Below are 230,686 nucleotides of genomic sequence, written 5' to 3' on the forward strand. Positions count from 1 at the left end.
GCGAGCACGTCGCCCAGGTGCGCCGGCAGGTCCCGGGGGCGGACGTCGTCGTGCAGCTCGACGAGCCGCTCCTCGCCCAGGTCGGGGCGGGCGTGCTCCCGTCGTTCTCCGGCTACTCGCGCCTGCGCGCGGTGCCCGGCCCGGACCTCGTGGACGGGCTCCGGCCCGTGCTCGACGCCGTCCGCGCGGCGGGCGGGTCGAGCGTGGTCCACGTGGGTGCGGGCTGGGTGGGTGTGGCGCCCGTCGTGCTGGCGGGCGCAGACGCCGTCGGGCTCACGCTCGGGGCGTGGGACGAGCGGTTGTGGGAGACCGTCGCGCGGGCGCTCGAGCGCGGCGTGGGACTGTGGGCGGCGCTGCCGCCCGCGAAGGTGTCGCAGTGCGCCGGGCCTGCCCTGGGCGAGCTCGCCGACCTCGTGAGCGTTCCCTGGCGGCGGATCGGGCTCCCGCTCGCGGCGCTCGACGACGTCACGCTCCTGGGTGCCGCGCGCGGCGCCGGGGGAGGGCCGGGCGGCGGCGTCGCGGGCACCCCCGACGAGCACCGCGCGCTGCTCGCGAACCTCGGCCGCGTCGCCGACGTGCTGGCCGAGCGCGCGCACGCCTGAACGTCGCCCGGACACGCGCTCGACGCTTCCCGCGCGCGGCCCCGCATGCGTAGGCTTGACCCCGCGCGGCGGTCACGACGGCGACGTGCGGACGGCCGCGCCGCGGCTGCCCGGACGACGCGGGCACGACCCGGCGCCGTCCCCGTCCCCCCACCGCGAAGGACCCACATGCCCGCTCTGCGAGCCGTGCTGTTCGACCTCGACGGCGTCCTGACGCCGACGGCCGAGATCCACATGCGCGCCTGGGAACGGCTGTTCGCGCCCTGGTGCGCCGCGCACGGTCTCGCCCCGTACACCGCCGCGGACTACTTCGCGTCGATCGACGGCAAGCCGCGCTACGACGGTGTCGCGACGTTCCTCGCGTCGCGTGGCGTCGAGCTGCCGCGGGGCGAGGCGACCGACGCCCCGGGGGAGACGACCGTGGCGGCGCTCGGCAACCGCAAGGACGAGATCGTCAACCGGATGTTCGCCGAGGAGGGCATCGCGCCCTACCCCGGGTCGGTGCGCTTCCTCGACGCCGTGACCGCCGCGGGTGCCGGGGTCGCCGTCGTGTCGTCGTCGCGCAACACTCCCGCGGTGCTCGCGGCGGCGGGGCTCGCGGACCGGTTCGAGGTCGTCGTCGACGGGAACGTCGCGGCCCGCGACCACATCGCGGGCAAGCCCGCGCCCGACACCTACCTGCGGGCCGCTGAGCTCCTCGGCGTCCCCGCCGCGGAGGCGGTCGTGGTGGAGGACGCGCTCTCGGGCGTGCAGGCGGGTGCCGCGGGGGACTTCGGGCTCGTCCTGGGCGTCGACCGCGGCGTGGGTGCCGACGCGCTGCGCGCGCACGGGGCCGACGTCGTCGTGGCCGACCTGGGCGAGCTCGACGCGACGGTCCTGGACCGCCCGCGTGCCGCCGCGACCCCTGCCCAGCCCGTACGACCCGCCGAGGAGAGCGCGTGATCCGCAAGACCGCCGACGAGCGCAGCACCGTGGACCGGCTGCGCTTCCCGGCCGAGCCCTGGCGGCTCGTCGAGTCCCAGTTCTCCGCGGAGGACCTCGGGGTGACCGAGACCCTCTTCGCCGTCGCCAACGGCTACCTCGGGATGCGCGGCAACGTCGAGGAGGGGCGCGAGTCCCACACGCACGGCACGTTCGTCAACGGGTTCCACGAGACCTGGCCGATCCGGCACGCCGAGGAGGCGTACGGGTTCGCGAAGGTCGGGCAGACGATCGTCAACGTCCCCGACGCCAAGGTGATCCGGCTCTACGTCGACGACGAGCCGCTGCTCCTGCCCGTCGCCGACCTCATCGACTACGAGCGCTCGCTCGACCTGCGCGACGGCGTCCTGCGGCGCGAGCTGCTGTGGCGCACCCCGTCGGGCAAGCGCGTGCAGATCCGCTCGCAGCGCATGGTGTCGTTCGTCGAGCGGCACCTCGCGATCATGACGTTCGAGGTCACGCTGCTCGACGCCGCCGCGCCCGTCGCGATCTCGTCGCAGGTCCTCAACCGCCAGGACGGCCAGGACGAGTACCACGTGCGGGCGGCGTCGCTCGGCGAGGGGTTCGACCCGCGCAAGACGAACCAGTTCTCCGGCCGGGTGCTGCAGCCCCAGACCCAGTGGGGCGACGACGAGCGGGTCGTGCTCTCCTACCGATGCACCAACTCCGGCATGACGCTCGCGGTCGCGGCCGACGACCTGCTCGAGACCGAGAACGAGTGGGACGTGCGCACGCAGGTCGACGAGGACCTCGCCAAGCACGTGTTCCGCGTGCACGCGGAACCGGGCCGGCCGATCCGGCTCACGAAGGTCGTCGCGTACCACACGTCGCGCGGGGTTCCGTCGCGCGAGCTCGTCGACCGCTGCCGCCGCACGCTCGACCGCGTGCACGACGGCGGCATCGACGCGCAGCTCGCGCTGCAGCGTGGGTGGCTCGACGACTTCTGGGCGCGCTCCGACGTCGAGATCCCGGGCCAGCCCGGGGTGCAGCAGGCCGTGCGCTGGAACCTGTTCCAGCTCGCGCAGGCCACGGCGCGGGCCGAGGGCAACGGGGTCCCCGCGAAGGGCCTCACCGGGTCCGGGTACAGCGGGCACTACTTCTGGGACACCGAGATCTACGTCCTGCCGTTCCTCACGTACACGAGCCCCCGGTACGCGCGCAACGCGCTGCGCTTCCGCTACCAGATGCTCGACGCCGCCCGGCGGCGTGCGGCGGAGCTGTCGCAGAAGGGTGCGCTCTTCCCCTGGCGCACGATCAACGGCGAGGAGGCCTCGGCCTACTACGCGGCGGGCACCGCGCAGTACCACATCGACGCCGACGTGAGCTACGCGCTCGTGCAGTACGTGCGCGCGACGAACGACGTGGACTTCCTGCGCCGCGAGGGCGTCGACGTCCTCGTCGAGACCGCGCGCATGTGGGAGGACCTCGGGTTCTGGCGCGCCAACGGCGACGACAACTTCCACATCCACGGCGTCACGGGGCCCGACGAGTACACGACCGTCGTCAACGACAACCTCTTCACCAACGTCATGGCGCGGTTCAACCTGCGCGCCGCGGCGTACGTCGTGGACCGGATGAAGGCCGACCACCCCGAGGACTACGCGCTCCTCGTCGACCGGCTCGGGCTCGGTGCGTACGAGGCGGCGGAGTGGGTCCGTGCCGCCGACCACATGTCGATCCCCTACGCGGAGAGCATCGGGATCCACCCGCAGGACTCGCACTTCCTCGAGCGCGAGATCTGGGACCTCGCGCACACCCCCGCGGACAAGCGGCCCCTCCTGCTGCACTATCACCCGCTCGTCATCTACCGCTACCAGGTGCTCAAGCAGGCCGACGTCGTGCTCGCCCTGTTCCTCCAGGGCCAGCACTTCACGGCGGAGGAGAAGCTCGCCGACTTCGAGTACTACGACCCGCTGACCACGGGCGACTCGACGCTGTCCGGCGTCGTGCAGTCGATCGTCGCGGCCGAGGTCGGCTACCACGAGCTCGCGCTCGAGTACTTCGTCTCGTCGCTCTTCGTCGACCTCGCGAACCTCCACGCCAACGCGTCCGACGGCGTCCACGTCGCCTCCGCGGGCGGGACGTGGTCCGCGCTGGCCTGCGGGTTCGGCGGCATGCGCGACTCGGACGGCGAGCTGTCGTTCGACCCGCGCCTGCCGCAGGAGTGGGAGTCGCTGACGTTCCGCGTCCAGTGGCACGGGTCGCGGCTGCGCGTCACCGTGCTGCCCGACGCGATCGAGCTCGACGCCGAGACCGGCGAGGGCGCGCAGGTCACCGTGCGGGGTGAGCAGGTCAAGGTCGTCCCGGGCGAGGTCGCGCGCATCGCGCTCGACGGCCAGGGCCCGGTGAAGCCCGGCCGCCCGAGCCTGCGCGCGCTCTCCGGCAACCGCCGCGACGACGGCACCCTCATCACCGCGACGGTCCCGCACTCCTGAGCCCGAGCTCTACCTCGGCGGGCCCCCGACCCCGCCGAGGTAGCACCGCAGTCCGCCGAAGTAGAACCCTGGTTGACCGAGATAGAACCGTGGGTGGCCGAGGTAGAACGCTGGTTCTTGTGCCCGACGGCGTGTGGTTGCTTGGGTGGTCGGGGTGGGTGGTGGTGCCGCGTCTACCATCCGCCGCTCGTTCCTCGCGGCTCCCGCCAGGCCCGACCACGACGCGGCACCACCACCCACCCCGACCGGCGTCGTCTCACCCTGGTCCTCGCTCGCGTCGGGCGACCGCCGCGGTGTCGGATTCGCCAGCGCCGCATCGCGCCGAGCAGGTGGTTCTGGCTGGTCCTGGGTGGTGGACGAGCCATGGTCACCTGTTCGGTCTGCCGGGATCGCCTGGTCGGCCAGGCGTGCCGACGTGCGAGAACCAGGCGCGCTGGCGACCCGCTCTCGGCGGTGTCTTGCTGCCTTCGGGCACGGTGACCAACGTTCTACCTCGGCCGACCAGGGTTCTACCTCGGCGCGCCCGGGAGCACCCGCAGGGGGAGACGGCCGCCCAGGAGCGATGACCCGCCACGGGTCGAGGTCGAACACAGAACACGGTGCGACGACGGACCACCGTGCGACGACGGACCACGGTGCGACGACGGACGAGCGGTGGGGGTGGGCTCGGATGCGAAGGGGCGTCAGAGCCGCGCTCCGAGAACCCACGCCCGAAAGACCGATGGTGACGGCGCGGCAGCCCCGAGCACCGAAACCACCCCCACCGCGGACCCGACCCAGCGAGCCTGAGAGCCCGACCACGGTTCTACCTCGCGGAACCAGGGTGTGCCCGGACGAGAAGATCCTGGTCCACGACGACGAGGTGGTGCTGGTCCCCGCCGTCGCGGACGACGACTCCTGAGCGGCGTCAGCCGAGGCGCTCCGCGAGGAAGCGGTAGTGGACCGCGGCCATGTGCGCGGCCTGGGCGTTGTTCGCGGCGCCGCCGTGGCCGCCCTCGATGTTCTCGTAGTACGTGACGTCCTTGCCCTCGCCGAGCATCTTCGCGGCGAGCTTGCGCGCGTGGCCGGGGTGGACGCGGTCGTCCTTGGTCGACGTCGTGAACAGCACGGGCGGGTACTCGCGCTCGGCGTCGAACAGGTGGTATGGCGAGAACGTGCGGATGAACTCCCACTGCTCGGGGTCGTCCGGGTCGCCGTACTCCGCGGCCCACGACGCCCCGGCGAGGAGCTTCGTGTACCGGCGCATGTCGAGCAGGGGCACGCCGACGATCACCGCGCCGAAGAGCTCGGGGTACTGCGTGAGCATGTTGCCGGCGAGCAGGCCCCCGTTGGAGCGGCCCTCCATGCCGAGGTGCTCGTGCGTCGTGATGCCGCGAGCCACGAGGTCGCGCGCGACGGCGGCGAAGTCCTCGTACGCGCGGTGCCGGTTCGCCTTGAGCGCGGCCTGGTGCCAGGCCGGGCCGTACTCGCCGCCGCCGCGGATGTTCGCGACGACGTAGACGCCGCCGCGCGAGAGCCACGCCCGCCCCAGCGCGCCGGAGTAGGCGGGGGTCAGCGAGATCTCGAAGCCGCCGTACCCGTAGAGCAGCGTCGGCGCGGTGCCCGTCCCGGCACCGTCGGCCGCACCGGCGACGAGGTCTGCCCGGCCCACCACGAAGTACGGGACGCGCGTGCCGTCGTCGGACGTCGCGAAGTGCTGGGCGACGGTCATGCCCTCGGCGTCGAAGAACGCCGGGTTGGACTTGACGACCTCGGGCGTCCCGGCGTCGCCGGGACGCCCGCCGAGCGACAGGAGCGAGAGGGTCGTCGGGGTGAGGTAGTCGGTGGTGACGAGCCAGAGCTCGTCGGTGTCGACGGGGTCGACCGCGCCCACGGCGACGGTGCCGAGCTCCGGCAGGCCCGGGATCTCGGAGCGCACCCACGGCGCATCCGCGGTCTCCTGCCCGACGGCGGTCCCGGGAGCCGCGGTGTCGGGCGGCGTCAGCACGTGCAGGCGGTTCTTGACGTCGTCGAGGACGTTGACCACGAGGTGGTGGCGCGTCCACGTGGCGCCCGCGAGCGACGTCGTCGCGGTGGGCTCGAACAGCACGGTGAAGCCGCGGTCGCCCGCGAGGAAGTCGTCGAACCGGGCGACGAGCAGCGACCCCGCGCGGTACGTCGCGCCGGCGACCGACCAGTCGTCGCGCAGCTCGACGAGCATCCACTCGCGCCGCACCCCGACCTCGGCCGAGTCGGGCACGTCGATCTTCGTGAGGCGCTGCTCGGGCGTGCCGGTGCGCTCGGCGAGGTAGAGCTCGTCGGAGTAGAAGGCCTTGGAGCGGTGCACGAAATCGCGCTCGAAGCCGGGCGTGTGCGAGCGCCAGGCGGAGATGTACATGTCCTCGTCGGTGCCCTCGTAGACGGTCACCGCGGCGTCGAGCGGCGTGCCGCGCGTCCAGCGCTTGACGACGCGCGGGTACCCGGACGGCGTGAGCGTGCCCTCGCCGAAGTCGGTGAAGACGTAGACGGTGTCGGCGTCGATCCAGCCGAGCGAGCCCTTGGCCTCGGCGCGGTGGAACCCGCCGTCCTCGGGGGCGACGAACCGCTTCTCGACGAGGTCGAACTCGCGGGTCACGTCGGCGTCCGAGCCGCCGGGGGAGAGCTCGACGAGCGCGTGGCGCCACGGCTCGCCCGCGGCGAGCTGCTCGGGCGTCGGGCGCAGGACGCTCGCGCCGTGCCACACCCACGACTCGTCCTCGGACGCGGCGAGAGCGTCGAGGTCGAGCACGGTCTCCCACTCGGGGTCGTCCGTGCGGTAGGACTCGAGCGTTGTGCGGCGCCACAGGCCGCGCTCGTGCTGCGCGTCGCGCCAGAAGTTGTAGTAGCGGTCCCCGATCTTGGAGACCTCGGGAATCTTGGCGTCGGAGTCGAGCACCTCGCGGATCGCGCGCTCCGTCGCGGCGAACTCGTCGGCGACCTCGAGCGTGTCGGCGACCTCGGCGTTGCGGGCGCGGACCCACGTGAGCGCCTCGTCACCCTCGACGTCCTCGAGCCAGAGGTACGGGTCGTGGGGGGCGGCGTCCGTCGGGGTGGTCGTGCTGGTGGCGCTCGCGGGCGCGAGGGGGGTGCTCGTCTGCTCGGCGGTCATGGTCACCCACCCTACGGTGGCGTGGTCGGTGGTGCGGAGGTCATGAGTGCACCGGGACCTAGGGCCCGCGTCCGGCGTCCGCCCTTGTGGCCGGGCGAGGCTTGTGAAAACATTCACAATTAGAGAGACCGCTGAAGGAGCCGGGGCAATCCGGCCCCGGCAGCACCCGCGGCCCGACGCCCGGCCCCGACCGGGCACCGGAGGGGACGCATGAGCGCGAAGAGCGCCGGCACGAAGGTCGAGAACCGCACCGAGGACACCCGCACCACGCAGGAGATCGACGTCCTCGTCGAGCGAGCGCGCAAGGCGCTCGACCAGTACATGAGCCTCACGCAGGAAGACGTCGACCGGATCGTCCTCAAGGCGTCCGTCGCGGGCCTGCACCAGCACGGCCACCTCGCCCAGATGGCCGTCGCCGAGACCGGGCGCGGCGTCTTCGAGGACAAGGCGACCAAGAACATCTTCGCGTGCGAGCACGTGCCCAACTCGATGGCGAACCTCAAGACGGTGGGCGTCATCGGCCGCGACGAGCTCACGGGCGTCGTGGAGATCGCCGAGCCGGTCGGCGTGGTGTGCGCCGTCACGCCGGTGACCAACCCGACGTCGACCACGATCTTCAAGTCGCTCATCGCGCTCAAGACGCGCAACCCCGTCGTGTTCGCCTTCCACCCGAGCGCCCAGCGCTCGTCGGTCGAGGCGGCCCGCATCGTGCGCGACGCCGCGGTGGCGGCCGGCGCGCCCGACGACTGCATCCAGTGGGTCGAGCACCCGTCGATCGAGGCGACCAGCTCGCTCATGCACCACCCGGGCGTCGCGCTCATCCTCGCCACGGGCGGCAACGGCATGGTCCGCGCGGCCTACTCGGCCGGGAAGCCCGCGCTCGGCGTCGGGGCGGGCAACGTCCCCGCCTACGTCGAGAAGAGCGCCGACCTCGGCCGCGCGATCAACGACGTGGTCATGTCGAAGTCGTTCGACAACGGCATGGTCTGCGCGTCGGAGCAGGCGCTCATCCTCGACGACGTGATCTACGACGACGCGATGCGCGAGCTGGACCGCCTGCACGCCTACCGCGCGACGCCTGCCGAGAAGGCGATGCTCGAGCGGCTCATCTTCGGCGTCGAGGCGACCGGGGCGAACTGCGCCGGCGCGAAGCTCAACCCGAAGGTCGTCGGCAAGTCGCCCGTGTGGATCGCGCGCGAGGCCGGGTTCGAGGTCCCCGACGACACGTCGATCATCCTCGCGGAGATCGACGACGTCGGTCCGCAGGAGCCGCTGAGCCGCGAGAAGCTCACCCCGGTCCTCGCGGTGCTGCGCGCGCGCGACACCGAGCACGGTGTCCGCCTCGCGGAGCGCATGGTCGAGCTCGACGGCCTCGGCCACTCTGCGGCCATCCACACGGCGGACGCGGACCTCGTCGAACGCTACGGCTCGCGGGTCAAGGCCGTGCGCGTGCTGTGGAACAGCCCGACGTCGCTCGGCGGCATCGGCGACATCTACAACGCGCTGCTCCCGTCGCTCACGCTCGGGTGCGGCAGCTACGGCGCGAACTCGGTGTCGAACAACGTGTCCGCGGTCAACCTCATCAACGTCAAGCGGATCGGGCGGCGCAACAACAACATGCAGTGGTTCAAGGTGCCCGCCAAGACGTACTTCGAGCCGAACTCGATCCAGTACCTCGCGCAGATGCGCGACGTGCACCGGGTCACGATCGTCACCGACAAGGTCATGAGCCGCATCGGCGTCGTGGACCGCCTGCTCGACGTCCTCGCCCGCCGCGAGGAGAAGGTCGCGATCCAGATCATCGACTCGGTCGAGCCCGAGCCGAGCGTCGGCACGGTCAACCGCGGCGCCGAGTCGATGCGCGACTTCGAGCCCGACACGATCATCGCGATCGGCGGCGGCTCGCCCATGGACGCGGCGAAGGTCATGTGGCTGCGCTACGAGCACCCGGAGATCGAGTTCTCCGACATGCGCGAGAAGTTCTTCGACGTGCGCAAGCGCGCGTACAAGTTCCCCGAGCTGGGCGGCAGGGCCAAGCTCGTGTGCATCCCGACGTCGTCGGGCACCGGCGCGGAGGTGACGCCGTTCGCGGTCATCACCGACCCGGAGACGGGCTTCAAGTACCCGCTCGCGGACTACGCGCTCACCCCGACCGTCGCGATCGTCGACCCCGTGCTCACGGACACCATGCCGGCGAAGCTCGCGGCCGACTCGGGCTTCGACGCCCTCACGCACGCGACCGAGGCGTTCGTCTCCGTCTACGCGAACGACTTCACCGACGGGCTGTGCCTGCAGGCGATCAAGATGGTCTTCGAGCACATCGAGGACTCGGTCACGCAGGGCGCGGCGGCCCCGAAGGCGCGCGAGAAGATGCACAACGCGGCGACGATCGCGGGCATGGCGTTCGGCTCGGCGATGCTCGGCATCGTGCACGCCATGGCGCACACCGTGGGCTCGACGTTCCACCTCGTGCACGGGCGCACCAACGCGGTGCTCCTGCCGCACGTGATCCGCTACAACGGCCAGGTGCCCACCAAGCTCACGAGCTGGCCCAAGTACGAGCGCTACGTGGCTCCCGAGCGTTTCCAGGAGATCGCGAAGCACCTCGGCCTCCCGGCCTCCACCCCGGAGGAGGGCGTCGAGTCGTACGCGAAGGCGGTCGAGGAGCTGCGCGCCAAGGTGGGCATCGAGGCGACGTTCGCGGCGCAGGGCGTCGACGAGCGGGCGTTCATGGGCCGTCTCGAGGACCTCGCCCTGAGGTCGTTCGAGGACCAGTGCGCCCCGGCGAACCCGCGGATGCCGGTCCTGGAGGACATGCGCGACATCCTCGTCGCGGCCTACCGCGGCAGCAGCCGCGAGGTCGTGCGGGCGGAGCGCCTCGCGGCCCACGAGACCGCGAGCGCCGAGGACGGGCAGGCGGCGACCCCGCCTGCCGAGACCGTGGCGGCCGGCTGACCCCTCCCGGCCCCCACGAAACCCGGAGCCCGACGGCGCGAGTCCCCTTCCGCCGTCGGGCTCCGTCGTGCGCGAGCCTGTGGAAAACCCTCGGAGGGTGCCCCGGCCCCGGTACGTTCTCCGATCGCGGGCCGACGGCCTCGCGGCTCGCGGCGACGCGGGTCATGACGACGGCAGGGGGCCCTCATGGTGCACGGATCAGGACGACGCGCGGCGAGGTTGCTCGCCGCGCTTCAGGCGGGGGCGCTCGTGGTGGCGCTCGCGGCGTGCACACCCGGCGCGGAGCCCGAGCGACCCGAACCCGCCGCGATCGTCGAGATCGACGTCCCGTCCGAGCTCGCTCCGCAGGAGGCCGTCGTCGACCGCGTCGGTATCGTGCCTGCAACGGTCGGCTTGCCGTGGATCGTGAGCGGCGTGCGGACGGAGCCGGGAGGCGTGCCCGAGGGCGTGGTCTGGACCCTCGGCGAGGACGGCGCGGTCACGGGAGACCCAGTGGCCCTCGACCTCCCGGGGGCGGTGCGTGGCCTGGCGGCCGCCGGTGGCGCGGCCCGCACCTTCCTCGCGGGGAGCACGTGGGACGAGGGGCGGACTAGCGGATTCCTGCTGGCCTCGGCGGACCGTGCGACGTGGGCACCTGTGCGGCTCCCTCCGGAGCTCGCGGGTGTCCCGCTGACGCACGTCAGCGAGACCGGAGGGACGGCCGTCGCTCTCGGCGTCGACGCGGACGCAAGGGCCGTGCGGGGCGTGTTCGTCCCGACGACGGGCGAACCCGTGCCGTTGGTGCTCCCGGAAGGGGAGGGCCGGCCGACGGTCCAGGGAGTGGCGGGACGTGAGGCGACGGTGGTCGTCGCGGTGTCTTGGGACGACGAGGTGGGGGACGACGTCGTACTGACCTACCGGTCCGCGGACTCGGGCGCCTCCTGGACCACGTCCGAGGTGCCCGGCGACGCGCCGCACGTCGCCGGCGCCGCCGCGACCGGGACGGGGTTCGTCCTCGCGGGCTCCGTTCGAGAGCCCGGGCTAGGCGGTCCGGTCTCGGACGCAGCCGCGTGGTTCTGGGAACCGGGCGACGGTGAGACATGGGAGTACGCCGACTTCCGTCGGGACGACGCCGGGACGGACGACCAGTCGACGGGGCTCTCGGCTCCGGCCGTCGGCGGCGAAGGGCTCGCGGCCGTCTACTGGGGGAACGAGATCAGCGTGAGCAGCCTCGTGGTCGAGGACGCGTCGGGGCGCGTCCGGACCCAGGGCATGTCCGACGACAACGGCGGGATCGGCTTCCGCGGTCCGTCGGCCTGGGTCCCGGACGAGCACGCGGTGCGTGCCGTCCTCGCCGGGGACGGCGGCGCGTACGTGAGCGAGCTGCGCGACGGGCGTTGGCGCCGGCTCGCGACCCTGGCGATGCCGCAGCGCTGGTTCCTGCCGACCGAGGTCGACGCGGGTGACGGTGGGTTCGTCGCGAGACGGACGGAGGTCTCGACCGCGGGGGACGGGTGGCGGAGGTGGATGTCCTCCGCTGCGTACACCGCGGACGGGGGCACCCTGGTTGAGGGCTCGGCGGACGAGCCGTGGACGGGTGAGGATCTCGCGCTGGTCCGGTCGGCGGCTGCGGACGGGAGCGAGGTGATGATCACCGTCGGCTGGGTGGACGGCGAGGACGCCGTGAGGGCGCGGTCGTGGTTCCGTCCCGCGGACGGCGAGTGGGCTGAGGGCTCCGGCTGGCCGTCGTCCGGGCTCACGGAGGTCCACGACGTCCGCGCTGTCGACGGTGGATGGGTCGCCGTCGGGGTGCGGGCCGAGAGCCCTGAGGGTGCGAGCGTGCGGAGGGCGGCGGCCTGGCGGTCCGAGGACGGCCGCACCTGGACCCTCGACGAGGGGTTCGAGGGTGGTGAGGGGCGATCCACAGCCCGCCACGTGTGCCTCCTCGGCGACGGCCGGCCGTGGGTGCTCGGCACGGTCGTCGAGGGCGGCCGGGAGGTCGACACGACCTGGGTCGGTGCGGGCGCGGGTTGGGAGCGCACGGTGGTCGATGCGGAGGAGTCGTTCGAGGTCGACGGGTGCGTCGAGGGCGACGACGCCGCTCGGCCCGTGCTCCAGGTGCAGGTCGACGGCCGCACCGAGCTGCGCGGGACCACGGACGGCACGACCTTCGACCTCGTCGGTGGTACCGGACAGGGCGAGACCTTCGGCCGCGTCGTCCGTGTGGACGGAACGTACCTCGCCGTCGGCACGGTCGTCGCGACAGGCGTGGAACGGCGGGTCCTGTGGTGGTCCGCAGATGCGCAGGAGTGGCATCAGCTCCCGCTGCCGACCCCGGAACCGGGCTCCTGGGGGACGGTGCACCCGGACGGGTCCGACGCCGTCGTGACGATCACCGGGGTCGGGGGTGTGCGCGCATGGCGCGTGCGCGACGTCGCTCAGCTCGTCCCGGCCGGGTGATCGTCGCGTTCCGGACGCACGACGCCCGCCTCGTAGGCGAGGATCACGAGCTGCACGCGGTTGGTCAGCCCGACCTTGGTCAGCAGCGAGCGCACGTGGCTCTTCACGGTCGCCTCGGTGAGGTGCAGCTCCGCGCCGATCTCGCGGTTCGACAGCCCGCGTGCGACCGCGAGCAGCACCTCGCGCTCGCGGGGAGTGGCCGCGTCCAGCCTCGCGGGCGGGCCGGGCTCGGAGGTCCCCGCCCCGGGCGCCCCGAGCGGCGCGTGCCGCGCGAGCTCGACGTAGGTCGAGATGATGCGACCGGTGACGGCCGGGTCGAGGAGCGAGTCGCCCGCGCGCACGCGGCGCACCGCGTCCACGAGGGTCTGCGGGTCGGCGTCCTTGAGCAGGAAGCCGGCCGCGCCCGCGCGCAGCGCGCCGTACACGTACTCGTCGTCGTCGAACGTCGTGAGGACGAGCGTGCGCACGGCGGCGAGGTCCGGGTCGGAGACGATGCGCGCCGTCGCCTCGATGCCGTCGAGGCGCGGCATGCGCACGTCCATGAGCACGACGTCAGGGCGCAGCGCGCGGGCCATCGCCACCGCGGTCTCCCCGTCCCCGGCCTCGCCGACGACGGTCAGGTCCGGCTCGTTGTCGAGGATCATGCGCAGGCCGAGCCGGATGGTCGACTGGTCGTCGACGACGACGACGCGCACCGGCGCGAGGGCGTGCTCCTCCTCGGCCGTGACGGGACGCGTCGTGCTCACACCGCCTCCCGGGGGATGCGGGCCTCGACGGTCCAGCCGCCGTGCCCGTCCGGCCCGGCGGACAGGGCACCGCCGGCGGCGAGCGCGCGCTCGCGCATGGAGGTCAGCCCGTGCCCCTGCCGCCCCTCGGCGGTCGGCAGGGGTGGGCCCGGGTCGTGGACGCGCAGGTGCAGTCCTGCGGCGTCGTCGGACACGGTCACGGCGACGCCGCGGGCGAGGGAGTGGAGCAGCACGTTGGTCAGGGCCTCCTGGGCGATACGGACGACGGCGAGCCCGGACTCGGCGCTCGTCGTCGGCCACGGGCGGGGGAGCACGAGCTCGACGGCGCGTCCCGCGTCGCGCAGGCGTCGCGCGGCCGCGCGGAGCTCGTCGGGGGTGCGGGTGCCGTCCGGCGTGGGGGCGAGGGCCGCCGTCCCGCCGTCGGCGTCGGTGCCGCGGCGCAGCACCTGGACGACCGAGCGCATCGCGGCCAGCGCCTGCTTGCCCTCGTCGCCGATCCAGCGCACGGCCTCGGCGGGGGCCTCGGGCTGGTTCGCCGCGACGCGGTCGGCGGCCTGCGCCCGTACCACGATCGCGGACATGTGGTGCGCGACGACGTCGTGCAGCTCGCGCGCGATGCGCGTGCGCTCGGCGAGCACGGCGCGCTCGGCCAGCTCGGCCTGGAGCGCCTGGAGCTCGGCGTTGCGCTCGCGCAGCCGTTCGGACGTCACGGCCAGACGGCGGAAGAAGTATCCCGCCGCCACCGCGCCCAGCACGAGCGCGAGCGCGAGGAGCACGTCCGACGGCGACCGTCCGATCCCGAGCCAGAGCGGGGAGAACGGGCGCGGGGGGAGCGTCAGGTGCGGGCGCTCCCAGAGCTGCATCGCGAAGGCGGACAGACCGCCGGCGAGGCCGGCGAGCGCCCACGGCACGGCGCCCGAGCGGGTCGCCGCGAAGCCCGCGACGACGAGGGGGATGAGCTCGAACGGCGTCTGCACGGCCAACGGCTGGGCGAGCGGGTAGAGCATGGTCGTCACCCAGAAGAGCGGACCGGGCGCGACGCGCCGCAGCGCGAGCGTCAGCACGATCCACAGCCCGGCGACGCGGTAGGAGTCCGGGTGGCGCGGGTACCAGTAGTCACCGCCCTCCATCACCGTGATGACGGTGAACCACACGAGCCCCGCGCCGAGCGCGGTCGTGAGGTCCTGCGCCCACACGGGCAGGCGGGAGATCCGGTGCACGCGCCCACGGTAGCCGGGGGCGCTCGCCCGCGGCACCGACCTCAGGGCGGGGCCGGAGCCGGACCCTGTCCGCCCCAGGGCGGACGCGGGTCGTCGGGGTGCACCGCGCGGCGGGGGGAGGAGCAGCCGTCGGGTCGATGCGGCGCACCACGGCTCGCGGAGAGCCTCGGTGCATGACGACGACACCCTTCCCCCCGGTACCCCGCCCCGACGCGGGTCCCGCCCGGCACGCACCGCGCCGCGGCAGGCCGCGCGGCGTGCGCCGCCTCGTGACCTTCGCCCTCGTCGTCGGTGCGGCGGCGACCCTGGCGGCGGCGGCCCACGTGCTGGCCCGACCGGACGGCGTGCCCGCGGCCGTCGCGGACCCACACCCGACGCTGCGGCCGGCCACGGGGCTCGACCCGGAGCTCGAGCGCCGGTTCGACGCGGCCCGCGCCGCCGCGGACGCCGACGGCGTCGAGCTCACGCTCACGTCCGGGTGGCGCACCGCGGCGGAGCAGCAGGAGCTCGTCGACGCAGCCCTGGAGCGCTACGGGTCGGCCGAGGAAGCGCACCGGTGGGTGCTGCCGCCCGAGACGTCCGAGCACGTCGCCGGCCTGGCGATCGACGTCGGGCCGACGGACGGCGCGCTGTGGCTCGAGCAGCACGGCGCGGCGTTCGGGCTGTGCCGCACGTACGCGAACGAGCTGTGGCACTTCGAGGCCGCGGTCGAGCCCGGAGGGACGTGCCCGCCGATGCACGAGGACGCGTCGCACGGCTGGGGGTGACCGCGGTCGCGCCGAGACGGCCCGGGGCCCCCGGTCATCGCCCGGCCGCGACGTCCGTCCGACGGAGCCAGTCGAGGATCAGCCGGGTGGTCTCCTCCGGCAGCTCCTGCTGGATCCAGTGGCCGCAGTCCAGCTCCGCGACCTCGACGCGCGGGACGAACGCCTCGAGGTGCGGCGCCCTCATGACGGTGTCGCGGGCCCCGTAGATCATCAGCGCGCGCTGGCGGACGATCGGGTCGACCTCCTTCATCAGCTCCCAGTTGCGGTCCACGTTGCGGTACCAGTTCACGCTCGGGGTGAAGCCCGACGCCTCGAACGCGTCGACGAACACCGCCAGCTCGGTCTCGCTCATCACGGGCTCGCCGCGCGGGGCCGCGGCCTGGGCGAGGTTCAGGAGCCACATGCCCGGCTCCGGCTCGGCCGCGGGCTCGTTCGTGCGGTACAGGTTGCGCAGGAACCGGCGGGCGTTCGCGTCGAACACGGCGTCCGCCACGCCGGGCCGGCGGTTGAAGTGGACGAAGTGCGAGTCGCTGCCGACCACCGCCTCGATGAACGCGAGGGGCGGCACCTCACCGCGTTCCATGTAGGGCACGCTGAGCGCGACCACCTCGTGCACGCGGGTCGGGTGCAGCACCGCAGCGCTCCACACCACGTTCGCGCCCCAGTCGTGGCCCACGAACGTGGCGTCCTCGTACCCGTAGTGGTCCAGGAGGCCGACGAGGTCGCCGGTCAGGTGCACGACGTCGTAGTCGGACACCTCGGCGGGGCGGGACGACCTGCCGAAGCCGCGCTGGTTGGGGGCGATGACGTGGTAGCCCGCGTCGGCGAGCGCGGCCATCTGATGACGCCACGAGAAGGCCAGCTCCGGCCAGCCGTGGCACAGGACGACGGGTCTGCCGGCGTTCGCCTGCCCCGCCTCGAAGACCTCGAGCTCGATGCCGTCGACGGCGACCATGCTCGGCTCGGGAAAGTCGGTGGTGTGTGACACGGTGTGGTCCCTTCAGCGACGTGCCGATCCGCCGGTGCGGCGATCGATCGGTGCGACCGTAGAGACCTTCGCGGACAGATGTTGTCCTCGATGCCCGGGAGGCTGAGAACATGTCGACCGACCCCACCGGCCGTGCGCTCACGCTGCTCTCGCTGCTCCAGACCCACCGGTACCGGCCCTGCGCCGAGCTCGCCGGACGCCTCGACGTGACCGAGCGGACGGTGCGCCGCGACGTGGACCGTCTCCGGGGGCTCGGCTATCAGGTCGCCGCCACCTCGGGCAGGTACGGGGGCTATCGCCTCGAGTCAGGGGCCTACATGCCGCCGCTCGTGGTCGACGACGAGGAGGCCGTCGCGATCGCCGTCGGGCTCGGCGGTGCGGCGGTCGCCGCCGTCGGCGGCATGGAGGAGACGGCACTGCGCGCCCTCGCCAAGGTCGAGAGCCTGCTGCCGCACCGACTGCGCAGGCGAGTGGCGGCCCTGCGCTCCAGCGTCGTGCCCGTGCCGTCGCCGACCGAGCAGGACATGGTCGACCCGGAGTCGCTCAGCGTGCTCGCGGCCGCGTGCCGCGACCACGAGACCGTCCGCTTCCCGTACCGCGCCGGCGACGGCACCCACACCCGACGCCTGGTCGAGCCGCACCGGCTCGTCACGGCCGAGCGCCGCTGGTACCTCGTCGCGTGGGACCGGGACCGCGAGGACTGGCGCAGCTTCCGACTCGACCGGCTCGCGCGCCCGACGGCGACCGGGGGCCGATTCGCACCCCGCGAGATCCCCCGTGGGGGTGCGGCCGCGTTCGTCGCCCACGCTCTCGGCGCGATCCCCCGAGAGCGGGTCGCCACCCTCGTCCTGGACGCCGAGCCCGACGACCTCACCGAGGTGCTCCGGTGGGTGGACCACGACGTGGTCGACGCGGCGCCGGGGGCCGTGGTGGTCCGGATCCGTGGCGAGGACGTCGGGCGGCTCGCCATGACGGTCGCACGTCTCGCTCTCGGCGCCCCCGTGCGCGTGGTCGAGCCCGACGACCTCGCGGACGCCGTCGGACGTCTCGCCTCGCACCTCGCGCACCGGCGTCGGCCCTGAGCGCGACGACTCACGACGACCTCGCGGTGGCCGCGCCCGGCGCGGAGGGCGGCGGATGTCGGCGGTCCGCGCGATGATGTGCGGGTGAGCGAGAGCACCCCCGCGACGTCCGCCCCGACCACCCCGACCGTGACGGACGAGGAGGTCCCCACGGCCGCGTCCGCCGCCGAGCTCGACGAGGCCGCCGCGCAGAAGCGGTGGGCCGAGCTCGTCGCGCAGGTCGAGGCCGACCAGCGCGCGTACTACGAGGAGGACCAGCCCGTCTCCTCGGACGCCGAGTACGACGCCCGGATGCACGAGCTCCAGGCGCTCGAGGCCGCGCACCCCGCCCTCCAGTCGCCCGAGTCGCCGACGCAGCGCGTCGGGGGCCGGGCCGCGGCGGGCTTCGCGACGGTGCAGCACCTCGAGCCGATGCTGTCGCTCGACAACGCGTTCAGCGAGGAGGACCTCGCGGCGTGGGCGGCGCGCGCGCACCGCGACCTCGGCGTGGCCGCCGACGCGGAGGTGGGCTACCTGTGCGAGGTGAAGATCGACGGCCTCGCCATCGCCCTGCTCTACGAGAAGGGCCGGCTCGTGCGGGCGGCCACGCGCGGCGACGGGCGCACGGGTGAGGACGTCACGGCCAACGTCCGCACCATCACGAGCATCCCGCAGCAGCTCGCGGGCGACCCGGCCACGCACCCGGACGTCATCGAGATCCGCGGCGAGGTCTTCATGGGTGTCGCGGACTTCGCCGCGCTCAACGAGAAGCTCGTCGCCGCGGGGCAGGACCCGTACGCCAACCCGCGCAACACCGCGGCGGGGTCGTTGCGGCAGAAGGACCCGGCCGTCACCGCGAGCCGCAACCTGCGCATGTACGCGCACGGCGTCGGCGCGCTCCAGTGGGAGGCCGGCACCCATGCCGAGCTCGAACGCCAGTCCGCCGCGTACGCGCTGTTCGAGCAGTGGGGCGTGCCGGTCTCGCCGCACAACCGGGTGGTGCGGGGCCTCGACGAGGTCATGGAACGCATCGCCTACTTCGGCGAGCACCGCCACGACATCGAGCACGAGCTCGACGGGATCGTCGTCAAGGTCGACGAGCTCGCGCTCCAGCGCCGGCTCGGCGCCACGAGCCGTGCTCCGCGCTGGGCCATCGCGTACAAGTACCCGCCCGAGGAGGTCAACACGCGTCTCCTCGCGATCCAGGTCGGTGTGGGGCGCACGGGCCGCGCGACCCCGTACGCCGTCATGGAGCCGGTCAAGGTCGCCGGCAGCACCGTGCGCCAGGCGACGCTGCACAACCAGGACGTCGTCCGGGCCAAGGGCGTGCGCATCGGCGACATGGTCGTGCTGCGCAAGGCCGGCGACGTGATCCCCGAGATCCTCGGTCCCGTCGCGGCGCTCGCGGACGACGGCTACCCGCGCGAGGACTTCGTCATGCCCGCCGAGTGCCCGGAGTGCGGCACGCCGCTGCGCCCCATGAAGGAGGGCGACGTCGACCTGCGCTGCCCCAACGCCGAGTCGTGCCCCGCCCAGGTGCGTGGCCGTGTCGAGCACATCGGCTCGCGCGGGGGCCTCGACGTGGAGGCGCTCGGCGAGGTCACCGCCGCCGCGCTCACCCAGCCCTACGAGCCGGCCGAGCCCCCGCTGCGCACCGAGAAGAACCTCTTCGGGCTCACGGTCGAGCAGCTCGCCCCGATCAAGGTCGTGGTCCGCGACCCGGAGACGGGCCTGCCGCGGCCGTACGAGGGCGTGGGGGAGTCGGGCGAGGTCGAGATGTCCGACGGCTCCGTGCTCCTGGCCAAGGTCGTCCGGCCGTTCCAGAAGGTCGCCGCACGCACCTACCCGCCCGGGTTCGAGGACGCGACCCCGGCCGAGCGCCGTGCCGCGGGAGTGCGCAAGGACTACCCCGTGTACGGTCCGTCGAGCACGGCGCAGACCCTCGTCGACGAGCTCCGGCTCGCCAGGACGAAGGACCTGTGGCGCGTCCTGGTCAGCCTCAACATCCGGCACGTAGGCCCGGTCGCGGCCCGCGCGCTCGCGGACTGGTTCGGTTCGCTGGACGCCATCAGGGCGGCGATCCGCGACGAGGGCCGCGACGCGCTCGCGGCCGTCGAGGGCGTCGGGCCGGTCATCGCGGACGAGGTGATCGCGTGGCTCGAGGTCGACTGGCACCAGGAGATCGTCGAGCAGTGGGAGCGGGACGGGGTGCGGTTCTCCATCCCCGGGCACCCGGGCCCGGGTGCGCGGCAGGCGCCCACCGGCCCGCTCGCGGGGCTCACCGTCGTCGTCACGGGGTCGCTCGACGGCTTCAGCCGCGACGGCGCCAAGGAGGCCGTGATCGCGGCGGGCGGCAAGTCGTCGGGTTCGGTCTCGAAGAAGACGGACTACGTGGTCGTCGGCGCGAACGCGGGCTCGAAGGAGACGAAGGCCCGCGAGCTCGGCCTGCCGATCCTCGACGAGGAGGGTTTCGTCGCGCTGCTCGCCGGAGGCCCGGACGCGGTGGCCGATCGCGTGCGCACCGGCGACGCTCCCGACGAGGAGCCGGCGGGCGCGGACGGCTGATCCGCACGACCGACTGCTGACCCGCACGACCGACGGCTGAGCAGCACGACCAGGCGGGGCGCTCCATCGGCCGGGCGCGACGCGCGCAGCGAGCCTCCCTACCCGACGAGCGGCCACCAGTGTCGATCGACGAGGGCGCCCGGTGCGGCCAGGGGTACCCAGTCACCCGGGACCCGCACGCCGGCGGTGCCGGTGCCGAAGACGACGAAGTGCGCGTGCGGGGTCGGCCAGGGATAGCCGGGACCGGCGCGCACCGTGTTGCGGACGTAGCCGACGACCGTGAGGTCGCGGTGCGTGCCGAGCACGTCGTCGGCCAACCGCCGCGCCGCACCCCACCCCGTCTCGCCGGGCGCGACCTGCGTCGTCGGGAGGTCCGGTCTCCCGGTGCCGTCGCGGGGGACGCAGAACACGGCGTCGTCGCGCTCGACGAGGAGCCGGACGAGGCTCGCCGGATCGGGACAGCTCCCGCCCTCGGCCCGCACGACGTCGGCGCGCCCGCCGGGCGGGAGCCACGGCGCGTCCGCGACGGTCCGGACGACCTGCTCGCGCGCGGTCATCCCGCGTTCGAGCGTCCCGGGCGCCGCGACATGACCTCACGGAGCCGCGCGACGCCGTCGGGCGGGACGGGCAGCGACGGGCCGCGCGGGGGAGCGGTCGGCACGCCGATCAGGTTCGCGAGCGCGTGGAACCCGCTCACCGGGCGCAGCGACGCCAGCGCGGCCGTGAGGTCGCGCAGCCAGGTGGCGACCTGCGTGCCGGGATCCGTGCCGGCGGACCGCGCGCGCCGGAGCGCGACGTACTCCTCGGGGACGAGCGCGGCGAGGCCGGTGTGCCAGGCGTCGGCCGCCTCCGCTCCGCCGACGATCGCCGCGTCGCCGCTCAGCCCGACGCTCACGCCGAGGCCCTCGGTCGCCGCCCGGAGCGTCGCGACCCGGCCGGTCGGCCGGGCGGGCGTGGACGCGGGGTCCTTGACCGCGGAGACGGTCGCGGTGCGCGCGAGTCGGGCGAGCGCGTCGGGCGTGACGTCGTAGGCGGTCTGCACGCTCCGGTTGTAGTAGCAGACCGGCAGGTCGACGGCGGACGCCACGGCCTCGAAGACCGCGACCACCTCCTCCTCGTCGAGCGGGAGGTACGAGAATGGCGCGAGGACCAGGCCGTCGGCGCCGCCGTCCCGCGCGGCGCGGGCGTGGGCGACGACGTCGCGCGTCGACGTGCCGCTCACCGCGACGTGCACGGGGACGCGCGGCGATCCCGCCGTGGCGCCCACCGCGGAGGCCGAACCGACGGCCGCGCGCACGACGGTGTCGCGCTCGTCGGGCGTGAACGTCACCCCGGCGCCCGAGGACGCGAGGACGACGACGCCGTCGACGCCTGCTCGCACGGCGCGGCCCACGACGCCGGCGAGCGCGTCCAGGTCGGGTGCGTCGTCGGGGGTGAGGGGCGTGATCGGGTAGGCGAGGAGGCCGTGGAAGGACGTCACGCGCCGAGTGTAGGGAACGGGCCGTGGGGCGCGCCCGAGCGTCAGCGGCTTGCCCAGAGGATGCCGCGCTCCACGATCGTGCGGACGGGCGGGACCTCGAGGTCGGCGAGCTGGTGGCCCGCCGCGCACACGAAGATGCGGCCCGCACCCCAGCGGCGCGTCCACACGGCGGGGGAGACCACGGGCTCGTGCCACGGGTCGCCGTCGCGCGGGACGATGGTCGTGGTCGCGAGGACCTCGTTGTACGAGTCCGCGAGAACCCAGTACTGCTCGGAGCGCAGGGTGATCGAGTCGATGCCCGCGACGATCGGGTGGTCCGCGTGCTCGGGGACGATCTCGATCGTGTGGTCGATGAGGTCGTGCGCGTGCGCGGCGAACTGCCCGCCCACCATCTGCAGGTAGTCGGTCGCGAGGCGGAACGAGTCCACGATCCCGCCGTGCCAGCCTGCGAAGCCCGTGCCGTTCGCGATCGCGGTGCGCAGCCCGCGCATCTCGTCGGGGAGGATCTCGCCCATCGTCCAGCACTGCACGACGAGGTCCAGGCTCGCCATGAACTCTTCGTCGGCGTACGACTCCAACGATCCCTCGAGCGTCACGTCGTACCCGGACGCCTCCAGGAACGGGACGAACAGCTCCGCCGCCTCCTCGGGTGCGTGCCCGGGCCAACCGCCCCGGACCACGAGCGCTCGACGGTCCCGCTCGGTCATGACTCCTCCTCGTGCCTCGTCACACTCGTCACGCCCGCGTGTCGCGGGCAGCGGCCCCCGGCGACCGCGCTCAGGCGATGAGCGCGTCGATCGCTGCGGGCGAGAGTACGTGATCCACGGCCATGGCGCTCGCACCGAGCACGCCGGCCTGGCCCCGTGCCTGCGAGGTGACGATGCGCAGGTGCTGCGTCGCGAGGGGGAGCGACCGCTGGTAGACGATCTCGCGGATGCCCGCGATGAGGTGCTCGCCCGCCTCGGCGACGATGCCGCCGATGACGATGAGCGAGGGGTTGAGGAGGCTCACGCATGCCGCGAGCACGGAGCCGATGTCGCGTCCGGCCTGGCGCACGGCCTGGCTCGCGGCGAGGTCGCCGCCACGGACGAGCGTGACGACGTCGGCGCTGTTCGCCGCGTCGAGGCCTGCGGCGGCGAGCGCGGCGGCGACGGCCTGACCGCTCGCGACGGCCTCGAGGCACCCGACGTTGCCGCAGCGGCACGGGACGTCGGCCGCGCTCGGGACGGCGACGTGCCCGATGTCCCCGGCGGCACCCTGCGCTCCGCGCCGCAGCTCGCCGTCGGCGATGATGCCGGAGCCGATCCCGGTGGCGACCTTGACGAAGAGCATGTCGGTGACGGCCGGCCACGCGGTGCGGTGCTCGCCGAGCGCCATGATGTTCACGTCGTTGTCCACCAGGACGGACGCGTTGAACCGCTTCTGCAGGATCCCGGGGACGTCGACGTCGTCCCACGCGGGCATGATCGGCGGGTTGATGGGGCGGCCGGACGAGTGCTCGACGGGTCCGGGCAGGCCGACGCCGACGCTCACGAGGTCGTCGAGGCTGCGCCCCGTCGTCGCGACGAGCTTCTCGCCCGTGTCCGCGACCCACGACAGCACGACCTCCGGGCCGTCCGCGATCGCGAGCGCCGCGTCGGTCTCCGCGATCACGTTGGACGCGAGGTCGGTCACCGCGAGGCGTGCGTGCGTCGCGCCGAGGTCGACGGCGAGCACGATGCGCGCCTCAGGGCTGAAGGCGAAGGTCACGGGCGGTCGACCGCCCGTCGAGCTCGCCTCTCCCGCGGGGGCGATGAGGCCCGCCGACATGAGGAGGTCGATCCGGGCGGCGATGGTGGATCGCGCCTGCCCCGTGATCGCTGCAAGGTCCGCGCGCGTGCGCGGCTGACCGTCCCGGAGCAGCTGGAACATGTCGCCGGCGCCGGTCGGGCGCGGCGCGAACTTCAGCAGTTCCTCCATGGGCACAGTGAATCACGGGGCCTCTCGTCGGTCGTCCGTACATGCCGGACGAGTCATCGGCTTTTGCTTGACGATCGCCAAAAGGTACCCTACTGTCCCCTCCCAAGGCGACATGGACGTCGTCGGAAGGTGTGGAGGTCCGAGGAAGGGCCTCTCGTCCGGGCGGACACCGCCCCTCGATCCCTCGTGCAGACCCGACCGCAGGCCGAATCCTCGCCCGTCGTGGCTCGTCACCGCCCCGTCGCGGCGCAACCCCGGTACGTACTCCTCCCGGCCCGCCGACCCTGGGGGAGCGTTCCCACCGGGCATCCGAGGGTTGCCCACTTTTGCTGGTAACGAAGTTGTAACAGCAGCAAAAGACCGAGACCTTATGATTGACCGTCGTCAAAAGGTCCGCTAGGTTCACCGCATGGTCACCGCAGACCCTCCCCAGCCGCTCCTGCAGATGCAGGGCATCGTCAAGGTCTTCCCCGGGGCTCGCGCGCTCGACGGCGTCGATCTCGAGATCCTCCCGGGCGAGGTCCACTGCCTGCTCGGGCAGAACGGCGCCGGCAAGTCCACCCTCATCAAGGTGCTCGCCGGCGCCCACCAGCCGACGGAAGGGCAGATCCTGCTCGACGGCGAGCCCATCACCATCTCTGACCCCGTCGCCGCGCTGCGGCACGGCGTCGCGACGATGTACCAGGAGCTCGACGTCGTCGACGGCCTGACCGTCGCGGAGAACGTCTACCTCGGCCACGAGCTCTCGACGCTCGGCTTCTCCCAGCGCCGCGAGGCCGTGCGCAAGACGCGCGACCTGCTCAAGCGGCTCGGGCACTCGGAGATCTCGCCGACCAAGGAGGTCGAGCACCTGTCGGCCGCGGGCAAGCAGATCGTCTCCATGGCGCGGGCGTTGTCCCACGACGCGCGTGTCATCATCATGGACGAGCCGTCCGCCGTGCTCGACTCCGAGGAGGTGGGCAACCTCTTCCGCGTGGTCAAGGAGCTGACGAAGGCGGGCGTCGCCGTCGTCTACATCTCGCACCGGCTCGAGGAGATCCGCGAGATCGGCGACCGCATCACCGTCCTCAAGGACGGCCGGACCGTCGCGCAGAACCTCGCCGTCTCCGAGACGCCGACGCAGAAGCTCATCACCCTCATGACCGGGCGCTCGGTCGAGTACGTCTTCCCCGACTCACAGGACCTCGCGGACGACGCGCCCGTCGTGCTCGACGTCGCGGGTCTGGCCCTGCGGGGCGTGTTCGAGGACGTCTCGCTCCAGGTGCGAGCGGGGGAGATCGTCGGTCTCGCCGGCCTCGTCGGCGCGGGTCGCTCCGAGATCATCGAGACGATCTACGGCGCACGGCGCGCGACCGCGGGCACCGTGACGGTCGACTCCAAGAAGCTGCGCGCCGGGTCGGTCGCGTCCGCCGTGGACGCCGGGATCGGGCTCGCGCCCGAGGAGCGCAAGAGCCAGGGCCTGCTCCTCGACGAGCCCGTCTACCGCAACGTCACCCTCTCGACCTTCGCCCGCTTCGCGCGCGGCGGCTTCCTCGACGAGGCCGCCGAGCGCAAGGCCGCCAAGGAGCAGGCCGACTCCCTCGAGCTGCGGCCCGCCGGCGTCGACCGCGCGATCCGCACCCTCTCGGGCGGCAACCAGCAGAAGGCGATGCTCGCCCGCTGGCTCGTCCACGGCTGCCGCGTCCTGCTCCTCGACGAGCCAACGCGCGGTGTCGACGTCGGGGCGCGCGCCGAGATCTACGCCCTCATCCGCAGGCTCGCCGACGAGGGCGCCGCCGTCGTCGTCGTGTCCAGCGAGATCCCCGAAGTCCTCGGCCTCGCCGACCGCGTCCTCGTCGTCTCCGAGGGTCGCGTCGTGCACGAGGGGCCCTCGAGCTCCATCGACGAGCACCAGGTGCTCGACATGGTCATGGAAGGAAGTGTCGCGTGAGCGAGCAGCAGGTGTCGGCGTCGATGCCGACGGGTAAGCCGGACGCCGACGAGTCGGCCCGGGTCGAGAAGGCCGCGAGCGAGCGCCGGACGGGCGGGTTCCTGTCCGGGGCGGCAGGTCGGAACGTCGGCCTCGTCGTCGCGCTCCTGCTCCTGTGCGTCGTGGGCTTCGCCACGGGGGGCGAGCGGTTTGCGAGCCTCAGCAACCTCATGACCATCCTCAGCCTCGGATCGATCCTCGGCGTCCTGGCAATCGGGATGACGTTCGTCATCACGACGGGCGGCATCGACCTGTCGGTCGGCTCCGTGGTCGGGCTCGCCTCCGTGTGGGCCACCACGCTCGCGACCCAGTCGTACGGCTGGGTCGTCATGGTGATCTGCGCGCTCGCGGTCGGCGTCGGCGCCGGGCTCATCAACGGCCTGATCATCGCCTACGGGAGGGTCGTCGCGTTCATCGCGACCCTCGCGATGCTCGTCGCCGCCCGCGGCCTGGCCGAGCTCATCGCGCAGAAGCGCACGCAGATCGTCGACGTCGCGGCGTTCAACGACATCTTCCGGGGCAACCTCCTCGGGGTGCCGAAGATCGTGTGGATCTTCGCGGTCGTCGCCGTGCTCGGCTGGTTCCTGTTCAACCGCACGACGTTCGGCCGCCGGACGGTCGCCGTCGGCGGCAACCCCGAGGCCGCTCGCCTCGCGGGCATCAAGGTCAAGCGCCACCTCATGTACGTGTACGCGCTGTCCGGGCTCACCGCGGGCATCGCTGCCGTCATGTTCCTCGCCCGGACGAGCGCTGGGTCCTCGACCAACGGCCTGCTGATCGAGCTCGACGCCATCGCCGCGGTGGTCGTCGGCGGCACGCTCCTCGTGGGTGGCCGGGGCACGATCGTCGGCACCGTCCTGGGCGTCCTGATCTTCACGACGCTCACCAACGTCTTCATCATCAACAACGTCGACAGCTCGGTCCAGCAGATCGCCAAGGGCGCGATCATCGTCGGCGCCGTGCTGCTCCAGCAGCGTCTCTCCCGGCGCACCACCTAGCGACCCGAGCCCCGCGGCTGTCGTCGACCCGGCGGACGGCCCGGTCCAGCCCTCGCACCACCCCACCCCGCCAGTTCCCCTGAGGTTCCACCCGCAGGACAGCATCGAAGGAGATCCCATGTCCGCACGTACCACCCTCCGCCGCCGCATCACGCTCGCGACGGTCTCGGCCGCCTCGATCGCCCTGATCGCGACGGCGTGCACCTCCAACACGCCGCAGGACGAGGGCACGGCCGAGGGCGACGGCGGGGGCAGCGCCAACCAGGCCGTCTCCGACAACGACGCCCCCGGCGACCCGATCGTCATCGGCTTCTCGGCCCCCGCGGCCGACCACGGCTGGATGGGCGCCATCACGAGCGCCGCCGAGGCCGAGGCCGCGGAGTACGAGGACGTCGAGCTGCGCGTCGCCGACGGCACGAACGACGTCAACGTCCAGATCAGCCAGATCGAGGGCTTCATCAACGACGGCGTCGACGCGATCGTGCTGCTGCCGTTCGACGGTGCCGCGCTCACCGAGGTCGCGACCAAGGCGATGGAGGCCGGCATCCCGGTCATCAACGTCGACCGCGAGTTCTCCAGCCCGTTCGCGGCACGCTCGACGGTGCTCGGCGACAACTACGGCATGGGCGTGAGCGCCGGCCAGTACATCTGCGAGCAGCTCGGGGACAACCCCGACGCCGTCGTCGCCGAGATCGCGGGCATCGACTCGCTGCCCCTCACGCAGGACCGCAGCCAGGGCTTCGAGGACGCGCTGTCCGACTGCGGCCTCGACGTCGACAACCGCGTCGCGGCCGACTTCACCGTCCAGGGCGGCGAGGCCGCGACGGCCAACCTGCTCCAGGCCGCGCCGCAGATCGACGCCATCTGGAACCACGACGACGACCAGGGCGTCGGCGTCCTCTCCGCGATCGAGAACGCGGGCCGCGACGAGTTCTTCATGGTCGGCGGCGCCGGCTCGCAGCAGGTCATGGAGCACATCCAGGCCGGCGACTCGGTCCTCCAGGCCACGGTCGTCTACCCCTCGACGCAGGCCGCGGACGGCATCAAGCTCGCCCGCCTCGTCGCCCACGAGAAGAACATGAGCGACCTCGCGTCGTCCGGCGTGCCGCGCACCGTCCAGCTCTTCGCTCCGGTCGTGACGGAGGAGAACGTCGAGCAGTACCTGCCGACGGCGTTCCAGTCCTGACGGACCGGTCCCGCAGGTAGCACAGGCACGCGGACCACGCCCACGGTCCGCCCGGGCTCACCCCGGCCGGACCGTGGGCGTGCTTCGTGAGGAGCACGGAAGGAACGTCATGGCAGGAAACGACGGCGCGCAGCTCGGCGTCGGCATGGTCGGGTACTCGTTCATGGGGGCAGCGCACTCGCAGGCATGGCGGACCGCCCCCCGGTTCTTCGACCTCCCTCTCGACCCGCGCATGCGGGTCCTCGGCGGCCGCAACCCGGAGGCGCTCGCCGCCGCCGCCCAGCGGCTCGGCTGGGAGTCCACCGAGACGAGCTGGCAGGCGCTCGTCGCGCGCGACGACGTCGACCTCGTCGACGTGTGCACGCCCGGCGACACGCACGCCGAGATCGCGATCGCGGCGCTCGAGGCGGGCAAGCACGTGCTGTGCGAGAAGCCGCTCGCGAACACGGTCGCCGAGGCCGAGAAGATGGTCGCGGTGGCCGAGGCCGCGGCCGCCCGCGGGCAGGTCGCGATGGTGGGCTTCACCTACCGCCGCGTGCCGGCCATCCAGCTCGCGCGCCAGCTCGTCGACGACGGACGCATCGGGACCGTGCGCCACGTCCGCGCGCAGTACCTCCAGGACTGGATCGCGGACGAGAACGCGCCGCTGTCGTGGCGGCTCGACAAGTCGAAGGCCGGCAGCGGGGCCCTCGGCGACATCGGCGCCCACGTCATCGACCTCGCGCAGTTCATCACGGGCGAGCGCATCACGGACGTCTCGGGACTCCTCGAGACCTTCGTGAAGGAGCGCCCGGTCGCGACGGAGTTCGCCGGGTTGTCCGGCCAGGGCGGCACCGAGCGCGGCCCCGTCACGGTGGACGACGCGGCGGTCTTCCTCGCGCGGCTCTCCGGCGGGGGCATCGGGACGTTCGAGGCGACGCGCTTCGCCTACGGCCGCAAGAACGCGATCCGCCTCGAGATCAACGGCTCCAAGGGCTCGGTCGCGTTCGACTTCGAGGACATGAACGTCCTGCACTTCTTCGACGCCGCGGACGACGCGGCCGTCGCCGGCTTCCGCCGCATCGTCGTGACGGAGCCGGAGCACGCGTACGTCGCGCACTGGTGGCCCGCGGGCCACGGGCTCGGGTACGAGCACGCGTTCACGCACCAGGCGGTCGACCTCGTCGAGGGGATCGCCGCGGGCACGCACCCGGCGCCGACCTTCGCGGACGGCCTGGTGGTGCAGCGCGTGCTCGACGCGGTCGAGCGGAGCGCGGCGTCGGGCGGCTGGGTCGCGCCCTAGGCGAAGACCGGCCCTCCGGACAGCAGTGTCCGGTCGTCGGTCGCGCGCAGACGCGCGGCCGACGACCGGGACCACGAGAGGAGGTAGGACCGCCGCACGCGCGGCAGGTGCCCGGCGGAGCACCGACGAACTTCCGCCGACGAGCCCGGGACGGACGGCAGGCCGATGGCGCCGACCCGGCGGAGCGCAGCACAGTTCCCCATCTCGACGAGGAGACCTTGTGAGAAACGTGCTAGGAGGATCGCTCGCCGTCAGGCGCACGGTCGCGGCAGCCGCCGCGGCAGCGGTCGCTCTCCCCCTGACCATCGCGACGGCGGTGGCGGCCACGGCCGCACCGGCCCCCGCGAGCGTCCAGGCGGGCCAGGCCACGGCCCCGCTCGCGGCCGCCGCGGACACCGTCCCGTTCGACGTGCTCGTCTTCAGCAAGACCGGTGGCTTCCGCCACGGGTCGATCCCCGCGGGCATCGCGGCGATCCAGCAGCTCGGTACCGAGAACGACTTCGAGGTCACCGCGACCGAGGACGCGGGAGCGTTCACGGACGAGAACCTCGCGCAGTACGACGCCGTCGTGTGGCTGTCCACGACCGGTGACGTCCTCAACGACGACCAGCAGGCCGCGTTCGAGCGCTACATCCAGAACGGGGGCGGGTACGCGGGCATCCACGCGGCGTCCGACACCGAGTACGACTGGCCCTGGTACGGCGGGCTGGTCGGCGCGTACTTCAGCGCCCACCCCCAGAACCAGGACGCGACCATCAAGGTCGAGGACCACGCGCACGAGTCGACGGCGCACCTGCCCTCGCGCTGGGAGCGCTACGACGAGTGGTACAACTTCCGCACCAACCCGCGTGACACCGTGCACGTGCTCGCGAGCCTCGACGAGACGTCGTACTCGGCCGGCTCGGGCGCGATGGGCGCCGACCACCCGACGGCCTGGTGCCAGGTCTACGACGGCGGGCGGTCCTGGTACACGGGTGGCGGCCACACCGACGAGTCCTTCCAGGAGCCGGAGTTCCTCCAGCACCTGCTCGGCGGCATCCAGACCGCCGCGGGCGTCGTGCCGTCCGACTGCAACGCGACGCAGTCCGACAGCTACGAGATGGTGCCGCTCGACGAGAACACCGCGAACCCGATGATGCTCGACGTCGCCCCGGACGGGACGGTCTTCTACGTCGAGCGCGACGGGCGCGTGCGCGTCATCGACCCGGCGACGAACCAGACCACCACCGCGGCGACGCTCTCGGTCACGCAGGCCAACGAGGACGGCCTCACGGGCATCGTGCTCGACCCGGACTTCGCCACCAACAGCTGGGTGTACCTCTTCTGGTCGCCGCAGGACGTCGGGACGGACGGCCCGCACAACCGGGTCTCGCGGTTCGACTACGACGCGACGACGAAGACCGTCTCGCTCGCCTCGGAGAAGGCGGTCCTCAAGATCCCGACGCAGCGCGAGACGTGCTGCCACGCGGGTGGCGACATGGTCTTCGACGCGGACGGCAACCTCTTCGTCGTGACGGGTGACAACACCAACCCGTTCGAGTCGGGCGGCTTCACGCCGATCGACGAGCGCGCGGGCCGCCAGAACTTCGACGCCCAGGGCACGTCGGCGAACTCGAACGACCTGCGCGGCAAGGTCCTGCGGATCCACCCGGAGGACGACGGCACGTACACGATCCCCGAGGGGAACCTGTTCGCGCCGGGCACCGCGCAGACGAAGCCCGAGGTCTACGCGATGGGCTTCCGCAACCCGTTCCGCATCGGGGTCGACCCGACGACCGGCAACGCGCTCGTCGCCGACTACGGTCCCGACTCGGGTGCGGCCGACCCGGCCCGCGGCCCGCGCGGCGCCGTGGAGTGGAACGTCGTGAGCGACCCGGGCTTCTACGGCTGGCCGTACTGCACGGGGTCGAACAACGCCTACGTCGACTACAACTTCGCGACCGGCCAGTCCGGTGCGGCGTTCGACTGCGCCGCGGGCGTCGTCAACAGCTCGCCGAACAACACGGGCGTGCAGCAGCTGCCCCCGGCGATCGAGGCCGAGGTCTGGTACACGGGTGGCGGCAACCCCGACTTCCCGGAGATCGGTGGCGGTGGCGCTCCCATGGGCGGCCCGGTCTACCAGTACGACCCGGAGCTCGACTCGGACGTCAAGTGGCCCGAGTACTGGGACGGCAAGGCCCTGTTCGGTGAGTGGAACCAGGGCCGGATGTACTCGTTCCAGCTCGACGGCGAGAAGCGTGACGACCTCGTCGACATCAACCGTGTCCTGCCGAAGATCTTCGACCCGTCGGCCGGTTTCGACCGTCCGATGGACTTCGACTTCGGTCCGGACGGCTCGCTGTACGTCGTCGACTGGGGCGCCGGCTTCGGCGGCAACAACGACTCGAGCGGCATCTACAAGGTCAACTACGTCCAGGGCGACCCCGCCCCGATCGCCCGCGCGAGCGCGGACGTGACGAGCGGTGCCGCACCGCTGACGGTGCAGTTCTCCTCCGAGGGCACGCGCCACCCGGCGGGCGACCCGATCACGCTGCAGTGGACCTTCGGCGACGGCTCTGCGCCGTCGACCGAGGCCAACCCGGTGCACACGTACACCGAGAACGGCAGCTACACCGCCCAGCTCGTCGCGACCGACGAGAGCGGCGCCGTGGGCGTGGCGAACGTGTCGGTCGTCGTGGGCAACCAGGCCCCGACGGTCTCGATCACGTTCCCCGAGAACGGCGGCTTCTTCGAGTGGGGCGACCAGGTGAAGTACGAGATCGCCGTGGACGACCCCGACGGGGAGGTCACGTGCGAGAACGTCACGCTCTTCACGTCGCTCGGCCACGACTCGCACGCCCACCCCATGGAGGAGCTCACGGGCTGCGAGGGCACGCTCCAGACGGCGCGCGACGAGGGTCACGGCATCGAGTCGAACATCTTCTGGGTGGTCGAGGCGATGTACACCGACGACGGCGGTGAGGTGGGCGTGCCGCTCACGGCGAACGACCTGCAGATCCTGCAGCCGAAGCTGCTCCAGTCGGAGTTCTTCACCTCGACGGGGCGCCTCGCCGGCTCCACGAGCGCAGGCGACCCGGGCGTCCAGACCGAGACGACCGGCGACTCCGCCGGCGGCGGCCTGAACATCGGCTACATCGAGCCGGACGACTGGTGGGCGCACGAGCCGGTCTCGCTGGCCAACGTCGACTCCATCACGCTGCGTGCGGCGTCGCCGAGCGGCGGCGGTCCGATCTCGCTGCGGTGGGACGACCCCGAGGGTCCGGAGATCGGGAGCGTCACCGTCCCGGCGACGGGCGACTGGCAGGTCTACACCGACGTCACGGCCGAGCTGCACGACGTCCCGTCGGGCAGCGGCACGCTGTACTTCGTCCAGACCGCCGGCCAGTCGAACGTCAACTGGATGGTCGTCAACGGGCGCGGCGTGACGGACAACGTCCGGCCGACGATCGACACGTTCGACGTCACCCCGACGACGGGCACCGCCCCGCTGACGGTGACGGCGACGGCGACGGCCTCCGACCCCGAGGACGACGCGATCACGTTCGCGTGGGACGCGGGGCTCGGTGACGGGTTCGTCGACGGGACCGACTCGTTCGAGGTCACGTACGACCAGCCGGGCACGTACCGGCTGCAGGTGCGGGCCACGGACGCGCGCGGGGCGTACTCGGTGGAGTACACGACCGTGACGGTGAAGGAGACGCAGACGGGACCGGGGATGTGCTTCTCGGGCCGCTCGGACGACTTCCTCGGCACGGACCTCGACGAGGACCGCTGGACGGTGACGAACCGCGACCAGAACCTCGCCGTGCGCGACGGCCACCTCGTCATCCCGACGACGGCGACCGACTTCTACGGCACGGACAACACCACGGTGCCGAACCTGGTGCTCCAGGACCTGCCGGACGGGCCGTTCACGGCCACGGCCAAGCTCACGCTGCCGGCTCGCCAGCAGTACCAGCAGGCGGGCCTGCTCATCTGGGAGGACCAGGACAACTACGCGAAGATGGTGCTGCAGGGACGCTCCAACCCCGCAGACCCGGCGACGCGGATCTTCCAGTTCATCCGTGAGGAGAACGCCCAGCCCAACGAGGTCGGTGCCTCCAACACGGCGGCCCTCGGCGCTGCCTACCCGGACACGGTCTACGTCCGGTTCGTCAGCAACGGCGAGAACCTCCAGGCGGCGTACTCGGCCGACGGCGTCGACTTCACGACGATGTCGGAGACCAAGTCGATCGCGGACCTGGAGAACGCGAAGATCGGCCTCGTGTCGCTCAAGGGGAACAACACCGCCGCGCCGGTGATCGACGCGGAGTTCGACTGGTTCTCCATCACGCCCGACGACACGGCGTCCGCCCCCGGGCCGGACGACGAGTTCGACGGCACCGCCCTCGACGCGTGCCGCTGGTCGATCGTCCGCGAGGACCCGACCGGCTACCGCGTGGCGGACGGCTCCCTGCAGATCGACACGACGCCGACTGACATCTACGGGACGGACAACCGCCCCGTGCCGAACATCGTGCTGCAGGACCAGCCGGGCGACGAGTGGACCGTCGAGACCGTCGTGGACGGGTCGGCGTTCGACCGTCAGTACCAGCAGGGCGGTCTGATCGTGTACGGCGACGACGACAACTACGTCAAGCTCGACTATGTGGTCGACAACCAGGCGGGCCAGGCCAAGAACGCCCGGATTGAGCTGCGCAGCGAGGTCGGCGGGGTCGTGCAGAACCCGCAGCCCCAGTCGTCGAGCCTCACGGGCGACGTGTGGCACCTGCGTCTGACCCGCTCCGGTGACACGTTCACCGGCGCGTACAGCGCCGACGGCGAGACCTGGACCACGTTCGACCAGAGCGTGACGAACGCTCCCGCGTCGGGCGCCCAGGTCGGGCTCTTCGCCCTCGGGGCTTCGGCCGACACCGGTGCGCCGGCGTCGTTCGGCCACTTCCGGGTGGTCGGCGACGAGGTCGAGCCGATCGCGGTGACCATCACCGCGGAGACGCGCTGCATGGCCGGCAAGGTGTTCGTCGCGGTCCGCGCGGCGAACGACGACGCGGTCCCGCTCGCGATCACTCTCGAGACCCCGTACGGGTCGAAGGAGTTCGCGGACGTGGCGCCGGGTGCGAACGCCTACCAGTCGTTCGCCTCGCGCGCCGCGGGGATCGACGCCGGCACCGTGACGGTGACCGCGACCGACGCCGAGGGGAGGACGTTCTCCGGGACGGCGGACTACGCCGCCCGGGCCTGCTCCTGACAGGTTCCGGCGGGCCGGTGCCCTGAGCACCGGCCCGCCGGGCACCGCGCTCGGCGTGCGGGCGTCCGGCGGACGGGCGGCCCATCGGCCGGGCCGACCGTACGCTGCCCGCACGACGAGCACGACGGGGACCTCCGGGTCTCCGGCCCCGGCGCCCGGGAACGGGCGCTCCGGCCCGGCGCCGGGGCACCCCGGGGACCGACGACGACCGTCGGCCCCGGTGCCACCCACGGACCACGACGAGGTGATGACCCGATGTCCCGTACGTCCCTGCTGCACCGGAGCCCCCGTGCCCCGGGCGCGGCCCAGCCCCGCCCGCGCACCAGGTCGACGGACGGCGGCCGGCTCGGCCCGCGCGCCCTGCTCACCGCGGTGCTCGGGATGCTGCTCGGCGCCGTCGTGGCGCTGGTGGGTGTCGCGGCCCCCGCGGCCGCGCACGGCGGCGACGTCGTCATCTCCCTCGGCACCGACGGGGAGGGCGGCGTCTCCGCCAACCTGACCTGGAAGATCGACGGCCACCCGGTCGAGGAGGCCGCCGACGTCTCCGTGACCGCACAGTCCGCCGACGGCGAGACCGTCGGTCCGCTCACCCTCTCCTCGGCGTCGGAGGGCGTCGGCTGGTACACGTCCGAGCCGGGCGTCCTCGCCGAGGGCAACTGGACGATCACCGCCACGATCACGGAGCCGTCCGAGGCGACCGCGACCGCGCAGGTCGACGTGGTGCCCCTGCCGGAGCCCGCCCCCCGGGCGGACGACGAAGCCGGTGCCGAGGACGGGTCGGACGGCGCGGCGGACGCGACCGCCGAGGACGAGACCGCCGCGGCGGACGGGTCCGGCACCGCGGACGAGCAGTCGACAGGGGGTGGCGCGGGCGTCTGGGTCGCGATCGCCGTCGTCGCCGCGCTCCTGCTCGCGGCGGGCTACGTCGTCCTCCGCCGCCGCTCGCGCGCTGCCGCCGCCGACGAGTCGTCGGACGGCAAGCCCCGCTCCCTGACCAGCACCTCCGCCCGGTGACCCCGGGCGCGATACCGAGAACGACCGAAGGAGACACGACCATGGCACGACCGATCACCCTCTTCACCGGGCAGTGGGCCGACCTGCCGTTCGAGGAGGTGGCGCGGCTCGCGTCCGGCTGGGGCTACGACGGCCTGGAGATCGCCTGCTGGGGGGACCACCTCGACCCGTGGCGCTGGGACGACGACGAGTACGTCCAGGGCAAGCTCGACCTCCTCGCCAAGTACGACCTCAAGGTCTACGCGATCTCGAACCACCTCAAGGGCCAGGCCGTCTGCGACGACCCGATCGACCAGCGTCACCGCGACATCCTGCCGGACGTCGTGTGGGGCGACGGCGACCCCGAGGGCGTGCGCCAGCGCGCCGCGGAGGAGATGAAGCACACGGCGCGCCTCGCCGCGAAGCTGGGCGTGAAGACGGTCGTGGGCTTCACGGGCTCGGCGATCTGGAAGTACGTCGCGATGTTCCCGCCGGTCTCGCAGGAGGCGATCGACGCCGGGTACCAGGACTTCGCCGACCGGTGGAACCCGATCCTCGACGTCTTCGACGAGGTCGGCGTGCGGTTCGCGCACGAGGTGCACCCGAGCGAGATCGCGTACGACTACTGGACGACGGTCCGCACGCTCGAGGCGATCGGGCACCGTGAGGCGTTCGGCCTCAACTGGGACCCGAGCCACATGGTGTGGCAGGACCTCGACCCGGTGAGCTTCCTCTGGGACTTCAAGGACCGCATCTACCACGTGGACTGCAAGGACACGAAGAAGCGGATGCACAACGGCCGCAACGGCCGCATGGGGTCGCACCTGGCGTGGGCCGACCCGCGCCGCGGCTGGGACTTCATCTCCACGGGCCACGGCGACGTGCCGTGGGAGGACGCGTTCCGCATGCTCAACACCATCGGCTACGAGGGCCCCATCTCGGTGGAGTGGGAGGACGCCGGCATGGACCGCCTGGTCGGCGCGCCGGAGGCCCTCGAGTTCGTCAAGAAGTACGCCTTCGACGCCCCGGACGCGGCGTTCGACGCCGCGTTCTCGACCAAGTAGCACGCGCAGTCTCCCCGTCGGCCGGCTCCACCGGCCGACGGGTGGGGGAGGACAGTCCGACACGCCACCGCCCCCGGCCGCTCGACGGCCGGGGGCGGTGGCGTGCCCTCTCCCGTGCGTGCCGAGCCGCAGCCCGTGCGCACAGGCACGTCCGCGCTGGCCATGGACATGTGAGCCTTCACATTTTGTTTTGCGGTTTGGGTTATATAACCGTGACGATCAATGTTCGCCTTTTGCTTGACGCTCGACAGAAGTGCCCCTACGTTGTGATCCATGCGAGCCGACGACGTCGCGCAGGACCTGCGTACCCCGGTGCTGGAGCCGGGTGTCCGCGTCCCCGGAGCGACCACCACAGGGGCCACCACCGCCCGGACGACCTTCCCCGCCAGCGCCCCCGACCAGGGCGGGCTGCCTGCCGCCGGCTACCGCGCCGGCATCCTCGGCGCCGGCTTCATGGGCGGCGTGCACGCGCGTGCCGTGCGGACCGGGGGAGGGCGCGTCGTGAGCGTCGCGGCCGCGGACCTCGAGATCGCCCGCGCGGCCGCGCCGGGTCTCGGCGCCGAGCGCGCGGTCGCCTCGGCCGAGGAGCTGCTCGCGGACCCCGAGGTCGACGTCGTGCACGTGTGCACGCCCAACCACCTACACGTCCCCCTCGCCCGGGCCGCGCTCGCGGCGGGCAAGCACGTGGTGTGCGAGAAGCCGCTCGCGACCGACGTCGAGGGCGCGGTCGAGCTCGCGCGGCTGGCCGCCGAGGCACGGGCCGCGGACGGCCGGGTCGCCGTCGTGCCGTTCACCTACCGGTTCCACGCGATGGTGCGCGAGGCGCGCGAGCGCGTGCGCCGCGGAGAGGTGGGCACCGTCTCGCTCGTGCACGGCTCGTACCTCCAGGACTGGCTCCTGCGCGACTCCGACGACAACTGGCGCGTCGACCCGGCGCTCGGCGGCGCCAGCCGCGCGTTCGGCGACATCGGCTCCCACTTCTGCGACCTGCTCGAGTTCACGACCGGCCACCGCATCGTGCGGCTCGTGGCCCAGTCGGCGACGGTCAACCCGCACCGCCGGGGCGCGGACGGCGTCGTGCACGAGGTCGCGACCGAGGACGCCGTGACGCTCCAGTACGCGACGGACGGCGGCGCGCTCGGCACGGCCGTCATCTCGCAGGTGTCGGCCGGGCGCAAGAACCGCCTGTACCTGGAGATCTCCGGCACGGAGTCGACGCTGTCGTTCGACCAGGAGCAGCCCGAGACGCTGTGGGAGGGGCGGCGCGACGCGTCGCGGCTCCTCGTGCGCGACCCGGAGGCGCTCTCCGCCGCCGCCGCGCGCTACTCGCGCCTGCCCGCCGGGCACGCGCAGGGCTACCAGGACTGCTTCGACGCGCTCGTCGCCGACACGGCCACGGCGATCCGCGGGAGCGTCCCGGACGGCCTGCCCACGTTCGAGGACGGCCTGCGCGCCGCCCGGCTCGCCGCGGCCGTCGGCGAGTCGGTGCGTTCGGGCGTCTGGGTGGAGGTGACGGCATGACGGCGACGACGACGCGCGAGCCCCGACCGCCGGCCGCGGGCGAGGGCGGCGACGAGCCGATCCTGCGCCTGCGGGGCATCGGCAAGGAGTTCTTCGGCAACTCCGTGCTGCGCGACATCGACCTCGACGTGCGCCCCGGTGAGGTGCACGCGCTCGTCGGCGAGAACGGCGCGGGCAAGTCGACGCTCATGAAGATCATCGCGGGCGTCCACCGGCCCGACGCCGGCACGCTCGAGCTCGACGGCGAGACGACGATGTTCGCGTCGCCGCTGGCCGCGCAGCACGCAGGCGTCTCGACGGTCTTCCAGGAGTTCAACCTCCTGCCCGAGCGGTCCGTCGCGGAGAACGTCTACCTCGGCCGCGAGCCGCGCCGCGCGGGTCTCGTCGACCGGCGGCGCATGCACGCGGACACGACGGCGCTCCTCGCCGACCTGGGCCTGACGGGCCTCACGTCCTGGACGCGCGTCGGCTCGCTCTCCGTGGCGCAGCAGCAGATCGTCGAGATCGTCAAGGCGGTCTCCTACGACGCGCGCATCATCTCGATGGACGAGCCGACCGCGGCGCTCGCCGACCAGGAGGTCGAGCTCCTGTACGAGCTCGTGCACCGGCTCAAGGAGCGCGGCGTCGCGATCCTGTACGTGTCGCACCGGCTCAAGGAGATCTTCGACCTCTGCGACACCATCACGGTGCTCAAGGACGGCAACCACGTCCTGACGACCCCGACCGCCGACATCGACCCCGACCGCCTCGTGCGGACGATGGTGGGTCGCGACTTCGCCGGGTACTTCCCGGACAAGGACCCGGCGATCGTCCCCGGCGAGGTGCGGCTCGCTCTCGAGGGTGCGGGCAACACGCAGGTCGACGACGTCTCCTTCGAGGTGCGCGCGGGCGAGATCGTCGCGCTCGCCGGTCTCCAGGGCTCCGGCCGCACCGAGATCGCGCACGGCATCTTCGGCATCGCGGGCTTCACGCGCGGTCGCGTCCTCGTGGGCGGCAAGGAGGCCGACGTCCGCTCGCCGCGCCAGGCCGTGCGTGCCGGGCTCGCGCTCGTGACCGAGGACCGCAAGGCCGAGGGCCTCGCGCTCGGGCAGTCGATCCTCGCGAACGCGCGGCTCGTCCTCGACGCCGTCGTGCCCGGCCAGGCGGACCGGCGCGCGAAGCGCATCCCCGGCATCCTCTCCTCGCTCGAGCTCGTCGCGAGCTCGCAGGAGGCGGAGGTCCAGTACCTGTCCGGCGGCAACCAGCAGAAGGTCGTCCTCGCGAAGTGGCTGGTCACCGACCCCCAGGTGATCGTGCTCGACGAGCCGACGCGCGGCATCGACGTGGGCGCCAAGCGCGCGGTCTACGACCTCATGCGCGAGCTCACGGCGAGCGGCGTCGCCGTCCTGTTCATCTCGTCCGAGCTGCCCGAGGTGGTCGCGATGGCCGACCGCGTGCTGGTCATGCGCGACGGGCGCCTCGCGGGCGAGCTGCCCGCCGGCAGCGACGAGGAGACCGTGATGGCGCTCGCGACCGGTGCCGGGGACGACACCTCCGGCGAGCACGTCCAGGTCGACCTCACCGCGCTCGCCGAGACCGACGACCTTCCGGGGGCCGATCCGGGCTCTGCCGGCACCCCGCACGACCACGACGGCCCGAAGGAGGACCGATGAGCACCACGGTCGCGACCGCCGCCCCCACCGCGCGGCGCGCGCCCTCGCGCCACCGGCGCCTGGGGTCGACGGAGATCGTCTACCTGGCCCTCGTCGGGATCCTCGTGATCGCCGGCGTCCTCGTCGCCGTCGGCGGCGGCAACCTGTTCAGCACCGCGAACACCGCGTACATGCTCACGCAGACGAGCCTCCTCGGCTTCGTCGCGATCGGGCAGACCTTCGCGATCCTGTGCAAGTCGCTCGACCTGTCCGTCGGCTACGTCGTCGCGCTCAGCTCGATCGTCGGCGCGACGACCATGGCGGGAGACCCGTCGCGCGTCTGGCTCGGCGTCCTCGCGGCGGTGGGCGTCGCGGCGGTCGTCGGCCTGGTGAACGGCCTCGTCATCGCGAAGCTGCGCGTCAACGCGTTCATCGCGACGCTCGGCGTCGGGCTCATCATCAAGGGCTACCTCGACACGCAGTTCAAGGGCCCGGCGGGGGAGGTGCCCGCCTCGTTCCAGATGTTCGGGTACACGCGCGTCGGCCCGGTGCCGGTCTCCACGATCGTCATGCTGCTCGTGGCCGCGGTCGGTGTCGTGCTCCTCACGCGCACCCGGCCCGGGTACCACATGTTCGCCGTCGGCGGGAACACCGACGTCGCCCGGCTCTCCGGGATCCGCACCGACCGGACGCTGATCCTCGCGCACGTGCTGTGCTCGGTCTGCGCGGGCGTGGCGGGGCTGCTCATCGCCGCGCGCTTCGGCACCGGCAACGCGCTCGTGTACTCCTACGGGCTCGACCTCGACTCGATCGCCGCCGTCGTGCTGGGCGGCACGCTCCTCATGGGCGGGCGCGGCTCGATCGTCGGGACCGTGGGCGGCGTCCTCATCCTCGCGGTGCTCGACACGGTGTTCAACGTCCTCGACGTCGACCCGTTCTTCAAGGACGTCCTGCGCGGCGTCATCATCATCGCCGCCGTCGCCCTGTACGCCCGGCGCCAGATCGACCCGGCGAGCAGCCGGGCCCGGTTCCGCCCGACCCGCACCGGAGGTGCGTCCGCATGACCACCGACACCACGCGCCGGACGATCCCGGCGCGCGCCCCGCGGGCCGGCTGGCTCGAGCGCCTCACGGCGGGCGGCAGCTGGACCGTGTTCGCCCTCCTCGTGCTCGTCTTCGCCGTCATCCTCGTGATGAACCCGTCGTTCGGCGAGCCCATGTCGCTCATGGCCTTCGTCAAGAAGGCGGCGCCGCTCGTCATCCTCGCGATCGGCCAGTACTTCGTCATCGTCTCGGGCGAGTTCGACCTCTCGGTCGGCTCCCTGGTCGGCGCCCAGGTCGTCATCGCGGCGAAGCTCATGGACGGCGAGGACTCGATGACCTGGCCCGTCATGGCGCTCATGATCCTCTTCGGCCTCGCCGTCGGTCTCGTCAACGGCCTCGTCACGACCCTGCTCAAGGTGCCGTCGTTCATCACGACGCTCGGCATGATGCTCGTGCTCTACGGTGCGATCCGGCTCTGGACCGGCGGCGCCCCGACCGGAGCGCTCACGGACGGCTTCCGCCAGTGGGGGCGCGGGGGTATCCCCGACACGCCCGGCCAGTTCCAGGTGCCGTTCGCCCTCATGATCGTGGTCGTGCTCGGCGTGCTCGCCGCGCTGCTCATGCGCCGCCCGTTCGGCCGCACCCTCGTCGCCACCGGTGACAACGACGTCGCGGCGGGCTACGCCGGCGGGTCCGTGTGGTGGGTGCGCACGCGTGCCTTCCTCCTCTCGGGCTTCATGGCGACCGTCGCCGCGATCCTCATCGGCGGGTACGCGGGCGTCACCGCCCAGGTGGGCCAGGGACTGGAGTTCATGGCGATCACCGCCGTCGTGCTCGGTGGCGTGGTGCTCGGCGGCGGCCGGGGGACCGTGATCGCCGCGATGGCCGGTGCGCTCACCCTCGAGGCGCTGTTCACGCTCTTCAACCAGCTCAGCCTCCCGTCGACCATCCGGCCGGCCGTGCAGGGTGTGATCATCATCGCGGCGGTCGCCTACGCAGCCCTGCCGCGACGGTCCCGCCGCCGCGCCGCGACCCCCGACGCCCCGCCTGCCGCGGGCCCGACCACCGCACCGAAGGAGCCCGCACCCGCCAACGCCTGAGCACCGGCGCCCCGGCGGACCTCCGCCCGCGCGACCTCGACCACGCCCGAAAGACCCCTTCCGAGCTGTACCCCCTTCCCCCGCACGCTGCGGGACGACGACGTCTCACCCCAAGGAGAGAAGGACATGCGACGTACACGAGCACTCCTGGCCGGCGCGGCGGTGGCCACGCTGTTCCTCACGGCCGCCTGCACGACCGACACCCCCACCGACTCCGGCGAGGGCGGCGAGACCTCGGCCGAGGAGAGCCCCGCGAGCGAGGAGTCCGGCGGTGCCGACTCCGAGTGGTTCGTGCAGGCGGACTACGACCGTCAGCTCGCCCAGCGCGAGATCGTGCCCGAGGGCCCGGCCGACCAGCCGTGGCTGCAGGCCATCGAGCCGGAGTACGTGGACACGGCCGAGTTCGCGAGCGCGGAGGGTGGCAACACGCTGTGCTTCTCGAACGCGTCGGTGTCCAACCCGTGGCGCGTGACCGGCTGGATCACGATGCAGCAGCAGGTCGACGTGCTCACGGCGGAGGGCGTGATCGGCGAGTTCCGTGTCTCGGACGCGGCGGACGACGACAACAAGCAGATCTCCGACATCCAGGCGTTCGTCGAGGCGGGCGACTGCGACGCGATCATCATCTCGCCGTCGACGACGGCGACCCTGACGCCGGCGGTCGAGGCCGCGTGCGAGTCGGGCAAGCCGGTCATCGTGTTCGACCGCGGCGTGAACACCGACTGCATGGTCACGTTCATCCACCCGATCGGCGGCTACGCCTACGGCGCCGACGGCGCCGAGTTCCTCGTCGAGAACCTCGACCCGGGCTCGAAGGTCCTCGCGCTGCGCATCCTGCCCGGCGTGGACGTGCTGGAGAACCGCTGGGCCGCGGCCGACAAGATCTTCTCGGAGTCCGAGCTCGAGGTCGTGGGCGCGGAGTTCACCGGTGGTGACGGCGCGAAGATCAAGGACATCGTCACGCAGTACCTGCAGCGCGGCGACGTGGACGGTATCTGGATGGACGCGGGCGACGGGGCCGTCGCGGCGGTCGAGGCGTTCGAGGACGCCGGCAAGCCCTACCCGGTCTTCATGGGTGAGGACGAGATGAGCTTCCTGCGCAAGTGGCAGGACACGGACATGACCGCCATCGGCGCCGTGTACTCGAACTTCCAGTGGCGCACCCCGATCCTCGCGGCGCAGATGATCTGGGCCGGCGAGCAGGTGCCGTCGGAGTGGGTCCTGCCGCAGGCGCCGATCGAGGCCGAGGAGCTGGACGCGTACCTCGAGGCGAACAAGGACATGCCGTCCCTGCACTACGCGAAGTTCGGCGGCGAGGACCTGCCCGGGTTCCCCGAGGCATGGACCGACCGCTGACCGACCGGTGACCGACCGGTGACGGCCGGCACCACCCGGACCTGACGGTCCGACGAACCACCCGGACCGGCCCAGAGGCCGGACCACCCAGGGGCCGCCCGGTCGCCGTCCGACCGGCCGGGCGCCCCGCCCGCCCGCCCGACGACGCGGCGCACCTCCCGTGCGGAGGTGCCCCGCGGCGTCGGGCACGCGGGCGGGAGGCCAGGCGCTCGGACCTGACGAGAGAGAGCGACGTGGCTCTTCCTTCCCCGACCCCGCCGCTGCGCCACCGCGCGCTCGGCGTCAACACCTGGGTCTGGACCTCCCCCCTCACCGACGACGCGCTGCGCGGCATCGCCCCGCGCGTCGCCGGGTGGGGGTTCGACGTGCTCGAGCTGCCCGTGGAGAACCCGGGCGACTGGGACCCCGCGACGGCCGCGACCGTCCTCGCCGACCACGGGCTCCGCGCGAGCGTGTCGCTCGTCATGGGGGAGGGCCGCGAGCTCGTCGCGACCGACACCGCGACGGTCCGCGCGACGCAGGACTACCTGCGGCACGTCGTCGACGTGGCCCGCACCGTGGGCGCGCCCGTCATCGGCGGCCCGGCGTACGCGTCGGTCGGGCGCACGTGGCGCCTCGCCCCGGCAGAGCGCGAGGCGGCGTACGCGGAGCTCGCCGAGAACCTCGCACCGGTCGTCGAGCACGCGATCGCCGCGGGCGTCGTCGTCGGGCTCGAGCCGCTGAACCGCTACGAGACGAGCCTCGTCAACACGGTCGACCAGGGCCTGGAGGTCGTGCGGCGCCTGCCCGCGGCAGGCATCGGGCTCATGCTCGACGTCTACCACATGAACATCGAGGAGACGGACCTGCCCGCGGCGATCGCCCGGGCGGGCGAGCGCATCGCGCACGTCCAGGTGTGCGGCAACGACCGTGGCGCACCCGGCACGGACCACCTCGACTGGCCCGCCCTCCTCGCGGCGCTCGACGCGACCGGCTACGACGGACCGCTCGTCATCGAGTCCTTCACGGCCGAGAACGCGACGATCGCCACGGCGGCCTCGATCTGGCGGCCGCTGGCACCGACCCAGGACGCCATCGCCCTCGATGGCCTCGCCTACCTGAAGGGACTGATGCCCACGCCGGAGCACCCGTAGCCGTAGTCGATCCACGACCGCAGCGCCGGCACGCCGCGGGATGACGATCATCCTTCCCGGACGAGGACGTCCGGGTCCGCACGTCATGCCCCTGGAGGCACCACGATGACCGCACGACGCCCACGCAGGGCGAGGTCCGTCGCGGCTCTGACCATCGGAGCGCTCGCGTTCACGCTCGCGCCCGTCACGATGGCCAGCGCCGCCGACGATCCCGTCCCCGCGGACGAAGAGCACAAGGTGCTCATCTTCACCAAGACCACGCAGTTCCGGCACACCGAGGCGATCACGCAGGGCACCCCGGTGCTCGAGGCGGCGTTCGCCGAGGTCGGCATCGCGTCCGACCACACGGAGGACTCGACGGTCTTCACCGACGAGAACCTCGCCCAGTACGACGCCCTGGTCATGTTCCAGACCTCGGGCGACCCCTGGAACGCGGAGCAGAAGAGCGCGCTGGAGCGCTACCAGCAGGCGGGCGGCGGCATCGTCGCCATCCACAACGCCACCGACATGCGCGGCAGCTACACGTGGTGGGACGACATGATCGGGGCGCTCATGCCCGGTCACGCCGCCACGGGCAACAGCCCCGGCCTGCCCGGCACGGTCCGTGTGGAGGACCGCACGCACCCGTCGACCGAGCACCTGGACCAGCGCTGGACGCGCGCGGACGAGTGGTACAACTTCTCGGCCAACGTCCGCGGCAGCGCGCACGTGCTCGCGACGATGGACGAGTCCACGTACGACGCGGGCGGCAACAAGATGGGCTACGACCACCCGATCTCGTGGTGCAAGCCCTACGACGGCGGACGCGCCTGGATGACGGGGATGGGCCACTTCGGGGCGCACTACACCCAGGAGCCCGACTTCGTGCAGCACATCGTGGGCGGTGTGCAGTGGGCCGCCGGCCTGGTCGAGGGCGACTGCGGCGGCACCGACTGGGGCTCGTTCGAGAAGATCGCGCTCGACTCCAACACGAGCGCTCCCTTCGGCATGGACGTCGCGCCCGACGGCCGCGTCTTCTACACCGAGCTCGTGCGCGGGCAGATCCGCGTGTACGACCCGCGGACCCAGAACACGACGACCGCCATCACCATCCCGGTGTACTCGGGCGGTGAGGACGGCCTCCTCGGCATCGCGCTCGACAAGGACTTCGCGACGAACGGGTACCTGTACCAGTACTACGCGCCCGCGAGCTCGAACGACTCCGACCCGGCGAACTTCTTCAGCCGCGTCTCGCGCTTCACGGTCACCTCGGAGGGCCCGGGCGCGACGGTCATCGACCCCGCGTCGGAGAAGGTCCTCATCGAGATCCCCGCGCGCCGCCTGCCGGACGAGCCGGGGCACACGGGCGGCGGCCTCATCGTCGACCACACGACCGGTGACCTCTACATCGGTGTGGGCGACGACGTGAACCCGCACTCGGAGCCGTCGGGCGGCTACGCCCCGCTCTCCGAGCGGGACGGGACGTTCCACGACGCGCGCGAGACCTCGGCCAACACCAACGACCTGCGCGGGAAGGTGCTGCGCGTCCACCCCGAGGCGGACGGCACGTACTCGATCCCCGAGGGCAACCTCTTCGACGAGGCCGCGGACGCGGGCGACAAGACGCTCCCCGAGATCTACGCGATGGGCTTCCGCAACCCGTTCCGGTTCACGATCGACCCGGCCACGGGCAACCTCGGCGTGGCCGACTACTCGCCGGACAACGGGTCGGACAACCCGAACAACCGCGGCCCCGCGGGCATCGCCGAGTGGAACCTCATCAAGGAGCCGGGCTTCTTCGGCTGGCCCCTGTGCATGGGGAACAACGAGCCGTTCCGCGACGTCGACTACCGCACGAACCCGGTGACGGTCGGAGACTTCTTCGACTGCGACGCACCGGTCAACGACTCCGTGCGCAACACGGGCCTCACGGAGCTGCCGGCCGCCCAGCCGGCCGACCTCTGGTACGGCTACCAGCGCTCGTCCGTGCCCGGCGTCATCAACGCCGGCGGCGGTCTCGCGCCGATGGGCGGACCGTTCTACCAGTTCGACCCGGAGCTCGACTCCGACACGAAGTTCCCCGAGTACTACGACGGCAAGCCCTTCTTCTACGAGTGGGCGCGCAACAAGATGTACTCGATCGACCTCAAGGACCCGGGCGCCGCGGCCGGCGTGACGGACGTCGAGAAGGTCAACCCGTTCCTCCCGCAGGAGCAGTTCCTCGCGCCGATCGACTCCAAGTTCGGCCCCGACGGCTCGATGTACGTCCTCGACTGGGGCGGCGGCTTCGGCCGCGACAACCCGAACTCGGGCCTGCACCGCATCGACTACCTGTCGGGCTCGCGCTCGCCGGTGTCGAAGCCGGTCGCGACGCCGGACTCCGGCATCGCGCCGCTCGAGGTGACGTTCGACGGGACCGCGAGCACCGACCCCGAGGGCGAGGAGCTCACGTACGCGTGGGACTTCGACGGTGACGGCACGACGGACTCGACGTCCGCCGCGCCCAGCCACACCTACACCGAGAACGGCGTCTTCGACGCGCGCCTCACGGTGACCGACCCCGCCGGCAAGGTGGGGACGGCCACGGTCCCGATCACGGTGGGCAACACGCGGCCCGAGGTCGACTTCGGCCTGCCGCCCACCGGCTCGTTCTTCAACTTCGGTGACGACATCACGTGGGACGTGTCCGTGACGGACGCGGAGGACTCCCCGGACGGCGACACGATCGACGACGAGCAGGTCATCATCCAGCCGGCGCTGGGCCACGACGCGCACGCGCACCCGTCCGAGCCGCTGCACGGCCGCACGGGCACCGTCGCGACGAGCCTCGGCGGCGGCCACGGCGAGGACATGAACGTCTTCTACGTGATCGACGCGCGCTACACGGACCGCGGCGGCGAGGGCGACGTGCCCGCGCTGACCGGCTCGGACACCACGCTCATCTTCCCGAAGAAGCGCGAGGCCGAGTTCCACGCTGCGTCCGACGGCACCACGACGGTCCCCAGCCGGGACGTCGAGGGCGGCGGGTCCGTCATCACGGGGTCCAACGGGTCCTGGGCGTCCTACGACCCGGTGAGCCTCTACGGCGTCGACGCCCTGACCCTGCGGGTCGCGGCGGCGGCGGAGGGCACGATCGAGCTGCGTCGCGACGCCGCCGACGGCGAGCTCCTCGGGACCGCGGAGATCCCGCAGACCGGTCTCGGCACGTTCACGGACGTGACCCTCGACGTCACGGACCCCATGGAGCCGTTCACGCTCTACGTGGTCTTCCCCGGTGAGGGCGAGCGTCGCCTCAACTTCATCGAGGCCGACGGCAAGGGTGTCTCCGGCACGACCCGTCCGAAGGTGCGCGTCACGTCCCCGGAGGCGGGCGTCCGCCTCGAGCAGGGCGAGATGACGGTCACCGCGGAGGCGGACGACACGGAGAACACCGTGACCCAGGTCGAGTTCTTCGTCGACGGCGAGTCGATCGGCGTCGACGAGTCGGCCCCGTACGAGGCCACGTGGAACCCGACGGCGGACAACTACTACGAGATCACCGCCGTAGCGACGAACGACAAGGGCCTGTACACGCGCTCGCGCGTCGTCCTGGCCCAGGTCGGTGACCTCTTCGCGGGGATGAAGACCTTCACCAACGCGAACGGGACGTTCGAGCAGCTCGCCGAGGGCAAGTACCTCATCACGTCGGGCGGCGCGAACATGTGGCAGGGCACCAACGAGTACTCGACCATCTACCGCGAGCAGGGCGCCGACGAGAACTGGTCGGCGACCGTCAAGGTCAACAGCCAGGGCAACTCGAACGGGGGCGCCAAGGCGGGCATCTTCGTCCGCAACGACGTCACGCAGACGGCGAACTCCCAGGGCTACGCGGCCCTCGGCATCCGCCCGGCCAACGGGTTCGAGTGGCTCCGGGGCAACGCGAGCGGCCAGCTCGCGACGTCGACGGCCGCCAGCTCGACGAGCTACCCCGCGTGGGTGCGTCTCGTCCGGGACGGCGACCTCTACACGGCGTACTGGAGCAAGGACGGCGAGAACTTCACGCAGATCGGGGAGCCGCAGGCCCTCCCGGGTGCGGCGTCCGTGCAGGACGTGGGCCTCTTCGTCACCGCGCACAGCTCCTCGGCCACGAGCGCCGTCGAGTTCCAGGACTTCGTCTTCGACGACGACCCCCAGACCGAGGAGCCCGGCGAGGAGACCCCGCCGCAGTGCCTCGCGAAGGCGTCGGACGAGTTCGACGGCGACGCGCTCGACCCGCGGTGGACGGTCGTCCGCCAGGCCGAGGGCCAGCCGATCACCGTCGCCGACGGCCACGCCGTCCTGCCGGTCGTGCAGGGCGACATCAACGAGGCCGTGACCGGGCCGATCAGCTACCTCGGTCAGCCCGCCCCCGCCGGGGCGTGGACGCTCGAGACCAAGCTCGACGTCCCGCTCGCCCGGCACTGGCAGCACGCCGGCCTCCTGGTCCACGTGAACGACGACGAGTACACCAAGCTCGCGTTCACCAAGAACCAGAGCGGCGCCCGCTTCCTCGAGTTCCAGACCGAGACCGCCGGGTCCCGGACGTGGCACGGCCAGACGGACGTCGCGGCGGACTTCCCGTCGACGATCCACCTGCGCCTCGTCTCGGACGGGTCCGCGATCACGGCGGCGTACTCGGCCGACGGCCAGGCGTGGACGGCGCTCGCCGGCTCCGCGCCCGTCAAGCCCGACGCGACGTTCGGCGTCATGGCGGGCGGCGACACGGCGACCGCGAACACGGTCGCGAAGGTCGACTACGTCCACGTCACGGGTGCCGAGCCCGACGACGGCGTGCGCGAGCCGAGCGACGAGTTCGAGGGCGACGCCCTCGACGGCTGCCGCTGGGACGCGGTCGTGCGCTACGACGGGTCGAAGGTCGCCGTCGCCGACGGCGAGCTGCGCATCACGACCCAGCCGGGCGACATCAACGCCGGCAACAACGGCGACCCGCGCAACTTCGTCCTCCAGAACGTCCCGGAGGGTGACTGGGTCGTCGAGACGCGGTTCAAGGCGCCGCTCGTGCACCGGTGGCAGCTCGCGGGCCTCATCGCGTACGGCGACGACGACAACTACGTCAAGGCCGACGTGCTCGCGAAGAACGCACCGGGCGCGGCGCTGAACCTCGGCGCCGAGCTCGTCTCGGAGAAGGGCGGCCAGTTCGGCAACGGCGGCAACCGCCAGCTCGAGCTCGCCGACTCGACCGAGTCGGGCTACTGGTACGTGCGCCTCGAGAAGGTGGGGACCACGTACCAGGGCTGGGTCAGCGACGGCGGGGTGAACTGGACGCCGCTCGGCGCCCCGGTCACCAACGACGCAGCGCTGACCACGGTCGGCCTCATGGCCATCGGCCCGGAGCAGGAGACGCCGGTCACCGTGGCGTTCGACTGGTTCCGTCTCACGACGGAGTCCGAGCCGGAGCCCACGGTCGACGTCGAGGCCACCGCCTCCGCCCGCTGCCTCGCGGGCAAGGCGTACCTCGCGGTGCGCGCGACGAACGCCGACGAGGCGCCCGTCGCGATCACCCTGACCACGCCGTTCGGCGCCAAGGAGTTCGGCGCGGTCGAGGTGGGCGGCAACGCCTACCAGTCGTTCGCGTCGCGCGCGACGTCGTTCGACGCGGGAACGGCCACGGTCACGGCGACGCTCGGCGACGTCACGACCGAGATCGAGGTGCCGTACGACGCCCTGAGCTGCGGCTGACGGCGGGCCGGTGACGGGCGACCCGCTCTCGTCACCGGCCACCCCCGCCGGCCCGGCCTCGCGGCCGGGCCGGCACACCGAGCGGGACGACCAGGGACAGGAGCGACAGGTGGCACAGCGCACCTCGGCAGGGACGCCGACGACACGGACACCGGCGGGAGGAGCCCGGAAGGGCTCGGGCCGTACGGGCGGTACGACGACGTCCCCGCGCTCCGGTCCCGCAGACCGGGGCGGTGCCGGCCGTCCCGAACCCCGGCCACCGGCGCGCGTCCGCGCGCGCCGGTGGTTCGTGGGCCTCGACCCCTGGCGCCGGGTGCTCCTGGTCCTCGCCGCGCTCGCCGTCGTGGCGGTGGTGGTCGCGCTCGTCGTGGTGCTGACCCGCGAGACGCCGGCCGCGACCGACGACGGGTTCGCCGTCGACCCCGCGCGCATCGCCGAGCTCGAGGCCGCGGAGGAGGCGCGCGACGCGGAGAACCTCGTCGCGTCGATCGATCACGCGCGGCACGTCCAGGCCGAGCTCGTCCCGGTCCTGCACGGACTCCACGCGGTGCTCCCCGTCGACGGGTCGAGCGCCGTCCCCGCCGACCCGGCGGACGTCGCGGAGTGGCGAGCGACGGTCGACGGCCTCGTCGCCGAGACGGAGGCGCTCCAGAGCGGCTCCTCCGAGCACAACATCGTCCGCAACGGGATGCTCACCTCGCTCCAGCTCGTCGGCGACACGCTCGACGCCGTCGACCTCGCGGCCGCCGCGGACACGAGCGACCCGACCGCCGCCCCCGACCTCTACGCCCTCGCCGGCGAGCTGCGCACCCGTGCCGTCGACACGTGGGGCCTCGCCGCGATCCAGCTCGACCTGCGGTCGACCACCGGGGGACAGGGGCACGTCCACGTCTTCCTGCCCGTGCACCCCGACGACTCGCTCGACGGCGGCATGGACCTCGGGCACGAAGGCGGTCCAGCGGACGACGAGGACGCGCACGCGGACCACGACCACTGACCGAACGGCGGCTCCGTGCCGGGGCCGCCCCACCGACCTCCCGGTCGGGCGCCCTCCGGGGTGCAGGCCGAGCCCGACCGGGACCTGACCGGAGCGCCCCGCGCGACGCCGCGCGGGCGCTTCGTGTCAGCTCCTCGCGAGCGCCATGACGACGTCGGAGTGCGTCTCGCCGCCGACCACGTACGTCCGCCCGCCGACGACGGCGAACCGGTGCTTGCGGTAGAACGCCTGCGCCCGCGCGTTGAGCCCGTTCGTGCCGAGCCACACGGGGAGGCCGGGCCCGAGCCGCGCCGCCGCCTCGGCCGCCGCCGTCATGAGCACGCCCGCCACGCCCGTGCCCTGGGCCGCGGGGTGCACGTAGATCTTCGAGAGCTCGACCGCCTCGCCCGGACCGACCGCTGCCGCGACGTCGGGGTCGTCCGGCTCGCCGCGGACGAGGAGCGCGTACCCGAGGGGTCCCGCGGCGCCGAGCGCCCCGCCGTCGCCGCTGCCGTCGACGTCGCCGACCGCGTCCGCGACGCCCTCCCGCACCGGCTCGACGAGCAGGAGCGCGTGCGCGGCGCTCGCGGCCCACGCCCGGAACCGCTCGGGCGAGAGCTGCGACGCGACGTGCTCGGCGATCGCCTCGGGCGACGTGCCCGGCGGGCACGCGAGCGGGAACGTGAGGGCCGCCAGCCCGGCGAGGGCGGGGGCGTCGTCGGCCGTCGCGCTGCGCACGCGCACGGTCGCGGGGACGGGGGAGCGGTCGTCGGGCATGCCGCGAATCTACGCCCCGACACCGAGGGCACGGTCGGTCTCCGCCCGGGCGCCGACGTGTTCCGGGCATGATGGTCGGGTGACGCGCATCGACCTGAACGCCGACCTCGGCGAGGGCTTCGGCCGCTGGACCCTCGCCGACGACGAGGCGCTGCTCGGCCTCGTGACCAGCGCGAACGTCGCGTGCGGGTTCCACGCGGGCGACCCGACGACGATGCGGACCGTCACGCGGGACGCCGTCGCCCGGGGCGTGCGCGTCGGCGCGCACGTGAGCTACCGCGACCTCGCGGGCTTCGGGCGCCGGTTCATGGAGGTCGACCCCGTCGAGCTTGCCGACGACGTCCTCTACCAGCTCGCCGCGCTCGACGGCCTCGCCCGGCTCGCGGGCGACCGGGTGCGCTACGTCAAGCCGCACGGGGCCCTCTACAACGCGATCGTCCACCACGAGACGCAGGCTCGCGCGGTCGTCGACGCGGTCCGCGCCTACGACCCCGCCCTCCCCGTCGTCGGCCTGCCGGGTTCCGCGGTCCTGCGCCTCGCCGAGGCCGTCGGGCTCCCGACGGTGCGCGAGGCGTTCGCCGACCGCGGCTACCTCCCGACGGGCGCGCTGGTCCCGCGCGGGCGACCGGGCGCCGTCGTCCACGACCGCGAGCAGGTCGCCCGGCGCGTCGTGGAGCTCGTCACCGTGGGCACGGTGGTGGCCGCGGACGGCTCGACGCTCCGCGTCGAGGCCGACTCGGTGTGCGTCCACTCCGACACTCCGGGCGCCGTCGAGCTCCTGGGTGCCGTGCGCGCCGCCCTCGAGGGCGCCGGGGTCGAGGTGCGTCCGTTCGTCGACGCCGGACCAGCCGGGCGCCCGCCCGAGGGCGCGGTGCCGTGACGGGTCCGGCCGGCGCCGTGCACGGGTACGGCGGGACGGCGCTCCTCGTCGACCTGCCCGACCTGGCGGCCGTGCGTTCGCTGCACCGCGTGCTCGCGGCCGACGTCCCGACCGGGGTCGTGGACGTGGTCCCGGCCGCGCGCACCGTCCTGGTGCGGTGCGCGGCGCCGGGCGACGTCGCCGCAGCGCGGGCCTGGGTCCAGGAGGCCCTGCTGCGTTCGGCGTCCGACGTCGCGCCTCCGCCGGTCGGTGCCGTGGTCGAGATTCCCGTGCGCTACGACGGTCCCGACCTGGACGACGTCGCCCGCTGGGCGGGGGTGAGCACCGAGGACGTCGTCGCCCGGCACTCCGGGCGCGAGTACGAGGCCGCGTTCGGCGGCTTCGCGCCGGGCTTCACGTACCTCGCGGGCGTCGACCCCGTCATCGCGGCCCCACGCCTCGCGACGCCGCGCACGCGCGTCCCGGCGGGGTCCGTCGCCCTCGCCGGGGAGCTCACGGCCGTCTATCCCGGCGAGTCGCCAGGTGGGTGGCGCCTGCTCGGACGCACGGACGCGCGGATGTTCGACGTCGACCGCGACCCGCCCGCTCTCGTCGCGCCCGGGGCGCGCGTCCGGTTCGTGCCGGTGCGGGCAGGCGCCTCGGCGGGGCGTCCGACGCCGGGCGGCGAACCGACGTCCGCGGTGTCGGACGCCATGCCGGGGGAGGGCCCCACGGTCCTGCGGCAGGGAGAGGCAACCGGGGCGAGGCCCGCGGTCGAGGTGCTCGCGACGGGTCCCCTCGTCCTGGTCGAGGACGACGGCCGCCCCGGACTCGCAGCGATCGGCGTCGGGCCGTCAGGGGCGGCCGACCGCTCGTCCCACGCGCTCGCGAACCGTCTCGTCGGGAACCCGGAAGATGCCGCGACCCTCGAGGTCACCCTCGGCGGGCTCGCGCTCCGGTTCCGGGGGACCGCCGTCGTCGCGCTCGCCGGCGCGGCGGTCCCGGCGGCGGTCGACGGAGCTCCCGTGGGCATGAACGCACCCGTACGGGTGCCCGACGGGGCGGTGCTGCGGCTGGGCCAGGCGGTGCACGGGCTGCGAACCTACGTCGCGGTCCGCGGCGGGGTCGTCCCGGACGCGGTGGCCGGCTCGCGGTCCCGCGACGTCCTCGCCGGGCTCGGACCCGACCCGCTCGTCCCGGGGGTGGTGCTGCCGGTCGGTGCGCCACCCTCGGGCTCGTGGCCTCCCGTCGCCGTCGCGCCGGTGCGGCACGTCCCGGGAGTCCTGCGTCCCGGTGAACGGGCGGGCGCCGTGCTGGAGGTGATCCCGGGCCCCCGGGGCGACTGGTTCCTCCCGGGGGCGTGGCACGCGCTGCGGGCGTTGCGCACCGTGAGCGCGGACAGCGATCGCGTCGCGCTCCGGCTGGACGGGCAGGCGGTCCCGCGTCGCGCGGGCGAGCTCGCGTCCGAAGGGCTGGTCCGAGGGGCGGTGCAGATCCCGCCCGACGGCCGGCCGGTCGTGTTCCTGGCGGACCGACCCGTCACGGGCGGCTACCCCGTCATCGGGGTGCTGCGCGAGGACGACGTCGATCGCGCGGCGCAGCTCCGACCGGGCGACCGGGTGGTGCTCCGGGCGGCGTGGTCGTCGTGACGCGGAGACGCCTCGCGGGGCGCTCCCCGGCCTCGACGGCCGAGCGTCGCGGCCCGGCACAGGACCGGCGACGGTGGACTGCTGACCTGGAGCGAGACCGGGACAGGGCCGGTCGCGGCGTGTGTGCCGGCTCACCCGGACCCGGCTTGACCCTGGAGCAACGGGCCACGTAGTGTTCTGGATGTCGGCCCGACAGGGAGGAACAGACACCGCCTCGAACGATCGAGGGTGGCTGGTCCCGGGGTCGAAACCCTTCCACTGCATGGAGTAGGATGCTCTCCTGCCCGCAACGAGGAAGACCACGGTGACAGGATCCCGGCGAACAGCCGGGGTTGAGTAGCCGAGGAAGACCTGGTAAGGTTGAAGGGTTGCCCCAAGCGAGGTTCTGCCCGGTCGGGTGGTGCTGAGTTGGTGTGTGTCGGTTGTTTGAGAACTCAACAGTGTGCTTGTTAGTCAATGCCAATTTTTGTCCCTGTGGCATGTCTGGTCGTCTTGCCCGTCCGGGTGGGGTGGTTGGTCGTGTCTGGGATTCCTTTGGTTGATTTCGGAAGATGATGTCATCTTTCGTGTTGATGCCAGTTTTTGTGAACCCTGTTGGGGTTCGCTTCGTATGGATTGTTCATCATCGGGTTTGTCCTGGTGGTGGGCGTTGTTCATTTACGGAGAGTTTGATCCTGGCTCAGGACGAACGCTGGCGGCGTGCTTAACACATGCAAGTCGAACGATGATGCCCAGCTTGCTGGGTTGATTAGTGGCGAACGGGTGAGTAACACGTGAGTAACCTGCCCTTGACTTCGGGATAACTCCGGGAAACCGGGGCTAATACCGGATATGAGCTACCCTCGCATGGGGGTGGTTGGAAAGTTTTTCGGTCAGGGATGGGCTCGCGGCCTATCAGCTTGTTGGTGGGGTGATGGCCTACCAAGGCGACGACGGGTAGCCGGCCTGAGAGGGCGACCGGCCACACTGGGACTGAGACACGGCCCAGACTCCTACGGGAGGCAGCAGTGGGGAATATTGCACAATGGGCGCAAGCCTGATGCAGCGACGCCGCGTGAGGGATGAAGGCCTTCGGGTTGTAAACCTCTTTCAGCAGGGAAGAAGCGCAAGTGACGGTACCTGCAGAAGAAGCGCCGGCTAACTACGTGCCAGCAGCCGCGGTAATACGTAGGGCGCAAGCGTTGTCCGGAATTATTGGGCGTAAAGAGCTCGTAGGCGGTTTGTCGCGTCTGGTGTGAAAACCCATGGCTCAACCATGGGCTTGCATCGGGTACGGGCAGACTAGAGTGCGGTAGGGGAGACTGGAATTCCTGGTGTAGCGGTGGAATGCGCAGATATCAGGAGGAACACCGATGGCGAAGGCAGGTCTCTGGGCCGCAACTGACGCTGAGGAGCGAAAGCATGGGGAGCGAACAGGATTAGATACCCTGGTAGTCCATGCCGTAAACGTTGGGCACTAGGTGTGGGGCTCATTCCACGAGTTCCGTGCCGCAGCAAACGCATTAAGTGCCCCGCCTGGGGAGTACGGCCGCAAGGCTAAAACTCAAAGGAATTGACGGGGGCCCGCACAAGCGGCGGAGCATGCGGATTAATTCGATGCAACGCGAAGAACCTTACCAAGGCTTGACATGCACGGGAAGCCACCAGAGATGGTGGTCTCTTTGGACACTCGTGCACAGGTGGTGCATGGTTGTCGTCAGCTCGTGTCGTGAGATGTTGGGTTAAGTCCCGCAACGAGCGCAACCCTCGTCCCATGTTGCCAGCGGGTTATGCCGGGGACTCATGGGAGACTGCCGGGGTCAACTCGGAGGAAGGTGGGGATGACGTCAAATCATCATGCCCCTTATGTCTTGGGCTTCACGCATGCTACAATGGCCGGTACAAAGGGCTGCGATACCGTAAGGTGGAGCGAATCCCAAAAAGCCGGTCTCAGTTCGGATTGGGGTCTGCAACTCGACCCCATGAAGTCGGAGTCGCTAGTAATCGCAGATCAGCAACGCTGCGGTGAATACGTTCCCGGGCCTTGTACACACCGCCCGTCAAGTCACGAAAGTCGGTAACACCCGAAGCCCATGGCCCAACCGTTCGCGGGGGGAGTGGTCGAAGGTGGGACTGGCGATTGGGACTAAGTCGTAACAAGGTAGCCGTACCGGAAGGTGCGGCTGGATCACCTCCTTTCTAAGGAGCTACCAACACTTCCCTGGCCGGCTTTGCTGGTGGGGGGTGTTCAGGTGCCACGCCATCGCCGTACGTGTGGTGGGTGGTTGCTCATGGGTGGAACATTGACGAAAGAGCGTCCTGGTCTTCGCTGGTGTCAGTACCTGCCGGCCTCCTGTCCTTCGGGGTGGGTGGTGGGTGGTGGAACATCGCTGGTGAGGGGTGGGGGGCTTGTCGAGCACACTGTTGGGTCCTCAGGTCACCGGCCACCGGTTGGTGGGGTGCCTGGTACGGGCCGGTCCTCGGATCACGAACCGCTTCGTCTGCTTCCCTTGGGGAGCTGGTGGGGTAGGCGGGTCCTGGTGGGGGTCGGGGTCGTTGGTTGTTTGAGAACTGCACAGTGGACGCGAGCATCTTTGTAAAGATCAAGACACACCTCTTGGGGTGTGGTTCTTGGTTCTCTGCAGTTTTGTTGTTTTTGTTGAAGTTTTTAAGGGCACAGGGTGGATGCCTTGGCACTAGGAGCCGAAGAAGGACGTTGTAGCCTGCGATAAGCCTCGGGGAGCTGGCAAACGAGCTGTGATCCGAGGGTTTCCGAATGGGGGAACCCCGCACGAGTCATGTCGTGTGACCCGCACCTGAATATATAGGGTGTGTGGAGGGAACGTCGGGAAGTGAAACATCTCAGTACCGACAGGAAGAGATATTCCGTGAGTAGTGGCGAGCGAAAGCGGATGAGGCCAAACCGGGCGCGTGTTAAAGCTGTCAGGCGTTGCGTGTTCGGGGTTGTGGGACCCTTCTGGTGGATCTGACAGTCCGCCGGGGAGTCAGAAAGTCGTGTCATAGTCGAACCGCATTGAAAGGCGGACCACAGACGGTGCGAGTCCGGTAGACGAAATGGTGCGGCCTCCCGAAGGGGATCCCAAGTAGCACGGGGCCCGAGAAATCTCGTGTGAATCTGGCAAGACCACTTGCTAAGCCTAAATACTACCTAGTGACCGATAGCGGACCAGTACCGTGAGGGAAAGGTGAAAAGTACCCCGGGAGGGGAGTGAAATAGTACCTGAAACCGTGTGCCTACAATCCGTTGGAGCCTCCTTGGCTGGGGTGACAGCGTGCCTTTTGAAGAATGAGCCTGCGAGTTAGTGCTCAGTGGCGAGGTTAACCCGTGTGGGGAAGCCGTAGCGAAAGCGAGTCCGAACAGGGCGCCCATAGTCGCTGGGTCTAGACCCGAAGCGAAGTGATCTAGCCATGGGCAGGTTGAAGCGCGGGTAAGACCGCGTGGAGGACCGAACCCACCAGGGTTGAAAACCTGGGGGATGACCTGTGGTTAGGGGTGAAAGGCCAATCAAACTTCGTGATAGCTGGTTCTCCCCGAAATGCATTTAGGTGCAGCGTCACGTGTTTCTTGCCGGAGGTAGAGCTACTGGATGGCCGATGGGCCCTACAAGGTTACTGACGTCAGCCAAACTCCGAATGCCGGTAAGTGGAAGCGTGGCAGTGAGACTGCGGGGGATAAGCTCCGTAGTCGAGAGGGAAACAGCCCAGACCACCGGCTAAGGCCCCTAAGCGTGTGCTAAGTGGGAAAGGATGTGGAGTTGCACAGACAACCAGGAGGTTGGCTTAGAAGCAGCCACCCTTGAAAGAGTGCGTAATAGCTCACTGGTCAAGTGATTCCGCGCCGACAATGTAGCGGGGCTCAAGTACACCGCCGAAGCCGTGGCATCTGCGCTCAACTCAGGCCTTCGTGGTCCAGAGGCGCAGGTGGGTAGGGGAGCGTCGTGTGGGCAGTGAAGCCGCGGGGGAACCCAGTGGTGGAGCCCACACGAGTGAGAATGCAGGCATGAGTAGCGAAAGACGGGTGAGAAACCCGTCCGCCGAATGACCAAGGGTTCCAGGGCCAGGTTAATCCGCCCTGGGTAAGTCGGGACCTAAGGCGAGGCCGACAGGCGTAGTCGATGGACAAGGAGTTGATATTCTCCTACCGGCGAAGAACCGCCCATACCGAGCCCGGTGATGCTAACCGTCCAAACCTGTCCGCCGGCCCTTCGGGGCCATGGGCAGGGGCGCGCGGGACCCGAACCGGTAGTAGGTAAGCGTATTAACAGGGGTGACGCAGGAAGGTAGCCCGGCGTGGCGATGGTAGACCACGTCCAAGGCTGTAGGCCGTCTGGTAGGCAAATCCGCCAGGCATACAGGCTGAGAGCTGACGGTGAGCGCACAAGCGCGAACTGGGTGATCCTATGCTGCCAAGAAAAGCCTCGACGCGAGGTTCTAGCCGCCCGTACCCCAAACCGACTCAGGTGGTCAGGTAGAGAATACTAAGGCGATCGAGAGAATCGTGGTTAAGGAACTCGGCAAAATGCCCCCGTAACTTCGGGAGAAGGGGGGCCCGAAGCGTGAACACCCTCGCGGTGGGAGCGTGGACGGCCGCAGAGACCAGGGAGAAGCGACTGTTTACTAAAAACACAGGTCCGTGCGAAGTCGCAAGACGATGTATACGGACTGACGCCTGCCCGGTGCTGGAAGGTTAAGAGGACGGGTCAACCCCTCGGGGTGAAGCTCAGAATTTAAGCCCCAGTAAACGGCGGTGGTAACTATAACCATCCTAAGGTAGCGAAATTCCTTGTCGGGTAAGTTCCGACCTGCACGAATGGCGTAACGACTTCTCCGCTGTCTCAACCGCGAACTCGGCGAAATTGCACTACGAGTAAAGATGCTCGTTACGCGCAGCAGGACGGAAAGACCCCGGGACCTTTACTATAGCTTGGTATTGGTGTTCGGTGCGGCTTGTGTAGGATAGGTGGGAGACTGTGAAGCCCGTACGCCAGTGCGGGTGGAGTCAACGTTGAAATACCACTCTGGCCGCTTCGGATGTCTAACCTCGGTCCGTGATCCGGACCAGGGACAGTGCCTGGTGGGTAGTTTAACTGGGGCGGTTGCCTCCTAAAATGTAACGGAGGCGCTCAAAGGTTCCCTCAGCCTGGTTGGCAATCAGGTGTCGAGTGCAAGTGCACAAGGGAGCTTGACTGTGAGACTGACAGGTCGAGCAGGGACGAAAGTCGGAACTAGTGATCCGGCGGTGGCTTGTGGAAGCGCCGTCGCTCAACGGATAAAAGGTACCCCGGGGATAACAGGCTGATCTTGCCCAAGAGTCCATATCGACGGCATGGTTTGGCACCTCGATGTCGGCTCGTCGCATCCTGGGGCTGGAGTAGGTCCCAAGGGTTGGGCTGTTCGCCCATTAAAGCGGTACGCGAGCTGGGTTTAGAACGTCGTGAGACAGTTCGGTCCCTATCCGCTGCGCGCGCAGGAAACTTGAGAAGGGCTGTCCCTAGTACGAGAGGACCGGGACGGACGAACCTCTGGTGTGCCAGTTGTTCCGCCAGGAGCACCGCTGGTTGGCTACGTTCGGAAGGGATAACCGCTGAAAGCATCTAAGCGGGAAGCCTGCTTCAAGATGAGGTTTCCATACCCTACGGGGTGAGAGGCACCCAGCAGAACACTGGGTCGATAGGCCGGACGTGGAAGCGGGGACGAAAGACCCGTGCAGCTGACCGGTACTAATCAGCCGACAACTTCAACACCAACACACTCTTGTGCTACGCGTCCACTGTGCGGTTCCCGAACCACCAACACCACACCCCCACGGGGTGCCCGAGTGTTGACAGGTTCACAGAGTTACGGCGGTCACAGCGAAGGGGAAACGCCCGGTCCCATACCGAACCCGGAAGCTAAGCCCTTCAGCGCCGATGGTACTGCCCTGGAGACGGGGTGGGAGAGTAGGACGCCGCCGGACAACCCTTCACCGAAGGCCCACCCCACACGGGGTGGGCCTTCGGCATATCCAGACCCCTTTTCACAGCCCCCCGGCCGGCCGAGACCGACCCGCAGTTCGCGAGACAGAACCGCGGCCACGCGAGACAGAACCGTGGTCGCGCGAGGTAGAACCGTGGTCGCGTGGGTGGGCGGGGTAGGTGGTGGTGCCGCGTCTACCATCCGCCGCTCGTTCCTCGCGGCTCCCGCCAGACCCAACCACGACGCGGCACCGCCACCCACCCCGCCCCACCTCGTCTCACCCTGGTCGCTGGTTGCCCGGGCGACTGCCCGCGGTGTCGGTCTCGCTGGTACATTTCCGCGGCCGTATCGCGCCGCTGCAGCTGGGGCGCGGGTCGCGTCACTGTCGCTCACCCCGGGTGTCCGCCCGCGTTGTCGGCTTCGCGAGCGGACCTCCCGCCGCTGCATCCGGTCGCCGTGAATCGGTGCCCACCGCCTTCCGCACTGCTGCGCCGCGGTACGTGAGTCGCTGAGCGGGTCGCCGTCGCGACTCGCGCTCGTGGGGGCGGCATCGTGTCGACCAGGTGGTTTCGGCTGCTCTGGATGCGTGCCGAGGCTTGTCGCCCGTTCGTCCTGCCAGGCCCGGCAGGTCGGCCCGTCCCCAGACCATGGTCGGCCGACGGCAGAGCGTCGCGGGTGGGCTCGGATGCGAAGGGGCGTCAGAGCGGCGCTCCAAGAACCCACGGCCGAAGAACCCGGGTGACGGCGCCGCAGCCCCGAGCACCGAGGCCACCCGCACCGCGGACCCGACCCCGCGGGCTTGAAGCCGGACCGCGCCCACCTTGCCGAACCACGGTTCTATCTCGTGCGACCACGGTTCTACCTCGTGCGACCACGGTTCCACCTCGCGTGACCGCGGTTCTACCGCGCGCGGCTGGGTTCACTCTTCGGCAGCACGGTCTCAGTCACATCCGCGTGCTCGGAGGTCGGCGCCGCGGTGGGTACGGCGTCGGTCGCCACTAGAATGGCCAGCATGTCCACCATCTCCCGTGACGAGGTCGCGCGCGTCGCCGCGCTGGCCCGCATCGATCTGCGACCTGAGGAGCTGGACCGGCTCTCCGGCGAGCTCGACGTGATCGTCGACGCCATCGCCAAGGTCAGCGAGGTCGCGACGCCCGACGTCCCTGCGACGAGCCACCCGCTCCCGATGACCAACGTCTTCCGGGACGACATCCCCGAGCCGCCGCTGCCGGTCGAGGACGTCCTCGCCGCGGCGCCGTCGGCCGAGGACGGGCGCTTCGCCGTCCCGCAGATCCTCGGGGAGGAGTGAGATGAGCGAGGACCTGACCCGACTGTCCGCCGCCGAGCTGGCGGAGGGGCTGACCGCACGCGACTTCTCGAGCGTCGACGCGACCCAGGCGCACCTGGACCGGATCGCCGCCGTCGACGGTGCCGTGAACGCGTTCCTGCACGTGAACGCCGAGGAGGCGCTCGCCACGGCGCGCGCGGTCGACGAGCGCCGCGTGGCCGGCGAGGAGCTGCACCCGCTGGCCGGCGTGCCGATCGCCGTCAAGGACGTCGTCGTGACCCAGGGCATGCCGACTACTGCCGGTTCCAAGATCCTCGAGGGGTGGGTCCCGCCGTACGACGCGACCCTCGTCGAGAAGATCCGTGCCGCGGGGCTGCCGATCCTCGGCAAGACGAACATGGACGAGTTCGCCATGGGGTCGTCGACCGAGCACTCGGCGTTCGGCAACACGCGCAACCCGTGGGACCTCGACCGGATCCCCGGCGGCTCTGGCGGCGGTTCCGCCGCGGCGGTGGCCGCGTTCGAGGCGCCGCTGGCGATCGGCACGGACACCGGCGGCTCGATCCGTCAGCCGGGTGCCGTGACGGGCACCGTCGGTGTGAAGCCGACGTACGGCGGAGTCTCGCGCTACGGCCTCATCGCCATGGCTTCGTCGCTCGACCAGGCGGGCCCCGTGACCCGTACGGTGCTCGACTCCGCGTTGCTGCACGAGCTGATCGGCGGCTACGACGCGCGCGACTCGACGTCGATCCCCGGCCGGGCGCCTGCGCTCGTCGACGCCGCCGTGCAGGGCGCCACGGGCGACCTCACGGGCCTGCGCGTCGGCGTCGTCAAAGAGCTGAACGGCGAGGGCTACCAGGAGGGTGTCAGCGCGCGGTTCGCGCAGTCGCTCGACCTGCTGCGGGGGCTGGGCGCGGAGATCGTCGAGGTCTCGTGTCCGCACTTCGAGTACGCCCTCGGCGCGTACTACCTCATCATGCCGTCGGAGGCGTCGAGCAACCTCGCGAAGTTCGACGGCATGCGCTTCGGCCTGCGCGTGGAGCCCGAGGAGGGCCCCGTGACCGCGGAGCGCGTCATGGCCGCCACGCGCGGGGCGGGCTTCGGCGACGAGGTGAAGCGTCGCATCATCCTCGGCACGTACGCGCTGTCGGCGGGCTACTACGACGCCTACTACGGGAGCGCGCAGAAGGTCCGCACGCTCATCCAGCGTGACTTCGCCGCTGCGTTCGAGCAGGCGGACGTGCTCGTCTCCCCGACGGCGCCGACCACGGCGTTCCGGTTCGGCGAGAAGCTCGACGACCCGCTGGCGATGTATCTCAACGACGTCGCGACGATCCCCGCGAACCTCGCGGGCGTCCCGGGGATGTCGGTCCCGGCGGGGCTGTCGGACGACGGGCTGCCCGTCGGGTTCCAGATCCTCGCGCCGGCCAAGGCCGACGACCGCATGTACCGGGTGGGCGCCGCGCTCGAGTCCGCGCTCCTCAGTGCGTGGGGCGGGCCGCTGCTCGACCGCGCGCCGGCGCTGCCCACGGCCACCATCGAGAAGGAAGGCCAGGTCGGATGACCGCCACGACCGTCGACCTCGTCGACTACGCCGACGCCACGCGCCGCTACGACCCCGTCATCGGGATCGAGGTGCACGTCGAGCTCGGCACGCTGACCAAGATGTTCTGCCCGGCGGAGGTGAGTTTCGGCGCCGAGCCGAACACCCAGGTCACCCCGGTCTCGCTCGGGCTGCCGGGGGCGCTGCCGGTCGTCAACGGCAAGGCCGTCGAGTACGCGATCCGCATCGGGCTCGCGCTCAACTGCCAGATCGCCGAGACCTGCCGGTTCGCGCGGAAGAACTACTTCTACCCGGACGTCCCGAAGAACTTCCAGACGTCGCAGTACGACGAGCCCATCGCGTACGACGGGTGGATCGACGTCGAGCTCGAGGACGGGACCGTGTTCCGTGTCGAGATCGAGCGCGCGCACATGGAGGAGGACGCCGGCAAGAACACGCACGTCGGCGGTGCCACGGGCCGCATCCACGGTGCCGAGTACTCGCTCGTCGACTACAACCGTGCCGGCATCCCGCTCGTCGAGATCGTCACGCGTCCCATCACGGGCGCGGGCGACCGCGCTCCCGAGGTGGCGCGCGCCTACGTCCAGACGCTGCGCGACATCTTCCGGGCTCTCGACGTGTCGGAGGCACGCATGGAGCGCGGCAACGTGCGCGCGGACGTGAACCTCTCGCTGCGCCCGACGCCCGAGTCGCCGCTGGGAACGCGGACGGAGACGAAGAACGTCAACTCCTTCCGTTCCGTGGAGCGGGCGGTCCGGTACGAGGTCTCGCGTCAGGCGGCCGTGCTCGACGCCGGTGGAACCGTGATCCAGGAGACGCGGCACTGGCACGAGGACACCGGCATCACGACGTCGGGGCGCGTGAAGTCCGACGCGGAGGACTACCGCTACTTCCCGGAGCCTGACCTGGTCCCGGTCGCGCCGCCGCGCGAGTGGGTCGAGGAGATCCGCGCCGGGCTGCCGGAGCTCCCGGTCGCGCGTCGTCGCCGTCTCCAGGGGGAGTGGGGCTACGCCGACGCGGAGATGCGCGACGTCGTCAACGCGGGGGCGATCGACCTCATCGAGGCGACCGTCGCTGCGGGGACCAGCGCCGCCGGGGCCCGCAAGTGGTGGATGGGCGAGCTCGCCCGGCGCGCCAAGCAGGACGAGGTCGCGCTCGAGGCGCTCCCTGTCACGCCGGCGCAGGTCGCCGCGCTCCAGGGGCTCGTCGACGCCGGTCGCATCAACGACAAGCTCGCCCGCCAGGTCCTCGACGGCGTCCTCGCCGGCGAGGGTGACCCGGAGGCGGTCGTCACGGCGCGCGGCCTCGAGGTCGTGTCCGACGACGGCGCGCTCGTCGCCGCGATCGACGAGGCGCTCGCCGCGCAGCCGGACGTCGTCGAGAAGGTCCGGGGTGGCAACCTCGGCCCGGTCGGTGCGATCATCGGCGCCGTCATGAAGGCGACGCGCGGTCAGGCGGACGCCGGCCGCGTGCGCGAGCTCATCCTCGAGCGGATCGGCTGACGGCGTGACGCGCGGACCGGTCCTGCTCGGGGAGATGGTGCGCCTGCGCCCGATCGAGGCGCGGGACGCCGACCGCATGTGGGAGTCGCTGCAGGACCCGGAGTCGAACAGGCTCACGGGGACGACGGCGGCCTTCACGCGCGACCAGATCGACGAGTGGTCGGCGACGATCAGCGACCGCGACGGCCGGTACGACTGGGCGATCACCGCGGGCGCGGTGCGTGACGGTCAGCTCGTGAGCGACGAGATGATCGGCGAGATCGTGCTGAACGACCTCGACGAGGACGCCCGCTCGGCGAACCTGCGCCTCGCGCTGCTCCCGAACTACCGGGGTCGCGGCTACGGCCGTGAGGCGATCTTCGAGGTGCTGCGGTTCGCGTTCGAGGGCGCGACCGACGTCGAGGGGGTCCGCCACGAGGGTCCGCGGCTGCACCGGGTGAGCCTCGACGTGCTGAGCATCAACCCGCGCGCCCGGATGCTCTACGAGTCGCTGGGCTTCCGCGAGGAGGGCCGGCTGCGCGACGTGTACCGCGACGGTGACGGCTGGGCGGACGCGACGGTCATGAGCATCCTCGAGGACGAGTTCCGGGCGGGACTGGGCGCGTCCTGAGCGCGGGAGGTCTCGCGTCGACCGACACGGGAGGGCCCGGCAGCTGCTGCTGCCGGGCCCTTCGTCGTTCCCGCAGCCCGAGGGGACGCTCGACGTCGGACCGCACGCTCCGCCGGGCGCGGCCCCAGGCGTCGGCGCGGCGCGGGGCCCGCGTCGCCGTCCTGGCGGTCGGCGCGACGTGCGGTGATGTCGTCGACGCGGGACCGTGGTTGACATCACCGCGGGGCACGACGTACATTCATAAGACGGAAACAAACTTCCGAGATGTGGAATCACAACGTAGGCCAGGTCGCGTCGGACACGTGCCGACCGGCCGGACGTCGAGAGGGACACGCAGCGATGACGCTGGACGAGTTCAACCGGTTGTCGCCGTCGGAGGCGCGCGACGCGCTCCTCGCGTGCGCGCACGTGACGCGCTGGGCCGACGCGGTCGCTGCCGGGCGCCCGTACGCGAGCGTCGACGCGGCTGCCGACGCCGCCCTCGCCGCGGCCGACCCCTGGACGGACGAGGAGGTCGACTCGGCGCTGTCCCGCCACCCCCGGATCGGCGAGCGCGCGCAGGGGGACGCGGCGGACGCGAGCATGTCGCGGTCCGAGCAGTCCGGCGTCGTCACCTCCGACGACGACGTCCAGCGCCGGCTCGCCGCGGGCAACCGGGCGTATGAGGAGCGGTTCGGGCACGTGTTCCTCATCCGGGCCGCCGGGCGCAGCGCCGAGGAGATCCTCGAGCAGCTCACCGAGCGTCTCGGCAACGACGCCGGCACCGAGCGGGCGAACGCCGCCCGCAACCTGCGCGAGATCGCCGCGCTGCGACTGAAGGGAATGCTGGTCGCATGAGCACCCACGCCAGCCACATCACCACGCACGTACTCGACGCGGCCAGCGGTAGGCCCGCCGAGGGGATCACCGTCCGCCTGGAGGCGGCTCCGGAGATCGCGGACAGGACGACGGGGCAGGGCTGGTCCCTGGTGGCGTCCTCCCGCACGAACGACGACGGTCGCGTGCCCGAGCTCGGGCCCGAGACCCTCGTCCCCGGTACGTACCGGCTCGTGTTCGACACGGCCGAGTACTTCGACCGGCGAGACACCGTGTCCTTCTACCCGGAGGTCGTCATCGTCTTCCGGGTGGCGAGCGCTGAGCAGCACTACCACGTCCCCGTCCTACTCAGCCCGTTCGCCTACTCGACCTATCGAGGGAGCTGACATGAGCACCACCACCACGAGCGCCGAGCAGACGGCGGCCACGCGGAGCAGCGGGGCCATCGTCCTGGGTGACAACCAGTGGGGCAAGGCGGAGGTGCGCCTCGTGCGCGTCGACCGCGCCGCGCCTCGCCACGAGATCACCGACGTGAACGTCTCCTCGCAGCTGCGGGGCGGGCAGGAGGCCACGCACCTGGAGGGCGACAACTCCAGGTGCGTCGCCACCGACACCCAGAAGAACACGATCTACGCGTTCGCCCGCGACGGCGTCGGCGCGATCGAGGACTTCGCGATCCGCCTCGGCCGGCACTTCGTCGAGGACTTCGAGTGGATCGAGGGCGGGCGCTGGGAGATCGAGCAGTACTCCTGGAACCGCATCGCGACCGCGGACGGCGAGCACGACCACGCGTTCGTGCGGAACAACCAGGAGACGCGCACGACGGTCGTCCAGCGCGACGGCGACGAGGTCTTCGTGGTCTCGGGCCTCACGGACCTCGTCGTGCTCAAGTCGACGGGCTCGGAGTTCCACGGGTTCCCGCGCGACCGGTACACGACGCTCGTCGAGACGAACGACCGCATCCTCGCGACGTCGGTCACCTCGCGCTGGCGCTACACGACGACGGACGTCGACTTCGACGCCGTCTACGCGAAGGTCCGCGCGATCCAGCTCGAGGCGTTCGCGACGACGCACTCGCTCGCGCTGCAGCAGACGCTGTTCGCGATGGGCAAGGCCGTCCTCGAGGCCGTCCCGGAGATCGCCGAGATCAAGTTCTCGATGCCGAACAAGCACCACTTCCTCGTGGACCTCGCGCCGTTCGGCCTCGACAACCCGAACGAGGTCTTCTACGCGGCCGACCGCCCGTACGGGCTCATCGAGGCGACGGTCCAGCGCGAGGGCGCCCCGGCCGAGCCGCGCGCCTGGGCGACCGTCACCGGGTTCTGCTGAGCCGACCGTGACGGACGGACGCGCCCTGCCCGACCGCGGAGGCTCCGCGGTCCGGCAGGGCGCGCCCGCCCTCGCGACGTCGGCGCCGGTCCGGCCGGCCCCCGGCGGGACGTCAGGGCGCCGCGGTGATGAGCTCGCGCGTGAGCTCGCTCGCGACGCGGTGGAGCACCGGCACGGCCCGGTCCCCGAACTCGTACGTCACACGGGCCGCGGGGCCCGAGACGGACAGGGCGGTGGGGGTCGGGGCGTCGGGTACCGCGACCGCGAAGCACCGGACGCCGAGCTCCTGCTCGCCGTCGTCGATCGCGTACCCGCGCTCACGCGTCGCGGCGAGCTCCGTGAGGAGCGCGTCGACGTCGGTGATCGACTGGTCGGTCGCGGGCGGCATGCCGACGCGTCCCATGATCTCGCGCACCGTCTGGTCGGGGAGCTGGGCGAGCACCGCCTTGCCGACGCCCGTGCAGTGCGTGTAGACGCGCCGGCCGACCTCGGTGAACATCCGCATCGAGTGGCTCGACGACGCCTGGGCGACGTAGACGGCCATGTCGCGGTCGATCATCGCGAGGTTCGCCGACTCGCCGAGGTCGTGCGCGAGCCGCTCGAGGTAGGGGCGGGCGCCGGCGCCGAGCTGACGCCCGGCGGACTCGCCGAGGCGGATGAGCCGGGGGCCGAGGGTGTACCGGCGCGACGGCGTCTGACGCACGTAGCCCTGCGCGAGCAGCGTGCGCAGCAGGCGGTGGATCGTCGGCAGGGGGAGCCCGGCGTGCTGCGCGAGCTCGCTGAGGCCCGACTCTCCGCCGAAGTCAGCGAGCAGCTCGAGCAGCTCGATCGCCCGGTCCACCGACTGCACACCCCCGGCGGGCTTCGCCGGCCGCGTGCCCGGCTGGGTCTCGGTCGGCTCCGCCGGCTCCGTCGCCGTCGAGATCTCGGCCATCTCACGATCTCCTGTCCACCTGGTGCCGCCCGACGACGGGTGCACCTCGCCTGAGCAGCGCGGGACCGTCCCGCACTCCCTTCCGCATCACGGAAGATACGCATCAGCATACGAGAAGAAGGAACGAACATGACGTCCGAGACGAAGGCTCCGGAGATGCAGGCCCCGACGGCGAAGGCCACCGCGACCAGCCCGAGCTACTCCATCACGCTGCGCGTCGAGGCCCCGAGCGGGCACCGCACCGCGAGCGACCTCGTCGCCGCGGTGAGCGCGACGGGCGCCGCGATCACGGGCGTCGACGTCTCGGAGTCGGGCGCGGACCGCCTGGTCGTGGACGTCACGGCGGACACCGTCGACGCCGCGCACGTGGAGCAGATCCGCGACGCGCTGAGCGCGCTCGACGGCATCACCGTGCGCCACGTGAGCGACGCGACGTTCCTCATGCACCTCGGCGGCAAGCTCGAGGTCAACCCGAAGGTGCCGCTGCGCCACCGCGCCGACCTCGCCCGCGCCTACACGCCCGGCGTCGCGCGCGTGTGCCTCGCCATCGCCGAGCGGCCCGAGGACGCGCGCCGCCTGACGGTCAAGCGCAACACCGTCGCGGTCGTGACGGACGGCACCGCCGTCCTCGGCCTCGGAGACATCGGCCCGGCCGCCGCGCTGCCGGTGATGGAGGGCAAGGCCGCGCTGTTCAAGCAGTTCGCGGGCGTCGACGCCTGGCCGGTGTGCCTCGACACGACCGACACCGAGGAGATCATCCGTACGGTCAAGGCGATCGCCCCCGTGTACGGCGGCATCAACCTCGAAGACATCTCGGCGCCGCGCTGCTTCGAGATCGAGCGTCGGCTGCGCGAGGAGCTCGACATCCCCGTGTTCCACGACGACCAGCACGGCACGGCGATCGTCGTCCTCGCCGCACTGACGAACGCGCTGCGCGTCGTCGGCAAGACGATCGAGGACGTGCGCATCGTCGTCTCCGGCGTCGGAGCCGCGGGCAACGCGATCATCTCCCTGCTCCAGGGCCAGGGCGCGCGACGCATCGTCGCGTTCGACCGCCACGGCGCGATCCACGCGGGGGCCAACCTCACCGACGACCACCGCCGTCGCCTCGCCGAGACGACCAACGCCGAGGGCTTCACCGGCACGCTGCGCGAGGGCCTCGCGGGAGCGGACGTGTTCATCGGCGTCTCCGGCCCGAACATCCTCACGGGCGACGACATCGCGACGATGGCCGACGACGCGATCGTCTTCGCGCTCGCGAACCCGACGCCCGAGGTCGACCCCATCGCCGCGGCGCAGCACGCGACCGTCGTCGCGACGGGGCGCAGCGACTACCCGAACCAGATCAACAACGTGCTCGCGTTCCCCGGTCTCTTCCGCGGCCTGCTCGACGTCGGCGCGAGCGAGATCTCGGACGAGATGCTGCGCGCCGCGGCCGTCGCGATCGCGGACGCCGTCGCGCCCGAGGAGCTCTCCGCGAGCTACATCGTGCCGAGCGTCTTCGAGCCCGCGGTCTCCAAGGCCGTCGCGCGCGCCGTCGCCGAGGTCGCGGAGCGCGCCCGTGCGGAGCAGGCTCAGGAGAGCACCACGTCGGGTCACCACGCCGGGTCGGCGCCCCGGGCCTGACGCACCGTCGTCAGCCCTGCCCGCCCGCAGAAAGGACACCACCATGACCACCACCACGGCCGTCACCGTCCACGGACCCGCCGTCGAGCAGTCGGACGAGATCCTCACGCCCGAGGCCCTCGACTTCGTCGCGGAGCTCCAGCGCAGGTTCGGCGCCCGCCGCGACGAGCTGCTCGCCGCGCGAGCGGCGCGTCGCGACGAGGTCTCCCGCACCGGGCGCCTCGACTTCCTCGCCGAGACCGCCGACGTGCGCGCAGGCGACTGGACGGTCGCGGGTGCGCCCGCCGACCTGGTCGACCGCCGCGTCGAGATCACCGGCCCGCCGACGCCGAAGATGGCGATCAACGCCCTCAACTCGGGCGCGAAGGTCTGGCTCGCCGACCTCGAGGACGCGTCGACGCCGCACTGGAGCAACGTCGTCGGGGGTCAGGTCGCGCTGCACGACGCCACGCGGCGCACGCTCGCGTTCACCTCGCCGGAGGGCAAGCAGTACGCGCTGCGCCCCGAGGCCGACGGCGACCCGCTCGCCGTCATGGTCGTGCGCCCGCGCGGCTGGCACTTCGACGAGGTGCACCTCACGGTGGACGGCACGCCCGCCGTCGGCGCGCTCGTGGACTTCGGGCTGCACTTCTTCCACAACGCCGCCGAGCTCCTCGCGCGCGGGTCGGGCCCGTACTACTACCTGCCGAAGATGGAGTCGCACCTCGAGGCGCGGCTGTGGGACGACGTCTTCACGCACGCCGAGGAGTCGCTGGGCATCCCGCACGGGACGATCCGCGCGACCGTCCTCATCGAGACCATCCCGGCCGCGTTCGAGATGGACGAGATCCTCTACGAGCTGCGCGACCACGCGTCGGGGCTCAACGCCGGGCGCTGGGACTACCTGTTCTCGGTCATCAAGTACTTCCGCGACTCAGGCCCGTCGTTCACGCTGCCCGACCGCGGTGCCATCACCATGACCGCACCCTTCATGCGCGCGTACACCGAGCTGCTCGTCCAGACGTGCCACAAGCGCGGGGCCTTCGCGATGGGCGGCATGGCCGCGGTCATCCCGAACCGCCGCGAGCCCGAGGTCACGGCCCAGGCGTTCGACAAGGTGCGCGCCGACAAGCAGCGCGAGGCGGGTGACGGGTTCGACGGGTCGTGGGTCGCGCACCCCGACCTCGTGCCCGTGTGCCGCGAGGTCTTCGACGGCGTGCTGGGCGAGCGGCCCAACCAGCTCGACAGGCAGCGTCCCGAGGTCCACGTCACGGCCGAGCAGCTCCTCGACGTCTCGACCGCCGGGGGCGACATCACCGAGGCTGGGCTGCGCAACAACCTCTACGTGTCCGTCGCCTACGTCGCGGCGTGGCTCGCGGGCAACGGCGCGGTCGCGATCCACAACCTCATGGAGGATGCCGCGACCGCGGAGATCTCGCGCTCGCAGGTCTGGCAGTGGGTGCGCTCCGGCGCGTCGTTCACCGCGGGCGAGAGCGCCGGCACGACGGTCACCGCCGACCTGGTCCGCGCGCTCCTGCGCGAGGAGACCGCGCGGCTGCGCGACGACGTCGGGCACGAGGCGTACGACGTCGGCCCCTACGACCGGGCCGCGGCGCTCGTGGAGGACATCGCGCTCAACGAGCACTACGTCGACTTCCTCACGCTCCCGGCGTACGAGGACGTCGTGGCTCACGAGCAGGACGCCTCCTGATGCCGGCGGGGTTCCCGGAGGGATCGGGCTCGGCGTCGGGGACGGGCTTCAGCGAGCAGGGTGTCGCCGCGATGCACGCGACGCTCGACGGCCTGCTCGCGCCGTGGGACGCCGAGCTCGAGGCGCGCTACCCGGGCGACGACGGCTCGCGCCAGCCTGTGCACACCGTCTACGTGCCGGGTGACCGGTACACCGCGGGCCTCGTGCCCGAGTGGGCGGCGCGGGCACGCGAGGCCGTCGACGCGTCGGGAGGCGTGGGCCGGCTCGTCGACCTGCTCGGGATCGGCGCGGGTTCCGGGGACGGCCTCGCCGACGCCGTCGCCGAGCGCGTGCGCGCCAAGCTCGCGGTCGAGGCGATCGAGGACCTGCGCATCGACTTCGAGGACGGGTTCGGCGACCGCGGCGACGCGGCCGAGGACGCCGCGGTCGCGGCGGCCGCGCGCGAGCTCGCCCGGGCCGAGGCGCAGGGCACCGCGACGCCGTTCAGCGGGATCCGCATCAAGTGCCTCGAGGCCGCGACGCGGCGGCGGGGCGTGCGCACGCTCGCGCTGTTCGTCGCGGAGCTCGTCGCCGCGCGCGCCGCCCGGGGGCACCCGGGGCTGCCCGACGGCTTCGTCGTCACGCTCGCCAAGGTCACCGCGCCGGAGCAGGTCGAGGCGATGGCGCTCGCGTGCGAGCGCGTCGAGGAGGCGAACGGTCTCGAGCCGGGCAACCTGCGGTTCGAGGTGCAGGTCGAGACGCCGCAGGCGCTGCTCGCAGCCGACGGCACGGCGACCGTCGCGCGGCTCGTCCACGCGGCGCCCGGCCGCGTCACCGCGCTGCACTACGGCACGTACGACTACTCGGCGTCGCTCGGCATCGCCGCGGCGTACCAGTCGATGGAGCACCCCGCGGCGGACCACGCGAAGTCGGTCATGCAGCTCGCGGTCGCGGGCACGGGCGTGCGCCTCTCGGACGGGTCGACCAACGTGCTCCCCGTCGGCGACCGGCAGGCCGTCGACGCGGCCTGGCGCCTGCACGGGCGGCTCGTGCGCCGATCGCTCGAGCGCGGCTACTACCAGGGCTGGGACCTGCACCCCGCGCAGCTCCCGAGCCGGTTCGCGGCGACGTACGCGTTCTACCGCGAGGACGCGGTCTCGGCGCTCGCGCGCCTCGCGGCGTACGTCGGTTTCGTGCCCGACGCCGGCGGCGTGCTCGACGAGCCCGCCACGGCCAAGGCGATGGCCTGGTTCCTCGGGCGCGGCGTCGACTGCGGCGCGCTCACCGAGGCCGAGGTCCGCGCCGCGACCGGCCTCGACCGCGCCGGGCTCGACGCCGTCCGCGTCTCGGGGCACGCCCCCCAGCCCGTCGCGGGCTGACCCCCGCCCGCGCACCCTCCCGTCCACCCGCCACCCCCGTCCAGCCCGCCGCGACCGACCGCCGTCGGCCCGGGCGATCATCCCGAGGAGTGAACCCATGACCCAGACCACCCCCTACTACACCCCGCAGGGTGGCCTGCCCGGCCAGACCGAGCTGCTCACCGACCGCGCGATCGTCACCGAGGCGTACACGGTGATCCCGCGCGGCGTGCTGCGCGACATCGTCACGAGCAACCTGCCCGGCTGGGACAAGACCCGGCTGTGGGTGCTCGCCCGGCCGATCGAGGGGTTCGCGACGACGTTCGCGCAGTACGTCATGGAGGTCTCGCCCGGCGGCGGGTCCGACCAGGGCGAGGACGAGGAGACGGTGCAGTCCGTCGTCTTCGTCACCGAGGGGACGCTCGTGCTGACCCTCGCGGGGGTCGAGCACGTGCTGGAGCCCGGCGGGTACGCGTACCTGGCGGCGGGGGAGCGGTGGGCGCTGCACAACCGGTCGGACGCCAAGGCCGCGTTCCAGTGGATCCGCAAGGTGTACGAGCCGATCCCGGGACACACCGCGACGTCGTTCGTCACGCGGGAGCAGGACGTCGAGCCGCGCGCGATGCCGGACACCGACGGCGTCTGGGTGACCACGCGGTTCGTCGACCCCGACGACCTCGCGCACGACATGCACGTCAACATCGTGACGTTCCAGCCCGGCGGGTCCATCCCGTTCGCGGAGACGCACATCATGGAGCACGGCCTCTACGTGCTCGAGGGCAAGGCGGTCTACCGCCTCAACGGCGACTGGGTCGAGGTCCAGGAGGGCGACTTCATGTGGCTCCGGGCGTTCTGCCCGCAGGCCTGCTACGCGGGTGGACCCAAGCCGTTCCGCTACCTGCTCTACAAGGACGTGAACCGGCAGGTCAAGCTCGACCGCCGCCGCTGACGCAGCACCCGGTTGTGGGCAGGAAAGGGCCCGGTTCCGCACGCGGAACCGGGCCCTTTCCCTGCCCACAACCGGACGGAGTGCCGCGCCGGCTGTTGACGCTCCGCCGTGGGCGTGCCTACACTTCCATACAGCAGAAGAAAAGTTCCGCAGCATGGAATCGCAAGGTAGCGAGACGCGGACGGACCCAGGGAGACGACGATGAGCCCCGCACCGACGTACACCGTCAACTGCTCGATCCTGCTCACGGACCTGCCGCTGCTCGAGCGGCCGGCCGCCGCGGCTGCCGCGGGCTTCCGCGGTGTCGAGTTCTGGTGGCCGTTCGCGTCGCCCATGCCGGCGCAGGACGAGGTCGACGCGTTCGTCGGCGCGATCGAGGCGGCGGGCGTCCAGCTCACGGGCCTCAACTTCGACGCCGGCAACATGCCCGGCGGCGACCGCGGCCTCGTGTCGTGGCCCGCGCGCTCGGCCGACCTGCGCGCGAACCTGGACGTCGTCACCACGATCGGCGAGCGCACCGGCTGCCGCGCGTTCAACGCCCTCTACGGCAACCGCCAGGAGGGCGAGACGCCCGAGGCGCAGGACGCGCTGGGGGCCGAGAACCTCGCGCTCGCCGCCCGGGCCGTCGGGCGCATCGGGGGCACGGTGCTCGTCGAGCCCGTGAGCGGCGCCCCGGCCTACCCGCTCAAGACCGCCGCCGACGCCGTGCGCGTCATCGACCGCGTCGCGACCGACCACGGCGAGACGAACCTGGGTCTCCTGTTCGACGTCTACCACCTGTCCGTCAACGGCGACGACGTCGACGCGGCGCTCTCGACCTACCGCGGGCGCATCGCCCACGTGCAGGTCGCCGACGCCCCCGGCCGCGGCGAGCCCGGCACGGGCGACCTGCCGATCGACCGCTGGACCAAGGACCTGCGCGCGGGCGGCTTCGACGGCTGGATCGGCCTCGAGTACAAGACGGACGCCGCCGACCCGTTCGCGTGGCTCCCGGCCACCGAGCGCTGACCCCCCGCGGCCGCGCGCCGGTCGCCACCCGGACCACACGACCTGACTCACCAGAGGAGCACACCATGGCCTCCATCGCCTTCATCGGACTCGGCATCATGGGCAGCCCCATGGCCGTCCACCTGCAGAACGCCGGCCACGACGTCGCGGGCTACAACCGCAGCCCCGAGAAGACCGCGCCGCTCGTCGAGGCGGGCGGGCGCGCGGCGTCCTCGGTCGCGGACGCGGTCTCGGGCGCCGACGTCGTCGCGATCATGGTCCCCGACTCGCCCGACGTCGAGGCCGTCCTCACCGGCGACGACGGCGTCCTCGCGAACGCGAAGCCCGGCGCGCTCGTCGTCGACTTCTCCTCGATCCGCCCTGACGTCTCCGTCGCCCTCGCGCAGCAGGCCAAGGACGCCGGGCTGCGCATCGTCGACGCCCCCGTCTCGGGCGGCGAGCCGGGCGCGATCAACGCCGCGCTGTCGATCATGGTCGGCGGGACACCCGAGGACTTCGAGGCGGCCAAGCCGTTCCTCGACGTCGTCGGCAAGACGGTCGTGCACGTGGGCCCGAACGGCTCCGGCCAGACCGTCAAGGCAGCCAACCAGCTGATCGTCGCCGCGAACATCCAGGCGCTCGCCGAGGCGGTCGTGTTCCTCGAGGCGTACGGCGTCGACACCGACGCCGCGATCGAGGTGCTCGGCGGCGGGCTCGCGGGCTCGGCCGTGCTGAACCAGAAGGCGCGCAAGATGCTCGACCGCGACTTCGGCCCCGGCTTCCGCATCGAGCTGCACCACAAGGACCTCGGCATCGTCACCGCCGCGGCCCGCGAGGCGGGCGTCGTCGCGCCGCTCGGCGGCCTCGTCGCCCAGCTCATGGCCTCCGCCCGCGCCAACGGCGACGGCGGCCTCGACCACTCCGGCCTCTTCCGCGGCGTCGAGCGCCTGTCCGGCCGCGACGGCTCCTGACCTTCCCCTGACGACGACGTCACCTCCAGCAAGGAGAGAAACCATGCCTCGTATGCGTGCGGTGGACGCCGCAGTGGCGATCCTCGAGATCGAGGGCGCGACCCAGGCGTTCGGCCTGCCCGGCGCCGCCATCAACCCCTTCTACTCCGCGATGCGCGCCCACGGCGGCATCAGCCACGTGCTCGCCCGCCACGTCGAGGGCGCGTCGCACATGGCCGACGGCTACTCGCGTGCGAAGCCGGGGAACATCGGCATCTGCATCGGCACGTCGGGCCCCGCGGGCACCGACATGATCACCGGCCTCTACGCCGCGTGGGCCGACTCGATCCCGATGCTCTGCATCACGGGCCAGGCGCCGGTCGCCAAGCTCGACAAGGAGGACTTCCAGGCCGTCGACATCGCGAGCATCGCCGCTCCGGTGACCAAGCTGGCCAAGACCGTCCTCGAGGCCGGGCAGGTGCCGCAGGTCTTCCAGCAGGCGTTCCACCTCATGCGCTCGGGCCGCCCGGGCCCGGTGCTCATCGACCTGCCGATCGACGTGCAGCTCGCGGAGATCGAGTTCGACCCGGCGACGTACCAGCCGTTGCCCGTGCACCGCCCGACGGCGACGCGCGCGCAGGCGGAGAAGGCGATCGACCTGCTGCTCGCGGCCGAGCGCCCCCTGCTGATCGCGGGCGGCGGCATCGTCAACGCGGGCGGCGAGGACCTGCTCGTCGAGCTCGCCGAGACGCTGGGCGTGCCGGTGATCCCGACGCTCATGGGCTGGGGCGTCATCCCCGACGACCACGCGCTCATGGCGGGCATGGCCGGGCTCCAGACGTCGCACCGTTACGGTAACGCGAACCTGCTCGCCTCGGACTTCGTGCTCGGGATCGGCAACCGATGGGCCAACCGTCACACGGGCGGCCTCGACACGTACCGCGCGGGCCGCACGTTCGTCCACGTCGACATCGAGCCGACGCAGATCGGGCGCGTGTTCGCGCCCGACTACGGCATCGTCTCCGACGCGAGGGCCGCCCTCGAGCTGTTCGTCGAGGTCGCACGCGAGCGCCGCGACGCGGGACAGACGCGCGACTACTCCGGCTGGGCCGCCGAGTGCGCCGAGCGCAAGCGCACGCTCCAGCGCAAGACGCACTTCACCGAGATCCCGATCAAGCCGCAGCGCGTGTACGAGGAGATGAACAAGGCGTTCGGGCCCGAGACGCGATACGTCACGACGATCGGGCTCTCGCAGATCGCCGGCGCGCAGTTCCTCCACGTGTACAAGCCGCGGCACTGGATCAACGCGGGCCAGGCCGGGCCGCTCGGCTGGACCGGACCGGCGGCGCTCGGCGTCGCGAAGGCCGTGCCGGACGAGCCGGTCGTCGCGCTCTCGGGCGACTACGACTTCCAGTTCATGATCGAGGAGCTCGCCGTCGGCGCGCAGTTCAACCTGCCGTACGTGCACGTCGTCGTGAACAACTCCTACCTCGGCCTCATCCGCCAGTCGCAGCGGGCGTTCGACATGGACTACCACGTCCAGCTGTCGTTCGAGAACATCAACTCGCCTGAGGTGGGCGGCTACGGCGTCGACCACGTCAAGGTCGCCGAGGGCCTCGGCTGCAAGGCGATCCGCGTGACCGACCCCGACGAGCTCGGCGACGCGTTCGCCAAGGCGCAGGGCATGGCCGCCGAGTTCCGCGTGCCGGTCGTGGTCGAGGTGATCCTGGAGCGCGTGACGAACATCGCGATGGGCGTCGAGCTCACGGGCGTCAACGAGTTCGAGGACCTCGCGATCTCTTCCGACGACGCGCCGACCGCCGTCGCGCTGCTCGACTGAAGCGTCCCCCTGGTACCGCGAGGTAGAACCCTGGTACCGCGAAGTAGAACCCTGGTCACGACCCGGAGCGAAGGAGGGTGGGATGAGCACGACGGTCCCGCAGGAGCACGAGTACGACCTCGTCGTGCGCGGCGAGCGCGTGCTCGTCGCGTCCGGCGAGCAGCCCCGCGAGGTGGGGGTCAGCGGGGGAGTGGTCCGCGCGATCGAGCCCCTGGGCGCGGGGCTCGACGGCGCACGCGTCGTCGAGCTCGCGCCGCACCAGGTGCTGATCCCGGGTCTGGTCGACACGCACGTGCACGTCAACGAGCCGGGCCGCACCGAGTGGGAGGGGTTCGCGTCCGCGACACGGGCCGCGGCTGCGGGGGGTGTGACGACGATCGTCGACATGCCGCTCAACTCGATCCCGCCGACGGTCGACGTCGAGGCGCTCGAGACCAAGCAGAAGGTCGCCCGCGACCAGGCGTTCGTCGACGTCGGGTTCTGGGGCGGCGCCGTGCCCGGCAACGGCGACGAGCTGCGGCCCCTGTGGGACGCGGGCGTGTTCGGGTTCAAGTGCTTCCTGCTGCACTCGGGCGTCGAGGAGTTCGGGTACCTCGAGCCCGACGAGCTCGAGGCCGACCTGCGCGTCCTCGCCGACTTCGACGGGCTCATGCTCGTGCACGCGGAGGACTCGCGCGCCATCGAGCACGCGCCCACGCCGCACGGCGACCACTACGACACCTTCCTCGCGTCACGTCCGCGCGGCGCGGAGAACGTCGCGATCGCCGCGGTGATCGAGGCGGCCCGCTGGACGGGCGCGCGTGCCCACGTGCTGCACCTGTCGAGCTCCGACGCGCTGGCCATGATCCGCAGCGCGAAGCGCGAGGGCGTGCGCCTCACGGTCGAGACCTGCCCGCACTACCTGGCGCTCGCGGCCGAGGAGATCCCCGACGGCGCGACGCAGTTCAAGTGCTGCCCGCCCATCCGGGAGATCGACAACCGCGAGCTGCTCTGGGAGGGGCTCCTCGACGGGACGATCGACTGCATCGTCTCCGACCACTCGCCGAGCACGCCCGACCTCAAGGACCTCGACACGGGCGACTTCGGGACGGCGTGGGGCGGCGTCTCCTCGCTCCAGCTCGGGCTCGCGATCGTGTGGACCGAGGCCCGGACGCGGGGCGTGCCGTTCGCGCGCGTCGTCGAGTGGATGTCGGCACGGCCCGCGGCGATCGCGGGCCTGGAGCGCAAGGGATCCATCGCGCTCGGCCACGACGCGGACCTCGCGGTCGTCGAGCCGGACACGGCGTTCGTCGTCGACCCGAAGGCCCTGCACCACAAGAACCCCATCACTCCCTACGCCGACCGTGCCCTCTCTGGCGCCGTCGTCGCGACGTACCTGCGGGGCGAGGAGATCACGTACGACCGCCCGACGGGTCGCCTCCTCTCCCGAGGCGAGGCGTGAGGAGGCTGAAGACTCCCGTGCCCGGCCGCGGGGGCCGGGCACGGGGAACCACGGGACCCGGCTCACAGGGACCCGGGGCGGCGCCGCTGGTGGGCGCCGCCCCCGATCTCGCGAGGTAGAACCCTGGTCCCGCGAGATAGAACCCTGGTCCCGCGAGGTAGAACCCTGGTCGTGACCACGGTTCTACCTCGGCGTACCAGGGTTCTACCTCGACCCACCAGGGTTCTACCTCGGCGGCGTGCGGGTCAGGACTCCGCGAGGAGCTCGTCGAGCTGCTCGTAGCCCTCGCGGACGCCGACCTCCATGCCGCTCGCGACGAAGCCGTCGCGACCCTCGAACGAGTCGACGAGCGACGTCGCGGTGAGCCGGCTGCGGCCGTCGGGCAGGTCCTCGAACACGAGGCGGTCCAGCGAGACGCCGTCGGGGAAGCCCTCGTAGGTGAACGTCTGGACGATGAGCTCGTCCGGACGCACCTCGTGCACGCTGCCGAAGAACGCGTACTCGTTGCCGTCGGGGTCGACCTGGACGTAGCGGTACGCGCCGCCCGTGCGCACGTCCCAGTGCTCGTTGCGCTGGGTGAGGTAGCGCGGGCCGTTCCAGCGCGCGAACAGCTCCGGGTCGAGGTGGGCGCGGAAGACCTTCGCCGCGGGCGCGTCGAACTCGCGCACGATGCGGACGATCGGGAGGTCCTTCGGGACGGCGATCTCGGTCTCGTGGGTGCCGGTGGTGGTCATGATCGTGCTCCTGTCGTCGGGTCGTTCGGGGGCGCGGCCTCCGGGTCGGGCAGGTCGCGCAGGACGTCGTCGAGGCGGCGGTAGCGGTCCTCCGCCTCGCGCCGGTAGCGCTCGATCCACTTCGTCATGAGGTCGAAGACCTCCGCCTCGAGGTGCACGGGGGCGCGTCGGGCGTCCGTCGTGCGGGTCACCAGGCCGGAGTCCTCCAGCACGCGCAGGTGCTTGGACACCGCCTGGACGGACATGTCGTACGGCCGGGCGAGCTCGCCCACGCTGGCGTCGCCCGACGCGAGCCGGGCCACCATGTCGCGACGCGTGGGGTCGGCGAGCGCCGAGAACACGCGCGAGAGCGGGTCGGCCGTCACGGAACCTCCTCGTCGGGCACCGCGAGCGGCGCCTGTCGTCAACTGTTCGGTTGATAATGACGCTACGCCGCGTCGCGAGGATCGTCAACCCTCTGGTTGAAAAACGCGTCAGGCGCGTCGCGCCCGCTCGAAGTCGTCGAGCGCGACCTTCCGCTCGACGGCGTGGTCGACGATCCGCTCGGGGTACCCGGCGGGCTGCTCGTGCAGCCTCCACGGCTCGTGGACCGCCCGGCCCTCGACGCCCCGCAGCTCCGGCACCCAGCGGCGCACGTAGGTCCCGTCGGGGTCGAACTTCTTGCCCTGCGTGACGGGGTTGAAGATGCGGAAGTACGGCGCGGCGTCGCGCCCCGTCCCGGCGACCCACTGCCAGTTGAGCTGGTTCTGCGACACGTCGCCGTCCGCGAGGTGCGCCAGGAAGTGTGCCGCGCCGCGCTGCCAGCGCACGTGCAGGTCCTTGACGAGGAACGACGCGACGACCATCCGCACGCGGTTGTGCATCCACCCCTCGCCGAGGAGCTGGCGCATGCCGGCGTCGACGAGGGGGTACCCGGTGCGCCCGGCCACCCAGGCCGCGAGGTACCGGTCCTCGTCCGCGCCGGTCGCCCACGCGTCGTCGGGCACGACAGCCCGGAGGGACCGCCGCGCCGCGCCCGGGTGGTGGAACAGGACGTCCGCGTGGAACTCGCGCCACGCGAGCTCGGACCGGTAGGCGAGCGCGTCGTCGGAGGGCGCGCCGTCCTGAAGGGCTGCGCGCACGTCCGCGAGCAGCGTGCGGGGGTGCAGCTCGCCCCACTTGAGCGGGATCGACATGCCCGACGTCGCGGCCCGGTCCGGACGGTCGCGCTCGGTCGCGTAGCCCGCGAGGTGGTCGGTGAGGAACGTGCGCCACCGGCGTCGCGCGGCCGCCTCGCCCGCGGCGGGGAGACGGGCGTCCGTCCCCGGGTCGTCCGGGACGCCGTCCGATCGCACGGCCGCCCACGGCACGTCACGCGGCCGGGGTGCCGGGTCGCGCCACCCGTGCGCGACCCACGCCTCACGGAACGGCGTGAAGACCTGGAAGGGGGTCCCGGTGCGCGTGAGCACGCGCCCGGGCGCGACGGCGTAGGGCGAGCCGGTCCGCACGAGGCGCGCCCCGCCGTCGGGCAGCGACCGTTCCACCGCCTCGTCCCGCGCGACGCCGTACGGCTCGGACGACGCCGCGACGTGCACCTCCTCGGCGCCCACCTCGCGCACGAGCGTGGGCACGACGTCGCGCGGGTCGCCGTGCCGCACGACGAGCCGCCCGCCCGTCGCCTCGTCGAGCGCGGCGAGGCTCCGGGCGAGGTAGGACCGGCGGGGATCTCCGGCGGCGCCCCAGAGGCGCGGGTCGAGCACGTAGAGCGCGACGACGTCGTCGCCGGCCTCCCGGGCCGCCTCCACGGCCGCCACGAGGGCCGGGTTGTCGGCGAGGCGCAGGTCGCGGCGGCACCACCAGAGCGTCGGCATCCGGCCACGCTAACGGTCGCCCGTCGCGCACGCCGGTGGGAGCATCGAACGCATGACGACGCAGGGTGGCGGCGGCGAACGCGAGTTCGAGGTCGAGCCGGACCCGGGCGCACCGCCCGGCCCGGGCGCCGTGGCGCGCCCGGCAGGCTCGGCGGGCTCGGCGACCGGTCCTGCGCCTGACTCCGTGCCTGCCTCCGTGCCCGCCGCAGGCGCGATCGAGGGGGACCACGCGTTCTTCGGCCACCCGCGCGGGCTGCTGACGCTCTTCACCACGGAGCTGTGGGAGCGGTTCAGCTACTACGGGATGCGCGCGATCCTGCTGTTCTACCTCACGGACTCCGTGGCGAACGGCGGGCTGGGCATCGGCGAGACGACCGGGCTCGCGCTCGTCTCGATCTACGGCACGAGCGTCTACCTGCTCTCGGTCGTGGGCGGGTGGCTCGCGGACCGGGTGATCGGCTCGCGGCGCTCCGTCCTGTACGGCGGGATCATCATCGCGGCCGGGCACGTCAGCCTGACGATCCCCGGCACGGGCTTCTCGATGGCGGGCATCGCGATGGTCGCGCTCGGGACCGGCCTGCTCAAGCCCAACGTGTCCTCGATGGTCGGCGAGCTCTACGCGCGCGACGACCCGCGGCGTGACTCGGGGTTCTCGATCTTCTACATGGGCATCAACCTCGGCTCGTTCGTCGCGCCGTTCCTCGTCGGGGCGGCGCGTGCCTGGGGCGGGTACCACGCGGGGTTCGCGGTGGCGGCGGTCGGCATGGCCGTCGCGCTCGTGTTCTTCGTCGCGGGAAGGCGCTACCTCGGCGAGGCGGGTGCGCACGTGCCGAACCCCGTCCGCCCGGAGGAGCGGGGCAAGATCGTCCGCATCTTCCTGCTCATCGCGGCGGGAGTCGTGGTGGTCGGGCTGGTCGCCGTGCTCGTCGCGGGCGGGTTCGGCATCTCGACGTTCATCGACACGATGTCCTACCTGGCGTTCCTCGCGCCGATCGCGTACTTCGTCGTCATGTACCGCTCGCCGCGCGTGACCGACGCCGAGCGACCGCGCGTCATCGCGTACATCCCGCTGTTCGTCGCCGCGATGCTCTTCTGGATGATCTTCGAGCAGGCGGCCACGACGCTCTCCGCGTTCGCGAAGGACCGGACCGAGCTCTCGTTCTTCGGCGTGAGCATCAGCCCCGAGTTCTTCCAGTCGGTCAACCCGCTGTCGATCATCCTCCTGGCGCCGGTGTTCGCGTGGATCTGGCTGAAGACCGGCGACAGGCCGACGACGGCCAACAAGTTCGCGATCGGTCTCGCGCTCGCGTCGGTGTCGTTCCTCTTCCTCGCCGTCGCCTCGGCCGTCGTCGGTGACGGCAAGGCCCCGTCGTGGGTGCTCGTGCTCGTGTACGTCATCCAGACGCTCGGTGAGCTGTGCCTGTCGCCCGTCGGCCTCGCCGCGACGACGCTGCTCGCGCCGAAGGCGTTCCGTTCCCAGGCCATGGCGCTCTGGTTCCTCGCGCCCGCGGCGGGCCAGGCGATCACGGCGCAGGTCGTCCAGGTGACCGAGGGCGCGTCGGACACCGCGTACTTCGGCGGGATCGGCGCCGTGACCCTCGTGTTCGCGCTCGCGCTGTTCGCGCTCGCGCCGTGGGTCACGCGGCACATCCGCCACGCCGACGAGCTCGAGGGTGCGCACACGGCAGGGGCCTGACCGCGTCCCGACGGACCGGACCGCGCGGGAAGAACGCATGCCCGCGCGGTCCGGTGGTTCGAACGGCGTCAGCGCAGCCAGGCGGCCCGACGGACGAAGGGGAGCGCCGCCCAGCGCCGGCCGAGGCCCCACGTGTCGCCCGCGAGCGTCGTCGCGAGGACGGCGAGCAGCAGGATGACGACAAGGTGCGAGTCCACCACCGGGTTGGTCGACCCGGCCGCAAGAGGCCACTGCGACAGCCACAGGAGCGCGAAGAGCACGCCTCCGCTCACGGCCGCGACGCGCAGCCCGATCCCGAGCAGCAGCGCGAGCCCGACGCCGAGCAGTCCCAGCATGAAGAGCCAGTCCGTGACCGGGCCGGCGATCGAGGTGAACGTGCTCGCGAGCGGTCCCTGGACACCGTTCTGCAGGTAGCCCTGGGTCGGGGCGCCACCCGCGAGCCACGCGCGCTCGGCGGGCGTCGCGTACCCGAGGCCGAGGAGCTTGTCGGTGAACGGCCACAGGAAGACGACGGCCCCACCGAGGCGTGCGAGCGCCAGCGCCCGCCGTGCGGACGCACGGGTGACGACGGTCTCCTGGGTGACGGGCGCGGCGACGGCCGTGGTCGGCGCCGGCGTGGTCGGCTGCGCCGGGCTGTCGGGCGGTGAGGACGTGCTGGTGGACGCGGACATGGGTGAGCCCCCTCGGGAGGTGAATGTCGGAGAGATGACAGATGTCGCTATGGTGAGGCTTGCCTAACCTACGGCGCGGTCGGCGGGCCCTGTCAAGGCGCCGAGCGGTGCGCGTCCGGCATGGAGCGCTCCGCCACCGTGGCAGGACGGGTCGGGGCGGTTCAACCCTTACGCCCGGATCGCGTGGACATCACGTAGGCGTGCGGGAGCTACGTAGGTAGCGCGCGGACCACGCTGCGGACGCCGCCGCGGCAGCACGCCGGAGAGGCGTAATGTGACCCGGCGGCCGGAGGATCGGTCGCAGCCCCCCGTCGAAGGAGCTGACCCGGAATGAGCCGCCCCCTGCGCTCTCGGACTTCCACCCACGGCCGCAACATGGCCGGCGCCCGCGCCCTCTGGCGCGCGACCGGCATGGGTGCGGAGGACTTCGGCAAGCCGATCATCGCGATCGCCAACTCGTACACGCAGTTCGTACCCGGCCACGTCCACCTCAAGGACATGGGCGACCTCGTCGCGTCCGCGATCCGCGAGGCCGGTGGCGTCTCCAAGGAGTTCAACACGATCGCCGTCGACGACGGCATCGCGATGGGCCACGGTGGCATGCTCTACTCGCTGCCGAGCCGCGACCTCATCGCCGACTCGGTCGAGTACATGGTCAACGCGCACTGCGCCGACGCGCTCGTGTGCATCTCGAACTGCGACAAGATCACGCCCGGCATGCTCAACGCGGCGCTGCGGCTCGACATCCCGGTGATCTTCGTGTCCGGTGGTCCCATGGAGGCCGGCAAGGCGGTGATCGCCGACGGCGTCGCGAAGACCCCGCTCAACCTCGTCAACGCGATCAACTACTCGGCGGACGACGACGTGTCGGACGCCGCGCTCGCGCAGGTCGAGGAGAACGCGTGCCCCACGTGCGGCTCGTGCTCCGGCATGTTCACGGCGAACTCGATGAACTGCCTCACCGAGGCGCTCGGCCTGTCGCTCCCGGGCAACGGCTCGACGCTCGCGACGCACGCCGCGCGCAAGGAGCTGTTCCTCGAGGCCGGCCGCACGATCGTCGACCTCGCCAAGCGCTACTACGAGGACGAGGACGACTCCGTCGCGCCGCGCTCGATCGCGACCAAGGCCGCGTTCTCCAACGCCATGGCGCTCGACGTCGCGATGGGCGGCTCGACCAACACCGTGCTGCACATCCTCGCCGCCGCGCAGGAGGGTGAGGTCGACTTCGACCTCACCGACATCGAGCGCATCAGCCGCCAGGTGCCGTGCCTGTCCAAGGTCGCGCCGAACCACCCGAACTTCCACATGGAGGACGTGCACCGCGCCGGCGGCATCCCCGCCCTGCTGGGCGAGCTCGACCGTGCGGGCCTGCTCGACCACGACGTGACCAGCGTCCACACGCCGACTCTGCGCGCGTGGCTCGACGACTGGGACGTCCGCGGCGGCAAGGCGACCGACCGCGCGGTCGAGCTGTTCCACGCGGCGCCCGGGGGAGTGCGCACCACGCAGGCGTTCTCCACGTCCAACCGCTGGGAGTCGCTCGACACCGACGCCGCGGACGGCTGCATCCGCGACCTCGAGCACGCCTACACCGTCGAGGGCGGCCTCGCCGTGCTCCGCGGCAACCTCGCCGAGGACGGCGCGGTCTTCAAGACCGCCGGCGTCGACCCCGACGTCTTCCACTTCGTCGGCAAGGCCCTCGTCTGCGAGTCGCAGGACGAGGCGGTCGAGAAGATCCTCACCAAGCAGGTCGAGCCGGGGCACGTCGTCGTCGTGCGCTACGAGGGCCCCGCGGGCGGGCCGGGCATGCAGGAGATGCTGTACCCGACGTCGTTCATCAAGGGCCGCGGCCTCGGCAAGGTGACCGCGCTCATCACCGACGGGCGCTTCTCCGGCGGGTCGTCGGGCATCTCCGTCGGGCACGTGTCGCCCGAGGCCGCGGCGGGCGGCGTCATCGGCCTCGTCGAGGACGGCGACGAGATCGAGATCGACGTCGACACGCGCCTCATCCGCCTCAACGTGCCCGATGAGGTGATCGCGGAGCGTCGCGCCAAGATGGAGGCGCGCGAGGACCCGTGGCAGCCGGTCGACCGCGACCGCTACGTCTCGCCCGCGCTCCAGGCCTACGCCGCGATGGCAACGTCCGCCGACCGCGGCGCCGTCCGCGACGTGTCGCTCATCAAGCGCAGCCGCTGACCCGACGACGACGGGCCCGCACCTCGCGAGGTGCGGGCCCGTCGTCGTCGGGGTCAGCGGGCGGCTCGGCGGCACAGGCTCGGGTTTTGTGCCCGCGTGGTCGGGTCCGCGGCGGGGGTGGCCTCGGTGCTCGGGGCTGCGGCGCCGTCACCTCGGGTCCTTCGGCCGTGGGTTCTAGGAGCGCCGCTCTGACGCCCCTTCGCATCCGAGCCCACCCCCACCGCTCGGCCGTCGTCACACCTGGGTCCTGGGCGGTCGTCGTACCTGATCGGTCGTCCCGCCGTGCGGGGCGGCTGCCCCGGGTCTCCGGCCTCGCCGGGGTGGGCCCGGCAGCCCGAGGTAGAACTCTGGTCCCGCGAGGTAGAACCGTGCCTGGCCGAAGTAGAACCCTGGTCCGCCGAGGTAGAACCGTGGTCGTGCGCGACGGCGTCCGCTCACCTGTCGTGGTCGGGTCGTCAGGGGCGGTCGGGTCACCCAGGAGGCACGACGCCCAGCCCCGCGACAGCGACGCGCGACGGTGCGGAACACCAGGGTCCGCAAAGGGTGGGCCGCGAGACCAACCCAGCCCCGCGGGCTCGTATGCCGAGGCGAGCACAGACCAGGGTGAGACGACGCCGGGCGGGGTGGGTGGTGGTGCCGCGTCGTGGCGGGCCTGGCGGGAGCGACGCGAGGAACGAGCGGCGCGGATGGTAGACGCGGCACCACCACCCACCCCGCCCACCCAACGCAACCACACGCCGTCGGGCAGGAAGCAACCACGGTTCTACCTCGACCGACCAGAGTTCTACCTCGGCGGACCAGCGTTCTACCTCGGGTGACCAGGGTTCTACTTCGGCGGACTGCGGTTCTACCTCGCCGGGGCGCGGGTGGGTTCCTAGAGTGGGGGCATGACTGGGCAGACCTCGCGCACGGACCCCGGACCCGACCTCAAGCCTCGTTCCCGCCAGGTCACGGACGGTCTGGAGGCGACGGCGTCGCGCGGGATGCTGCGCGCCGTCGGCATGGGCGACGAGGACTTCGCCAAGCCGCAGATCGGCATCGCGAGCTCGTGGAACGAGATCACGCCGTGCAACCTGTCGCTCGACCGGCTCGCGCAGGGCGCCAAGGAGGGCGTGCACGCGGGCGGCGGGTACCCGCTGCAGTTCGGGACGATCTCCGTCTCCGACGGCATCTCGATGGGCCACGAGGGGATGCACTTCTCGCTCGTGAGCCGCGACATCATCGCGGACTCGGTCGAGACGGTCGTCCAGGCGGAGCGCCTCGACGGGACCGTGCTGCTCGCCGGGTGCGACAAGTCCCTCCCCGGGATGCTCATGGCGGCCGCGCGGCTGGACCTGGCGAGCGTGTTCCTCTACGCGGGCTCGATCATGCCGGGCTGGGTCAAGCTCTCCGACGGCACGGAGAAGGACGTCACGCTCATCGACGCGTTCGAGGCGGTCGGCGCGTGCGCGCGCGGGCTCATGAGCCGCGAGGACGTGGACCGCATCGAGCGCGCCATCTGCCCCGGCGAGGGCGCGTGCGGCGGCATGTACACGGCGAACACGATGGCGTCGGTCGCGGAGGCGATGGGCATGTCGCTGCCGGGGTCGGCGGCGCCGCCGTCGGCGGACCGGCGTCGGGACGCGTTCGCGCACCGCTCGGGCGAGGCGGTGGTCAACCTGTTGCGGCTCGGGATCACCGCGCGCGACATCATGACCAAGGAGGCGTTCGAGAACGCTATCGCCGTCGTCATGGCGTTCGGCGGGTCGACCAACGCGGTGCTGCACCTGCTGGCCATCGCGCACGAGGCCGAGGTCGACCTCACGCTCGCCGACTTCGACCGCGTCGCGAGCCGCGTGCCGCACCTCGGCGACCTCAAGCCGTTCGGCCGCTACGTGATGAACGACGTGGACCGCATCGGCGGCGTGCCCGTCGTCATGAAGGCCCTGCTCGACGCCGGGCTGCTGCACGGCGACGCGCTCACCGTCACGGGCCGCACGGTCGCGGAGAACCTCGCCGACATCGACCCGCCCGACCCGGACGGCAAGATCCTGCGCGCGCTGGACAACCCCATCCACCACACGGGCGGCATCACGATCCTGCACGGGTCGCTCGCGCCCGAGGGTGCCGTCGTGAAGTCCGCCGGGTTCGACGAGGACGTGTTCGAGGGGACGGCCCGGGTCTTCGAGCGCGAGCGCGCGGCGCTCGACGCCCTGGAGGACGGGACGATCACGGACGGCGACGTCGTCGTCATCCGGTACGAGGGGCCCAAGGGCGGGCCCGGCATGCGCGAGATGCTCGCCATCACCGGTGCGATCAAGGGCGCGGGCCTCGGCAAGACCGTCCTGCTGCTCACCGACGGGCGCTTCTCGGGTGGGACGACCGGGCTGTGCGTGGGTCACGTCGCGCCCGAGGCGGTCGACGGCGGCCCCATCGCGTTCGTGCGCGACGGCGACCCGATCCGGCTCGACGTCGCGAACAAGACCCTCGACCTCCTCGTCGACGCCGACACGCTCGAGGCACGGCGTGACGGGTGGGCTCCGCTGCCCCCGACGTTCACGCGCGGCGTGCTCGCGAAGTACGCGAAGCTCGTCCAGTCCGCGTCGCGCGGCGCGATCCTCGAGTGACCCCGGGGCGCGCGGGCGGGGGAGGCGCGCACTAGCGTGGTGTCACACCTCGCCGCAGCGACGCCGACCCGGAGGACCGCCATGACCGAGACCGCCGACGACCGCATCACCGCTCGGCAGTTCCACGACAGCGACGGCGTCGAGGACTGGCGGGTCATCCTCGGCACGGTGCAGACGCTGTTCCGCACGGGGTCGTTCACCGCCGGGGTGGAGCTGGTCGACGCGATCGGCGAGCTCGCCGAGGCCGCGAACCACCACCCGGACGTGGACCTGCGCTACGCCACCGTGACGGTGCGGCTGTCGTCGCACGACGTCGGTGGCGTGAGCGCGCGCGACGTCGCGCTCGCGCGGCAGATCTCCGCCGCGGCGCGCGAGCTCGACCTCGTCGCGGACCCGACGGCGGTGCAGGACCTTGAGATCGCGATCGACACGCTCGTCGGCTCGGCGGTCCAGCCGTTCTGGCGCGCCGTCCTCGGGTTCGACGAGGGCTCCCCGGAGGTGCCCGCGCCCGATCTCCACGACCCGACGACCCACGCCCCGGCGTTCTGGTTCCAGCAGATGGACGCGCCGCGGGAGCAGCGCAACCGCATCCACGTGGACGTGACGGTCCCGCACGACGTCGCCGAGGCGCGCGTCACCGCGGCCATCGCCGCGGGCGGGCACCTCGTCTCCGACCGTCGCGCGCCGGCCTTCTGGGTCCTGGCCGACGCCGAGGGCAACGAGGCGTGCGTGTGCACCTGGCAGTCGCGCGACTGACGCGCGCGCGAGGAGGCTCCCGCTCGGACGGTGGTGACCTCCTCGGGCGGCCCGCTCAGGCCCGAGCGACGACGAGCTCGTCGTAGCCAGGCACCAGCACGCGGCGCTTCGCTCGGCGCGACACGACACGCAGGGGCGCGCCGTCGTCGAACAGGGTGTGCAGCAGCGCGGCGATCTCGGCGCGTGCGAGAGCCGCCCCGAGGCACAGGTGGCGGCCGGCGCCGAACCAGAGCTGGCGGGTCTCGCGCACGTAGGGGCGGTCGGCCCGGAACGGCCCCGCAGCGACGTTCGCGGCCCACGTGAGGATCATGACCCGCTCGCCGGCGCGCAGCATGCGGCCCGCGACCTCGACGTCCGCGGAGACCCCGCGCCCGATGACCGACGCCGGGCTGGTCACGCGCAGGCCCTCGCGCACGGCGTTCTCCACGGCGTCGGGCTCGCCCGCGGCTCGCTCGACGGGGTGCGCGCGCTCGTCGGCCATGAGCCGCAGCAGGCGGTGCTGCTCACCCGTGTCGACGAGGAGCGCGGTCGTGCGGGCCATCGCGGACGCCGACGTCTCCGTGCCCGCGACCATGAGCAGGCTCGCGAGCCCCGTGGTCTCCTCCAGCCCCAGGCCGAGCTCGCGGCACCGGCCGAGCAGGCGGTCGGCGGGGGCGTGGCGCCACCCGTCGGGTACACCCCGGGTCAGCTCGGCGACGATCGCCTGCGCCGCGCTGACCTGCTCCGCCGACAGGTACGTCGAGCCCGCGCTGCCGAGCGCGATCGACGCGAGGCGCTCGCCGGTCGCGAACGCCGCGAGCGCGTCGTCGTCGCCGGGGACGACGGCGGACCCGCCGTCGGGGGCGGCCGCGCCGCCGAGCGTCGGGATGCCGAGCAGGGAGATCATCATCCGCCCCACGAGCACGCGCGCGAGCCGGCCGACGTCGACCGTGCCGCCCGCCGCGAGGGTCCGCCTCGCGTCGTCGAGCGCCACGGACCATGCGCCGTCGACGAGCGCCGCGGCGCTCGCCTCCGTGAAGAGCTCGCGCGAGCGCGTGCGCAGGTCGTGGTGGCCCGGTCCGTCGAACAGGTCGAGGACCCAGTCGCCGAGGATCTGCGCCCACAGGTGCCCGACCCCGCCCTCGCCGACGATCGTGAAGTGCCGGTGGTCGGTGAGGACGCGGCGCCCGACCGTCGGGTCGGCGGTGACCCAGCCGAGCCCAGGCACCTTGCGCAGTCCGCCGCCCTCGCGCGGTCCGGCGAGCACCCCGCCCGCGAGCAGGACGCCGGCCATCGCGGGCCTTGCGGCGGCGAGCACCTGCAGCTCGCGCCCGGTCGTGGGCAGGGCGCGGCGCCGGCGCGCGGTCTCCGGCGGCGAGGTCGTGGTGGCGGTCACCGGGTCAGTGTGGCGCACGCCGAGCCTGCCCGGGGCCGCGCGCCGCGATCTGGGGATGGGCACTTCGCCCCATCGGATCCTGTGGACGACCGCCGTCGGAGCGGGTCTGCTTGGCTACTGTGTCGCGCGTGCCAGAGAACCCCGCCGGGACGGCGTCCCGTCCGCCCCTCGCGCCCCCGACCGCGGTGCTCGCCGCGGTCGGGGTGCACCTGCCCGAGCGCACGGTCGACGTCCGCGAGGCGGAGCGTGCCCTCGCGGCGCGCAACCCGGGCGCGGCGCCGCGCGTGCCGATGGTCTCGCGCCTCACGGGCGTGCGGCAGGTCCACGTGCTCCCGGACGACTGGGACGCGTCCGACCTCGCCGTCGCGGCCGCCGAGAAGCTGCTCGCGGCCGAGGGGCTGGCGACCGACGACGTCGACCTGCTGCTCTTCGCCTCGGCGAGCCAGGACATGGTCGAGCCCGCGACGTGCCACATCGTCGCCGCCAAGCTCGGTGTCCGGGCGCCGGTGATGGACGTGAAGAACGCGTGCAACTCGGTGCTCAACGCGATCGAGGTCGCGGAGGCGCTCATCGGCACCGGACGCTACGCGACCGTCCTGATCGCGTCGGGCGAGGCGCCGTCGCGCGCGGTGCGCTGGGACGTGCCGGACCGCGCGACCTACCTGCTCTCCGCGCCCGGCTACACGATGTCCGACGCCGGAGCGGCCGTCCTCGTGCGTCGCGCCACCGCCGTGGAGGCCGAGGCGCGCGACGCGGACGGCGCGCCGGCTCCGCGCGGCATCCTGGCCAGCGCGTTCGGCGCCGAGTCGACGCACTGGGACGTCGGCATGCTCCCGGGCGGCGGCACCGCGCACCCGCGCGACCTCGAGCGCACCTACTTCGAGATCGACGGGTCGCGGCTGCGCGACGCGTTCCTCGCGCTCGGGCCGGGCGTCGTCCTCGACGCGCTGGACCGTGCCGCGCTCACGTGGGACGACGTCGCGCTCGTCGCGGTCCACCAGGTCGCCGTCGCGTACCTGGACGACGTGCACGCGGCGCTCGGCCTGCCGACCGGCCGCACGCTCGTGACCGTCGCCGACCACGGCAACGTCGCGTCCGCGACGCTCCCGTTGCAGCTCGCCACCGCGCTCGAGACGGGACGCGTCGGGCCGGGGGACGTCGTCGTGCTCGTGGGGCTCGCGGGCGGCATCAGCATCGGCGCGACGGTGGTGCGACTGTGACGGCACGCCGGTTCACGAGGCACGTCGCGAGCCCGCAGCGGCTCGCGGTCGTCGTGCCCGCCCGCGACGAGGCGCACGGGATCGTCACGACCCTGGAGGCGCTGCGCGACCAGCACGACACGGACTTCGACCTCGTCGTCGTCGACAACGGGTCGTCGGACGGCACGGGCGACCTCGTCCGCGCGACCGCGGCCGCGTGGGGCATGGCGCGGTGGCGCGTGGTCGACGAGCCGCAGAAGGGCACGGGCGCGGCGGCCGACACGGGGATGCGGGCGGCGATCGAGCAGGGGGCGACGCACCTCGCCCGCACGGACGCAGACTGCGTGCCGCTGCATGACTGGACCCGGCGCGTGCGCGCGGCGTTCGCGAGCGGGCACGACCTCGTCGCGGGCAGGCTCGTGGCACGCACCGACGACCGACCGGTCTCGCGCGTCCAGCAGGGCGTGCTGTCCGCGGCGGTGAGCGTGGCGAGCACGTTCGGGCGCTTCCGGCCCGGCAACCAGGACCCGTCCTACCTCGGCCCCTACGTCATGGCGCCGGGCTGCAACATGGCGATCACGGCCGAGCTCTACGAGGCTGCGGGCGGGTTCCCGCGCACGGCGATCGAGGACGTCCACGAGGACCGGGCGCTCGTCAACGCGGTGCGCCGCCTCACGCGCCGCTACGGCGCGCACCGTGAGGTCGTCGTGCTCGCGTCGGCGCGCCGCGCGCACGCGTGGGGACTGGTGCGCACGCTCGGCTGGTACGCGGACCACCGCTACCGGCCCGAGGTCGTGGACATCCGATGAGCCAGACGACGGCGGTCCGCGCCCCGGCCGCGGCGCTCGCGGCGGCGATGCGCTGGGAGGATCGGGTCCAGCGCGGCGCGCACCCGCTCGTCTACCCGGCGATCCGGGCGCTGCGCCACCGCGGCCCGGTCGTGCGCGTCCCCGGCATCGGGGTGGTCGTGTCCGACGCCGCGACCGCGCGGGCCGTGCTGCTCGACACCGAGCGTTTCACCAAGGTGGGCCCGGGGTCGCCGTCGGACCTGTGGACGCCCGTGCTCGGCCCGTCCGTGCTGCTCAACATGGAGGGCGCCGACCACGCGCGCCTGCGCCGGGCGCTGTCCGGGCTGTTCACGCCGCGCGCGGTGCGCGAGCTCGTCGCGGTGAGCGTCCCCGACGTCCTCGCGGGCCTCGCCCCGCGCCTGCTCGCGGGCGAGCGCGTCGACCTCGTCGCGGAGACGGCCACGATGGCGGGCACCGTCATCTGTGCCATGACCGGGCTGCCGCCCACCGACGCGGCCGTCCGCGAGGCCATGACGGCCGCGCAGTCGGTGGTCGGGCTCGTGCGGCTGCACCGGCGCAGCCTCACGCCCGCCCAGGTGCGGCACGCGCGCGCCGTCCTCGCCCGGCTCTCGGCCCCGGCCCGCGACGCCTACCGCGCAGGCGACCCCGCGACCGTGCCCGGTCGCATGCGCGAGCTCGGGCTCTCGGAGGACGAGGCGATGGGTGCGGTCGGCGCGTTCGTCCTCACCGGGACCGAGACCATCCAGTCCTTCGTGCCACGCCTCGTCGCGCTCACGGCGGACACGGGCTGGCTCGGCCGGCTCCTCGTGGCCGACCCCGCTGCCGGACCGGAGGTCGCCGCGCTGCGCGGCCGCGTCGTCGAGGAGGCGCTGCGGGTCACGGCGCCCACCCCCGCGATGCTGCGCTCGGTGCGCACCGACGCGACCGTGGGCGACGTCCGCGTCGGCGCGGGGGACCGGGTCGTGATCGCGACGATCTCCTGCTGCAAGGACGCGGGCCCCTTCGACCCGGACGCCCCCGTCGACCCGGCCGTGCGGCACCTGTGGTTCGGTGCCGGCCCGCACTTCTGCCTCGGCATGCCGCTCGCCATGGCCCAGGTCGACGCGGTGCTGGACGCCCTGCGCCCCGTCGCCGCCGCGGGGCGGAACGTCGAGGTCGTCGACCGCGCCGTCGCGCGCGGGGTGCTCATCCCCGCCTACCGCTCGCTCGTCGTGCGGGCGGCCGCCGGCGGGATGCGAGCGTCGGGCACGCGTCCGGTCGCGGGATCAGCCGCGTCGTCGGCAGGGGAGGCGGCGTGACCGCGCCCGACGACGCGGCTCGCCACCTGCTGGGCCCGATCCTCGAGCGGGGCGCCCCCGGGCACGCGTCCGCAGACGCCGTCGCGCTCCGGCGCTGGACGCGCCCCGGTCGTCGGGGTGCGCGCGTGCGCGAGGAGGTCACGTACGCCGACCTCGCGCGCCGCGTCGAGGCGACCGCGACGGCGCTCGCGGCCGACGGGCTCGCGCCCGGGGACCGGGCGCTGTTCTCGGTGCGTCCTCGGCCGGAGGGCGTCGTGCTCGCGTTCGGGGTCGTCCGCGCGGGCGGCACGATCGTGTTCGTCGACCCGGGCTCGACCCCCGAGCTGTTCACGGCGCGCGTGGGCGCGGCCGGGCCGTCGCTCGCGACCACCGAGTCGCTGCTGTACGCGGTGTCGCGCGGGCCGCTGCGTCGTCTGGCCCGCTCGCGCGGGCTGCTCCTGCCGGACTACGCGAGCCTGCCGCTGCGGCACGTGCACGCGGGGCCGTGGCTCCCCGGGGTGCCGCGCGGCTCGCGCGCCGCGCGCCGTCTCGCCGCGCGCCCGGTCGACCGCGCGGCGCTGCCGCCGCTCGACCCGGACCGTGAAGCGCTGACCGTCTTCACGTCGGGCACGACGGCGCAGCCGAAGGCCGTCGTGCACACGGCGGGGTCGTTGCTCGCCGGGTGCGACCTGCTGCGCGACGTGTTCGCGCTCGCGCCGGGCGACGTCGTGCACACCGACCAGATGCTGCTCGGCGTCCCCGCGCTGCTCGCGGGCGCCACGTGGTCCGTGCCCGCCGACCCGCCGGGCCGCGACATCGCGACGTTCGCGCGCCAGCTCGACGGCGCGGCGGGCACCTACCTCGTGCCGGCCGACGTCACCGCGCTGCTCGACGCGGTCGAGGCCGGGACGGTGCCCGCGCGCGGGCCGCGCGTCGCGCTCGTGGGCGGGGCTCCCGTGACCCGCGCGTTGCTGGAGCGCGCGACGCGCGCGCTGCCCGGCACACGCTGGGTCGCGGTGTACGGGACGACGGAGATCCTGCCCGTCGCGGTGGTCGAGGCGCACGAGAAGCTCGCGTACGTGGGCGACGGCGACCTCGTGGGCGTGCCGCTGCCCGGCACGGTCGCGCGGCTCGACCCGGTCGAGGGCGAGGAGCCCCAGGACGGTCGGGACGCCGTCGGCGAACCAGGGAGCGACGACGTCGTCGGAGAGCTCGTGCTGTCCGGGCCGTCGCTCATGGCGGGCTACCTGCACGACCTCGACGCCCCCGCGCGCGGCGCGGGCGCACGGGCCGCGGAGCACCGCACCGGCGACCTCGCACGTCTCGACGGCGCGGGCCGGCTCCTGCTCGTCGGTCGCACGCGGGACATGATCATCCGCGGCACGACGAACATCTACCCGGGCCTGTTCGAGCCGCGCGTCGCCGCGCTCGACGGCGTCGGCGAGGCGCTGCTCGTCGGCGTGCCCCAGGTGGACGGCGACGAGCGGGTCGCGCTGGTCGTCACCTCGGCGACGGGCGATCCGGCGACGGGCCACCAGCGGCTGGAAGGGTCCGCAGGGCGCGGTCCACGGTCCGACGGCGGGTCGGCGGGCCGTCTCGACCCGCTCCACCCGCTCGTCGACCGGGTGCGTGCCGCGCTGCCGGGCGTGCTCGACCACGACGCGCTGCCCGACGTCGTGCTGCACGCCGACTGCGTCCCGCTCGCCGGTCGCTCGCGCAAGCCCGACCGCGCGGCGCTCTCCCGCGCCGCCGCCCCGTTCGTGCCCGCCGAGCCGCGCGCGACGGTGGAGCCGGCCGTGCCCGCCGAGCCGCTCGAGACCGAGACGACCGGGCCCGCCGCGGCGACCGCCGTCCACGGCGCCCGCACGTGAGGGTCGTCGTCACCGGGGCGTCGGGGTTCGTCGGAGGAGCGGTCGCGCGCGGCCTGGTCGCCGACGGGCACGAGGTCTGGACGTCCTCCCGGCGCGACCCGGCGGTCGACGGCGCCCGGCACCTCGCGTGGGACCTCACCGCCGGTCCGCTCGCCGACCCGCCCGCGGTGGATGCCGTCGTGCACGCGGGTGCCGCCGTCTCCGACTGGTGCGCGCTCGACGTCGCGCGCGCGACCAACGTCGGCGGGACGCTCGCGGTCCGCGAGACGTTCCCCGGTGCGCGGTTCGTGCACGTCTCGTCCGGCAGCGTGTACGACCCGTTCCGCCCGAGCGTGCGTGCCCGCGAGCACGAGGCTCCTGTCGACCGGTACCTCGACGCCTACGGGACGACCAAGGCGGAGGCCGAGCGCGCGCTCGCGCGCGACGTCGCGCGCTACCCAGACCGAGGCGCCGTCGTGGTGCTGCGCCCGCACGCCGTCTACGGCCCGGGGGACACGACGCTGCTCCCGCGCGTCGAGGCCGCCGTGCGGCACAGACGCCTCGTGCTGCCCGGAGGGGGCCGGGCGCTCCAGTCGCTGACGCACGTCGACACGCTGCTCGCCGCGGTGCGTGCTGCCGTCGCGCTGCCCGACGAGACGGTCCGGGCGCCCGGCGGCGGGGAAGGACCGACCCCCGGGCTCCTCGTCGCGAACGTCACAGACGCCGAGCCGCTTGTCCTGCGCGACGCGCTCACCGACGCGCTCCGCCGACGCGGCACCGACGTCCGGGTCGTCGCCGTCCCGGTCCGCCCCGCGTGGGCGCTCGCGGGCGCGGTCGAGACGGTCGCGCGGCGGCTGCGACGCCCTGAGCCGCCGCGCCTCACGCGGTATGCGCTGAGCCACCTCGCGATGGAGCGCACCTACGACCTCACGGTCCTGCGCGACGTGCTCGGGGTCGAGCCCGCTCCCACGAGCTTCGTCGGGGCCGAGCGGTGGTAGCGGCGAAAGCCCTGGGTGTGGTGACGACGACCGGCTAGGTTGCCCGGGTGGAGACCGGGACCGACCTCGCGCGGCGCTACTACGACGAGGTCGTGGGGCCGATCGTGCTCCGCCGCTGGCCCGGGCTGCCGCACGCGGCGGGACGTCTCGGGAGCGGGTCCGACGTCCTCGGGCTCGACGACGCGACGTCGCGCGACCACGACTGGGGCCTGCGTCTGACGTTGCTGGTCGACGACCCGATGGTCGACCAGGTCGACGCGCTGCTCGACGCCGAGCTGCCGGACATGTTCCGCGGGCACCCGACCCGCTTCCCGACCACGTGGAACCCGCACGGTCCGCACCAGGTCGAGGTCGCGTCGCCGTCGGGCTTCGTCAGATCCCGCCTCGGCGTCGACGCGACGCGCCCGCTCGCCGTGGACGACTGGCTCGCGCTCACCGGTCAGGCGGTGCTCGAGGTCACCGCAGGTCCCGTCTTCGTGGACACCGAGGGGACGCTGACCGCGGCGCGCGACCGCCTCGCCTGGTACCCGGACGACCTGTGGCGCTACGCGGTCGCCGTCGACTGGGCGCGGATCGGCCAGGAGCTGCCGTTCGTCGGCCGGACGGCGGACCGCGGCGACGACCTCGGGTCACGCGTCGTCGCTGCCCGGCTCGTGCGCGTCGCGATGCACCTCGGGTTCCTGCTCGAGCGGCGCTGGCCTCCGTACGCGAAGTGGTTCGGGACGGCGTTCGCCGCGCTCCCGCGCGCCGCCGTCGCCGGGCCCGACCTCGCGGCGGCGCTCGCCGCCGCCGACGGGCGGGCGCGCGAGGAAGCGCTCTGCCGGGCGCTGGAGACCCTGCACGACCTCCAGGGCGAGGTGCGGCTCCCGACCGTGGCCGACGTCGTCGTCCCGTTCTTCGACCGGCCGTACCGGGGGCTCGGGCCGGTGGCCGACGCGGTGACGGCCGCGATCCAGGACCCGGTGGTGCAGGCGCTGCCACCGGGCGTCGGGACGGTCGAGCAGTGGGTCGACGACGTCGACGTCCTCACCGACCCCGGCCGTCGCGTCGCCGCGGCGCGCGGCGTCGGGCAGGCTGGGACGACGACCCCGTGACCCGAGAGGAAGCCGTGCGATGACCTCGTCCGCCCCTACCCCGGACGCCCTGCCCCGCGGCGGGTGGCCCGGCGCCGAGACGCCCGGTGACGCGCCCTGGTGGACGCGCTCGGTCGTGTACCAGGTGTACCCGCGTTCCTTCCAGGACACCGACGGCGACGGCGTCGGCGACCTCCCCGGGGTCACCCGGCGCCTCGACCACCTGGAGCGGCTGGGGGTGGACGTCGTGTGGCTGTCCCCGGTGTACCGCTCGCCGCAGGCGGACAACGGGTACGACATCAGCGACTACGAGGACGTCGACCCGCTGTTCGGGTCGCTCGCGGACCTCGACGCGCTGATCGAGGGTCTGCACGCGCGGGGGATGAAGCTCGTCATGGACCTCGTTGTCAACCACACGAGCGACGAGCACCCGTGGTTCGTCCAGTCGCGGTCGTCCGCCGAGAGCCCGCGACGCGACTGGTACTGGTGGCGCCCCGCGCGCGCCGGCATGGAGCCCGGGGCGCCGGGCGCCGAGCCGACCAACTGGCGGTCCTTCTTCGGTGGGAGCGCGTGGCGGTTCGACGAGGCGTCGGGGGAGTACTACCTGCACCTGTTCGACACCAAGCAGCCGGACCTCAACTGGGAGAACCCGGAGGTCCGCCAGGCGGTCTACGCCATGATGCGGCGGTGGCTGGACCGTGGTGTCGACGGGTTCCGCATGGACGTCATCAACCTGATCTCCAAGGACGTCGGCCCCGACGGCTCGCTGCCCGACGGCGAGGTGCACTGGGGGACGTACGGCGACGGGAGCCCGCACTACACGGACGGGCCGCGCGTCCACGAGTTCCTCGCCGAGATGCACCGCGAGGTGTTCGCGCCCTTCCTCGCGCAGGGCCGCGAGATCCTCACGGTGGGGGAGACGCCGGGCGTGACCGTCGAGCACGGCGTCCGGTACACCGACCCCGACCGCCGCGAGGTCGACATGGTGTTCCAGTTCGAGCACATGGGCATCGACCACGGGGCGACGCGCTACGACCCGGTCCGGTGGGACCTCGCCGACCTCAAGGCGACCCTCGGCCGGTGGCAGGCGGGCCTCGCCGACCGCGGCTGGAACGCCCTGTACTGGGACAACCACGACCAGCCGCGCGTCGTCTCGCGCTTCGGCGACGACTCCCCCGCGCACCGCGTGGCCTCGGCCAAGGCGCTCGCGCTCCTGCTGCACCTGCACCGCGGCACGCCGTACGTCTACCAGGGCGAGGAGCTCGGCATGACGAACGCGCCGTTCACCCGCGTCGAGCAGTACCAGGACGTCGAGTCGCTCGGGTACTTCCGCGAGCTCACCGGCCGCACGGGTGGCCCGCGACTGCGCACCGACGGCGAGATGCTCGCCGTGCTCGCGCACGCGAGCCGTGACCACGCCCGCACGCCCGTGCAGTGGGACGCGACCGTGAACGCCGGGTTCACGGCCGGGACGCCGTGGCTCGAGGTCAACCCCAACCACACCACGATCAACGCGGAGGCCGCGTGGGCCGACGAGGACTCGGTGCTGCACTTCTACCGCCGGCTCGTCTCCCTGCGCCGCGACGAGCCGGTCGTCGCGCTCGGCGACTTCCGCATGCTCCTCCCCGACCACGAGGCTCTCTACGCGTTCACGCGCGGTCTCGACACGACGGGCTCCGGCGGTGGGTCCGTCCACGACGAGCTGCTCGTCGTGGTCAACGTGAGCGGCACCCCGCAGGAGGTCCCCGCCGGGGTGATCGCGGGGTGGGAGGAGGCCGTGGTGCTCGTCTCCACGCACCCGTCAAGGGACGACGACGAGGGCCGACCGGGCGCCGTCGGGCACCTCCTGCCTTGGGAGGGGTGGGTGCTCCGCCGCGCGCGTGAGCACGCCCCGCGTCCCAGTGCGTGAGACGGGCGCCTCGACACGTGACATCCCCGAAACATGGGCGTACAGTCCCATGCCGTGCAGACGATTCTCCTTGTAGTACTTCCTGAGCGCGCCGGCTGAGGCCACGCCACCAGGCTTCGTCAGCGCGCTCACCCCTCGTTCAGCCCGGCATCCCGGGTTCGAGGGGTTTTTTGTTGCCACCACAACGCCAGACAGAAGCGCGGACGGCCCCACCACGGCCCCGCGAGCGCCGCACCCGCGAGACCCGCGACGACCGGCCCCGCACACCGCGACCAGCACGACCGCACCACCACGGTCGGCTCCGGCACCCGGCGGAGCGCCCCCAGGGGCGCCCGCCGGGCCGAGGCCACGACACGCAGGAGACACCATGGCCCAGGGTCCCACCCCGGCACCTCCGCGACCGGGGGCCCCGACGCCCGCGGCGCCGGCGCCGAAGCCCGCCCCGACACCCGCGTCGGTCGCCCCGCGCGGCGACGTCCGGCGCGCAGCCACGGCCCGCCCGGCCGGCGCAGGCGCCTCGCCCGGCGAGGAGATGACCGGCGCGCAGTCGATCGTCCGCTCGCTCGAGGAGGCCGGCGCCGAGGTCGTCTTCGGCATCCCGGGCGGCGCGATCCTCCCGACGTACGACCCGCTCATGGACTCCCAGCGGCTGCGGCACATCCTCGTGCGGCACGAGCAGGGCGGCGGCCACGCGGCGCAGGGCTACGCCCACGCGACCGGCCGGGTCGGCGTCACGATGGCCACCTCGGGCCCGGGCGCGACGAACCTCGTCACCCCCATCGCCGACGCGAACATGGACTCGATCCCGCTCGTCGCGATCACGGGCCAGGTCGGTGCGGCGTCGATCGGCACGGACGCCTTCCAGGAGGCGGACATCGTCGGCATCACGCTGCCGATCACCAAGCACAACTTCCTCGTCACCGACCCCGACGACATCCCGCGCACCATCGCGGAGGCGTTCCACATCGCGTCGACAGGGCGCCCCGGTCCCGTGCTCGTGGACATCGCGAAGTCGGCGATGCAGTCCCGCACGACGTTCTCTTGGCCGCAGGACGTGCAGCTCCCGGGCTACCACCCGGTGACGAAGCCGCACAGCAAGCAGATCAAGGAGGCCGCGCGCCTGCTCGCGTCGGCCCGCCGGCCCGTGCTGTACGTGGGCGGCGGCGTGGTCCGCGCGAACGCGTCGGCCGAGCTGCGCCGCCTCGTCGACCTGTCCGGCGCACCGGTCGTGACGACGCTCATGGCACGCGGCGCCGTGCCCGACACGCACCCGCAGAACCTCGGCATGCCGGGCATGCACGGCACCGTCCCGGCGGTGGCCGCGCTGCAGAAGGCCGACCTCGTCGTGTCCCTCGGCGCGCGCTTCGACGACCGCGTCACGGGCGCGCTGTCCAGCTTCGCGCCGCACGCGCAGGTCGTGCACGCGGACATCGACCCCGCGGAGATCGGCAAGAACCGCGACGTCGACGTGCCGATCGTCGGCGACCTCAAGGAGGTCATCGCCGACCTGCTGCCCGAGCTCGAGCGTGAGCACGAGGCCAAGGGCAAGCCGGACGTCGAGGCGTGGTGGCGCCAGATCGACGACTGGCGCGAGACCTACCCGCTCGGCTACTCCGAGCCGGACGACGGCCACCTCGCCCCGCAGCACGTCATCTCCCGCCTCGGCGAGATCTCCGGTCCCGAGTCGATCTACGTCGCGGGCGTCGGCCAGCACCAGATGTGGGCGGCGCAGTTCATCCGCTACGAGCACCCGCGCACCTGGATCAACTCCGGCGGGCTCGGCACCATGGGCTTCTCGATCCCCGCGGCCATGGGTGCGAAGGTCGGGCGCCCCGACACCACGGTGTGGGCGATCGACGGCGACGGCTGCTTCCAGATGACCAACCAGGAGCTCGCGACCTGCACGATCAACGAGATCCCCATCAAGGTGGCGCTGATCAACAACAGCTCGCTCGGCATGGTGCGCCAGTGGCAGACCCTGTTCTACGACAAGCGCTACTCGAACACCGACCTGCACACGGGCCACGGCACGGCGCGCGTCCCCGACTTCGTCAAGCTCGCCGACGCCTACGGCTGCGAGGGCATCCGCGTCGAGTCGATGGGCGAGGTGGACGCGGCGATCAAGCGCGCGATGGAGATCGACGACCGCCCCGTGGTCATCGACTTCAACGTCTCCCGCGACGCGATGGTGTGGCCGATGGTCCCCGCCGGCGTGAGCAACGACGACATCCAGTACGCGCGTGGCATCTCGCCCGCGTGGGACCGTGAAGACTGAGGAGCGCGCAGCCATGTCCCGCCACACCCTCTCCGTGCTCGTCGAGAACAAGCCCGGCGTGCTCACGCGCGTCGCGGGCCTGTTCGCCCGTCGCGCGTTCAACATCCACTCGCTCGCGGTCGGCCCGACGGAGCACGAGGAGATCTCGCGCATCACCGTCGTCGTCGACGTCGAGGAGCGCCCGCTCGAGCAGGTGACGAAGCAGCTCAACAAGCTCGTCAACGTCATCAAGATCGTCGAGCTCGACGCCGCCGCGTCCGTGCAGCGCGAGCTCCTGCTCGTCAAGGTCCGCGCCGACGGCGCGAACCGCACCGGCGTGCTCGAGGTCGTCAACCTGTTCCGCGCGAAGGTCGTCGACGTCGTGCCCGACGCCGTGACGATCGAGGCTACGGGCACCGGCGAGAAGCTGAACGCCCTGCTCGGGGCGCTCGAGCCCTACGGCGTGCGCGAGATCGTGAAGTCCGGTGCGGTCGCCGTCGGGCGCGGCTCCCGCTCGATCACCGACCGCGCGCTGGAACGCGTGGTCCGCTCCGCCTGACCATCGCCTACCCTCGCACCGAGACCCGCACGGGCGTCGGTGCGCACCCGAGAGCTCGTTCATCACCCAAGACACCGCACCGCAAACGAAGAACCGAGGAGATCCATCGTGGCTGAGCTGTTCTACGACGACGACGCCGACCTGTCCATCATCCAGGCCAAGAAGGTCGCGATCGTCGGCTACGGGAGCCAGGGCCACGCGCACGCCCAGAACCTGCGCGACTCCGGGGTCGAGGTCGTCGTCGCCCTCCGCGAGGGCTCGAAGTCGACCGCCAAGGCGCAGGACGAGGGCTTCGAGGTGAAGTCCGTCGCGGACGCCGCGGCGTGGGCCGACCTGATCATGATCCTCGCGCCGGACCAGCACCAGCGCTCGATCTACAACGACGAGATCAAGCCGAACCTCGCCACGGGCAAGACGCTCGCGTTCGCGCACGGCTTCAACATCCGCTTCGGCTACATCGAGGCGCCCGAGGGCGTCGACGTCATCCTCATCGCGCCGAAGGCCCCGGGTCACACGGTGCGCCGCGAGTTCGTCGCGGGCCGCGGCATCCCCGACATCATCGCCGTCGAGAAGGACGCGTCGGGCCAGGCGTGGGACGTCGCGCTGTCGTACGCGAAGGCGATCGGCGGCACGCGGGCGGGCGTCATCAAGACGACGTTCACGGAGGAGACCGAGACCGACCTGTTCGGCGAGCAGGCCGTCCTGTGCGGTGGCGTGTCGCAGCTCGTCCAGTACGGCTTCGAGACCCTCACCGAGGCCGGCTACCAGCCGGAGATCGCCTACTTCGAGGTGCTGCACGAGCTGAAGCTCATCGTCGACCTCATGTGGGAGGGCGGGATCGCCAAGCAGCGCTGGTCCGTCTCCGACACCGCCGAGTACGGCGACTACGTGTCCGGCCCGCGCGTCATCGACGCGAAGGTCAAGGAGAACATGCAGGGCGTCCTCGCGGACATCCAGTCGGGTGCGTTCGCCAAGCGCTTCATCGACGACCAGGACGCCGGCGCGCCGGAGTTCAAGGAGCTCCGCGAGAAGGCCGCGCAGCACCCGATCGAGAAGGTGGGCAAGGAGCTGCGCTCGCTGTTCGCATGGAAGCAGCAGGACGCCGACTACACCGAGGGCAGCGCCGCACGCTGACGCAGGCAGGGCGACGAAGGAGCCCTTGCCGGAGTCGGCGGGAGGCGTCTGCCCGACCGACTACACCGAGGGCTCTGCGGCTCGCTGACCTGACGCGCGTCGCTCACCTCGAGGAGGGGGCGGCGTCGTGCGCGATCTACCATCCGGCCTCGTGCCTCGGCCTCCCGCCAGGCCCGCCACGATCGCGCAGGACGCCGCCCCCTCCTCGTCCTGTCGGGTCGCCTCGGTCGTGGGTCGGTTCCAGACACGGCCGGCCCGGTGCGTCGACGACCCGGGGAGGTCAGGGGTGGTCGGGCGCGACACGGGCGGGACGAAACGCGGGAGACCGGGCAGATCGCCCGTTGGTGCGCCACGATAAGGGCATGAACCGACAGGCGAACGAGGGGGACTCGGTGACGGACGACGTGGCGCTGGACGAGCGGGCGGCGGAGATCCTCGCCTTCTGGGAGCTGGCCCGGCCGAGCGCAGGGATGGCGCGCGTGGGTGTGGTCACGGGGACCACGGTGGCCGAGACGGTGCCGCCGCCGGCGTGGTCGTTCGGCGACAACCCCGCGCTCGCCGACGGCCTGCTCGAGGCGGTCCTCAGCGGGGAGAAGACCGCGACGTCGTCCGCCCTGTGGGAGTACGAGGAGTCGGGGGAGCCGGTCCCGCAGGTCGGCGAGCTGTCGATCCTGCTCGACGGGGAGGGGCACCCGCGGGCGCTCATCCGCACGACGTCGGTGGACGTCGTCGCGTTCGACGCCGTCGACGCCGACTTCGCGCGGGCCGAGGGCGAGGACGACCGCTCGCTCGCGTCGTGGCGCGCTGAGCACGAGAAGTACTTCAGGCGGGTCCTGGCGCGCGAGTTCGCGCCGGACATGCCGCTCGTGTGCGAGCGGTTCGAGCTGCGCTACCCGCGCTGAGCGGGGTCGAGCGGTGGCCGGCCGTGCCACGTTCGGCCGGCCACCGCTCACGGGGTAGGTGAAGAGGGGCTACCCCGGGACCGGTGGTGCGACGACCGGGTGGTCCGGCCGGCCCGCAGCGGCGAGCAGGAGGTTGCGGACGTCCTGCGCGACGACGGAACGGGCTCCACGCAGGACGGCGAGCTCGGGCACGGCGCTCGCGACGACCGCACCGGTGGGCTGGACCGTGCCGCGCAGGACGGCGGCCGTGGAGTCGGCGAGCTCCGCCCCGAGCGCGACGCCCGTGGGGCCCCCGAGCACGACCGCGTCGGGCTCGAGGATCGCGACGACGGGCTGGAGGACGATCGCGACGCGGCGGGCGAGGTCCTGGACGAGGTCGTGCACCGCGCTCGTGCCGTGGTGCGCGGCGACGGCGGCGACCGCGTCGGCGTACGGTGTCGACTCGGTCACCCCCGGGACGCCCGCACGGGCGGCGATCTCGACGAGGCGGAGGCCCCCGACGAGGTCCTGCACGTTGACGGAGTCGTCGATGTCGGCGGCGGGGACGGTGAGGTAGCCGATCTCGCCGGCGCCGCCTGCCGTGCCGTGGTGGACCCTGCCCTCGAGCCACGCGCCCATGCCGATGCCCTCGCCGAGCCAGAGGAGGGCGAAGCTCTGCTCGTCGCGGCCCGCGTCACGCTCGGCGATCGCGGCGAGGTTCACGTCGTTCTCGACGCGCACGTCGATGCCCAACGCGTCCTCGAGGTGCCCGCGCAGCCCGCGACGGGGCCAGCCCGGCAGCTCGCCGACGAGGGCGATGTCGCCCGTGCGCGGCGCGACGGCGGCCTGGACACCCACGACGGCGGTGGCGACGCGGGCGACGGGGATGCCGGCGGCGGTGCACGCCTCGTCCCGTGCGGTGCGCACGTCGGTGGCGGCGGTGCGGTCGGGGCCGGCCGCGACCGTCGTCTCGCCGAGGATCCGGCCGAGGGCGTCGACGACGCTGGCGCGCACGCCGTCGGGCACGACGTCGAGCGCGAGACCGACGAGGACGTCCGTGCGCGCCGCGTACTGCGTCGCCTGCGGACCGCGGGCGCCCTGGACCGATCCCGTGGGCTCGATGAGCCCGGACTCCTCGAGCCGTGCGACGATCTGCGAGGCGGTCGGCCGCGACACGCCCGTGCTGTCGCCGATCTGGGACCGCGTGAGCGGGCCCGCGTCGAGCAGGAGCTCCAGCGCGGCGCGATCGTTGATCGTGCGCAGGAGCCCGGGGGTGCCGGGGATCCTCGACGAGGTGGGCGCGGTCATGGCGGTCCTTCGGAGCGATTTTAGGAAAGTTTCCTAATAGTGCACGGATGTCGGCCCTGACGCAAGTCATGTCCGTGCGCTACCCGGGATCGGTGCGCCTCGCGCGGCGCCCGTCGCCACGGCCCTCGCGGGCTGTCGCGCGACGCGTCCGAGACGTGAGACCGCCGTCCCGAGGGGTGGCCGGGCGGCGTAGGCTCGCCGCATGACGCGCACCATTGATCTGGCAGTCGTGGCCGGGGACGGCATCGGGACCGAGGTCGTCGAGCAGGGGCTCGCCGTGCTCGAGGCCGCCGTGGCCGGCTCGGACGTGAAGGTCTCCACGACGCCGTTCGACCTGGGTGCGCGGCGCTGGCACGCCACGGGGGAGACGCTCACCGACGCGGACCTCGACGCGATCCGTGGTCACGACGCGATCCTCCTGGGCGCGATCGGCGACCCGAGCGTCCCGTCGGGCGTGCTGGAGCGCGGCCTGCTGCTCAAGCTGCGCTTCGCGCTGGACCACTACGTGAACCTCCGCCCCGGCAAGCTCTACCCGGGCGTCACGTCGCCCCTGGCCGACCCGGGCGAGATCGACTTCGTCGTGGTCCGCGAGGGCACCGAGGGTCCGTACGTCGGCAACGGCGGCTCGCTGCGCACCGGCACGCCGCACGAGATCGCGACCGAGGTCTCCCTCAACACGGCGTTCGGCGTCGAGCGCGTCGTGCGCGACGCGTTCGCCCGCGCCCAGGCGCGCCCGCGCAAGCACCTGACGCTGGTGCACAAGCACAACGTGCTGGTCCACGCGGGCCACCTGTGGCGCCGCACGGTCGAGGCCGTCAACGCCGAGTTCCCCGACGTCACGACCGACTACCTGCACGTCGACGCGGCGACCATCTTCCTCACGACGAAGCCGTCGCGGTTCGACGTCATCGTCACGGACAACCTGTTCGGGGACATCCTCACGGACCAGGCCGCCGCGATCACGGGCGGGATCGGCCTCGCCGCGTCCGCGAACATCAACCCCGACCGTACGGCGCCGTCGATGTTCGAGCCGGTGCACGGCTCGGCGCCGGACATCGCCGGGCAGGGCAAGGCCGACCCGACGGCGACCGTCCTGTCGGTCGCACTCCTCCTCGACCACCTGGGCCTCGGCGACGAGGCGAAGCGCGTCGAGGCGACCGTCGCGGCCGACCTCGCCGAGCGGGGGAGCCGAGTACGCTCGACGGCCGAGGTGGGCCGCGAGCTCGCCGCTCGCGTCGCCGGCTGACACCTTGACCCGGGTCCCGCACGGACCCGGCACCGGTTCGCCCGCAGTCCCCGCACCTCGGTCGTCATCGCCCCAGGACCGGATCCCTCCCGTTCTGACCCGGTGACGCCCCTGCCGTCGTCGCACCCTCGCGCGGATCGCCGCACGAGTCGTACGGTCGTGGAAAACTAGGCGGAGACCACCCGGGTCGCCAGGTGAAAGGCCTCATGATGAGCACCCTCGCAGCGCAGCACCAGCCGTCCTCCTCGGAGGAGGACCTCATCGCCCTGTTCGACGTCCGCCCGACGGACGCACCGACGCCGCCCGCCGAGCGCGAGGCCGCGATCGCGGCCCCGAAGTTCGGCACGGTCTTCACCGACCACATGGCGCGGATCAGCTGGAACTCGACCGACGGGTGGGTCGACCGCCGCATCGAGAAGTACGGCCCCCTCCTGCTGGACCCGGCGACCGCCGTCCTGCACTACGCGCAGGAGATCTTCGAGGGCATGAAGGCGTACCGCCACGCCGACGGGTCGGTGTGGACGTTCCGCCCGGAGGCGAACGCCGCCCGTTTCGCCCGCTCGGCGCACCGCCTCGCGCTGCCGGCGCTGTCGGTCGACGACTTCGTCGGCTCGATCACCGCGCTCGTGCGCACCGACGTGGACTGGGTCCCGTCGGGCGAGGAGGCCAGCCTGTACCTGCGTCCGTTCATGTACGCCTCGGAGGCGTTCCTCGGCGTGCGCCCGTCGCTCGAGGCCGAGTACCTGGTCATCGCCTCGCCGGTCGGGCCCTACTTCTCGGGCGGCGTGAAGCCCGTGTCGATCTGGGTCGACCGCGAGTACAGCCGCGCCGGCGCCGGGGGCACCGGGGACGCGAAGTGTGGCGGCAACTACGCCTCGAGCCTCCTGCCGCAGGTGGTCGCGCAGCAGCACGGGTGCGAGCAGGTGTGCTTCCTCGACTCCGGGACGCGCACGTTCCTCGAGGAGCTCGGCGGCATGAACGTGTTCGTCGTCAAGGCGGACGGCTCGGTCGAGACGCCGGAGCTCAGCGGCTCGATCCTCGAGGGCGTCACGCGCTCGTCGATCATCCGCCTCCTCACCGACCGCGGGCACGACGTGGTCGAGCGCCGCATCCCGCTCACCGAGCTGCTCGCCGGGATCCGGGACGGCTCGGTCACCGAGGTGTTCGCGTGCGGCACGGCGGCCGTGATCACACCGATCGGGCGCCTCGCCGGGTCGGACTTCGACCACACGATCGGCACCGGGGAGGCGGGCTCGCTCACCATGACGATCCGTACCGAGCTCACCGACATCCAGACCGGTCGTGCCGCGGACCGGCACGGCTGGCTGCGCCGTCTCGCCTGAGCCGGACTCCGCACCTGGTACGACGACGGGGCGCACTCCTGGAGGAGGGCGCCCCGTCGTCGTGGGTCGGCCGTGATGGCGTCGCCGAGGGTCAGACGGTCGCCGGCCGGACGACGATCGTGCGCCCGGCGACGCCGGCGAGCAGCGACCAGACGGCGATCCCGATGAGCAGGTTGATGAGCCCGGACAGGGCCGCCGCCGTGACGTCGCTCGACCAGGCGAACGGGAGCACCGTGATCACGACCGTGACGAGCGCCATGATCCAGCCGAAGAACGCGCGCGGCCGGGGCGTGCTGAGGATCAGCAGGTGCAGGACGCCCGCGGCGAGGACGGCGAGGATCGCGCCGTCGATCGCCCACGCGGCCTGACGCGACTCCGTGCCGAACAGGTCGGGCGGGGGCACGAGCGTGATCGCGAAGATCCGCTCGAAGATGATCACGCCGAGCAGCCCGATGAGCGCGGCGACGAGCGCGGTCGCGGCCGCGCCCGCCCAGAAGCGGCCGGCCTCGACGGCGAGGCGCGGGTCGGAGGGGTTGACGGGCGGTCGCGGCTCGGGGAACCCGCCCTGCGGGTCGGTGGGTGGGATCGCGGGCGGTGGGGACTGCTGCGGCACGGGCGGCTGCCCGTAGCGGCGCGTCGGGGGGTTCTGCGGGTCGTACCCGCCCGGGGTCGGGTCGCTCATCGTCACTCCTCGGTCGGTCGCCGACGCGCCCGAGGGCGGCGGCTCAGTGGATGGACGCTCGTGTCCATCCTCGCGGAACCTGTGGCACCATGTGCCCTGTGACACACCTCGTCTCCCAGCTCATTATCGAGTAGCGCGCCCGGTAGCACTCACCGGACGCGCAGACCTCCCGCACCCTCGGGGGGTTTTTTTGTTGCTGGGCACCACCCCCGCCCGGCGGCACGGATGCCGGGCCTCCCGCCTCACGAGGGCCCCGCCCGGCGTCCTGGGAGACGGACCAGAGGGACGGACGCTGCGGCGTCCGCGACACGACGAACGGCAGGAAGAGGCACCATGACCTCGGCGACGACCCCCATGACCGGCACCCACCAGCCACGGGTCTTCCACGTCTACGACACGACCCTGCGCGACGGCGCGCAGCAGGAGGGCATGAACCTCTCCGTCGCCGACAAGCTCGCGATCGCGCCGCTCCTCGACGAGCTCGGTGTCGGGTTCATCGAGGGGGGATGGCCGGGCGCCGTGCCGAAGGACACCGAGTTCTTCCGTCGCGCCGCCAAGGAGCTCGACCTCCGGCACGCCGTCCTGGCCGCGTTCGGTTCGACGCGCAAGGCGGGCCTGCGGGCCTGGGACGACCTGCAGGTGCGGGCGCTCGTGGACTCGGAGGCGCCGGTCGTGACGCTCGTCGCCAAGTCGGACGTCCGGCACGTCGAGCGTGCGCTGCGCACGACGCCGGACGAGGGCCTGGCCATGATCGCCGACACGGTGTCGTTCCTGGTCGGCGAGGGCCGCCGGGTCGTGGTCGACGCGGAGCACTTCTTCGACGGCTACCGGTACGACCCCGCGTTCACCCGCTCCGCGGTGCAGGCCGCGTTCGAGGCGGGGGCCGAGGTCGTGGCCCTGTGCGACACCAACGGCGGGATGCTGCCCACCTGGGTCGTCGAGATCGTCGAGGAGCTGCGCGACGCCGTCGGGCTCCCGCACGGACGCGACGCGCTGCCGGGCGACGCGCTGCTCGGCATGCACGCGCACAACGACTCGGGGTGCGCCGTCGCGAACACGCTCGCCGCCGTCGAGGCGGGCGCGGCCCACGTGCAGGGGACGGTCAACGGGTACGGGGAGCGGACGGGGAACGTCGACCTGCTCACGGTCGTGGCCAACCTCCAGCTCAAGCACGGGCTGCGCACCCTGACGGGGGAGGGGCTGGAGGAGGTCACCCGCATCTCCCACGCGATCAGCGAGATCACCAACATCTCCCCGTACGCGCGCCAGCCGTACGTCGGCGCGAGCGCGTTCGCGCACAAGGCCGGCCTGCACGCGAGCGCGATCAAGGTCGACCCGGACCTCTACCAGCACATCGACCCCACGGCGGTCGGCAACGACATCCGGATGCTCGTCTCCGACATGGCCGGCCGCGCGTCGATCGAGCTCAAGGGCCGCGAGCTCGGGTTCGACCTGTCGGGCCAGGGCGAGCTCCTCACGCGCGTGACGAACCGCGTCAAGGACGACGAGGCCAACGGGTACACGTACGAGGCCGCGGACGCGTCGTTCGAGCTCCTGCTGCGCGAGGAGATGACGGGCGAGCGCCCGCCGTACTTCCGGGTCGAGAGCTGGCGCACGATCGTCGAGCGGGCGGGGTCGCGCGGCACCGAGGCGACGGCGGAGGCGACCGTCAAGCTCCACGCCGGGGGCGAGCGCATCGTCACGACCGGCGAGGGCAACGGGCCCGTCAACGCGCTCGACCACGCGCTCCGGCTCGCGCTCGGCCGCGTCTACCCCGAGATCGACGTGTTCGAGCTCATCGACTTCAAGGTCCGCATCCTCGACACCGAGCAGGGGACGGACGCGATCACGCGCGTGCTCATCGAGACGACCGACGGCTCGACGTCGTGGTCGACGGTCGGCGTCGGGCCGAACCTCATCGAGGCCGCGTGGGAGGCGCTGACCGACTCCGCGATCTACGGACTGATCCACGCGGGCGTCGACCCCCGCTGATCGGGACCCTCGCGCGGCGAGGGAGCCCCGCGGAGCGTCAGCGGGCTTAGGGTGGACGGGTGCGTGGTGAGTACAAGGTTCCCGGTGGCAAGCTCGTGGCGGTCGACGTCGAGGTGGAGGCCGGGCGGCTCGCCCGCGTCGCGGTGAGCGGCGACTTCTTCCTCGAACCGGACGACGCGCTCGAGGACATCGACGGCGCGCTGACCGGCATGCCCGAGACGGCGACCGTGACGCAGCTCGCGAGCGCCGTCCAGGGTGCGCTCGGCGACGACGTCACGATGGTCGGCTTCTCGCCCGAGGCCGTCGCGATCGCGGTGCGTCGCGCGCTCGGGCACGCGACGGGGTGGGACGACCACACGTTCGAGCTGGTCCACGAGGGGCCGGAGAGCCCTGCGATGCACCTGGCGCTCGACCAGGTGCTGACCGAGGAGCTCGACGCGGGTCGCCGCGGGCCGACGCTACGCATCTGGGAGTGGGCGTCGCCGGCCGTGATCATCGGGTCGTTCCAGTCGCTGCGCAACGAGGTCGACGCCGAGGGCGCCGAGCGTCACGGGGTGACGGTCGTGCGTCGTATCTCGGGCGGCGGGGCGATGTTCGTCGAGCCGGGCAACACGATCACGTACTCGCTGTACGTCCCCGCATCGCTCGTCGAGGGGCTGAGCTTCGAGCGGTCGTACGCGTTCCTCGACGACTGGGTGCTCGGCGCGCTCGCCTCCGTCGGCATCGAGGCGACGTACAAGCCCCTCAACGACATCGCGTCGCCCGCGGGCAAGATCGCGGGTGCCGCGCAGAAGCGGCTGCGCGGCGGAGCGGTGCTGCACCACGTGACGATGGCGTACGACATCGACGCCGACAAGATGACCGAGGTGCTGCGCATCGGCCGGGAGAAGCTCTCGGACAAGGGGACGAAGAGCGCGAACAAGCGCGTCGACCCGCTGCGCTCGCAGACGGGCATGTCGCGCGAGGCCGTCATCGGGGCGTTCGAGGACCACTTCCGGTCGCGGTACCGGACGGTCGAGGGCAAGGTCACGCCCGAGGAGCGGGCGAAGGCCGAGGAACTGGCCCGGACGAAGTTCTCCACGCCGGAGTGGACCGCGCGCGTGCCGTGAGCGTGACAGGTCGCGCTCACGCCTGACGACACATCGGGCTCACGCGTGACCGCCAGGGCTCGCCCCCGTTCTCGCGCGCACGACGACTCCTCGGACCAGGGTTCTACCTCGCGCGACGGGGCCACCTCGGCGGCTGCGGCGATTGTTAAGAACGTGCAACATCTGTCGACCCGGCTTCCGTTCGCGCAGCGGTGGCAGTAATCTTCACGCATACGTCCACTGATGGAAGTTAGTTTCAGGCCGCGCCGGACGCCCGTCCGCGCGGGGCCGTCAGGGACACACGACCCGGCCGTTCCCCCGACGGTCGACCAGAAAGGAAGTGTCACGGCATGCAGCGACGCAGCACGGTGGCCGTCACGGGCACCCTCGTCCTCGCGCTCGGCCTGGCCGCGTGCAGCTCCGGTGGTGGGTCAGGCTCCGAGGCGACCGGCGGCGACGACGCCACCGACTTCTCGGGCGAGACCCTCACCGTCTGGATCATGGAGGGCACCAACCCCGACGCCGACGCGTTCTTCGACGAGGTGACGACCGCGTTCAAGGACGAGACGGGCGCCGACCTCCAGATCGAGTTCCAGCCGTGGGCCAGCGCCCACGACAAGTTCACGACCTCCATCGCCGGTGGCACGACGCCGGACGTCGCGGAGGTCGGCACGACCTGGACGGGCGAGTTCGCGGACGTCGGCGCGCTCGCCGACCTCTCCGACCGCATCGCCGAGGCCGGGCTCGAGGACGACCTCGTCCCGGGGCTCGTCGAGTCGGCGACCCTCGACGGCGGGGTCTACGGCATGCCGTGGTACGCGGGCGTGCGCTCGGTCGTCTACCGCGCCGACCTGTTCGAGGCCGCGGGCATCGAGGCGCCGACGTCGTGGGACGAGCTCGTCGCCGCGGCCGAAGCGCTCAAGGCCGCGAACCCCGAGATCATCCCGTTCCCGGTAGCCGGTGACAGCCAGTACGGGGCGATGCCCTTCATCTGGGGCGCCGGCGGCGACCTCGCGGTGCAGGACGGCGACACCTGGACGTCGGAGGTCAGCTCGCCGGAGTCGGTCGAGGGCCTCGAGTTCTACACCGGTCTCGCGACCGAGCACGGCTTCTCGACCGCCGCCGCGACGACGTGGAAGGAGACCGACCTCCTCGCCGCGTTCGAGCAGGGCCAGGTCGGCATGATGATCTCCGGGAGCTGGACGCCGGGCAAGATCCTCGCCGACGTCCCGGACATGGAGGGCAAGGTCGGCGCCTTCCCGATCCCCGGGCAGACCGAGGGCCTGTCCGACTCGTTCCTCGGCGGCTCGCACCTCGGCGTCTTCGAGGCGAGCGAGAAGCAGGACCTCGCCTGGAAGTTCGTCGAGATGATGACGACCGGTGAGTTCGCGGAGGAGTGGGGCCAGCAGTCCGGCTACTTCCCGGGCCAGACCTCGCTCCTGGAGAAGGTCATCGAGGAGGACGACCCGATGGTCGCGCCCTTCGCCCAGCAGATGGTCGAGGCGGGCCGGTCCGTCCCGGTGACGCCGCTCTACGGCCAGATCCAGGGCAAGAAGACGCTCGAGACGATGCTCCAGTCGATCCTCTCGGGCAGCGCCACCGTCCAGGAGGCCGCCGACACCGCGGCCGCCGACATGGACGAGACGTTCGGCTCCTGAGCCGTCCCGCGCCCGGTCGCGGGACGACCCCGCGGCCGGGCGCGGCCCCCGTACGCCCGCCCGAGCACCACGTGACAGGACCTTCCATGGCAGACCTTCGAGCCGCGCCCGACGCGTCGGCGGCCTCGGCCACCCTGGCCGACCGGCCGCCGTCGGGCACCGAGCCGACCGGCACCCGCCGACGCCGCCCCGGCGGTCTCGGCCACCGCTCCCCGCTGCGCCCCTGGCTGCTGCTCGCGCCGGGCCTCGTCGTCCTCGGGGTGCTCCTGCTCTGGCCCCTCGTGCGCGTGGTCCTGCTCTCGCTGCAGGACTACGGGCTGCGGCAGATCGCGAGCGGTGAGTCGAACTGGGTCGGGCTGCAGAACTACGTCGACATCCTCGGCGACAGCTACCTGTGGACCACGGTCCTGCCCAACACGGTCCTGTTCGCGCTCGCGTGCGTCGTGCTCACGGTCGTCCTCGGGACGGCGGTCGCGCTCTTCCTCAACACCCTGGGCGGCTTCTGGCGGGGCGTCGGGGCGACGGCGATCATGGTCGCCTGGGCCGTGCCCGCGATCACGGGCACGTACGTGTGGGTGTGGATCTTCGACCCGCTCAACGGCCTCGTCGCCTCGGTGCTCGAGGGCGTCGGCGCGATCGAGCCCGGCACCGTGAACTGGTTCACCGAACGCCTGTCGTTCTACGCGATCGCGACGCTCAACGTGGTGCACCACGGGTTCCCGTTCGTCGCGATCACGGTCCTCGCGGGGCTCATGACGATCCCGCACGAGCTGCACGAGGCGGCCAAGGTCGACGGCGCGTCGGCATGGCGGCGCTTCTGGGCGATCACCGCCCCGATCCTGCGCCCGGTGTTCGCCGTCGTGACGATCCTGTCGACCATCTGGGACTTCAAGGTCTTCACGCAGATCTACCTCATGCCCGGCGGCAACGGCGGCAACAAGGACGTGTTCAACCTCGGCGTGTGGTCGTACATCGAGTCGTTCGCGCAGGGCAAGTACGGCATGGGCTCGGCCATCGCGGTCCTGCTCACGCTCATCCTGCTCGGCATCACCCTCGTGTACATGCGCACCCTGTTCAAGGAGGAGGAGCTGTGAGCGCCGCCGTCGTCGACACCCGCACCGGCCCGCGGCCCGACGGGTCGTCCGGGCGTCCGTCCGACCAGGTCCTGCGGACCCGGGCCCGGCGCCCCGGCGTCGCGGCCGCGAAGACCGTCGGGATCGTCGCCCTCCTCGCCTTCTCGCTGTTCCCCGCCTACTGGATGTTCTCCTCGGCGATCGACCCGGAGGCGGCGACGCGCGGCGCCCGGCTCCTGCCTGCCGGCGTCACGTGGGACAACTTCGTGACGGTCATCGACGACGGCGGGTTCGGGCACTACCTGCGCAACTCGGTGCTCGTGGCGCTGGGCACCGTCCTCGCGTCGTCGGTCGTGGCGCTCCTCGCGGCGGTCGCGGTGAGCCGCTTCCGCTTCCGGTTCCGCAAGTCGATGCTCGTGCTCATCCTCATGGTGCAGATGGTGCCGCTCGAGGCGCTCGTCATCCCGCTGTTCCTCCAGATGCGCAACCTCAACATGCTCAACTCGCTCCTGGGCCTGACGATCGTCTACCTCGCGTTCGCCCTGCCCTTCGCGATCTGGACGCTGCGCGGCTTCGTCGCCGCGGTGCCCGTCGAGCTCGAGGAGGCCGCGTACCTCGACGGCGCCTCGTGGGGCCGCATGTTCTGGAGGATCCTCGTCCCGCTCGTGGCGCCCGGCGTCGTCGCGACGAGCGTCTTCTCCTTCATCACGGCGTGGAACGAGTTCATCTTCGCCCTGACGTTCCTGCAGCAGTCGAGCAAGTACACCGTGCCCATCGGCCTGCAGAAGTTCTTCGGCGAGAACACGACCGACTGGGGCGCCGTCATGGCGGCGTCGACCATCATCACGTTGCCCGTGCTCGTGTTCTTCGTCCTGGTGCAGCGCAACCTGTCCTCGGGACTGACCGCAGGGTCGGTGAAGGGATGAGCGACGTGACCCTCGCACCGGTGGACGACGACGTCGTCCGCGCCGTCAACGGCGTGCTCCTGCCCGGGTTCACGGGCACCGACGCCCTGCCCGCCTGGCTCGCGGCGGCCGCACGCGACGGGCTCGCCGGCGTCGTCCTCTTCGGGCACAACACGCCCGACGTCGCGACGACCGCCCGGCTCACCAGCCTCCTGCGCGGGGCGTCGCCCGACGTCCTCGTCGCGATCGACGAGGAGGGCGGGGACGTGTCCCGCATCGAGGCGGCGACCGGGTCGAGCCTTCCCGGCAGCGCGGCGCTGGGCGTGGTCGACGACGTCGTGGTCACCGAGGAGGTCGGCGCCGCCCTGGGCCGCCTGCTCACGGCGACCGGCGTGGACCTCGACCTCGCCCCGGACCTCGACGTGAACTCCGACCCGGACAACCCCGTCATCGGCGTGCGGTCCTTCGGTGCCGACCCGGCGCTCGTCGCCCGGCACGGCGCGGCGTTCGTGCGCGGGCTGCACGCCGGGGGCGCGGGCGCGTGCGGCAAGCACTTCCCCGGCCACGGCGCGACGAACGTCGACTCCCACCTCGCGCTGCCCGTCGTGGACGCGAGCCTCGACGAGCTGCACGCCCGCGACCTGCCGCCGTTCGTCGCGACGATGGCGCCCGGAGGCCTCTCCGGTGCGGGGGTGGACGACGCCCGGCTCGACGCGGTCATGACCGCGCACGTCGTCGTGCCTGCGCTCGGCCCGCTCCCGGCGACGCTCGAGCCCGCGGTCGGCGCCCTCGTGCGCGAGCTCGGCTACGACGGCCCGATCGTGACCGACGCTCTCGACATGGGCGCTGTCGCCGCGTACGCCGACGCGAGGCAGACCGAGACGACCGCCGAGAAGGTGTCGACGCACGGGATCGGCGAGGTCGCCGTGCGCGCGGTCGAGGCGGGCGCCGACCTGCTGTGCCTCGGCACGACCGTCGGCCGCGACGACGAGGCGCTGTTCCGCCAGGCCCAGGTCGCGCTCGTCGCCGCCGTCGCGTCGGGGCGGGTCCCGCTCGACCGGCTGCGCGCGTCGGCCGCGCGCACCGCGGCCGCGCGGACCGCGATCCGCGCGCGCCAGGCAGCGAGCGGCGTCGTGCCCTCGCCGGAGTCGGCGACGGCCGCGCTCGACGCGCTCGCCCGGGTGGGGTCCGACGTCGCGGCTCGCGCCGTGCGGTTCGCGGTCCCGGCGCACGACCCCGGCCCGGTCCTGACCGCGGCGCCCGACGTCGTCGACCTCCGGCTGCGGTTCGACCACGCCGCCGGGCGGACGGCGCAGCACGTCCAGCGCGCGTTCGACGACGCGTTCGGCCCTGCCGTGCGGCACCTGCGCCCGGCCGACGCCGCCGCGTGGACGGAGGCGTTCGACACCGTCCGGTCGAGCGACCGCCCGCTCGTCGTCCTCACGCGCGAGCCGGTTCCCGGCTCGGACGAGCGCGCGCGGCTCGACGCGCTGCTGGCCGACCGCCCGGACGCGGTCGTCGTCCACACCGGGTTCCCGGGCGCCGTGGCGCAGTGGTTCGGCCCCGGTGCCGGCTCCGCGACGCCCGGGCTGCCCGACGACGCCGCGCGACAGGTCGTCGTGGTCGCGTGCGGGACGGGGCGGGCGAACGCGCGCGCCGCCGTCGCGCTCCTCACCGGGACGCAGGGCACCGCCACGGGTGCCGTCCCCGGCGACGCCACCGAGGAGGAGGACCGATGATCGTCCTCGGGCTGTCCTCCGGCACGTCGGTCGACGCGATCGACGCGGCCGCTGCCGACCTCACGCTCGGCGACGACGGGGTGCTGCGCATGCGGCCCCTCGGCCACACCGAGTACGCGTGGCCGCGTGCCCTGCGCGAGCGCATCCTCAAGGCCCTGCCGCCCGCAGCGGTCGACGTGGCCGAGGTCGCGCAGCTCGACACCCTCATCGGCCAGGAGCTCGGCCGCGCGGGCCGCCGCGCGATCGACGACGTCGCCGGCGGCGACGTCGACCTCGTCGCGTCGCACGGGCAGACGATCTACCACTGGGTCGTCGGCGCGCGGGCGCGGGGCACGCTCCAGCTCGGGAACGCCGCGTGGGTCGCCGAGCACGTCAAGCGCCCCGTCATCAGCGACTTCCGTGTCGCCGACGTCGCCGCGGGCGGCCACGGCGCCCCCCTCGTCAGCGTGCTCGACGCGCTGTGGCTCGGGCGCGACGACGCCGTGGGTGCGAGCGGTGCGCCGGGCTCCGGGCTCACCGCCGCGCTGAACATCGGCGGGATCGCGAACGTGTCGCTCGTCGGGCGCGTCGACGACCCGGTCACGGGCTGGGACACCGGGCCGGGCAACTGCCTGCTCGACGTCGCGGTCGCGGCGATCACCGACGGCCGCCTCGCGTACGACAAGGACGGCGAGCTCGCCGCGCAGGGCACCGTCGACCCCGTCGCGCTCGCCGCGCTGCTCGACGACCCGTACTTCGCCGCCCCCGCGCCCAAGTCGACCGGGCGCGAGCTCTTCGACTCCACGTACACCGCACGCCGTCTCGCGTCGGTGCGGCCCGACCTCACCGGCCCCGACCTCGTCGCGACGCTCACCGAGGTCACCGCCGTGAGCGTGGCCGACGCGCTCGCCGGGCGCGACGTGCGCCGCGTCGTCGCGTCGGGCGGCGGGGCCCGCAACCCGGTGCTGCTCGACCGTCTGCGCGTCGCGCTCGCCGCGCGCGTGCCGCACGCGTGCGACGTCGTGACGTCCGACGCGCTCGGGCTGCCCGTGGACGCGAAGGAGGCGTACCTCTTCGCGCTCCTCGGCTTCCTCTCGGCGCACGGCCTGCCGGGCACGGCGGCGGGCGAGCACCGCCGTCGGGCGACCGGCGCCCGCCGCGCCGTGGTCCTCGGCTCGCTCACCCCGCCCACGCCGGTGCCGTGGCCCGCCGCGAGCGGGCCCGTGCGCCGTCTGGCGCTCGCCAACACTCCGCACGGGCTGCAGCCAGGCCCGCGCACCAAGGGCCCGCTGTCGGACCCGACGAAGGGAAGCACCCGATGACCGACCCGACCGTCGCCACAGAGGCCGCCTCGCGACCCGCCCCGAGCGCGGACCCGAGCGCCGACCCGAGCGCCGACGAGTGGCAGGAGCTCGTGCGCCTGGCCTCGCCGACCGAGGAGCGCAACCCGCGCACGACCGACGTCGACCTGCTGCCGACCGCGGACGTCGTCGGGCTCATCACGGACGAGGACGCGGGCGTCGCGGACGCCGTGCGGGCGCAGCGCGACCGCATCGCGGAGGCCGTCGACCTCGCGGTCGCGGCACTGCGGGCGGGAGGGCGCGTGCACTACGCGGGCTCCGGGACGTCGGGACGTCTCGGCGTGCTCGACGCGGTCGAGCTCCTGCCGACCTACGGCGTGGGGGAGGAGTGGTTCGTCGCGCACCTCGCCGGGGGCGTCGGCGCGATGATGCTCGCGGTCGAGGGAGCCGAGGACGACGTGTCGCTCGGACGGGCGGACGTCGACGCGGTCGGTCCGGACGACGTCGTCGTCGGGCTCGCCGCGAGCGGCCGCACGCCGTACGTGCGCGGGGCGCTCGACGTCGCGCGCGAGCGCGGCGCGCGGACCGTGCTCGTCTCGGCCAACCCGGACGCCCCGCTCGCGGCGGGCGTCGACGTCGCGATCCTCGTCGACACGGGTCCCGAGGTCGTGACGGGCTCGACGCGCATGAAGGCCGCGACTGCGCAGAAGCTCGTGCTCAACACGTTCTCCACCGCGACGATGATCCGACTCGGCAAGACGTACTCGAACCTCATGATCGACGTGCGCCCGACGAACCAGAAGCTGCGCGCCCGCATCGTCCGGATGCTCGTGCAGGCGACGGGCCTCGGCGCCCCGGAGTGCGAGGAGGTGCTGCACGCGGCCGACGGCGAGGTGCACGTCGCGCTCGTCATGCTCCTCGCGGGCGTGGACGTGGACGCGGCGCGCGCCGCGCTCGGCGGTGACGGCACCGCGGGAGTCCGCGACGCGCTCGCCCGGCTGGGCGCCCTCCCCGCGAGGTAGTACCCCGGTCTGCCGAGGTAGAACTCTGGTCGGAACCGCAGTTCTCCCTCGGCGGACCAGAGTTCTACCTCGGCGGAGTGAGGCGGGGGCCGAAGACGGCGGTGCCGACCCGGACGATCGTCGCGCCCTCGGCGATCGCGAGCTCGAGGTCGCCGCTCATGCCCATGGAGAGCTCGCGCGCGTCCGCGGTGCCCGGCGCTCCCGAGCGCACGACGGCGTCGCGCACCCCGCGCAGCCGGGCGAAGCCCGCGCGGACCACGGCCTCGTCGGGGGAGTGCGCGCCGATCGTCATGAACCCCGACAGGCGCAGCCCGTCGAGCGCGGCGACGGCGGTCGCGAGGGCGGGGGCGTCGTCGGGGGCCGCGCCGGACTTGGTCCCCTCGCCCGAGACGTTGACCTGGACCAGCACGTCGAGCACGCGGCCGTCGCGGACGGCGCGTGCGGACAGCGCCTGGGCGAGGGAGAGCGAGTCCACGCTCTCGACGCCCGTGGCCGTCGCGAGGACCTGGTTGACCTTGTTGCGCTGCAGGTGCCCGATCATGTGGACGGCGACGCGCCCCGCGGACACGAGGTCGGCGATGTCGGGCGCCTTCGCGACGAGCTCCTGCACGCGGTTCTCGCCGATCAGGTCCGCGCCCGCCTCGACCACCGCGCGCACGGCGTTCGCGGGTTGCGTCTTCGTCGCCACGAGCAGCCGCACGTCCGACGGCGCACGCCCCGCCGCGCGCGCGGCGTCGTCCACCCGGGTCCGCACCCGGGCGAGGTTCTGCGCGATCTGCGCGGGCAGCACGGACGACGGCTCGGGGTGGGGCATGCGGTCAGTCTAGGTCGGGCGGACCGCCGAGGATCCGGGTCGTCTCAGGGTGGTCCCGGATCGGCAGCGGCGGCCCGATCGGCGAGAATGGTGACGAAAGGACGGTGCCGTGAAGACACTGCTCAACATCATCTGGCTCGTGTTCGCCGGGCTGTGGCTCGCCCTGGGCTACGTCCTGGCGGGCATCATCTGCTGCATCCTCATCGTGACGATCCCGTTCGGCATCGCGTCGTTCCGCATCGCGGGGTACGCGCTGTGGCCGTTCGGTCGCACGGTCGTGGACAAGCCGACCGCCGGCGCGTGGTCGACGATCGGGAACGTCATCTGGGTGGTCGTCGCCGGGATCTGGCTCGCGATCGGGCACGTGGTCACAGCGATCCCGCTCTTCGTGTCGATCATCGGCATCCCGCTCGGGATCGCGAACCTCAAGATGATCCCGGTCTCGCTCCTGCCGCTCGGCAAGGACATCGTCCCGACCGACGCCCCGTACACCGCCTACCAGCGCTGACGAACGCGAGGGAGAACTCGGGTCTCGCGAGGGAGAACGCTGGTACCGACCAGGGTTCTCCCTCGCAGGACCAGCGTTCTCCCTCGGCGGACCGGGGTGCTATCTCGCGATCGGGGCGGCGGTGCCGGTGGTGAGGCGCAGCAGGTCCTGCGGCGCGAGGCCGACGTCGAGGCCTCGGCGCCCGCCCGAGACGTACACCGTGTCGAACGCGAGCGCGGTGTCGTCGAGGAACGTGCGGTGGCGCTGCTTCTGGCCCAGGGGCGAGATGCCGCCGACGACGTAGCCCGTCGCGCGCTCGGCCGCGGCGGGATCGGCCATGGTCGCCTTCTTGCCGCCCGCCGCCTTGGCGAGCGCCTTGAGGTCGAGCTGGCGGTCGACCGGCACGATCCCGACGACGAGCGCTCCGCCGTCGACCACGGCGAGCAGCGTCTTGAACACCCGCTCCGCGGGCACCCCGATCGCGGCCGCGGCCTCGAGGCCGTAGGACAGGTCGCTCGACGGGTCGTGCTCGTAGGGGTGCAGCGTGTGGGCGACGCCCTCGCGCTCGAGGAGCACGACCGCGGGCGTGCCGGCGTGCGCGGACGACTTCGACTTCTTGGCCACGGGCCGATTCTGCCGCAGCGCCGCGCCACACGGTGCCGTCGAGCAGCGAGCCGATCGCGTAGGTCACGGCCATCGCGACCGCGCCGCCGACGACGGTCCGGACAGGGGGCCACGGTAGGACCGTCGTCCCGCGCCCGGCGGCGGAGCGAGCAGCCCCGGCGCGTCGAAAAGAGCGTGCCCGGCACCGGACCGGTGGTGTCTGATCGACCCATGGCGATCGAGACGAGCACGCCGGGCGTCGACGACCTCGGTGAGGTCCTGGACGCGCTGCGCACGTGGCAGCAGGACGCGGCACCGCTGCAGCTGCACCCGGGCGACGTGGGCTGGTTCTGGCGGTTCGGTGCCGGTGCGACCGCGGACGCGCTGCGCACGTGGCGTCGCGACGGTCGGGACCTCGCCGTCGGGCTGCTCGACGGCCCGGACCTGCTCCGGCTGGGGATCGCGCCGGACCTGCTGCACGACGAGGAGCTCGCGCGCCGGATCGCGGACGACGCCACACGGCCCGAGCGCGGCGTGCTGGGAGAGGGCGCGGCGTCGGTGGAGGCACCCGTGGGTGCGCTCGTCGACGGATACCTGGCCGAGGCGGGCTGGGGCCTCGACGAGCCGTGGGCGCTGCTGCGGCGCGACCTCGCCGAACCGGTCGAGGTACCGGACGTGCGCGTGCGGGTCGTCGGGCCGGAGGAGGCGGCCTCCTGGGCCGAGGTGCTGCGCTCGTCGTTCGGCGGGACCACGGCCGCGCCGGAGCGCTGGCACGCCCTCGCGACCGGGCTGCCGTACGCCGACGCGCGGTGCCTCGTCGTGCACGACGACCGGGCCGCCGTCGGCAGGACGGCCGGCGACCCCGGGACGGCGCCCGCGTCGGGGCCTGCGGTGGCCGTCGTCGGGGTGTGGTCGGCCGGTCCGGGGCGACCCGGGCTGATCGAGCCCATGGGGGTGCACGCCGACCACCGAGGTCGTGGCCTCGGCCGGGCGGTCACGCTCGCCGGGCTGGCGGCGCTCCGTGGGCTGGGCGCGTCGAGCGCGCTCGTCGCGACGGCCGCGGACAACGTGGGAGGCGTCGCCACGTACGTCTCTGCGGGCTTCGTCCACCTGCCCGAGCGGCGCGACCGGCGCCGCGACGCCGACTGACGCGGAGACACGGGACGGCCGGGCCCGCCGACCGGGAGGCACGTCCCCGCCGCGCCCGCGCGAGACCGTTGACGCCGGCCGGTGCGCGTCGCCTACGCTGCACGACGTGACGCAGGGGAACTTCACGGACGACCGACCGACCACACGCGCGGAGCGCTACGAGCACGGGCGGGGGGTGTTCGGCTCCGTCAACGAGACGGCGGGCGCCGTCCTCGCCGAGGCGCTCGCGGACGTCTCGCCCGAGCTCGAGCACCAGATCTCGGCATGGGCCTACGGCGAGATCTACGCGCGCCCGCACCTGGAGCCGCGGGACCGGCAGCTCGTCACGCTGGGGATGCTCAGCGCCCTCGGCGGGTGCGAGCCGCAGCTCGAGATCCACGTCCGTACCGCGCTCGACGTGGGCCTCACGCCGGCCGAGATCGTCGAGGCGATCCTGCAGTCCGCGGTCTACTGCGGGTTCCCTCGCGCGCTCAACTCGACCGCCGTCGCGAAGCAGGTCTTCGCCGAGCGGGGGCTGCTGCCGGTCGCGTGACCGGTGGCGGCCCGCCCTACAGCGGGCCGACCGCGAGCACGGTCACGACCGGCTCGCCCGCCTCGTCGCTCGCCGCGAGGTCGACGCTCGCCGTGATCGCCCAGTCGTGGTCGCCCGCCGGGTCGTCGAGCACCTGCCGCACGAGCCACGTGCCCGCGGGGACGACCCCGCCCGGGGCGTGCTCCGCCGTCGGGCCCTCGTGGCCGGCCGGAACCTCCGCGCCGGCCTCGACGACCTGGAACAGCGCGGCGGCACGGGCCCCCGGGCCGATGCCGATCGCGTCGTCGCCCTGGTCCTCGAACAGCGGGTCGAGCGCGTCGCCCCACGCGTCCGCGTCCCAGCCCGCGCCGCCGTCGAGCGCCCCGAGCGCGCGGTAGTCCTCGCGGGACGCGAGCTCGACGCGGCGGAACAGCGCGTTGCGCACGAGGCGCCGGAACGAGCGCGGGTTGCCCGTGACCGGGCGCGTCGGCGCCTCCGCGCCCGCGCCCGAGAGCGGGCCGTCGCCGACCTCGGTGTCCGCGTCGTCGTCGACCGGGTGCGCGAGGCGCTCCCACTCGTCGAGGAGCGACGAGTCGACGCCGCGCACGAGCTCGCCGAGCCACTCGACGATCTCCTGCACCTCCTCGGTGCGGTGCTCCTCCGGGACGACCTGCCGCAGCGCGCGGTAGGCGTCCGCGAGGTACCGCAGCACGACGCCCTCGGTGCGCTCGAGGCCGTAGACGGACACGAACTCGGCGAACGTCATGGCGCGCTCGACCATGTCGCGGACCACGGACTTGGGGGAGAGCTCGGCGTCCGCGACCCACGGGTTCGACCGCTTGTACATCGCGAACGCGGGCGCGAGCAGCTCCTCGAGCGGCTTGGGCCACGTGATCTCCTCGAGCAGCGCCATGCGCTCCTCGTACTCGTAGCCCTCGGCCTTCATCGCGGCGACGGCCTCGCCCTTGGCGGCGTTCTGCTGCGCGTAGAGGACCTGGCGCGGGTCGTCGAGGGTCGCCTCGATGACGGAGACGACGTCGAGAGCGTGGGTCGCGCCCTCGACGTCGAGCAGGTCCAGGGCCGCGAGCGCGAACGGCGAGAGCGGCTGGTTGAGCGCGAACTCGCGCGGCAGGTCGCCGACGAGCCGCACGCTCGGGCGGTAGCCCTGCGGGCGCGACGGGTCCTCGACGCGCACGCGCTCGACGATCCCCGCCACGCGGAGCGAGCGGTAGATGCGCAGCGTCTGGCGCACGTGCTCGCGGCGCTGGGTGTCGGTGTCGTGGTTCGCGAGCAGCAGGTGCCGCATCGCCTCGACGGGGTCGCGGCGGGGGTCGGCGGGGTCGACGTGCCCACGGCCGTGCTGCGCCGTGCGCGCGAGCACGTTGAGCACCATCGCGTGGGTCACGGTGAAGTGGCTGGTCAGGGGCTCGGGCTCGGCGTCGCGCAGGCGCTCGAACGTCGCGTCGGTCCAGTTGACCGAGCCCTGCGGGGCCTTCTTGCGGACGATCTTCTTGAGCTTCTTCGGGTCGTCGCCCGCCTTGGCGAGCATCTTGCGGTTCTCGATGACGTGGTCGGGCGCCATGACGAGGACCTCGCCGACCGTGTCGTACCCGGCCCGGCCAGCGCGGCCGGCGATCTGGTGGAACTCGCGCGCCGTGAGGTGGCGCATGCGCTCGCCGTCGAACTTCACGAGGCTCGTGAGCAGCACGGTGCGGATGGGCACGTTGATGCCGACGCCGAGCGTGTCCGTGCCGCACACGACCTTGAGCAGACCGGCCTGCGTCAGGCGCTCGACGACGCGCCGGTACTTGGGGAGCATGCCCGCGTGGTGCACGCCGACGCCGTGCCGCAGGAACTTGCTCAGCGTCTTGCCGAACCCGGTGCCGAAGCGGAAGTCGCCGAGCTCTGCGGCGATCGCCTCCTTCTCGGACTTCGTCGCGACGTTCATCGACAGCAACGACTGCGCGCGCTCGACGGCGTCCTTCTGCGTGAAGTGCACGACGTACACGGGCGCGCGGCGGGTGCTGACGAGCTCCTCGATGACCTCGGTGAGCGGCTCGACGACGTAGCTGAAGTGCAGCGGGACCGGCCGCTGGGCGGTGGTCACCTCGGCGACGGGACGGCCCGTGCGCTCCTCGAGCTCCTCGACGAACCGGGTCGTGTCGCCGAGCGTCGCGGACATGAGCAGGAACTGGGTGTTCGGGAGCTCGAGCAGGGGCACCTGCCACGCCCAGCCGCGCTGCGGGTCGGCGTAGAAGTGGAACTCGTCCATGACGACCTGGGAGATCGCGTCCTCGCCGTCGGACCCGGCGTCCCCGCCGCCGCGGCGCAGCGCGATGTTCGCGAGGATCTCCGCCGTGCAGCAGATGATCGGGGCGTCGGGGTTCACCGCGGAGTCGCCCGTCGTCATGCCGACGTTCTTGGACCCGAACGCCGCCACGAGCGCGAAGAACTTCTCGCTGACGAGCGCCTTGAGCGGGGCCGTGTAGTACGTGCGGCCGCCGCGGCCCGACCGGTGCGCGGCGAGCGCCGCGAACTGCGCGCCCATCGCGACGAGCGACTTCCCCGAGCCGGTGGGCGTCGACAGGATGACGTGCGAGCCCGTGACCAGCTCGATGAGCGCCTCGCTCTGGTGCGGGTACAGCTCCAGACCCTGTTCCGTCGCCCAGGTGGTGAACCCCTCGTAGAGCGCGTCCGGGTCGGGGGCCTTGCCCGTCGGTGCGGGCACGTGCGCGAGGAGAGCCGGGGTGCGGCCGGTCGTGGTGGTCACGGCACGAGTCTGTCAGGTGTCGCGCGCCCCGGGTGTCGGTCCGTCGCGCGGCGTTCGCTCCACGCGCGGTCCCGCGCCGCACCCGGCGTCGCCGCTGACCAGAGGTTGCCGAACCCGGGTTGCTCCCCGGTTCGCCGTCGAACTGGGGGACAACCCCGGGTTCGGCAGCTCGGCAGATCGGGGCGAGGGGGTTGATAGCGCTGTCAACGTGTGCGAGGGTATGCGGCGGGACCGGCGTCGAGGCTGGGCCCGGCCTCCGAGTCATCGATGACCACCGACCCCACGCCGCCGTGGGACCAAGGGGAGCACCACATGCGGATAGACAGCGCTGTCAACGCTGATCGCGATCCATTCCCGGCACGTACCGGACCGTCACTCTCTCGCCCGTCGCGTGCCAGCGGACGTCGGCGACGCGCGGGCGCCGTCGTCGCGCTGGCCACCGCGGCGAGCCTCGCGCTCCCGCTGGCTGCGTACGCGGCGCCCGGGCTCGCGGCGTCGCCCACGACCGCCGCCGGGACGGAGGCAGCGACGAGGTCCGATGTCGCCGCTGCCGCCGTCGACGGCCCGCTGGTCGACTACGTCAACCCTTTCATCGGGACCAAGGACGACGGCAACACCTACCCGGGGGCGGCCGTTCCGTTCGGCATGGTGCAGCTCTCGCCGGACAACGGGCACAACGTCGGCTACGACTACGACCGCACGTCGGTCCGCGGGTTCTCGCTCGTGCACCTGTCCGGCGTCGGTTGCGGCCTCGGCGGCCCGCTCCCGACTCTGCCGACGACGGGCGCGATCACCTCGACCGACTACGGCCAGTACGCCCTCGGCTTCTCCCACGACGACGAGGAGGCCTCGCCCGGCTACTACCGCGTGGGTCTCCAGGCACCCGCGGGCACGATCGAGGCCGAGCTCACCGCGACCGCGCGCACGGGCGTCCAGCGCTACACGTTCCCCGCGACGGCGCAGGCGAACGTCCTGCTCAACGCCGGCCAGGCGCTCAACCGGGTCACGGAGTCGGACGTGCGCGTCGTCGACGACCGCACGGTCGAGACCCGGATCACCGTGCGCGGGTTCTGCCAGGACACCGAACCGCAGACGATCTGGACCCGCACGACCTTCGACCGCCCCTTCGTCGCGCACGGCACGTGGGACGGCGCGACCGTCACCGCGGGCTCGGACGCCGCGTCCGGCGGCGAGGGGCGCCGTGGTGCGTACGTCACGTTCGACACCACGGGCGGCGACCTCGACGTCGAGGCCGTCACCGCGATGAGCTACGTGGGTGCCGACGGCGCCGCGGCGAACCTTGCCGCGGAGGCGGGGACGTTCGACGCCGTGCACGACGCCGCGCGCGCGGCCTGGGAGGCGCGGCTCGGCCTCGTGCAGGTCGCGCAGGGGGCCGAGGACGACCTGCGCACGTTCTACTCCTCGCTCTACCGCAGCTTCCTCGCGCCGAACGTCGGCTCCGACGTCGACGGGCGCTACCGCGGCTGGGACCAGGAGGTCCACGCCGCCGAACCGGACTTCACCTACTACCAGAACTACTCGCTCTGGGACACGTACCGCACGCAGCAGCAGCTCCTGTACCTGCTCGCGCCCGACGAGTCGGCCGACATGGCGCTCTCGCTCGTGCGCCAGGGCCAGCAGGGCGGCTGGCTGCCGCGCTGGGGGTACGGCACGGTCGAGACGAACATCATGACCGGCGACCCGGCCACGCCGTTCCTCGTCAGCGCGTGGCGTCAGGGCCTGCTCGCGGGCCACGAGGAGGAGGCGTACGCCGTCCTGCAGCAGAACGCCGACGGCGTCCCACCCGCGGACTCGCCGTTCAACGGGCGTGCGGCGAACGTCGAGTACCTGCGCGACGGGTTCGTCCCGCACGAGCCGGCGCGCTCCGGCAAGCCGGGCGACTACGACCTCCAGCACGGCGCCTCGGCGACCATGGAGTACGCCCTCGCCGACGCGATGCTCTCGACGATGGCGCGCGGCCTCGGCCACGACGAGGACGCCGACCGGTACGCAGCCCGCGGCCAGAGCTACCGCAACGTGTTCGACCCGCGCACGGACAACTTCCGGGCGCGCAACGCCGACGGGTTCTTCGTGGGCGACGCGGACCCTGCGCACTCGGACGGGTTCCACGAGGGCACCGCGGTGCAGTACCAGTGGCTCGTGCCGCAGGACGTGCCGGGCCTGTTCGACCTCATGGGCGGGACCGACGCCGCGATCGAGCGCCTCGACGCGTTCTTCGCGTACGACGAGCTCGTCGCCGACCCCGCGCGCGTCGCGAGCGAGGTCTGGGTCAACGGCACGTACGACTACTACGGCTGGGAGACCTACAACCCCAACAACGAGCCGAACCTCCACGCGCCGTACGTCTACCTGTGGACCGGGCAGCCCTGGAAGACGACGGACGTCGTGCGCGCCGCGTCGACGCTGTTCACCGACGGCCCCGACGGCGTCACGGGCAACGACGACCTCGGCACGATGTCCGCGTGGCACGTGCTGTCGTCGATCGGCGTGTACCCGATCGTGCCGGGCACCGACCTGTGGGGTCTGACGACCCCGCTCTTCGACGACGTGACGATCACGCTCGACCCCGAGGTCTTCGGCCGCGACACGCTGCACCTCACCGCCGACGGTGTCGCGCCCGACGCGCACTACACGCAGTCCGTCTCGCTCGGCGGCGAGCCGCTCGCCCGTGCCTGGGTCACGGGCGACGAGCTCACCGCCGCGGGCACGCTCGACGTCGCGGTCGGCTCCGAGCCGTCCGCGTGGGCGACCGACCCCGCGGCCTCGCCGGGCGCCGTCGTGCCCGCGGACGGCACGGTCGAGCGCCTGTTCGTCGGGGCGACGCCGCGGCAGCCGGTCCTCGCGCCGGGCGGGCAGACCGACGTCGCCGTCCAGGTCGTCGCGCAGGGCGTGGGGACCTCGACGGGGACGCTCGAGGTCACGTCCGACGGCGCCGTGACGGCGACGACCGACCTCGCTGAGTGGACCGCCGAGTCCGACGGCCTGCCGGCCACGGTCGAGGGGACGGTCACCCTTGCCGCGGCGGCGGACGCCGAGCCGGGCGTGCACACCGTGCGGCTCGTCGTGCACGACGCCGCAGGGACCGAAGCGGTGCGTGAGATCTCGGTCGTCGTGTCCGGGGAGTCGTGGATCGCGGGCGCGTTCGACAACGTCGGCATCGGCGATGCCGGGGCGGCCAACGCGAACCTCGACGGGTCCGGCGCGTACCTCCTGCGCGACCTGCTCGCCGACCTCGGCGTGGTCCAGGGCCTCGAGCTGACCGTCCCGGGCACCGACCTGACCTACCTGCTCGGCGCCGCACCCGCTGGCGAGCCCGACAACGTCGCGGCGAACGGCCAGGTGCTCGAGGTGCCCGAGGCGCAGCGCGGCACGCGCACGCTCTCGGTCGTCGGGACGGCGACCCACGGCACGCAGCGCGGCGACCTCGTGCTCGGGTTCGCTGACGGGACGAGCCAGACGGCCCAGGTCGCCCTGAGCGACTGGTGCACGGGCTCGCCCGAGCCCAGCAACATCCTCGTCGCCAAGCCGGGCGCACGGGGCAACGGGACCGGGACAGACAGGTTCGGCTGCGGGCTCTACGCCACCGCGCCCGTCACCGTGCCCGAGGGCAAGGTGCTGACGAGCCTCACCCTGCCGCGCAACACGCGGTTCCACGTGTTCGCGGTCGCGACCGACGCGGCCGGGGTCGTCCCCGCGCCCCAGGTCGAGGTCACGACGCAGGCCCGCTGCCTCGGCGGCAAGGCCTTCGTCGCGGTGCGCGCGCTCAACACCGGCGAGCAGCCCGCCGCGATCGAGCTCGCGACCCCGTACGGCTCGAAGGTCTTCGCCGAGGTCGCGCCCGGGGCGAACGCCTACCAGTCGTTCGCCACGCGCGCTTCCGCCGTCGAGGCGGGCGAGGTCACGGTGACCGTGACGACGCCCGACGGCGAGCCCCAGCAGGTCACGGCCGCGTACGACGCCGTCGCCTGCTCCTGATCGACGGTGGTGCGGGGCCGTACGGTCCCGCACCACCGTCCTCCATGTGCGTTCTGCCCGCTGCTCCTGACCGACGACGTACCGGCGCGACGGCCGTAGGAGCACGACTGCCGTACCTGCACGAGCGGTGTCACCGACCACGCCCAGCACGACGACAACGACGAGAGGGACGACCCATGACCGGTACGACGACGTACCCGGCCCCGCGACCCCGCGACCGCCGGACCACCGCGCCGCTCGCCCTGCTGGCGGCGCTCACGACGCTCGCGCTCGTGCTCGCCGCGGCGCTCCAGGCGCCGGCGGCGCGCGCCGCGGAGGCGTTCACACCGACCGAGGTGGTCGGCGCCGGCACGACCTGGCGCTTTCTGGACGACAACACCGACCCGGCCGCGGGTGCCGCCGACCGGACCGCGTGGGCGGACCCGGCGTTCGACGACGCGGCGTGGAAGACCGGCACGCCGGGCTTCGGCGCGGTCAACGGGACCGCGAGCGGCTTCGGCGGCGGCAACATCATCACGACGCTGCTGAGCTACTGGATCACCCAGACGCCCAAGGTCGTCGTGCCCGCGTACTTCTTCCGCACGACCGTGACCCTCGACGGGGCCACGCTCGACGAGATCACCGGCCTGCGCGGCACGCTCGTCTACGACGACTCCGCCACCGTGTACGTCAACGGCGAGCGCGTCGCGGGCTGGGGCGACTCGATGATCACCCGGAACCTCCAGTACCAGGACAAGGCGGGCGCGACCGCGCCGCTGCGCGAGACCCTCGTCATCCCGGCCGACGTGCTCGTCCCGGGCGAGAACACGATCGCGGTCGAGATCCACCAGTGCAACGAGACGAGCTCGGACGTCTTCTTCTCCCTCGCGCTCTCCACCACCGACGACCCGTCGATGCCGTTCCCGCAGGACGTCCTCGACCGGACCTACGCGTCCGACGCGACGCCGTCGGCCCCGGGCGGGCAGGACTGGTTCACCTGGACGCTGCGCGGGTTCGCCGACCTGCGGGCGAACCACCCCGAGATCCTCTCGCCCAACGAGCCCGGCCAGCCCACGAGCGCCAACGACCTCGGCTCGCTCGCGCGCAACAACGCGTACGTCGCCGGCGACGCGCAGGTGCAGCGTGCCCTGACCGACGGGCGCGGCTCGGCGTACGAGACCATGGCGGACGCGCTCGGCAGCGAGCTGGGGCCGATCTACCGCGACGCGCTCGCCGACGGCCGCCTCCCCAAGACGAAGGCCCTGCTGTCCGGGCGCGTCGAGAAGTCGGTCGGCAACCACGAGCCCGCGAAGGCGGCGTACGACTACAAGCGGCCGTTCGTCAGGTTCGGCTTCACGTCCGCGGGAGGCCACGTCAACGCGTTCGAGACCTCCGGCAGCTACGAAGGGCTCCGCAACAACGGCTCGTTCCCCAGCGGGCACACCAACCACGGCTACGCGCAGGGCACCGTGCTCGCCACCCTCCTGCCAGAGCTCGCGCCGCAGATCCTCGCGCGCGCGTCCGAGTACGGCGACAACCGCCTCGTGCTCGGCTTCCACTACCCGCTCGACGTCATGGGCGGGCGCATGGCCGGGCAGAACATCGCACAGCTCCGGTGGTCCGACCCCGCGTTCCGCGTGCTCCTCGAGCAGGCCCGGACCGAGCTCGTCACCGTGCTGGAGCGGGCGTGCGGCGACGAGATCGCCGCGTGCGTCCAGGACCAGGTGCCCTACCTCCCCACCGACCAGGCGCTCGCGGTCTACGACCAGCGCCTGACGTACGGGTTCCCGCGGGTCGGCGAGGCGGGCCGCGAGGTCCGGGTGCCCGCCGGCGCCGAGGACCTGCTGCGTACGGCGTTCCCCGACCTCACGGGCGACCAGCGCCGCCTCGTCCTCGCCGCGACCGCGCTCGACTCGGGCTACGCGCTCGACGTCGCGGGCGAGGCCGAGTGGCAGCGACTCGACCTCGCGGCCGCCATGGCGGCGGACGTCGTCGTGAACGCCGACGGCACGCTCACCGTGGACGGCGAGGTCGTCGGCGAGCCGACCGCACCGCTCGTCGACGTCGAGACCTCCGCGCGCTGCCTCGCCGGGGCGCCGTACGTCGCGGTCCGCGCCCGGAACGTGTCCGACGGCGCGCTCGCCGTCGCGCTCGTCACCGGCGCGGGGGAGAAGTCCTTCGCCGCGGTGGCCCCCGGCGCCAACGCGTACCAGTCCTTCGCCGTGCGCGGCGTGGAGACGGGGGCGGACGTGCCCGTGACCGTCACGGCGACCGGCCCGGGCGGCGCGACCCAGGAGGTCGCGCGAGACGTCGCCGTCCCGTCCTGCGGCTGACAGACCGACCCGGGAGGCGCCGAGGGAACGCCTCCCGGGTCATCTCCCTGGCGCCTCACCGACCCGTCGGGCACGCTGGTGCCCCGCCGCGACGACGGAGGCTCAGTGACCGAGGAGTACCAGGGCAGGCCGGCGATCCATGCGGAGACGCCGCAGGAGTGGCGGGCGTGGCTCGCCGAGCACCACGACGACCCCGAGCCCGGGGTGTGGCTGCTCACCTGGCGCCGCGAGAGCGGCCGCGCGACCTACGGGTACGAGCCCTGGATCGAGGAGGCGCTGTCCTACGGCTGGATCGACGGGCAGGCCGCGACGGTCGACGCCGACCGGCACGCGCTGTGGTTCACGCGCCGCCGGCGCGGCAGCCGCTGGACCCGGCTGAGCAAGGAGCGTGTCGCGCGCATCGAGGCGGACGGGCGCATGACCGACGCCGGCCGCGCCGTGGTTGAGGCGGCGAAGGCCGACGGGTCGTGGACGCGGCACGACGACGCCGAGGCGCTCGTCGTGCCCGACGACCTCGCCGTGGCGCTCGCCGAGCGGCCGGGTGCCCGGGAGCACTTCGACGCGTTCACGCCCGGGGTCCGCCGCTCGATCCTCGGCTGGATCGTCGAGGCGAAGCGTCCCGAGACCCGCGCGCGCCGGATCGCGGAGACCGCCGAGCAGGCCGAGCAGGGCGTCGCGGCACACCAGCCGCGCCGCTAGCCCGAACGCTCAGCGCACGACGCCCAGGGCGGCGGCCGTGGCGTCGTCGGCGGGGAAGAACGACTCGATCGCGACCTCGTCGAGCGTGACGTCCCGCGGGGATCCGAACACCGTCATCGTGTAGAGGAACGCGAGCTCGCCCTGCGGGGTCGTCAGGCGCAGCGGCACGACGGCGTCGTTCGCGGGGGAGCGGTCGTCGCGACGACGCTCCTCGTGGGGCAGGTAGCCCTCCACCTCGGCGAGCAGGTCGACGAGCGCGGGGTCGCCCGTGCGGTCGAGCTGGCGGCGCACGCGCCGTCGGACGTGCGCACCCCACTCCGCGAGGTTCGCGATCCGCGGAGCGAGGCCGTCGGGGTGCAGCGTCAGGCGCAGCACGTTCACGGGCGGCTCGCGCAGCCGGTCGGGCACACCGTCGAGGAACGTGCTCGCGGCAGCGTTGGCGGCGAGCAGGTTCCAGCGCCCGTCGACGGCCATCGCGGGGAACGGCTCGTGCCCGGCGAGCACGAGGTCGACGGCGCGGCGGGCCGCCGCGAGCGTCGCGGTCGACAGCGGCGTCTCGCGGTGCCGCGGGGCGTAGCCCGCCGCGAGGTAGACGTCGTTGCGCGCGCGCAGCGGGACGTCGAGCTCGTCGCACAGGCGGTCGATCATGTCCCGGCTGGGCTGCGCCCGGCCCGTCTCCACGAAGCTGACGTGGCGCGCCGAGACGTCGGCGCCCAGCGCGAGGTCGAGCTGCGAGCGCCGACGCCGCACGCGCCACTCGCGCAGCATCGATCCGGCGGGTGCGTCCACGGGAGGCATGGACCCACCCTGCCGCTCCCCGGGGGCCGGGCCAACTACCTCCGAGGTCATCGACACCGTGTCGTGGCCCGGCCGACGGTGGTGCTCCGGCCACCCGCCGGACCGTCACGGCGCCACGGACCAGGCGCCGGCACAGGAGGAACCATGACCGAGACGACGACGCGGACCGCGACGGCGGTCGAGCGCTACCTGGAGTTCTGGAACACGGCGGACGCGGCCGAGCGCGACCGGCTCGCGTGCGACACGTTCTCCCGCGACGTCGAGTACGTCGCACCCGTGACACGCGCCGTGGGGTGCGACGCCGTCCTCGCGTTCGCGACGGAGCTGCTCACGCACGTCGCGCAGCACCGGTTCGAGGCGCGCGCGGAGCCGGACCTGCTCGACGACCGGCTGCGGCTGCGCTGGCGCGCGCTCGCGCCCGACGGGTCGGAGTTCGCGACCGGCACCGACGTCCTGCACGTGCGTCCCGACGGGCTCGTGTCGTCGGTGACGACGTTCCTCGACCGCGCACCCGACGGCTTCGCCACCCACCACTGACGCTGAGTGCATGAAACAGTCGCGGTCGCATCGAGACGACCGCGACTATTTCACGCACTCAGCGGGTTCGGGGGCGTCAGGAGAGGTCCCAGAGCAGGCGGTAGTAGGCGATGCGCTCGGGATCAGGGTCGATGCCGTAGCCCGCGTAGACGTGGCCGTCGTACCCGGGGCCGTAGTTCCACTCGGTGCTCCAGGCGGCGACGGCGAGGTCGGCCCAGCGGTCCGCGACCCCCAGGGAGCCGAGGTCGACGTGCGCGGCGAACGCGCCGTCGTCGTGCAGGAGCGTGTTGGGCACGCACGCGTCGCCGTGGCACACCACGAGGTGCTCGACGGCGGGCAGGTCGTCGAGCCGGGACCTCGCCTCGGCGGCGGTCAGGTCGCGGTGCTCGGGGAACCACCCGTCCGGGCCGTCACCGCGGGCGAGGCGCGCGTCGGCGTCCGCCACGCGATCCTCGACCGCCCAGGTGAACGGGCACGACGCGACCGGCAGCGCGTCGTGCAGCGCCCGCAGCCCGCGCCCGATCGCGACGGCGGCGGTCGCCGGGTCGGCGACCCAGCGCGGCTCGACCGCGGACCGTCCCGGGACGGCGCGCGTGACGATCCAGGCACCGTCGTCGTCGGCGCCCGCGTCGAGGACCTGCGGCACGGGGGAACGGTCCCCTACCCAGGCGAGGCGCTCGGCCTCGCCCGCGAGGTCGATCTCCGGCGTCCCGGCGGGCACCCACTTGGCGTACCGGGCGTCTCCCGTCGACCCGTCGACGGGTTCGAGCCGGAACGTCAGACCGCCGAGCCCGTTGCGCCACACGGGCGTGACGTCGTCGTCGCCCGCGAGCGCGCGGACGGCGCCGGGCACGACGACCGGACCGGTCGGGACGGCGGCGAGCGGGGGGCGTGTCATGCGCGCGATCCTCGCACGACGCCGTCCGACGCATCACGAGCAGACCGTCGCCCTCCCTCCGGACGGGGGCGCGGGACCCCGACGGCGGGAGCACCCCGCCGGTCCCGCGACTGCGGAAGGGAACGACGATGACGACTCTCCTGACGACACTGCCGTCCTGGCCGCGCGTGCGCCGCGGCGCGAACGGGCACCCGGTCCAGACGCTCCAGCACCTGCTGCGGCACCGTGGGCACGAGCTCGCGGTCGACGGGGTGCTCGGGCCTCGTACCGAGGGCGCCGTGCGCGCCTTCCAGGACACGGCGGGGCTCGACGTCGACGGCGTCGCGGGGTCGGCGACCTGGGCCGCGCTCGTCGTGGTCGTGCGCCGGGGGAGCGTCGGCGAGGCCGTGCGCGCCGTGCAGCGCGAGGCGATCGCACGCGACCTGTCCGGCGGACCGGACCCGGTGCTCGACGTCGACGGACAGTTCGACCCGCGCACCGAGGCGTGGGTGCGCGGCTTCCAGGGCGCGCTGCACGCGGGCTTCCCGGAGGTCGCCGTCGACGGTGTCGTCGGGCCCGTGACCTGGCGGTGCCTCGTCAGCGGGATGCTGTCGCACTGACCTCGGGCGCGTCCGGGGCGCTGCCGAGGAGCGCGTCGCAGACCTCGACCAGCCGTGCGCGCAGGGCCGCGCCACGCTCGGCGAACTCGCGTTGGTGGCGCACGTACTCGGCCTTGCCCTCGGGCGTCTCGATCGCGACGGGTTCGAGCCCGTACGCCGACACGTCGTAGGGCGACGCCCGCATGTCGACGACGCGGACGTCGCGCGCGAGCTCGAAGCAGTCGAGCACGAGTTCGCCCGGGACGGCGGGGGAGAGCTTGAGCGCCCACTTGTAGAGGTCCATGGTCGCGTGCAGGCAGCCGGGCTGCTCCATCGCGGGCTGGGTCTCGCGCGTCGGCCGGAGGCGGTTCAGGGGACCGGCCTCGGGCGTGAAGAAGCGGAACGCGTCGAAGTGCGAGCACTGCACGGGGTGGGACTCGACGACGTGGTCCGTGCCCTCGTGCCCGAGGCGTAGCGGGAGCGGGTGCCGGTGGTCGCGACCGGCCTCCCGGTCGCGGTAGACCATCGCCCACTCGTGCAGCCCGAAGCACCCGAACCGGCCGGGCCGCGACGCCGTGGCAGCGAGCAGGGTGCGCAGGTACCGGACGGTGTCGCCGCGGTCGGCGAGGAACGCGTCGGCGTCGAGCACCAGACCCTCCGGTGCCTCGCGGTACCACCGCCACCCGGTGCGCGCGGTGTACGGGTCGGCAGGCTCGTCGTCGGGCCGGGGGGTGCGAGTGGAAGCGGGGCACGGCGGGCGGGCGAGCACGACGCCGGGACCCGGGTGCCAGCGGCGGAGCTGGGCCGGGCGCGTGGGGTAGTAGGTGAAGAGGAAGTCCTCGATCGCGTGCTGCTCGCCCCGCGGCTTGCGCTCCCGCCACCCCGCGGTGAACGCGTCCGCCCGCTCGGCGTGGGCCAGCTCGCGCGCGATCCACTCCTCGACGGCGAGCACGACGGGACCGACGGCGTCGGTCGTCGGGGCGGTCACGGTGGCGGTGCGGGGCACGCTCTCAGGGTACGAGAGCGCGAGCGGGAGCCTGCTCCGGGGACTTCACCCGGGCGGGCATTTTCCCGATGTGGGCAGGACCGGGGAAGAATGCTCGTGAACGTGCTGTGAAGGCCCGGCGCGTCCGTGCGGCCGACCACCTTTCGGCCGCACCCGAACGACCACGACGCGCGGCGAGGCCGCGGAGGAGCACCATGTCGCAGCCGCCCACGGCACCGCAGGACCCGTACCAGTTCGACCCCTACCAGCAGCACGGCGGCGGCCCCACGCAGCAGGCGCCGTCGCACGACGCCTGGGCGCAGGGCGAGGCGCCGACGCAGCCGTACGGCGCGGCCGACGGCGGGTACGGTACCCCGGGCTACGCGGCGGCGCCGGCCCAGGCTCCGTACGGCGCGGGCCAGGCGCCCGCCTACGGCACGGAGCAGCAGGCGTACGGTCAGCAGGCCGGGTACGGCGGCCAGCCCTCCGGCAACCCCGCGCAGCAGCCCTACCCGCAGCCGTACCCGGACCCGGCGCAGCAGGCGTACGGCCAGCCCTACGGCGACCCGGCCCAGCAGCCCTACGGCAGCCCCTACGGGAACGGCTACTCCGCGTACACCGCACCCACCCCGTCCACGAGCACGCTCGCGATCGTCGGGTTCGTCCTGGCGATCCTGGGCTTCCTCGGGAGCTGGATCCCGTTCGTCAACATCTTCGCTGCCCTGCTCGGGATCACGGGCGTCGTGCTCGGGTTCGTCGGGCTGTCCCAGGCGAAGCAGGGCCGGGGCGGCAAGGGCTTCTCGATCGCGGCGATCGTCCTCGGCGTGGTGTCCGTCCTGGTGACGATCCTCATGTGGGTGGTCTTCGTCGTCGCGGCGAACAGCGCCTCGTCGCAGTACGAGCAGTCGCTCTCCGAGATCCAGGAGGACTCCGACCGCGCGTTCGGCGAGGCGACGGACGACGTCCTCGCGAACGACCTCGGCGTGGAGTTCGGGACCTTCGAGGGCACGGCCGACGAGTACGGCTGGGTCGAGTCCGCGCTGCCGGTGACGTTCACGAACACGTCCGACGAGCCCCTCACGTTCGACATCGACATCGACGCGGTCGCGGCCGACGGCACCGTCATCGAGAGCGACTGGGCCTACTCCGAGGTTCTCGAGCCGGGCGCCTCGGAGACGGTCGAGGTCTTCGACATCATCGACGCCGAGAACCTCGAGGCGATGAAGACCGCCACCTTCGAGGTGACGCAGGCGAGCGCGTACTGACGGCGACGGCGCGGAACGGAGCACCGAGCGTGGACGACCCCACGACCTCGCCGGGTCCGGCGTCGTCCGAGCCCGCGTGGGGCACGGCCCCCGGCACGGAGACGGGCGGAGCGAAGGGCGGCCGCGTCCCGCCGGACCCCGAGGAGCCGGGGGCACCACCCGGTCCCGACGAGCACGACCCCGTCCAGGCAGCCACGACGGCGCAGCGCCGGGGGCGGTGGTCGTGGCGCACGGCCGCGCTCGTGGCGGCGACCGCGGGCGTCCTCCTCGTCGTCGCGGTGCTCGCCACGGAGGCGGTGACGGCCCGGCGCGGCTGGGCGCACGTCGGGGGTCTCTATGCGGTCGCGGGCGCGGCGGTGGTCGCGGTCGGTGCGGTCGTGTGGCGGCGCGGCACGCGTGGCGTGGCCGGCGCGACGCGCGCGCTCGTCGCGCTCCTGGCGGGCACCGTGGTGCTCACCGCGTGGGTGACGGTCGACGTCGTGACGGCGGGCGGGCCCGGGTACGGTCCCAGCAGCTCGCTGCGCGGGTACCCCCTGGGTGGCGGCTACGACGAGGGGCCCGAGATCGGGGCTGCCTCGGACCGGGTCTGGTACGGCGATTCCGTGCGGTACGCGGACGGCCTGGTCGTCGCGGTGTCCGCGCCGCAGCCATACACGCCCACGGAGCACACCACGGCGCGCGAGGACGACTTCCCGGACTCGGTCCGGGTGCGCGTGCGCGTCACGAACGGGACCGACCGGGCGGTCGACCCGGGCGGGCTCGACCTGCAGCCCGTCTCGGGCGGCCTCGTCGCCCGCAAGGTGTTCGACTACGCCCCCGACGTGCTGCTCGACCGCCCGGACACGATCGCTCCGGGGACGAGCGCCGAGTGGGACGTCGTGTACAACGTGTACGACCCCGAGGACGTCGCCGTCGGGCTCGAGCCGACCTGGGCGAACTACGCGGTGGCCGTGTTCTCCTGGTGACCCCGTCGTGCTCGGGTGTCACTCCGTGCGGTCGAGGTACTCCTGCGCGAGGCGCTTCGGGGCGCGCGAGAGCCACGCGTCCTGCAGCAGCTCCTCGAGCTCCGGCACGGCGACGAGATCGAGCCGCGCGAGCACGATCGGATAGCCGTCGAAGTGGCTCGTCGTGAGGAACACGGCGGGGTCGTCGCCGAGCAGCGCCGCCTTCTCGCCCTCGTCGGCGACGCGGAACGCGACGGGCGGCTCGGCGGGCGCGGCGTCACCGAGCTCGTCGAGGTCCTTCGCGCGCAGGGGCCGTTCCCAGACGAACAGCTTGCCGTGCACGGTCCACTGCCGCGGACCCTTGAGGTCCGTGTCCGGCAGCACCGCCACGATCCGCTCGACGTCCTCCCACGAGGCCATGCCTCCACGGTAGGCCGCCCGTCGGCGACGGACCACACGACCGGTGGACCGGCTCGGTGCGGCACGTCAGAACGGCGCGACCTTCCCGAGCGGCGGGAAGATCTCGTCGAGCTCGGTCAGGTCCTCGGCCGTGGGAGCCCAGGCGCCCGCGGCGGCGTTCTGGCGCACCTGCTCGGGCTTCGTCGCGCCGGCGATGACGCTCGACACCTGCGGGCGTGACAACAACCACCCGAACGCGACCTGCACCTCGGTGATCCCGCGCACCTGGCAGAACGCGCCGAGGCGCGCGAGCGCCTCCCACGGTGCCGACTCCAGGAGGTGCGGCTTGGTCCTGACGAGGCGGCCGTCGTCGGGCCGCGCTCCGTGCGCGTACTTGCCCGTGAGCAGGCCGTTCGCGAGCGGGAAGTAGGGGAGGATCCCGAGCCCGTACGCGGTGGCGGCGGGCAGCACCTCGAGCTCGGCGGCGCGGTCGACGAGGTTGTACTGGTTCTGCGCGGACACGAAGCGCACCGTCCCGGCCGCGCGGGCGATGAGCTCGGCCTCGGCGATCTGCCACCCCGCGCGGTTCGAGTGCCCGACGTAGAGCACCTTGCCCGCGCGCACCAGGTCGTCGAGCGCCGCGAGCGTCTCGTCGATCGGCGTCCGCGGGTCGGGCGTGTGGAACTGGTAGAGGTCGATCCGGTCGGTGCCGAGACGACGCAGCGAGTCCTCCACGGCGCGCACGACGTAGCGCCGCGACCCGCGCGCGTCGAAGTCGTCGCCCGCGACGCCGCGCATCGACATGCCGAACTTCGTCGCGACCACGGCGTCGTCGCGGCGCGACCCGAGCGCCTGACCGAGCAGCTCCTCGCTGAGCCCCGGGCGGCCGCCGTACGTGTCGGCCGTGTCGAAGAACGTCACGCCCGCATCGAGAGCGGCGTCGACGACGGCGCGCGTGCCCTCGAGCGTCTCGGTCGCGGTGGTCGGGCGACCGAAGTTGTTGCAGCCCAGCCCGACGGCGGAGACGGCCAGACCGGACCGGCCGAGGCGGCGCAGGGCGGGGCGGGGAGCGGTACCGTCGTTCGCAGTCGTCATGCGGCGACCCTACGACGAGGCGCGGGCGCGCGTGACCGCGGACGCGCGCGACGCGACCGTCGCGAAGAGCCGTTCGAGCGGCCCGCGCCCGAGTGCCCAGCGCCAGAGCGTCGCGACCGCGAGGGTGGCGAGCACGAGCGCGAGGAGAGGGCCGTTCGTCGTCTGGTCGTAGGCGTCGTCCCCCCACGCCCACAGCACGACGATCTGCGCCGAGTAGACCGTGAGCGCCGTCGCGCCGACCGCCGCGACCGGGGCGAGCACCCAGCGCCCGACGCGGCCCGCGAAGAGGCACAGCCCCAGCAGCGCGACGGCGAACCCGCCCGACCCCACGACCTCCGGCAGGGTGTCCGTGTGCGGGCCGGCGAGCCACAGGTACGCGCTCGTGGGCCACGGGTCGGACCAGCCGAGCGGCTCGGGCCGGAAGCTGCTCGACCACGCTGCCGCCGCGTCCTCGACGGCCTCGGCCCCGCCGAGCGGCCCGGTCATCGTCGCCGAGACGCCGTAGCCGATCCCCGCCGCGAGCAGCCCGCCGCCCACGAGGCCGACGCGCGTGGCGGTCGACGACAGGTCGGAGCGCCCGATCGCGATCCCGACGAGGACGTAAGCCATCCAGACGACGGCGGGGTAGTGCCCGGACACGAGGAAGTCGGTGAGGGCGCCCGACCCGTCGTCCGGCACGTGCAGCCCGGCACGCGCGAGCACCTCGGGGAGCCAGTACGCGAGCACCGGCCCGACCACGGCGACCGCGCCCGCGAGCACGAGCAGGTCGCGGCGGCGCCAGCGCAGGACGGGCAGGGCGAGCACGAAGTACGCCGCGTAGAAGCCGAGGATGAGCAGCACGCGCGTCCCGAGCAGGTCCAGCAGGCCCACGAGACCGAGGAGCATCACGGCGCGCACGAGGACGCGCGTGCGGGTCTGCAGCGCGGGCAGCCCGTCGAGGGGCGTCCGCCCTCCCGAGACGATCGCGAGCGACACCCCCGCCACGAGCGCGAAGAGGATCGACGACCGCCCGTGGGACAGCGAGAGCCAGCCGGAGACCTCGCCGAAGTCCTCGGAGGTGTACCCGACGTGGGCCGCGAACATCCCGAGGACCGCGATCCCGCGCGCGACGTCGAGGCCCGTGACGCGGCCCGGGCCGCCGAGCAGGAGCGCGGCGTGGCGGCGCGCGAACCCGGGGGAGGGGCGAGCGGGTTCGCCGGGGGCGGGAGTCGTGCCGGTCGCGGCCGTCATGGGGGGATTGTCCGCGCGCGGGCGCGCTCCCACCAGGCCGCCACGCCGGTGCGGACGGGGACGCCGCCCCGGCGCGGACCGCGCGCCCAGAGTGTGAGAACGGGGTCGAGAACGATGCACGTCCGGCCTACGGTGCGGGTATGACCCACACGCCCCACGGTGCCGCCGCGGCCGCCGACCACCACGCCGACGCCCCCACCGGGGCCGGGAGCGACCCCGCGCAGGAGTCCGAGTCGTACACGCACGGGCACCACGAGTCCGTGCTGCGCTCGCACCGGTGGCGCACCGCCGAGAACTCGGCCGGCTTCCTCCTGCCGCACCTGCGCGCGGGCATGAGCGTCCTCGACGTGGGCTGCGGCCCGGCGACGGTCACCGTCGACCTCGCCGACCGCGTGGCCGGGGGACGGGTCGTCGGGGTCGACGCGTCCGAGGCCGTCCTCGAGAGCGCGCGCGAGCTCGCCGCTCAGCGCGGCACCGCGAACATCGCGTTCCAGCACGCGAACGCGTACGAGCTGCCGTTCGCGGACGGCACGTTCGACGTCGTCTACGCGCACCAGCTCCTGCAGCACCTGTCCGACCCGGTCGGTGCCCTGCGGGAGATGAAGCGGGTCGCCAAGCCCGGCGGCCTCGTCGCCGTGCGCGACGCCGACTACGCCGCCATGACCTGGTACCCCGAGTCCCCGGGCCTGACGGAGTGGAACACGCTCTACCACGAGGTGACGCACGCGTACGGGTTCGAGGCCGACGCCGGTCGTCGCCTCTTCTCGTGGGTCCAGGACGCCGGGTTCGACCTCGACGGGATCGAGCCCAGCGCGAGCACGTGGTGCTACGCGACCCCTGCCGACCGCACGTGGTGGGGCGGGCTGTGGGCCGAGCGCTGCGTGGCCTCGAACTTCGCGGTGCAGGCGAAGGAGTCGGCGCTCGCGGACGACGTAGCGCTCGAGCAGCTCGCGCAGGACTGGCTGCGCTGGGCCGAGGAGCCCGCCGGCTGGTTCGCGGTCCTCAACGGTGAGGTCCTCGCCCGGGCGTGACCGGGCGGGCGCTGCTCGCGCCACGGTCCCGCGCGGTCGCGCGGGCGCGGGCCGGATAGCCTGGGCCCGTGCGCATCGCGAGATTCACCACCGGAGACGACCCCCGCTACGCCCTCGTCCAGCAGGAGGGGGACCGCACGTACCTCGCGGTCCTCACGGGCGACCCGCTGTACATGCCCGTCACGCCGACGGGCGAGCGCATCGAGCTGGGCGACGGCGTCCGGCTCCTCGCGCCGGTGATCCCGCGCTCCAAGATCGTCGCCGTGGGACGCAACTACGCGGACCACGCGAAGGAGATGGGCAACGACGTCCCGACGAGCCCGCTGCTGTTCCTCAAGCCGAACACCTCGGTCGTCGGCCCGGACGACCCCATCGTCCTGCCGGACTTCTCGCAGGAGGTCTCCTACGAGGCCGAGCTCGCGATCGTCATCGGCCGGCTCGCCAAGGACGTCTCTCCCGAGGCGGCGCCGGGGTACGTGCTCGGCTACACGGTCGCGAACGACGTCACCGCGCGCGACGCGCAGCGCACCGACGGGCAGTGGGCGCGCGCGAAGGGCTTCGACTCGTCGTGCCCGCTCGGCCCGTGGATCGACACCGACCTCAACCCCGAGGACGTCGGCGTCCGCAGCCGCGTCAACGGCGAGGTGAAGCAGGACGGCCGCACGAGCGACATGATCTTCGACATCCCCTTCCTGGTGTCGTACATCTCCGAGGCGATGACCCTCCTGCCGGGCGACGTCATCCTCACCGGCACGCCCGCGGGCGTGGGCCGGATCGACGTCGGCGACCGCGTCGAGTGCGAGGTCGAGGGGATCGGCGCCCTGAGCAACCCGGTCGTCCGGCGGGCCTGAGCGTGCGACCCGCCCCCGGTCGGACCGTCGCGCGAGGAGCCGGCTGGGGTGCGGTCGTGCCGTGCGCGGTCGTCGTCGTGCTCGTGGTCCTCGCCGTGGTCGCCGGGGGCGTCCCCACCGGGGAGGCGTTGTCGTACGGGATCGTCCTCGCGATCGTCAGCGTCCCGGTCTGCGCCCTCGCGGGCGCTGCGGTCGGCGGGCTGGTCGTCCTCGCGCGGTCGCGACGGCGTGACGTGCCTCGTCCGGCGACGACCGGTGCGCCGTCGGCGAGTGCCGCCCGGGACTGAGACGACCACGCAGGAGAGGCCGGACACCCGGGCGGCGGACGACGTCGGGCAACTACGCTGGGCACCGTGATCCCCGCACCTGGTACCTCGCCCGTCCGCGTCCGCTTCTGCCCGTCCCCGACCGGGACGCCGCACGTCGGGCTCATCCGCACCGCGCTGTTCAACTGGGCGTACGCGCGGCACACCGGCGGCACGTTCGTGTTCCGCATCGAGGACACCGACGCCGCGCGCGACAGCGAGGAGAGCTACCAGCAGCTCCTCGACGCGCTGCGCTGGCTCGGGCTCGACTGGGACGAGGGCGTCGAGGTGGGCGGCCCGCACGAGCCGTACCGGCAGTCGCAGCGCGCGGACATCTACCAGGACGTCATCGCGCGGCTCGTCGAGGGCGGGTACGTGTACGAGTCGTTCTCGACTCCCGAGGAGTCCGACGCGCGCAACGCCGCCGCGGGCGTCAAGACCAAGGGGTACGACAACTTCGACCGCACCCTCACGGACGAGCAGAAGGCGGCGTTCCGCGCCGAGGGCCGCGAGCCGGTGCTGCGCCTGCGCATGCCCGACGAGGACATCACGTTCACGGACCTCGTCCGCGGCGAGATCACGTTCAAGGTGGGCTCGGTCCCGGACTACGCGCTCGTGCGCGGCAACGGCCAGCCGCTCTACACGCTCGTCAACCCCGTCGACGATGCGCTCATGGGGATCACGCACGTGCTGCGCGGCGAGGACCTGCTGTCGTCCACGCCGCGCCAGATCGCGCTGTACCGGGCGCTGCTGGAGATCGGCGTCGCGCAGGTGATGCCGGAGTTCGGCCACCTGCCGTACGTCATGGGCGAGGGCAACAAGAAGCTCTCCAAGCGCGACCCCGAGTCCAACCTGTTCCTGCACCGTGAGCGCGGCTTCACGCCCGAGGGCCTGCTCAACTACCTCGCGCTGCTCGGCTGGTCCATCTCGCCGGACCACGACATCTTCACCGTCACCGAGCTGGTCGAGGCGTTCGACGTCCACGACGTCCTGCCCAACCCGGCGCGTTTCGACCTCAAGAAGGCGGAGGCGATCAACGCGACGCACGTGCGCCTGCTCGCGCCGGAGGACTTTCGCGACCGCCTGGTCCCGTACCTGCACGCGGGCGGCCTCGTCCCCGCGGACTCGTTCGCCGACCTGTCCCCGCGCAACCAGGAGATCCTCACGGCGGCGGCGCCGCTCGTCCAGGAGCGCATGGTGCTGCTCGGGGAGTCGGTCGGGATGCTCGGCTTCCTCTTCACGGCCGACGACGCCCTCACGGTCGAGGACGACGCGCGGGGGGCGCTGCGCGACGACGCGAAGGACATCCTCGCCGCGGCGATCGCCGCGCTCGACGTGCTGCAGGACGACGAGTTCGTCACCGCGGCCATCGAGGAGCGCCTGCGCGACGCGATCGTCGAGGGGATGGGCGTCAAGCCGCGCTTCGCGTTCACGCCGCTGCGCGTCGCGCTCACGGGCCGTCGCGTCTCGCCGCCGCTGTTCGAGTCCATGGAGCTGCTCGGCAAGGGCTCGACCCTGGAGCGCCTCGTGCGCCTGCGGGACGCGCTGTGACGGACCTCGGCGTCTCGGCGACCCCCGCGCCGCTCGAGGGAGTCCTGTTCGACGTCGACGACACGCTCGTCGACACGCGCGCCGCGTTCGCGGAGGCGATCGCCGCCGCGTCGCGGGTCTGGCTCCCGCACCTGCCCGAGGACCGGTACGACGAGGTCCTCGCGCTGTGGCGCTCCGACCCGAACGGCCACTACCGCGCGTACACGCGCGGCGAGATCGACTTCGACGCGCAGCGCATGGCGCGCGCGAACGAGCTCCAGGCGACGTTCGGCGGCGAGCTGCTCGACGACGCCGCGTACGTGGACTGGAAGGACCTCTTCTGGGGCACGTTCGAGGCCTCGTGGACGGGGTTCGAGGACGCGCGCCCGGTCGTGGACGCGCTCGTCGCGGCGGGGGTCCGCGTCGGCTCCCTGACGAACGCGCGCGTCGAGCTCCAGACCCGCAAGCTCGCCGCGGCGGGCCTGCCCGACGTCCCTCTGCTCGTCGGGGTGGACACGCTCGGCTTCGGCAAGCCCGACCCGCGCGTGTTCGCCGAGGCGTGCGCGCGGCTCGGCACCGACCCGGCGCGCACGGCGTACGTCGGCGACGAGCTCGACGTCGACGCGCGCGCCGCGCTGGCGGCCGGGCTGGTCGGCGTCTGGCTCGACCGCCCCGGGACGCGCCGCGGCGGCCCGCACCCCGAGGACCCGACGTCGGCCCGCGCGTCGGGCGTGCACGTGGTCCACGGCCTGGCCGACCTGCCCGCGACGCTCGGCATCACCGTCCCCGCCCCGCTCCCCGCCGCGACCCCCGCACCGAGATAGAACCCCGGTCCGCCGAGAGAGAACCCTGGTACCGCGAGATAGAACCCTGGTACCGCGACACGGGCTCTGGTCATCGACCACGGTTCTACCTCGCGCTACCGCGGTTCTCCCTCGGCGACGCGGCATCAGGTGAGGAGCACGACGCCGACGAGGGCCGTCGTCGTGACGAGGAGCGCCGAGAGCCCGCCGAGGACGAGCGCGCGCCGCCCCGTGCGCAGCAGGTAGGGCACGTCGACGCCCAGCCCGAGCGCGAACATCGCGGCGACGAACGCGAGAGTCGTCGCGGTCGCCAGCGCGACGAGCAGCGGAGCCGGCACGACGCCCAGGCTGCGCAACGCCACAGCGACCACGAACCCGACGACGAACCACGGCACCGGCGCGACCCGCGGCGGGGTCGCGTCCGTCGTCGTGCCCGGAGCGCCAGCGAGGTCCGTGCCGACCGTGGAGCCGACGCGAGCGAGGGCAGCGCGCCGAGCGCCGCGGGCGACGACGACGCCCGCCACGGCGACGAGAGGCGCGAGCAGCGCGACCCGCGCGAGCTTGGCGACCGTGGCGGTCGCGAGCGCGGGGTCCGAGATGGTCCCGGCGGCGGTGACGACCTGCGCGACCTCCTGCACGCTCGCGCCGATCCACAAGCCTGCCTGGTCGTCGGTGAGACCGACCAGCGAGGCGAGCCAGGGGAGCGCGACGATCGCGAGCGTGCCGTAGACGGTGACGAGCGCGAGGGACGCGGCGACTCCGTCGTCGTCCTCGCGGACCTGACCAGGGGTGCGCCCGGGGCCGGCGACGACGCCCTGCATGGCCGAGATCGCCGCGGCCCCGCACACCGAGAACCCGGTCGCGACGAGCAGCGTCGTGACGCGCGGGACGCGCAGGACCCGGCCGAGCGCGAGCGTGCCCGTGAAGGTGACGAGGAGCGTCGTCGTCACGACGACGAGACCCCGCCACCCCAGCGCCAGGACCTCGGGGACCGAGAGCTGGAAGCCGAGCAGCACGACTCCGGTGCGCAGGACGACGCGCGACGTCCAGGCGACCCCGGGCCGGGTCGCCGCGACGGGAGCCGCGCCACGCCGGGTCCCGCCCACCCGGCCGAGGACCGGCGCGACGAGCGCTCCGAGCACGAGCGCGACGACGAGCGGGGACACCGTCGGGACGAGCCGCGCACCGAGCAGCACGACGAGCGTCGCCGCGGCGACCAGCCCGAGCCCGGGGAGCAGCGCACGGGAGCCCGCGGCGCGGCGGGACGTGCTCGTCGTCGCGACGGGTGGCGCGGTGCGGGTCGTGCCGGGTGTGGGAGGGGCCATGCTCACGAGCGTGCTGCGCGCGGCGGCGCCGCGGAAGGGCGATCTTCCTCGCAACCCATAGAGTGGGCCTATGGCACAGTCCTCGCGCGACCGGACCTCGCTCTCCGCGCTCGAGCTGCTCGTCGCGACCGACTCGCACGGCTCGATCAGTGCCGCGGCGCGGGCGCTCGGCGTCGCCCAGCCGACGGCGTCGGCGGGCCTGCGGGCGCTGGAGCGCCGTCTCGGGCTCGACCTCCTCGAGCGCACGACGCGCGGTGCGCGGCTCACCGAGACGGGCCGGGCCACCGCGGCGTGGGCGCGCGAGGTGATCGAGGCCTCCGACCGGTTCGAGACGTCGGTCGCCGCGCTGCGGGACGCCCCGTCCGCCCGGGTGCGGGTCGCGGCGAGCCTCACGGTCGCCGAGTACCTGGCCCCGCGCTGGCTCGCGCGCCTCGCGCTCGAGGGGCCCGGACCGGGCGGGGGAGCACCGGACGTCGAGCTCGTCGTCCGCAACTCGCGCGAGGTCACCGACCTCGTGCTCGACGGCGCTGTCGAGCTGGGCTTCGTCGAGAGCGCGACGCTGCGCCGCGGTCTGCGCAGCCGGACCGTGGCGCACGACCGGCTCGTCGTCGTCGTCGGGCCGGCGCACCGCTGGGCACGGCGGAGCGCGCTGCGCGTCGACGAGCTCCTCACGGGCGGGCTCGTCGTGCGCGAGCGCGGGTCAGGGACCCGCGAGACGCTCGAGCGCGGCCTCGCGGCGGTCGGCGAGCGACTGCCCGACCACCTGCCCTACCTCGGCTCCACGGCGGCCCTCAAGACCGCGGTGCAGCACGGCGGCGCCGTCGCCGTCCTGTCGAGCCTCGCCGTCGCCGACGACGTCGCGCGCGGCGCACTCGTGCGTCTCCCGGTCCCCGGTCTGGAGCTGGACCGTCGGCTGCGCATGGTGTGGAAGGACGGCACGGCGCTCTCCTCGGCCGCGCGGCGCATCGCGGCCGCTGCGGCCGCCTCCTCGGGCTGAGGGGCGCGGTCCGTGCCTCCCTCCGTGCCGGGCCGTGATGGTGCGGGTCAGCGCACCGCCGCGTCCCACCGCCAGCGCGTGCGCTGCGGCCTGTCGGGCAGCTCTTCGCGCCCGGTCGCCCACAGGAGCACAAGGTCCGCGTCCTCGTCGGGTCGAGGTTCGACGTCCGGGAAGAGGCGTGCGAGGACCCGCGGCGCCAGACCCGCGGGGAACGGCACGTGCTCGCCCGCGAGGCCGAGCACCACGTCGTGACCGTGCACGAGGACCTCGGCGACGCCCATCGCCGCAAAACCCTCGGCGTCGGAGGTGCCGTAGGGGTGGTAGGCGCGCGCGGCGACCGGTCGGGTCTCGGCAAGGGTCGCGAGGAGCTCGCCCCCGCCGAGCAGGGCCTCCGCGAGGCCCGCCGTCCCGGCCGCGCGGTCGACGTGCGCGATCTCGTCCTCCCCACGCGGTCCGACGAGCGGCACGTACGCCAGGCGCGGCAGCGCGGCGAGCTGGAGCGCGTAGGCGAGCAGGTCGTCGACGACGTGCTCCGTCGTCGTCCAGCACGACCAGCGGACGGGACCGGCCTGCCGGTCGAACGCCGCGACCGGGTGCCGCGCGAGGTGGTCCGCGAGCCAGCGCGCCGCCGTGCGGACGTCGTCGCCGGTGACGGCGCCGGCGGCGCCGTCGGGTCGGGCGCTCACGCGCTGCCCGCAGCGAGCGCGTCGGCGCGCCAGCACTCGGCGCGGTACGGCAGGTCCACGTCGGTGCGCCCCGCGAGGGCCGGGTGGGTCGCGACGAGGTCGTCGATCTCGCCGAGCAGCTCCTCGCGGCGCGGCTCGGGAAGTGTCAGGAGGTAGCTGCGCGACGCGGCGAGCGGGCGGAGCGACGACGTCGGCACGCGGTCCGCCCAGGGCACCGTGCGGTGCTCGGGCGCGGAGAAGTGCTGCGGGGAGAGCGCGGGCTCGCGGTAGCTGTGCTCGAGGGTGTCGCCCCGGTGGATGATCTCCGTGAACCGGCCGACCCAGTCGACCGCGTTGTCGCGGACGTTCCACACGATGCCGAGCCGGCCGCTCGGGCGCAGCACGCGCGCGATCTCGGGCTGGGCCGCGGGGGAGAACCAGTGCCATGCCTGGGCGACGAGCACGGCGTCGACGCTCGCGTCGGGGAGGGGGATCTTCTCGGCCGACCCGGGCGCTGCCTGCGCGCCCGGGACGGACTCCGCGAGGCGGGCGCGCATCGCGTCCGAGGGCTCGACGGCGACGACGTCCAGCCCGCGGGCGACGAGCCGCTCGGTGAGCTTCCCGGTGCCCGCGGCGAGGTCGAGGACGCGGCGTGCGCCGGCGGGCAGGAGCCAGTCGACCGCCTCCTCCGGGTAGGAGGGGCGCGTGGACGCGTACTGCGCGGCGCCCTGCTCGAACGACGCGGCGCGGTCGGCGCGCGAGCCGGGGTCGGGGGAGTCTCCTGAGCTCATGCCTCGACGGTGCCAGACGGCGGCCGTGCGAGTCGACCTGTACACGCCCGTCGTGTGCCGTGCTCGTGGTGTGCGGGTCGCATTTGGTCCGCGTCGTCATGTCCGGTAATGTTCTCGGCCGGTGGGACCTCCACGGGAGGGAGCCAGGGGACGAGTCTCGACTCGTCCTGGCGGCGTCCTGACAGTGGTCGGTTACCCCCTTGGGGTATGGTGTAATTGGCAGCACGAGTGATTCTGGTTCACTTAGTCTAGGTTCGAGTCCTGGTACCCCAGCGAAGAGCTCCGGCTCAGATCGAGCGGTCAGAACCGCTCGAAACATGAGGTAGAGTTCTCGACGGAGAAACGGACCGGAAACGGTACGAAGATCCACAGGCCCCCATCGTCTAGCGGCCTAGGACGTCGCCCTCTCACGGCGGTAACACGGGTTCAAATCCCGTTGGGGGTACAGAGAAAGGCCCGGTCACCATCACGGTGACCGGGCCTTTGTCATGTCCGCAGAGGCTTCAGCGGCGCTCGACGCGCGTCGTGGTGCCGGTGCGCGCCGGTGTGACGAAGGTCGCGGCCCGAGGCGGTGGAGGCCGATCGCCGGGCTGGTTCGACGGAACACCGTCCGCCAGCGTTCGTGAGCTCGTCGAGACGCCGTCAGGGCGCGCCGTCGCGACCCGGGCCGGGCTCATAGGGCTTCGGGATCGGCGTCGGCGTGGGGCGAGGATGGATGACCGGCACGTAGGTCGCCCGGTGCTCCCCGGAGATCGCCCAGCCCGGCTCGTCGTCCCCGTGGCCCTCGTCGTGCCCGCGGTCGTGCCCGGCGTCGTGCCGTGCGCTCTCGCGGCGCCCGGCGACGGGGAGCGGCTGGGTCGGCCCGCTCGACTCCCCAACGGGCCTGCCCGGCACGACGACCACCGGCTCGTCGGCGCGGGGCGGGGCGGGTACGGGAGGCGTCGTCGCGGGGCTGCGCCCGTCCCACGCCGGGGCGGGGGCGACGGGCGAAGGCTCGGCCGGCTGCGTGGCGCGCGGTCCCGACGGCGCGACGGGCACCGGGGCGACGACGCTCGGCGGTGCCGGCGGCGGGCTCGCGCCACCCCCGGGCGGGGTGCCGGGACGGCTGCCCGGTGTGAAGAGCGTGTCGCACAGGAGCCGGTACGTGGAGTCGGGGTGCGAGACCCAGTCGATCTGGCGCAGCGCCTGGTCCTGTCCGGCGGACTCCAGGAGGAACTGCCCGTAGCCGAACACGCGTCCGACCGGCGAGCGCCCGTAGTTCATGTCCGTGACCTTGGTGAGCGGCATCATCGCGACCTTGTGCGTGATGAGCCCGTACAGCAGGAGCAGGCGCTTGTCGGTGGCGACGAACCACTCGTTGCGCCACTCGAAGACCTTCCACACCAGGCGCCCGGCGAGGATCAGCCACAGCCACCACAGGAACAGCACGCCGTCCCCGACGGCGGGCCCGGCCTGCACGACGAGCCAGGCGACGACGACCGCCCCCGCGACGGTGGTGGCGACGGGCTCGAGCAGCATCCCCCAGTGGTGGCGCGTGGCCACCACGACCCGCTCGCCGCTCAGCACGTAGCGGTCGAGGATCCTGCTCCGGGGACGGCCGCGGGCCACGATCAGTCCAGGAGCGAGTTGAAGAACTGGCCGATGGAGCTGAAGGCGCCGACGATGACGTCCCAGATGCCCTCGACGATGTCGGCGGCGCGGTCGGGGCTCCTGATGACGGCATAGACGGCGAAGATCACCAGCACCCAGATCAGGGTCATCTTCACCTTCGGATGCATCGGGACTCCTCGTGTCTCGGGTTCGGACGGTCAGGCGCCCCCTGCCGCCACCGAGCCGTCCGGCGCCGGGGCACGCACAGCATGGCAGCAGCCGGTGACATTTTGACAGGGCACGTCCCGTTTGCGGCCCGCGGCACGCCGACCGACGCCGACCTCGGCACGACGTCGTCCACCGAGGCCCGACCGTGCCCACCCCTCGCGGTGAGCGTCGGTCCGGCGCGATCTTCCGCTACTCGCCGGCGCGGCGCAGCACCTCGGTGAGGCGGTTCGCGGCGGCCACGACCGACCCGGAGTGCAGGCGGCCGGGCTGGCGGCTCAGGCGCTCGACCGGGCCGGAGATGGAGACCGCGGCGACGACGCGGCCGGACGGCCCGCGGACCGGTGCGGACACCGAGGCGACGCCGAGCTCGCGCTCGGAGACGGACTGGGCCCAGCCGCGGCGTCGGACGCCGGAGAGGATCGTGGCCGTGAAGACCGCCTCGCGCAGGCCGCGGTGGAGCCGGTCCGGCTCCTCCCACGCGAGGAGGATCTGCGCCGCGGAGCCGGCGCCCATCGTGAGCGTCGCGCCGACCGGGATCGAGTCGCGCAGCCCGACCGGGCGCTCGGCGGCCGCGACGCAGATGCGGTGGTCGCCCTGGCGGCGGTAGAGCTGGGCGCTCTCGCCGGTGTGGTCGCGCAGCGCGGTGAGCACAGGGTTCGCCGCGGCGAGCAGGCGGTCCTCGCCGGCCGCCGTGGCGAGCTCGTTGAGCCGCGGGCCGAGGACGAAACGACCCTGCATGTCGCGCGCGACCATGCGGTGGTGCTCGAGCGCGACGGCGAGCCGGTGCGCCGTCGGGCGGGCCAGGCCGGTGGCCGTGACGAGCTGGGCGAGGGTGGCTGGTCCGGACTCCAGGGCGCCCAGGACGGAGGCCGCCTTGTCCAGCACTCCGACTCCGCTAGTATTGTCCATAGGTCGATATTGACGTCTCATGCTCTGAGATGCAAGCCAGAGCTGAGATGCAGGTCCGGCACGGATGTTCCACCCGCTGGACGTTCTCCCCGGCACGTGGCCGGACGGCGGACGATCGACCCAGGCGATGCTCCATACCCCCCAGGAGCGCCGTGACAGACGACGAGGAGATGAGCAACATGGCCGGCACGCTGGCGGAGAAGGTCTGGGACGCGCACCTGGTGCGACGAGGCACCGACGGGTCGCCCGACCTCCTCTACATCGACCTCCACCTCGTGCACGAGGTCACCAGCCCCCAGGCGTTCGAGGGGCTGCGCCTCGCGGGCCGCCAGGTCCGCCGTCCCGACCTCACGATCGCGACCGAGGACCACAACACCCCGACGCTCGACATCGACCTGCCGATCGCGGACCTCACGAGCCGCACGCAGATCGACACGCTGCGCAACAACGCGCGCGAGTTCGGCGTCCGCATCCACTCGCTCGGCGACGCGGACCAGGGCATCGTGCACCAGGTCGGGCCGCAGCTCGGTCTCACCATGCCGGGCCTGACGGTCGTGTGCGGCGACTCGCACACCTCGACGCACGGGGCGTTCGGCGCGCTCGCGTTCGGCATCGGCACGTCCGAGGTCGAGCACGTCATGGCGACCCAGACGCTCCCGCTCGCGCCCTTCAAGACGATGGCGATCAACGTCGACGGCGAGCTGCCCCCGGGCGCGACGAGCAAGGACATCATCCTCGCGATCATCGCCAAGATCGGCACCGGCGGCGGCCAGGGCTACGTCCTGGAGTACCGCGGCGAGGCCATCCGCAGCCTCTCCATGGAGGCGCGGATGACGATCTGCAACATGTCGATCGAGGCCGGCGCGCGCGCCGGCATGATCGCCCCGGACGACACGACGTTCGAGTACCTCAAGGGCCGCCCGCACGCGCCCGAGGGTGCCGACTGGGACGCGGCCGTCGAGTACTGGCGCACGCTGCGCTCCGACGACGACGCCGTCTTCGACACCGAGGTCACGCTCCGCGCGTCCGACCTCGAGCCCTTCGTCACCTGGGGCACCAACCCCGGCCAGGGTCTGCCGATCTCCGCGACCGTCCCCGTCCCCGAGGAGATCGCGGACGAGAACGAGCGCGTCGCGGCCGAGCGCGCGATCGAGTACATGGGCCTCACGCCCGGCCAGCCGCTGCGCGAGGTCTCCGTGGACACCGTGTTCATCGGGTCGTGCACCAACGGTCGCATCGAGGACCTGCGCTCCGTCGCCAAGGTCGTCCAGGGCAAGCAGAAGGCCGACGGCGTCCGCGTCCTCGTCGTCCCGGCCTCCGCGCGCGTTCGCCTCCAGGCCGAGGCCGAGGGCCTCGACAAGATCTTCCTCGACTTCGGCGCCGAGTGGCGCAACGCCGGCTGCTCCATGTGCCTCGGCATGAATCCCGACCAGCTCCAGCCGGGCGAGCGCGCGGCGTCGACCTCGAACCGCAACTTCGAGGGCCGCCAGGGCAAGGGCGGGCGCACGCACCTCGTGTCGCCGCTCGTCGCCGCCGCCACCGCGCTGCGCGGGACGCTCTCCTCGCTGAGCGACCTCGACCTGCCCGAGGGCACCGACATCACGTCCTTCGACGGCACGCCGCTCGCTCCGCTCGACCCGCGCGTCCTCGTGCAGGTCTGAGCCACCCGCGCCGCGCTGCCCACTCGTCGCCCCGAAGACTCGAAGAGGTTCCTGCCATGGAGAAGTTCACGACCCACACCGGCGTCGGCGTCCCGCTGCGCCGCAGCAACGTCGACACCGACCAGATCATCCCCGCCGTCTACCTCAAGCGCGTGACGCGCACGGGGTTCGAGGACGCGCTGTTCGCCGCCTGGCGCGGTGACCCCACGTTCGTCCTCAACCAGGACGCCTACCGCGCCGGCTCCGTGCTCGTCGCCGGCCCCGACTTCGGCACCGGCTCGTCGCGCGAGCACGCCGTCTGGGCGCTCAAGGACTACGGCTTCCGCGTCGTCCTCGCGTCGCGCTTCGCCGACATCTTCCGCGGCAACTCCGGCAAGCAGGGTCTCGTCGCCGGCATCGTCGCGCAGGAGGACATCGAGCTCCTCTGGAAGATCCTCGAGACCAACCCCGGCACCGAGGTGACCGTCGACCTGGTGAACCGCACCGCGTCGGCGCAGGACGTCACCGTGCCGTTCCAGATCGACGACTACACGCGCTGGCGCCTCATGGAGGGCCTCGACGACATCGGCCTCACCCTCCAGCACGAGGACGAGATCTCCGCGTTCGAGGCGACGCGTGCGTCGTGGCGCCCGAAGACGCTGCCCGCGAAGACGCTGCCGAAGGTGGAGATCGAGGCTGCTCGGCCCGTCGGCTGAGAGGTTATGGCTGGGGGGCGGGCTCTGGGGTGGTGACGACGGGTCTACCATCCGCAGGGCTCGTTCCTCGCCCTGCTCCCGCCAGGCCCACCACGACCCGTCGTCACCACCCCAGAACCCGCCCGCCGAGCTGGCGCCGACACGTCGGTCGGGGCGAACGGATCGACGGCGGCTGCTTGGCGCAGTCGTCCGTCTCACCGTCGTCCGGGGGTGACTTTCACACCGTCTGGTGGTGGCTTTCTCAGCGGGACGACGGGGGGCCCGCGTGGATCGCGTCGAGGAGCGACTCCGGGGTCGCGGTCTCGGGGTTCCAGCGGGACTCGACCCACCACGTGGCACCGGCGTCGGCGAGGCCGGCGAGCTGGTCCGCCGCCGCGGAGCGGTCCGTCGGGAGCTCGCCCTGGACGACGACGTCGAACGGGCGGCCCGCGTCCAGGCCCAGCTCCGCGCGGCGCGTGGTGAGCCACTCGACCAGGGCGGAGACGTCGTCGGGCGTGGGGACGTCGAAGCCGCGCTCGCCGCGGAGCTGGAGCACGATCCCGTCGGCGCGCAGCGCGCGGTCGAGCGAGCGCAGCGGCGGTCGCTCGGCGTCCCAGACGCCCACGGGCCACACCGGCACGTGGTGCCCGACGACGGGGCGCTCCACGGGTCGCGGGAGGAAGAGCATCTCGCCCGCGTGCACGTGCGTGCCGTCGAAGGAAAACTTCTCCCCGGACCAGGCGCGATCGAGGTAGGCGATCGCGTCGTCGAGCAGCTCCGCGCGCTCGCGCAGGGACTGGAGCTGGCCCGGGACGGCCGAGAAGCCGCCGTCGTCGAGCACGCCCACCCCGACGGGCAGGACCAGGCGCCCGCCCGACAGGTGGTCGACGGTCAGCGCCTGCCGCACGACCTCCCACGGGCGGCGGCGGGGGAGCGCGAAGACCATCGCGCCGAGCGCGATGCGCTCCGTCCGGACCGCCGCCGCGGCGAGCACCGCCCACGGGTCGAACGTGTCGACCGGCATCGACAGCAGGCTCAGCCCGTCCCACGAGAAGAACCCGTCCCAGCCGGACTCCTCGGCCCCGACGGCCATGTCCAGCACCTGGGCCGCGGAGCCGAAGCTCCCGACCACCCCGACCTTGATCCCCGTCTTCGCTGCGCTCATCCTGGCGACGCTACGCCCCGCCACCCACACCCGATCCGCTGAGTGCTGGGTATGTGTCGTCTCCGGGTGCCCGGGACGACAAGTACCCAGCACTCAGGGGAGCGGGGTGACGTCGAGACGGACGATGCGGCGGCGGGCGACGTCGGTCACGGTGAGGCGGCGGTCGTCGACGTCGACGTGGTCGCCCACGACCGCCAGGCGGCCGAGCTGCGCGACGACGTACCCCGCCACGGTCTCGTACGGGCCGTCGGGGAGCTCGACGCCGGTGCGCCGCGCGAACTCCTCGATCGTCTGCCCGGCGTCGACGCTCGTCGCGGCGCCGTGCTCGCGCGCCGGCGAGGGCTCGTCGGGGTCGTACTCGTCCCGGATGTCGCCCACGAGCTCCTCGACGAGGTCCTCGAGCGTGACGATCCCGTCGGTCCCGCCGTACTCGTCCACGACGACGGCGATGTGCACCCCCTCGCGGCGCATCTGCGACATGGCGGGGAGCACGGTGTTCGTCGCGGGCAGCGCGAGGATCGGGCGGACGACGTCGCGCACCGCGAGGGCGCGCCCCGTCGCCGGGTCGGTGGCCGGGTGGTCGGGGCAGTCGCGCCCGAGGAGGTCGCGCACGTGGAGGAACCCGACGACGTCGTCGAAGTCGTCGCCGGTGACCGGGTAGCGCGAGTACGGGCCCGCCGCGACGGTCTCGGCGGCGTCGGCGAGGGTCGTGTCGGCCGGCAGGAACGCGACCTCGCCGCGGGGCGTCATGGCCTCGGCGAGCGACCGGTCGCCCGCGGCGAACACGTCGTCGAGGATGCGGCGCTCGTCCTCGGGCAGCGACTCGTGCGCGAGCACGATCTCCCGGAGCTCCTCCTCGCTCATCTGCTCGCTGCGTGCTCTCGGGTCCCCGCCGAGCAGGCGCACGACCACGTCCGTCGACCGCGACAGCAGCCAGATGACGGGCCGCATGAGCGTCGCGAACCGGTCCAGCGGCGGCGCGACGACGAGGGCGACGCCCGCCGAGCGCTGGAGCGCGATGCGCTTGGGCACGAGCTCGCCGAGCACGAGCGAGAGGTACGCGATGACGAGCGTCAGCCCGACGAGCGCGACCGTGTCCGCGAGCCCGCTCGACAGCCCGAGACCCTCCAGAGACGGCGCGAGGTCGGGAGCGAGCGTCGAGGCGCCGTACGCGGCCGAGAAGAAGCCCGCGACGGTGACGCCGATCTGCACGGCCGCGAGGAACCGGTTCGGGTCGCGCGCGACCGCGGCGACCCGCGCACCGCGCGCCGACTGCCTCTCGAGCCGCGCGACCTGGCTCTCGCGCAGCGAGACGAGGGCGATCTCGGTGCCGGCGAACACGCCGCCGACGAGGATGAAGAGCAGGACGAGGCCGATGTTGGCCCAGGTGCCGGAGTCCATGCTCCATCCAAGCAGGCCGTCCGGCCCGCCGCGGGATCAGCGGTCGGTCGGTTTCCGGTCGGGGTCCGTGGGCTCGGGGTCGGCCGGCGCCTCGATCGTGTCCGTCGGCGGCGTCGCCGCGCGCGTCGGGCCGTCCGCCCCGCCGGTCGTCGTCCCGGTCGTCATCTCGACGTCCATCTCGTCGGTCGTCGTCGTCGCGTCGTCCGCCGGTGCGTGCTTGCGGCGCGGGATGAAGTGCGCGACGAGGACCACGACGCCACCCACGAGGATGCCGACGACGGCCGAGCACGCGGTGTTGACGAGCCAGCCGAGGAACCCGCCCACGCCCGCGACGCCGGTGACCGCGTGCTCGAGGTGGTGCACGACGTCGTACGGGCCGTGCCAGCCGAGGTCGTACGTGCCCTGCAGCAGGATGTGCCCGCCGACCCACAGCATCGCGATGATCCCGACGAACGAGATGACCGCCATGACCTTCGGCATCGCGCCGACCAGACCGCGGCCGAACGACTGCACCCACGGCGTCTCGCGCTTCGCGAGGTGCAGGCCGATGTCGTCCATCTTCACGATGAGCGCCACGACCCCGTACACGACCGCGGTGATGAGGAACGCGACGATCACGAGGATGACGAGGCGCGACCAGAAGCCCTCCGAGGCGACCTCGTTGAGGGCGATGACCATGATCTCGGCGCTCAGGATGAAGTCGGTGCGCACCGCGCTCGACACGACCGAGTCCTCGTCGACGGCCTTCTTCTCGGCCTTCGTCTCGACCTCGGCGTGATGCTTGCCGGAGATCAGCTCCCACACCTTCTCGGCGCCCTCGAACGCGAGGTACGTCCCGCCGAGCATGAGCAGCGGCGTGAGCAGGAACGGCAGGAACTCGCTGAGCAGCAGGATCGCCGGGAGGATGAAGAGGAGCTTGTTGCGCAGCGACCCGGTCGCGATGCGCTTGATGACGGGCAGCTCGCGCTTGGCCGCCAGGCCCTCGACGTAGCGGGGGGTGACGGCGGTGTCGTCGATGACGACGCCGGTCGCCTTGGCGCTCGCGCGCCCGGCGGCGGCGCCGACGTCGTCGATCGATGCGGCCGCGAGCTTGGCGAACGCCGCGATGTCGTCCAGCAGGGCGGCGAGTCCGAACGCCATGGGTGCTCCGTCGTGTCGTGGCCGGCCCGCGTGGCCGCCCACGAGCCCGCAGGTGCGTTCCGTCGCGGCTGCACGGCATCGTAGCGACTCCACGCCCCGGCGACGGTGACGTCCACCGCCGAGAAGCGGGCATCCGCCCCCGGAACCGCTGATCCTGGGGCGGATGCTCACTTCTCGACAGCGGGCCGTCGTCAGGTGGGTCGGTCCGTGGTCACGATGTTGACCAGGCGCGGCGGGCGGACGACGACGCGCACGACGTCGCGGCCCGCGGTCGCCCTGGCCGTGCCCGGTGAGGCGAGCGCTCGCGCTCGCAGGGTCGCGTCGTCGACGTCCGCGGGCACGACGACGCGGCCGCGCACCTTCCCGTCGACCTGCACGACCGCCTCGATCGTGTCGTCCACCAGCAGCGTGGCGTCCACCGCCGGCCAGGTGGCGTCCGCGACCGACGGCGCGTGGCCGAGGCGCTCCCACGCCTCCTCGGCCGTGTGCGGGGCGAAGACGCTCAGCAGCACCGCCACGGTCTCGGCCGCCTCACGCACCGCGGCGTCGTGCGGCGCGGTGTCCTCGCCCGGCCCGGGTCCGGCGTCGGACGCCCGCCGCGCAGCCGTGACCAGCTCCATGACGCGCGCGACGACGACGTTGAACCGGCTCCGCTCGAGCAGGTCCTGCGCCTCGTGCACGGCGCGGTGCGTGACGCGACGCAGGGCGTGCGCGCGGGTCCCGGGCCGGGTCGTGGTGTCGACGCGCACCCCCGGGTCGGCGGGCGCGCCGTGGTTCTCGGCCGCCACGGCGCCCGCGGCCGGGCCCGGCCCGACGGCGTCGGCGATCCGTAGCACACGGGCGCAGAACCGCCGCATCGCGCCCGGGTCGACGTCCGCCCAGTCCACGTCGTCCTCCGGCGGCCCGGCGAACACCATCGCGAGCCGCACGGCGTCCGCCCCGTGCCGGTCGAGCTGCTCGCCGAGGTCCACGCCGTTGCCCAGCGACTTGCTCATCGCGCGACCACCGTTGAGGACCTGCCCCTGGTTGAGCAGCGTCGCGAACGGCTCGACGACGTCCACCCACCCCTCGTCGTGCAGGAACTTCGTGACGAACCTGCTGTACAGCAGGTGCAGGATCGCGTGCTCGACGCCGCCCACGTATTGCGCCGCGGGCATCCACCGCCGCGCGTCCTCGGGACGGAACGGGACGTCGTCGGGCGAGCCGTCGTCGCCCAGCGAGCAGTACCGCAGGAAGTACCAGGACGAGTCCACGAACGTGTCGAGCGTGTCCGGGTCGCGCTCCGCGTCCGCGCCGCAGCGCGGGCACGGCACGCGCCGCCACGCGTCGGCGGCGGGCGAGGCGAGCGGCGAACGGCCGCGGGGGAGCAGGTCGTCGCCGGCCAGGTCCGGCAGCCGCACGGGCAGCTCGTCGTCGGGGACGGGCACGACGCCGCAGCCCGGGCAGTGCACGACCGGCACCGGGGCGCCCCAGTAGCGCTGGCGCGAGACCAGCCAGTCGCGCAGCCGGTACGACGTCGCCCGCTCGCCCGCGCCGTCAACCTCCAGCCGGGCGATCGCGTCCTCGACGCCGGGCCACGTCTCGCCCGAGCCCGCGGGCAGGCCGTGCGCGGCGGCGAAGCGCGCGTCGCGGTCGTCGTGCGCGGGCACTCCCATGACCGCGCCCGTCCCGTAGCCGGGAAGCACGTGGTCGGCCGCCCAGACGGGCAGCCGCGCACCCGTCTCCGGGTGGCGCACCCACGTGCCCAGGAACGTCCCGGCGCTCGGGCGCTGCACGTTCGTCCGCTCGATCTCCCCGGACGCCAGCGCGGCCTCGCGGTGCCGGGCCAGTGCGTCCGCACGCTCCGGGGCGCACAGCGCCGCCGCGAGCGGCCCGTCCGGCGCGACGGCGACGAACGTCGCGCCGGGCAGCGTGTCGGGGCGCGTCGTGAAGACCTCGACGTGGGCCGGGCACGCGGGGACGGGAGACGCGTCGACCGGCCCGTCCGTCGCCTTCTTGCGTGATGGCCCGGCCGCCGCGTCGCGCCCCGGGTGCGGGCCGCCGTCGGGCACGATCTCGAAGCGCACGCGCGCACCCGTGCTGCGCCCGACCCAGTTCCGCTGCATCGTCAGCACGCGCGCGGGCCACTTGCCGTCGAGCGCGTCCATGTCGTCGAGCAGGCGGTCGGCGTACGCGGTGACGCGGACGAACCACTGCGTGAGCTCGCGCTGCACGACGACCGCCCCGCACCGCTCGCAGCGTCCGCCCACGACCTGCTCGTTGGCGAGCACCGTCCGGTCGGCGGGGCACCAGTTCACCGGGGCCGTCGCGCGGTAGGCGAGGTCGCGCTCCAGCAGCCGCACGAACAGCCACTGCGTCCAGCGGGAGTACTCCGGGCGGTGGGTCTCCAGGCGGCGCGACCAGTCGAACGACACCCCGTACCGGTGGGCCGTCGCGGCCTGCGTCGCGATGTTGGTCTCGGTGAAGACGGCGGGGCTCTCCCCGCGGCGGATCGCCGCGTTCTCGGCGGGCAGGCCGAACGAGTCCCAACCGATCGGGTTGAGCACGTCGAAGCCGCGCAGGCGCCAGTACCGCGCGACGACGTCCTCGAGGGCGAACACCTCGGCGTGGCCCATGTGCAGGTCGCCCGAGGGGTACGGGAACATCGTCAGCAGGTAGCGCCGGGGGCGCGCGCCGTCGTCGCGCGCGCGGAACGTGCCGTGCTCGGCCCAGTACCGCTGCCAGCGGTCCTCGATCTCGCGGGGTGACCCGCCGAGCATGCGGTCGTCGCCCGAGATCGGCTCGACATGGTCGATCCCCGCAGGGTCGGCGGGGGCGGAGGGGTGAGGTGGGTGTGCGGCGTCCACGGGAAGGCTCCTCGAGAAGGTGGGCTTCGTCGTCGGGCACTCGCCGTGCGCTGGCCGAGAGCTCGACCGGGACGCGCAGGCACCGCCGCGCTGAGCGTGCCCGCCCGGCGGGCTCAGCGCGGCCGGCGAAGGAGGAGCCGCAGGTGTCGCATCCCGGACATCGTGACCCGCCCGACGGCGTAGGGTCAACCCTCGCGGGGCCCGCAGGTGTGGCGGACGTCGCCCGCGCACGCACCCCAGGGCCGATCCGGCGCCAGTAGGCTGGTCGCCATGGCATCCCACTACGACGTCGTCGTCCTCGGTGCAGGTCCCGGTGGTTACGTGGCCGCGATCCGTGCAGCCCAGCTGGGCCTGTCGGTCGCGGTCGTGGAGGAGAAGTACTGGGGTGGGGTGTGCCTCAACGTGGGCTGCATCCCGTCCAAGGCGCTCCTGCGCAACGCCGAGCTCGCGCACATCTTCCAGCACGACGCGAAGACCTTCGGCATCTCCGGAGAGGTCAGCTTCGACTTCGGCGCAGCGTTCGACCGCTCGCGCACCGTCGCGGAGGGGCGCGTCAAGGGCGTGCACTTCCTCATGAAGAAGAACAAGATCACCGAGTACGACGGCCGCGGCACGTTCCGTGACGCGCACACGCTCGACGTGAAGCTCGCCGACGGCTCGACCGACCAGGTGACGTTCGACAACGTCATCATCGCGACCGGCTCGAAGGTGCGCCTGCTTCCGGGCGTCGAGCTGTCCGAGAACGTCGTCACGTACGAGAAGCAGATCCTCACGCGCGACCTGCCCCGCTCCATCGCCATCGTCGGCGCCGGCGCGATCGGCATGGAGTTCGGTTACGTCCTCAAGAACTACGGCGTGGACGTCACGATCATCGAGTTCCTCGACCGCGCGCTGCCCAACGAGGACGCCGACGTGTCGAAGGAGATCGCCAAGCAGTACAAGAAGCTCGGCATCAACCTGCTCACGTCGACCGCCGTCCAGACCGTCAAGGACAACGGCACGGCCGGCGTCACCGTCAGCTACAAGGGCGTCAAGGACGACAAGCCGGGCGAGCTCGTCGTCGACAAGGTCCTCATGGCCGTCGGCTTCGCGCCCAACGTCGAGGGCTTCGGCCTCGAGAACACCGGCGTCCAGCTCACCGAGCGCGGCGCCATCGCGATCGACGACGTCATGCGCACGAACGTCGAGCACATCTACGCGATCGGCGACGTCACCGCGAAGCTCATGCTCGCGCACGTCGCCGAGGCACAGGGCGTCGTCGCGGCCGAGACCATCGGAGGCGCCGAGACGCTCACGCTCGGCGACTACCGCATGATGCCGCGCGCGACGTTCTGCCAGCCGCAGGTCGCGAGCTTCGGCCTCACCGAGCAGCAGGCGCGCGACGAGGGCTACAAGGTGAAGGTCGCGACCTTCCCGTTCATGGCGAACGGCAAGGCGCACGGCCTCGGCGACCCGACCGGCTTCGTCAAGCTCATCTCCGACGAGACCTACGGCGAGCTCCTCGGCGGCCACCTCATCGGCCCCGACGCGTCCGAGCTGCTGCCCGAGCTCACGCTCGCGCAGAAGTGGGACCTCACGGTCTACGACGTCGCGCGCAACGTGCACACCCACCCGACGCTGTCCGAGGCCGTCCAGGAGTCGATCCACGGCCTCGCGGGGCACATGATCAACTTCTGATCCTGTACCTATGGCGTGATCTGGATCAGACATGGTCAGAGGCCCGGATCTGCGAGTTTTCGCGGGTCCGGGCTTCGTTCTGTTTCCGGGGAGAAGTGGCCACCTAGAGACAGGAAGCCCCACGAGTTCCATCCGCTATGGCACGGGGATGGCACGGCGGGTCCACGACAAGAAGGCTGACATTGCCAGCAAGACTCCCCGACGACGCGACGCACGAGGGTCCCCTGAGGCGGCTGATGTCGAAGCAGTGGCAGGCGACCGGAGCTGACCAATCGCGCGCGAGCCGGCTGGCCACTCATGGGTGCAGTTGGTCGAAGAGGCGCTCAGCGTGCCGTCGTCATGGTGGACTGATCGGTGAATAGCGTGGTCTGCGCGCAGTGTGTGGCTCCCGCGCGTCCGTCAAGGAGGGGCGATGTCGTTTCTGGTTGACCGCAGGGACATCCTCGAATGGTCTGGCGAGGTGCGCGCGGGCTACGATCTTCCGCGCGTCCTGCGGAGCCTGATCTCGAACGACAACGGGTCCATCGGCTGGCTTGACATGCCGGCAAGTGAGGGTGCACGCCTCCCGGGCTACGACGGCGAGGTTGAGGCTTCGGAGTCGTCGACTCTGGTACCCGCCGGACGCTCGGTGTGGGAGCTCGGAGTCGAGGCTCAACCGGGATCCAAAGCCACCAGGGACTACAAGAAGCGGACTGACAGTCCTGGCTCGGTCGTGCCAGCCGAGACGACGTACATCGCCGTGACATCGCGATCGTGGCCGAGGCGAGCACGGTGGGTGGCACAGAAGAAGGCGGAGGGCGTCTGGAAGGACATCAGGGCCTACGACGTGGAGGATCTGTCGGCGGCTCTGGACCGCGACACCCCGTCGGCGATCCTGTTCCGCGATCTCGCCAACCGGCGCGGAGTCCAAGCGGCGACGTTGGGGCACTGGTGGACCGGATACCGAAGCTCGTTCACGGTTCCGCTGACGCCCGAGTTTGTGCTTGCCGGACGCACCGGCCAGAAGTCTCAGCTCGGCGCCTGGCTGGGCAGCGACGACCGGATCATCGACGTTCGGGCACAGAGTTCCGAGGACGGACGGGCGTTCATCGCGTCTGCGCTCGACGTCTTGTCCGACCAAGCGTCCAGACTGATCGTCTGCGACGACGTGGGGACGGCACGCGACCTTCTCGCGAGGTCTCGTCAGCCGCTCGTGCTCGTCACGACGATCGACACGGCCGAGCTGATGCCCCTCGGCATCCATCGGGCGATCAGGATCAACACCTCTGGACGGTGCGCTGTTGAGCTCCCGCGGCAGAGCACGCGGGAGCTCGCGGAGTTGCTCAAGGCCGAAGGCGTGGCGCACGACGACGCTGATCGATACGCGTCCGCGGCGCATAGGAGTCTCTACCGCTACTGGCTCGTTTGCAGCCAGGCGACGCATTCTCTCTGGGGCCCGGAGTTCCAAGAACGTCAGTTCAGGCGTCTCTGGCTACTCGGAGGCTGGAAGCGGGGTGATGCCGAGGATGAGGCCCTGTTGCGTGGCGCACTCAACCTCGGCGCGGATGATGCGGTAGACCAAGTCAGTCGTGATGTGAACTCGGCCGACCCGATCTTCTCGCACGTTGGCGACGTATGGCGGGTTACCGCGCCTCTTGAGTCCGCGCGCTACTTCATCGAGCGTTCAGACCTCGTGGCAAGTGATCTCGCAGTGTTCAGACCCGTCGCGCTGTCGGTACTGGGTGAGATCGACCCGGCGCTTGAACTCCCGGAGGAGGAGCGATGGCTCGCGAACGTCAAGGGAAAGGCCCGGCGCTACGGCGAACGCACTCGCAGAAGCGTGGCGACCACACTCGCCGTTCTCGCCTCTGAGTGCGGAGCCGAGCCGTTGTCTGGTGGCCTTAGCGTCCAGGGATGGACCGACCAACTGGTTCGGGAGCTGCTCGAAGGATGGGACGATGCACCGTCAAGGTGGGCATCGCTCGACGACGTTCTGACGCTCCTCGTGGAGGCTGCACCGGACGTAATCCTGGACCGAGTTCGCCAGGATCTACTCGGAAGCCGCGAGAACCTGCATGCCTTGTCCACGCCGGAGCAGTCGCCGTTCAACTGGGGCGGATCGTCCCGCCTGACAGCCATTCTGTGGTCACTTCAGTCGCTCATGTGGTCACCCGAGCACTGCGAGCGTGCGCTCGACACGGCACGGGATCTGGCGCAGGGAAGCGTCGAGGGCAAGAGCAGTCCAACCGCCATCGGGATCGTCCGCGAGGCCCTGTGGCCGACCATGCCGCAGTGTGCGATTGGCACGGCTGGGCGAGTCGGCGCGATCGAACGTTGCGTCCGCGATGCGCCTGAAGTCGCCAAGCGGATCATCGAGAAGACCATCACTGAGACGCACGCCTACGCGACCGTCCACCGAACACACTTCCGGCCCTGGACGGAGGACAGGCAACGGGTCACGTGGGCAGACGTCTTCGAGGTGTACGAAGCGATGGTCGGCGGAGCCATCACACTGGCAGACCAGTACCCGGAGTTGTGGGTGACCCTGGTCAAGGCCGCTGACAACGTCGGCGCTCGCGGGTTCGATCAGATCGTGGCCGCGTTGGAGGCACTTCCCGCCGACCACTCCAGCCGTACACCGGTCTGGCAGGCGACACAGGGCCAGCTTCGGCGCCACCGGAAGTTCCATGACTCGGACTGGGCTCTGCCCGTTGACTACCTCGAGCGGCTCGAGGCCGCTGTCGAGCATCTGAGACCAGTTCTCGCGCGAGAGCGCGAGGAGTGGCTTTTCGGCGACAGGTTCGGCCTTGGGCTGGACGCGGACGAGATCCTCGGCGAGGACTCCCCACTCATACGGATGCAATCATCCTCGGTGAGCGAGATCCATGCGGAGGAGGGGTTCGAGGGGCTGCTTGAGTTGGCACGCGCTCATCCGCACGGCGCATGGGGGATCGGCGCGGTCCTCGCACGAAGCGAACATGAGCCCGATCTGGCCGCGATGTCGGCGTTGCTGACGCTAGATGAGCCTGGCATGGGCGACTTCGCCCGCGGCTACCTCGTCAACTCGGCAAGAGCGGGAAAGGCCGACGTGCTGCGACATGCTGAGTCCTTGCCCGATGACCCCGTGCTGTGCGCGCGGCTGCTCCTGACGCACCCCGACGTGGCAGAGGCGTGGGAGCACGCAGAACGTCTGGGCGAGGAGGTGGCGGAGGCGTTCTGGGCCGAGTTTGAGGTCTTCGGGCGTGGAGCGGACTTTCCGCATGTGGCGACGGTGATCCGGAAACTGCTGGACCATGACCAGGTCACGACGGCGCTCGATGCCATCGCGCTGTACCGGGAGGCCATTCCGGCAGAGAGTCGCTCAGCGCTCGTCATTGAGAGCCTGCTTCTCCTCCTCAGCCAACGTCCCACCAGCGAGCCCGGCTTGTTGATGCATGAGATCCGTGACCTCATCGAACTCGTTCGGAAGGACCGGTCTGTCGATCGCACCATCGTCTGCCGGTTGGAGTGGGCGTACTTCCCACTGCTTGAGTTTGAGGAAGACGAGCACCTGGCGATTGAGGTTGCCGCCTCAACGTCGGCCGAGGACTTCGTGCACCTGGTGAATCTCGCCTACCGGCCCAAGTCGGTCGCGAAGGAGGACCACGTCTTCGACAAGGCCCAGGCCGACATTGCACTCCGCCTGCTGCACACGATGCGCTACGCGACGGGCCTCAACGGAGAAGAGCCCGATACGGCAACCCTCGCGGCATGGATCGGGGATGTTGGTTCGCTAGCGACGGCCTCGGACCGCTACGAGGTCGCTATGGTTTCACTCGGCAGCGTCTTGGGTCGGGTCAGAGCGCGACAGGGCCAGCCATATCCACATGGTGCGATCGTTGCCGCACTAGAAGAGTCGACCGGCGATGAGATGCTTCGCGGTTTCAGGACGTCAGTATTCAACGCGCGAGGCGTGGTTACACGCGGGCGCGGTGGCCAGCAGGAGTACGATCTCGCGGAGAAGTACGAGGCGATCAGCCGCGAACTCCGCGAGTCCGCGCCCCGAACGAGCGAGATGTTCGGCGACCTCGCCCGTGGATACCGCATCGATGGCGCACGCGAGGACGAACGCGAGCAGAGGATCGAGGACGGTATCGACTTCTGGTAGGGCAGTTGGCGAAGAGGTCGGCAAGGTCGATTAACGCTGGACAGGACGAACGTCTCGCTAGCCGTCCAGGATTGAGGAAGTGAGGGCGGGTGCGGGCGTTGTATCTCCTCCTGAGTGGCGCCGGGGGGAGACACGATCAATCCCTCAGAAACCACGGAATCTCAACGATCCCGTCAAATGATTAACTTCTAGTCAGTAGGTCCGATCGGACGCGTCCGATCACCTGCCTCAATCTGTCGTGGCCGGACGGTGACCTCACCATGGGCGAGCGTCCCGCACCGCGGTCGCGACCCACGTAGACGGGGCCACCCACACCTCGAGGGTCGGAGCGCTGCCCGACGGTGTCGGCTTCCCTCGCGCGGCTGGTTCCCGTACGCACGGCCGGACCGGCACCCTCTTCGGGTGCCGGTCCGGTCGTGCGTCCTCGGGTCTCTCGGGTCAGGAGAAGGGGACCGTCAGGGTGGCGGTCGGGCCTGTCGTGAGGGTGGGGGTGGCCGTGCCGAGGACGCTCCATGCCTCGAGCCGGATCGTGCCGCCGTCGAGGTTCCCGAGCGTTCCCGTCGTGGTGGCCGGCCGGCCTGCGGAGGAGTAGGTCTCGGGTCCGGGGACCGGGTCGGTCGCGAAGTAGGGATATGTCTCGGTGCGGTCCCACGTGCCGTCGCCGGTTAGGTCGTAGCTCATACGGACCTGGACCGCGAGGCCCACTGCCGTACCCGCGTCGACGGGCAGCGAGAATGCGCTGCTCCCGCCGCCGTGCGTCGCCGTCACGTCGGTGATCTCGAACGTCACCGGGTCGTGCGGGGTGCCGTCCCGCGTTGCGCCGCCCGCGGACGCCAGGACGACGTCGCTCGCCGTGCCGGGGTCGGCGCCGAGCGTCCCGTTCCCGCCGAGGTGCAGCGTCGCCGTGAACTCCGTGGGATCGGTCGGGTCGGTCGGGTCCGTGGGGTCCGTGGGGTCTGTCGGGTCGGTGGGATCGGTCGGGCCACCCGTGGCGCTGCCGCCGCTCCAGGTGTGGGCCCCCGTCGTCGCGGTGGTGCCTGCTGCGACGTCGAGCGTCGTGCCGTCGGAGAACGTCACGGTGAGGTCGTCGGCGGTGACGTTCGAGGCGACGTAGGTGCGAGCGCCGTCGTCGGTGAACGTCGCGGCGAGGGGGTGGTCCGCCGTCACGGTGGTGTCGACGGTGCCGAGAGCGGCGAGGTTCGCCGTCCAGTGGAACGTGTGGGCACGGGACTCGCCCTCCTCGGGTGTCGGGTACCCGCCGCGCACGTTAGCGAGCGCCGCGTCTCCGTCGCCCAGCGCGAGGAAGCTCCACAGGATGTCCTGCCACACGGTCGGCGACCCGCCGTTGACGGTCTTGAGATGGTCGTAGAGCGCGCGCACGCGCTCCGGGTGGTACCCCAGGTACAGGTGCGAGCCGGTGATCGGCAGGGTGTTGATGCCCTGGATCATCTCCGCCTCGGCGCTGAACCACGTCGCGTACGCACCGCCGTCGCCCCACACCATGCCGACGGTCTCGTGCTCGAAGCCGTCCGGGAACGTCGTGCCCTCGGCGTCGAGCCAGTACCGCTGGATCGCGGCCGACTGCGTCGTGTAGAGGTAGATGCCCGCGTCGCGGGCGGCGGTGTCCCCGGTCGCCTCGCCCCACTGGATGAGCGCGCCCGCGAAGTTCATGCCCTCCGACGACGACTCCTGGTTGTTGCCCGCCGCGAACGCGCCGTGCCCGGACGCCCAGTCGTGGCCCGCGTAGACGTCGAAGTCGCGCAGGTACGGGAACCGGGTCTCGTCGCGGTCGTAGCCGTTCGCGTCGCGGACGAGCAGGTCGACCATGCCGCCGTAGTCCTGCGCCCACTGCGGGTCGAACCGGGCGAGGGTCGCCGCGGCCGCGACGTAGTAGCCGTAGTGGAAGTGGTGGTCGTTGAGCTCGGTGTCCGAACCGTAGGACCCCGGGTAGCCGATGAGCGTGCCCCAGTCGGCGTCGTACGCGAAGACGCGCTCGGTCTTGCCCGGGCTCGCCGTGAACCAGTCGGTGAGCAGCGTGCGGACCTCGTCGAGCGCGGCGTCGCGCTGGGCCGTGCGGCCGAGCTGGTCGGCGATCTCCACGATGCGCGTCGCGCGGCCGAGCGCCTTGCCGGTCCAGTACGTGTCGTTGCCGCGCTGGTCGAGCGGGTCGGCCGCGACCTGGTCGAGGAATCCCTCGAGGGTCGCGCGGTCCGCGCCGGCGCCGGTCGCGACGGCCGGGACCTCGGGCAGCACCCCGCGGAACGTGTCGACGGTCGTGAACGCGTCGATCCCCGCGAGGACGGTCAGGTCCCCGCGCGCCGACGTGTAGGTCGCGTCGAGTGGTGCCGGCCCGCCGTCGAGGTACGCCGCCTGGTGCGGGTACAGCGCAGCGACGGTCCCGTCACTGCCGCCCGTCCCGGGCCACGGCGTGGTCTCGAGGGCGTACCTCGTCGTGACGCGCGACGTCGCCTCGTCGTACGCGTAGTCGGCCGTCGTCCCGGTGACGGGGGAGTACGCGGCGTCCGCGAAGACGTCGGCGAGGTCGGCGCGCGAGGACGCGTCGCCGTCGGGCAGGACCGCGACCGAGAAGAAGCCGTCGCCGCCGAGCGGCGCCGTGAAGGTCGTGCCCGAGCGCGTCCACGACGCCCCGGGCGGGGCGAACGCGACGTAGTCGTGGCCGTTTACCGACAGGCCAAGCCGCGCGCCGTCGGACAACCAGACGTCCGGCGTGGCGCTCGCGGTGAGGACCGCGTCGCCGCCGGTCGCCTCGAACCACGCGAACGGGAGGCCGTGGCCGATCGTCGCGCGCAGCGTGCGCGCGCCGTCGTCCCAGATCGGGGACACCGTCCAGTCGGTCCAGTCGTCGACGGCGACGTGCGGCGCGGCCAGTCCCGTCACCCCGGCGCGCAGGTCCTCGACGTACGGGAAGTGATACTCGGAGACCCCCGTGCTGGTGCCTGAGATGGCGGGCGTGGTCGTGTACGAGATGCCGAGGCCCTGCGGCCCCGGCTGGTACGACGCCGGGTGCGCGTGCAGCGGCGCGCTCCAGGCGCAGTCGAGCTTCTTGTACGCGAGCGAGGTCCACCAGTCGTTGGTCGGCAGCGGCGTGCTCGGCGCGTCGTCGGTCACGAACGCGCGCGGGTCCGCCTCGACCGCGGCGCACGCCTCCGGCGTCGGGCCGACCGGGTCGGTCGTGTAGCTGCCCGACCCGACGGGGACCGTGTCGGCCGCCGCGGTCGTCGCCTGCACCGCGGCCAGGCCGCCCGCGGCGAGGGCCGCAGCGAGTGCGGAGGCCACGAGCCGGCCTCGTCCTCGGGCCCGACGCCGGTCGGTCCCGAGCGGGGGTGGAGCCACCGCGGAGCGCAGGGCGGGCAGGGGTGTGCGTGCTGTGTCGTCGGGCACGACGTCTCACCTCGGTGGGTCACGCGCGGCACCTCGTCGTCCCGCGCTCCGTGACCTGGCGTCGCTGCCAGGCCGGGAGCAAACGCTCTCTGGGAGCGCTCCCACGCCTCACTGTAGGGCCTTCTCGCGGCCACGCAAGGGGGTCGCAGCAAGGTGCCGGACCTCGTCGGGAGGCCCGGCACAGGCTCCCTGCTTCAGCTGGCGCGGGCCAGGGCGATGTTCGTGGAGCCGCGCTGGCCCGCCTCGTAGAACATGTGCAGCCGTCCGTCGACCTCGACGAACGACGGCGCGGCGGCCCGCCCGGCGTCCGGCGCCCCCGACCGTGCGTCGTACAGCACCCCGAGGTGGTCCTCGCGGTCGAAGCCGGTGCCGACCCGGGCGACGTGGATGTTCCCCGAGCCGGAGTGGTAGACGACGTGCCCGCCGCCGTTGCGCGACCAGTAGTGCGCCCCCGAGAGCTGACCGCCCTCTCCGGCGCTCGGGGAGATGAGCGGCTCCGGCTTGACCTGCCAGCCGGACGTCAGCGAGCTCGACCAGCCGATGTAGATCTTGCGGGTGCCGCCGTGGTTGCCCATGAACAGCATGATGTACATGTCGGACCGGGTCGGGTGCGGGAAGACCCGGGCGTAGGAGGTCTCGCTCACGCCGGGAAGCATGGAGGTGCCTACGACCCGGTTGTGGTAGGTGAAGCTCCGGCCGTCGGCGGAGCTCGCGACCCGGGTCGTGTGGTTCTCGCCGTGGAAGAACAGGTAGATCCTGCCGTCGGCGGGGTTCCAGAAGGCGTCCGGGCTGGAGACGTGGCTGACGTCGAAGCTCGCCCAGGTGCGCGGGATGATCGGGTTCGCGTCGTACTCGCGCCAGGGACCCGTCACCGAGTCCGCGTAGGCGAGGCAGATCCCGCCGGGTGCGTCGTGGGGCGCGTAGTACATGTACCAGCGGCCGAGCGGGTTCGTCACGCGTCCGGCGACGTGGCGGACGGAGGGGAAGATCAGCTCGTTCGTCGGGTTGTACCGCAGCCGGCTCTTGTCGAGCGGCTGGCCGAGGTAGCTGAACGTCGGGAAGCCGGGCACGGCGGCTTGCGCGGGGGAGGCGCCCGCGAGGTCGAGCAGACCGCCGGTCGCCGTCGCGGCGCCCAGGACCACGGCGCCCCGCAGGAGGCTCCGGCGGCTCAGCGGCGCCGAGGCGCCCGGGAGCGCAGCGGAGGACGCCGGGTCCCAAGGGTTCGGTGTCGTGCCGGGGGAGCGGTGTTCGTCCGTCATGCTGACTCCACGGTGAGAGTGCGGGTGATACGGCAGGACGATGCTCGGGTCCGGGAAGCGCAGGGGGCAAGACGATAATGCGGATCGCCAAGCGACCGGTGCGTGGCACGCTTCGACGACGGAGCCCCCTAAGGTGGAGCCGTGCTTGATGTCGAACCCGACCTCGTGACCACGACCGGCTCCAACGGGGCCGCCCGCACGGGCACCCTGACCGTCGTCGAGATGTGGACCGACGGCGCGTGCAAGGGCAACCCCGGTCCGGGCGGGTGGGGAGTGCTCATGCGCTCGAAGGGGCGTGAGAAGGAGCTCTTCGGCGGGGATCCCGCGACCACGAACAACCGGATGGAGCTGACCGCCGTCATCGAGGGGCTGCGTGCGCTCACCCGGCCGTGCGACGTCACCCTCCACGTCGACTCCTCGTACGTCATGAACGGCATGCGGTCGTGGATCGCAGGCTGGAAGCGCAACGGCTGGCGTACCAAGGACAAGAAGCCGGTCAAGAACGTCGAGCTGTGGCAGGCGCTCGACGCCGAGGTAGCGCGGCACGAGGTGCGCTGGGTCTGGGTCAAGGGGCACGCCGGGGACCCCGGCAACGAACGCGCCGACCAGCTGGCGAACCGTGGGGTCGACCTCGTGCGGGACGGTGCGCGTCCTTCCTGAGCGGTACCAGTGGTTGCCGAGCAGCACGACGGGCACGAACAGGACGTCCAGCACGAGGTCGTGGACGGTCGACCCGACGAGCGCGAGCATGACCGCGACGTAGGTCGTGGTCGCCCGGGTGGTGGTGGCGTCCGCTCCGAGCAGCGTGACGAGCGGTGGTGCGGCACGGCGTCGGGCGGGGAGAGGATGGGTCGGGGGACACCGACGAGAAGGAGACCCATGCCTGCGCCCACGACGCCCACGCGCGAGTTCGTCACCGGCCTGCCGAAGGCCGAGTTGCACCTGCACCTCGAGGGGACGCTCGAGCCCGACCTCAAGCTGCGCCTCGCGCAGAAGAACGGGATCGACATCGGCCAGTCGACGGTCGAGGAGGTGCGCGCGACGTACGCGTTCGACTCGCTGACGAGCTTCCTCGCCGTGTACTACCCGGCGATGGAGGTGCTGCAGGCCGCGGACGACTTCTACGACCTCGCGGACGCGTACCTCGCGCGCGCAGCCGCCGACGGGGTGAAGCACGTCGAGATGTTCTTCGACCCGCAGGCGCACACGTCGCGCGGGGTGCCGTTCGAGGCCGTCGTGACCGGGTATCACCGGGCGGCGTCCGAGGCGCCGGACAAGCACGGGATCGACGCGCACCTCATCCTGTGCTTCCTGCGCGACCTGTCGGCCGAGAGTGCGGCCGAGACGCTCGAGGCGTCGGTGCCGTTCCGGGACAAGATCCTCGGGGTCGGGCTCGACTCGGACGAGCGCGACAACCCGCCGCAGAAGTTCGCCGAGGTCTTCGCGCGCGCTCGTGAGCTCGGCTACCGGCTGACGATGCACTGCGACATCGACCAGGTCGGCAGCATCGACAACATCCGCACCGTGCTCGACGAGATCGGCGTGGACCGCGTCGACCACGGCACGAACGTCGTCGAGGACCCCGCGCTCGTCGACGTCGTGCGCGAGCGCGGGCTGGGCCTCACCTGCTGCCCGATCTCCAACTCGTTCGTCACCGACGACATGAAGGCGACCGAGATCGCCGGGCTCCTGCGCTCGGGCGTGCGGGTGACGGTGAACTCCGACGACCCGGCGTACTTCGGCGGCTACGTGGCCGACAACTACGTGGCGCTCGCGGACGCGGCGGGGCTCAGCACCGAGGAGGTCGTGCAGCTCGCGCGCAACTCGTTCGAGGCGTCGTGGCTGGGCGAGGCCCAGCGGGCCGCATACCTCGCAGAGATCGACAGGTACGTCGCGGGGTTCGACACGACCGGCGTCTGACGGTGCCGGACGCCTGCTCGTGTCTCGGCCCACGAGCCACCGGCACGGGCAGGCGTACCGGGGAGTAACGTGTCGGGGACGGCCGCCGCCGCCCGGATGGCGGTGAGCATGCCCGCAGTGGGTGAATAATCTCCGGGTGCCGCATGTTGGCGCACTCGGGTCCCGTGCCCGCGGACGAGCCGTCCGCGGCCCGACGCGCGGGCCCGGCCCCGCAGGGCACCACGGACCATCGGCTTGGCGAGAGGGCGACCAGAGCTCATGAAGGATGTGCTGTACGTCAACGGCGGGACCCCGCTGGACGGGACGATCACCGTGCGGGGCGCGAAGAACTTCGTGTCCAAGGCGATGGTGGCGTCGTTGCTGGGGGAGTCGCCGAGCGTGCTGCGCAACGTGCCGCAGATCCGCGACGTCGGCGTCGTGACGGGGCTGCTGGAGCTGCACGGTGTGGCGGTGAAGTCCGACCCGGACGCGGGGATCCTCGACCTGGACCCCTCCAACGTCGAGTCGGCGCACGTCGCGGACATCGACGCGCACGCGGGCTCGAGCCGGATCCCGATCCTGTTCTGCGGCCCGCTGCTGCACCGCCTGGGCGAGGCGTTCATCCCCGACCTCGGCGGGTGCCGGATCGGCGACCGGCCGATCAACTACCACCTCGACATCCTGCGCCAGTTCGGCGCCGTCGTGGACAAGCGCGAGAACGGGATCCACATCCGCGCCCCGCGCCGTCTCCAGGGCACCAAGATCGCGCTGCCGTACCCGTCGGTGGGCGCGACCGAGCAGACGCTGCTCACGGCCGTGCGCGCCGAGGGCATCACGGAGCTGGCCAACGCCGCGATCGAGCCTGAGATCGTGGACCTCATCGCGGTGCTGCAGAAGATGGGCGCGATCATCTCGGTCGACACCGACCGCGTGATCCGCATCGAGGGCGTGGACCGCCTCGACGGGTACACCCACACTGCGCTCGGTGACCGCATCGAGGCGGCGTCCTGGGCGTCGGCCGCGCTCGCCACTGGCGGCGACATCACCGTCAAGGGCGCCACCCAGCCCGAGATGATGACCTTCCTCAACACGTTCCGCAAGGTCGGCGGCCGGTTCGACGTGCAGGACGACGGCATCCGGTTCTGGCACCCGGGCGGCGACCTCGACCCGATCGTGCTCGAGACCGACGTGCACCCCGGCTTCATGACCGACTGGCAGCAGCCGCTCGTCGTCGCGCTGACCCAGGCCAAGGGCCTGTCGATCGTGCACGAGACGGTGTACGAGAACCGGTTCGGCTTCACCGACGCCCTGCGCGGCATGGGCGCGACCATCCAGGTCTACAAGGAGTGCCTCGGCGGGCGCGACTGCCGGTTCGGGCAGCGCAACTTCCACCACTCCGCGGTGATCTCCGGCCCGACGCCGCTGGCCGCGGCCGACATCGAGGTCCCCGACCTGCGCGGCGGCTTCTCCCACCTCATCGCCGCGCTCGCGGCGAAGGGCACCTCGACCGTGCGCGGCATCAGCCTCATCGACCGCGGCTACGAGAACTTCCAGGACAAGCTCGTCGCGCTCGGCGCCGACGTGCGCCGCGGCTGAGCGGGTGCCGCGGGCGAGCCGCCACGTCGGCGGCGCCCACCTCATGACGACTGTCACGGCCTCGCACGCCCTGCGCGTGCGAGGCTGGGCGTCGTGATCACCCGCCCTCGCACGTTCCTCGAGGTGTGGAGCGGCCGCACGGCTCCGGAACGGTTCGACGCGTACACGCGCTGGTCGCTCTACCTGCTGTCGGGCTTCGCGCCTTTCCTCGCGCTCGCCGTCGTCGGCTCGGACCCCTCGTTCGTCCCGTCGCTCGTCCTGCCGTGGCTCGCGCTCGTCCTCGCGCAGACCGTGGTCTGCATCCTCACGCTGCGTGCCGGGATCGTGCACTTCCTCGGCGGGCCGAACGTCCGGGCCGTCCTGCTGGTCCCGCTCTGCGTGCTCTCCGTCGCCGTCGCGACCCTGGGCATGTGGACGTTCCCGGTGACGTCGGCCGACGGCATCCCGGACAGCTCGCGCTACTACGCGGTCCTGATGGGGCTCGGGTTCGGGACGCTCGCGGTCACCCCCCTGCTCACCTTCCGTCGTCTGGTGCTCGTCGCCCTGCTCGTCGCCGCGGTCACGGGCTGCTCGGCCTGGGTCGGGACGGGGGTCACTTCGACGACCGTCGGCTTCGCGGTGGGGATGGGTGTCTCGGGCGCGGTGATGCTCGTCGCGGTCCTCGGTTCCTACCGCGCGTCGGTGTGGATGCTCGGGGTCGTGTGGGAGCAGGAACGCACGCGCGTGCTCCACGCCCGCCTCGCCGTCGCGGAGGAGCGGCTGCGCTTCTCGCGCGACCTGCACGACGTCTTCGGGCGCACGCTGTCCGTCGTTGCCGTGAAGAGCGAGCTCGCTGCCGAGCTCGCGGCGCGCGGCCGTCCGGGCGCGGAGGAGCAGATGCTGGAGGTCCGGCGCATCGCCCAGGACGCGCTGCGCGAGGTACGCGCCGTCGTCGCCGGCTACCGTTCCGCCGACCTCGGAGCGGAGCTCGCGGGCGCCCGCTCCGTCCTGCGGTCGGCGGGGATCGAGACGACCGTCCACGGCGACGAGACACCGGTGGGCCAGGAGGCGCAGGAGGCGCTCGCGTGGGCGGTCCGCGAGGCCGTGACGAACGTGGTGCGGCACTCGACCGCGAGCACCTGCACCATCACGGTCCACCGCGACGGCGCCACGAGCGTCGTCGAGGTCGTCAACGACGGCGTGCCGACGACACCGAGGTCGGGTGCGGGGTCCGGCCTCCTCGGGCTCGCCGAGCGCCTCGAGGGGGCAGGGGGGCGGCTCGAGACGTGGGCCGACGCCGGTCGCTTCGGACTGGTGGCGAGCGTGCCCGACGACGGCGCGGCACGTGGGGCGCCGGGACGAGCGCCCGCACGCGAGCTACCTGCCCCCACCACCGAGAGGACCACCCGCGCGTGATCCGCATCCTGCTCGCCGACGACGAGAACCTCATCCGCGACGCGGTCGCGTCCCTCCTGGCCCTCGAGGACGACCTCGAGGTCGTCGCCCAGGCGGCGTCGGGCACGGAGGCCGTCGCGGCCGCGCTCAAGCTCGAGCCCGACGTCGCCGTGCTCGACCTCCAGATGCCCGGGCTCGACGGCGTCGAGGTGGCGCAACGCCTCGCGCACGACCTCCCGTCGTGCGGTGTGGTGATCGTCACGAGCCATGGTCGCCCCGGCTACCTGAAGCGGGCCCTCGAGGCGGGTGCCCGCGGGTTCCTGCCCAAGACCGTCTCGTCGCGGGTCCTCGCGGAGGTCGTGCGGCAGGTGCACGACGGCGGTCGGTACGTCGACCCGGAGCTCGCCGCCGAGGCGATCGCCGCGGGAGCGAGCCCGCTCACCCCGCGGGAGGCGGACGTGCTGGAGCTCGCGGCGGGCGGTGCCCCGGTCGAGGAGATCGCGACGCGCGCCCATCTCGCCCCGGGGACGGTCCGCAACTACCTGTCGTCGGCCGCGGCGAAGCTCGGGGCGGCGAACCGTCACGAGGCGGCGCACGCGGCGCGACGGCACGGCTGGATCTGAGCGGCGGATCGCGCCCGGTAGGCTCGGTGACCGTGCCGAGCCTGCCCGAGACCCCGCGCGCGTACAAGAACCTCGCGTTCCTCCTGCGCCCGATCCTCTTCGCGATCACCCGCCGTGACTGGCGTGGCGCGGAGAACCTGCCCCCGACCGGCTTCATCGCCGCGGCGAACCACGTCACGGAGGTCGACCCCGTGACGCTCGCGCACTTCCTCTACGACCAGGGTCGCGCGCCGAAGATCACGGCCAAGGCGTCGTTGTTCACGGTGCCCGTCCTCGGGGGCATCCTGCGCCGCACGGGCATGATCCCCGTCCACCGGGGCACCGCGGGCGCCGCGCAGTCGCTCGTCGATTCGACGGCACGCCTCGCCGAGGGCGAGTGCGTGGTGTTCTTCCCCGAGGGCACGCTGACTCGGGACCCGGACGGGTGGCCGATGGTCGGCAAGACCGGCGTCGCGCGCCTCGCGCTGACGAGCCGCGCTCCCGTCGTGCCTATCGCGCAGTGGGGCGCCGAGCAGCTCCTCGCGCCGTACGGCAAGGTGTTCAAGCCGATCCCGCCCAAGCGGGTTGCCGTCCATGCCGGGCCGCCCGTCGACCTGTCCGACCTGTACGACCGCCCGCAGGACACCGCGACGCTGCGCGAGGCGACCGAGCGCATCATGGCGGCGATCACGAGCCAGCTCGAGGAGATCCGCGGTGCGAAGGCGCCCGTGGAGCGCTTCGACATGCGCCACAACCCGGGCTCGGAGGGGCGCCGGTGAGCGGGGACCGCACCATGGAGATCAGCCCGGTGCCGGTCGGGACGGACGGGGCGCCCACCCCCGAGCGCGTCGTCGCTGCGGTCCTGGGCTCCGGGAGCTGGGGCACGACGTTCGCCGCCGTGCTCGCCGACGCGGGCTGCGAGGTCCGGTTGTGGGGGCGCGACGCCGAGGTCGCCGCGCAGGTGAACGACGAGCGGCGCAACGAGAAGCGGCTGCCGGGCATCGAGCTGCCTCCCGGGATCCGCGCCACGACCGACGCGCGCGACGCGCTCGCCGGGGCGGGGCTGGTCGTCGTCGCGATCCCCTCGCAGGTCGCCCGCACGACGCTCGCCGAACTGCGCCCGTACCTGGAGCCCGACGCCGTCGCGGTCTCGCTCATGAAGGGCGTCGAGCTGAGCACAGACCGCCGCATGAGCGAGGTCGTCGCGGAGTCCCTCGGGCTGCCGCCCGAGCGCGTCGCCGTGGTCTCGGGCCCCAACCTGGCGCGGGAGATCGCGCACCGCCAGCCGACGGCGACGGTCGTGTCGTGCGTCGACGAGGACGTGGCGCGGTACGTGGCGCGCGCGTGCTCGTCGTCGTACTTCCGCCCTTACACGAACCGCGACGTCGTCGGGGTCGAGCTGTGCGGGGCGGTCAAGAACGTCATCGCCCTCGCCGTGGGCATCGCACAGGGCCGCGGGTTCGGCTACAACACCACGGCGACCGTCATCACCCGGGGCCTCGTGGAGATCACCCGCCTCGGGCTCGCGCTCGGCGCCGACGCCGAGACGTTCCCCGGCCTCGCGGGCATGGGCGACCTCGTGGCGACGTGCTCGTCCCCGCTCTCGCGCAACCACACGCTCGGCAAGCACGTCGGGCAGGGCCTGAGCCTCGACGACGCGATCGCCGCGACCGGAGGCACGGCCGAGGGCGTCAAGTCGTGCCGCTCGGTGCTCGAGCTCGCGGAGAAGGTCGGTGTCGAGATGCCGATCACGGCCGGCGTCGTCGCCGTCCTGCACGAGGGCATGCCCGTCGACGAGATGGCGCGTGGCCTGCTCGCCCGGCCGCAGAAGGCCGAGGGGATCTCGGCGGAGCGCTGAGAGAGCCCCGGCCGCCGTTGCGCCGGGGCTCCGCCGTCAGTCGTCGTCGCGGACGTCGACGACGACGCGCGTCGGGTCCTCCAGCGAGAACACCCGGAACGGGCGCCGTACGTCGTCGACGCCCACGAACGCTTGCGTGTAGCCCTCGAAGACCCCGCGCAGCAGGACCTCCTCCACCTCGCCGTCGTCGCCCGCACGCAGCGGGTTGGGTTCGGTGTACTCGTCCACGCCGGTGTCCATGGGGTAGCCCGAGCCGGAGATCATGACCTGGAGGTAGGCGTCGCCGTCGACCGCGACGACGTCACCCTTGCCATCGTCGGTCGGCTGGTCGACGTACTCGACGCGCCATCCGGGCGTCCCGGTCCCGCCGAGCTCGAACACGACCCGGTCGTACCCGTCGTGGTGACCCACCCGGATGTCCGTCACCGTGAGGGCCGCGTCCGCGGACGGGTCCTGGGTGTCGGCGTCCGTGTTCGCGGGGAACGGGAGCGGCGCCTCGGCCCCGTCGTCGGCGGGCGTCGACCCGTCGTCCGTCGGGCTCTCGCTCGGCGCGTCGGTCGGTGGGTCCGTGGGGCTCGGCGACGGGCTCGTCGTGGTGCCCGACGGCGCCGGGGAGTCGTCCGTGCCGCCCGGGGTGCACGCGGCGAGCGTCAGCACCAGCATGCCCGCGGCGGCAGCCGCTACCCGTCGTGGTGCCGTCGCGCTCAGGAGTCGATCCCGTCCGTCACTGCCGCCCCGCGCTCGTCGTGTCGTCATGCCCCGATCGTAGAAACCGCAGGTCACGCTCGCGCGGCGGGCGGGCCACGGTCCGGTCCCGGTCCGGTCACCGTCGGGTCTCGGCGGCGTCGTGGATGGCCCGGGCGGCCCGGTCCGGACTCCCGGGAACCCACCTCGCCCGCGTCGTGACGAGCCGTCGGCGTACGCTCGGTCCATGCTGCAGGGGATCGGCACGCAGGCGGGCGGGGTGCTCGTCGTGGTCGCGCTCACGGTGCTGCTCGTCGTCGGGATCACGCGGTTCACGTCCGGGGCCGAGGCTCGTGCGCGGCGAGACGCGGGTGCGGGGGAGAGCGCGTCGTCGGGCATGTTCGGTGAGATCGTCGAGATCTTCCAGCCGAGCCGCACGCACGTGACCGAGGAGAAGGAGCGGCAGCGACTCGACATCGCGCAGCGGCCCGCCGAGGGCCGCCCGTTCGACGTCGACCTCGAGGAGGGCGTGCTCTACGTGCCGGGGGAGGCGGCGGTTCCCGAGCGCCGGGACGCGAGCGAGCGGTAGCCGTCCTGTCCGGGTGAGGTCAGCCCGCCGACGTCCGTAGTGCCCGGTCGAGGTCGCGCCAGAGGTCCTCGACGTCCTCGATGCCGACGGAGAGCCGCAGGAGGTCCTCGGGTACCGTGAGCGACTCGGTCGCGAAGCGGCGTCGCCGTTCGAGGCTCGACTCGACGCCGCCGAGGCTCGTCGCCGGGACCCAGAGGCGCACGGCACCGACGACGGAGTCCGCGCCCGCGGCCCCGCCACGGGGCCGGACGCCGAGGATCGAGCCGTAGCCCGTCATGAGACGTGTCGCCCGCTCGTGCCCGGGGTCGGTCGGCAGGCTCGGGTGACGCACCTCGACGACGTCGGGGTGATCGGCGAGACGCCGGGCCAGCTCGGCGGCGTTCGCCTGGGCGCGCTCGACGCGCAGCGCGAGCGTGCGCAGACCGCGCAGCGCGAGCCACACCTCGAACGGGCCGGGGATCGAGCCGTGCAGCGTCCGGTAGGCGCGCAGGGCCGCGACGAGCTCGGGCGTCCGCGCGACGGCCGCGCCGAGGACGACGTCGGAGTGCCCGGCGAGGTACTTGGTCACCGAGTGCACGACGACGTCCGCGCCGTGGTCCAGCGGGCGTTGGCCCAGGGGGGTGGCGAACGTGTTGTCGACGGCGCTGAGGACACCGCGCTCGCGTGCGGCGGCGAGCAGCACGGGCAGGTCGGCGACCTCGAGCATGGGGTTCGTCGGGGACTCCACGAGCAGGAGCGAGGCGCCGTCGAGCGCGTCGAGCACCTGGTCCGTGTCCGCGACGTCTACCCGGACGACGTCGACCCCGGCGCGGGCGGCGAGGTCGTCCGCGAAGCCGAGGGTCACCTGGTAGGCGTGGCGCGGAAGCACGACCTTGCCACCGGCGGGGACGAAGGAGAAGACGGCCGCGATCGCCGCCATGCCGGACCCGAACACCACTCCGGGCTCCGGGGCACCCTCGAGCGCCGCGAGCGCCTCCTCGAACGGGTGCCACGTCTCGGTGTCCATGCGCGTGTACAGGAGCTCGCCCGGCTGCTGTACACCCTCGGACACGTAGGTCGAGGACAGCACGATCGGCGGGTTCACGGGCGCACCCTGGGCGCGCTCGGGCCGTCCGGCGGAGACGGCGACCGTCGCAGGAGCCAGGGCATCGGGGGAGTGCGGATCACTCATGGCGGCAGGTTACGCCGACGACACGACGGATGCCCCGGGCGACCGCCCACCGACCAGGCGATCCCGGCGGGTCGAGCAGGTGGTCCTGGTGCGTCCGGAGCCGGGGACGAGCCAGGACCACCTGTTCGGCGCTGGGCGGGGGCGTCAGGTGAGCGGGCCTAGGAGGGATTGGGCGACCGTGGAGTGGGCCGACTCGTCGTCGGAGGGGTGGAAGATCCCGGCCAGCACGTCGCGGTACAGGCGGCCGAGCTCGTTGCCCGCGAAGTAGCTCGACCCGCCGGCGACGCGCACCATCTGGTCGACGACCGTCTTCGCCGTCTCGGTGGCGCGGACCTTGAGACCTGCGGTCGCGCGGAACCACCCCGCCCCACGGTCCACGAGCGCGTCGAGCTCGCCCGCGACGGTGTCGATCTGCGGCCAGACCGCGTCGAGCGCGAGCGCGGCGTCGGCGAGGCGCCAGCGGATGTCGGGGTCCTGCGCGAGGGACGCGCCGTCGTTCTTCATCGACGTCCGACGGCGCGCCGCGGCGACGCCCAGCTCGAGCGCGCGCTCCGCGATCCCCGTGTAGACGGACGCGAGCAACGTCTCGAACGTCGTGAAGATCCCGACGACGAGCGGGTCGAGCGTCGGCCCGGGGGCGAGGCGTCGCACGACCCGGTCCACGGGCGCGTGCGCGCCGTCGAGCACGGTGGAACGGGACTGGGAAGCCCGCATGCCCATCGTGTCCCAGTCGTCGAGCACCTCGACGCCCGCGTCCCGGGCGACGAACGCGTGCACGAGGCGCGGGGCGTCGTCGGACACCGTGTCGAGCCCGAGGACGCCGAGACGCGTCCACGCGGGCGAGTTGGACGTGAAGATCTTGCGGCCGTGGAACGTGTACCCGCCCGTGCCGTCCGGTCGCGCCTCGGTGCGCGACCCGAGCAGGACGAGGTCGTTGCCGCCCTCGGAGTACCCGAAGCCGAACACCCCGCCGCGACCGGCCTCCTCGAGCAGCCAGTCGAGCGAGGCGTCGCCGCGCTCGTGCAGGTAGCGCGCGACGCCGGTCCACACGTGGTGCATGTTCACCGCGAGGGCCGTCGCGGGCGCCGCGCCCGCGAGCCGCGCCTGCTCGTGCGCGACCTCGCGCAGGCCGAGGCCGACGCCGCCGAACGACGCGGGGACGAGCGCGCGCAGGTACCCGGCCTCGGTCAGCGCCGCGAGGTCATCGTCGAAGAATGCGTTGTCGCGGTCGTAGCCCGCCGCGCGGCCGCGGACCGCCTCGAGCAGGTCGTCGGTGAGGAGGGTGCGGGGCTCGGGGAACGGGGGAGCGACGGAGGAGGGGGAGGACGACGGGGCGACGGGCGTGGGCATGGCCTGCCTTCGGTCGGGGCGGACGGCGAGAGGCCCCGGCGACGTGCGTCGCCGAGGCCCCTCCACCGTACGCCGGGCCTGTCGGCCGGCGAGCCGGTCAGCCGACGAGCACCGGCGCCGGCTCGTCCGGGGACGGCAGGATGCGGCGCAGCACGTCGGCGAGCGTCACGACGCCGACGAACCGCTCGCCGTCCATGACGATCGCGAGCTGCTCGCTCGACTCGCGCATGCGCGCGAGCGCGGCGTGCACGGTCGTCCCCGACGCGAGCACGAACCCGGGGCGCGCGAGCTCCCCGGCGGGCCGGTCGTCGGGCTCCAGGAGCGTGTCGCGCACGTGCACGACCTTCGGGACGACGCTCCCGTTCTGGACGAGGATGCGCAGGTGCCCCGACCCGGCGGACGCGGCCCGCACGTCCGCGGCCGTGGCCGTCGCGGGGACCGACGTCGGCCGGCCCTCGGTCGGCACGAGCGCGTCGACCGTGAGGGTCTCGAGCTCGATGACGCCCGAGATCTGCACGCGGTACGACGCCTCGAGCGCGCCGACGTTCGCCGAGTGCTCGACGAGGTGCCGCAGGGTCGCGGGATCCTGGCCACCGCCCTCGACGTTCTCGACGGGCTCGACGCCCACGGCCCGCACGCAGCGGTTCGCGAGCGCGTTGAGCCAGCGCAGCAGCGGTCGGAACGCCCACATGAACCCGCGCATCGGCAGCGCGAGGAGCGTGGCCGAGCGCTCCGGGTGGGCGATGGCCCACGACTTCGGCGCCATCTCGCCGATGACGAGGTGGAGGAACGTCACGATGATCAGCGCCAGCACGAAGCCCGCGACGTCGGCGGCCCACAGGGGCGCGCCCCAGGTCTCGAAGACCGGGGTGAGCCAGTGGTGCACGGCGGGCTTGGTGATGGCACCGAGCGCGAGCGTGCACGCCGTGATGCCGAGCTGTGCGCCCGCCATGAGGAGCGTGAGCTCGTTCGAGCTGCGCAGCGCGGCGCGTGCCGCGCGGCTCGTCGGTGCGGCGTCCTCGAGGCGGTGCCGCTTGGCGCCGAGGAGCGCGAACTCCACGGCGACGAAGAACGCGCTCAGCGCGATGATCGCGACGGTCGCCGCGACGACGACCCAGGGGTTGCTCATCGGGTCTCCTCCGCTGCGTCCGTCGGGCGGGCAGCCTCGTGGGTGGTGCGGTGTGCGTCGTCGTCGGCCGGGGTGTCGCCCCGCCGCTCGACGAGCCGGACGCGCACGAGGCGCGGCACGTGCCGCTCGACCGACAGGACGTCGACGACGAGCGTGCGGTGCACGGGCTCGTCGTGGACGAGGTCGGCCGGGTCGTCCGGGAGCGGGACCTCGATCGTGTCGCCCGCGCGCGGCAGGGCGCCGTGCTGGGCGATGAGGAGCCCGGAGACCGTCTCGTGGTCGCCGCGCGGCAGGTCGTGGCCGAGCGCGCGCTCCGCCTCGTCGACGTGGACGTCGCCGCCCATGACCCACACGCCGTCGTCCTCGGCCGTGACCGTGACGGGTTGCTCGGGGTCGTGCTCGTCGGTGATCTCGCCCACGAGCTCCTCGGCGAGGTCCTCGACCGTGAGCACGCCGGTGAAGCCGCCGTACTCGTCGATGACGCACGCGAGCTGGTTGCGCGTGGAGTTGAGCTGGGCGAGCGCGTCCGGCAGCGTCATGAGCGTCGGCAGCACGACGGCCGGGCGCATGAGGTCGGTGACGGGCGCGTCGTCGGGCAGGTCGGTCGCCAGGACGTCGGCGAGCTGGACGACGCCGAGCGGCTGGTCCGTCTCGTCGACGACCGGGTAGCGCGTGTGCGCGCGGGCGCTGAGCTCGCGCACCTCGGCGACGGTCGCCTCGGGGCGCACCGTCCCGACGCGCGAGCGGGGGATCATCGCGTGCTCGACGTCACGCTGGGGGAAGTCGAGGATGCGGTCGAGGAGCACGGAGAGCTCGTCGGGCAGGTCCCCGCTCTCGCGCGAGTCGGCCACGATGTGCTCGAGGTCGCGCGCGGTCGCCGTGTTGTCGACGTCGTGCACCGGCTCGATCTTGAGCAGCCGCAGCAGGGCGTTGGACGCCTTGTCGAACACCGCGATGAGCCAGCCGAACACCGTGAGGTAGGCGGTCGTGGAGCGAGCCAGGCCCTTCGCGAGCGGTTCGGGCCGCGCGATGGCGAGGTTCTTGGGGAACAGCTCGCCGAAGAGCATCTGGATGATCGTCGACAGCACGAGGGCGAGGACGGTGCCCACCGCCACGCCGACGCCCGTGGGGACGCCCACGCCGCCGAGCATCGTGCCCAGCGACTCGCCGATGAGGGGCTCGGCCACGTAGCCGACGAGCAGGCCCGTCACGGTGATCCCGAGCTGGGCCCCGGACAGGACGAAGGAGGTGCGCTTCGTGACGGCGAGCGCGCGCCGGGCCGACTCGTCGCCGGCCTCCGCCTTGGCCCCCAGCCGGGAGCGGTCGACGGTCATGTAGGCGAACTCCTGGGCGACGAAGTACGCCGTCGCCGCCGTGATCGCGAGAACCACGAGGAGCCCGAGCAGGAGGGAGAGGAAGGTCGTCATCGTGCCCGCACCGCCCTCCGGTCGTCGGGGACGCGTTCGCGCGTCCGCTCGCTGCCGGGGCCGGTGCGGCCGGGACTATGGTCGGGGTCGTCGGCCGCGGGGGCCTCGAGAGTCGTGTCTTCCACGGCACTCCCAACGCAGGACGGCCCCGGATCGTTCCCGACGGCGCGTCAGGTCCTCGTCGGGTACCACGTCGGGGCGCGAGCAGGCGTCCGGTAGGGTCGTCCGCGATGTCCAGCCAGAGCCCCGACCGGTCCGTGCCGTCCACCGACGAGCACCCCACCGGCGCGCCCCGCAAGCCCCGCGTCCTCGTGCTGTTCGGCGGTCGCTCCGGCGAGCACGCCATCTCCGCCGCGACCGCCGCGGGCGTCCTGCGCGCTATCGACCGGTCGCGGTACGACGTCGTCCCCGTCGGGATCACGCCGGCGGGCGAGTGGGTCCTGGCGGCCGACGAGCCCGCGCGCTGGGAGATCGCCGACGGCCGCCTGCCGCAGGTGGAGCCCACGGGCGAGGAAGTCATCCTGCCGCTGTCGACCGGTCGCCGGGACCTGCGCGTCCTCACCCCGGGCGACGTCCCGCGCGTGCTCGGCGAGGTGGACGTCGTCTTCCCGCTCCTGCACGGCCCGTACGGCGAGGACGGCACGCTCCAGGGGATGCTCGAGCTCGCGGACGTCCGGTACGTCGGCGCGGGCGTGCTCGCGTCCGCCGTCGGCATGGACAAGCACTTCATGAAGCTCGTGCTCGCGGGCGAGGGGCTGCCCGTCTCCCCGTACACCGTGATCCGGCCGGGCGAGTTCGAGCGCGACCCCGAGGCCTGGACGCAGACCGTCGCCGCGCTCGGAATGCCCGTGTTCGTCAAGCCCGCTCGCGCCGGGTCGAGCCTCGGCATCTCCAAGGTCGACGACCTGGCCGACCTGCCCGCGGCGATCGCCGCCGCGCAGGAGCACGACCCCAAGGTGATCGTCGAGGCGGGCGTCGTCGGCCGCGAGATCGAGTGCGCGGTCCTCGGCGGTCGCGGCGGCGCGCGCCCGCGCGCGTCGCTCCCGGGCGAGATCGTCGTCACGGGCGAGGCGCACGACTTCTACGACTTCGAGGCCAAGTACCTCGACGAGGCCGGGGTCGAGCTCTCGTGCCCGGCCGACCTGCCCGAGCACCTCGTCGAGCGCGTGCGCGAGATCGCGATCCGGACCTTCGAGGCCGTCGGCGCCGAGGGTCTGTCGCGCGTCGACGTCTTCGTCACGCCCGACGAACGGGTCGTCGTCAACGAGATCAACACGATGCCCGGCTTCACGCCGTTCTCGATGTACCCGCGCATGTGGGAGAAGTCGGGACTGAGCTACCCCGAGCTCATCGACGAGCTCGTCGCGCTCGCGCTCGAGCGACCCACCGGGCTGCGCTGACCCGGGCCACCGGGTGAGGCCCGGTGGCCGCAGGCCTCAACCCAGGTCGCCCGCGCCGACGCACGCGCGCGTCTGCGGGACCTCCATGACCGCCCGGCCCAGGTCCGCGACGAACGCCGTCGAGCGGTCCTCGGTCACGGCGGGCGGCACGACGAGCTGCACCGCGGGGTCGCGCCCGTAGGTCGTGAACGTCCACGTGCCCTGGTCCTCGACGACGAGCCAGTCCACCGTGCCGCCCTCGGACTGGACGCTCTGGCACGCCGTCGTCGTCGGGCCGGGCACCTCCACGCCGCAGCGCAACGTCACCGCGGCCCCGGGCTCGCCCCATGCCGCGGTGGCCTGGCTCGTGGTGCCGACCGCGTCCAGGCCCTCGCCCAGCGACTCGGGCAGAGCGAGCACGACGTCCGCGCACAGCGGGTTCTGGGCGTCGTCCGCCACCGGGACGCCGATGCGCGGCGCGCACGCGGCGGTCGCGGCCACGACGCCGAGGAGCGCGGGCACGGCGAGGGCACGCACGAAGGAGCGGCGGCGCGCGCGGGGCGTCGCGCCGGGGCGGGAAGCGGACGTGGCGGGAGGGACGGCGTCGAGCACGCGACCACCGTAGCGGGCCGGGACCGGTGCCCGTGACCGCACCGGCGGCGACTAGGGTGGCCGGGTGAGCGAGACGCCCCTGCTGGTCCGCGACGTGGCCGAGGAGGCGCTCCTCGCCCGGATCTTCCCCCTGCTGCCCACCGCGCCGACCACCCTCGTCGGTCCGGGCGACGACTGCGCCGTCGTGGCGGCGCCCGACGGCCGCTACGTGGTGTCGACCGACGTCCTCGTCGAGGACCGGCACTTCCGTCGGCGCTGGTCGTCCGGGTTCGACGTCGGCAGGCGGGCCGCGGTCCAGAACCTCGCCGACGTCGTGTCCATGGGCGCCCGCCCGGCGGCGCTCGTCGTCTCGCTCGTCATGCCCGGTGACCTGCCGGTCGACTGGGTCACCGGCCTCGCGCGCGGGCTCGCGGACGCGTGCACCCCCCTGGGTGCCGCCGTCGTCGGCGGAGACCTGTCCGGCGGCGACCAGGTCGTCGTCGCGGTGACCGTGCACGGCGACCTCGAGGGGCGCGACCCGGTCCTGCGCTCCGGGGCACGCCCGGGAGACGTCGTCGCCCTCGCGGGGACGCTGGGGCGGTCGGCGGCCGGCCTCGCCCTGCTCGACGCCGGGCGCGGAGAGGTCGATGAGGGTCTCGTCGCCGCGTACCTGCGGCCGGACCCCCCTCTTGCGGCCGGACCTGCCGCGGCCGACGCCGGTGCGACGGCGATGATGGACGTCTCCGACGGGCTGCTGCGGGACGCCGGGAGGATCGCCCGGGCGAGCGACGTCGTCGTGGACATCGACCCGGCGGCGTTGGCCGACGACCGCGAGGGCCTGCGCCCGACGGCGGCGTCGCTGGGCGCCGGGCTCCGGGACGGGCAGGGCGCACGGGTGGGCGCGACGGCGGTCTCCCCGGCCGACGACGAGGCGGACGGGGAAGGTGTCGCCGATCTCGTCGACGGGTGGGTGCTCTCCGGGGGCGAGGACCACGCGCTGCTCGCCACGTTCCCCGCCGACGTCGTGCTCCCGACCGCGTTCCGGGCGATCGGCACGGTCCGCCGTGCGGGGGGCGACGGGCCGGGCGTCCGGGTCGACGGACGCGTCGCGCAGCGCTCGGCGGGATGGGACCACTTCCGCGCCTGAGCGCGAGCCTCAGCTCCGGCGGTAGCGCACCGCGGTGAGGTCCTTGCCGCCGATGTCGTCGCGACGCTCGACGCCGTCCGGGGCGAAGCCGTGGCGGCGGTAGAAGCGGCGGGCGCGCTCGGCGTCCTCGAGGACCCAGAGCGTGACGGTGGTGCCCGGGCGCACCTCGCCGAGCATGGTGCGCATGAGGTCGCGGGCGACACCCCGGCCCCACGACTCGGGGTCGAGGTACATGGCGAAGATCTCGAGGTCGCCGGGCTCGGCGTCCTCGTCGCGGCTCGGCCCCAGGGTGGCGAAGCCGATGGTGCGGCCGTCGGCGTCGGCGAGCCAGGTGCGAGCGCCGGCGGTCGAGAGGCTCTGGACCCAGTGCTGCTCGCGCTGGTCGTGGTCGAGCGAGGCCAGGTACTCGTCCGGGACGATGCCCGCGTAGGCGCCGCGCCACGACGCGATGTGCACGGCCGCGATGGCGCTCGCGTCCGCGGGAGCGGCCGGGCGGATGGTTACCTCGCTCAGTTCCGTCACCATGCACACAGACTGCCACCGTGGTTCGGCATCCGCCAAACCGGTTTGTCCGGATCTCCAGGAGATCTCCGCATCTCGCGGCGGGGTGTTCGAGGGGGCGGCGGGTCCGGGGCGTGCACGAGGGGCGCAGACGACGAGAGCGCCTGCCGGGATCCGGCAGGCGCTCTCGTCAGGAAGTCTCACGATGCTCAGGCGGGACGGGTGACCTTCCCGGCCTTGAGGCAGGAGGTGCACACGTTGAGACGCTTGGGCGTCCCGGCGACCACGGCGCGCACGCGCTGGATGTTCGGGTTCCAGCGGCGCTTCGTGCGGATGTGGGAGTGCGAGATGCTGTGCCCGAAGCCCGGGCCCTTGCCGCAGACGTCGCAGTTGGCAGCCACGGTTTCTCCTGATCGTCGTGCACGTCGCGCACGCAGCGGCGACGTCCTGAATGGTCTGTAGGGTGTCTCGCCCGGTGTTCTTCGGCGACTCCTCGACGGTGTCGAGGGCGCGCGAAGCACCCGGGCAACCTCGCCAGGGTAGCCGATCCGAGGGCCCGAGCTCAAACCGGGCGCTCGTCACACCCGCCGGGTGCCAACCACGCCCGCCGCGCGCCCCGTCGCCCCCCGCGGTTGACTACCGTGGTCCCGACGGCCGACCCGGTCGTCCGACCGCCCGGCCACGAGGCCCGGTCGCCCGCCGAACGCCAGGAGCCGGTCCGACGTGAGCCCCCGGAGCGACGTGGTCGACGCCGCCGTCGTCGTCGCGTGGGGCCGTCACGGCGTCAGCGCGCTCGCCGCCGCACGCGAGTCCCTCGACCGGGTGAACGTCTTCCCGGTCGCGGACGCGGACACCGGCACCAACATGTACCTCACGCTCCTCGACGCGGTCCGTGCGCTGCCCGCCGATTCCACGTCCGGAGCGCTGGAGGAGGGCACGGCGGGCGGCGCCGGCGACCTGCTCGTGCGCCTGGCCCGCGGCGCGCTCGTCGGGGCACGCGGCAACTCGGGAGTCATCCTCAGCGAGTACCTGCGCGGTCTCGCGCTCGAGCTCGCCGAGCACCGCACCGTCACCGGCGCGGCGCTCGCGGCCGGCCTCGGTCGTGCTGCCCGCACGGCCCGCGGTGCGGTGGCGCGACCGGCACCGGGCACGATCCTCACGGCGGCCGACGCCGCTGCGCGCACCGCCGCGACCGCGTCGGAGGGTCCGGACGTCTCCTCGCCCGCGGTCGTCGCGGCCGCGGCCAGGGACGGCGCGCGGGCCGCGGCACTGCGCAGCACCGGCGAGCTGGACGTGCTCGCCCGCGCGCAGGTGCTCGACGCCGGAGCTCTCGGCCTGGTGCTGGTCCTCGGCGCGCTCGTCGCGGCGATCGGCGCCGGCACCGCCGTGCCGACCGACCTCGGGGCCACCGCGTCCGCGGCGGACCGCGGGGTCGCCGCGCACGACGACGCCGGGCTCGCAGGGGCGGGCGTGTCGGAGGTGCTCGGCATGATGGCCGGGATGGTGCCGGTACCGGGTTCGTCCGGGGAGTCCGGCACCGCACCGGAGGCCGGGCACGAGGGGGGCGAGTTCGAGGTGATGTACGTGGTGGACGCCCCCGTGGGGAGCGCCGCGCCCGCGGCCGGGCGCGCGCCCGTCGAGGACCCTGCGGGGCTGCTCCGCGCGGAGCTCGCGCGGATCGGCGACTCCGTCGTCGTGGTGGGCGGTCCGGGCGACCGCGGCTCGGGCCTCTGGCAGGCGCACGTCCACACCGACGACCCGATGGCCGCTGTCGCCGTCGGCCGGGCCGCTCTCGTGACCGTGCGGCACCCGCTGGACGACGGCGCCGCGCGCGCCGGCGGCGAGGCGGGCGGCGAGGCCGCGCTGCGCCAGGTCCGGGTCCGGCACCTGCCCGGGTCGCACGAGCACAACCACGGCCTGGAGGCGGACACCGACCGGACGCCGGGCGCCGGGGCGGGCGCGATCCCGGTCGACGGCGGCGGACCGGGGCTGGTCGCGGTGACCACGGCGCCCGGGCTCGTCGCCGACCTCGCGCGCGCGGGCGCCGTCGTGCTGCTGCGGGAGGCATCCGTCCCCCTCGACCTCGCTGCGCTGCACCGCGTCGCGGTCGACGCCCGCGCGGCGCACGTCGCGCTCCTGCCCGGCGCGGACCTCCCGGAGGACGACGTCGAGGCGCTGCGCGCGAGCCTGCGCGACGACGGGGTCGAGACGCTCGAGGTGCTGCCCGCCGCGACCGACCTGCACGTCGCGGTGGCGCTCGCCGCCGCACAGCTCGTCGAGCATGGCGCCGCGCCGCGCCTCGAAGCGGCCCGGTCGGCGCTCGACGCCGTCCGGTGGAGCCGCCTCGACGTCGCGGGTGTCCCCGCGCCGGAGGCGGCGCGGCGGCTCGTCGACCTGGCCGACCCGCTCCGCGCGCGGCCCGGGGCGCTCGTCACCGTGCTCGCCGACGACGACGTGCCGGACGCGGCCGTCGACGCGCTCGCGGCCGACGCGACCGGGACCGGCGCCGAGGTCGTGCTCCTGCGCTCGGGCCGTGGCGGCGGCGGTGTCACGCTCGCCGTCGAGGGGCCGGACGCTCTGGAGACCGTGGACGAGGACACCGGGGGGACGAGGGATGAGTGACCGCCTGTCCGAGCCGCTGACCCGCGCGGTCGGCACGCGCAGCGCGGGCCCGCTCGCGAAGCTGGGCCTCGAGACCGTCGGGGACCTCCTGCGGCACTACCCGCGACGCTACGGAGACCCGGGCCGCCTCACCGACCTCGGGGGGCTCGCGCTCGGCGAGCACGTGACGATCGTCGCGCAGGTCCGCAGCGCGACCGTCCGGCGCATGCGCAACCGCGCGGGCGCGATCCTCGAGGCGGTCGTGACCGACGGCCCGCAGCAGCTCTCGCTCACGTTCTTCGCCAAGAGCCCCAACGTCCTGCGCTACCACGAGCAGCGGCTCGCACCGGGGCGGCACGGGCTCTTCACGGGGGTGGTCGGGCTGTACCGGGGCACGCGCCAGCTCACGCACCCCGACTACAAGATCATCGGGGTCGACGACGACGCCGAGGACGCCGAGAGCGCCGTGCTCGAGGCGAGCCGGCCCATCCCCATCTACCCCGCGAGCGCGAGCATCCCGAGCTGGAAGATCCAGCCCGCGGTGCGCACCGTGCTCGACCCGCTGCGCGAGGAGGACGTCCCGGACCCGCTCCCGGACGCCGTCCGGGAGCGGCACGGGCTCGGGACCCGGCTCGAGGCGCTGCGCGACGTGCACGAGCCCTACGACGAGAAGCAGTGGCGTCGCGGGCGGGACCGGCTGCGGTACGAGGAGGCGTTCGTCCTCCAGGCGGCGCTCGCCCAGCGCCGGGTGCGGGCGGCGGCCGAGCCGGCGACGGCCCGCCCGCCGCGGGGTCCGGGGGAGTCGAGCATCCTCGCCGACTTCGACGCCGCGCTCCCGTTCACGCTGACGACGGGTCAGCGGGAGGTCGGGGAGGAGATCGCGTCGGACCTCGCGCTCGCGCGGCCCATGCAGCGGCTCCTGCAGGGCGAGGTGGGCTCCGGCAAGACGGTCGTCGCGCTGCGCGCCATGCTCCAGGTGATCGACGCCGGCGGGCAGGCGGCGCTCCTCGCCCCGACCGAGGTGCTCGCCGCGCAGCACGCGCGCACCCTGCGCGCGCTGCTCGGACCGCTCGCCGAGGGCGGGTTCCTCGGCGGCGCGGAGCACGGGACGCGCGTCGCGCTCCTCACCGGCTCGCTCGGTGCGGCGGCGCGCAAGGAGGCGCTGCTCGACGCCGCGAGCGGCGCCGCCGGGATCGTCGTCGGCACGCACGCGCTGCTGTCCGAGAACGTGCAGTTCGCCGACCTCGGCCTCGTCGTCGTGGACGAGCAGCACCGGTTCGGCGTCGAGCAGCGCGACGCGCTGCGGGCCAAGGCGCGGACGGCGCCGCACCTGCTCGTGATGACCGCGACCCCGATCCCGCGCACCGTCGCGATGACGGTGTTCGGCGACCTCGAGACGTCCTCGCTCACCGAGATCCCGGCCGGGCGCGCCGGCATCACGACCCACGTCGTGCCCGCCGGCAACGAGGCGTGGATGGAGCGCACCTGGGCGCGCGTGCGCGAGGAGGTCGATGCCGGGCACCGCGCGTACGTGGTGTGCGCGCGCATCCACCCGGACGAGCCGGACGCGGACGGGCCGCCGAAGGGGACCGACGACTTCGACGAGGTGCCCGACTTCCTCCTCGACCCCGACACCCCGGACGCCTCGGACCGCGCGCCCCTACGGGCCGTGCTGGAGGTCGCCGAGGAGCTGCGCGCGCACCCGCGTCTCGCCGGGCTCGACGTCGGGGTGCTGCACGGCCAGATGGCCCCGGCGGACAAGGACGCCGTGATGGCCGACTTCGCGTCGGGCGCGGTCCAGGTGCTCGTCTCGACGACGGTCGTCGAGGTCGGCGTCGACGTGCCCGAGGCGACGGCGATGGTCGTCCTCGACGCCGACCGGTTCGGCATCTCCCAGCTCCACCAGCTCCGCGGGCGCGTCGGGCGCGGGTCCGCGGCCGGCCTGTGCCTGCTCGTGTCGACCGCGCAGCCCGGCACGCCTGCCGCGACCCGCGTCGAGACGCTCGCACGCACCACCGACGGGTTCGAGCTCGCGACCGTCGACCTCGAGCTCCGTAGCGAGGGCGACGTCCTCGGGGCGGCGCAGTCGGGGCGCACGAGCTCCCTGCGACTCCTGCGTGTCGTCAAGGACGCGGACGTCATCGAGACCGCTCGCGCGGATGCGGCCGCCGTCGTGGGGGAGGACCCCGACCTGGCCGGCCACCCGGCGCTCGCCGCCGCGATCCGCGACCAGCTCGACCCCGAGCGCGAGGAGTTCCTCGAGCGAGCGTGAGCGTGCGGCGCTGTCCACCGGCCGCCGCGCCGGTCGTCGTGCCCCCGCACCACGGCGTCGGGCATCGTGACCTCGCACCACGGCGTCGTGCCTCGAACCCGCTGCGGCGTGTCTAGGCTGGGCGCGTGACGAGGATCGTGGCGGGAACGGTAGGGGGACGCACGCTGCAGGTCCCGCCGCGCGGGACGCGGCCGACGAGCGAGCGTGTCCGTGAGGCGATCTTCTCGCGCCTCGAGCACCTGGGCGTGGTCGACGACGCGCAGGTCCTCGACCTCTACGCAGGCTCGGGCGCGCTCGGTCTGGAGGCCGCGAGCCGTGGCGCCGCCGACGTGACGCTGGTCGACTCCGCCCGGGTCGCCGCTGACGTCGCGCGTCGCAACGTCGCCGCCCTGGGCCTGAGCGGCGTGCGGGTCGTCTCCCAGCCGGCCGAGACGTTCGTCGCGGGCGTGGCGGCAGACGCTGCGCTACGGGTGGAGGTCGGCGCAGCGGACGGGTCGCCGCCCGCTGGTCGTGCGGGCCACGGCCCCTACCACCTCGTCCTCGTCGACCCGCCGTACGACGTCACCGCCGAGGCCCTCGAACGAGTCCTCCACCATCTCGCCGCGCCCGGCGTCCTCGACCCGGCCGCCGTCGTCGTCGTCGAGCGCTCGACCCGCACCCCCGAACCGGCGTGGCCCACGGGCTGGGAGCTCGTCGCGCACAAGGACTACGGCGAGACCGCGGTGTTCTTCGTCGGCCCCGAGCTCCCCGACGAGGCGTGATCACCCCCCGCCCAGGGCCGAGATGGAACCGCAGTCGCGTGAGGTAGAACCGTGGTTGCCCGAGATAGAACGCTGGTGACGCGCGACTGCGGTTCTCCCTCGGCTGACGCCGCCGTCAGGCCGAGGGTGCGTGGGTCTCGTCCTGGGCGAGGAGACCGACGGGGACCGTTGCGAGGTCTGCGGGGTCGGTCGGGTCCACGAGCGCGACGCGGTCGCCGCTCGCGGCGTGGAGCAGGCGGCGGGTCGCGGCGTCGTCCGCGAGGGTGCCCTCGCTCGCGCGGAGGTTCTCGGCGAGGAACGCGCGCAGCGGGGCCGCGGGGACGTCGTCGGCGGTGCCCGGCCCGAGCGGGAACGACACGAGCAGGAGGGCGGGAACTCGTTCGCCGGAAGGTCCGTCGCCGGGCTGGAAGTAGGGGAGCGCGAGGACGCGCGCGCTGAGCCGCGCGTAGAACCGCAGACGCGCGACGGGGTCGCCGTGCGCCTCGCTGCCCGTGTGGTGCGCGGGGTGCTCGACCTCCCCGACGACGAGCAGCGGGTCGAGCGCGCGCCAGTCGGCGAGGGCGGCGGCGACGAGCCGGCCGCCCGTCCCGCCGCCGCGCCGGCCGGGCGCGATGGCGAGGTAGAGGACGAGGAGGACGCGCGCGTCGGGGAACCACTCGCCGACGACGCCCGCGACGACGCGTCCGTCCTCCACCACGCCGAGGCTGCGCAGGCGTCCGGTCGCGTGGTCGACGAGGAGCTCGTCCTCGTCCATGAGCTCGGCGGGCGGGAAGGACGGCGCGAGCACGTCGCGGTGCAGCGAGCGCACCAGCGCGGGGCTGTCGAGCGGGACGACGGGTCTCTCCGGTGAGGTCACGCCCCCATCGTGTCGCGGGTGCGCGCCGGGCGCCCGCCCGCGTCCGACCGCTCCACGCCGGCTCCCGGGCGGGTTGGGCGGCGACCGGTCGTGGCGCCGGGGTACGGGCGGCACCGTGTACTACCGTGACGAGGTGACCACAGCCGTCTGTCCCGGGTCGTTCGACCCGATCACCCTGGGCCACCTCGACATCGTCCGACGCGCCCGCGTGCTCTTCGACGACGTCGTCGTCGGCGTCGCGCGGAACGCGTCGAAGTCGGCGCTGCTGAGCGTCGACGAGCGCGTCGCGCTGGCTCGTGCCGCGGTCGACGGCGCCGGGCTGGACGGTGTCCGTGTGGAGGTCGTGCCGGGGCTCCTGGTGGACTTCTGCCGGGAGGTCGGCGCGGGCGCCGTGGTCAAGGGTCTGCGCGGTGGCGCGGACTTCGACGCCGAGCTGCCGATGGCGCTCATGAACCGCCACCTGGCTGGCGTCGAGACCGTGTTCGTCGCGGGAGACGCCGCGCTGCTGCACGTCGCGTCGTCGCTCGTGAAGGACATCGCGCGATACGGGGGACCGGTCGACGACCTGGTCCCACCGGGGGTGGGTGACGCCGTCCGTGCGGCGCTGGCACGGGTGCAGGGGAGCAGCAGGTGAGCACGACGGGAAGGACCGGGTACGTGAGCGAGCAGCAGGACCGGCGGGTGACGCACGAGGACCGCGCGACCGAGGAGGCGCAGGTCGGGTTGAACGCGATCCTCGACGACCTGGCGAACCTCGTCGAGACGGCGCGCGCGATGCCCATGTCGTCGTCGGTGCTCGTGCACAAGGGCGACGCCGTCGCGCTCCTCGACGAGCTGCGCGGTGCCCTGCCGGAGCAGCTGGCGCACGCGGACGAGGTCCTCGCCCAGGCGGACGACGTCCTCGAGGACGCGCACCGGCAGGCGGAGGAGATCCTCACGACGGCGCGGGCACGGGCGATCGAGCTCGTGCAGGCGGAGCAGGTGGTCGTGCAGGCGGAGTCGCGGGCCCGGGAGATCGTCGACGAGGCCGAGGAGGCCGCGGCAGCGCTCCGGCGCGACGCCGACGACTACTGCGACCGTCGGCTCGCGGACTTCGAGGTCGACCTCGGCAAGCTGCTCGCGCAGGTGCAGGGCGGTCGCGCGAAGCTCGCGGACCGCCTCGGGGACCACGTCGCCGCGCCGGAGGAGTCGCCGTTCCCGGCGACGATGCGTGAGCGCACGGGCGACCGCGCGGCGCGCTGAGGTCCGCACCGGGCAGGGGCCCGGTGGTCGTGGCGCCGACGGCCGGTGCTGCGCTCGGCAGGGAGGTGCGGGGCAGGTGGCGGCGCGACCGTCCCGTGACGTAAGATCGATGTTTGGCTCGGCGCGTCACGCGTCGGCCAGTGCCGGGCAGCCGCCGTCGAGCGGTCGCCGGCCCCGACCATCGTTGACCACCGTCCGCAGGCCGTCGTGCCCGTGGGAACCGGACCAGGAGCGCGCCATCACCTCCGAGAAGACGTCGCCGCTCGTGCTCGACACGCACGAGCTCGGTCGGCGACCCGGGAGCATGCGGACGGTCGTCGCGACCGTCCCTGCGCCCGCCGACCTGGGCACGGCCGTGATCGGGATCCCCGAGGGCAGCGAGCTCGAGCTCGACCTGCGCCTCGAGGCGGTCATGGAGGGCGTGCTGGTCTCGGGGACGGTGACGGGCCACGCGGTCGGGGAGTGCGCGCGCTGCCTCGACACGGTCCACGAGGACGTCACGGTCGAGCTCGGGGAGCTCTTCGCCTACCCCGAGCGCGCGAAGGCCGCCCAGGAGTCGGGCGACGACCTCGAGGACGCCGAGGACGTCTACGACCTCGACGGTGACCTCGCTGACATCGAGCCCGCGCTACGGGATTCGGTCGTCACTGCACTACCATTCAGTCCGGTGTGCCGAGCGGACTGCCCGGGGCTGTGCTCCGAGTGCGGGGCGCGTCTCGCGGACGACCCCGGGCACGCACACGAACTCGTCGACCCTCGCTGGTCGGCGCTGGAGAGCATGTTCGACACCTCGAACGTGTCCGACGAGACGAAAGAGAGCTAGCCGTGGCTGTTCCGAAGCGCAAGATGTCGCGCAGCAACACCCGTGCGCGTCGTTCGCAGTGGAAGACGACCGCCGCGAACCTCACCACCTGCCCGCAGTGCAAGGGCGACAAGCTGTCGCACGCGGCGTGCCCGACGTGCGGTACCTACAAGGGCCGCCAGTACGCCGAGGCGCTGCGCACCGAGCACGCAGGCTGAGGCGCGTGGCACCGGCTGCACCGGCATCCGGTCTTCTCGAGAAGCTCGGGGTCCATCTGGACCCCGAGCTTCTCGTGCTTGCGCTCACGCACCGGTCGTTCGCGCACGAGAACGGCGGCATCCCCACGAACGAGCGTCTCGAGTTCCTCGGTGACACCGTCCTGGGCCTCGTCGTCACGGAGACCCTCTACCGACGGCACCCCGACCTGTCCGAGGGCGAGCTCGCCAAGATGCGCGCCGCGACCGTGTCGCAGAAGTCGCTCGCGGCGATCGCGCGGAGGCTCGGCCTGGGTCAGTACGTGCTGCTCGGCAAGGGGGAGATCCGCACGCGCGGCAACGACAAGGACTCGATCCTGTCCGACACCGTCGAGGCGATCATCGGCGCGGTCTACCTGAGCCACGGCCTCGAGCCCGCGCGCGGGCTCGTGCTGCAGCTCGTCGAGCCGACGCTGTCCGCGGCGGCCGGGCTGGGTGCCGGGCTCGACTGGAAGACGTCGCTCCAGGAGGCCGCGGCCGCGGCGGGCCTGAGCGCTCCCTCCTACTCGAGCGACGCCGTCGGACCCGACCACGCACGCGTCTTCACGTCGTACGTCCACCTCGACGGCCGCCTGTACGGCACCGGCAGCGGGACCGCCAAGAAGTACGCCGAGCAGGAGGCCGCCGAGCGCGCCTACCGGGCTCTGGCGACCGAGCAGGCGGAGAAGCGCTCGGCCGACGAGCGCCCGGCGGAGGCGGTCGAGGACGCCGGTGCCTGAGCTGCCCGAGGTCGAGACCGTCCGGGACGGTCTCGCCCGCCACGTGCTGGGCGCCCGGGTCGTCGACGTCGAGGTGCTGCGCGACTACAGCGTGCGGCGACACGACGGCGGCCCGGCCGGCTTCCGGGACCAGCTCCTCGGCCAGCGGCTCGTCAGCGCCGTCCGGCGCGGCAAGTTCCTCTGGCTCCCGCTCGTCCCGGGCGGTGCGGAGGAGAGGCCGGACGACGACCCGGCGGCCGCGCTCCTGGCGCACCTGGGGATGTCGGGCCAGCTCCTCGTGCGCTCGGGGCCGGGCCTCGGCGAGCGGTCGCCCCACCTGCGCGTGCGGCTCGTGCTCGAGCCCGACGGCGCGGGCCCGGCGGGCGCGCTCGCGCTCGACTTCGTCGACCAGCGCACGTTCGGGCACCTGTCCGTCCAGGATCTCGTGCCCACGCCCGACGGCGCCCCGGGCGGCCTCGGGTCCGACCTCGCCGCGGTCCCCGGCCCGGTCGCGCACATCGGCCGCGACCTGCTCGACCCCGCGCTGCGGCGCGACGACGTCGTGGACGCGATCCGTCGTCGTCGGACGGGGGTGAAGCGTGCCCTGCTCGACCAGACGGTCGTTTCCGGGGTGGGCAACATCTACGCGGACGAGGCGCTGTGGCGAGCGCGCCTGCACTTCGCGCGCGCCACCGACACGCTGCGCCGCCCGGAGGCGCACCGTCTCCTGGACGCGGCTGCGGAGGTCATGACCGAGGCGCTCGCTCAGGGCGGCACGAGCTTCGACGCGCTGTACGTCAACGTCAACGGGCAGTCGGGCTACTTCTCGCGCTCGCTCGCGGTGTACGGGCAGGAGGGCGAGCCGTGCCCGCGCTGCGGGGCGCCGGTGCGTCGCGACGAGTTCATGAACCGGTCGTCCTACACGTGCCCGCGCTGCCAGCCGCGCCCGCGCAACGGCCGCTGGTGACCTGCCCCCGGCTCCGCTGAGTGCATGAAATAGTCGCGCTCGATCGACTCGAACGCGACTATTTCATGCACTCAGCGGTCAGCGGGGGACGACGTTGCGGAGCTCGCGGCCGGCGCGGAGCGCGTCGAGGTTGGCGTTCACGAGGTCCGACCCGTGCTGGGGTCGGTTGCCCGCGACGTGCGGGGTGAGGATCAGGTGCGGGGCGTCCCACAGGGGTGACCCCTCCGGGAGGGGCTCGGTCTCGGTGACGTCCAGGGCCGCGCCGCCCAGACGCCCCTCCCGCAGCGCGGCGACGAGCGCGTCCTCGTCCACGGTGGCGCCGCGGCCGACGTTGACGAAGACCGCGTGGTCGGGGAGCTGGTCGATCCGGGCGGCGTCGAGCGCGCGCCGTGTCGTGCCGAGCGCGGGCAGCAGGGAGACGAGGACGTCCGTCGTCGCGAGCACGTCCGGCAGGTCGTCGTCGGTCACGACGGGAAAGCCGTGGCGCTCGCCGCGACTGCCCGCGACGCCCATGACCTCGGCGCCCAGGGCGGCGAGGAGCGGCGCGAGCCGTGCGGCGATCGAGCCGAACCCCCAGATCGTCACGCGCGCACCGTCGAGCGTGTAGCGCGACGCGGTGGCCGGGTCGGCCTGCGCCCGGTTCACGACGGCGTCCCACCGGTGCTCGCGCTGCGCGGCACCGAGCACGTCGAGGCGCCGCACCGCCGCGAGGACGAGCGCGAGCGCGTGCTCGGCGACCGGGCCGTCGTGGAGCGAACGACCCGACGTGATCGTCACGTCCGGGCCGAACCCGGCCGCGAGGACGGCGTCAGGACCGGCGGCGAGCGTCTGGACCCAGCGCAGGCGCGTGAGCCGCGCGGCGGCGTCGGCGAGGTTCCCGGGGGTGTTGCCCCAGACCACGAGCACCTCGGCGTCGGCGTCCGCGGGCCGGAACGGCGCCTCGGCGTCGTAGCGGACGACGTCGTCGCCGGGACCCCCGGGCACGTCGAGGGCGATGGTGCCGGGCACGAGGATCTTCACCGCTGGCTCCTGAGGTCTGCCGTCGTGGGCCGCGGTCCCCGGGCGCGCCGGGCGGACCGCCTCGCGAACGTACCACCGTGCGTCACCCGGGCTTCGACGGCACGTCAGGTCTGTCGGCGCGGTGCCGGTGCCTCCTGCTCGAGCGCCCAGCGGTAGGCGGGCAGGGCCATCAGGTCGGCGTGCGTGCCGCGTGCGACGACGCGTGCCGGGACGTCGTCGGGCGAGCCGTCGGGGACGCCGAGGAGCAGTACCTCGTCGACCGCCTCGAGCGCGCTGAGCCGGTGCGTCGCGAGGACGACGCCGCGGCGCCCGTCATCGGCCGACCCGCCCGTCGACCCGCGCGTCGTCGCGACGAGGTGGCGGACGAGCGCGTCGGCCCCGGCCGCGTCGAGGTGCTCCGCCGGCTCGTCGAGCAGGAGCAGCGGCGCGGGGGACAGGAGCGCGCGGGCGACGAGCAGGCGCCGCCGCTCACCGCCGGAGACCGTCGTCGCGTCGGGGCCGAGCAGGGTCTCGACCCCGTCGGGCAGCGCGGACAGCCAGGGGTCCAGGCCGACGGCGCGCAGGGCTGCCGTCGCGTCCTGGACCGTGACGTCCCCCCGAGCCACGCGCAGGTTCTCCAGGACCGTCGTGTCGAAGACGTGCGCGTCCTCGGCGACGAGGACGACGCCGCGGGCCGCCGCCTCCCGGGGGAGGGCGCTCACGTCGGCCCCGTCGAGCGTGGCCCGGCCCGCGAGCGCGGGGACGAGCCCCGCGGCGGTGGCGAGCAGCGTCGTCTTCCCGACGCCGGACGGACCCACGACCGCGACCGCACGGCCGGGTCGCAGGCAGAGGTCCACGCCCTCGACGACGACGCGTGCCGTCCCCGGCCAGCCCGCGGCGACGCCGTCGAGCTCGAGAGTGACGTCGTCGCCGGGCGACGGCGCGCCTGACCCACCCGGCGCGGCGGGCGTGACCGCCGGTGGCACGCCGTGATCGGGCCCGTCGAGGAGCGCGACGACGCGCGTCGCCGCCTGCCGAGAGCGGTGGAGCTGGACGGCGGCGGCCGGCAGGGCGTTCGCGGCCTCGAACACCGCGAGCGGCGTGAGCACGATCACGGACAGCTCGACGGGCGCGAGCGTCCCCGCCGTGACCGCGGGGATACCGAGGAGGAGCGACGCGAGCACCGCCAGCCCGACCGCGAGCGCGGCGATCCCCGCGGAGACCCCCGCGGGTCGCGCACCGTCGTCGGTCACCCGGGCGAGCGCCCGGTCCGTCGCGCGCAGGTCGTCGAGGCGCGCGCCGAGACGACCGGAGACGGCGAGGGGGCCGGACTGCTCGAGGATCTCGAGCGTCGTCGCGGTCATCGCCGCGCGCGTCGTCGCGCCGCGCGCCTCGACCTCGCGCGCGGACCGCGCCGAGAGCCACGGCGCGAGGACAGCGGCGAGGAGCAGGCACAGCGCGAGGGTGACGCCGGCGGCGGGCAGGAAGGCACCGACGAGCACCACGGAGCCCACGGACACGGCGAGCGCGACCCCGGCGGGGACGAGCGCACGCACGACGAGGTCCCCCACGGCGTCGACGTCCGCGCCGACCCGTGCCAGCAGGTCGCCACGGCGCAGCCCGACGAGGGCGCCCGGCGAGCCCTGCGCGAGGGCGGTGTAGAGGTTGGCGCGCAGGGCGGCCATGCCGCGCAGCGCGACGTCGTGCGAGGCGAGGCGCTCGAGGTAGCGGAACACGCCGCGCGAGATCCCGAACGCGCGCACGGCCACGACCGCGACGGACAGCGTGAGCACGGGTGGCATCTGCGAGGCGCGCGCGATGAGCCACGCGGCCGCCGCGGCGAGCCCGACCGCGCTGCCGAGCGAGAGCGTGCCGAGCACCACGGCCCACACGACGCGACGCCAGCGCACGTCGAGGAGCTTGACGGCGCGCCACAACGGGTCTGCCGCGAGACGGCGGCGTGGCCCGCTCACGGGAGCCTCCCCTCGGACGTCGCGACGGTGGAGGCGAGCGCGGCCGCGTCGGTGGGGACGGCGGGGGAGGCGCCCGACGGCGCGGAGCGGACCTCGACGACGTCGTCCGCGGCCCGGACGAGCGAGGTGCGGTGAGCCACGACGACGACGGTGCGGCCCTGGTCGCGGAACGCGCGCACGGCGTCGAGCACGACCTGCTCGCCGCGTGCGTCGAGGTGGGCCGTCGGCTCGTCGAGGACGACGAGCGGGACGCGTGCGGGGTCGTCGAGCAGCGCGGCGGCCAGCGCGACGCGCTGGCGCTGGCCCACGCTCAGGCCGACGCCGCCGCGCCCGACCTCGGTGTCCCAGCCGTCGGGGAGCGTCGCGAGGACGGCGTCGAGGCCGGCGGTGCGGGCCGCGCGGTCCAGGTCGGCGTCGCCCACGGGCAGGCCGCCCGCGACGACGTCGCGCAGGCGGCCCGGCGCGAGCACCGGGCGCTGGGGGAGCCAGGCCACCTGGGGCCAGAAGGTGGTCGGGTCGAGGTCGGCGAGGTCGACCGGCTCCGCGCCCGGCGGGGTCAGGGTGACTGTGCCACGGTCGGGGCGGACGAGGCCGAGGAGGATGAGCGCGGTCGTCGTCTTGCCGGACCCGCTCGGGCCGGTGAGGGCCACGACCCGACCCGACGGCGCCAGCCCGGTGGAGCCGGGGGCGGCACCGAGCCGGAGCGTGAGGTCGAGGCGCGCCGGCGCGAGCACGTCACGGTCGCCCGCGCGGACGCTCACGCCGCGCAGGGCGATCGTGGCTCCGGCGAGCGACGGAGCGGCGACGGTCCCGGGCTCCGGAGCCTCCTCGTCGAGGACCGCGAACGCCTGCTCGGCGGCGGCGATGCCGTCGGTCGAGGCGTGGAAGTGGAGGCCGACTTGCCGCAGCGGGAGGTAGACCTCGGGCGCGAGCACGAGGACCGCGAGCGCGGGCTCGAGCTCCATCCCCCCGTGCACGAGGCGCAGCCCGACGCCCACCGCCACGACGGCGACGGAGAGGGTCGTGAGGAGCTCCAGGACCATGCCGGAGAGGAAGGCGATGCGCAGCGTGCCCATGGTGGCGCGCCGGTTGGCGTCGCCGAGCGCGCGCACGCGCCGTTCCGGGCCGCGCGCTCGGCCGAACGCGAGGAGGGTGGGCAGGCCGGCGAGCAGGTCGAGCACCTGCGCGCCGAGACGCTGCATGACGACGAGGCGTCGCTCCGACGTCCCGGCGGTGAGCCGCCCGACGAGCACCATGAACACGGGGACGAGCGGGATGGTCACCGCGATGACCACCGCGGAGACCCAGTCCAGCCCGAGCACGACGGCGAGCGTCGCGGGCGTGACGGTCGCGGCGAGCAGGAGCTGGGGCAGGTAGCGCACCATGTACGGCTCGAGGGCGTCGAGCCCGCGCGTCGCGAGCGTGGCGACCTCGGGGCCGCGCCCGGACGCGAGCCAGCGCGGACCGAGCGCGACCGCGTGCGTGACGACCTGCTCGCGCAGCTCGGCCACCGTGCGCGTCGCGGCCCGCAGCGCGAACCGCTCCTGCGCCCACGAGGTCGCGGCGCGGGCTGCCACGACGGCGGCGAGCAGCCCGACCCGCGGCCCGAGGTCGGCCAGGTCGGCCGTCCCCTGGATCGCCGGTGCGAGGACCGACGCGAGGACGATCGCCTGGGCGACGACCAGGGCCGCGGTGGCGAACCCGAGCACCGCCGTCAGGACGACGTACCCTCGCGCGGCCCGCGCGTGGCGCAGGAGCCGCGGGTCGAGCGGCTTCACGCGTCTCCCGACCCGCCGGTCCCGAGGTCCCGGCCCGCCGAGCCGCCGGAGGACGCCCCGCCGAACGCCGCCTCGCGGACCTTCTTGAGCGAGAGGCCGGCGGGCGCGGGGATGTCCTTCGTCGACAGCCGGCGGCGGAACACCCAGTAGGTCCACGACTGGTAGGCGATGACGAGCGGCGTGAGGATCACCGCGACCCAGGTCATCACCGTGAGCGTGTAGTCCGTGGACGACGCGTTGTGGATCGTCAGGGAGTTCGCGGGGTCGACCGCGGGCATGACGTCGGGGTACATCGACCCGAAGATCAGCACGACGGCCGCGACGATCGTCACCGCGGAAGCGGTGAACGCCCAGCCCTCGGCGCCACGCCGGTTGGCGACGAGCGCCGCGACGAGGCCACCGGCGGCCAGCAGGACGGCCGCCCACGTCCATGGCACGGAGTACGCGACCTGGGCCCACACGGCCCAGCCGCCCGCGAGCACGAGCGCCGCGACCCCGAAGACCGAGGCGTGCTGGCGGGCCCGGGCGCGGATCTCGCCGTCCGTCTTGAGGGCGACGAACACCGAGCCGTGCAGCAGGAACAGGCTCAGCGTGACGAGGCCGCCGAGCAGCGCGAACGGCGACAGGAGCGAGAAGAACCCGCCCACGAACTGGTGGTCGGCGTCGAGCTGCACGCCGCGCACGAGGTTGGCGAACGCGACCCCCCACAGCACGGCGGGCACCCACGACCCGACCTGGATCGCGACGTCGCAGCGCCGCGCCCAGCCCTCGTCGCGGATCTTGCCGCGGTACTCGAACGCGACGCCGCGCACGATGAGCGCGACGAGGATGAGCAGGAGCGGCAGGTAGAAGCCCGAGAAGAGGGTCGCGTACCACTCGGGGAAGGCGGCGAACGTCGCGCCGCCCGCGGTGAGCAGCCAGACCTCGTTCCCGTCCCAGACCGGGCCGATGGTGTTGATGAGGACGCGGCGCTCCTTCTCCCGGTGCTCCTTGTCACCGCGCGGGAGGATCGACAGCAGCATGCCGACCCCGAAGTCGAAGCCCTCGAGCACGAGGTAGCCGGTCCACAGGACCGCGATGAGCACGAACCAGACGACGGCGAGATCCACGGTGGTGTTCTCCTGAGATTCTGGACGGGTCCGGGCGCGTCAGTACGCGAAGGACAGCGGTCGGTCTGCGGCCTCGGTGCCGTCGTCGGGCGGCTCCTGCGCCTCGGGCGACTCGTCGTGCACGACGAGCGGCACGCCCTCGATCGCGTAGCGGCGCATGAGCGTGAACCAGACGGCGGCGAGCGCGCCGTACAGGAGCGTGAACACGATCATCGACGTGAGCACGACGCCGGGGCTCACCACGGTCGACACGCCCCGCTCGGTGAGCAGGCGGATCTGGTCGATGCCCGTGGGGTTCGGGGCGACGACCCACGGCTGGCGGCCCATCTCGGTGAAGATCCAGCCGAACGAGTTCGCGAGGAAGGGCATGGGGATCGCGATGAGGCCCACACGGGCGAACCACACGTTGTCCGTGACGCGGCCCTTGCGCGTGAGCCAGAGCGCCATGAGCGCGAGGAGCACGGAGCCGGCGGCCATGCCGATCATGAGCCGGAAGGACCAGTACGTCATCGCGAGGTTGGGCGTGTACGTGACCGGGTCGCCGGAGGCGGTGACGTCGCCGTAGCGCTCGGTCATCTGCTCCTGGACGTCCTCGACCCCGGGCAGGTAGCTCTCGGGCCCGGAGAAGTGGCCGGTGCCGAGGTACGACGCGAGGCCCGGGATCTCGATGAGGTGCGTGACGTTCTCGCACGAGTTCGACAGGTCACCGATGGTGAGGATGGAGAACGCGGCGGCCTCCTGGCCCTCGCACAGCGCCTCGGCCGACGACATCTTGCCCGGCTGCTGCTCGTACATGATCTTGCCCTGGATGTCGCCGGAGACGGCGACGCCGATCCCGCCGACGAGCATCGCGACGACGCCGAGGGTGACCGCCGGGCGGTAGACGTCGCGCGCGAGCTCGATGTTCTCGGCCTTCCGGGTGCGGACGAGCCGGACCATCCACCAGGCGGCGATGCCGGTGACGAACGTCCCCGCGGTGAGGAATGTCGCCGTGATCTGGTGCGGGAACGCTGCGAGGAGCGTGTTGTTGGTGAGGACGGCGCCGATGTCGTTCATCTCGGCGCGACCGGTCTCGGGGTTGTAGATCGCGCCCACGGGGTGCTGCATCCACGAGTTCGCGGCGAGGATGAAGAACGCGGAGAGGTTCGTCGCGATCGCCACGGCCCAGATGCACGCGAGGTGCACCTTCTTGTTGAGCCGGTCCCAGCCGAAGATCCACAGACCCAGGAACGTCGACTCGATGAAGAACGCGGCGAGCGCCTCCATGGCGAGCGGTGCGCCGAACACGTCGCCGACGAACCGCGAGTACTCGCTCCAGTTCATGCCGAACTGGAACTCCTGCACGATGCCCGTCACGACGCCGAGCGCGAAGTTGATGAGCAGGAGCTTGCCGAAGAACTTGGTCAGGCGCAGCCACCGCTCGTTGCCGGTGCGCACCCAGGCCGTCTGCATGATCGCGACGAGGGGTGAGAGCCCGATCGTCAGCGGGACGAAGATGAAGTGGTAGACGGTCGTGATGGCGAACTGCCACCGGGCGAGATCCAGGGCTTCCACGTGCGCTCCTCGGGGGGCCGACGGGTCGGCGGGCTTCAGGGGGAGGTGCTGGGCTACGGCGCCGGTCAGGGGCGGTCCGGGGACGGCCGCCCTGTTCCGACGTTAGGCCCAATCTGCCCCATCGGCAGGGCGGGAGATGACGCCAAGTGCTGAAAACACGCCGCTTGTGACTATGTTCACAAGCCCTCGGGGCCATGGTCCCGATCTGCCAGGGCCCCCGGCCCGGGGCCCGGTGCGTGTCGTCGGGGTTCGTTCGCGCCCCTGTGCGATACTGGGCGGAGCCGGGTGGGCTCCGCATCGCCCTCCCGACGAGCACGAGATCGCGGCACCAGCGGACCGCGGCTGTCGGAGCGCCGACCGGGGCGAAGGGCCCGGTGGCAGGCGCCCGCGCCGCGCACGCGGACCGCGGCCGTGACCGACGACTTCCGTCGCCGGACGACGCGCTCCGGTGCGCTCGTCACGAGCGACGACCGACCGCCCCGAAGGGCCGCACGGTGCGGGGCGGTCCCTGTGGCAGCAGGAGCACGACGCGTGACGCTCGACAGCACCTCCGACAGCACCCCCTCAGAGTCGACGGCGGACGCCGCGACCCAGGACCGGGCCGAGACCCTGACCACCACCGGGCGCAAGCCCGCACGGCGCCGCGCGACCCGCAGCGCGGCCCCGCCCCAGACGCCCCCGGTACCCGTCGAGGCGACCGCCTCCGTCGATGCGTCGCCCGTCGACGCGCCCGCGCCGGTCGACGCGGGTCCCTCCGGCGCCCCGGCCTCCGACGTGGCCGAGAAGAAGCCCGCGCGCCGCTCGCGCCGCGCGACCCGGACGACGTCCGCGCCGGTCGAGCCCCCCGCGGGCGCGACCGAGGATCCCGCCGCGACCGCCGCCGCGGCACCGTCCTCCGTCGGCCCGGCCGACGGCGACGCCCCCTCGGCCGACGCCGAGGCGGCGGTGTCCGCTGCGCCGAAGGGCCGCGGACGCACCACGCGTCGCACTCAGAGCGGCGGCAAGAAGGCTGCGACCGCGTCGGCCGACGCTCCGCTCGACGTGCTCTCCGAGTTCGGCCTGAACGCGCCTCCGGCCGCGGAGCAGGTCGCCCCCGTCCCCGCCGCCGGGCCGGACGCCGACGCCCTGCTCGGCGCCGCCGACGCACCGCGCAAGGCCAAGCGCACCCGGACGACGCGCAAGACTGCCCCCGCGGTCGAGGCGCCGGAGGTTCCCGCCGAGCCCGTGGCGGACGCCGTCGTCGAGGTGGCGACCGAGGTGCCTGCGACGGTGACCGAGGCTCCCGCGGAGAAGAAGCCCGCGCGCCGTTCGCGTCGCGCGACGTCCGCGGCCGGAGCGCCTGCCGCGAAGGTCCCGGCGACGGCCGAGGACGCGGCGCCCGCGTCGACCGCCGAGGCGCCCGCGTCGGAACCGGTGGAGGCGACGAAGAAGCCCGCGCGCCGCTCGCGCCGCGCGACCTCGAAGGCGGCACCCGCCGAGGCCGCTCCCGAGACGCAGCAGCCGGCCGAGCCGACGTCGGACGCCGCGCCGTCGCCCGCGACCGCGCCGGAGACGCCCGTCTCGCCCGCCGCGACCGGTGCGGGCACGAGCACGCCGCGCCTCGCGACGACCGCGCTGCTGTTCCAGGCGCCCGACCCGGCGGCCGCGCCGCGCCGTCCGCGCCGCGCCCAGAGCCCGGCCGGGCCGCCCCGCCACGTCGAGCCCGCCGCCGTCGCGGCCGAGCCGACGCCCGTCGTGGCCGAGCCGCGCGAGCGTGCGGCGAAGGAGGCGCCGAGCGCCCCGGCCGTGCCTCAGCGCACGGAGGACGTGACCGCCGAGGTCGCGCTCACGGGCGAGGACGCCGCCGCCGTCGAGGAGATCGAGGCCATCGAGTCGGAGCTCGTCGCCGAGGGGATCGAGCTCCCCGACGACGCGTTCGGCCCGGAGGACTTCGTCGAACCCGACGAGGACGCCGCCGCCGAGGAGCAGCCCACGTCCGAGGACGCCGAGTCGGGTCCGCGCCGTCGTCGTCGCCGCGGCGGTCGCGGCCGTCGCGGTCGCCCGGACGCGGGTCGGGATCAGGACGAGAGCGACGAGGCCCCCACCGAGGGCGACGAGCCGGCCGACACCGACGCGACCACCGAGGGCGACGAGACCGAGCCCGAGGCCGCGGACGCCGAGGGCGGCGAGGACGAGGCGGGCAGCAGCCGCCGTCGCCGTCGCCGCCGCCGCGGCGGGCGGGCCGAGGGCGGCGAGGCCTCGTCGACCCGTTCGCGCACGCGCGAGCGGAGCCTGGCCGACGAGGTCACGGCGCTCAAGGGCTCGACGCGCCTCGAGGCGAAGCGCCAGCGCCGCCGCGAGGGACGCGACGCCGGTCGCCGCCGCCAGATCATCACCGAGGCGGAGTTCCTCGCGCGCCGCGAGGCGGTCGAGCGCTCGATGGTCGTGCGCGAGCGCGCGGGCCGCACGCAGATCGCCGTGCTCGAGGACGGCGTGCTCGTCGAGCACTACGTCTCCCAGCAGTCGCAGGCGTCCATGGCGGGCAACGTCTACCTGGGCCGGGTCCAGAACGTCCTGCCCAGCATGGAGGCCGCGTTCATCGACGTCGGCAAGGGCCGCAACGCCGTGCTCTACGCGGGCGAGGTCAACTGGGACGCGGCCGGGCTCGAAGGGCAGCCGCGTCGGATCGAGCAGGCGCTCAAGTCGGGCGACTCGGTGCTCGTGCAGGTGACCAAGGACCCGATCGGGCACAAGGGCGCGCGCCTCACGTCGCAGATCACGCTCGCGGGCCGCTACCTCGTGTTCGTCCCCGGCGGCGGCATGACGGGCATCAGCCGCAAGCTCCCGGACACCGAGCGCAACCGCCTCAAGAAGATCCTCAAGGAGGTCGTGCCCGACGGCGCGGGCGTCATCGTGCGCACCGCGGCCGAGGGCGCGAGCGAGGAGGAGCTGCGGGCCGACGTCGAGCGTCTGCGCGGCCAGTGGGAGGCCATCGAGAAGAAGTCGAAGAGCGCGTCGGCCCCCGCCCTGCTCCAGGGCGAGCCCGACCTCGCGATCCGCGTGGTCCGCGACATCTTCAACGACGACTTCAGCTCGCTCGTCGTCGAGGGCGACGGGGCGTGGTCGGAGATCTCGACCTACGTCGAGGAGCTTGCGCCGGACCTGCGCGAGCGCGTCTCGAAGTGGACCGGCACGCAGGACGTCTTCACGGTGCACCGGGTGGACGAGCAGCTCGCGAAGGGCATGGACCGCAAGGTCTGGCTGCCCTCGGGCGGGTCGCTCGTCATCGACCGTACCGAGGCGATGACCGTCGTCGACGTCAACACGGGCAAGTTCACCGGCTCGGGCGGCACGCTCGAGGAGACCGTGACGCGCAACAACCTGGAGGCGGCCGAGGAGATCGTCCGCCAGCTCCGGCTGCGCGACATCGGCGGCATCATCGTCATCGACTTCATCGACATGGTGCTCGAGTCGAACCGCGACCTCGTGCTGCGCCGTCTCGTCGAGTGCCTGGGCCGCGACCGGACCAAGCACCAGGTCGCCGAGGTCACGTCGCTCGGGCTCGTGCAGATGACGCGCAAGCGCGTCGGCCAGGGCCTCGTCGAGGCGTTCAGCGAGACGTGCGAGCACTGCCACGGGCGCGGGTTCATCGTGCACACCGACCCGATCGAGAAGTCGGGCGGGAACGGCCGTGGTGGCCACGACCACGGTGGCGGCGGCGGTGGGAGCAGCGCTGCCACCGAGGAGCCGGCCGAGTCGGGTCGTTCGGGCCGGTCGCGTCGCAAGCGCGGCTCCGGGGCGAGCGCCGCGGCGTCGAAGGACGCCGCGATCACCCTGCCGCAGCCGGCCGTCCCGGTCCTGCCGGAGGTCTCCTCCGAGGCGCGCGCGGCCGTGAAGGCCACGCTCGCGACGATCGCTGCGGCCGCGGCGCACGCCCACGAGCACGAGCACGAGCACGACGGTGCGGCTCCGGAGCCGGCCGCCGACGGCGTGACGCCCACGGAGGACGTGCCTGCGCCGGTCGTGGAGACCGGAGCCGACGTCGCCGCGGAGGCGGGAGCGGAGGCCGAGCCGGGCGCGAGCGGCGACGCGGAGCCCGTCGAGGAGTGACCTCGGCCGTGCCCGCCGGCGACGTGCCGGTGTACGCGGCGGGCGAGCGCGTCCGTCTGCGCGGCTGGCGCGCGGCGGACCTCGCGTCCTACCGCGACTGGTTGCGCCCCGGGCACGAGTGGCACCGCTGGGACGGCCCGTACTACCCGGTGCCCGACGACGCAGCCTCTGACGCGGCGGTCGCGCGCCTCGCGCGCGCGGCCGCCGCGCAGGCCGTCCACCCGGAGGGTTGGGACGACGACGGCCTGCCGCCACGTCGCGTCGTCGTCGCCGACGAGGTGGACCGGCTCGTCGGGACGTGCTCCTGGTACTGGGAGTCCGTCGAGACGCAGTGGGCACGTGTCGGGATCGGCCTGTACGACCCCGCGGTGCGCGGGCGAGGACTCGGTCGCGACGCGCTCGGCGCGTGGATCACGTACCTGTTCTCGGTGACCGGGTGGGTGCGCCTCGACCTCGCCACGTGGTCCGGGAACGCCGCGATGCTCGGCGCCGGTCGAGCGCTCGGCCTCGTGGAGGAGGGCCGGTTCCGCGACGCCCGCGTCGTCGACGGCGTGCGGCACGACGCCGTCGTCCTGGGCGTCCTGCGCCGGGAGTGGACCGCCCGGTCCTGACCGGCTCGTGACCGGCTCGGCGGCGTCTTCGTCCTCGTCACCTGCACCTGGCATCATGCCGCCATGGGTTACGACCTCTCGGGCCGCCTCGTCGTCGGCGTCGCCTCCTCCGCACTGTTCGACCTCACCGAGTCCGACCGCGTGTTCCGCACGCAGGGGGAGGCGGCGTACCGCGACTTCCAGGAGCGTCACCGCGACGACGCGCTGGCCCCGGGCGTCGCCTTCGGGTTCGTCCGTCGCCTGCTCGCGCTGAACGACCTGGCGCCGTCGGCGGACGACCCGCTGGTCGAGGTCATCGTCATGTCGCGCAACTCGCCGGAGACGGGCCTGCGCGTCATGCGCTCGATCCGGCACCACGACCTCGACATCACGCGTGCCGTCTTCCGCCAGGGCCGCAGCCCGCACGAGTTCATCCGCCCGCTGCACGTGGACCTGTTCCTGTCCGCCGACGAGCGTTCCGTGCGCGACGCGGTCGACCTCGGCCTGCCCGCGGGGTACGTGCTGGACCCGACGTTCGCGGACGAGGACGGGGACGAGCTGCGCATCGCGTTCGACTTCGACGGAGTCCTCGCGGACGACTCGTCGGAGCGTCGCTTCCAGGACGGCGGCCTCGCCTCCTTCCGGGAGCACGAGGCGCTCAACGCCGACGTCCCGCTCGGTCGGGGCCCGCTGCGCGAGCTCCTCGTCGGCATCCACCGGGTGCAGGTCGTCGAGCGCGAGCGGCACGCCACCGACCCGTCGTACCGGCCGCGCGTCCACGTCTCGCTCGTCACGGCGCGCTCCGCCCCGGCCCACGAGCGCGCGGTCGCGACGCTGTCGTCGTGGGGCGTGACCGTCGACGACGCGTTCTTCCTCGGCGGCGTCGACAAGGACGGCGTGCTCGAGGTGCTGCGGCCGCACATCTTCTTCGACGACCAGCGGGCCGTCGTCGAGGCGACCCGCCGGGTCGCGCCGTCGGTCCACGTGCCCTACGGCGAGCTCAACCGCGGCGTCCTTCCGGTCGGCCCCGCCGGCGCCGCGGGGCGTGCCCGTCCGGCCGATGCCGTCCCTCCGGCGCCGACGCGGCGCGAGGGCACGACGCCGCCGGCGGCACCGTCCGCCTCGGTCGTCGAGCGCGACGCGGACGAGGAGCCCGTCCGGGGGCGCGTCGAGGAGCGTCGGCCGGACGACGCCGGGAGATCCTCCGGGGACCAGGCCGAGGAGCGCACCGGCTCGGGGCGCACCGGGACGCGTGAGCTCCCGCTCGTGCGGTCCGTCCCGGGCATCGGTGGCGGCGGGCTCGCGGGGATCGCCGCGAGCACGGTCGCCCCGGCCGTCCAGCCGGCCGTCCAGCCGGCCGTGCAGCCGGCGCGCGAGGTCGCGACCCGCGAACCCGCCCCCGCCCCCGAGGCGACCGCCCCGGCGGAGGGCACGGAGACCGCGCCCCAGCAGGAGGCGAGCACGGAGCTGGTCGGGCGCAGCGCCGAACCCGCTGCCGGACTCTCGGGAACGACGCTGCTCAGCCGGCGAGACGTCGCGCGCCAGTCCACGCCCGACCGCGTGTCGGTGCTCGGTCCGGCGGGGGAGCCCAAGCCGCTCCCCGTCCGTCCTTCGTCGAACGGGTCGGCCCGCCACCACTGACGGCGGCGGCCTCCCGCGTCGCGGGGTGCAGGCGTCCGGTGGTTCACTGCTCGCATGACCGGCGCCGCACGCCTCCCGGACACCTCGCCCCGCACGGGTGGACGCGTCGAGGTGGTGTGCGGCCCGATGTTCGCGGGCAAGACCGAGGAGCTCCTGCGCCGGGTCCGGCGCGCCGAGGTCGCGGGGCGCCGCGTGGAGGTCGTCGGTCACGTCCTCGACACGCGGCGCGGCACGGGCACGGTGAGCTCGCACTCGGGTCTCGCGATCCCGTCGCGGACGGCGCGCGACGCCGCCGACCTCGTGCGGCTGGTGCGCGACGGCGGTCCGCTCGACCTCGTCGCGGTCGACGAGGCGCACTTCTTCGGGCCCGACCTCGTGGACGTCGTGCAGCGCCTCGCGGACGACGGGCTCGTGGTGGTCGTCGCCGGTCTCGACGTGACGTTCGACGCGCGGCCGTTCGAGCCGCTGCCCACCCTCGCGGCGCTCGCCGAGCGCGTCGACAAGCTCACCGCCGTGTGCGCGGTGTGCGGCGAGGACGCGGCCTTCCACGTGCGCGTGGCGCCGGAACCAGCCGCGCAGGGTGCGGGGTCGCGCGACCCGCTGGTCCCTGCCGCGGCGCACGTCGGCGGGGCCGAGAGCTACGAGGCGCGCTGCCGCGCGCACCTGCCCGGGGCGCCGTGGCGGTCTCAGCCGGCCGGCGTCCCGCGCGTCCCCGGCGTCCCGGGCGTCTCCGGCGGGTCCTCGACGAGCGGGACGAACGAGTAGGAGCCGTGCTCACCGACCCGGATGCCGCGCGGGTCGTCCGGGTCGTGCTCGACGAGCAGCATGGTGTGCCGGACCGGGACCACCATCCGGCCGGCCGACGCCAGCTGGCCCACGAGGGCCTGGGGGAGCGCGTCGGCCGCGGCGGACACGAGGATCCGGTCGTAGCGCTCGCCCGGGGTCCCCAGCGCACCCCGTGACGCCCGGACGATGCGTGCCCACGGTGCGCGCACGGTCGTGAGGTTCGCCGCACCCCACGCGGCGAGCTCGGGGTCCCGCTCCACGCCGAGCACGGAGCCCGACGGCCCGACGAGCACGGCGAGCAGCGCCGTCGTCCAGCCGGACCCGGAGCCGACGTCGAGCACCCGGGCGCCGGGTGCGACGTCGAGCAGCCGCAGCATCGCGGCGACGGTCGACGGCTGCGAGTTCGTCTGGCCGTGCCCGATGGCGAGGGGGCGGTCCTGGCCGGCCCAGCGGCGCTGCGCGCGGGGGAGGAACGCGCGGCGGTCGACGGCGCGCATCGCGGCCGCGACGACGTCGGGGCCGCGACCCGGCGCGTCGCCCGACCTGCCTCCGGGGCGCATGCGACCACCTCCCCAGCCAGCGTAGGCACGGCCGCGCACCACCCGCCCTCCGTCGTGGGGGTCGTGACGCCGGAGGACGACGAGCGCGACGGGGGCTCTCCCGGTGGCGAGGGCGCACACGTGGCGGGATGCTCGACGGGTGCGCGGGCGCGCCGGTGCGCCCGCCCGGACCGGGGAGCCCAGCATGAGCGGCACGGTGGCACGGATCACGCATCTCAGCGCACGGTCGGACACGAGCTTCGAGGACGCCGTCCGCGTCGGCGTCGAGCGAGCGGCGAGCACGTTGCGCAACGTCTCGGGGGCGTGGGTGAAGGAGCAGAAGGTCGACATCGAGGACGGGCGCATCGTCGCCTGGCAGGTCGTCCTCGAGGTGACGTTCGTCCTCGAGTGAGGGGCGCCCGGGTGCGGCAGCACCCGGAACCGGGCCCGCTCGCGCGTCGTCGTGCGCGGGTCGGCACGCGCCATTTGACCTGCACGCCAGGGATCCGTAGTCTTGAACGTCGGCGCGCCCAGGCGCGCCGGTCCCGTGTGCCCACGGACGACTCGCACTCGCACGCCGCGGCGTGGCCGGAGTCTCCAAGACGAACTCGCCGTGACGAGCACGCCAAGACTAAGAGAGATGAGCAGCAACGTGGTGTACGCGATCGTCAAGGCCGGTGGCCGTCAGGAGAAGGTTTCCGTCGGCGACATCGTCGTGGTGGACCGGGTGTCCGCCAAGGTCGGTGAGTCCCTCGAGCTGCCCGCTCTCCTGCTGGTGGACGGGGAGAAGGTGACCACCGACGCGGCGAAGCTCGCCAAGGTCAAGGTCACCGCCGAGGTCGTGCGGGACGAGAAGGGTCCGAAGATCACGATCCTGCGGTACAAGAACAAGACCGGTTACCGCCGTCGTCAGGGTCACCGTCAGCAGCTGACCCGCCTCAAGGTCACCGGCATCAAGTGACCTCGCCCGGCGTGAGGTAGCGGCTACGGGCCGCCCCGCGCCGACCGGCACCCTCCCTCAGCAACCAGCACGAAAGCAGGTTCGTCATGGCACACAAGAAGGGCGCGAGCTCCTCGCGCAACGGTCGCGACTCGAACGCCCAGCGCCTCGGCGTGAAGCGCTTCGGCGGTCAGGTCGTCAAGTCGGGCGAGATCATCGTCCGCCAGCGCGGCACGCACTTCCACCCCGGTGAGAACGTCGGCCGCGGCAAGGACGACACGCTGTTCGCCCTGGCCGCCGGTGCGGTCCAGTTCGGCACGCGTCGTGGCCGCAAGGTCATCGACATCGTCGCCGTCGAGGGCTGAGCGACAGCCACAGGCTTCGAGCAGGAGGGGCGCACCGACGCGGTGCGCCCCTCCTGCTGTTTCTCGCACTCCCACCTCTGAGAGGATCGTTCCATGGCCAGCTTCGTCGACCGTGTCGTCCTGCACGTCTCCGGCGGCAACGGCGGGAACGGGTGCGCCTCGGTCCGTCGCGAGAAGTTCAAGCCGCTCGCGGGCCCCGACGGCGGCAACGGCGGTGACGGCGGGACGGTACGCCTCGTCGTCGACGCGCAGACCACCACCCTGCTCGAGTACCACCACTCGCCGCACCGGCACGCGACGTCGGGCACCCAGGGCATGGGTGACGACCGCGACGGGGCGAACGGCGACGACCTGGTCCTGCGCGTGCCGGACGGCACCGTGGTCAAGACCGCGGACGGGACCGTCCTCGCCGACCTCGTGGGCGACGGCGCGGAGTACGTCGTGGCCGAGGGTGGTCGCGGCGGCCTCGGCAACGCCGCTCTTTCGTCGCCGCGCCGCAAGGCGCCGGGCTTCGCCCTGCTGGGCGAGCCGGGCGAGGAGCGGGACGTCGTCCTCGAGCTCAAGACGATCGCCGACGTCGCGCTCGTCGGGTACCCCAGCGCGGGCAAGTCGTCGCTCGTCGCCGCGATCTCGGCCGCGCGGCCCAAGATCGCCGACTACCCGTTCACGACGCTCGTGCCGAACCTCGGCGTCGTCCAGGCGGGTTCCGCGCGGTTCACCGTCGCGGACGTCCCGGGCCTCATCCCGGGGGCGAGCGAGGGCAAGGGCCTCGGGCTCGAGTTCCTGCGCCACATCGAGCGCACGGCCGTGATCGTGCACGTCCTGGACTGCGCGACGCTCGAGCCGGGCCGCGACCCGATCAGCGACCTCGACGTCATCGAGGCGGAGCTCGCCGCCTACGCCCAGGACCTCGACATCGAGGGCGGCCGCGTGCCGCTCACCGAGCGCCCGCGGCTCGTCGTCCTCAACAAGATCGACGTGCCCGAGGCGCGCGAGCTCGCCGACCTCGTCAAGCCCGACCTCGAGGCGCGCGGCCTGCGCGTCTTCGAGATCTCGACGGCCAGCCACGAGGGCCTGCGCCCGCTGACCTACGCGCTCGCCGAGCTCGTCGAGAAGGCGCGGGCGGAGGCGCCCGCGCCCGAGCCGACGCGCGTCGTGCTGCGCCCGCGCGCCGTCGACGAGGCCGGGTTCACCGTCACGCGCAAGGGCGGGGCCACGGACTACTGGTTCGAGGTGCGCGGCGCCAAGCCCGAGCGCTGGGTGCGCCAGACGGACTTCAGCAACGACGAGGCCGTCGGCTACCTCGCCGACCGCCTCGCGCGCCTGGGCGTGGAGGAGAAGCTCTTCGCCGCCGGAGCCGTCGGGGGCGACGAGGTGCGCATCGGCACCGACGTCAACGCCGTGGTCTTCGACTGGGAGCCGACGCTCATGACCGGCTCCGAGCTGCTCGGCGGCCCGCGCGGCTCCGACAACCGCCTCGACGAGCGTCTGCGCCCCACGCGCACGGAGAAGCGTCGCGAGCACCACGAGCGCATGGACGCCAAGGCCGAGGCGCGCCGCGAGCTGTGGACCGAGCGCGAGGCCGGCACCTGGACGGACCCCGACGCGGACTGACGTGCACCGACGCGGGTCCGCCATGGACACGAGATGGGCCCGGTCCCCCGAGGGGACCGGGCCCTTCGGGCGCCCCGGGAGCGGCCACGGGCGTCCTGGTCCGTGAAATCCTGCGCGCCCGGCAGGGGCGGGCGGCGATGATGGACGCGTGAACGCGCTGTCCTCCCGCTCCGAGATCGCCTCCGCCCACCGCGTGGTGGTCAAGATCGGCTCGTCCTCGCTGACCGGTCCCGACGGGCACCTCGACCTCACGGCCCTGCGTGCCCTCGTCGACGTGCTCGCCGCGCGGCGCGCGGGGGGCGGCCAGGTCGTGCTCGTCACGTCCGGCGCGATCGCCGCCGGGATCGGGCCCCTGGGGCTCGCGAGCCGACCGCGCGACCTCGCGACGGCCCAGGCGACCGCGTCGGTCGGCCAGGGCATGCTCGTGGCTCGCTACACCGAGGCGTTCGCGGGGCACGGGCTGCGCGTCGGGCAGGTGCTGCTCACCGCGGAGGACACCGTGCGCCGCGGGCACTACCGCAACGCCCAGCGCTCGCTCGAGCGCCTGCTCGACCTCGGCGTCGTGCCGATCGTCAACGAGAACGACGCCGTCGCGACCGACGAGATCCGGTTCGGCGACAACGACCGCCTCGCCGCGCTCGTCTCCCACCTCGTGCGCGCCGACGCGATGGTGCTGCTCACGGACGTCGACGGCCTCTACGACGGACCGCCGTCGCGCCCGGGCACGCGGCGGATCGCCGAGGTGCGCTCGGCGGCCGACATCGAGGGCGTCGAGGTGACGGGCCGGGGGAGCGCGGTCGGCACGGGGGGCATGCTCACCAAGCTCGAGTCCGTCTCCATCGCGACCGGCACGGGCATCCCCGTGGTGCTGACGAAGGCGCAGAACGCCGCCGCCGCGCTCGCGGGCGACGCCGTCGGGACGTGGTTCGCCGCGACGGGCAGGCGGACGACGCGCCGCCGGCTCTGGCTCGCGCACGCCGCGCGCACGCGGGGCCGGCTCGTCCTCGACGACGGTGCCGTCACGGCGGTGCAGGGCGGGCGCGCGTCGCTCCTGCCCGCGGGCGTCACGGCTGTGGAGGGGGAGTTCGACGCCGGGGACCCGGTCGAGCTCGTGACGGCGGACGGGCGCGTGGTCGCGCGCGGTCTCGTCGCGTTCGAGTCCCGTGACATCCCGGACCTCCTCGGCCGGTCGACGGGCGAGCTGCGGGCCGAGCTGGGCGAGGGGTACGACCGCGAGGTCGTGCACCGCGACGACCTCGTCCTCGTGCGCAAGCGGGCCCGCTGACCGGTCGTCGGACGGCGCCCCCGGCGCGGCGTCGACCGACGTAGGCTCGGATCATGACCACCACCGAGGACGCGCCCGTCGTCGCGGGCGCCGCCGAGCCCGCGCCCGCCGCTGCTGCCGCCGCCGAGGCGCCGGACGTCGCGACCGCCGTCGAGGACGTCGCGCGCCGCGCCAAGGTCGCGTCGCGCACCCTGGCGACGGCCACGCGCGCGACGAAGGACGCCGCGCTCCTCGCGCTCGCCGACGCCCTCGTCGCCGCGACGGACGAGATCGTGGCCGCGAACGCCGTCGACCTGGAGCGCGAGCGGGCGAACGGCATGAGCGAGGGCCTGCTCGACCGGCTCGCGCTCGACGGCCCCCGCATCGCCGCGATCGCCGACGCGCTGCGCGCGCTCGCGGGCCTGCCGGACCCGGTCGGGGAGGTCGTGCGCGGCTCGACCCTGCCGAACGGGCTGCGCCTGCGCCAGCTCCGCGTGCCCATGGGCGTCGTCGGCATGATCTACGAGGCGCGGCCCAACGTGACGGTCGACGCCGCGGGCCTCGCGCTGAAGAGCGGCAACGCCGTGATCCTGCGTGGCGGGTCCGCTGCGGCGAGCTCCAACGAGGTGATCGTGGGCGTGCTCGCGCGCGCGCTCGAGGCGCAGGGGCTGCCCGGCGACCTCGTGCAGTCGATCGACCGCCACGGGCGGCCGGGCGCCGTCGCGCTCATGCACGCGCGCGGCCTCGTCGACGTGCTGGTGCCGCGCGGCGGGGCCGACCTCATCCGGACCGTGGTGCGCGAGTCGACCGTGCCCGTCATCGAGACCGGGGTCGGCAACGTCCACGTGTACGTCGACGCCAGCGCGGACCGGGCCATGGCGCTCGAGATCCTGCTCAACGCCAAGACGCAGCGCGTCGGCGTGTGCAACGCCGCCGAGACGCTCCTGGTCCACGCGGACGCCGCGCCCGACTTCCTGCCCGCGGCTCTCGCCGCGCTGACGGACGCGGGCGTCGTGGTCCACGGCGACGACCGGACCGCGGGCCTCGCGCCCGAGGGCACCGAGGTGCTCGCGGCGACCGACGAGGACTGGGCGACGGAGTACCTCGCGCCCGAGATCGCCGTGCGCGTCGTCGACGACCTCGACGCTGCGATCGACCACGTGCGCACCTGGACCTCCGGGCACACCGAGGCGATCGTCACGCGCGACCTCGCGTCCTCGGAGCGGTTCGTCGCGGAGCTCGACTCGGCCGCGATCATGGTCAACGCGTCGACGCGGTTCACCGACGGCGGCCAGTTCGGCCTGGGCGCGGAGATCGGCATCTCGACGCAGAAGCTCCACGCGCGCGGCCCCATGGGGCTGGCCGAGCTCACGACGACGAAATGGGTCGTGCACGGCGACGGTCACGTTCGTCCGTGACGCGCGCTTCGTCGGCAAGTACCTGATACCCGCCGGACCGGGCCGCCGGGCGGTCGTGAGAGACTGTTCGGCGACCGGCGCCCGTCCGGTTCCACCGCACCACCCCGGCTCGCGTGACCGTCAGGTCCGCCCCGGGGACGACCATCGAGGAGGACGTCGTGATCTCAGCCGTCGTGCTGGCCGCCGAGGAAGGCGCCGAGGCCGCGTCGCACCTGCCCATCCCGCCGCTCGCGTACGGGCTCATCGGTTTCGGCGGGCTCGTGGCCCTGCTGCTCGTGACCTACGCGTTCCGCAGCGTCGGCACGCGCCACTGACCGGTCCCGGACGACGCAGGCACCCACGACCGATGACGCCTCGATGAGCGCGCGCCGACCCCGTCTGGGGGTGATGGGCGGCACGTTCGACCCCGTCCACCACGGCCACCTCGTCGCGGCGAGCGAGGCCGCGGCGCGGTTCGACCTCGACGAGGTCGTGTTCGTCCCCACCGGCAAGCCGTCGTTCAAGCAGCACCAGAGCGTCACCCCGGCCGAGCACAGGTACCTCATGACGGTCATCGCGACCGCCTCGAACCCACGGTTCACGGTGAGCCGGGTCGACGTCGACCGGCCGGGACTGACCTACACGGTCGACACGCTCCGCGACCTGCGGACCGCGCGCCCGGACGCGGAGCTGTTCTTCATCACGGGTGCGGACGCGATCGAGCAGATCCTGACCTGGAAGGATGCCGACGAGCTGTGGAAGATGGCACACTTCGTGGCTGTCTCCCGCCCGGGCCACCGCCTGAGCGTCGAGGGTCTGCCGCCGGGCGTGGTCACCATGCTCGAGGTCCCGGCCCTCGCCATCTCGTCGACGGACTGCCGTCGGCGTGCGGAGGCGGGCCAGCCGGTGTGGTACCTGGTTCCGGACGGCGTGGTCCAGTACATCGCCAAGCACGGTTTGTATCGAGGTCAGCACGATGAGTGACAACGGCAACATGCAGCCCGTCCGCCCGCTCACGCGGCGCGAGATGCGGGAGCGCGAGCAGGCGGCCGCGGCCGAGCGGTCCGCGCAGCCCGCGGCGCCCCCGCCCGCCCCCGCGCCCGGCGGCGCGTGGCAGCAACCCGCGCGTCCGGCCGCCCCGGCGGCCCCGCCGCCGTCGCGCCGCACCCTGCGCGAGACGACCGGCCCGACGGACCACCCCGGGCAGCCGTCCGTCGTCCGCCCCCCGGCGGCGTCCGGCGGCATGCGGGGTCTCGACGAGACGGGTCGCCTCACCCCGGTCCAGGAGACCGCGGAGCGGGTCGCGATCCGTCCGCCGGCCCCGACTCCCGTGGTGCCGACTCGCACGAGCTCCCGTCCGCCCGCGGGCGCGCCCCGACCGGTCCCGGGCTCGTCCGGCCCGGTCCGGCCCCCGACATCCGCCGCTCCCGCCGGCGGTCTCGGCGCACAGGCCCCCGTCGGCCGGGTGGGGGCGCCCGACGCCGCACCCGCCCAGCCGCAGCGGCTCTCGGCGTTCTCCGCCCCCACGGCCGCGCCCGCGGCGCCCGCCGCCACACCGGCTCCGGCCCCGGCGCCCTCGCCGTGGGGGGCGACCCCTGCTCCTGCACCCGAACGCGCGCCTGCCGTGCCGCCCGCAGCGGCGCCGGCCGAGGCCCCGGGGGCCGCGCTCCCGTGGTCCGCGATCACGTCGGGTTCCGCCCCCGAGTCGGCGGGCGCCGCCCGCGAGCCCGCCTCACCCTTCGGCGGGGTGCGCGAGACGGCGGCCGCGGCACCCCCTGCGGGCGGCCCGTCCGACGACCTCTTCCCCCGGGTGCGCGCCCGCGCGGACGAGCTCGACGACGAGGCGGACGACGACCTCGACGACGAGCCGCGCGGTCCCTCGTACACGTGGCTGCACTACCTCATCCTCGTCGCCGTGGCCTTCGTCCTCGGGCTGCTCGTGTGGACGCTCGTGTCCCGCGACGACCCGGGCCTCGCCACCGAGGAGACGAGCGCCTCCGGGTTCGCCGTCTCGACCTGGGACGACCCCGGCACCTTCGCCACCGGCCGCTGAGCGGCCACCACGAACGGAGACACGTGACTGCCACCGAACGAGCCGTCGAGCTCGCCGTCATCGCGGCGCGCGCGGCGTCCGACCGCAAGGCCGAGGAGATCATCGCGCTCGACGTGAGCGAGCAGCTCGTCCTCACGGACGTGTTCCTCATCGCCTCCGGGTCGAGCGAGCGCCAGGTCTCCGCGATCGTCGACGCGGTCGAGGAGGCGATGTTCAAGGCGGGGTCCAAGCCGATCCGCCGCGAGGGCAAGCAGGAGGCGCGCTGGGTCCTCATCGACTTCGGCGACGTCGTCGTGCACGTGCAGCACGCCGAGGACCGCGTCTACTACGCGCTCGAGCGCCTGTGGAAGGACTGCCCCGTCGTCGAGCTCCCCGAGGACGCGCGCGGCGGCGACGGCACCGCCGACGACGCGGACGACACGACCGGCGGCGACGGCGCCATCCGCCTCTCGGGGGAGCCCCTGGCGTGAGCGCCGGCACGCTCGTCCTCCTGCGTCACGGCCGGACGGCGTACAACGCCACGATGCGGCTGCAGGGCCAGGTCGACATCCCCCTGGACGCCGTCGGGCAGTGGCAGGCGGAGCAGGGTGCCCAGGCCCTCGCGAGCGCGCACCGCGCGACGCGTGTCGTCGCGTCCGACCTCGTGCGTGCCGCCGACACCGCGCGGGCGTACGCCGGTGCGATCGGCGCGGAGGTCCTGTTCGACCCGCGGCTGCGCGAGCGCGGCTTCGGGGAGTGGGAGGGCCTGACGGGCCCGGAGATCGCCGAGCGGTGGCCGGACGAGTACACGGCGTGGCGCCGGGGCGAGGAGCCCACGCGCGCCGGCGCCGAGACCAAGGCCGCGGTTGCCACGCGCCTCGTCGAGGCCGTCACCGAGCACGTCGAGTCGCTCGGGACGGACGACACGCTCGTCGTCGTGTCGCACGGCGCCGCGATCACGCTGGCCGTCACCGCCCTGCTCGGGCTGGACCCGGAGCGCTGGCGCGGGATCTCCGGGCTGCACAACGTCCACTGGTCCCACCTGCACCGCTCCGCGCCCGCCGCGACGCCCGCGTGGCGGCTCGTGGCGCACAACGTCGGGGCAGGGTTCCCGCTCGACGAGTGGAACGCGGGACCGGATTGGAATCTGGAGCCGGTTTCTGCGTAGACTAGCGACGCTCCGCAGGACGGGAAACCGGCCGGGGGAGTGTTCATCCAGTGTTTGACCAGGATCTTCGCGGATCCACGGGGCTGTGGCGCAGCTGGTAGCGCACCTGCATGGCATGCAGGGGGTCAGGGGTTCGAGTCCCCTCAGCTCCACCAGAAGGTATTCAGCAGAGCACAGGACGAAGGCGAGAGCACACGCTCTCGCCTTCGTCGTCGTCAGGGTGCGCCGTTCCGACGAGGTGCCTGTGCGGGCGATCGGTCGAGGCTTCCGCCTCCGAGCCGGTGCGGATCAGATCGCTCGTGTCATGACCCCGGTCGAGGGTCGAGGACGCCTCGGGAAGCCTCCAGGACCGTCGTGAACGTCTCCGAGTCGTCGAGCGCGTGCGCCAGGACGATCGCGCCCTGGATGTCAGCGACGACACGAATGGCCTCCGACCGGGCGCCCTCGATCCCAGCGACTTCGAGGGCGCTGCCGAGCGCGTCGATCCACTCGGTGAAATAGTCGTTGATCGCCACCGTGAACAGGTCACGGGGCCTGCTCAGGGCGAACGAACCTGGCAGGCAGGCGCGCCGGCCGGAGCGGAAGTAGACCTCGACCGCGTCGAACATCGACTCGACGGCAGCCCGAGCGCTCTCGGGAGTGGCGGCCTCCTGCAAGGGGGCGAAGAGGTTCCCGCGGAACCACGCGTCCACGTCGTCGAGCACCGCTTGGGCCATCTCGCGCTTCCCGCCCGGGAAGAAGTGATAGAGGCTGCCCTTGCCGAGCCCGCTGGCCTCGGTCAGCAGAGCCATGCTCGCTCCGTCGAAACCGTGCTCGCGGAACACCTCCGCCAGGGCACGAACAGCGCTCTCGCGTGAGGACGTCGTAGCACTCACCGGATCTCAGAGCCCCAGCTCGCCCAGGCCCGGGTGGTCGGTCGGTCGCGGGCCGAGCGGCCAGTGGAAGAGGCGGTTGTCCTCGGTGATCGGCTGGTCGTTGATCGACGCGAGGCGCCTGCGCATGAGGCCGTTCTCGTCGAACTCCCAGTTCTCGTTACCGTGCGAACGGAACCACCGCCCGTCTGCGCGCCGCGACTCGTACACGAATCGGACCGCGATGCGGTTGCCCTGGTGCGCCCACACCTCCTTGATCAGGCGGTACTCCAGCTCTCGCTCCCACTTGGCGGTCAGGAACCGGACGATCTCCTGCCGCCCGGTGACGAACTGGTCCCGGTTCCGCCACCGGCTGTCCGGCGTGTACGCGAGCGCGATCCGCTCCGGCTCGCGGGTGTTCCACGCGTCTTCGGCGGCGCGGGTCTTGACCGTCGCGGTCACGTCGTCGAAGGGTGGCAGAGGTGGACGCGAGGGCATGGCATGCCTTTCGTTGTACCGATCGGTACAAGCAGCGTACCGGGCTGTACCGTCCGGTACAACGGCTGGGTATGCCTTGTTCTCGGACGTCGTGCCGTGACCAGGGCGACGTCCGACGTGTCGGCGAGCCTAGGAGGTGCTGACGTGCACGTGGTCGAAGTGGTTCGCGGTCGCGCCGCCGCGGTCCTCCATGCCGGACCACGCGCTCGCGGGGTCGCCGGCCATCCAGATCTGCTGCTGGTAGATGAGGTACGTGATCCCCAGCGCGCCGGCGTTCGCCTGCAGGTATCGGGCGATCTGCCACCCGGTCTCCCCGGTGATCATGATGTCGAGGGCGCGGCCCGAGCCGTGGTCGCCGCTGTCGCCCGGGCGGATCCCGCCGTAGGAGGTCACCTGCGGGAAGTTCGCGCACACCGAGCGGTACACGGCGCGGGCGTTGGCCCGCAGCGACGACTCGATCCCGGTGCTCACCGTGCACGCGGCGTCGGAGGTGCCGCCGGCGCTCGCGGCCGCGGCCTGCGGGGCCTCGGGCTGCGACTCGGCGAGGAAGCTCGACTTGATCCAGGCGGCGGCCCCGGCCCAGACGACCTGGCTCCACTCGCCCTCGGTCGTCCCCGTCACGTCGACGGCGGTCGCGAACTCGGCCGTCGCGACGCGCTCCGCGTCCGCCGCGGGGGCCGTCCGCACGTTGACGGCGTCCGTGGTCCACAGCTGCCCCGTCACGGCCGGGACCGGCGGGGGAGTCGGGGCGGCCTCGGCCGCGGGGACGACCGCGATCTCTGCCGCCGTCTCGATCACGGCGACCTCCTGCGCTGCTGCGGGCGGCGCGCTGCGCTGCGACGAGCGGCTCGCGGCACCGCTGCCGCGCTCCGCGCTCAGGGTGTCGGCGGCGGACGGCTCGACGCTCAGCGGCGCGAGGTCGGGGTTGCCCTCGGCGGGCTGTGGCCCCGCACCGACGACGCCGGCACCGAGGAGCCCGACGAGCGCGAGCGCGGGGAGCTTGAGCGAGCGTGCCGGGAGGGCGGGCAGCGACGGTAGTCGACGGGTGCGCACGGGACGTTCAGGGGCTGCGCTGTGGCGGCCTCGAGACATGGTGCGCTCCGCTTCGTTCGTGGTCAGGACCGCGCCCATGTAACCAAACCGTGATCTAGAAAGTCCAGCCCGGACCGCGGTCCGCCGTCTGACCTGGGCCGGAGCGCGACGTGCTCCCGGCCGACCCGAACGCGAACGCGAGGTGCGCGCGTCGTCAGGCGCCGTGCCGGTCGCGTGCGCGGCGCACGGGAGACCGGCGGACGGTGGGCGCGGGCGGACCATGGCAGCGCGGCGGAAGAACTCGATAACGATTTTCATTGAAATAGTTCGTCGAATGTGCAGAATAGGAAGGCGTCGATAGTTCAACGACTGAACATTATTGACGGCCCTGGAGTCTCGCTCGATCACAAAGGTGTCGATCGCATGCCCACCCTCAGACGTCTCCTGTCCTCGACCACCGTCGCCGTGCTCGTCGGAGCAGGCGCCCTGATCGGACCGCCCGCCGCGGCGGCGGTCGACCCGCCCACGGTCCCGCTCCCCGCTCCCGTGGAGGAGCCTGCCCAGGACGAGCCGGCAGCGCGCCTCCTCGTCTTCTCCAAGACCGCGGCGTTCCGGCACGGCTCGATCCCCGACGGCATCGCGGCGATCGAGAGGATCGGCAGCGAGCGCGGCATCGAGGTCGACGCCACCGAGGACGCCGCCGCGTTCACGCCGGAGAACCTCGCGACGTACGACGCGGTCGTCTTCATGTCGACGACCGGCGACGTGCTCGACGACGGGCAGCAGTCCGCGTTCGAGCAGTACGTCCAGTCCGGCGGCGGCTACGTCGGCGTCCACGCCGCGAGCGACACCGAGTACACCTGGCCGTGGTACGGCGAGCTCGTCGGCGCGTGGTTCAGCGGGCACCCGGCGGTCCAGGAGGCCACCGTGCACGTCGAGGACCACACCCACCCCTCGACCTCGCACCTGCCCACGAGCTGGGAACGCACGGACGAGTGGTACAACTTCCGCGAGAACCCGCGCGGCGACGTCCACGTGCTCATGACCCTCGACGAGTCGACCTACGAGGGCGGCGGGATGGGCAACGACCACCCCGCGGCGTGGTGCCAGTACCACGAGGGCGGGCGGTCCTGGTACACCGCACTGGGGCACACGCCCGAGAGCTACGTCGAGCCCGAGTTCGTCGAGCACCTCACCGGCGGCCTGCTGTGGGCCACCGGGCTCGAGGCGAACGACTGCGGCGGCACGGTCGACGCGAACTACCAGAAGGTCGTGCTCGACGACGACGTGGCGAGCCCGATGGGTCTCCAGGTCGCGCCCGACGGCCGCGTCTTCTACATCGAGCGGTCCGGCATCCTGCGTGTCATCGACCCGGAGAGCCTGACGACGTCGACGGCCGGTCGCCTGCAGGTGCACACGGCGCAGGAGAACGGTCTGCTCGGCATCGAGCTCGACCCGGACTTCGCCGACAACGGCTGGGTCTACCTGTACTACTCCCCGCACGGAGACCTCATCGACACCCCGCACCAGCGGCTGTCACGCTTCACGGTCACCGACGGCACGATGGAGCCCACGAGCGAGAAGATCCTGCTCACGGTCCCGCACCAGCGGCAGGAGTGCTGCCACTCCGGCGGTTACCTCGACTTCGACTCCGCGGGCAACCTGTGGATCTCGATCGGCGACGACTCCACCCCCGGCGGGGCGCCGGGAGGCTACGCGCCGATCGACGAGCGTCCCGGTCAGGAGGCGGCCGACGCCCAGCGTTCGTCGGGCAGCTCGAACGACCTGCGGGGGAGCCTGCTGCGCATCACGCCGCAGGACGACGGCACCTACACCGTCCCGGAGGGCAACTTCATCGACACGGAGTGGGCGGCCGAGCAGGACACGTCCCTCATCCGGCCCGAGATCTACGCGTTCGGCCTGCGCAACCCGTTCCGGTTCTCCGTCTCCCCGGACGCGACCACGGTCTACCTCGGCGACTACGGGCCCGACGCCGTCAACGCCGACCCGGGCAAGGGCATCGACGGGCGCGTCGAGTGGAACGTCATCACGAGGCCCGGCTTCTACGGCTGGCCGTTCTGCCACGGCGGCGGCGCCTACAACGACTACGACTACGCGACCAGCACGAGCGCCGGCCCCTTCGACTGCGCCGGGGGCCCCGTGAACGACTCGCCCAACAACACGGGGCTCCAGCAGCTCCCCCCGGTGATCGAGCCGATGGTCGCCTACGGGCGCTCCCTGAGCGATCCCGACGTCGGGCGGGGCGGCGCGCCCATGGGCGGGCCCGTCTACGCGTTCGACGAGACGATCGAGTCCGACCGGCAGTGGCCGCGCTCGATGGCCGACCAGCCGTTCTTCTACGAGTGGGGGCAGGACAAGATCTACCGGCTCCACCTCGACGAGGACGGCAACCGCGCGGACGTCACCCCGTTCCTGGCGTCGATGGAGTTCAAGAGCCCGCACGACATGGTCTTCGGCGAGCACGACGGCGCCATGTACCTCATCGAGTGGGGTTCGGGCTTCAGCGGTGACAACCCGGACTCGCAGATCGTCCGGATCGACTACACGGGCGGCAACGACCGGCCGATCGCGAAGGCGACGGCGACCCCCCGCTCGGGCGGCGTGCCGCTCGAGGTGGAGTTCTCCAGCGCCGGTACCGCCCACCCGCAGGGTGGCGAGCTGACGTACGCGTGGGACTTCGGCGACGGGGCGACGTCGACCGAGCAGGACCCGACGCACACCTACACGCAGGAGGGCGACTTCACGGCCGTCCTCACCGTGACGGACGTGCAGGGGCGGACGGGGACTGCGAACGTCGCGATCTCCGCAGGGAACACCGCACCCGAGGTCGACGTCCTCTGGCCGGCGAACGGCACCGTCTTCACCTACGGCGACACGGTCGAGTGGGAGGTCGCGGTCGACGACGCCGAGGACGGCTCCACGGCGGACGGCGCCATCGACTGCGCGGACGTCACGGTCGAGCTCATCCTCGGTCACGACGAGCACGGTCACCCCATGCGCGAGGCGTCGGGCTGCTCCGGGTCCTTCGTGCTCGAGCCGGACAGCGGCCACACGGACACCGACCGCATCACCTACGCGATCGAGGCCCGGTTCACGGACGGCGGGTCGCCCCAGGGCACGGTCGCACCGCTCACGGGTCGCGACGTCGTCGCGATGCAGCCGGCACGCAAGCAGGCCGAGCACTACTCGATCGGCACCGAGGTGCGGACCGAGGAGACCGCCGACCCGTCGGGCGGCGCGCTCAACGTCGGCTTCATCCGCAACGACAGCTCGATGCGGTACGACGACTTCAACTTCGCCAACGTGGAGTCCCTGCGCTTCCGGGTCGCCGCGCCGAACGCGGGGAGCCGCATCGAGATCCGCCAGGACTCCGCCGACGGCGCGCTGCTGGGCAGCGTGGACGTGCCGAGCACCGGGGGCTTCCAGAGCTGGGGCTGGGTCGAGGCCGCGGTCGACGACCCGGGCGAGACGTTCGACCTCTTCCTGCTCTTCAAGGGACCGGCCGAGGGCTACCTGTTGAACCTCAACTGGTTCGACGTCACGGGCGAGGGTGCGGCAGGCGGGCCCCCGGTCGTCATCCCCGCACCGACGGCACAGGTGTCGCCCGCGGAGCCGACGGCGAGCGGCTGGTACCGCGACGCCGTCACCCTGACGATCACCGCCGAGGGCGACGACGCGATCCAGTACCAGGTGGGGAACACCGGTACCTGGGTGGACTACGACGAGCCCGTCGTGCTCGAGGAGGACGGCACGTTCGACGTGAGCTACCGGGCCGTGCGTGACGGCGACGCGTCCAACCGCGGCCAGGTGACCCTGCGGGTGGACGGGACGACGCCGTCGACCACGGCGGACCTCGTCGCCGGCACGAGCGGCGGGTCGTTCACGGGCGACGTCGCGGTGACGCTGGAGGGCGAGGACGCGACGTCGGGCGTCGCGGCCACGACGGTCCGCGTCGACGGCGGGGCCGAGGCGGTCTACACCGGCCCGGTCACCGTGAGCGGCGCGGGCGAGCACACGGTCGAGTACCGCAGCACGGACACGGCGGGCAACGTCGAGGAGTGGCAGGCGGTCCGCTTCGAGAGCCCGAGCGGTCAGGTCCCGCAGATCACGCTGTCCGAGCCCCCGCTCGGGGGCGTGGTCCCGTTCGGCCGGGCCGTCCCGTACGAGGCGTCCATGCCGGACGCCGCGGCCGACTGCGCCGACGTGCGCGCCCGGGTCGTCGTCTCCGACGGCACCCGGACGTGGCGCGGCGACCCGACGGACGGCTGCTCGGGCAGCGTGACCATGGAGAGGCCGGCCGACGCCGGTGCCACGGACAGGCTCCGGTACGAGCTCGAGGTCGTGTACGCCCGCGGCGGCCACGACGGCGAGGTGCGCAACCTCGCCCAGGCACGGGCCGCCGTCCGGCTGCAGCCCGCGCGGATCGAGGCCGAGCACGCCGACTCGACGGTGCGGACCGAGG

At 73.0% G+C, this 230,686-nt stretch carries 176 protein-coding genes, 3 tRNA genes and 3 rRNA genes (2 of these 182 running past the window's edge); 126 read left to right on the plus strand and 56 right to left on the minus strand.

The features are described 5' to 3' along the window. From FIC82_RS08475 to FIC82_RS08485, 3 genes are all read left to right on the plus strand, one after another. Positions 1–602, plus strand: partial view of a uroporphyrinogen decarboxylase/cobalamine-independent methonine synthase family protein gene (locus tag FIC82_RS08475; protein WP_168731640.1) — the 3' portion only. Its footprint begins 448 nt before the window's first position; 602 of the gene's 1,050 nt are visible here — the last part of the coding sequence; its start codon lies beyond the left edge, outside the window; it ends in the stop codon at positions 600–602. Between the two features lie 168 nt (positions 603–770). Then, the gene (locus FIC82_RS08480) at positions 771–1,544 is read left to right on the plus strand and encodes an HAD family hydrolase (RefSeq protein WP_154798262.1); all 774 of its coding nucleotides are present in this window, start codon (positions 771–773) and stop codon (positions 1,542–1,544) included. Next, positions 1,541–4,018, plus strand: a complete 2,478-nt coding sequence (locus tag FIC82_RS08485; protein ID WP_168731641.1) for a glycoside hydrolase family 65 protein — start codon at positions 1,541–1,543, stop codon at positions 4,016–4,018. Before FIC82_RS08480 ends, FIC82_RS08485 begins: the two co-directional genes overlap by 4 nt. Before the next feature lie 907 nt (positions 4,019–4,925). Here FIC82_RS08485 and FIC82_RS08490 read toward each other — a convergent pair. Continuing rightward, a complete protein-coding gene (locus FIC82_RS08490) occupies positions 4,926–7,145 on the minus strand; it encodes a prolyl oligopeptidase family serine peptidase (RefSeq protein ID WP_154798263.1) in 2,220 nt (739 codons plus the stop codon). A 210-nt stretch (positions 7,146–7,355) separates the two neighbouring features. Here FIC82_RS08490 and adhE point away from each other — a divergent pair, with 210 nt between their 5' ends. Both adhE and FIC82_RS08500 read left to right on the plus strand, forming a co-directional pair. After that, entirely contained in the window at positions 7,356–10,100 is a 2,745-nt protein-coding gene (adhE, locus tag FIC82_RS08495; protein WP_154798264.1) for a bifunctional acetaldehyde-CoA/alcohol dehydrogenase, read from the plus strand. 186 nt (positions 10,101–10,286) lie between these two features. Next, positions 10,287–12,539 (plus strand): hypothetical protein, encoded by a 2,253-nt coding sequence (locus FIC82_RS08500; protein WP_154798265.1) that lies wholly within the window; start codon positions 10,287–10,289, stop codon positions 12,537–12,539. On the opposite strand, the gene FIC82_RS08505 is transcribed toward FIC82_RS08500, so the two are convergent. Both FIC82_RS08505 and FIC82_RS08510 read right to left on the minus strand, forming a co-directional pair. Then, positions 12,518–13,183: a response regulator gene (locus tag FIC82_RS08505; RefSeq protein ID WP_154800000.1), complete on the minus strand. Its 666-nt coding sequence runs from the start codon at positions 13,181–13,183 to the stop codon at positions 12,518–12,520. The two genes, FIC82_RS08500 and FIC82_RS08505, sit on opposite strands and share 22 nt — an antisense overlap. Positions 13,184–13,281: 98 nt before the next feature. Beyond that, on the minus strand, positions 13,282–14,505 hold the full coding sequence (locus tag FIC82_RS08510; protein WP_154798266.1) for a sensor histidine kinase: 1,224 nt from the start codon (positions 14,503–14,505) through the stop codon (positions 13,282–13,284). 173 nt (positions 14,506–14,678) lie between these two features. Here FIC82_RS08510 and FIC82_RS08515 point away from each other — a divergent pair, with 173 nt between their 5' ends. Next, on the plus strand, positions 14,679–15,272 hold the full coding sequence (locus FIC82_RS08515; RefSeq protein ID WP_154798267.1) for a M15 family metallopeptidase: 594 nt from the start codon (positions 14,679–14,681) through the stop codon (positions 15,270–15,272). 34 nt (positions 15,273–15,306) lie between these two features. On the opposite strand, the gene FIC82_RS08520 is transcribed toward FIC82_RS08515, so the two are convergent. Then, the gene (locus FIC82_RS08520) at positions 15,307–16,260 is read right to left on the minus strand and encodes an alpha/beta fold hydrolase (RefSeq protein WP_253691632.1); all 954 of its coding nucleotides are present in this window, start codon (positions 16,258–16,260) and stop codon (positions 15,307–15,309) included. Positions 16,261–16,370: 110 nt separating this feature from the next. On the opposite strand from FIC82_RS08520, the gene FIC82_RS08525 reads away from it, so the two are divergent. Together FIC82_RS08525 and ligA are read left to right on the plus strand one after the other, a co-directional pair. After that, positions 16,371–17,342 (plus strand): helix-turn-helix transcriptional regulator, encoded by a 972-nt coding sequence (locus FIC82_RS08525; RefSeq protein WP_154798268.1) that lies wholly within the window; start codon positions 16,371–16,373, stop codon positions 17,340–17,342. Positions 17,343–17,426: 84 nt separating this feature from the next. Further along, positions 17,427–19,886 (plus strand): NAD-dependent DNA ligase LigA, encoded by a 2,460-nt coding sequence (gene ligA / locus FIC82_RS08530; RefSeq protein ID WP_418884349.1) that lies wholly within the window; start codon positions 17,427–17,429, stop codon positions 19,884–19,886. Between the two features lie 98 nt (positions 19,887–19,984). Here ligA and FIC82_RS08535 read toward each other — a convergent pair whose 3' ends face one another. The 4 genes from FIC82_RS08535 to FIC82_RS08550 form a co-directional block, all read right to left on the minus strand. Further along, positions 19,985–20,443, minus strand: a complete 459-nt coding sequence (locus FIC82_RS08535) for an NUDIX hydrolase (RefSeq protein ID WP_154798269.1) — start codon at positions 20,441–20,443, stop codon at positions 19,985–19,987. Next, positions 20,440–21,366 carry a dihydrodipicolinate synthase family protein gene (locus FIC82_RS08540; protein ID WP_168731642.1) on the minus strand — a complete coding sequence of 309 codons (927 nt, stop codon included), beginning with the start codon at positions 21,364–21,366 and terminating at the stop codon, positions 20,440–20,442. The genes FIC82_RS08535 and FIC82_RS08540 overlap by 4 nt, the downstream gene beginning before the upstream one ends. A 41-nt stretch (positions 21,367–21,407) precedes the next feature. Then, positions 21,408–22,073: a ThuA domain-containing protein gene (locus tag FIC82_RS08545; RefSeq protein ID WP_154798271.1), complete on the minus strand. Its 666-nt coding sequence runs from the start codon at positions 22,071–22,073 to the stop codon at positions 21,408–21,410. Positions 22,074–22,143: 70 nt separating this feature from the next. Beyond that, on the minus strand, positions 22,144–23,325 hold the full coding sequence (locus tag FIC82_RS08550; protein ID WP_154798272.1) for an ROK family transcriptional regulator: 1,182 nt from the start codon (positions 23,323–23,325) through the stop codon (positions 22,144–22,146). Positions 23,326–23,734: 409 nt separating this feature from the next. Here FIC82_RS08550 and FIC82_RS08555 point away from each other — a divergent pair, with 409 nt between their 5' ends. The 15 genes from FIC82_RS08555 to FIC82_RS08625 all read left to right on the plus strand — a co-directional run bounded on the left by FIC82_RS08555 (position 23,735) and on the right by FIC82_RS08625 (position 50,543). Continuing rightward, positions 23,735–25,255, plus strand: a complete 1,521-nt coding sequence (locus FIC82_RS08555) for a sugar ABC transporter ATP-binding protein (RefSeq protein WP_171445696.1) — start codon at positions 23,735–23,737, stop codon at positions 25,253–25,255. Continuing rightward, positions 25,252–26,292 (plus strand): ABC transporter permease, encoded by a 1,041-nt coding sequence (locus FIC82_RS08560; RefSeq protein WP_253691635.1) that lies wholly within the window; start codon positions 25,252–25,254, stop codon positions 26,290–26,292. The genes FIC82_RS08555 and FIC82_RS08560 overlap by 4 nt, the downstream gene beginning before the upstream one ends. 118 nt (positions 26,293–26,410) lie before the next feature. After that, positions 26,411–27,478, plus strand: a complete 1,068-nt coding sequence (locus FIC82_RS08565) for a substrate-binding domain-containing protein (RefSeq protein WP_154798273.1) — start codon at positions 26,411–26,413, stop codon at positions 27,476–27,478. Between the two features lie 109 nt (positions 27,479–27,587). Beyond that, positions 27,588–28,760 carry a Gfo/Idh/MocA family protein gene (locus tag FIC82_RS08570; RefSeq protein ID WP_154798274.1) on the plus strand — a complete coding sequence of 391 codons (1,173 nt, stop codon included), beginning with the start codon at positions 27,588–27,590 and terminating at the stop codon, positions 28,758–28,760. A 220-nt stretch (positions 28,761–28,980) separates the two neighbouring features. Then, positions 28,981–34,008, plus strand: a complete 5,028-nt coding sequence (locus FIC82_RS08575; protein WP_253691637.1) for a ThuA domain-containing protein — start codon at positions 28,981–28,983, stop codon at positions 34,006–34,008. 255 nt (positions 34,009–34,263) lie between these two features. After that, on the plus strand, positions 34,264–35,022 hold the full coding sequence (locus FIC82_RS08580) for a hypothetical protein (RefSeq protein ID WP_154798275.1): 759 nt from the start codon (positions 34,264–34,266) through the stop codon (positions 35,020–35,022). A 41-nt stretch (positions 35,023–35,063) separates the two neighbouring features. After that, positions 35,064–36,065, plus strand: coding sequence for a sugar phosphate isomerase/epimerase family protein (locus FIC82_RS08585; RefSeq protein ID WP_021483379.1), 1,002 nt, complete (start codon positions 35,064–35,066; stop codon positions 36,063–36,065). Positions 36,066–36,338: 273 nt separating this feature from the next. Beyond that, entirely contained in the window at positions 36,339–37,586 is a 1,248-nt protein-coding gene (locus FIC82_RS08590; RefSeq protein ID WP_154798276.1) for a Gfo/Idh/MocA family protein, read from the plus strand. Then, positions 37,583–39,238 carry a sugar ABC transporter ATP-binding protein gene (locus FIC82_RS08595; protein ID WP_154798277.1) on the plus strand — a complete coding sequence of 552 codons (1,656 nt, stop codon included), beginning with the start codon at positions 37,583–37,585 and terminating at the stop codon, positions 39,236–39,238. The genes FIC82_RS08590 and FIC82_RS08595 overlap by 4 nt, the downstream gene beginning before the upstream one ends. After that, positions 39,235–40,281 (plus strand): ABC transporter permease, encoded by a 1,047-nt coding sequence (locus FIC82_RS08600; RefSeq protein ID WP_171445697.1) that lies wholly within the window; start codon positions 39,235–39,237, stop codon positions 40,279–40,281. The genes FIC82_RS08595 and FIC82_RS08600 overlap by 4 nt, the downstream gene beginning before the upstream one ends. Continuing rightward, a complete protein-coding gene (locus FIC82_RS08605) occupies positions 40,278–41,360 on the plus strand; it encodes an ABC transporter permease (RefSeq protein WP_154798278.1) in 1,083 nt (360 codons plus the stop codon). The genes FIC82_RS08600 and FIC82_RS08605 overlap by 4 nt, the downstream gene beginning before the upstream one ends. A gap of 126 nt (positions 41,361–41,486) precedes the next feature. Next, entirely contained in the window at positions 41,487–42,716 is a 1,230-nt protein-coding gene (locus tag FIC82_RS08610) for a substrate-binding domain-containing protein (RefSeq protein ID WP_154798279.1), read from the plus strand. A gap of 233 nt (positions 42,717–42,949) precedes the next feature. Then, a complete protein-coding gene (locus FIC82_RS08615) occupies positions 42,950–43,849 on the plus strand; it encodes a sugar phosphate isomerase/epimerase family protein (RefSeq protein ID WP_253691639.1) in 900 nt (299 codons plus the stop codon). Between the two features lie 105 nt (positions 43,850–43,954). Continuing rightward, complete coding sequence (locus tag FIC82_RS08620; RefSeq protein WP_154798280.1) at positions 43,955–49,546, plus strand: ThuA domain-containing protein; 5,592 nt, start codon at positions 43,955–43,957, stop codon at positions 49,544–49,546. Positions 49,547–49,835: 289 nt separating this feature from the next. Further along, positions 49,836–50,543, plus strand: coding sequence for a hypothetical protein (locus tag FIC82_RS08625; RefSeq protein WP_154798281.1), 708 nt, complete (start codon positions 49,836–49,838; stop codon positions 50,541–50,543). Positions 50,544–50,669: 126 nt separating this feature from the next. On the opposite strand, the gene FIC82_RS08630 is transcribed toward FIC82_RS08625, so the two are convergent. Continuing rightward, the gene (locus tag FIC82_RS08630; RefSeq protein ID WP_154798282.1) at positions 50,670–51,299 is read right to left on the minus strand and encodes a GNAT family N-acetyltransferase; all 630 of its coding nucleotides are present in this window, start codon (positions 51,297–51,299) and stop codon (positions 50,670–50,672) included. 79 nt (positions 51,300–51,378) lie between these two features. Here FIC82_RS08630 and FIC82_RS08635 point away from each other — a divergent pair, with 79 nt between their 5' ends. The 12 genes from FIC82_RS08635 (at position 51,379) to pucL (ending at position 66,871) form a co-directional block, all read left to right on the plus strand. Beyond that, positions 51,379–52,179, plus strand: a complete 801-nt coding sequence (locus FIC82_RS08635) for a LamB/YcsF family protein (RefSeq protein WP_253691642.1) — start codon at positions 51,379–51,381, stop codon at positions 52,177–52,179. Further along, positions 52,176–53,807 carry a 5-oxoprolinase subunit B/C family protein gene (locus FIC82_RS08640; protein ID WP_253691645.1) on the plus strand — a complete coding sequence of 544 codons (1,632 nt, stop codon included), beginning with the start codon at positions 52,176–52,178 and terminating at the stop codon, positions 53,805–53,807. Before FIC82_RS08635 ends, FIC82_RS08640 begins: the two co-directional genes overlap by 4 nt. Before the next feature lie 656 nt (positions 53,808–54,463). Beyond that, positions 54,464–55,985: ribosomal RNA gene (locus FIC82_RS08645) — 16S ribosomal RNA — on the plus strand. Between the two features lie 459 nt (positions 55,986–56,444). Beyond that, a 23S ribosomal RNA gene (locus FIC82_RS08650) occupies positions 56,445–59,551 on the plus strand. Between the two features lie 95 nt (positions 59,552–59,646). After that, a 5S ribosomal RNA gene (gene rrf / locus FIC82_RS08655) occupies positions 59,647–59,763 on the plus strand. The 16S, 23S and 5S rRNA genes sit together here, the layout of an rRNA operon. Positions 59,764–60,774: 1,011 nt before the next feature. Further along, entirely contained in the window at positions 60,775–61,071 is a 297-nt protein-coding gene (gene gatC, locus FIC82_RS08660) for an Asp-tRNA(Asn)/Glu-tRNA(Gln) amidotransferase subunit GatC (RefSeq protein WP_047232578.1), read from the plus strand. A gap of 1 nt (position 61,072) precedes the next feature. Next, positions 61,073–62,614 carry an Asp-tRNA(Asn)/Glu-tRNA(Gln) amidotransferase subunit GatA gene (gene gatA, locus FIC82_RS08665; protein WP_154798284.1) on the plus strand — a complete coding sequence of 514 codons (1,542 nt, stop codon included), beginning with the start codon at positions 61,073–61,075 and terminating at the stop codon, positions 62,612–62,614. After that, entirely contained in the window at positions 62,611–64,116 is a 1,506-nt protein-coding gene (gene gatB, locus FIC82_RS08670) for an Asp-tRNA(Asn)/Glu-tRNA(Gln) amidotransferase subunit GatB (RefSeq protein ID WP_154798285.1), read from the plus strand. Before gatA ends, gatB begins: the two co-directional genes overlap by 4 nt. A 4-nt stretch (positions 64,117–64,120) precedes the next feature. Then, positions 64,121–64,726 (plus strand): GNAT family N-acetyltransferase, encoded by a 606-nt coding sequence (locus FIC82_RS08675; protein ID WP_253691647.1) that lies wholly within the window; start codon positions 64,121–64,123, stop codon positions 64,724–64,726. 339 nt (positions 64,727–65,065) lie between these two features. Then, positions 65,066–65,563, plus strand: a complete 498-nt coding sequence (gene uraD / locus FIC82_RS08680; protein WP_154798286.1) for a 2-oxo-4-hydroxy-4-carboxy-5-ureidoimidazoline decarboxylase — start codon at positions 65,066–65,068, stop codon at positions 65,561–65,563. After that, positions 65,560–65,928, plus strand: a complete 369-nt coding sequence (gene uraH / locus FIC82_RS08685; protein ID WP_154798287.1) for a hydroxyisourate hydrolase — start codon at positions 65,560–65,562, stop codon at positions 65,926–65,928. Before uraD ends, uraH begins: the two co-directional genes overlap by 4 nt. A gap of 1 nt (position 65,929) precedes the next feature. Beyond that, complete coding sequence (gene pucL, locus FIC82_RS08690; RefSeq protein ID WP_154798288.1) at positions 65,930–66,871, plus strand: factor-independent urate hydroxylase; 942 nt, start codon at positions 65,930–65,932, stop codon at positions 66,869–66,871. Between the two features lie 112 nt (positions 66,872–66,983). Here the strand turns inward: pucL and FIC82_RS08695 are convergent, their stop codons facing one another. Next, complete coding sequence (locus FIC82_RS08695) at positions 66,984–67,805, minus strand: IclR family transcriptional regulator (protein WP_154798289.1); 822 nt, start codon at positions 67,803–67,805, stop codon at positions 66,984–66,986. 129 nt (positions 67,806–67,934) lie between these two features. Between FIC82_RS08695 and FIC82_RS08700 the strand changes: the two genes are divergently transcribed. The 8 genes from FIC82_RS08700 to allB all read left to right on the plus strand — a co-directional run bounded on the left by FIC82_RS08700 (position 67,935) and on the right by allB (position 78,625). Next, complete coding sequence (locus FIC82_RS08700) at positions 67,935–69,431, plus strand: NAD-dependent malic enzyme (protein ID WP_253691650.1); 1,497 nt, start codon at positions 67,935–67,937, stop codon at positions 69,429–69,431. 43 nt (positions 69,432–69,474) lie between these two features. After that, positions 69,475–71,121, plus strand: coding sequence for a malate synthase A (gene aceB / locus FIC82_RS08705; protein WP_154798290.1), 1,647 nt, complete (start codon positions 69,475–69,477; stop codon positions 71,119–71,121). A gap of 71 nt (positions 71,122–71,192) precedes the next feature. Then, complete coding sequence (locus FIC82_RS08710; protein WP_154800009.1) at positions 71,193–72,479, plus strand: DUF6986 family protein; 1,287 nt, start codon at positions 71,193–71,195, stop codon at positions 72,477–72,479. Positions 72,480–72,576: 97 nt separating this feature from the next. Beyond that, on the plus strand, positions 72,577–73,407 hold the full coding sequence (locus tag FIC82_RS08715; protein WP_021481128.1) for a bifunctional allantoicase/(S)-ureidoglycine aminohydrolase: 831 nt from the start codon (positions 72,577–72,579) through the stop codon (positions 73,405–73,407). A gap of 201 nt (positions 73,408–73,608) precedes the next feature. Then, positions 73,609–74,415, plus strand: coding sequence for a hydroxypyruvate isomerase family protein (locus FIC82_RS08720; RefSeq protein ID WP_154798291.1), 807 nt, complete (start codon positions 73,609–73,611; stop codon positions 74,413–74,415). Positions 74,416–74,480: 65 nt separating this feature from the next. Then, complete coding sequence (locus FIC82_RS08725; protein ID WP_154798292.1) at positions 74,481–75,365, plus strand: 2-hydroxy-3-oxopropionate reductase; 885 nt, start codon at positions 74,481–74,483, stop codon at positions 75,363–75,365. A 43-nt stretch (positions 75,366–75,408) separates the two neighbouring features. Beyond that, entirely contained in the window at positions 75,409–77,184 is a 1,776-nt protein-coding gene (gcl, locus tag FIC82_RS08730; RefSeq protein WP_154798293.1) for a glyoxylate carboligase, read from the plus strand. 82 nt (positions 77,185–77,266) lie between these two features. Further along, positions 77,267–78,625 carry an allantoinase AllB gene (gene allB, locus FIC82_RS08735; RefSeq protein WP_154798294.1) on the plus strand — a complete coding sequence of 453 codons (1,359 nt, stop codon included), beginning with the start codon at positions 77,267–77,269 and terminating at the stop codon, positions 78,623–78,625. Between the two features lie 245 nt (positions 78,626–78,870). Here the strand turns inward: allB and FIC82_RS08740 are convergent, their stop codons facing one another. The 3 genes from FIC82_RS08740 to FIC82_RS08750 form a co-directional block, all read right to left on the minus strand. Then, entirely contained in the window at positions 78,871–79,359 is a 489-nt protein-coding gene (locus tag FIC82_RS08740) for an SRPBCC family protein (protein WP_154798295.1), read from the minus strand. Continuing rightward, positions 79,356–79,724: an ArsR/SmtB family transcription factor gene (locus FIC82_RS08745; RefSeq protein ID WP_168731643.1), complete on the minus strand. Its 369-nt coding sequence runs from the start codon at positions 79,722–79,724 to the stop codon at positions 79,356–79,358. Before FIC82_RS08745 ends, FIC82_RS08740 begins: the two co-directional genes overlap by 4 nt. Before the next feature lie 108 nt (positions 79,725–79,832). Then, a complete protein-coding gene (locus FIC82_RS08750) occupies positions 79,833–81,209 on the minus strand; it encodes a cryptochrome/photolyase family protein (RefSeq protein ID WP_154798296.1) in 1,377 nt (458 codons plus the stop codon). A gap of 52 nt (positions 81,210–81,261) precedes the next feature. On the opposite strand from FIC82_RS08750, the gene FIC82_RS08755 reads away from it, so the two are divergent. Then, complete coding sequence (locus FIC82_RS08755) at positions 81,262–82,905, plus strand: peptide MFS transporter (protein ID WP_216610006.1); 1,644 nt, start codon at positions 81,262–81,264, stop codon at positions 82,903–82,905. A gap of 68 nt (positions 82,906–82,973) precedes the next feature. Here the strand turns inward: FIC82_RS08755 and FIC82_RS08760 are convergent, their stop codons facing one another. Further along, complete coding sequence (locus FIC82_RS08760) at positions 82,974–83,576, minus strand: DoxX family protein (protein ID WP_154798297.1); 603 nt, start codon at positions 83,574–83,576, stop codon at positions 82,974–82,976. Positions 83,577–83,906: 330 nt separating this feature from the next. Here FIC82_RS08760 and ilvD (FIC82_RS08765) point away from each other — a divergent pair, with 330 nt between their 5' ends. From ilvD (FIC82_RS08765) to FIC82_RS08775, 3 genes are all read left to right on the plus strand, one after another. After that, a complete protein-coding gene (ilvD, locus tag FIC82_RS08765; RefSeq protein ID WP_154798298.1) occupies positions 83,907–85,772 on the plus strand; it encodes a dihydroxy-acid dehydratase in 1,866 nt (621 codons plus the stop codon). An 887-nt stretch (positions 85,773–86,659) separates the two neighbouring features. Further along, complete coding sequence (gene ilvD / locus FIC82_RS08770; RefSeq protein ID WP_154798299.1) at positions 86,660–88,378, plus strand: dihydroxy-acid dehydratase; 1,719 nt, start codon at positions 86,660–86,662, stop codon at positions 88,376–88,378. An 81-nt stretch (positions 88,379–88,459) separates the two neighbouring features. Then, positions 88,460–89,134, plus strand: a complete 675-nt coding sequence (locus FIC82_RS08775; protein WP_154798300.1) for a 4a-hydroxytetrahydrobiopterin dehydratase — start codon at positions 88,460–88,462, stop codon at positions 89,132–89,134. Between the two features lie 55 nt (positions 89,135–89,189). On the opposite strand, the gene FIC82_RS08780 is transcribed toward FIC82_RS08775, so the two are convergent. Then, the gene (locus FIC82_RS08780; RefSeq protein WP_253691652.1) at positions 89,190–90,509 is read right to left on the minus strand and encodes a cytochrome P450; all 1,320 of its coding nucleotides are present in this window, start codon (positions 90,507–90,509) and stop codon (positions 89,190–89,192) included. 128 nt (positions 90,510–90,637) lie between these two features. On the opposite strand from FIC82_RS08780, the gene FIC82_RS08785 reads away from it, so the two are divergent. The 11 genes from FIC82_RS08785 (at position 90,638) to FIC82_RS08835 (ending at position 104,473) form a co-directional block, all read left to right on the plus strand. Then, complete coding sequence (locus tag FIC82_RS08785) at positions 90,638–91,729, plus strand: 3-oxoacyl-ACP synthase III family protein (RefSeq protein WP_253691654.1); 1,092 nt, start codon at positions 90,638–90,640, stop codon at positions 91,727–91,729. Beyond that, positions 91,726–92,517, plus strand: a complete 792-nt coding sequence (locus FIC82_RS08790; RefSeq protein ID WP_168731644.1) for a glycosyltransferase family 2 protein — start codon at positions 91,726–91,728, stop codon at positions 92,515–92,517. Before FIC82_RS08785 ends, FIC82_RS08790 begins: the two co-directional genes overlap by 4 nt. Then, positions 92,514–93,815, plus strand: a complete 1,302-nt coding sequence (locus tag FIC82_RS08795; protein WP_216610007.1) for a cytochrome P450 — start codon at positions 92,514–92,516, stop codon at positions 93,813–93,815. The genes FIC82_RS08790 and FIC82_RS08795 overlap by 4 nt, the downstream gene beginning before the upstream one ends. Continuing rightward, entirely contained in the window at positions 93,812–95,665 is a 1,854-nt protein-coding gene (locus FIC82_RS08800) for a class I adenylate-forming enzyme family protein (RefSeq protein WP_216610008.1), read from the plus strand. Before FIC82_RS08795 ends, FIC82_RS08800 begins: the two co-directional genes overlap by 4 nt. Then, a complete protein-coding gene (locus FIC82_RS08805; RefSeq protein ID WP_168731645.1) occupies positions 95,662–96,642 on the plus strand; it encodes an NAD-dependent epimerase/dehydratase family protein in 981 nt (326 codons plus the stop codon). The genes FIC82_RS08800 and FIC82_RS08805 overlap by 4 nt, the downstream gene beginning before the upstream one ends. Before the next feature lie 47 nt (positions 96,643–96,689). After that, a complete protein-coding gene (locus tag FIC82_RS08810; RefSeq protein ID WP_168731646.1) occupies positions 96,690–97,736 on the plus strand; it encodes a DUF4037 domain-containing protein in 1,047 nt (348 codons plus the stop codon). Between the two features lie 19 nt (positions 97,737–97,755). Then, positions 97,756–99,624: a glycoside hydrolase family 13 protein gene (locus FIC82_RS08815; protein ID WP_154798302.1), complete on the plus strand. Its 1,869-nt coding sequence runs from the start codon at positions 97,756–97,758 to the stop codon at positions 99,622–99,624. Positions 99,625–99,991: 367 nt separating this feature from the next. Further along, the gene (locus FIC82_RS08820; protein ID WP_154798303.1) at positions 99,992–101,899 is read left to right on the plus strand and encodes an acetolactate synthase large subunit; all 1,908 of its coding nucleotides are present in this window, start codon (positions 99,992–99,994) and stop codon (positions 101,897–101,899) included. A 13-nt stretch (positions 101,900–101,912) separates the two neighbouring features. Beyond that, the gene (gene ilvN / locus FIC82_RS08825; protein ID WP_154798304.1) at positions 101,913–102,437 is read left to right on the plus strand and encodes an acetolactate synthase small subunit; all 525 of its coding nucleotides are present in this window, start codon (positions 101,913–101,915) and stop codon (positions 102,435–102,437) included. A 108-nt stretch (positions 102,438–102,545) separates the two neighbouring features. Next, a complete protein-coding gene (gene ilvC, locus FIC82_RS08830) occupies positions 102,546–103,571 on the plus strand; it encodes a ketol-acid reductoisomerase (RefSeq protein ID WP_168731647.1) in 1,026 nt (341 codons plus the stop codon). Positions 103,572–103,933: 362 nt separating this feature from the next. Next, positions 103,934–104,473: an ASCH domain-containing protein gene (locus FIC82_RS08835; protein ID WP_154798305.1), complete on the plus strand. Its 540-nt coding sequence runs from the start codon at positions 103,934–103,936 to the stop codon at positions 104,471–104,473. A 69-nt stretch (positions 104,474–104,542) separates the two neighbouring features. Here FIC82_RS08835 and FIC82_RS08840 read toward each other — a convergent pair whose 3' ends face one another. Beyond that, complete coding sequence (locus FIC82_RS08840; RefSeq protein WP_154798306.1) at positions 104,543–105,760, minus strand: ROK family transcriptional regulator; 1,218 nt, start codon at positions 105,758–105,760, stop codon at positions 104,543–104,545. Positions 105,761–105,962: 202 nt separating this feature from the next. On the opposite strand from FIC82_RS08840, the gene FIC82_RS08845 reads away from it, so the two are divergent. Continuing rightward, entirely contained in the window at positions 105,963–107,006 is a 1,044-nt protein-coding gene (locus FIC82_RS08845; RefSeq protein WP_154798307.1) for a 3-isopropylmalate dehydrogenase, read from the plus strand. 209 nt (positions 107,007–107,215) lie between these two features. Then, positions 107,216–108,349, plus strand: a complete 1,134-nt coding sequence (locus tag FIC82_RS08850; protein WP_154798308.1) for a branched-chain amino acid aminotransferase — start codon at positions 107,216–107,218, stop codon at positions 108,347–108,349. A 91-nt stretch (positions 108,350–108,440) separates the two neighbouring features. Here FIC82_RS08850 and FIC82_RS08855 read toward each other — a convergent pair whose 3' ends face one another. Next, the gene (locus tag FIC82_RS08855) at positions 108,441–109,031 is read right to left on the minus strand and encodes a hypothetical protein (RefSeq protein ID WP_154798309.1); all 591 of its coding nucleotides are present in this window, start codon (positions 109,029–109,031) and stop codon (positions 108,441–108,443) included. Positions 109,032–109,364: 333 nt separating this feature from the next. On the opposite strand from FIC82_RS08855, the gene cimA reads away from it, so the two are divergent. The 8 genes from cimA to FIC82_RS08895 all read left to right on the plus strand — a co-directional run bounded on the left by cimA (position 109,365) and on the right by FIC82_RS08895 (position 119,788). Next, on the plus strand, positions 109,365–111,023 hold the full coding sequence (cimA, locus tag FIC82_RS08860) for a citramalate synthase (protein WP_154798310.1): 1,659 nt from the start codon (positions 109,365–109,367) through the stop codon (positions 111,021–111,023). A gap of 59 nt (positions 111,024–111,082) precedes the next feature. Continuing rightward, a complete protein-coding gene (locus FIC82_RS08865; protein ID WP_168731648.1) occupies positions 111,083–112,132 on the plus strand; it encodes a lipoate--protein ligase family protein in 1,050 nt (349 codons plus the stop codon). A gap of 329 nt (positions 112,133–112,461) precedes the next feature. Continuing rightward, positions 112,462–113,769, plus strand: coding sequence for a sugar ABC transporter substrate-binding protein (locus FIC82_RS08870; protein ID WP_154798311.1), 1,308 nt, complete (start codon positions 112,462–112,464; stop codon positions 113,767–113,769). 86 nt (positions 113,770–113,855) lie between these two features. Beyond that, positions 113,856–114,863 carry a carbohydrate ABC transporter permease gene (locus tag FIC82_RS08875; RefSeq protein ID WP_154798312.1) on the plus strand — a complete coding sequence of 336 codons (1,008 nt, stop codon included), beginning with the start codon at positions 113,856–113,858 and terminating at the stop codon, positions 114,861–114,863. A 71-nt stretch (positions 114,864–114,934) separates the two neighbouring features. Next, positions 114,935–115,768 (plus strand): carbohydrate ABC transporter permease, encoded by an 834-nt coding sequence (locus FIC82_RS08880; protein WP_253691770.1) that lies wholly within the window; start codon positions 114,935–114,937, stop codon positions 115,766–115,768. Then, the gene (locus tag FIC82_RS08885; protein WP_154798313.1) at positions 115,765–117,486 is read left to right on the plus strand and encodes a glycoside hydrolase family 3 N-terminal domain-containing protein; all 1,722 of its coding nucleotides are present in this window, start codon (positions 115,765–115,767) and stop codon (positions 117,484–117,486) included. The genes FIC82_RS08880 and FIC82_RS08885 overlap by 4 nt, the downstream gene beginning before the upstream one ends. Further along, on the plus strand, positions 117,483–118,787 hold the full coding sequence (locus tag FIC82_RS08890; RefSeq protein WP_154798314.1) for an anhydro-N-acetylmuramic acid kinase: 1,305 nt from the start codon (positions 117,483–117,485) through the stop codon (positions 118,785–118,787). Before FIC82_RS08885 ends, FIC82_RS08890 begins: the two co-directional genes overlap by 4 nt. Next, positions 118,784–119,788 (plus strand): N-acetylmuramic acid 6-phosphate etherase, encoded by a 1,005-nt coding sequence (locus FIC82_RS08895; protein ID WP_154798315.1) that lies wholly within the window; start codon positions 118,784–118,786, stop codon positions 119,786–119,788. The genes FIC82_RS08890 and FIC82_RS08895 overlap by 4 nt, the downstream gene beginning before the upstream one ends. 64 nt (positions 119,789–119,852) lie before the next feature. Here FIC82_RS08895 and FIC82_RS08900 read toward each other — a convergent pair whose 3' ends face one another. Then, positions 119,853–120,602 carry a YggS family pyridoxal phosphate-dependent enzyme gene (locus FIC82_RS08900; RefSeq protein ID WP_154798316.1) on the minus strand — a complete coding sequence of 250 codons (750 nt, stop codon included), beginning with the start codon at positions 120,600–120,602 and terminating at the stop codon, positions 119,853–119,855. Between the two features lie 109 nt (positions 120,603–120,711). Between FIC82_RS08900 and FIC82_RS08905 the strand changes: the two genes are divergently transcribed. Next, positions 120,712–121,110 (plus strand): YccF domain-containing protein, encoded by a 399-nt coding sequence (locus FIC82_RS08905; RefSeq protein WP_047232538.1) that lies wholly within the window; start codon positions 120,712–120,714, stop codon positions 121,108–121,110. Between the two features lie 99 nt (positions 121,111–121,209). Here the strand turns inward: FIC82_RS08905 and ybaK are convergent, their stop codons facing one another. Further along, positions 121,210–121,713, minus strand: coding sequence for a Cys-tRNA(Pro) deacylase (ybaK, locus tag FIC82_RS08910; RefSeq protein WP_168731649.1), 504 nt, complete (start codon positions 121,711–121,713; stop codon positions 121,210–121,212). Between the two features lie 210 nt (positions 121,714–121,923). Here ybaK and FIC82_RS08915 point away from each other — a divergent pair, with 210 nt between their 5' ends. Next, positions 121,924–122,841 carry a GNAT family N-acetyltransferase gene (locus FIC82_RS08915; protein ID WP_154798318.1) on the plus strand — a complete coding sequence of 306 codons (918 nt, stop codon included), beginning with the start codon at positions 121,924–121,926 and terminating at the stop codon, positions 122,839–122,841. Positions 122,842–122,947: 106 nt separating this feature from the next. Next, positions 122,948–123,373: a carboxymuconolactone decarboxylase family protein gene (locus FIC82_RS08920; RefSeq protein ID WP_168731650.1), complete on the plus strand. Its 426-nt coding sequence runs from the start codon at positions 122,948–122,950 to the stop codon at positions 123,371–123,373. 16 nt (positions 123,374–123,389) lie between these two features. Here FIC82_RS08920 and FIC82_RS08925 read toward each other — a convergent pair whose 3' ends face one another. Further along, a complete protein-coding gene (locus tag FIC82_RS08925) occupies positions 123,390–126,122 on the minus strand; it encodes a DEAD/DEAH box helicase (RefSeq protein WP_168731651.1) in 2,733 nt (910 codons plus the stop codon). Between the two features lie 267 nt (positions 126,123–126,389). On the opposite strand from FIC82_RS08925, the gene FIC82_RS08930 reads away from it, so the two are divergent. From FIC82_RS08930 to FIC82_RS08940, 3 genes are all read left to right on the plus strand, one after another. Continuing rightward, positions 126,390–130,118, plus strand: a complete 3,729-nt coding sequence (locus tag FIC82_RS08930; RefSeq protein WP_216610009.1) for a GH92 family glycosyl hydrolase — start codon at positions 126,390–126,392, stop codon at positions 130,116–130,118. 176 nt (positions 130,119–130,294) lie between these two features. Next, positions 130,295–132,430 carry an acid phosphatase gene (locus FIC82_RS08935; protein WP_154798319.1) on the plus strand — a complete coding sequence of 712 codons (2,136 nt, stop codon included), beginning with the start codon at positions 130,295–130,297 and terminating at the stop codon, positions 132,428–132,430. A gap of 105 nt (positions 132,431–132,535) precedes the next feature. After that, positions 132,536–133,129, plus strand: a complete 594-nt coding sequence (locus FIC82_RS08940; RefSeq protein WP_171445698.1) for a YdeI/OmpD-associated family protein — start codon at positions 132,536–132,538, stop codon at positions 133,127–133,129. A 9-nt stretch (positions 133,130–133,138) separates the two neighbouring features. Here FIC82_RS08940 and FIC82_RS08945 read toward each other — a convergent pair whose 3' ends face one another. Continuing rightward, positions 133,139–133,927, minus strand: a complete 789-nt coding sequence (locus FIC82_RS08945) for a helix-turn-helix domain-containing protein (RefSeq protein ID WP_154798321.1) — start codon at positions 133,925–133,927, stop codon at positions 133,139–133,141. 144 nt (positions 133,928–134,071) lie between these two features. Between FIC82_RS08945 and FIC82_RS08950 the strand changes: the two genes are divergently transcribed. Beyond that, the gene (locus FIC82_RS08950; RefSeq protein WP_154798322.1) at positions 134,072–134,464 is read left to right on the plus strand and encodes a nuclear transport factor 2 family protein; all 393 of its coding nucleotides are present in this window, start codon (positions 134,072–134,074) and stop codon (positions 134,462–134,464) included. A gap of 76 nt (positions 134,465–134,540) precedes the next feature. Here the strand turns inward: FIC82_RS08950 and FIC82_RS08955 are convergent, their stop codons facing one another. Next, positions 134,541–135,362: an aminoglycoside 3'-phosphotransferase gene (locus FIC82_RS08955; RefSeq protein ID WP_154798323.1), complete on the minus strand. Its 822-nt coding sequence runs from the start codon at positions 135,360–135,362 to the stop codon at positions 134,541–134,543. A 128-nt stretch (positions 135,363–135,490) separates the two neighbouring features. Between FIC82_RS08955 and FIC82_RS08960 the strand changes: the two genes are divergently transcribed. Further along, positions 135,491–135,961: a peptidoglycan-binding domain-containing protein gene (locus tag FIC82_RS08960; protein WP_154798324.1), complete on the plus strand. Its 471-nt coding sequence runs from the start codon at positions 135,491–135,493 to the stop codon at positions 135,959–135,961. Here FIC82_RS08960 and FIC82_RS08965 read toward each other — a convergent pair. Beyond that, positions 135,939–136,946: a 3-methyladenine DNA glycosylase gene (locus tag FIC82_RS08965; protein ID WP_418884350.1), complete on the minus strand. Its 1,008-nt coding sequence runs from the start codon at positions 136,944–136,946 to the stop codon at positions 135,939–135,941. The genes FIC82_RS08960 and FIC82_RS08965 overlap by 23 nt on opposite strands. Before the next feature lie 194 nt (positions 136,947–137,140). Here FIC82_RS08965 and FIC82_RS08970 point away from each other — a divergent pair, with 194 nt between their 5' ends. Together FIC82_RS08970 and FIC82_RS08975 are read left to right on the plus strand one after the other, a co-directional pair. Continuing rightward, the gene (locus FIC82_RS08970; RefSeq protein ID WP_154798325.1) at positions 137,141–138,190 is read left to right on the plus strand and encodes a DUF4190 domain-containing protein; all 1,050 of its coding nucleotides are present in this window, start codon (positions 137,141–137,143) and stop codon (positions 138,188–138,190) included. Between the two features lie 29 nt (positions 138,191–138,219). Then, positions 138,220–139,155, plus strand: coding sequence for a hypothetical protein (locus FIC82_RS08975; protein ID WP_154798326.1), 936 nt, complete (start codon positions 138,220–138,222; stop codon positions 139,153–139,155). A gap of 18 nt (positions 139,156–139,173) precedes the next feature. On the opposite strand, the gene FIC82_RS08980 is transcribed toward FIC82_RS08975, so the two are convergent. The 3 genes from FIC82_RS08980 to FIC82_RS08990 all read right to left on the minus strand — a co-directional run bounded on the left by FIC82_RS08980 (position 139,174) and on the right by FIC82_RS08990 (position 141,858). Beyond that, complete coding sequence (locus tag FIC82_RS08980; RefSeq protein ID WP_154798327.1) at positions 139,174–139,554, minus strand: MmcQ/YjbR family DNA-binding protein; 381 nt, start codon at positions 139,552–139,554, stop codon at positions 139,174–139,176. A gap of 66 nt (positions 139,555–139,620) precedes the next feature. Further along, positions 139,621–140,628 (minus strand): aldo/keto reductase, encoded by a 1,008-nt coding sequence (locus FIC82_RS08985; protein ID WP_154798328.1) that lies wholly within the window; start codon positions 140,626–140,628, stop codon positions 139,621–139,623. Between the two features lie 9 nt (positions 140,629–140,637). Beyond that, a complete protein-coding gene (locus tag FIC82_RS08990; RefSeq protein ID WP_154798329.1) occupies positions 140,638–141,858 on the minus strand; it encodes a heparan-alpha-glucosaminide N-acetyltransferase domain-containing protein in 1,221 nt (406 codons plus the stop codon). A 140-nt stretch (positions 141,859–141,998) separates the two neighbouring features. Here FIC82_RS08990 and FIC82_RS08995 point away from each other — a divergent pair, with 140 nt between their 5' ends. The 5 genes from FIC82_RS08995 (at position 141,999) to FIC82_RS09015 (ending at position 146,399) form a co-directional block, all read left to right on the plus strand. Beyond that, positions 141,999–142,889, plus strand: a complete 891-nt coding sequence (locus tag FIC82_RS08995; RefSeq protein ID WP_154798330.1) for a methyltransferase domain-containing protein — start codon at positions 141,999–142,001, stop codon at positions 142,887–142,889. 68 nt (positions 142,890–142,957) lie between these two features. After that, a complete protein-coding gene (locus tag FIC82_RS09000; protein WP_168731652.1) occupies positions 142,958–143,740 on the plus strand; it encodes a fumarylacetoacetate hydrolase family protein in 783 nt (260 codons plus the stop codon). Positions 143,741–143,742: 2 nt separating this feature from the next. Continuing rightward, positions 143,743–144,027 carry a hypothetical protein gene (locus FIC82_RS09005; RefSeq protein WP_154798331.1) on the plus strand — a complete coding sequence of 95 codons (285 nt, stop codon included), beginning with the start codon at positions 143,743–143,745 and terminating at the stop codon, positions 144,025–144,027. A 66-nt stretch (positions 144,028–144,093) separates the two neighbouring features. Continuing rightward, a complete protein-coding gene (gene gltX / locus FIC82_RS09010; protein WP_171445699.1) occupies positions 144,094–145,596 on the plus strand; it encodes a glutamate--tRNA ligase in 1,503 nt (500 codons plus the stop codon). Beyond that, positions 145,593–146,399 carry an HAD family hydrolase gene (locus FIC82_RS09015; RefSeq protein ID WP_168731653.1) on the plus strand — a complete coding sequence of 269 codons (807 nt, stop codon included), beginning with the start codon at positions 145,593–145,595 and terminating at the stop codon, positions 146,397–146,399. Before gltX ends, FIC82_RS09015 begins: the two co-directional genes overlap by 4 nt. 125 nt (positions 146,400–146,524) lie before the next feature. Here FIC82_RS09015 and FIC82_RS09020 read toward each other — a convergent pair whose 3' ends face one another. Then, complete coding sequence (locus tag FIC82_RS09020) at positions 146,525–147,703, minus strand: YeiH family protein (RefSeq protein WP_154798333.1); 1,179 nt, start codon at positions 147,701–147,703, stop codon at positions 146,525–146,527. Positions 147,704–147,773: 70 nt separating this feature from the next. On the opposite strand from FIC82_RS09020, the gene FIC82_RS09025 reads away from it, so the two are divergent. After that, on the plus strand, positions 147,774–148,700 hold the full coding sequence (locus FIC82_RS09025) for a LysR family transcriptional regulator (RefSeq protein WP_154798334.1): 927 nt from the start codon (positions 147,774–147,776) through the stop codon (positions 148,698–148,700). Positions 148,701–148,747: 47 nt separating this feature from the next. Here FIC82_RS09025 and FIC82_RS09030 read toward each other — a convergent pair whose 3' ends face one another. Then, positions 148,748–149,386 carry a hypothetical protein gene (locus FIC82_RS09030; RefSeq protein WP_168731654.1) on the minus strand — a complete coding sequence of 213 codons (639 nt, stop codon included), beginning with the start codon at positions 149,384–149,386 and terminating at the stop codon, positions 148,748–148,750. After that, the gene (locus tag FIC82_RS09035) at positions 149,383–150,156 is read right to left on the minus strand and encodes a class I SAM-dependent methyltransferase (protein WP_154798335.1); all 774 of its coding nucleotides are present in this window, start codon (positions 150,154–150,156) and stop codon (positions 149,383–149,385) included. The genes FIC82_RS09030 and FIC82_RS09035 overlap by 4 nt, the downstream gene beginning before the upstream one ends. 201 nt (positions 150,157–150,357) lie before the next feature. Here FIC82_RS09035 and FIC82_RS09040 point away from each other — a divergent pair. Together FIC82_RS09040 and FIC82_RS09045 are read left to right on the plus strand one after the other, a co-directional pair. Then, a tRNA-Gln gene (locus FIC82_RS09040) sits at positions 150,358–150,429 on the plus strand. Between the two features lie 99 nt (positions 150,430–150,528). Next, a tRNA-Glu gene (locus FIC82_RS09045) sits at positions 150,529–150,601 on the plus strand. A 197-nt stretch (positions 150,602–150,798) separates the two neighbouring features. Here the strand turns inward: FIC82_RS09045 and FIC82_RS20840 are convergent. The 3 genes from FIC82_RS20840 to FIC82_RS09060 all read right to left on the minus strand — a co-directional run bounded on the left by FIC82_RS20840 (position 150,799) and on the right by FIC82_RS09060 (position 152,883). Then, positions 150,799–151,764 carry a PH domain-containing protein gene (locus tag FIC82_RS20840; RefSeq protein WP_216610010.1) on the minus strand — a complete coding sequence of 322 codons (966 nt, stop codon included), beginning with the start codon at positions 151,762–151,764 and terminating at the stop codon, positions 150,799–150,801. 2 nt (positions 151,765–151,766) lie between these two features. After that, positions 151,767–151,934: a hypothetical protein gene (locus tag FIC82_RS09055; RefSeq protein WP_168731655.1), complete on the minus strand. Its 168-nt coding sequence runs from the start codon at positions 151,932–151,934 to the stop codon at positions 151,767–151,769. A 229-nt stretch (positions 151,935–152,163) separates the two neighbouring features. Then, a complete protein-coding gene (locus FIC82_RS09060; protein WP_154798336.1) occupies positions 152,164–152,883 on the minus strand; it encodes an IclR family transcriptional regulator in 720 nt (239 codons plus the stop codon). 179 nt (positions 152,884–153,062) lie between these two features. Here FIC82_RS09060 and leuC point away from each other — a divergent pair, with 179 nt between their 5' ends. Together leuC and leuD are read left to right on the plus strand one after the other, a co-directional pair. Further along, the gene (leuC, locus tag FIC82_RS09065) at positions 153,063–154,544 is read left to right on the plus strand and encodes a 3-isopropylmalate dehydratase large subunit (RefSeq protein ID WP_154800025.1); all 1,482 of its coding nucleotides are present in this window, start codon (positions 153,063–153,065) and stop codon (positions 154,542–154,544) included. Between the two features lie 56 nt (positions 154,545–154,600). Continuing rightward, positions 154,601–155,239, plus strand: coding sequence for a 3-isopropylmalate dehydratase small subunit (gene leuD, locus FIC82_RS09070; RefSeq protein ID WP_141391365.1), 639 nt, complete (start codon positions 154,601–154,603; stop codon positions 155,237–155,239). 241 nt (positions 155,240–155,480) lie between these two features. Here leuD and FIC82_RS09075 read toward each other — a convergent pair whose 3' ends face one another. The 4 genes from FIC82_RS09075 to FIC82_RS09090 all read right to left on the minus strand — a co-directional run bounded on the left by FIC82_RS09075 (position 155,481) and on the right by FIC82_RS09090 (position 161,683). Beyond that, entirely contained in the window at positions 155,481–156,383 is a 903-nt protein-coding gene (locus FIC82_RS09075; protein ID WP_154798337.1) for an LLM class flavin-dependent oxidoreductase, read from the minus strand. Between the two features lie 93 nt (positions 156,384–156,476). After that, entirely contained in the window at positions 156,477–157,784 is a 1,308-nt protein-coding gene (locus FIC82_RS09080) for a hemolysin family protein (RefSeq protein ID WP_154798338.1), read from the minus strand. 36 nt (positions 157,785–157,820) lie between these two features. Continuing rightward, positions 157,821–158,924 (minus strand): DUF808 domain-containing protein, encoded by a 1,104-nt coding sequence (locus FIC82_RS09085; RefSeq protein ID WP_154798339.1) that lies wholly within the window; start codon positions 158,922–158,924, stop codon positions 157,821–157,823. A gap of 191 nt (positions 158,925–159,115) precedes the next feature. Beyond that, positions 159,116–161,683, minus strand: coding sequence for a leucine--tRNA ligase (locus tag FIC82_RS09090; RefSeq protein WP_154800026.1), 2,568 nt, complete (start codon positions 161,681–161,683; stop codon positions 159,116–159,118). Between the two features lie 357 nt (positions 161,684–162,040). On the opposite strand from FIC82_RS09090, the gene lpdA reads away from it, so the two are divergent. Together lpdA and FIC82_RS09100 are read left to right on the plus strand one after the other, a co-directional pair. Continuing rightward, positions 162,041–163,447, plus strand: a complete 1,407-nt coding sequence (lpdA, locus tag FIC82_RS09095) for a dihydrolipoyl dehydrogenase (RefSeq protein ID WP_154798340.1) — start codon at positions 162,041–162,043, stop codon at positions 163,445–163,447. Positions 163,448–163,859: 412 nt separating this feature from the next. Further along, positions 163,860–167,573, plus strand: coding sequence for a hypothetical protein (locus FIC82_RS09100; protein WP_154798341.1), 3,714 nt, complete (start codon positions 163,860–163,862; stop codon positions 167,571–167,573). 438 nt (positions 167,574–168,011) lie between these two features. On the opposite strand, the gene FIC82_RS09105 is transcribed toward FIC82_RS09100, so the two are convergent. After that, complete coding sequence (locus FIC82_RS09105) at positions 168,012–170,870, minus strand: glycosyl hydrolase (protein ID WP_253691657.1); 2,859 nt, start codon at positions 170,868–170,870, stop codon at positions 168,012–168,014. Between the two features lie 299 nt (positions 170,871–171,169). After that, the gene (locus tag FIC82_RS09110; protein WP_253691659.1) at positions 171,170–172,234 is read right to left on the minus strand and encodes a hypothetical protein; all 1,065 of its coding nucleotides are present in this window, start codon (positions 172,232–172,234) and stop codon (positions 171,170–171,172) included. Positions 172,235–172,456: 222 nt separating this feature from the next. Between FIC82_RS09110 and rnhA the strand changes: the two genes are divergently transcribed. From rnhA to FIC82_RS09145, 7 genes are all read left to right on the plus strand, one after another. Beyond that, positions 172,457–172,894 (plus strand): ribonuclease HI, encoded by a 438-nt coding sequence (gene rnhA / locus FIC82_RS09115; protein ID WP_154800029.1) that lies wholly within the window; start codon positions 172,457–172,459, stop codon positions 172,892–172,894. Positions 172,895–173,113: 219 nt separating this feature from the next. Further along, positions 173,114–174,154, plus strand: coding sequence for an adenosine deaminase (locus FIC82_RS09120; RefSeq protein WP_154798342.1), 1,041 nt, complete (start codon positions 173,114–173,116; stop codon positions 174,152–174,154). Between the two features lie 258 nt (positions 174,155–174,412). Then, a complete protein-coding gene (murA, locus tag FIC82_RS09125) occupies positions 174,413–175,729 on the plus strand; it encodes a UDP-N-acetylglucosamine 1-carboxyvinyltransferase (protein WP_154798343.1) in 1,317 nt (438 codons plus the stop codon). Positions 175,730–175,822: 93 nt separating this feature from the next. Next, positions 175,823–177,124 carry a sensor histidine kinase gene (locus tag FIC82_RS09130; protein ID WP_154798344.1) on the plus strand — a complete coding sequence of 434 codons (1,302 nt, stop codon included), beginning with the start codon at positions 175,823–175,825 and terminating at the stop codon, positions 177,122–177,124. Next, the gene (locus FIC82_RS09135) at positions 177,121–177,726 is read left to right on the plus strand and encodes a response regulator transcription factor (RefSeq protein ID WP_168731656.1); all 606 of its coding nucleotides are present in this window, start codon (positions 177,121–177,123) and stop codon (positions 177,724–177,726) included. The genes FIC82_RS09130 and FIC82_RS09135 overlap by 4 nt, the downstream gene beginning before the upstream one ends. A 32-nt stretch (positions 177,727–177,758) precedes the next feature. Then, complete coding sequence (locus FIC82_RS09140) at positions 177,759–178,484, plus strand: lysophospholipid acyltransferase family protein (RefSeq protein ID WP_168731657.1); 726 nt, start codon at positions 177,759–177,761, stop codon at positions 178,482–178,484. Positions 178,485–178,498: 14 nt separating this feature from the next. Further along, positions 178,499–179,563 (plus strand): NAD(P)H-dependent glycerol-3-phosphate dehydrogenase, encoded by a 1,065-nt coding sequence (locus tag FIC82_RS09145; RefSeq protein ID WP_154800032.1) that lies wholly within the window; start codon positions 178,499–178,501, stop codon positions 179,561–179,563. 36 nt (positions 179,564–179,599) lie between these two features. Here the strand turns inward: FIC82_RS09145 and FIC82_RS09150 are convergent, their stop codons facing one another. Continuing rightward, on the minus strand, positions 179,600–180,319 hold the full coding sequence (locus tag FIC82_RS09150) for an AMIN-like domain-containing (lipo)protein (protein WP_253691661.1): 720 nt from the start codon (positions 180,317–180,319) through the stop codon (positions 179,600–179,602). Between the two features lie 175 nt (positions 180,320–180,494). On the opposite strand from FIC82_RS09150, the gene FIC82_RS09155 reads away from it, so the two are divergent. After that, positions 180,495–180,836, plus strand: coding sequence for a hypothetical protein (locus FIC82_RS09155; RefSeq protein ID WP_154798345.1), 342 nt, complete (start codon positions 180,495–180,497; stop codon positions 180,834–180,836). 19 nt (positions 180,837–180,855) lie between these two features. Here the strand turns inward: FIC82_RS09155 and FIC82_RS09160 are convergent, their stop codons facing one another. The 4 genes from FIC82_RS09160 to FIC82_RS09175 all read right to left on the minus strand — a co-directional run bounded on the left by FIC82_RS09160 (position 180,856) and on the right by FIC82_RS09175 (position 185,913). Then, positions 180,856–182,007, minus strand: coding sequence for a trans-sulfuration enzyme family protein (locus FIC82_RS09160; RefSeq protein WP_154798346.1), 1,152 nt, complete (start codon positions 182,005–182,007; stop codon positions 180,856–180,858). Between the two features lie 144 nt (positions 182,008–182,151). Next, entirely contained in the window at positions 182,152–183,357 is a 1,206-nt protein-coding gene (locus FIC82_RS09165; protein WP_154798347.1) for an acyl-CoA dehydrogenase family protein, read from the minus strand. Positions 183,358–183,454: 97 nt separating this feature from the next. Next, a complete protein-coding gene (locus FIC82_RS09170; RefSeq protein WP_154798348.1) occupies positions 183,455–184,486 on the minus strand; it encodes a hemolysin family protein in 1,032 nt (343 codons plus the stop codon). After that, positions 184,483–185,913: a hemolysin family protein gene (locus FIC82_RS09175; protein ID WP_154798349.1), complete on the minus strand. Its 1,431-nt coding sequence runs from the start codon at positions 185,911–185,913 to the stop codon at positions 184,483–184,485. The genes FIC82_RS09170 and FIC82_RS09175 overlap by 4 nt, the downstream gene beginning before the upstream one ends. Positions 185,914–186,143: 230 nt before the next feature. On the opposite strand from FIC82_RS09175, the gene FIC82_RS09180 reads away from it, so the two are divergent. Continuing rightward, positions 186,144–187,313, plus strand: a complete 1,170-nt coding sequence (locus tag FIC82_RS09180) for a D-alanine--D-alanine ligase family protein (protein WP_154798350.1) — start codon at positions 186,144–186,146, stop codon at positions 187,311–187,313. Positions 187,314–187,349: 36 nt separating this feature from the next. On the opposite strand, the gene FIC82_RS09185 is transcribed toward FIC82_RS09180, so the two are convergent. Then, positions 187,350–187,904, minus strand: a complete 555-nt coding sequence (locus tag FIC82_RS09185) for a DUF3515 domain-containing protein (protein WP_336240474.1) — start codon at positions 187,902–187,904, stop codon at positions 187,350–187,352. A 64-nt stretch (positions 187,905–187,968) separates the two neighbouring features. Here FIC82_RS09185 and FIC82_RS09190 point away from each other — a divergent pair, with 64 nt between their 5' ends. Then, on the plus strand, positions 187,969–189,030 hold the full coding sequence (locus tag FIC82_RS09190) for a thiamine-phosphate kinase (protein ID WP_168731658.1): 1,062 nt from the start codon (positions 187,969–187,971) through the stop codon (positions 189,028–189,030). 9 nt (positions 189,031–189,039) lie between these two features. Here the strand turns inward: FIC82_RS09190 and FIC82_RS09195 are convergent, their stop codons facing one another. Beyond that, a complete protein-coding gene (locus FIC82_RS09195) occupies positions 189,040–189,555 on the minus strand; it encodes a GNAT family N-acetyltransferase (RefSeq protein WP_154798351.1) in 516 nt (171 codons plus the stop codon). Positions 189,556–189,740: 185 nt separating this feature from the next. Then, positions 189,741–189,932, minus strand: a complete 192-nt coding sequence (rpmB, locus tag FIC82_RS09200) for a 50S ribosomal protein L28 (protein WP_024840757.1) — start codon at positions 189,930–189,932, stop codon at positions 189,741–189,743. Between the two features lie 322 nt (positions 189,933–190,254). Here rpmB and FIC82_RS09205 point away from each other — a divergent pair, with 322 nt between their 5' ends. From FIC82_RS09205 to rsmD, 3 genes are all read left to right on the plus strand, one after another. Then, a complete protein-coding gene (locus FIC82_RS09205) occupies positions 190,255–192,153 on the plus strand; it encodes a DAK2 domain-containing protein (protein ID WP_154798352.1) in 1,899 nt (632 codons plus the stop codon). Beyond that, the gene (locus tag FIC82_RS09210; RefSeq protein WP_154798353.1) at positions 192,146–194,404 is read left to right on the plus strand and encodes an ATP-dependent DNA helicase RecG; all 2,259 of its coding nucleotides are present in this window, start codon (positions 192,146–192,148) and stop codon (positions 194,402–194,404) included. Before FIC82_RS09205 ends, FIC82_RS09210 begins: the two co-directional genes overlap by 8 nt. A gap of 125 nt (positions 194,405–194,529) precedes the next feature. Next, positions 194,530–195,165 (plus strand): 16S rRNA (guanine(966)-N(2))-methyltransferase RsmD, encoded by a 636-nt coding sequence (gene rsmD, locus FIC82_RS09215; RefSeq protein WP_168731659.1) that lies wholly within the window; start codon positions 194,530–194,532, stop codon positions 195,163–195,165. A gap of 115 nt (positions 195,166–195,280) precedes the next feature. Here rsmD and FIC82_RS09220 read toward each other — a convergent pair whose 3' ends face one another. Then, positions 195,281–196,021: a GNAT family N-acetyltransferase gene (locus FIC82_RS09220; protein ID WP_168731660.1), complete on the minus strand. Its 741-nt coding sequence runs from the start codon at positions 196,019–196,021 to the stop codon at positions 195,281–195,283. A 133-nt stretch (positions 196,022–196,154) separates the two neighbouring features. Between FIC82_RS09220 and coaD the strand changes: the two genes are divergently transcribed. The 6 genes from coaD to mutM all read left to right on the plus strand — a co-directional run bounded on the left by coaD (position 196,155) and on the right by mutM (position 199,984). Then, complete coding sequence (coaD, locus tag FIC82_RS09225) at positions 196,155–196,655, plus strand: pantetheine-phosphate adenylyltransferase (protein ID WP_168731661.1); 501 nt, start codon at positions 196,155–196,157, stop codon at positions 196,653–196,655. A gap of 23 nt (positions 196,656–196,678) precedes the next feature. Further along, positions 196,679–197,263 carry a hypothetical protein gene (locus FIC82_RS09230; protein ID WP_253691663.1) on the plus strand — a complete coding sequence of 195 codons (585 nt, stop codon included), beginning with the start codon at positions 196,679–196,681 and terminating at the stop codon, positions 197,261–197,263. 304 nt (positions 197,264–197,567) lie between these two features. Continuing rightward, the gene (locus tag FIC82_RS09235; RefSeq protein ID WP_253691773.1) at positions 197,568–198,086 is read left to right on the plus strand and encodes a YceD family protein; all 519 of its coding nucleotides are present in this window, start codon (positions 197,568–197,570) and stop codon (positions 198,084–198,086) included. A 2-nt stretch (positions 198,087–198,088) separates the two neighbouring features. Beyond that, complete coding sequence (gene rpmF, locus FIC82_RS09240; protein ID WP_021482203.1) at positions 198,089–198,283, plus strand: 50S ribosomal protein L32; 195 nt, start codon at positions 198,089–198,091, stop codon at positions 198,281–198,283. 5 nt (positions 198,284–198,288) lie between these two features. Continuing rightward, positions 198,289–199,038 (plus strand): ribonuclease III, encoded by a 750-nt coding sequence (gene rnc, locus FIC82_RS09245; protein WP_253691666.1) that lies wholly within the window; start codon positions 198,289–198,291, stop codon positions 199,036–199,038. Next, the gene (gene mutM, locus FIC82_RS09250; protein WP_168731662.1) at positions 199,031–199,984 is read left to right on the plus strand and encodes a bifunctional DNA-formamidopyrimidine glycosylase/DNA-(apurinic or apyrimidinic site) lyase; all 954 of its coding nucleotides are present in this window, start codon (positions 199,031–199,033) and stop codon (positions 199,982–199,984) included. Before rnc ends, mutM begins: the two co-directional genes overlap by 8 nt. A 78-nt stretch (positions 199,985–200,062) precedes the next feature. Here the strand turns inward: mutM and FIC82_RS09255 are convergent, their stop codons facing one another. From FIC82_RS09255 to FIC82_RS09275, 5 genes are all read right to left on the minus strand, one after another. After that, on the minus strand, positions 200,063–201,004 hold the full coding sequence (locus tag FIC82_RS09255) for an NAD(P)-dependent oxidoreductase (RefSeq protein WP_168731663.1): 942 nt from the start codon (positions 201,002–201,004) through the stop codon (positions 200,063–200,065). A gap of 104 nt (positions 201,005–201,108) precedes the next feature. Beyond that, complete coding sequence (gene cydC / locus FIC82_RS09260) at positions 201,109–202,956, minus strand: thiol reductant ABC exporter subunit CydC (RefSeq protein ID WP_168731664.1); 1,848 nt, start codon at positions 202,954–202,956, stop codon at positions 201,109–201,111. Then, complete coding sequence (cydD, locus tag FIC82_RS09265) at positions 202,953–204,734, minus strand: thiol reductant ABC exporter subunit CydD (RefSeq protein WP_168731665.1); 1,782 nt, start codon at positions 204,732–204,734, stop codon at positions 202,953–202,955. Before cydD ends, cydC begins: the two co-directional genes overlap by 4 nt. Then, complete coding sequence (gene cydB / locus FIC82_RS09270; protein ID WP_168731666.1) at positions 204,731–205,843, minus strand: cytochrome d ubiquinol oxidase subunit II; 1,113 nt, start codon at positions 205,841–205,843, stop codon at positions 204,731–204,733. The genes cydD and cydB overlap by 4 nt, the downstream gene beginning before the upstream one ends. Before the next feature lie 39 nt (positions 205,844–205,882). After that, entirely contained in the window at positions 205,883–207,397 is a 1,515-nt protein-coding gene (locus FIC82_RS09275; RefSeq protein WP_168731667.1) for a cytochrome ubiquinol oxidase subunit I, read from the minus strand. Positions 207,398–207,928: 531 nt separating this feature from the next. Between FIC82_RS09275 and FIC82_RS09280 the strand changes: the two genes are divergently transcribed. From FIC82_RS09280 to FIC82_RS09295, 4 genes are all read left to right on the plus strand, one after another. Then, positions 207,929–211,486, plus strand: a complete 3,558-nt coding sequence (locus tag FIC82_RS09280) for an Rne/Rng family ribonuclease (protein WP_253691669.1) — start codon at positions 207,929–207,931, stop codon at positions 211,484–211,486. An 8-nt stretch (positions 211,487–211,494) separates the two neighbouring features. Continuing rightward, positions 211,495–212,097 (plus strand): GNAT family N-acetyltransferase, encoded by a 603-nt coding sequence (locus FIC82_RS09285; RefSeq protein ID WP_253691671.1) that lies wholly within the window; start codon positions 211,495–211,497, stop codon positions 212,095–212,097. 63 nt (positions 212,098–212,160) lie between these two features. Then, positions 212,161–213,717 carry a 5'-nucleotidase gene (locus FIC82_RS09290; RefSeq protein ID WP_154798359.1) on the plus strand — a complete coding sequence of 519 codons (1,557 nt, stop codon included), beginning with the start codon at positions 212,161–212,163 and terminating at the stop codon, positions 213,715–213,717. Positions 213,718–213,771: 54 nt separating this feature from the next. Next, positions 213,772–214,482, plus strand: coding sequence for a thymidine kinase (locus tag FIC82_RS09295; RefSeq protein WP_154798360.1), 711 nt, complete (start codon positions 213,772–213,774; stop codon positions 214,480–214,482). Here FIC82_RS09295 and FIC82_RS09300 read toward each other — a convergent pair. After that, entirely contained in the window at positions 214,404–215,063 is a 660-nt protein-coding gene (locus tag FIC82_RS09300) for a protein-L-isoaspartate O-methyltransferase family protein (protein WP_154798361.1), read from the minus strand. The genes FIC82_RS09295 and FIC82_RS09300 overlap by 79 nt on opposite strands. A gap of 184 nt (positions 215,064–215,247) precedes the next feature. Between FIC82_RS09300 and FIC82_RS09305 the strand changes: the two genes are divergently transcribed. The 12 genes from FIC82_RS09305 (at position 215,248) to FIC82_RS09360 (ending at position 223,977) form a co-directional block, all read left to right on the plus strand. Next, positions 215,248–215,454, plus strand: a complete 207-nt coding sequence (locus tag FIC82_RS09305; RefSeq protein WP_087469349.1) for a dodecin family protein — start codon at positions 215,248–215,250, stop codon at positions 215,452–215,454. Between the two features lie 228 nt (positions 215,455–215,682). Next, positions 215,683–216,003, plus strand: coding sequence for a 50S ribosomal protein L21 (gene rplU, locus FIC82_RS09310; protein WP_047234734.1), 321 nt, complete (start codon positions 215,683–215,685; stop codon positions 216,001–216,003). Positions 216,004–216,089: 86 nt separating this feature from the next. Next, entirely contained in the window at positions 216,090–216,347 is a 258-nt protein-coding gene (gene rpmA, locus FIC82_RS09315) for a 50S ribosomal protein L27 (RefSeq protein WP_047234735.1), read from the plus strand. 93 nt (positions 216,348–216,440) lie between these two features. Further along, the gene (gene obgE, locus FIC82_RS09320) at positions 216,441–217,961 is read left to right on the plus strand and encodes a GTPase ObgE (RefSeq protein WP_154798362.1); all 1,521 of its coding nucleotides are present in this window, start codon (positions 216,441–216,443) and stop codon (positions 217,959–217,961) included. A 157-nt stretch (positions 217,962–218,118) separates the two neighbouring features. Further along, positions 218,119–219,246 carry a glutamate 5-kinase gene (gene proB / locus FIC82_RS09325; RefSeq protein WP_154800044.1) on the plus strand — a complete coding sequence of 376 codons (1,128 nt, stop codon included), beginning with the start codon at positions 218,119–218,121 and terminating at the stop codon, positions 219,244–219,246. A 53-nt stretch (positions 219,247–219,299) separates the two neighbouring features. After that, on the plus strand, positions 219,300–220,643 hold the full coding sequence (locus tag FIC82_RS09330) for a glutamate-5-semialdehyde dehydrogenase (protein WP_154798363.1): 1,344 nt from the start codon (positions 219,300–219,302) through the stop codon (positions 220,641–220,643). Positions 220,644–220,801: 158 nt separating this feature from the next. Beyond that, positions 220,802–220,957, plus strand: coding sequence for a hypothetical protein (locus tag FIC82_RS09335; protein ID WP_154798364.1), 156 nt, complete (start codon positions 220,802–220,804; stop codon positions 220,955–220,957). Positions 220,958–221,000: 43 nt separating this feature from the next. Further along, positions 221,001–221,606: a nicotinate-nucleotide adenylyltransferase gene (nadD, locus tag FIC82_RS09340; protein WP_154798365.1), complete on the plus strand. Its 606-nt coding sequence runs from the start codon at positions 221,001–221,003 to the stop codon at positions 221,604–221,606. Further along, entirely contained in the window at positions 221,599–222,675 is a 1,077-nt protein-coding gene (locus FIC82_RS09345; protein ID WP_154798366.1) for a hypothetical protein, read from the plus strand. Before nadD ends, FIC82_RS09345 begins: the two co-directional genes overlap by 8 nt. A 23-nt stretch (positions 222,676–222,698) precedes the next feature. Further along, positions 222,699–223,145, plus strand: a complete 447-nt coding sequence (rsfS, locus tag FIC82_RS09350) for a ribosome silencing factor (RefSeq protein ID WP_168731668.1) — start codon at positions 222,699–222,701, stop codon at positions 223,143–223,145. Continuing rightward, positions 223,142–223,822 (plus strand): histidine phosphatase family protein, encoded by a 681-nt coding sequence (locus FIC82_RS09355; protein WP_168731669.1) that lies wholly within the window; start codon positions 223,142–223,144, stop codon positions 223,820–223,822. Before rsfS ends, FIC82_RS09355 begins: the two co-directional genes overlap by 4 nt. Before the next feature lie 79 nt (positions 223,823–223,901). Continuing rightward, positions 223,902–223,977 (plus strand) — tRNA-Ala (locus FIC82_RS09360). 147 nt (positions 223,978–224,124) lie between these two features. On the opposite strand, the gene FIC82_RS09365 is transcribed toward FIC82_RS09360, so the two are convergent. The 3 genes from FIC82_RS09365 to FIC82_RS09375 all read right to left on the minus strand — a co-directional run bounded on the left by FIC82_RS09365 (position 224,125) and on the right by FIC82_RS09375 (position 226,263). Further along, complete coding sequence (locus FIC82_RS09365; RefSeq protein WP_168731670.1) at positions 224,125–224,697, minus strand: TetR/AcrR family transcriptional regulator; 573 nt, start codon at positions 224,695–224,697, stop codon at positions 224,125–224,127. Positions 224,698–224,703: 6 nt separating this feature from the next. Then, a complete protein-coding gene (locus FIC82_RS09370) occupies positions 224,704–225,171 on the minus strand; it encodes a nuclear transport factor 2 family protein (protein WP_154798367.1) in 468 nt (155 codons plus the stop codon). A 129-nt stretch (positions 225,172–225,300) separates the two neighbouring features. Further along, positions 225,301–226,263: an SH3 domain-containing protein gene (locus FIC82_RS09375; RefSeq protein ID WP_171445700.1), complete on the minus strand. Its 963-nt coding sequence runs from the start codon at positions 226,261–226,263 to the stop codon at positions 225,301–225,303. 363 nt (positions 226,264–226,626) lie between these two features. Here FIC82_RS09375 and FIC82_RS09380 point away from each other — a divergent pair, with 363 nt between their 5' ends. Next, on the plus strand, positions 226,627–230,686 hold the 5' portion of the coding sequence (locus FIC82_RS09380; RefSeq protein WP_154798369.1) for a ThuA domain-containing protein. Its footprint extends 641 nt past the window's final position; only the first 4,060 of its 4,701 coding nucleotides appear in the window; it begins with the start codon at positions 226,627–226,629; its stop codon lies off the right edge, out of view.

Origin of the sequence: Cellulosimicrobium protaetiae, from assembly GCF_009708005.2 — a bacterium.
Taxonomy (GTDB): domain Bacteria; phylum Actinomycetota; class Actinomycetes; order Actinomycetales; family Cellulomonadaceae; genus Cellulosimicrobium; species Cellulosimicrobium protaetiae.

What these genes read in the sequence shown, in the direction of transcription:
- FIC82_RS08480 (WP_154798262.1), top strand. Translation starts at nt 771, where the DNA reads ATGCCCGCTCTGCGAGCCGTGCTGTTCGACCTCGACGGCGTCCTGACG.
- FIC82_RS08490 (WP_154798263.1), bottom strand. Translation starts at nt 7,145, where the DNA reads ATGACCGCCGAGCAGACGAGCACCCCCCTCGCGCCCGCGAGCGCCACC.
- adhE (WP_154798264.1), top strand. Translation starts at nt 7,356, where the DNA reads ATGAGCGCGAAGAGCGCCGGCACGAAGGTCGAGAACCGCACCGAGGAC.
- FIC82_RS08500 (WP_154798265.1), top strand. Translation starts at nt 10,287, where the DNA reads ATGGTGCACGGATCAGGACGACGCGCGGCGAGGTTGCTCGCCGCGCTT.
- FIC82_RS08505 (WP_154800000.1), bottom strand. Translation starts at nt 13,183, where the DNA reads ATGATCCTCGACAACGAGCCGGACCTGACCGTCGTCGGCGAGGCCGGG.
- FIC82_RS08515 (WP_154798267.1), top strand. Translation starts at nt 14,679, where the DNA reads ATGACGACGACACCCTTCCCCCCGGTACCCCGCCCCGACGCGGGTCCC.
- FIC82_RS08525 (WP_154798268.1), top strand. Translation starts at nt 16,371, where the DNA reads ATGTCGACCGACCCCACCGGCCGTGCGCTCACGCTGCTCTCGCTGCTC.
- FIC82_RS08535 (WP_154798269.1), bottom strand. Translation starts at nt 20,443, where the DNA reads ATGACCGCGCGCGAGCAGGTCGTCCGGACCGTCGCGGACGCGCCGTGG.
- FIC82_RS08545 (WP_154798271.1), bottom strand. Translation starts at nt 22,073, where the DNA reads ATGACCGAGCGGGACCGTCGAGCGCTCGTGGTCCGGGGCGGTTGGCCC.
- FIC82_RS08550 (WP_154798272.1), bottom strand. Translation starts at nt 23,325, where the DNA reads ATGGAGGAACTGCTGAAGTTCGCGCCGCGCCCGACCGGCGCCGGCGAC.
- FIC82_RS08555 (WP_171445696.1), top strand. Translation starts at nt 23,735, where the DNA reads ATGGTCACCGCAGACCCTCCCCAGCCGCTCCTGCAGATGCAGGGCATC.
- FIC82_RS08565 (WP_154798273.1), top strand. Translation starts at nt 26,411, where the DNA reads ATGTCCGCACGTACCACCCTCCGCCGCCGCATCACGCTCGCGACGGTC.
- FIC82_RS08570 (WP_154798274.1), top strand. Translation starts at nt 27,588, where the DNA reads ATGGCAGGAAACGACGGCGCGCAGCTCGGCGTCGGCATGGTCGGGTAC.
- FIC82_RS08580 (WP_154798275.1), top strand. Translation starts at nt 34,264, where the DNA reads ATGTCCCGTACGTCCCTGCTGCACCGGAGCCCCCGTGCCCCGGGCGCG.
- FIC82_RS08585 (WP_021483379.1), top strand. Translation starts at nt 35,064, where the DNA reads ATGGCACGACCGATCACCCTCTTCACCGGGCAGTGGGCCGACCTGCCG.
- FIC82_RS08590 (WP_154798276.1), top strand. Translation starts at nt 36,339, where the DNA reads ATGCGAGCCGACGACGTCGCGCAGGACCTGCGTACCCCGGTGCTGGAG.
- FIC82_RS08595 (WP_154798277.1), top strand. Translation starts at nt 37,583, where the DNA reads ATGACGGCGACGACGACGCGCGAGCCCCGACCGCCGGCCGCGGGCGAG.
- FIC82_RS08600 (WP_171445697.1), top strand. Translation starts at nt 39,235, where the DNA reads ATGAGCACCACGGTCGCGACCGCCGCCCCCACCGCGCGGCGCGCGCCC.
- FIC82_RS08605 (WP_154798278.1), top strand. Translation starts at nt 40,278, where the DNA reads ATGACCACCGACACCACGCGCCGGACGATCCCGGCGCGCGCCCCGCGG.
- FIC82_RS08610 (WP_154798279.1), top strand. Translation starts at nt 41,487, where the DNA reads ATGCGACGTACACGAGCACTCCTGGCCGGCGCGGCGGTGGCCACGCTG.
- FIC82_RS08620 (WP_154798280.1), top strand. Translation starts at nt 43,955, where the DNA reads ATGACCGCACGACGCCCACGCAGGGCGAGGTCCGTCGCGGCTCTGACC.
- FIC82_RS08630 (WP_154798282.1), bottom strand. Translation starts at nt 51,299, where the DNA reads ATGCCCGACGACCGCTCCCCCGTCCCCGCGACCGTGCGCGTGCGCAGC.
- gatC (WP_047232578.1), top strand. Translation starts at nt 60,775, where the DNA reads ATGTCCACCATCTCCCGTGACGAGGTCGCGCGCGTCGCCGCGCTGGCC.
- gatA (WP_154798284.1), top strand. Translation starts at nt 61,073, where the DNA reads ATGAGCGAGGACCTGACCCGACTGTCCGCCGCCGAGCTGGCGGAGGGG.
- gatB (WP_154798285.1), top strand. Translation starts at nt 62,611, where the DNA reads ATGACCGCCACGACCGTCGACCTCGTCGACTACGCCGACGCCACGCGC.
- uraD (WP_154798286.1), top strand. Translation starts at nt 65,066, where the DNA reads ATGACGCTGGACGAGTTCAACCGGTTGTCGCCGTCGGAGGCGCGCGAC.
- uraH (WP_154798287.1), top strand. Translation starts at nt 65,560, where the DNA reads ATGAGCACCCACGCCAGCCACATCACCACGCACGTACTCGACGCGGCC.
- pucL (WP_154798288.1), top strand. Translation starts at nt 65,930, where the DNA reads ATGAGCACCACCACCACGAGCGCCGAGCAGACGGCGGCCACGCGGAGC.
- FIC82_RS08695 (WP_154798289.1), bottom strand. Translation starts at nt 67,805, where the DNA reads ATGGCCGAGATCTCGACGGCGACGGAGCCGGCGGAGCCGACCGAGACC.
- FIC82_RS08700 (WP_253691650.1), top strand. Translation starts at nt 67,935, where the DNA reads ATGACGTCCGAGACGAAGGCTCCGGAGATGCAGGCCCCGACGGCGAAG.
- aceB (WP_154798290.1), top strand. Translation starts at nt 69,475, where the DNA reads ATGACCACCACCACGGCCGTCACCGTCCACGGACCCGCCGTCGAGCAG.
- FIC82_RS08710 (WP_154800009.1), top strand. Translation starts at nt 71,193, where the DNA reads ATGCACGCGACGCTCGACGGCCTGCTCGCGCCGTGGGACGCCGAGCTC.
- FIC82_RS08715 (WP_021481128.1), top strand. Translation starts at nt 72,577, where the DNA reads ATGACCCAGACCACCCCCTACTACACCCCGCAGGGTGGCCTGCCCGGC.
- FIC82_RS08720 (WP_154798291.1), top strand. Translation starts at nt 73,609, where the DNA reads ATGAGCCCCGCACCGACGTACACCGTCAACTGCTCGATCCTGCTCACG.
- FIC82_RS08725 (WP_154798292.1), top strand. Translation starts at nt 74,481, where the DNA reads ATGGCCTCCATCGCCTTCATCGGACTCGGCATCATGGGCAGCCCCATG.
- gcl (WP_154798293.1), top strand. Translation starts at nt 75,409, where the DNA reads ATGCCTCGTATGCGTGCGGTGGACGCCGCAGTGGCGATCCTCGAGATC.
- allB (WP_154798294.1), top strand. Translation starts at nt 77,267, where the DNA reads ATGAGCACGACGGTCCCGCAGGAGCACGAGTACGACCTCGTCGTGCGC.
- FIC82_RS08740 (WP_154798295.1), bottom strand. Translation starts at nt 79,359, where the DNA reads ATGACCACCACCGGCACCCACGAGACCGAGATCGCCGTCCCGAAGGAC.
- FIC82_RS08750 (WP_154798296.1), bottom strand. Translation starts at nt 81,209, where the DNA reads ATGCCGACGCTCTGGTGGTGCCGCCGCGACCTGCGCCTCGCCGACAAC.
- FIC82_RS08755 (WP_216610006.1), top strand. Translation starts at nt 81,262, where the DNA reads ATGACGACGCAGGGTGGCGGCGGCGAACGCGAGTTCGAGGTCGAGCCG.
- FIC82_RS08760 (WP_154798297.1), bottom strand. Translation starts at nt 83,576, where the DNA reads ATGTCCGCGTCCACCAGCACGTCCTCACCGCCCGACAGCCCGGCGCAG.
- ilvD (WP_154798298.1), top strand. Translation starts at nt 83,907, where the DNA reads ATGAGCCGCCCCCTGCGCTCTCGGACTTCCACCCACGGCCGCAACATG.
- ilvD (WP_154798299.1), top strand. Translation starts at nt 86,660, where the DNA reads ATGACTGGGCAGACCTCGCGCACGGACCCCGGACCCGACCTCAAGCCT.
- FIC82_RS08775 (WP_154798300.1), top strand. Translation starts at nt 88,460, where the DNA reads ATGACCGAGACCGCCGACGACCGCATCACCGCTCGGCAGTTCCACGAC.
- FIC82_RS08795 (WP_216610007.1), top strand. Translation starts at nt 92,514, where the DNA reads ATGAGCCAGACGACGGCGGTCCGCGCCCCGGCCGCGGCGCTCGCGGCG.
- FIC82_RS08815 (WP_154798302.1), top strand. Translation starts at nt 97,756, where the DNA reads ATGACCTCGTCCGCCCCTACCCCGGACGCCCTGCCCCGCGGCGGGTGG.
- FIC82_RS08820 (WP_154798303.1), top strand. Translation starts at nt 99,992, where the DNA reads ATGGCCCAGGGTCCCACCCCGGCACCTCCGCGACCGGGGGCCCCGACG.
- ilvN (WP_154798304.1), top strand. Translation starts at nt 101,913, where the DNA reads ATGTCCCGCCACACCCTCTCCGTGCTCGTCGAGAACAAGCCCGGCGTG.
- FIC82_RS08835 (WP_154798305.1), top strand. Translation starts at nt 103,934, where the DNA reads ATGAACCGACAGGCGAACGAGGGGGACTCGGTGACGGACGACGTGGCG.
- FIC82_RS08840 (WP_154798306.1), bottom strand. Translation starts at nt 105,760, where the DNA reads ATGACCGCGCCCACCTCGTCGAGGATCCCCGGCACCCCCGGGCTCCTG.
- FIC82_RS08845 (WP_154798307.1), top strand. Translation starts at nt 105,963, where the DNA reads ATGACGCGCACCATTGATCTGGCAGTCGTGGCCGGGGACGGCATCGGG.
- FIC82_RS08850 (WP_154798308.1), top strand. Translation starts at nt 107,216, where the DNA reads ATGAGCACCCTCGCAGCGCAGCACCAGCCGTCCTCCTCGGAGGAGGAC.
- FIC82_RS08855 (WP_154798309.1), bottom strand. Translation starts at nt 109,031, where the DNA reads ATGAGCGACCCGACCCCGGGCGGGTACGACCCGCAGAACCCCCCGACG.
- cimA (WP_154798310.1), top strand. Translation starts at nt 109,365, where the DNA reads ATGACCTCGGCGACGACCCCCATGACCGGCACCCACCAGCCACGGGTC.
- FIC82_RS08870 (WP_154798311.1), top strand. Translation starts at nt 112,462, where the DNA reads ATGCAGCGACGCAGCACGGTGGCCGTCACGGGCACCCTCGTCCTCGCG.
- FIC82_RS08875 (WP_154798312.1), top strand. Translation starts at nt 113,856, where the DNA reads ATGGCAGACCTTCGAGCCGCGCCCGACGCGTCGGCGGCCTCGGCCACC.
- FIC82_RS08885 (WP_154798313.1), top strand. Translation starts at nt 115,765, where the DNA reads ATGAGCGACGTGACCCTCGCACCGGTGGACGACGACGTCGTCCGCGCC.
- FIC82_RS08890 (WP_154798314.1), top strand. Translation starts at nt 117,483, where the DNA reads ATGATCGTCCTCGGGCTGTCCTCCGGCACGTCGGTCGACGCGATCGAC.
- FIC82_RS08895 (WP_154798315.1), top strand. Translation starts at nt 118,784, where the DNA reads ATGACCGACCCGACCGTCGCCACAGAGGCCGCCTCGCGACCCGCCCCG.
- FIC82_RS08900 (WP_154798316.1), bottom strand. Translation starts at nt 120,602, where the DNA reads ATGCCCCACCCCGAGCCGTCGTCCGTGCTGCCCGCGCAGATCGCGCAG.
- FIC82_RS08915 (WP_154798318.1), top strand. Translation starts at nt 121,924, where the DNA reads ATGGCGATCGAGACGAGCACGCCGGGCGTCGACGACCTCGGTGAGGTC.
- FIC82_RS08930 (WP_216610009.1), top strand. Translation starts at nt 126,390, where the DNA reads ATGACCACCGACCCCACGCCGCCGTGGGACCAAGGGGAGCACCACATG.
- FIC82_RS08935 (WP_154798319.1), top strand. Translation starts at nt 130,295, where the DNA reads ATGACCGGTACGACGACGTACCCGGCCCCGCGACCCCGCGACCGCCGG.
- FIC82_RS08945 (WP_154798321.1), bottom strand. Translation starts at nt 133,927, where the DNA reads ATGCCTCCCGTGGACGCACCCGCCGGATCGATGCTGCGCGAGTGGCGC.
- FIC82_RS08950 (WP_154798322.1), top strand. Translation starts at nt 134,072, where the DNA reads ATGACCGAGACGACGACGCGGACCGCGACGGCGGTCGAGCGCTACCTG.
- FIC82_RS08955 (WP_154798323.1), bottom strand. Translation starts at nt 135,362, where the DNA reads ATGACACGCCCCCCGCTCGCCGCCGTCCCGACCGGTCCGGTCGTCGTG.
- FIC82_RS08960 (WP_154798324.1), top strand. Translation starts at nt 135,491, where the DNA reads ATGACGACTCTCCTGACGACACTGCCGTCCTGGCCGCGCGTGCGCCGC.
- FIC82_RS08970 (WP_154798325.1), top strand. Translation starts at nt 137,141, where the DNA reads ATGTCGCAGCCGCCCACGGCACCGCAGGACCCGTACCAGTTCGACCCC.
- FIC82_RS08980 (WP_154798327.1), bottom strand. Translation starts at nt 139,554, where the DNA reads ATGGCCTCGTGGGAGGACGTCGAGCGGATCGTGGCGGTGCTGCCGGAC.
- FIC82_RS08985 (WP_154798328.1), bottom strand. Translation starts at nt 140,628, where the DNA reads ATGACGACTGCGAACGACGGTACCGCTCCCCGCCCCGCCCTGCGCCGC.
- FIC82_RS08990 (WP_154798329.1), bottom strand. Translation starts at nt 141,858, where the DNA reads ATGACGGCCGCGACCGGCACGACTCCCGCCCCCGGCGAACCCGCTCGC.
- FIC82_RS08995 (WP_154798330.1), top strand. Translation starts at nt 141,999, where the DNA reads ATGACCCACACGCCCCACGGTGCCGCCGCGGCCGCCGACCACCACGCC.
- FIC82_RS09020 (WP_154798333.1), bottom strand. Translation starts at nt 147,703, where the DNA reads ATGGCCCCTCCCACACCCGGCACGACCCGCACCGCGCCACCCGTCGCG.
- FIC82_RS09025 (WP_154798334.1), top strand. Translation starts at nt 147,774, where the DNA reads ATGGCACAGTCCTCGCGCGACCGGACCTCGCTCTCCGCGCTCGAGCTG.
- FIC82_RS09035 (WP_154798335.1), bottom strand. Translation starts at nt 150,156, where the DNA reads ATGAGCTCAGGAGACTCCCCCGACCCCGGCTCGCGCGCCGACCGCGCC.
- FIC82_RS09055 (WP_168731655.1), bottom strand. Translation starts at nt 151,934, where the DNA reads ATGCATCCGAAGGTGAAGATGACCCTGATCTGGGTGCTGGTGATCTTC.
- FIC82_RS09060 (WP_154798336.1), bottom strand. Translation starts at nt 152,883, where the DNA reads ATGGACAATACTAGCGGAGTCGGAGTGCTGGACAAGGCGGCCTCCGTC.
- leuC (WP_154800025.1), top strand. Translation starts at nt 153,063, where the DNA reads ATGGCCGGCACGCTGGCGGAGAAGGTCTGGGACGCGCACCTGGTGCGA.
- leuD (WP_141391365.1), top strand. Translation starts at nt 154,601, where the DNA reads ATGGAGAAGTTCACGACCCACACCGGCGTCGGCGTCCCGCTGCGCCGC.
- FIC82_RS09075 (WP_154798337.1), bottom strand. Translation starts at nt 156,383, where the DNA reads ATGAGCGCAGCGAAGACGGGGATCAAGGTCGGGGTGGTCGGGAGCTTC.
- FIC82_RS09080 (WP_154798338.1), bottom strand. Translation starts at nt 157,784, where the DNA reads ATGGACTCCGGCACCTGGGCCAACATCGGCCTCGTCCTGCTCTTCATC.
- FIC82_RS09085 (WP_154798339.1), bottom strand. Translation starts at nt 158,924, where the DNA reads ATGGCGTTCGGACTCGCCGCCCTGCTGGACGACATCGCGGCGTTCGCC.
- FIC82_RS09090 (WP_154800026.1), bottom strand. Translation starts at nt 161,683, where the DNA reads ATGCTCGGCGGGTCACCCCGCGAGATCGAGGACCGCTGGCAGCGGTAC.
- lpdA (WP_154798340.1), top strand. Translation starts at nt 162,041, where the DNA reads ATGGCATCCCACTACGACGTCGTCGTCCTCGGTGCAGGTCCCGGTGGT.
- FIC82_RS09100 (WP_154798341.1), top strand. Translation starts at nt 163,860, where the DNA reads ATGTCGTTTCTGGTTGACCGCAGGGACATCCTCGAATGGTCTGGCGAG.
- FIC82_RS09110 (WP_253691659.1), bottom strand. Translation starts at nt 172,234, where the DNA reads ATGACGGACGAACACCGCTCCCCCGGCACGACACCGAACCCTTGGGAC.
- rnhA (WP_154800029.1), top strand. Translation starts at nt 172,457, where the DNA reads ATGTGGACCGACGGCGCGTGCAAGGGCAACCCCGGTCCGGGCGGGTGG.
- FIC82_RS09120 (WP_154798342.1), top strand. Translation starts at nt 173,114, where the DNA reads ATGCCTGCGCCCACGACGCCCACGCGCGAGTTCGTCACCGGCCTGCCG.
- murA (WP_154798343.1), top strand. Translation starts at nt 174,413, where the DNA reads ATGAAGGATGTGCTGTACGTCAACGGCGGGACCCCGCTGGACGGGACG.
- FIC82_RS09145 (WP_154800032.1), top strand. Translation starts at nt 178,499, where the DNA reads ATGGAGATCAGCCCGGTGCCGGTCGGGACGGACGGGGCGCCCACCCCC.
- FIC82_RS09150 (WP_253691661.1), bottom strand. Translation starts at nt 180,319, where the DNA reads ATGACGACACGACGAGCGCGGGGCGGCAGTGACGGACGGGATCGACTC.
- FIC82_RS09155 (WP_154798345.1), top strand. Translation starts at nt 180,495, where the DNA reads ATGCTGCAGGGGATCGGCACGCAGGCGGGCGGGGTGCTCGTCGTGGTC.
- FIC82_RS09160 (WP_154798346.1), bottom strand. Translation starts at nt 182,007, where the DNA reads ATGAGTGATCCGCACTCCCCCGATGCCCTGGCTCCTGCGACGGTCGCC.
- FIC82_RS09165 (WP_154798347.1), bottom strand. Translation starts at nt 183,357, where the DNA reads ATGCCCACGCCCGTCGCCCCGTCGTCCTCCCCCTCCTCCGTCGCTCCC.
- FIC82_RS09170 (WP_154798348.1), bottom strand. Translation starts at nt 184,486, where the DNA reads ATGAGCAACCCCTGGGTCGTCGTCGCGGCGACCGTCGCGATCATCGCG.
- FIC82_RS09175 (WP_154798349.1), bottom strand. Translation starts at nt 185,913, where the DNA reads ATGACGACCTTCCTCTCCCTCCTGCTCGGGCTCCTCGTGGTTCTCGCG.
- FIC82_RS09180 (WP_154798350.1), top strand. Translation starts at nt 186,144, where the DNA reads ATGTCCAGCCAGAGCCCCGACCGGTCCGTGCCGTCCACCGACGAGCAC.
- FIC82_RS09195 (WP_154798351.1), bottom strand. Translation starts at nt 189,555, where the DNA reads ATGGTGACGGAACTGAGCGAGGTAACCATCCGCCCGGCCGCTCCCGCG.
- FIC82_RS09210 (WP_154798353.1), top strand. Translation starts at nt 192,146, where the DNA reads ATGAGTGACCGCCTGTCCGAGCCGCTGACCCGCGCGGTCGGCACGCGC.
- FIC82_RS09235 (WP_253691773.1), top strand. Translation starts at nt 197,568, where the DNA reads ATGCGGACGGTCGTCGCGACCGTCCCTGCGCCCGCCGACCTGGGCACG.
- FIC82_RS09290 (WP_154798359.1), top strand. Translation starts at nt 212,161, where the DNA reads ATGGGTTACGACCTCTCGGGCCGCCTCGTCGTCGGCGTCGCCTCCTCC.
- FIC82_RS09295 (WP_154798360.1), top strand. Translation starts at nt 213,772, where the DNA reads ATGACCGGCGCCGCACGCCTCCCGGACACCTCGCCCCGCACGGGTGGA.
- FIC82_RS09300 (WP_154798361.1), bottom strand. Translation starts at nt 215,063, where the DNA reads ATGCGCCCCGGAGGCAGGTCGGGCGACGCGCCGGGTCGCGGCCCCGAC.
- FIC82_RS09305 (WP_087469349.1), top strand. Translation starts at nt 215,248, where the DNA reads ATGAGCGGCACGGTGGCACGGATCACGCATCTCAGCGCACGGTCGGAC.
- rplU (WP_047234734.1), top strand. Translation starts at nt 215,683, where the DNA reads ATGAGCAGCAACGTGGTGTACGCGATCGTCAAGGCCGGTGGCCGTCAG.
- rpmA (WP_047234735.1), top strand. Translation starts at nt 216,090, where the DNA reads ATGGCACACAAGAAGGGCGCGAGCTCCTCGCGCAACGGTCGCGACTCG.
- obgE (WP_154798362.1), top strand. Translation starts at nt 216,441, where the DNA reads ATGGCCAGCTTCGTCGACCGTGTCGTCCTGCACGTCTCCGGCGGCAAC.
- FIC82_RS09330 (WP_154798363.1), top strand. Translation starts at nt 219,300, where the DNA reads ATGACCACCACCGAGGACGCGCCCGTCGTCGCGGGCGCCGCCGAGCCC.
- nadD (WP_154798365.1), top strand. Translation starts at nt 221,001, where the DNA reads ATGAGCGCGCGCCGACCCCGTCTGGGGGTGATGGGCGGCACGTTCGAC.
- FIC82_RS09345 (WP_154798366.1), top strand. Translation starts at nt 221,599, where the DNA reads ATGAGTGACAACGGCAACATGCAGCCCGTCCGCCCGCTCACGCGGCGC.
- FIC82_RS09370 (WP_154798367.1), bottom strand. Translation starts at nt 225,171, where the DNA reads ATGCCCTCGCGTCCACCTCTGCCACCCTTCGACGACGTGACCGCGACG.
- FIC82_RS09375 (WP_171445700.1), bottom strand. Translation starts at nt 226,263, where the DNA reads ATGTCTCGAGGCCGCCACAGCGCAGCCCCTGAACGTCCCGTGCGCACC.